Below are 230,686 nucleotides of genomic sequence, written 5' to 3' on the forward strand. Positions count from 1 at the left end.
CCTTGTGCTGCGAAGAGGCCGGTCCAGACCACAGAAATTCGTGGCGGGTACTGGCCTCTTCGCAGCACAAGGCTGCTCCTACCTTCGCGCCAGCTGGGGTGACGGCGGGCGATGTCGTGAAACACACCTCTGGGGATGTCCTTGGGCAGGTAACGAGCGACTAATACTGCTCAAAATTCAGCACTTGCACGCCCCCTGTAGGAGCAGCCTTGTGCTGCGAAGAGGCCGGTCCAGACCGCAGAAATTCGTGGTTGGTACTGGCCTGTTCGCAGCACAAGGCTGCTCCTACCGGGAATGTGTAAACTTGCCGACGAACGGTAGGTGACGAAACGCGCCGGTTTTGGTGTATTGAAACCGGTTTCATAGCCTGTCACCGACAATAATCACAAGGGACATCCATGACCGATATGCCTGCCAATGCCCGCGAGCGGGTGACCATCAGCGAAGTAGCCCGTGTGGCCGGTGTGTCCAAGGCCACCGTCTCGCGCTATATCGGTGGCGATCGCCAGTTGCTGGCCGAGGCGACCGCCAAGCGCCTGGAAGAAGTCATCGAGCGCCTCGGCTATCGCCCCAACCAGATGGCCAGGGGCCTCAAACGCGGCCAGACTCGGCTGATCGGCATGCTGGTGGCAGACATCCTCAACCCCTATTCGGTGGCGGTGATGCACGGCGTCGAAACCGCCTGCCGCCAACACGGCTACAGCCTGGTGGTGTGCAACACCAACCGCGACGACGATCAAGAACGCCATCACCTGGTGGCCCTGCAGTCCTACAACGTCGAGGGCCTGATCGTGAACACCCTCGGCCATCATCCCGGCGAACTGCTGAACCTGCAGCGCGACATGCCCATGGTGCTGGTGGACCGCCAACTGCCTGAACTCAATGTCGACCTGGTCGGCCTGGACAATGCCGACGCCGTCGAACAGGCCCTGGATCACTTACAGGCGCAAGGCTACCGCGACATTCTGGCGGTAACCGAACCGCTCGATGGCACCAGCTCGCGCCAGGAGCGAGTACAGGCATTTGGCGCTTCCATCAACCGGCGCCCGGGCATGCGTCAACAGGTGCTGGAAGTCAGCCCCGACCTTCACGCCGGCCTGGCTTCATTTCTTTCGGCCAGCGGTCATGGCCCTCAAGCTATCTTCACCTTCAACGGTGTGGCGACGCTGGCCGTCACCCGAACCCTGCACGACGCCGGCTGCGGCTTGTTCGACGACGTTGGCCTGATCGCTCTCGACGAACTGGACTGGTACCCCTTGGTCGGCAGCGGCATCACGGCATTGGCCCAACCCACCGAGCGCATCGGCGTGGCGGCATTCGAGTGCCTGCTGGGCCGCCTGCGCGGCGAACGCGGGGCGCCACGGCGCATCGACTTCAAGGCCGACCTGATCATCCGAGGTTCAACCCACTCACGCGACTGAACGAAAGGCACGTTGCGGCTTGACGTGCATAAAAATGAAACCGGTTTCATAAGGACAATAACAATGCGCTCGAACCCCGTTTCCATCAGCCTCTCCAGCTACGGTGCCAGCTTGGTACGGCAGCGCGGACAGGCGCATTTTCTGGACATGCTGGCCGCTGCCGGCGTAACCCGTGTCGAATTTCGTGAAGAACTGTTCGAAAGCGCGCCGGACACCCACGCACTGGCCGCCGCCGTCACCGCGTTGAGGCTCGAATGCCTGTATTCCACGCCCCTTGAACTGTGGACGGCGCAGGGCCTGCCAGACCCACGCCTGACGCAGAAACTGGCGCTGGCCCGCGCGATGGGCGCGGTGGCCCTGAAGGTATCGCTGGGGCATTTCGATGACACCTGCGATGTGGCGGCCTTACGCTCGCTGTTGCCTGACGATGGCCCCCAGCTGTTGGTCGAGAACGACCAGACCGAGCAAGGCGGGCGCATCGCGCCGCTGCTCACGTTCTTCCAGCGCGCCGATGACCTTGGGCTGGCGCTGGGTATGACGTTCGACATCGGTAACTGGCAATGGCAGGGCGAGCCTGTGCAGCAAGCGGCTCGCCAACTGGGGCATTGGGTGCGCTATGTGCACTGCAAGGCGGTCGAGCGCCAGCCCGGTGGGCGACTGGTCGCCGTGCCGCCGCAGGCTGACGATCTGCAAGCGTGGGATGCCTTGCTGGCCGCGTTCACGCCCGGCGTGGTGCGTGCCGTGGAATACCCGTTGGCCGCCGACGACTTGCTCGCGCTGACCCGTGCCCAGGTAGTGGCGTTGTCCGCGCTGGGCCTGGCCGAGGAGGTCAGCCATGCATGAGCATGACGTGCTGTGCTTCGGCGAAACCATGGCCATGTTCGTCGCCGAGCAGGTGGGGGACCTGGCGCATGTCGGGCAGTTCGGCAAACGCATCGCCGGTGCCGACAGCAACGTTGCCATCGGCCTGTCGCGGCTGGGCTTCAAGGTCCGCTGGCTGAGCCGGGTGGGCGACGATTCTCTTGGGCGTTTCGTCCTCGACAGCCTGCGCCGGGAAGGCCTGGACTGCAGTGACGTTGAAGTCGACCCGCAACACCCCACCGGTTTTCAGCTCAAAGCCCGCTGCGATGATGGCAGTGACCCGGCAGTGGAATACTTTCGCAGCCATTCAGCGGCGCGCCGTTTGTCCCCGGCATTGATCCGCCCACATTGGCTGCAGGCCCGCCACCTGCATGCCACCGGCATTCCGCTGGCGCTTTCAGCCGAGTGCAGGGCCTTGTCGCATGCATTGGTGGATGGCATGCGCGCTGCCGGGCGCAGCATTTCCTTTGACCCTAACCTGCGCCCATCGCTGTGGCCGGACCGCACGCACATGATCCACGAGATCAACGCCCTGGCAGTCAAGGCTGACTGGGTACTGCCGGGCCTTGAAGAAGGCCGCCTGCTGACCGGCCAGCACGCACCGGCGGACATTGCCGCGTTCTACCTCGACAAAGGGGTGGAGCTGGTGGTGATCAAGCTGGGGGACGAAGGCGCGTACTTTCGCACCGCCAAAGGCGATGGCCAGGTAGCCCCGGTGCCTGTGGCCAAGGTGGTGGACACCGTCGGTGCGGGTGATGCCTTTGCTGTCGGCGTGCTCAGTGCGCTACTCGAAGGCCGTGAACTGCCCGAGGCGGTGGCGCGTGGCAACTGGTGTGGCAGCCGCGCCGTGCAGTCGCGCGGCGACATGGAAGGTTTGCCGCTGCGTCACGAACTCGAAACCCATGACCTGCGCATAAGCGCCTAAACGCCTGGCCCCTACCTGTTGCGACAAAAACAAAAAGCTCAGGAGTACACATGATGCAAACGACAAGTCTCGCGCGTCGCCGTTGGTGGTACATCATCCCAATCGTGTTCATCACCTACAGCCTGGCCTACCTGGACCGTGCCAACTATGGGTTCGCGGCAGCGTCCGGCATGGCCGACGACCTTAAAATCACCCCGGTGCTGTCGTCGTTGCTGGGGGCGCTGTTTTTCCTTGGTTACTTTTTCTTCCAGGTACCTGGGGCCATCTACGCCGAAAAACGCAGCGTCAAGAAGCTGATCTTCGTCAGCCTGATCCTCTGGGGCGGCCTGGCCACGCTGACCGGCATGATCAGCAATGTGTACATGCTGATCGGCATCCGCTTCCTGCTTGGCGTGGTCGAAGCCGCCGTGATGCCGGCGATGCTGGTGTACCTCTGCCATTGGTTCACCCGCGCCGAACGGTCGCGGGCCAACACCTTCCTGATGCTCGGCAACCCGGTGACCATCCTGTGGATGTCGGTGGTGTCGGGCTACCTCATCAAGCACTACGACTGGCGCTGGATGTTCATCATCGAAGGCCTGCCTGCGGTGATCTGGGCGTTCTTCTGGTGGCGCCTGGTGGACGACCGCCCGGCTCAGGTCAAGTGGCTTAGCGAGCAGGAAAAGACCGATCTGGAAAACGCCCTGGCAGCAGAACAGCAGGGCATCAAACCGGTGAAGAACTACCGCGAAGCGTTCCGCTCGCCTCAGGTGATCATCCTGTCGATGCAGTACTTCTGCTGGAGCATCGGCGTGTACGGCTTCGTGCTCTGGCTGCCGTCGATTCTGAAACAGGCGGCCAACGTCGACATCGTCCAGGCCGGCTGGTTGTCGTCGGTGCCCTATCTGGCGGCGGTGCTGGCCATGGTCGGGGTGTCCTGGGCGTCGGACCGCTTGCAGAAGCGCAAGCGCTTCGTCTGGCCGCCCCTGTTGATTGCGGCGCTGGCGTTCTATGGCTCCTATGCCTTGGGCAGTGAGCACTTCTGGTTGTCCTACGCATTGCTGGTGGTCGCCGGCGCCTGCATGTACGCGCCCTATGGGCCGTTTTTCGCCATCGTGCCAGAGATCCTGCCCAGCAACGTCGCCGGTGGCGCCATGGCCTTGATCAACAGCATGGGCGCGCTGGGTTCGTTCGGCGGCTCGTGGCTGGTCGGTTACCTCAATGGCGCCACCGGCGGGCCGGGCGCCTCGTACCTGTTCATGTGCGGTGCACTGCTGACGGCAGTCGCGCTCACGGCGGCGCTTAAAACCTCACATACCGCTGGCCGGGCCAAGCGCGGCGGCTCTCATCTGGCCACGAGCCACTAGGAAATCCTGCTATGAAGAAGCGAATCGTCCTTTACAAGCGCCTGTCCGAGACGTTGATGGCGCGCCTGCAGCAACAGGTTGACGTGACCTGGGTGGACACGGCCGGGCCCGATGGCCTTGCCCGCCTGCGCGATGCGTTGCCGGGCGCTCAAGGGCTGCTGGGTGCCAGCCTGCGCTTGGACAGCAGCCTGCTGGACCTGGCCCCGCAACTGGAGGTGGTCGCCAGCGTGTCGGTAGGCGTGGACAACTACGACATCGCCGACCTGACCCGGCGTGGCGTGATGCTGACCAACACGCCCGATGTACTGACCGAAACCACCGCCGACACCGGCTTTGCCTTGATCCTGGCCAGTGCGCGTCGGGTCGTGGAGCTGGCGGGCTGGGTGCGTGACGGCCAGTGGCAAGCCAACCTTGGGCCTGCGCACTTTGGCACGGATGTGCACGGCAAGACCTTGGGCATCATTGGCATGGGGCGCATTGGCGAAGCGTTGGCCCGGCGCGGCGCGGCCGGTTTTGGCATGCGGGTGCTTTACCACAGCCCACGCGCCAAGCCTGCGGTGGAGGCCCGTTACGACGCCCGCCATTGCAGCCTTGACGACCTTCTGCAACAGGCCGATTTCGTCTGCCTGACCGTGCCGCTGAGTGCCGCCACCGAGGGCTTGATCGGCGCGCGTGAGCTTGCCCTGATGAAGCCTGAGGCAATGCTGGTGAACATTGCGCGTGGGCGCGTGGTGGACGAAGCCGCGCTGATCAAGGCCTTGCGGGAGAAACGCATCCGCGGCGCGGGCCTGGATGTGTTCGTCCAGGAGCCGTTGCCCAGTGATTCGCCGCTGCTGCAACTGGACAACGTGGTGGCGACCCCGCACATCGGTTCGGCCACCCACGATACCCGTGAGGCCATGGCGCGCTGTGCGGTTGACAACCTGCTCAGCGCGCTGGCCGGTGAGCGCCCGGCAAACCTGGTGAACCCAACAGCCGGGCGTTGATGCACCGAAGCGCAGCGGTTACCGGCAGTTGCCCGCCTTGCGGTAGCCGGCCGCTTGCGCTTCGCCCTCGGAGCCGAACATCACCTGGTTCTTGGAGGCCACCTGGGTGTAGCCCGGGCAGCCATTGGCCAGGTGATAGACATGGCTGTTGCGGTTGCCGAGCACAGCGCCTGTTGCTGCGGTGCTGGCCAGGCTGGGCTTGGCCGCTTCGCTGACCGGTTTGCTCGGCATGGCTTGCACCACGCCACTGCCAGCAGGCTTGTAGTCGGCTGTCCATTTGCGTTCGCCCGTCACGAACGGGTTGGCGTGCCCCATGATGGCGGCGATGCGCCGGTCACGTTCTTTTTCCCAGGCCGAGACGGGGTGCTGTTTGTCCCAGGCCATAAGCAGTTGCTGCTGTTGACGCGACATGCTCAGCTTGTAGCGGTCGAACATGTAGAAGGTGGTACGGGCAACCAGGCCCTTCACTTCGTCACGCGGCTCGGCGGCGCGCTGCACGAAATCGACCTTGGTCGAGCACTGGCCGTATTGCCCGGCGTTGCCAGCGACCATGCCGTAGTTGAAGTTGCTGCGGTCACCGTTGACTTCGCCCACGGCCGGGTAGAGGTTGAACAGGTCGGCTTCCATCGCGCGGAAGACCGGGTCGTCATCGACACAATGCTCGCGGCCGCCGTTTTTCCAGCATTGGCGCTGATTGCCGAAGGTGTAGGCCGGCACGATGTGTTCCCACTCGGTACGCTCGGCGCGGTTTTGCTGTTTGCGGGTTTCATAACCGCAGGAGGCAGCATCGATGCGCCCACCTGACTTGCCCACCCAGGTCCATTTGCAGCCGCAATACAGGTCGCCCATGGCGCTGCTTGCCTGGTCCAGGTAGACCTTTTGCTTGGCGACGACCTTGGCTTCGGTGAAGGTAGAAGGCGGGTTGGCGAAGGCGGGGAGGTTGACGGCGAGCAGGAGCGATACGGCATAAAGCAGTTTTTTCATGGGGGGCAGCAGGTCTCAGTTAAGGAACTGCATTCTAATCGAAATCTAACCTATTGATTTGGATTGAATCCCCCTCCGGTCAAGCGCGGCCCTGGTAGGAGCAGCCTTGTGCTGCGAAGAGGCCAGTACCAGAGACAAAATACTGTGGTCTGTACCGGCCTCTTCGCAGCACAAGGCTGCTCCTACAATGCGATGACGTCAGCTGGCTGCCAGTTCGTTGGCAGGCCGCGGGGTTTCTGCGCCCGCATGCACCGGCGCCGGTCCAGTAATCACCGCATCACTGGCAAACAAGCTGCGCATCAGGCTGTACCCGGTCAGTAGCATGTAGAACGCAATCGGCAGGCCGACCACGATGCTGGCCATCTGAATCGCCAGCAAGCCGCCGGCAATCACCAGGCTGGCCGCGATGGCGCCCTCCAGCACACACCACAGCACGCGTATCCAGTTGGGCGGGTCAATGCTGCCCAGCGAGTTGAGCATGCACAGCACCTGGGTCCCGGCATCGGCCGCAGTGACGAAATGCACGGCCAGCAGCAGGCAGATGATCACGCTGAGGATTGCACCCAGCGTCGGGCCATCGAGGCGGTCGAGCAGGGTGAACATGGCCGTGGTGGTTTCCTTGCGCGTGGCTTCCAGAATCGGGCCACCCTGGAATGCGCCGGCCGCTGCCTGCTCGGCGACCGGCAATGCTTGATAGGCGTGGCGCACTTGCTGCTCATCCTTCAGCGCGGCACCGCCGAACACGGCCATCCACAAAATAGTCACCAAGGTCGGCACCAGCAACGCGCCGAACACCAGTTCGCGGATGGTCCGGCCACGGGAAATACGGGCAATGAACAGGCCAACGAACGGCCCCCAGGTCATCCACCACGGCCAATAGAAAGCGGTCCAGCTCTTCTGCCAACTGCTGTCGGCCTGGGCGTCGGTCCAGAAACTCATGCCGATGATGTTCTGCGCGTAGTCGCCCGCCGACTCGAACAGCAGGTTCATGATGTAATGGGTTGGGCCCAGGGCCAGCACCACCAGCATCAGCCCCAGGGAAATCCACATGTTCAGCGTCGACAGGCGCTTCATGCCGCGCGATACACCGGCCACCAGCGAGATCGAGGCGATCACGGTAACGACGGCGATGATGCTCAGCTTGAACGACAGTGTGACTGGCGTGCCGAACACCTGATGCATGCCCATGTTGATCTGCTCGACGCCCAACCCCAGCGATTGCGACACCCCGAATGCAGTGACCGCGCCACCAATGATGTCGACCGTATGCCCAATCGGCCCGTAGATGCGGTTGCCGATTATCGGGTAGAGGATTGAGCGCAGCGCCAGCGGCAGCCCTTCACGGTAGGCGAAGTAGGCCAGGCCCAGGCCGATCACGGTGAAGATCGCCCAAGGGTGCAGGCCCCAGTGCAACAGGGTAATGCGCATGGCCATGGACGCGGCCTGGTCGGTGAGCCCCGGTGTGAACGGGTTGCTGGCGTAGTGCAGCACCGGCTCTGCAACCGACCAGAAGATCAGCCCAACGCCCATGCCCGCACTGAACAGCATGGCGATCCAGGCGGCAAAACTGAACTCGGGTTTTTCGTCGGGGCGCCCGAGCTTGAGGGTGCCATAGCGGCTGAAGGCGATGTACACCAGTAAGCCTAGGATGGCGCTGACCAGCGCCAGGTAAAACCACTTGAGGTGGTCGAGAATGGCGTCCGACGCGCCTTTGAATACACCCGCGGCTTGGTCGCCGTGTGAGGCGCAGAGCACCACGAACGCCACCACGATTGAGATCGACCCTACCGTTACAATAGGGTTCAGGCCTTTGAAAAGGCCTTGTTTTGCACGCATCGTCCATATCCTTTTTATTTTCGCAAGACGGCAAAAAAGGACGCCCCAGTAACAGGGCGTCCTTGTCGAATGTCAGAGGTCGATCACCAGGTCCGACGTCGGGCGGCTGCAGCACAGCAGCCGCAGGCCTTTGTCGATTTCACGCTGGCGAATGCCGCCGTTGTGCTTCATCTCGACGCTGCCCTGCAATACCGCGGTCTTGCAAGTACCGCACACACCTTGGCTGCACGAGGAGGGGACTACGGCACCGGCTTTTTTGGCAGCGGCCAGTACGGTCTGGTCGGCGCTCATGGTGAATGCCTTGCCAGAGCGGGCAAGGCGCACGGTGAAGCTTTCCAGGGCCTGGCCGGGGGCGGCGGGGGCGGCTGCCGGCTCGGCTTCGGCGTTGATGTCGAAGCTTTCCTGGTGGTAGCGGGCCAAGTCGAAACCAGCACCCGCCAACAAGGCCTTGGTCGCCTCCATGTAGCCTTTTGGCCCGCAGGTGAATACCGCCCGCTCCTTGAAGTCGGGGATCTGGCGCTGCAGTGCGTCCAGCGACAGGCGCCCGATCGGGCCGTCCCAGTCGGGCTCGTCGCCAGCGCCTTCGCAGAAGAACAGCGTCCGCAGCCCTGGCATGGAGCGTTCGAGGCGCGCCAGTTCATCGCGGAAGATGATGTCTTTAGGCGTACGCGCACTGTGCACGAAGACGATGTCCAGGTCGGCGTGCAGGTCGGCGGCGGCGCGGGTCATCGCCATCAGCGGGGTGGCGCCGGAGCCGGCCGACAGGTACAGCAATTTGCGCGCAGGGCCCGCCACTGGGGTAAAGACGCCCGCGGGGCCAGAGGCGGCCAGGGCGTGGCCAGGGCGCAGGTTATCGTGCAACCAGTTGGACACCGTGCCGCCCGGCACCCGCTTGACCGTGATGGCAAAGGTGAACGGCCGGGTCGGTGTCGAGGACAGGGTGTAGCAACGCGACACGCTGGCCCCCGCAATCACAGGCGACACGGTGAGGAACTGGCCCGGTTCGTAGGCAAGCGCCGGGTAGTCTGGGCTGTGGAAGGTGAAGGTTTTCACGTCGTGGGTCTCGTCCACGACGCTCAGGCATTCGATGCGTTTGCTTTCACCGCTGGCCCACTGGGCACCATGGGCGGCCCAGTGGTCGGTGTCGGTGAAGCGCTGGTCGGCACGCAGGCCGGCAATGTTCTGGGCAAGGTTCTCGAGCACGGTCATCTCCTTCACACCCCATGTGCCGCGAGGCGCGAGGTGTACCAGCGGGCGAACTGGTCGACGTACGGCTCGGTGTAGGTGGAGTAGGGGCCTGGGACGAAGGCGGGGTCTTGGGTGCCACTGTGGGTGATGGCGACCAGGGCTGCGTCCTGTTGGGTGGTGGCGACCCAGACCTCGGTCAGGCGCTGCAGGTCGTAGTCGACCCCTTCGACGGCATCGCGGTGCACCAGCCATTTGGTGCGCACCAGGGTGCGGTCCGCCGAGAGCGGGATGATCCAACTGATCATGGCGTGGTCGCTCATCACGTGAGCCCAGGCGTTGTTGCCCCACAGGTGGGTGTCGCCCAGGTCGCGACGGGTCAGGTTGCCCAACAGTTTGCGGCAGGCAACCTGGGTATCGAGTGTCTGCGATTCACCCGCACCGGCGATGATCATGCGCTGGGTGCGAAACTGCGTGGGGGCGTCATCCTGCAAATGCTCCACAGTCTCGTAGAGCAGGCCCGAATTGGCCCAGTCAGCTTCGATGCCGGCCTTGCGAATTTGATAGGCATCGTAGGACGCGCGAGCCTCGTCGCTCATCTCTTCCAGGCTGACGCCAAGGTCTTCGGACTGGTAGGACACGATCAGTTCCGGGTGGGTGCCGGCGCAGTGGTAGCACTCCCGGTTGTTCTCCATCACCAGCTTCCAGTTGCCGTTCTCGATGTAGTCGAGTTCGTAGGCGATGCGGGTATTGGTCAGGTCGAACGGCGCGAAGCGCGGTCCCATCACCGCTTCGAGGTCCTTGATGTCTTCAGGCGGGTTGTCGCCCAAGCACACCAGCACATGGGCCCCGACAACCTTGCAGTGCACCGGGATCAGGCTGCGGCACTTGGGGTCGAAGCCCTTGCCCATGTGGCTGGCATGTTTAAGGCTGCCGTCCAGGTCGTAGGTCCACTGGTGGTAGGGGCATACCAGCATGCCGACAGTGGATTTGCCTGCTTCTTTCAGGCGCGCGCCGCGGTGGCGGCATACATTGCGGTAGGCGCGGATCTGTTCATCATCGTCGCGCAGGATCAGCACCGACGATTTGCCGATATCGACGGTAAAGACATCACCGGGTTCATCGACATCGGCGGTAACGGCGACCTGTATCCAATGCTGGTTGAAGAAGATTTCCATGTCGGTTTCGAAAACATCCTGGCGGCTGTACAACGCGCCATTCATGCCAAAACCAGGTTGGCGGGATGCAATCAGTTCGCGATGGGTTTTGCTCGATGAAGGGCGCATTGTTGTCCTCAGGCACTTTTATTTTTAATCGACCAAGACGTCTGGCGCGGATTATTGAAGTGGCCCTGAAAAGGCGTCAATGCGCTTAATTTTCTGTGTGGTATTACTTGAGGTTATGCGAGCGGAAGGCTGTAGGGCGGGGGTTTTGAGCGATATTACGGATGGGACAATTAATAGAAGTTTGCAGCGTTAATTAATCAAAGTTGTTCTGTTTCATAGCGGGATCGGAGGCGCACAGCGCCCCCGAATAACCGGTTTTAATGCCCACCCTTCATACGCCGGGCAACGAGGTAAATGCCCAAGCCGACCAACGCGGTTGCAGCGCCGATATAACCCGTACTCGTCCAGCCCATGCCTGCGGTGATGGCCATGCCACCCAACCACGGCCCAAGCGCATTGGCCAGGTTGAACGCGGCGTGGTTCGAGGCTGCTGCAAGGCTGGGGGCTTCATGGGCAATGTCCATCAGGCGGATTTGCAAGGGGGCTGCCAGTGCAATCATGGTGCCCACCAGGCCGACGCCCAGCAGCAGGGTCCACAACGAATGCGCTGCGAAGGTGAAGAACAGCAGCACTGCAATTGACCAGATCAGCACCAGCCCGACGGCGCGGAACTGCAAGCGGTCGAACAACTTGCCACCGGCGATGTTGCCGACGATGCCGCCGACTCCAAAGGCCGCCAGGCCGAAGGGGATCCACTGCGGCGATACCTGGGTCACGTGCAGCATGGTGGGCGCCAGGTAGCTGAACACACAGAACATGCCGGCAAAGCCGATCGATGCAATGGCCAGCGCCATCCACACCTGGGGCAGGGCGAACGCTTTAAGTTCTTTGCGCGGGTCGCTGCGCACTTCATCGTGCGGTTGCGGCACAAAGCGCCAGACCAGGGCGATGGTGCAGAGGGCGATCGCCCCGACCAACACAAAGGCAGAGCGCCAGCCGAAGTACTGGCCCAGTAAAGTGGCAACCGGGTTGCCCAGCAACATGGCCAGCGTCAGGCCCATCATCACCCGCGCCACGGCACCTGCCCGTTGGTTGTTGGCGACCATGCTCGATGCCACCACCGCAGCGATGCCGAAGTAGGCGCCATGGGGCAGGCCGCTGATGAAGCGGAAAGCGACCAGGCCGCCGAACGAGGGGGCGAACGCCGTGGCCAGGTTGCCAAGGGCATACAGCGCCATCAACAGCAGCAACATGTGCTTGCGCAGTAGCTTGGCCCCCAAAATCGCCAGGGTCGGGGCACCGACCATCACGCCCAGCGCGTAGGCACTGATGGCGTGGCCCACCTGGGGCTCGCTCAGCTGCAGGTTGCTGGCGATGTCCGGCATCAACCCCATAATGGCGAATTCGCCGGTACCGATGGCAAAGCTGCCTAGCGCCATGGCGGCTTCCATCTTGGCGACAGAGCTTTTGGGCAGGGCTAGCGGTGGTGCTTCATGGACAGACATTTGAATCCCTTTTGAAACATGCTGAAACGTTCAACGCGGGATCATAGACAATCTCTGGCCAAAACGTCGAGGCCGCAAGCCTCGCCCACAGGCGCACCCCTTCGGTGTAGGAGCAGCCTTGTGCTGCGAAGAGGCCAGTGCAAGCAACGAAGACTGATGGTGTTTTCACCGGCCTCTTCGCAGCACAAGGCTGCTCCTACCTGGCCGCGCGACAGAAGCGCCCGAGCGCATCACACGCTGCCATCAGCGACGCATCGTCCAGCGCGTAGGCAATGCGCAGGTAAGGCCCGAGCCCGAAGGCACTGCCATGCACCACGGCGACATCGGCTTCGTCGAGCAGTGCCAGCGCGACATCCTCGTCAGTGGCCAGGTAACGACCACCCGCGGAGGTCTTGCCGATCAGCCCGGCGCAATTGGCAAAGGCATAGAATGCCCCGGCCGGTTGCTCGCAGTGCAGCCCTGGGATCCCATCAATCGCCTTCACCATCAGGTCACGGCGGCGCTGAAACACGTCCCGGCTTTGATGGATGAACGCTTTCGGGCCTACCAGCGCAGCAACCGCCGCCTGCTGAGAGACCGAACACGCCCCCGAGGTCTGTTGCCCCTGCAGCTTTTCCATGGCCGCCAGCAGCCAGCGCGGGCCCGTTGCGAAACCGATGCGCCAGCCCGTCATGGCATAGGCCTTCGATACGCCATTCATGGTCAGCGTGCGTTCGGCGAGCCGAGGCTCCACCTGAGCCAGGGTATGGAAGCGCTGATCGTCGAAAATCAGGTGCTCGTAGATGTCATCCGCCAGCACCAATACGTGTGGGTTTGCCAGCAGCACCGCAGCCAAGGCCTGCAGCTCGGCAACGCTGTAGACCGCGCCGGTCGGGTTGGACGGCGAGTTGAGGATCAGCCAGCGGGTGCGCGGCGTGATCGCGGCACCAAGCGCTTCAGGCGTCAGCTTGAAACCGCTGCTGGCCTCACACGTGACGATCACGCTGCGGGCGCCACACAGTTGGACCATCTCCGGGTAGCTGACCCAGTAGGGCGCTGGCACGATGACCTCGTCGCCGGCATTGAGGGTCGCTGCCAAGGCGTTGTAGATCACCTGTTTGCCGCCGCTGGCGACCAACGTGTCCTGCCACTCGACCTGCAAGCCATTCTCGTGGCGGAACTTGGCCGCCACCGCTTCGCGCAGGGCGCGGCTGCCAGCGACTTGGGTGTAGCGCGTATGGCCTTGGTCGATCGCCTGCTTGGCGGCGTCGCGGATGTGCGCTGGTGTGTCGAAGTCTGGCTCGCCCGTGCACAGCGAAATGATCGTGGCCCCCGCCGCGCGGCGTTGGGCAACGCGGTCCATGATGCCGTAGGTGGCCGAGGGGCGGGCGCTGGCCAGGTTCAGGTTCAGGCGCTGGATGCCGCCGTCGGTGTCCTGCTCGCTCATCGGTGGTGCTCCGTATTGATCGCGTCAAATTGGCTGTCATGCATCACGTCGGCCACCGAGCGGCCTGCGCGCACGGCATCCACCATCCCGGCCTGGCGGCGGGCGATGCGCTCGGCCAGGTCCAGCACCTGGCCGATGTGGGCCTGGGTGACGAAGACAGTGCCGCAGTTGTCGGCAATCACGTAGTCGTTTTCATCCACTGCTACACCTGCCACCTGGACGGTGCAGGCCGCGTCGACCTGGACCACGCGATTGCGTGCGCTGACCATGGTCACGCCACGGCCATACACCGGATAACCGATGTCGGCGCTGCCGTCGATGTCGCGGCTGCAACCGTCGATGATGCTGCCGCGCACGTGCCGGGCCACGGCGGCATTGGCCAGAATGTCGCCCCAGCAAGAGATCCCGTCGATGCCGCCGGCGATCACCAGTACGCGGTCATCACTGGCGATCGCTTCGATCACCGGGCTGATCAAGTGCACGGTCGGTGCACGGTCGGTCTTGGCGGCCAGTTGCACAGTGCTGGCGCGGCCGACCACCTTGGGGCAGTGCCATAACGGGCGCAGACCGAACGTGGCGCCGGGCAGGCCGAGGAAGTCGAGGGCGTCGGACACGGTGTTGGTGTCCAGCGCCGCCAGGCGTTGTAGCACGCTGTCTTGGCTCATGGGTGAACCTCTTTGGTGAAGGAGGCATGAGTGTCCGACAGGCTGTTTGATAGGTATATTCCTTATCAAGGATGTTAAACATATGCCCAACCTATGGAACCGCCATGATCAATTTCCGCCTTATCCGCCACCTTTGGCTGTTCCTGGCTGTTGCTGAGGAAAAGAACTTTGGGCGGGCCGCCAAACGCCTGGGCATGACCCAGCCGCCGCTCACCGAGCAAATCCAAATCCTTGAGCAGGCATTGAAGGTCAAGCTGTTCGACCGTTCCCGGCGCGGTGCGGCGTTGACCCCGGTGGGCGCCGCCATCCTGCCGGCGGTGCGCAAGTTTGCCGACCAACTCGAACGCCTGGAACTGGCCGTGGAAGAAGCCGTGGCGGGCCATCAGGGCATGGTCACCATCGGTGCCATCTCGTCGGCCATGTTCGACGTGCTGCCGGAGGTGATCGAGCGCTTCAAGCAGGACCACCCTCAGGTCACGGTGTCGGTACGGGAAATCGACAGCGTCGAGGCGGTGCCTTCGCTGGAGGCGGGCGATATCGACCTGGCGTTCGCGAGGCTGGATGGCGACCTGGGCAAGGGCATCGAATGGCGCCCGCTCACCGAGGAGCAATTGATGGTGGCACTGCCGGTTGATCACCCACTGGCAAACCATAGCGAGATCGCGCTGGCGAGCCTGGCCAGCGAGCCGCTGGTGATGTTCGCGCGCAAGGTCAGCCCCTTGTACTTCGATAACCTGATTGCCACCTGCCGCGCCAACGGGTTTTCGCCCCGGGTGCTGCACGAAGTGCGTTCAGTGGCGTCTCAGATAGCCTTCGTCAGCTGCGGGCAGGGTATCGCCCTGGTACCGGCGGCCATGAAAAAACTGGCGCCGGCGAATGTGGTCATACGCCCGCTGGCGCAGCAGGTGAGTGTGGTGACCACCACCTACGCTTGGAATGCCGAGCGCGCCAACCCACTGGTGCAGGCATTGGTAAACCAGCTGAGCGAATGCATTTCATAGGTTTGGCCTATGAAATTGATCGCTGATGAGGAATTTACAGATTGTTGGTGGGCGTCGAGAGTGTGCCTCTCAACTACAAGAGGAGTTTACGGCGTGCCCGAATCCCAATCGTTCCGCCAGTTCGTCCTGCCTTTGAACGTGGAGGGCGTCGACCTTGAACTGTCCACTGTCCACCGAGAGGGCCGTGGGGCGCCGATCCTGTTTCTGCACGGGTTCGGCTCGACCAAGGAAGACTATGCCGGGCTGACACGCCAGCCGGCGTTTGCCGGCCGCCCATTCGTGGCCTACGACGCACCTGGGTGCGGGCAGACCCACTGCAGCGACCTTTCACGTGTTTCGATTCCGCTGCTGCTGGCGACCGCGTTGCAGGTGCTGGAGCACTTCGGTATTCAGCGTTTTCACCTGGTGGGCCACTCGATGGGCGGCCTGACGGCGTTGCTGCTGGCGCATGAATGCCCCGAGCGGGTGATCAGCTTCATCGACATCGAAGGCAATATCGCCCCGGAAGACTGCTTCCTCAGCCGTCAGATCGATGACTACCCGGCCAACGACTCGCAGGTGTTCTTCGACGCGTTCATCGAGCGCACCCGGCACAGCAGTGACCCGGCCAGTGCCTTGTACGCTGCCAGCCTGCCTTACAAAGTGCGGGCAGAGGCCGTGCGTGGGATCTTCAGCTCGATGGTAGAGCTGTCTGACCACGGCGACCTGATGAGCAAATTCCTCGGCCTGCCGTGCCCACGCATGTTCATGTATGGCGAGCAGAACAGTCACCTGTCTTACCTGGCGGACATCCAGGCGCAGGGTGTAGAGCTGGCCAGCATCCCCGCGTGCGGGCACTTCCCGATGTATTCCAACCCTATCGAAATGTGGCGCCGAATCGCCGGCTTCCACGCGCGTCACGCCGGCTAAGGCTGTCAGCCCCCCCCCGGCTTCGCGGGGGTGCCATTTCCACCCTTAAAGAATCGATGTGCGGCCGCGGGCCTGGAACCGGCGTTTGCGGGCCTGGTGGGCAGTGCAATCGTCATGGGCGTGAAGCGCGGCGTGTTCGCCAACGAGGCTGGGCTGGGCAGTGGTATTTATCAGCGTTGCGCTGGCGCTGTTCGTGTTTACTTCGATTCTTTACAACTACTACCTGGGCGAAAACAATTTGCGTTACCTGGCGGCTAACCGACGGTGGCCGATCCTGGTGTATCGTGGCGTGGTGCTGTTGCTGATTCTGTGGGGTTCGGTGCAGAACCTGGGTACGGTGTTCGCGTTTGCCGACATCACCATGACCTTGCTGGCCCTGGTCAACCTGGTAGCACTGGCGTTGTTGGGCAAGGTGGTGCTGCGCCTGATTGACGATTATGACCAGCAGCGCAAGGCCGGGGTGCAGATACCGGTATTTGATGCTAGCCAGTTCCGCGATCTAGACCTGGACCCACGCGCCTGGCCGGAGGGCGATCAGGTTGCGGCTGAGGGGGGAGCGATACGCGTATGCCGCACGTTTTTTAGCGCCTGCGAGATCGAGCGCCGCCCGCGCGGCGCTTCGCAGCGCAAGGCTGCTCCCACATCTGTTTCGGGCCAGTGAGGCCTGTGATGTTTGCGCGCGACCGCCTTGTGGGCTTGACGCAATATTGCGCCATGCACCAAGACGGTCGCGTGCGTTTGCCCCAGGAATAATTGGCCCGAAACAAACGTAGGAGCGAGCGTTGCTCGCGATGCGCCGCGCGGGCGGCGCTCGATGTCCGCAGCCCCACAAAACGCCAGCCTTGCACCAGGGCCTACAACCCCTACTTAAACCCGGTAACCGCATGCGGCACATACGGTGCTTCCAACCGCGCAACCTCTTCATCAGACAACTGCAGCCCCAATGCCGCAATGGCATCGTCAAGATGCCCAGGCTTCGATGCGCCAATAATCGGCGCCGACACGGCGCGGTGCCTGAGCACCCAGGCCAAGGCAACCTGAGCCATGGGTAAGCCACGCTCGCTGGCAATCTGCTCGACTACATCGATCACACGGCCATCCTCGACTTCCGTCCCTGCATAAAACGACTTGCCAGAAACATCGCTGAGCGTGCGCGCGGTTTCCTGGCCCTTGGGCCGGGTCAGCCGGCCACGGGCCAGCGGGCTCCAGGGCATCAGCCCGACGCCCTGGTCCTGGCACAAGGGGATCATCTCCCGCTCTTCTTCCCGGTACAGCAGGTTGAGGTAGTTCTGCATCGACACGAACCGGCTCCAGCCATTGGCCGCTGCGACGTGCTGGGCTTTGGCGAACTGCCAGGCATACATCGAAGACGCCCCGATATAGCGCGCCTTGCCGGCCTTGACCACGTCGTGCAGGGCTTCCATGGTTTCTTCGATCGGCGTGTGATAATCCCAGCGGTGAACCTGGTAGAGGTCGACGTAATCCACGCCCAGGCGGGTCAGGCTGGCGTCGATGCCGCTGAGGATCGCCTTGCGTGACAGGCCTTGCTCGTTCGGCTTGCTTGCGCCTTGCCACATGTTCGCCGGGTAGAAGACCTTGGTCGCGATGACGGTGTCTTCACGGCGGGTGAATTCCTTCAGCAATTGGCCCAGGATCACTTCCGATGTACCCGCCGAGTAGCTATTGGCTGTGTCAAAGAAGTTGATGCCTTGCTCTACCGCGTGGCGAATGATCGGGCGGCTCTGTTGCACATCCAGGGTCCAGGGATGGGTACCGGCATCCGGGTCACCGAACGTCATGCACCCCAGGCACAGTCGGGAGATGTCCAGGCCGGTGTTGCCGAGTTTGACGTACTGCATCTGTGAATCCTCTTGGTCAGCATTGCCCAGCGTGTGCAGCCGAGCGATGGAACAAGGTTAGCGGCGCGACGCGAGCGTGCAAATTCCCAGGATGTGCAGGTGATATCTGCAAAAATTCACAAGCGCAGCAGGGGTTTGACCTGCTCGAGCAGAAAATCCGTTACGGCTTTGATGCGGGGGGTGTTGCGCACGTCCTCGTGCACGGCCAGCCAAATTTCGATGCTCATCGACCTGTCGTCCTCGCAGGCTTGCTTGAGCCCGTACTCATCGGCCATGAAGGCGGGCAGGCAGGCAACCCCTACGCCACCGGCTGCAGCCTGGGCCTGGATGCGCAGGTCGTTGCTGTGCAGGGCGAAAGGGCGACCTGCGGCCTGCTCAAGCAGCCAGCGCTGCTGTGGGGATTTCGCCTGGGAGTCGTCGTAGCCGATGTACAGGTGCGGTTCGCGTCGGCGCACGTAGGGCGCCGATGCGTACAGCCTGTATTCGAGATGCCCGAGCAGGCTGGCCACCAGGGTTGGCTCGGTGGGCCTGGCCAAGGTGATTGCCACGTCCGCCTCGCGGCGGGCCAGCGACGCGCGCGACTTGCTGCCGACCAAGGTGAGTTGCAAGGCAGGGTAACGTTTGTACAGTTCGCCCAGCCTACGCGCCACCATGCTGCCCAACAGCGCGGGCGGGGCGGCAATCACGACTTCGCCTTCAACGGCCTGTTGGTCGGCACTGGCAAAGTGCTCCAGCGCAAACGAGGATGCCAGCATCTGCTCGGCAAACTCGCCAACGCGCACGCCCTGCTCAGTCAGGGCGTAAGCCCGTGGGCGGCGGTCCACCAGCTTCAACTGCAGCGAGGCTTCCAGCGAACTGATCCGCCGCGCCACGGTGGCATGGTCAACCCCCAGGCGCTTGGCAGCGGCCGACAGCGAGCCGGCGCTGATAAATGCAGAAAAATGACGCAGGTCTTCCCAATCGAACATGACAGGCCTCTGGTGTGAGGCCCGATGATACGCGGTTTCAGACGGCTCCCGTCAGCCGGGCGGCGCGTGCCGGTCGTTTCGCAGGCGGGCATGCTGACAGCAGCGCATGGCTCATCTGTATCACCCAGGCCTCGATTTTCGCGTCATCCACCGGCATTGGCCGACGGCGCATACCTTCGGCGGTGTCTATCAGGGCCAGAATCGCCTCGGCTGCGCTGGCGATATCCCCCACCGTGAAACGCCCCTGTTGCTGGCCGTGTTCGATGATCTGGCACAAAGGCGCTCGTGAACGATTGAGCGCCTGCTCCAGCCACCCTCGTTGGCCAGGCTCGACATGGCGTGATTCGTGGCGCAGCAACAACGCCTCAAAGGGATGCGATGCCTGGCGCGCGAGTTGAAACCGCAGGTAGCCGCGCAGGTCGCGGGTGTAGGGCCCTCGGCGCCAGGCTTCGAGGCGCTGGGCGAGAATGTCCAGCAATACATCGAGCAGCAGGTCCTGTTTGCTCGCAACGTGGTGGTAAAGGCTGCCCGGCTGCAGGCCAGCCCGGGCCGCGAGCTGGCGCATGCTCATGGCGCCATAGCCGACTTCTGCCATCAAGCCCTGTGCCACAGTGAGCAGAGGGCTGGGGCAATGTTGCACGTGACGGGCGTCGGGCATGGCTATTCACCCTTGCCTGCGGCGTGCACAAGGGCACGGGCGCGCAGGATCACCGGCGCATCCACCATCTGCCCATCCAGGGTGAACACGCCGGCACCGCCTTCGGCCGCAGCCAACACGCGGTGCGCCCATTCCAATTCGTCGGGCGAAGGTTGCAGGGCGCGATGAATCACGCTGACCTGGCTGGGGTGAATGCACAAGGCCCCGCCAAAGCCCATGTCGCGAGCGAACTGTACGTGCCGCTGCAGGCCAGCGACGTCCTGAATGGCCGGGTGCACGCCATCGAGCGGCGGCGCAAGGCCGGCAGCGCGGCTGTGTAGCAAGACGGCATAGCGCGCATGCCCGAGCACCTGTTCGGCGGCTTCGCTGGCCGTGCGCAGGTTCAGGTCCTGGCCCAGGTCGAGGCTGCCAAAGGACAAGCGTTCGACGCCCTCACAGGCCGCCAGCAAGGGCAGGGCGACCAGCCCACGTGCGCTCTCGATAATTGGCCAGACCGGCTTGCCGGTAGCACGCGCACGCTGCACCTGCTCGACCGTTTCGGCCTTGGGCAGCAGGATGCCACTGACACCGGCGTGACGCTGGCACAGCGCAAGGTCAGCTGCGTGCGCCCAATGCTGCGGGGCGTTGACCCGCACCAGCACGCAGGCCTCGGGCTGCTCGGCCAGAAATGCCTGCAGGTTGTCCCGCGCCTGCGCCTTCGCCGCTTCTTCAACGGCATCTTCCAAATCCACAATCACCCGATCAGCGCCGCTGGCCAGCGCCTTGGCGATACGTTCCGGGCGGCTGGCCGGGACAAACAGGGCAGAGCGCACGATGGCCTGGCTCATTGGCTGGCCTCCAGGCTGAATTCGACTTCTGCGGTTTGCGCCATGCCCGCTTCGGCGGTTGCCCAAAGCTGCGCCTTGCCGCGTTCGAGCAGGCGCCCACCCACCTCGAAGGTGTTCGGCGAAATCAACGGCCGCAAGCCGCGGAAGCTGAATCGGCGTATCTGGGCGGCGGGGTTGGCACGGGCAAAGGCGCGCAGATTGAGCGTGGCAATCAAGGGCCCGTGCACCACCAGCCCCGGGTAGCCTTCGGTGTCAGTGACATAGGGCCAGTCATAGTGGATGCGATGGCCATTGAAGGTGACGGCCGAGTAGCGGAACAACAGGGTTGCGTCGGGCGTCACGGTCTCCTGCCAAGCGCCGGCGGGTGCCGGCTCGGTACCGCCAAGCTTGGGTGGGGTGGGCTCGCGGTAGACGATGTCCTGTTCTTCGATCAGCGCTTCATGGCCATCCTGGACATACACGTGCCTGACGGTGACAAACAGCAGCGACCCGGTGCGGCCGTGTTTTTCTTCGACGTTGAGAATCGTCGAGTGGCGTGCTACCTGCGCTTCCACCTGTAAAGGGCTGATGAAGGTCAGGCGGCTGCCGGCCCACATCCGGTTGCGGTTGTCTGCCGGCGGCAAGAAACCACCGCGCGCGGGGTGGCCGTCAGCGCCCAGCCCGGTGGCCTCGACGGGGTCCTGGAAGAACGCCCAGTGCCAGAGCAGGGGCAGGGGTTCTCCCGCCGAGGGTGCGGGCTCGCTGAGGGTGGCCGCGAGGCGCTTGACCAGGTTGTGGGTGATGCGATCGTGGCTGGTTTCGCTACGGCCAATCCAGCGGCTGAGGTCGTGTGTTGTCATTGTCGTGGTCCTCGATCATTCAACGCTGTGCCTGAAGGGTTCAGATGACCCCATCGCGGCGCAGTTCCTGTATACGTTCGGCAGACAGCCCAAGCTGGGCGAGGATGCATTCGCTGTGCTCCCCCAAGGCTGGCACTGGGTCCATGCGTGGGCGGTAGGCATTGCTGCTGGCCGGGGGCAGCAGGCTGGGTATGCTGCCGTTTGCCGTGGCTACCTGGCGCCAACGGTCGCGGGCTTGTAACTGCGGGTGCTGCCACACCCCCTGCATGTCGTTGACCCGTGCGTTGGCAATGCTGGCGCTATCAAGGCGCGCAACCACCGTGTCCAAGTCCAGGGCGGCGAACGCCTCGATGATCAACGCACGCAAAGCCTCACGGTTGGCCACCCGCAGGTAGTTGGCAGAGAACCGCGCATCGTCGGCCAACGCGGGTTGCAGCAGCACCTGCTCACAGAACAGGCGCCATTCGCGCTCGTTCTGCAAACCGAGCATCACAGTATTGCCATCGCCGGTGGGGAAGGGGCCGTACGGGTAGATGGTCGCGTGCGCCGCGCCGGCGCGGGGCGGCGGGGTCGCGCCTTCGTAGGCGTAGTACAGCGGGTAGTTCATCCACTCCACCAGGCTTTCCAGCATCGACACTTCCACATGGCTGCCTTCGCCGGTGCGGCCACGCAGCAGCAGGGCCGACAACACGCCGGTGTAGGCGTACATGCCGGCCGCGATGTCGGCAATCGAGTTGCCCGCCTTGGCCATCTGCTCGTCACCCGGGCCGCCGGTTACCGATAAAAAGCCGCCTTCGCTCTGAATCAGCAAGTCGTAGGCCTTTTTCTGTTCAAAAGGGCCGCCCGCGCCGTAGCCCGAAATGTCGCAGACGATCAGCGTGGGGAACCGCGCATGCAGCGTCTCGAACGACAGCCCCAGGCGCGCAGCGGCGCCCGGCGCCAGGTTTTGCACCAATACGTCGGCCTGCTCCAGAAGCTGGTCGAGAATGTCGCCGGCGATGTCCTGCTTAAGGTCCAGAGCGAGGCTTTCTTTCGAGCGGTTGGTCCAGACGAAGTGCGAAGCCAGGCCGTTGACCCGTTGATCGTAGCCCCGCGCAAAGTCACCGACCCCCGGCCGTTCGACCTTGATCACGCGGGCGCCAAGGTCCGCCAGTTGGCGGGTGCAGAAGGGCGCAGCAATGGCATGTTCGAGGCTGATGACGGTGATGCCGTCTAGCGGGCGGATTGCCGTAGGCTGGCTCATGATGGTTATCTCTCTTGTCATGGCAGGGCCCCTTGGCGCCTTGGCGGCCAGGGGCGGCATCGGTCAGAACGAGCGTGGCAGTTCCAGCAGGTGCTCGGCGACGTACGACAGGATCAGGTTGGTCGAGATCGGGGCCACCTGGTACAGGCGCGTCTCACGGAACTTGCGCTCGACGTCGTATTCGTTGGCAAAGCCGAAACCGCCGTGGGTTTGCAGGCAGGCGTTGGCGGCTTCCCAACTGGCCTTCGCCGCCAGGTACTTGGCCATGTTGGCCGCGGCGCCGGCGTTCTTGCCGCTGTCGTATTCGGCACAGGCACGCCAGCGCATCAGGTCGGCGGCCTCTATCTCAATGTGCGCCTCGGCGATCGGGAACTGCACGCCCTGGTTCTGCCCGATTGGGCGGCCGAACACCACGCGGTCGCGGGCGTACTGGCTGGACTTTTCGATGAACCAGCGGCCATCGCCGATGCACTCGGCGGCGATCAGCGTGCGCTCGGCGTTGAGGCCGTCGAGGATGTAGCGGAAGCCTTTGCCTTCTTCGCCAATCAGGCTGCTGGCAGGGATTTCCAGGTTGTCGAAGAACAGCTCGTTGGTCTCATGGTTGACCATGTTGGCGATCGGCTGCACGGTCAGGCCGTTGCCGATGGCTTCGCGCAGGTCGACGAGGAAAATCGACATGCCTTCGGATTTTTTCTTCACCTCTGCCAGCGGTGTGGTACGGGCCAGCAGGATCATCAGGTCGGAGTGCTGGATGCGCGAAATCCAGACCTTCTGGCCGTTGATGACGTACTTGTCGCCCTTGAGCACGGCCGTGGTCTTGATCTTGGTGGTGTCGGTGCCGGTGGTGGGCTCGGTGACCCCCATCGACTGCAGGCGCAGTTCGCCACTGGCGAGTTTTGGCAGGTAATAGCCTTTTTGTTCTTCGCTGCCGTTACGCAGCAGCGTGAACATGTTGTACATCTGGCCGTGAATGGTGCCGGAGTTACCCCCGCAACGGTTGACTTCCTCAAGAATCACCGAGGCCTCGGCCAGGCCCAGGCCGGAGCCACCGTACTCTTCCGGAATCATCGCCGAAAGCCAGCCCGCATCGGTCATGGCCTTGACGAAGGCCTCCGGAAAGCCCTTTTCTTCGTCGATCTTGCGCCAGTATTCGGCAGGGAAATCACCACACAGGGCGCGCACGCCCTCGCGGATGGCGTTGAGTGCTTCGTTGTCGTAGTCGCTCATTATTGTTCTCCAGGCGGCGCAGGCTGGCAGCCTTGTCGTGGCTCGGTTGCCAACCTGCGCCTAACACAGTCAAAGAGGCTGGAAGCCCAGGGCAGCGCGGAAGCGGTTCTTGATGTAGTGGCCGTCACGCGGCGGCAGCACGCGCGGTGGGTTCTCGGCCTTGATCTTGACGGTAGCCAGCTTCACACCTTCGCGGCTGGCGAAGCGTTCGCGCAGGTCATGCACGCCTTCCATGTCGCCAATCTCGCGGGTCCAGCTGAAGCCGCAGGTTTGGGCAACCTGGTCGAGCTTGATGCCGAAACCGGCGTGGCTGACCTGCATGCCGGTCTCGCCGAAGTGGCCGTTGTCCAGCACCACAATGGTCAAATTGGCAGGCTTCTGCAGGGCGACAGTCGCCAGGGCGCCGAAGCCCATCAGCAGCTCGCCATCACCGGTGACGACCACCACCGACTTGTCGGGTTGCGCGTTGGCCAGGCCCAGGCCTACGGTGATGGCGCTGCCCATGGCCGCCCAGAGGTAATAGTTGCCATCGTGGTCACCGGCAGCCATGACGTCGTAAGACGCCGAACCCAGGCCGGTCACGACCAGTACATCCTGGCGATCAGCGAGCAGGGTACGCACCACCTCACGGCGGCACAGCGTGTGGTTGGCGCTTACTTGACCCATTTCTTTTCTCCGATCAGGCGCTGGCCGAGCAGCAAGGCAGTGGCGGAATCACCATTGAAGGCCATGGTGGCGGCGCCATGCAGCAGTGGCGCGACGTCTTCCGGCACATCGGCACGCCAGGTCATGACCTTCATCAGTTGCAGCGAGGCCTCGGTGGCCTGGCCCATGGGGTTTTGCCAAGCGTTGAACTCGGCCCAGTCACCGCGCATGGTCACCACCATCAGCAGGGGGAAACCCGCGCAGTTCTGCAGGGCCAGGGTGTTGATGCAGTTACCGACGCCGCTGGACTGCATCAACAGTGCACCGCGTTCACCGCCTAGCCAGGCGCCGGCCAGATAACCAATGCCTTCTTCTTCGGTGGTGAGGACGACGGCCTTGATATCAGGGTCCTGGTACGACATGCGGATCGCGGCCGAATGGCCGGCGTCCGGAACGAACACGACATGCTTGACGTCGTGGGCCTTGAGGACGCGGAAAACGTCTTCTTGCCAGCTTTGTTCAGCTTCTTGCGATGACATGGTTGTCTCCAGTGCTGCTCTTGTTTTGCCTCATCATGCAGGCAACGCGGGGTGCCGACGACTACCGTTTTTCTCTTTGAGATATGCCGGCGTGGCATAGCTCATGGAGTGGCCGGCCAAGCGAAACGAAGCGGCCCTGGTGGCTTTCTTGAGGAAGCCATCAGGGCCGCGCGGGTCAATAAAGGGGCAATGTTGGCGAGGTCAGGCCTTGGCGGTCTGCACCTTGCTGGCCGGCATGCCGGTATTCTCCTCGACCCTGCCATCGCCACTGATGTACCCATGCCGCGTCAGGTTGGGCATCAGCATCGATGCGATGAAGGTCACGCACAGGACGGCGGCCACGTAGAAAAAGAAGTAGTCCTCGACCCCTTCGGCCCTGAACGACAGCGCGACATATTCAGCCGTCCCGCCAAACGCCGCGTTACCGATGGCATACGGGAACCCGACCCCCAGCGCACGCACTGCGGGGGGGAACAATTCGGCTTTGACGATGCCTGCGATCGGGGTGTAGAGCGAGGCGATGACCAGCCCGCCGAAGACCAGCGCAAAGGCCATGAAGGGGTTGTGGGTATGCTTGATGGCGAACAGCAGCGGGATCACCAGCAACACGCCCAGGCTCGAGAACATCAGCATGTGCGTCCTGATCCCGAGCCGGTCAGCCATCAGGCCGAACAGCGGCTGGCAAAGCATGAAGCCAATCAGCGCCGAGGTCATGATGAAACTCACCGTGGCCGCGTCGAAGCCTGCCGATATCACCAGAAACTTCTGCATGTAGGTGGTGAAGGTATAGAAGTACAGCGACCCACCGATGGTAAAGGCGATCACCAGCCCGACGGCACGCTTGTGCTTGAACATGCCGCGCAACGACCCGGCACCCTCGCGGTGCATGTCCTTTTTCGAGGCGGTTTCGTGCATCGAGCGGCGCAGGTACACGACAACCACGGCGCTGATGGCGCCAATGAAAAATGGAATCCGCCAGCCCCATTCACGCAACTGCTCATCGCTGAGCGTCTGCTGCAGGATGACTACGGTGAACAGGGCCAGCAATTGCCCGGCGATGATCGTGAAGTACTGGAACGAGCCATAGAAGCAACGCCGGCCTGGTGTCGCGATTTCGCTGATGTAGGTTGCGCCGGTGCCGTATTCGGCACCCACCGAAAGGCCCTGGATCAGCCGTGCAACGACTAGCATGATCGGTGCGGCGATACCTACCGTTTCATAGGTCGGCATCACCGCGATCAGCAGTGACCCGGCGCACATCATGAACACCGAGATAATCATCGACACCTTGCGCCCACGGGTGTCGGCCAGCCAGCCGAAAATCCACCCACCCAGGGGCCGCATGAAGAAACCGACGGCGAACACACCCGCGGTGGCCAGCAACTGCGTGGTGGTATCGCCTTTGGGGAAGAACGACGCCGCGAAGTAGATTGCCGTATAGGCGTAGATGAAAAAGTCATACCACTCGACCAGGTTGCCGGAGCAGGCCCCCATGATCGCTCTGACACGATTGGGTTGGCGGGCGGGGGCATCTTCGACGAGGGTGGTGCTGGAGCGGGGAGTTGGCATGGTAGTCAGCCTCTGGTCTTATTCTTGTAGCGGGCGTCCGATCGGTGATCGACCCTGTTTTCACGCTACTCCAGAGTGGGCCCGTCAATAAGGGGACTAGCTGACTAACTGATATGCTGAAATTCTATAGCTGCTGACAGGTGTGCTGTTTAGACTGCCAGTTACCTTCTGCCTCGACACGGGCCTGCCGATGGACGTCGTTCAACTCAAAACCCTGATCCATGTTGCCGAGCTTGGCAGCCTCAGCAAGGCGTCCGACCGGCTGCACATTGCACAGCCCGCCTTGAGCCGGCAGATCCGGCAACTGGAAAAGGAGCTTGGGGTCTACCTGTTCGAGCGCCATGGCCGCGGCATGATCATCACCGACGCCGGCAGCGAAGTGCTGCAGCACGCCACGCGGATCATGGATGAACTGGAGGCCATTCGCAGTTCGGTAGTGGGCGGGCATGCATCGTTTCGCGGGGCCGTGGCGATCGGCACCACACCGACCATCGCGGAGATCGTCACCGTGCCCCTGGTGACCCGGATCCGCGAAGCCCACCCGGACTTGTCGATCCGTTTCTCGTCGGCCTTCAGCGGTTACCTGGTGGACTGGATTCAGCGTGGCGAACTGGAGCTGGCGATCTCTTATGACCTGGAGCCGCTGCACACTTTGCGCATCGTGCCGGTGATGATGGAGAACCTGGTATTGGTCGGGCCGCCCAGCGCAGGCTTGGCGTGGGACAACCCGGTCAACTTCGCAACCCTGGCCCAGCAGCAGTTGGTGCTGCCCAGCCCGCGCCATGGCTTGCGCAAGATCATGGACCACTGCGCCGCGGACGTCGGCTTCAAGATTGCCGCCAATGTCGAGGCCGATTCGTTCGGGGCGATGATCGACCTGGTGCGTCATGGCTTCGGCTTGACCGCGCTGCCCTTGGCCTCGATCTACACCCACCTGCAGAATGGCACCTTGTGTGCAGCGCCACTGATCGAGCCGACTCCGATGCGCAAGCTGGTCATGGTGTCACCTGCGGACAGGCATGTCAGCCAAGCCACGCGCTATGTGGGTGAAACCTTCGTCGAGCTTGCTTCAGAGCTGGTAGCGCAGGGCATCTGGGCGGGGCACATGCTTTAAGCGCTGGGTGCCTGACGCTGCAGCCGCGCCACGGCGGGCACACACAGCAACGCCAACAGCGCCACTCCTGCGGCCACATAGCCCAGCGTCGACACCCCGAATGTTGGGATGACCAGCCCACCCAACAGCGCGCCCAAGCCAATACCGGCATTGGCGGCAGACACGTTGGTGGTGCCAGCCAGAGCCTGAGAGTGCGCCACCGAATGCATCACGCGCACCTGGCAGATGGGGTAGAGCGCCGTATTGGCGATGCCCCACAGTGCCAGTGCGCCCCAGAGCGTTACAGGCGCAGCGGCCAGTGGGCTGAAGGCCGCCATACCCATCGCCAGCAACACAAGAAACAGCGCAGTGGCCTTGATCGGCGAATGCCTGACAGCTCGCCCCCCCAGCCAGTTGCCCAGCAAACCAATGGCACCGAAGCCCATCAGCCACCAGCCGACATCCGCAGTTGCAACACCTGCGGTACGCTCGAGCATGTCGGCCAGGTAGGTGTAGGCAATGAACATCGCGGTGAACACCATGATCGACAGCGCCACATTGGCAAGGAAGTTCGGTTCACGGAAGATCCGCGCCTGGTGGCGCAAGTCGACCCTGGGCAGGCGCGCAACCACTGGCATCCAGGTGAGCACGGCAAAGGCCATGGCCGCCGATGCAGCAGACAATATCCAGAAAGCGCCGCGCCAGCCTATGGCGTCAGCCGCCAACGTCCCTAATGGAATGCCCAGCAACAGCGCAGCTGAGATGCCGAGGTAGACCCGCGCGACGGCCTGCCCTTGGCGATCGGGGCTGACCATGCTGGCGGCCGTTTCGCTGGCTGTACCCCAAAAGACAGGCAGTGCCAGGGCGGGCAGGAAACGCGCCACTGCCAAGACCCCGATGTTTGGCGCAAGGGCCGCCAACGCATTGGACGCCGCGAACAAGGCGAGGATGGCTGCGAACAGCTTGCGCCTGTCCAGGTGGGCAAGTGCCGCCGTCAACGGCGGGCCCGCCAGCATGACGGTGAAGGCAAACAGCGTGATCAACTGCCCGGCAGTCGAAATCGAGACATCAAGGTCGCGTGCCAGCCCGGGCAGCAGGCCGACCATCAAGAACTCGGTAGTGACAATCAAAAAGGCGGAGGCGGCGAGGACCAAAGTCCCCAAGGTCGCGCGTCGGTCGGTCGCCAAGCCCACGGGTGGGCGTTCAACAGCAGTCATGCAGGCAGTTCCTCAATCAGGGGCTGCCATTGTATTGATTCTTAAAAAGCCTATTACGGGCAATATTTCAGATGGTACGCGAATTATATTCACTAATCGCAGGGTGCGAGGCGGTGGCCGTCTGTTCGCAGTGCGTTCAGCAGCACATCCAGCAGCGCCCTGACGCGGGGAAGGGCCTCACGTTTTTTGAGCCACACTACGTTCATCGGCAGCCCATCTGTTGCCAAGTGCGGCAACACTTCAATCAACGCGCCACTTTCCAGCTGTTGATTGACCAGCCAGGTGGGCACCTGAGTGACCCCCAAACCCTGTACGACTGCCTGTACCACCCCTTCGCCATCGCCGATGGCAAGCCGCGCCGGCATGAAGCGCCGCTCCATTTCACCCGGTTGCATACCGGTCATGTGCCAGGGGCTGCCCACCCCGTCGGGCTGCCCGTAAACCACACAGTCATGGGCTTGCAGGTCCGCCTCATCGAGCGGTGTGCCACGGGCTTGCAAGTAGCCCGGCGAGGCACAGAAGATGAACCGTTGAGCACCGATGAACTGGTGCCCCAGGTCCTCCGGCCAAACGTCCGGGCCGCCGATACGTACCACGATATCGATTCCCTGCTCGGTCGGGTTGACGAAGCTGTCGGTAAAGGACACGTGTGGCTGCAACTGGGGATGGCGTTTGAGGTAGTCGAGAATGACCGGCAAGACGTGCAGCCGCCCATACGCTGCGGGCAGGTCGATGCGCACCCGGCCCCGTGGCTCGAAGTAGTCTTCATGCAGGGCCAATTCCGATGCTTCGAGGTCGGCCAGCACGCGTGAGCAGGTCTTGTAGAACGTTTGCCCCGCATCGGTCAGGGCAAGCCGACGCGTCGTGCGCTCGAACAGGCGTAAGCCCAGGCGAGCTTCCAGCCGCGCGACACCTTTGCTGACAGCCGAGCTGGTCAGGTTCAGGCGCTGCGCCGCCGCGGCAAAACTGCCGAGGTCTGCCACGCAGACAAAAACGTCAATGCCCTTCAAACGTTCGGAGGAGTGCACCGTCAACCCTTTGTGTAATGAACGTGGCTGCAAGCGTAACGATGATTGAACCGAAACGACAGCGCCCAGGTCGCATCCTTTAACTCAGACAAAAAGGATGTTGACGATGAAAACCATGACGCGCGTATTGACGGGGTTGGCACTGGTTGGCGCACTGGGCGCTAGTGCCGCGTGGGCTGACCAACCAGGTGCCGACTGGAAGGTGAACAAAGACCAGGCCGAGACGGTGCTTAAAGGCGCCGGCTACACCCAGATCACCAAGATCGAAGCGGATGACGGCCACTGGGAAGGCGAGGGCATCAAGGCCGATGGCAAGCAGTACGAATTCCACGTTGACCCACACTCCGGCAACATCACCAAGGATGAACTGGATAATTGAGCCACCGTCAGGTCACGTTTGGCGTCAGCCATTGTGACCCGGCCAGCCGCTCAATGAAAAAATCAGCCAAGGCCTGGACCTTTCTCGGCCGGCTTCGGGCTGAAGGTGTGACGAAATACAAGCCGCCTTGGGTCATGCTCCACGTTGGTAGCAGGTGCTCAAGGCGGCCGTCCGCCAAGTATTCGGAGGCGATGAAATCCGGTAATTCGGCGATCGCCAAGCCCTCCAGCAAGGGCGCCACCAATGCATCCGAATTGGTCACACGCAGGGGCCCCCGCGGCACGACGTCTTGTTCGGTGCCGTCACTGTGGGTGAACCGCCAAACCTGGCTGCGGGCGCGGTAGGCGTAGCTCATGCAGGCATGGTCAACCAGGTCGCGCGGGTGCTCAGGGCGTCCATGACGCGCAAGGTATGACGGCGCGGCTACCAGGTATTGGGTGACCGCACAGATACGTCTGGCCACCAAGGACGAATCCGGCAGTGCTGCAATACGCAGTGCTGCATCGAACCCCTCGGCAACCAGATCGACTGTCGAATCTGACAAGTGAAGGTCGAGTTCCAACTGGGGGTACCTGGCCATCAACGCGGGCAGCAGCGGCGCTACCCAGCGCAAGCCGAATGACATAGGCACCGCCAGGCGCACCAAGCCCCGTGGCTGCACCGACATCTCCTGGGCGGCGCTTTCCATCTCTTCTGCCTGGCGGTACAACGCGCTGGCCTGTTCGACCATGCGCTGGCCGAACTCGGTGACGCAAAGCTGGCGTGACGTGCGATTGAACAGACGACCGCCCAAGCGTGCCTCCAGACGCGCCACCGCACGCGATACCGTCGGTACCGACACGCCCATGGCGCGCGCCGCCGCTGCGTAGGAACCTTCTTCCGCCACTTTGGCGAACATTGCCAGCCCTTCGAAATCGGGAATTCTTGCCATTTCAATTCTGCAATGATGAGTTTCAAATGATTCTATTTTGAAAATAACGGTGCGTCGATAAGCTTCTCCCACAGCCAATCACTACCCCTCGGGAGAAACACCATGAGCAACAAACTTGAAGGCAAGATCGTACTGGTAACCGGCGGCACCACCGGTATCGGCCTGGCCACCGCCAAACGTTTTGCAGAGGAGGGCGCCCATGTGTACATCACCGGCCGCCGCCAGAGCGAGCTGGACAAGGCCGTAGCGCTGGTCGGTAACGCCACCGGCATCGCCGTCGATTCGACCCGGCTTGACCAGTTGGACGCGCTGTATGCCCAAATCGGCCAGCAACAGGGGCGTCTGGATGTGCTGTTCGCCAACGCGGGTGGCGGCTCGATGCTCCCTTTGGGAGACATCACCGAAGCCCACTACGACGATACGTTCGACCGCAACGTCAAAGGTGTGCTGTTCACAGTGCAGAAAGCGTTGCCGTTGCTGGCGCCGAACGCCTCCATCATTCTTACGGGCTCTACCGCCGGTAGCTCCGGGACTGCGGCATTCAGCGTGTACTCGGCGTCCAAGGCCGCTGTTCGAGCATTCGCACGCAGCTGGATCCTCGACCTGAGGGACCGCGGGGTCAGGGTCAACACTCTCAGCCCAGGTGCCACGCGAACGCCAGGCCTGGTTGACCTGGCGGGCCCCGATGCAGAGCAACAGCAGGGGTTGCTCGACTACCTGGCCTCCCAGGTGCCACTGGGGCGTGTGGGTGAGCCTGTGGAAATTGCCAATGCCGCCGTCTTCCTGGCGAGCGATGACTCAAGCTTCGTCAATGGCGCCGAACTGTTTGTCGATGGCGGTCAGGCTCAGGTCTAGGGCGTGATTCTGGGCCAGGGTAGGCAGCGGGCGATCGTGTGCTCCCGCTGCCTACTGCCCGCTGTCGATCAGGCTTTCCAGGTTCGACAGAATCGTGAGGGCATCGTAGGGCTTGCGCACAACAGGGACGTGCTTCAAATGCGCAGGAATGCTAATGCTGTCGCCATAGCCGGTGGCGAACAGGAACGGGATGTTTTTGCGCGTGAGTTCTTCGGCGACGGCAATCGACGTGCCCGTCCCCAGGTTGATATCCAGCACCGCGACATCCGGCCTTCGGCTGGCGAGCAGCTTCATCGTCTCGGCTTCGGAGCTTGCGGTAATCACGTCTTCGACCAGCGCATCGGCCAGAATCTGTTCGAGGCCTACTGCAATAACCAGCTGGTCCTCGAGAATCAGCACGCAGGATTTGACCAGGCCCGAGCCGCTGACATGAGGCGCAGCCGGTGGCGCCATTGGCGCAACGGCATCGACCGTTTCGACCTGGGTCAGGTGTTTGGCAGGGATCTTGAAATACCCCTGCAGCCCTTCTGGCCTGTATTCGAGCATGCTGGTGCCGCCGAGGTCGAAGGGGATGCTGCGTTCGATCAGCACCGAACCGAAACCACTTCGGCTGGGTGGGCGAACCGTTGGCCCACCGCTTTCGCACCACGTGATGTCGCACGCCCCACTCACATCGACCTGCCAACTCACGGCCAGCTTGCCACCTGCCCGAGACAGCGCGCCGTACTTGGCGGCGTTGGTCGCCAGTTCGTGGAGCACCAAGGCCAGCACCGAGTAGGCGCGGGCATCAAGCAGCAGGCTGGGGCCGTTCAGCTCGATGACATCGGCCGAGGTGCGGTAGGGCGACAGCTCGGCTTCCAGAAGCGCGGAGAAGCGCCCACCGCCATCACCCCGCACGACCTGGTCATGTGCAAGGGAAAGCGCCTGGATGCGACCCTTGAGCGTTGCCACGTAGCTGTTGAGGGTCTGGTTTTCGGCGGTGGGGTGGGCCACCAGCGCACCGATCAGCGAAAGAATGTTCTTCACCCGGTGGTTGAGCTCTTCGTTGAGCATCCGTTGGCGGACGTCCGCCTTGGAGCGCTCGTCGGCCATGAGCTCACTGTTATGCAGCACCACCTCGACTATCGCGGCGCGGATGGCCTCGCCAAACTGGCGGTCTTGCTCGGACCAAGGCTGTGAGTGGTGGTGAACGGTCTGTTTCCACACCGCGAAGCTCTTGCGTGGCGTCAGGCGTTCACCTAACGGGCCGCTGTCGTAGGTCTTGTTAGGGTCGCCGGCCCAATCCAGGGTCTCGATCACCTCTTTGCGAAACAGCATCAGGTAATCCCGGGGCTGCTGAGACATCGGAATGACCAACACGCCCGAAACGTCGACGGCGTAATCCTGGGCAGGTGGGTGCGCCATCGAGAGGCAGTTCGAAGCCCAGGTACGGCCCTCGGCGACACCTTCGGCGAATCTCAACAAGCTGGGCAACGCCACGTTTGGCGGTGTCAGTGCCTCAGCGGTCCAGCGGCCTTGCAGCGACATGCCGATGCCGTCGCAGGGGATGAGCGCCTTGAAGTCCGTCATGCGAGCACGCAGCAGTTCCTCGAAGTCGGCGGTGCGGTGTGCATCACGCAGCAGGTTGTCGAGCACTTCGCGTGCGTAGGCGGCGGCCTCCAGGCTTTGCTTGGCGCGTAGGGTCTGGATATGCAGCGAGAAAAATTCGCCGAACATTTCTGCCGCGACGCGTTGGCCCATGGACAGCGTGCGGGGTGCGTAATGGTGGCAGGCAATCAGCCCCCAAAGCGCGCCGTCGACGATGATCGAAATGGACATGGACGCGCCCACGCCCATATTGCTCAGGTACTCGCAGTGAATGGGCGAGACGCTGCGCAGGTGTGCGTAGGACAGGTCGAGCGGCTCGCCATTCAGGTCCAGCACAGGCGTGATGGGCACGGTCTTGAACAGGGCATCGGAAATGATGCGGACCGGATTGCGCAGGTACAGGGCGCGCGCCTGCTGCGGAATGTCGGACGCGGGGAAGTACTGCCCCAAAAAGCTTTCCAGGCCGCTGCGCTTGGCCTCGGCAATCACCTTGCCAGCGCCGTCAACGCCAAGCTGGTAGATCATCACCCGGTCGTAACCCAGCAGTGCTCGCACACGTCGGGCGGTGTCGGCAAACAGCTTCTCGGAGCGGTCGATCTCGCGCAGTTGGGCGATGACGGTGCGGACCAGCTCCATCGGCTCGGCGATGCTTGCACCGCAGGGCTCGAACTCGAGGATGGCAGTGCCTTTGTAAATATGCGCGGCAATATCGAACGCCTGTCCGGACGGCAGGCTCACGGCAAACGACAGTGCTGGGCGAGTGCCCTCTTTGACCCGTGCCAGTGCGTTGCGAAGGGTATGCGCAGCCTCGGTGCCGATAATTGCTTCGAGGCGTTGACCGTTGATGTCCCCGGCAACGCCCAGCATGCCTGGGGTATTGGCCGAGTGACGCAGGACCACGCTTGCTGACGCATTGCAGGCCAACAGGCAACCGTGCGGCTGGATGCTGCCCGGAATCTGGATGGGTTCGCGATCGCAGTTGGTCAGATTGACGGGAGGTTGCAAAGTCATAGGCGGCCCCTGCCGGTTTACCAGACACCGGCTGCCTGCATGACCGCCGAACAGTTTCAGGCAAACGAAGTGTTTACGGTCACATTCAGCATTTGATTCTAGCGGGCGCGCTACGCTTCGTCATCAGGGGCGCAAGAGGGCCAGCGCAAAGTTGGCCCTCTTGGAAGTTGCAACAGTGTGCCGGGATCAGAAACCTTCCAAAACAATCTTCCCCCGGGCCTGGCCACGCTCTATGAGGGCATGGGCACGCTTGAGGTTTTCCGCGTTGATGGTGCCGAAGTGCTCGCCGACTGTGGTCTTGAGTACACCTTCATCGATAAGCGCTGATACTTTCTCGAGTAGCTGGTGTTGTTTGATCATGTCTTCGGTGTGGTAAAGCGAGCGCGTGAACATGAGTTCCCAGTGCAGCGAAAGCGATTTGCGCTTGAGTGGCATGACGTCCAACTGCGCGGGGTCATCGATGAGTGCGAGTTTGCCTTGTGGGCGAAGCACCTCCACAAGCTGCGGCAGGTAGGTATCGGTATGCGTCAGGCTGATCACATAATCAACGGGATTGCCCCCAAGTGCTTCCAGTTGCAAGGCGATCGAAGCCGAATGGTCGATGACATGGTGGGCACCCAGTTCGCTGACCCATTGCTGGGTTTCGGGCCGGGAGGCGGTGCCGATGACCGTGAGTTGCGTGAGCTGCCGGGCCAGTTGCACCAGGATTGAGCCGACGCCGCCACCAGCCCCGATCACCAACAGGCTTTGCCCCACGCCACCGTTCGGTGCGATACCCAGTCGATCAAACAACAGTTCCCAGGCAGTGATGGAGGTCAATGGCAACGCGGCGGCACTGGCATCGTCGAGGCTACGCGGTTTGTGCCCGACAATGCGTTCGTCGACCAGGTGATATTCGCTGTAGCTGCCCGGGCGATCGATGGCGCCGGCATAGAAAACCTCGTCGCCTGGCTGGAACAACGTGACCTCGGCGCCTACTTCGCGCACGATCCCCACCGCGTCCCACCCCAATACCTGCGGCTGGCCGGTCTGGCGTGAGGCGCGCACTTTGGTATCGACCGGGTTGACGGCAATGGCCTTGACCTCGACCAGCAGGTCTCGGGCGCCGGGTGTTGGCTTGGGCAGGTCTGTTTCGAACAGCGAATGTGGGTCTTGAATCGGCAAACCGGCTTGGGTGTATACGACGGCCTTCATTGGCATTACCTCAGTGGAATGGGAAGTTGGGCGCAGGCTATCCGCTTGGGTTTAGTCCAGAAACCAGCTGAATGAAGTAAGACTTTCACGCTGGGGGTGAAAATGGCGGAGCGAACGCTTTGGGTCGTGGTGCAGCTCCGCGGGTAGGGACTGGCGCCATGATGCTCAAGATTGCCTGCGGCTTAAATGACGCATAAAGTACTAATTCAGGACATGGCGTTAAGGAGCACAGCAATGCATCGAGTCGGCTATCTGATCACGGAGGGCTTCCAGGTCATGTCCCTGGCAACGCAGACCGTGTTCGAGTTCGCCAACCTTGTGGCGGGCGAAGAGGTCTACAGGATTCAGAACTACTCAATCGGCGGGGGGACTGTGCGCTCTTCTTTAGGGATGCACATCGATACGTTGCCCTTGGGGGCGCCGGGCCTTGCTGATAGCTGGATGGTCACCGGAACACTCACCCCGTTGACGCCGCCTTCTGACGACGTGCTGAAAAGCGTGCGGGGGTTTGTCGACGGCGCGCGTCGCACTGCTGGGTTGTGCACCGGTACATTCGTGCTTGCCCAAGCGGGTGTACTGGAGGGGCGTCGCGCCACCACGCACTGGGCCTACGCCAAAGCCTTGCAACGGATGCACCCGCAAATCAAGGTCGAGGACGACAGTATCTTCATCGTCGACGGCCCTGTGTGGACCTCGGCGGGGATGACCGCGGCGTTGGACATGGCGCTGGCGATGGTGGAAAAGGACTTGGGGGCTGAGCTTGCCCGTTCTATTGCGCACAAGCTGGTGATGCATCAACGCCGCTCTGGTGGCCAGTCGCAGCATTCGGAGTTGTTGTCGCTGGCGCCCAAGTCAGACCGCATCCAGAGCGCGCTGGACTACGCGCGCAAGCACCTTAACCGCCCGCTCAGTGTTGAGGAACTGGCGGATGTGGTGCACCTGAGCCCCCGGCAATTCACCCGTGTGTTTACTGCGGAGACGGGGCAATCACCGGCCAAGGCGGTGGAAAGCCTGCGCCTGGAGGCCGCCCGGTTGATGATCGAGCAAAGCCGCCACAGCCTGGATACGGTGGCGAGGGAAACGGGGTTCAGGGATCGCCGCCATATGCGTGAGGTGTTCATGCGCGGCTTTGGCGTGCCGCCGCAGGCCGTGCGCAGGGATGCACGGCGGGTTATGTAGTGACTCTCCAGAGAACAATACGTAACTCATTGATTTAGCAGGGGCTGTGGGAGCTGGCTTGCCGGCGATCACCGGCGAAGCCGGTGCCATGCACCGCGGCGCTTGCATCGCCGGCAAGCCGGCTCCCACCCGAGCTGTGTAGCCTCCAAGGCTAGCGCCGCACCTGTGTGAACAACTGTCTTGTTCAAATTTCTGGGGGCATTCCATCCTCTGGGAAATCACCCAGCCCTTTGGACCGCGTTGTCGAGCAGAGAACAAAGTTCGTAAGCGAGTTGCTGACCCTGTGGGAGCTGGCTTGCCAGCGATGAGGCCGGAACAAGCACCACAAGACAGTTGCTCCCACAGCGGTCATATTGCACCTGTGGCCTGAGATGTACTTTCAGGCCTAGCCAATCAGCTACCTACATAGCCAACTGTCTTCCCCGCCAGCCGATTACGCATCACCCAGTACGCCCCCAGCACAACCAGTGAGGTCACCGAGGTGAACCAGAACTGGAACCGCGAAGCCGGGTCGAACGCTTGGGTGATAATCACCGCCAGCAATGCGAACAGCGCAACGATGTTGGCGTAAGGGAAGAACCACGCCCGGAACGCCGTAGGGTCGACCGCTTCATGCCGGGTTTTCCAGCGCATGGCGAAGTGGGCGACGATGATGAAGATCCACACGATCATTACGAACGTGCCGCTGCTCTTGGCCAGGGTCATGAACAGGTCGCCGCCGCTGACAAAGTGCACGGTCAGGATCAACAGGCAGATGCTCAGGCTCAGCAGCAGCGCATTGAGCGGTACCCCTTTGGACGTGGTGCGGGAGAACAGCTTCGGCGCATGCCCACGCTGGCTCAGCGAGAACAGCATGCGCGAGTTGGAGAACATGAAGGAGTTCATCACCGACATGAACGAGATGAACAACACGATCTTCATGGCCACTGCGGCGCCACTGAACCCAGCCAGGCTGAACAACGACACATACGGGGACGCCAGGTTCTCCGTGTCTGTCCACGGCAGGCAGAGGATCAGGATCGACACCGAACCGACATAGAACAACATCACTCGCAGAATGACGCTTTTGATGGCCCGAATGACGTTCTTGCGAGGGTTCTCTGACTCACCGGCGGCAACGGCAGCGATTTCACTCCCGCCCAGCGAGAAGATCACCACCACCACACCCGCCATGACCGGCGACAGGCCATTGGGCATGAAGCCATCGTGCGCGGTCAGGTTGACCCAGCCAGGGGAAGGGATGTTGCTGTGCAGGCCGAGCAGAATCGAGAGCCCCAGCACCATGAAGATCAGAATCGTGGCGACCTTCATCGCGGCCAGCCAGTACTCCACTTCAGCGAAAGATTTGACCGAGTAGGCGTTGCTCGCCATCAACGTCACCAGCATGATGAACGCGCCCGCCCAGATGGGCAGCCAAGGCAGAAAATCGTTGAGGATGGCGCCCAGCAGAACCGCCTCCAAGGTGATGGTCAGCATCGACTTGAGCCAGTACAGCCAGCCGACGGTAAACCCTGCCCATTCGCCGAGGTAGCTGTTGGCATAGGTTGAAAACGAGCCTGCATCCGGGTTGCGACAGGCCATCTCGCCGAGCATGAACATCACCAGGGTGACCACAATGCCGCCGATAAAGTACGACAGGATGGCGGCAGGCCCTGCCGAGGCAATCAACTTGCCCGACCCCATGAACAGCCCCGCGCCGATCACCCCGCCCAGCGCAATCATGGTGATGTGCCGTTGTTTCAGGCTTTGCTTCAGACTGTTGGATTGCATTTCCTTGTCCTCTCTTATTATCTGGGAGGCGTCGGCAATGATGCTGCAGTGCAAGGTTTGCCACTGCAGACATTGTCGACCCCACCCACAGGCATCGTCGTGCGCCTGCGTCCACGCCCTGCAGCCTTTTATTCAGGCAATAGCTGTCAGGCTGGCCACCATGGGCAAAGCGGCCGTGCATCTCAAGCGAATTCTGCGCACAACATCCTGCGTTTTTTTCCTGAGAGTGCTGTTGTAGACGCGTGGCGCTGCCTGTGAGGGGCGGGCGCGAGGGCTAAAGGAAGGTGATTGGGTAGTTGATGATCAGGCGATTTTCATCGATGTCGTAGCTGCTGAAGTCGCGGCGCAGGGTCGAATTGCGCCAGCGCACCGACAGGTTCTTGAGCGGGCCGCTTTGGAAGACGTAAGCCAGTTCCGATTCACGCCCCCATTCCTTGCCCCGGTCGCTGGCGTTGGTGCGCACATGATCGCCGGACACATAACGGTTCATCATCGTCAGGCCCGGCACCCCCAGGACCACGAAGTTGAAGTCGTGACGAAGCTGCCAGGAGCGCTCGTCGGCATTGTCGTAGCTTGAGTTGTAGGTGTCGTTCGCCAGCGGGTACCCGGCCGTGCCGTTGACCCGCATCCAGCCCGTTTCGCCCGAAACCCGCTGCAAACCCAGGTAGAAGGTATGCCCACCGGTCTTGGCGGAGAGCAGTAAGGACGCCGTTTTGTTGTCCAGCTGGCCCGCTTTGGCGGCGCCGTGCTCGTCCCCGAGAAACAGGCCGATGTTGGCCCCTAGTGTCCAGTTGCCGACAGGCTGGCTGTGGATGACGTTGAGGTATTGCTGCTGGTAGATGTCTTCGAGCTGGGCGTACCACAGCCCCACTTGGGTGGCCTTGTCGTTGAACTGATATTCGCCGCCCGCGAAGTTGAATCGGTCGGAGGTGGCGTCAGGGCGCCCAGCCATGAACATGCGGTCCATGCTGGCGTCGTTGCGCGGGCTATTGCCGCGCATTTGCCCGGTATACAGGGCCAGGTTTTCAATTTCCCGCGAGGTCAGTTGGGCGCCGCGGAAGGTTTGCGGCAATGAGCGGCCATCATCGGCACGCAGAATAGGCAGCAACGATACCCACTCACCGACTTTCAGTTCAGTGGCCGAGTAGCGGGCTTTGAGCGCAACGCCCAAGCGGCCGAAGTCCTCTGCCGGCTTGCCACCGTCGTGCACCGGCAGCAGTTGCGTGCCCGCCGTACCGCGGCCGCCATCGAGCTTGAGGGCATAGAGGCCGAGCACGTCGACGCCCAAGCCTACTGTGCCCTGGGTGAAGCCTGAGCGCAGGTCGAAGATAAAACTCTGCGTCCATTCTTCGGCCTTGCCTTGGGGGTAGGCGGGGTCTACGAAATTGCGGTTGTGGTAGAAGTTGCGCAGGTTAAGCGACGCGGTAGTGTCGTCGACAAAGCTGCCTGCTGACGCCGCAAGTGCCGCTGTCGAGCAGAAAACCCCCACGAACATTGGCCCACACAGAGGCGTTAGGCGTGGCGAGGTGGCGCGTGCAAGGATCTTCATTATTGTTATTTCCTTTATTGCGAGCGCAGGGCGCCCTCACAGCGCCAGGGCTGCGAAGTGAGGGTGCCTGCGGTTAGGGGGGAGAGCGCGGTTACGCGCCCAACAGGGCAATCATCGCCGGCACGGTCAACACCGCGGTGTAGTAACCCATGAACTGCACGCCGATGTTGAAACCGAGAAAGCGTGAGAGAAAACCACCCAGCAGGCCAATGGTGACAATCACCAGCAACCCCAACAGGCCGCCTTCCCAGATGCCAATCACCAGGATCAGGCCGACAAAGGTCGCGATCACCGCTTCGTGGCTGATCTTGCGCGACACATAGGCAGCAGCTCGGTGCGCGTAATTCATGGTGAAGGGGTAGGCGATCAGGATCGCGACCACCACCGCCAACATGCCGTAGCCCAGAAACTCCCAGGTACTGAGCAACGAATGCAGATTATTCACCTCACCGCTTGCGGCATCGACGCTGAAGCGTGGCGGGGCGTTGAACAGCGGTGCGGCGGGGCCAGCAGCGACCGGGCTCAGCGGCAGGCCGAAGGCGATCAGCGGAATCAAAGCTTCGGCCAAGTAAGTCGATTCGGTGACGCCGTTGCGCGCGGTGATGACCGTGGTCAGACGATGGTAGACGTGCTTGACCCGTGAACCGACGGCCTCGCCCATGATTACGGTCATCGCCACCGGGCTGAACACGAACGTGGCGCTGGAGACAACGGCAGTGATCGCCGTCCACAGGGTTTGCTTGCTGTCCAGCACGCGCAGCGGGTTGGGGAAGAACCCGCCCCAGCTCTTCACATCGGGCGACAACGAGAACGTGCGCACCTGCTGGCGGCGCATGCTGGCGCGTTCGGCGGGCGCGAGCAGGCAGAACAGCGCCGCAATCAACGGGCCGATAGCGATGCCGAGGAAGTAACTGACGCTGAGCTTGACGCCGTACTGCGCGGTCAGGCTTTGCAGGCCGACAATCACCATGACGAACGGGATCAAGGTTAGCACCGCTGCCAGGCGGCCCTTGGAGAACCAGGCGATGGCCACTGCCGCCAGCAGGAAGACCCAAGGCGCGGCCTGTTTGATCATGTCGCCGAACGGCGCCAGCATCACGGCGAACAGCACTGCCATTGGTACCGCGATCAACGCTGCGATTACAGCGCCGGAAATCATCTTGCGCAGGGCAATGTGCGGCACGCCAAGGTTGCGCAGGAAGTTGGCTTCGCGCATCAGTGGCGTTGCCATGGTGTCGCCGGGGATACCCAACAGCGCGGTCGGTACCGCGTGGGTCATGTGCTTGGCCACGGCACCGGCCAGGAAGAACGTCAGCACACCGGCCGCCGGCACGCCCAGCAGCACCACCAGCAGGGTCAAGGGGGCGAGGGTAGTGGTTTCGTCGCTGCCGGAAATCAGGCCGATGCCGGCAAAGATCACCGCACCGAGGATGCCCATGCCCAGGGCTATGAGGAACTGATCCATCACCAAGGCGATCATGGCTGGCCTCCGTGAGCAGTGGCGGCCTGTACAGGCGCGGCAGCGGGGGCGCTCTGGTCGTTCTGCAGCGCAGGCAGGCCTTTTTCGTACTCGGCGAACAGGTCGTACAGGTCCATTTCTTTCAGCTCTGCAAGGGTCGCCGCAGGCAAGTCGGCGAGGCTGCCCAGCGGGCCGAACTCGTTCTGCAATTCGACCAGGATCTTGGCCCGCCAGGCAGGGTCGGCCAGGTGCTCGACGACATTGCGCTTGGGCTTGAACAGCGCGGCACTGATGCCGCCACCGACCAGGCAGCCGACAATGCCGATCAGCATTGCGTAGGCCCGTGCCATTTGCGCCGACGCCACCCAACCCACCAGCAGCTGTTGCGCGGTAAAGAACGCGCCGAGGCTGACCACGGCGCCAATGGCGATGGCGTAGATCAGGTGGCGACCGTCTACGGTGTCGCCCCAGACTTCGTACAGTTCGGACTTCATGAAGAATCTCCCACTGCCCTTGCGGGCTTTTATTGTTATGAACGTGAAGAGAGGACGTTTAAGCCATTGTGCGCTGGGCGAGCAGGGCGCGCGCTACCCTGGAGGCCGTTGGCCGGCCAAGCTGGGCACCGATGAACTCACCTGCTTCGATCACCGCATCCAGGTCGACACCGTGGCGCACGCCCAGGCCTTTGAGCAGGTACAGCAGGTCCTCGGTGGCGACGTTGCCGGTGGCACCTGGCGAATACGGGCAACCACCCAGGCCGCCCACCGAGCTGTCGAACACCCGCACACCCGCCTCCAACGCGGTATGGATATTGGCGATTGCCATGCCATAGGTGTCATGGAAGTGCCCAGCCAGTGCGCTCACCGGTACGACCTGGCGGCAGGCCTGGATCAGTGCCCGGGTCGCCGCCGGTGTACCCGCGCCGATGGTGTCGCCCAGGCTGATCTCGTAACAGCCCATGCCGAACAGTGAGGCGCTGACCGCGGCCACGGCCTGCGGCTTGACCGGGCCGCTGAACGGGCAGCCCATGACGCATGAAACATAACCGCGCACGCTAACACCGGCCTCGCGAGCGCGCACCAAGACCTGCTGGTATTGGCGCAGGCTTTGGTCTATCGAGCAGTTGAGGTTGCGCTGTGAGAATGCCTCGGAAGCCGCCGCAAACACGGCGACCTCGCGACAGCCCGCCGCTATGGCCGCTTCCAGCCCTCTGAGGTTGGGCACCAGCGCCGTCCAGGCCACACCTGGGCGCACCGGCAACGCCTTGAACACTTCATCGGAGCCGGCCATCTGCGGCACCCAGCGAGGCGAGACAAAGGCCCCGGCCTCCAAGGTTTGCAGCCCGGCGTCGGCCAGCCGCTGCAGCAGTTGCACGCGAATCCGCGGCGAAAGCGTCAGCCTTTCATTCTGCAGGCCGTCCCGCGCGCCCACCTCGACCAGCCGTACCGCCTCCATTACTGCGCCCGCTTGTGCTTGAGCAGTTCTGCGGCTTTGTCAGCACGCACATCGCGCGCCTCGACCATCTGCTTGACCAGCCAGTTCAGCTCGTCGCCGCGGGCACCTGCCGACAGCGCAATGTTGCGCGCGTGCAAGGCCATATGGCCGCGCTGGATGCCTTCGGTCGACAGCGCCCGTAGCGCGCCGAGGTTCTGTGCAAGGCCGACGGCAACCGCGATTTCGGCCAGCTCCTGGGCGGTTCTAACCCCCAGGATGCGCAGTGACAGCCGCGCCAGGGGGTGCGTCTTAGTGGCGCCGCCGACCAGGCCGACCGGCATGGGCATCTCCAGGGTGCCGACCAGATGGCCCTGGCTGTCCTTCTCCCAGGTGGTCAGCGAACCGTAGTGCCCATTGCGGCATGCATAGGCATGGGCGCCGGCCTCGACCGCACGCCAGTCATTGCCGGTGGCGACGATCAACGGGTCGATGCCATTCATGATGCCCTTGTTGTGGGTGGCGGCGCGGTACGGGTCGACCACGGCAAAGTTGTAGGCATCGAGGATGCCTTCGATGACCTCTTCACCTGTGTAGGCGCCGGTACTTAGCAGTTCTGGGGCAATACGCACCTGCGCGCGGGCCAGGCGCAGGTCGGCCAGGTTGGAGAGGATACGCAGGCGGACCTTGCCGCCGGTAATTTCTTCCAGCAAGGGCGCCACGGCCTCGGCCATGGTGTTGACCGTGTTGGCGCCCATGGCATCGCGTACGTCGACGATCAGGTGGGCCACCAGCATCGGCCCGCGCGGGCTCTGGGCGAAAGTATGCACCTCGATGTCACGGCAACCGCCCCCCAAGCTGTTGAGCAACTGGTCCTTGCGGTTGGCCAGTTCGATGATTTCGTCTTTGTGGCGCAACAGGCTCAAGCGTGCGTTGAAGGGGTCGGCGACCTCGACGATCTGTACCTGGGCGCGCATCAGCGGCAGCGAACTCGACGTCTTGAAGCCGCCGGCCTCGCGTGCCAGCTTGGCCATGAACGACGCCGCAGCAACCACCGAGGGTTCTTCCACCACCAACGGCACGATCACGTCGCGGCCGTTGATCTGGAAGTTGCTGGCCACCGCGTAGGGCAGCTCGAAGGTGCCGATCACGTTCTCGATCATGCCGTCGGCGATGTCCAACGGCAACGCGCCGGCGTCTCGCAGCAGGGCGACGTCTGCCTGGGGCAGTTCGAGTGCGTCCTGCAAGTGGCTTAGGCGCTCAGCGGGTGACATGGCGCGGAACATGGGCAGGCGGGAGTCGATGCTCATGGGGAGGGTTACCTTGCAGTTATTGTTGTGAGTTGACGCCACCGTAGTCCGATCTGTCTGGTGAAAGAAGGTACAGTTTGGCCAGACAGTACCTAAGCTGTACCCTTTGTTCAGACAAGGCATTCGGGACACCTGACGATGGCGCGGCAGACACTCGCAGAGCAACTGGCAGCATCCTTGGCCGAGCAGATCGGCAACGGCACGTACCGCATTGGCGAACGCCTGCCGTCTCTGCGCGAGTGCATGCGTTTGTTTGGCCATTCGAAAAACACCGTGATCAATGCCTATGAGTCGCTGGCCTCGCAAGGCCTGGTCGAGGCGCGCCACGGGCAAGGTTTTTTCGTCAAGCAGGGCGCGCCACGCAGCCACGAGCCAGAGGAGCCACTGCCCTACACCCGGGCGATGGACACCATTTGGCTGATGCGTCAGCAGTTCGTCCGCGAGCCTGGCCATTCGCCGTTGGGCGAGGGCTTCCCGCCGGTGGAGTGGTTGATGGACATGCGCCTGGACAAGTTCACCCGGCAAATCATGCGTACCGGCGTCACCACGCTGTTTCGATATGGCAACCGCCTGGGCAACGCCGGATTGCGTCAACACCTGGTGCAAAAGCTCGCCAGCTATGCAATCACCGCCAGCCCCAGGCAAATCGTCACCACCCACGGCGCCAACCATGCGCTGGACCTGATCATTCGCCGCTTCATCGCCCCAGGCGACAGCGTGTTGGTGGAAGACCCTGGCTACTACCCGCTGTTTGGCAAGCTGCAGTTGCAAGGCGCACGCATGCTTTCGGTACCTCGGCTGGCAGATGGGCCGGACATCGAGGTGCTGGAGCAGCACCTGCGCCTGCATAAACCCAAGCTGTTCTTCATTCAGTCTGTCGGCCACAACCCGACGGGGTCTGATATTTCACCCAGCAAGGCGCATCGGTTGGTGCAATTGGCTGAAGAACACAACTTCCTGCTGGTGGACGATGATGCAATGGCCGATTTCAAACCGGCCGCGGCAATCAAGGTGTCGGCATTGGACCAATTGCAGCGCTCACTGTATGTCGGCAGCTTCTCCAAGTCGGTGTCTGCGGCCTTGAGAGTGGGCTTTATCGCCGGCAGCAAAGAGGTGATCGATGAACTGGGCGACCTGAAGATGCTGCTGCACACCAGCACCTCGGAGCTGTGCGAGCGCACGGTCGACGTCATCCTCACCGAGGGGCACTTCCTGCGCCACGTGATCCGCCTTCAAGAGCGCTTGAAAGCCGCTACCAGCGCGGGCTTGCAGATGCTCGACGGGATCGGCGCCGAGGTATTCGCGCGGCCCGAGCAAAGCCTGTACCTGTGGGCCAGGTTTGCCCATGTCGACGACGCCAGGGAGCTGACCCGGCAATTACTGCCCAAGGGCTTCATGATTGCGCCGGGGCATATCTTTGCGCCGGAGCAGGCGCGGGTTAACCCTTGGACGCGCTTGAACGTGGCCTATTTGAATGATGCGTTGCTCAAGGCGGTGTTGGGGCGTGAGGCAGAGTAAGGTCAGTCTTGCGTGAAGTTGTCTCCTCAAGGGGACATGCATTTGCCGCACACCGCTTAAAGTCCTCTGCAAATCCGAAATGGCTCAGGCCAACAAGCATAACAATCCGGAGATGCAGTGCGATGCACACCCCCCTAGCCGAGCCTCGTCGCTCACTTTATTTCGATTATCAGGTTTTTCCTGCCCACACCGTCAGCGTGAATACCACGCGGGCGCAGCGATACCCCGTGGTGATTGTCGGTGCTGGCCCCATTGGCCTGACCACCGCGCTGGACCTGGCTCGCTACGGTATACCGTCGATCGTTCTGGAGTCTGAACGGCAGGTCAGCGAAGGCAGCAGAGCCATCGTCTTCACCCGTCGATCGCTGGAAATTCTGCAGCAAGTCGGCCTCTCCGAACGCGTCACTTCGGCGGGCCTGGCCTGGCGCTTTGGCAATTCCTACTACCGTAATCAACGGGTGTTTCGCATGGAGGCGCCGCACGGCACGGACGACCGCTTCGCGCCCATGACCAACCTGCAGCAGCCTTGCCTGGAGCAGTTTCTGGTCGACGCCTGCCAGGCCAATCCGATGATCGAGCTGCGCTGGGGCAACCAGGTCAAAGCGCTGACCCAGGCTGACGATCACGCGACACTCATGGTCGATACCCCGGCAGGCGAGTACAGCCTGCAAGCCAATTGGGTAATTGCGGCCGATGGCGCCCGCTCGGCGATTCGAAGCTTGCTGGGCTTGCAACTGGAAGGCACTTCGTACGAAGGGCGCTTTGTGATTGCCGACATCAAGATTGAGCTCGACCTGCCGACCGAACGCCTGGCGTTTTTCGACCCGCACTGGAACCCGGGCAATACCGTGCTCATGCACCGCGAGCCGGGCAATATCTGGCGCATCGATTATCAGTTGGCGCGCGATGAAACGCCGGAACAGGCCTTGTCTGCCGACTCCCTGTGCACGCGCATCAATGCACAATTGGGCATCCTAGGGGTAGAGAACCCGCAGTGGGAACTGGACTGGTGTTCCGTTTACTCGGCGCGCGCACTGACACTGCCGAATTACCTGCATGATCGGGTCATTTTCACCGGCGATGCTGCGCACCTGTTGCCCATTTTCGGTGTGCGTGGCGCCAACACCGGCTTCCAGGACTGCCACGACCTGGGCTGGAAGCTGGCGCTGACCATCAAGGGCGTCGCCGGCCCGGGCCTGCTTGCCTCATATAGCGCGGAGCGGGTGGGGGCCGCGCGCGAGATCATTGCCGAAGCAGGGAAGAGTACCCGCTTCATGACACCACCCACTTCGGGCTATCGCCTGTTGCGCGATGCAGTGTTGTCGCTGTCGCTGACCCAGGCTTTCGTGCGCCCGCTGTATCATTGGCGTACCTCTCGACCGCATGATTATGTGGACTCCGCGCTCAACTACAGGCACGACGACAACTCACTTTTCACCTGCGGGCCACACCAGGGAGCGCCTCTGCTTAACATTCGCCTAGGCGATGATCAGTTCCTGTTCGACAGGCTGGGGGCAGCATTCTACTTGTTGTATTTCACCGATGCGGGTGAAGTGCCAGGCGAGATTCAGGCACAGATTCAATCCCTTCGCGAGAACGGCGTCCCCCTGCAGTTGCTGGCGATCGCCAGTAATCGACAACGCGAGGTAAGTGGCGCTGACGGCTTGATAGACGACCACAACGGCCATCTGCGCACCCGTTATGGCGCTTCGGCAGGCGGTGCCTACCTGGTGCGCCCAGATCAGCACGTATGCGCCCGCTGGCAGCACCTCACTGGGCCCGCCTTGCGTGATGCCGTCGAAACCGCCTTGGGCAAGGAGTGAGAACATCATGGAACACAAGCAACTGACCATTAGCGACATTGAACACCTGTACGACCAGCTCGCGGGGGCCCTCGATCAAATCTCAGCGGCAAAACGCGAACTGTTTCTGGTGAAACTGGCGCTGCTCAGTGCCCATGCCCTTGGCGACGCTGAGCAATTCCAGGCGCTGACGCATACAGCATTGCTGGACCTGTAACTAGCAGGCTCGCCCCTTGCAGTTGCCACCGGTTTGTCTGTTCAAACCGGTGAGCCTTCCTATAACAATAATCAGGAAGCCCCCCAATGACGCGTAGTCATATTGTAAACGCGGCCACCTCGACGGCCGCTGCTGAAGACCGCTATCAGCACGTGTGTAAAAAAATCTCGAAAAGGCTGATCGGCTTCTTGTTTGCCTGCTTCGTGCTGTCGTTTCTGGACCGCATCAACATCGGTTTCGCCGGCCTGACCATGATGGGCGATCTGGGCCTGACGGGTACTCAATTTGGCCTGGCCAGCACGTTTTTCTACATCGCTTACATTGCCTGTGGTATCCCCAGCAACATCGCTCTGGCGCGTATCGGCGCCCGTCGCTGGATTGGCAGCCTGATGATTGCCTGGGGGCTGGCGTCCACGTGCACGCTGTTTGCCACTGATGCCACCTCGCTTTACCTGTTGCGCATGCTCGTGGGGGTGACTGAGGCTGGGTTTCTGCCTGGCGTATTGCTTTACCTGACCTTTTGGTTCCCATCGGCCTATCGGGCCCGCGCCAATGCACTGTTCATGATCGCCATGCCGTTTACCGCCGGGTTCAGCTCTGCTTTGTCCGGGCTCATTCTGGGCTTGGACGGTATCTGGGGCCTGAAGGGCTGGCAGTGGCTGTTCTTGCTCGAAGGCCTGCCTTCAGTGGTGATGGGGTGCGTTGTGTTCAGTTATCTGGATGACCGCCCGCAGCAGGCGAAGTGGCTGGATAGCGAGGAACAGGCGTTGCTGCACCACGCCCTGTCTGCGGACCGGGCTTCTGGCTCAGCAGCCGCCACACAAGATGCTCGGAGTGTGTGGCGCGAACTGGCCTCTCCGCGGATCCTGCTGTTTTGTCTGGTTTATTTCTGCCTCGTCAATACATTGGCAATGATTGCCGTGTGGACGCCGTTGATCGTCAAAAGCTTCAACAGTGTCAGCAGTAATCAGTCGATTGGTTTACTGGCCGCTATCCCTCAAGTCTGCACCATCATCCTGATGATCGTCTGGGGTCTGCACTCGGACCGCACACGCGAGCGCCGCTGGCACCTGGTGCTGCCCATGCTAATGGCTGCGATAGGCTGGATCCTCACAGCAGTGTCGAGCTACCCCGCGATGCAATTGCTGGGGGTATGCATGGCGGCCAGCGGTTCCTACAGCGCCATGTCGATCTTCTGGACCACGCCTGACCAGGCGTTGAGTTTCAATGCCCGTGCGGTGGGGATTGCGGTGATCAACGCTGTGGGCAATATCGGCTCGGCCGTCAACCCGCTGGTCATCGGTTGGCTAAAAGACCTGACCTTGAGTTTCAGCTCAGGCTTTGACTATGCCGCTACCTTGATGATACTGGGGGCACTGTTGGCCCTGCGCCTGCCGATCTCGACGCCAGAGCACCAGCCTTGAAGGGTGATAAAGTGTCAGGTACGTAGTTGGCATCAACCCTGCGCCTGACACGTTTAGAGAATCCGCCATGCAATACTGGCCCTTGCGCCCCGGCAGTGGTGAGCACAGCCTCAACATTGCTCACACCGCCAACCTGTTTGCCAGGGTTGGCCAGAACCGCAGCCGTTTCCTCGCAGCAGATTTGTTGCAAGTGATCGGTACAGGCGTGCCATTGGCCCAATGCACGATCTTTGCTTATCCGAAGCGGCGCAATGCCGAGGTGTTCTCCTTTGCGGACCGGGCGCGAGAGGTCTCGCTGCCCGTGATTTCCAACAAGTATGTGCAGCGCTTCTTTGGCCTGGACGGCAATCAGCTCGCTATGAGCCAAAACAGCTGCCTCGCCAACACCCTTGTGCAGCGCCAGTCCATCGAGGACATCACGCACCCGGAGTACCGGCGCATTTGCTACGAGCAGCCACAGATTTCTGAACGCGTTGCCTTGCTGACGCTGTGCGAAAGCAACAGGTGGTTGTCGGTTAACTTCTACCGTGGCCGCGAGCATGGGCGGTTCTCTCAGCGGGAGATTCACTGCTTGGAAGCCCTGGCGCCGCTGCTTATTCAGGCTGTACGCCTGCACTATCACGCCCACCTGCAAGCCAGCGAGATGCCGTTGTTGATGGCCGAGCGGGTGATGAAGCAGCAGCCTGTGGCGCTGACCTTGCGTGAGCAGGACCTGCTACGCCTGATGCTCAGCGGCCTTGCGGTGGAAGAGATTGCAGAGCAACTGGGCGTTCGGCCTGTCAGCGCGGCCACCTATGTGAAGCGACTTTACCGTAAACTGGGTATCAATGGGTTGCGCGAGCTGTTCGGGTTGGCCACGCAAGCTCAGTGGGTTTGAACTGTGCGGATCGATGATCTCATGAGGGCTCTATCATGCGCCGATTGATGATGTTGCTCGCCATCACAGCAATCGCAGGTTGCCAGGCGCCCATGCCGGCCGCCAACCCGCAGATGGCCTGGGTCGATTTCTCGGTGCCGTTTCCCAACGACAGGGTGCTGATGGCCGAACGTCTCGACAATCAGCGCCTGCGCGACGGTCGCTTTTTCCAGGTCAGCCCTGGCAGCCATGAGCTGATTGTCCGTTTCGACTTCGAGGCCAGCGGTGGCTCAGGCATGAGCATGATGGGGGGCAGCACCGTTCGCGAATGCTACCTGACCCTCAACTACCCGCACTTCAAGGCTGGCCAGCGCTACGTGCTGGAGGCGCGCTCGATGGCCTTGACGCCGGAGGCGCGGTTGTACGATGCCCAGGGGCAGAAGGTTGCAGAGGTGAGCGAGTTCTATTGTCTTATGTGAGTGATACTTGCCGTATGAATCGTCCGCTGTTCGTTTCTCTGGATGGGCCCAAAGGCACCGGCAAGACCACCTTGCTGGAGGCCATTACCAAAGTGCTGAGGGCAGGCAACAACAAGGTAATCCGGCTTTGCGAGCGCAATAACGACCCCAACAGGGGTGAAACCATGGTCTTGGTCAACCAACTCGCCAGAAACCCCTGCCGGGAACTGGAGTTGGGGGTTTGTGAGCGCTTGGCCGATAGCCGAAGCTGGATCTCACAGCATGTGCTGCCCAAGCAGCCGCCTGGCAGCATCATCCTGATCGATCGCTGGTACCCCTCCGATGCCGCGTTTCGGCGGACAGTGCCGTTTGCGGAGATTCTGCGGTTGAACATCGAGCGAAACGTGCGCGTGCCAGACCTGCATGTCGGCGTGGTCACCGACCCTGAGGTTTCATGGGCGAGGGCTGCGGCGCGCTCGCGTGGGTTGGGGAGCACGGTGATGTTCAACCTGGGGGAACAGGTGGCCAGTACCGAGGCATTCGAGCGGGTGGTGGCGGAGCAGGGGTGGGTGTTGTGCCGGAATGAAGGGACGGTGGAAGAGGCGACGATGCAGGTGGTTTCGCAGATTTACAGGGTGCTGGGATGCCCGTGACGCGACAGGGGTTGAAGATTTTGGAGCAGCGCTCACCTTCACAGGCATGAAATCGTATCTTTCAGGAATTGGCAGAACCAAAGCTGCGCGGTGCTATCACCACTGTGTTCATGCCAGTGCAGGCTGACTTCGAACCTTGGAACGGTAAATGGCAGTTCCAAGGTCTTGAGCCTGTTGCGCTCGATGTACATCTTCGCGACCCGCTCGGGCAGTGTCACCAACAGGTCACTGGTTGAAATGATTTCTGGCAGCACGCTGAAATGCGGGACCCGCAGGCTCACAGTGCGCTCGACGCCTGCTTCCCTCAAGCGATCTTCCACGAAATGGTGACCCGTCCCCGCGGATACCACTACATGCCGCTCCTCGAGAAACTGCTCCATGGACAGCGTGTCCCCCACGCGCGGATGGTCCAGTCGGGCCATGCAAACGTACCGCTCCTCAAACATGAGTTCGCACTTCGCCTGAACCGGCAGGTAGCTTCGATTGCACACCGCAGCGTCGATTTTTCCGGTTTTAAGCCACTCATCCAACCGCTCGATCTCGATCTGGATGACTTCCAGCTCCACCAGCGGTGCCTTGGCCTGCAACCCACGCAGCACATGCGGAAGGAAAAACACCTCACCCAGGTCTGACAGGGCCAAACGGAATCGTCGCGTTGATTGGTCGGGCTCGAATTTCTTCGTGAGCGCTACTGCGCGCTCGATGTCCGCAAGCGAGGGCCTGAACGAGCCATAGAGCTGAGACGCTAGAACGGTGGGTTGCATCCCATCCCGGGTGCGTTTGAACAGAGGGTCGCCCCATTGATCACGGAGCCGCCCTAGCGCATAGCTCACCGACGGCTGCGTGACATGCAGGCGTTCTGCCGCTCCGCTGACGCTGCCCGTTTCATAGATGGTGACAAAGACCCTGACGAGATTGAGATCGATCATATTCAAATAGAGGTGGCTTATTTTGTTTTCAAAAATATATCTATTTGATCTATCAGGCAACACTCCATAACGTGGCTCTTGGACGAAGCGTCGAGGTTTATCTGCCGATTCGATCCCTGAAAACAACAACAAGAGTACATGCCATGCAACGCATCAGTGCAGTCGGTATCCTCGATACCGCAAAGCTAAGCCGCTTTCATTTTCTCCTGGTTTTTTGGTGCTCCTTTATCATGCTGTTCGATGGCTACGACCTGGTCATCTACGGCTCTGTGCTGCCTCACCTGATGACAGAATGGAACCTGACGCCTTCGCAAGCGGGGATGCTGGGCTCTAGCTCTATGCTCGGGATGATGGTCGGCGCGGTGCTGCTAGGCACCACTGCTGATCGTTTAGGCCGGCGCCCCATCATCTTGTTCTGTGTCGCGCTCTTCAGCGTCGCGGCATTTGTGAACGCCTTTGCTGTCGATGCCGTCACCTTTGCGATCTGCCGTTTTCTGACCGGGGTAGGGCTGGGCGGTGTAGTGCCCAACCTGGTGACCATCTTGAAAGAAATGGCCCCCACCCAGTACCGCAATCGCCTGATCAACCTCATGCTCAGCTTCTTCGCAGTGGGCGGCCTACTGTCGGCGCTGGCGGGTATCTATTTGATTCCGATGATGGGTTGGCACTCCCCGTTCTACGTTGCCGGGCTGTCTTTGCTCTGCCTGCCACTGTTGTACAAGACGCTGCCCGAATCGGTTGCCTACCTTGTTCACAAAAACCGTCAAGAAGAGGTCGGGCTGCTTCTGCAGCGCATCAACCCCGCCCACCGTCACAGCAGTGGTATCCACTATGAAGTCGAGTCGGTCGCCAACACGGCAGGCACCTCGATGGCCTCGCTTTTCAGTGATGCTCGTGCTTTCGCAACGATGATGGTGTGGGTCGCGTTCGGCATGTGCATGCTGATGGTTTATGGGCTTAATACCTGGTTACCGAAACTGATGAACAGTGGCGGTTATCCGCTGGGTTCCAGCATTACATTCCTTTTGATCATGAACATTGGAGCGCTGATCGGGCAGCTCGCCAGTGGCTTTGTCGCTGACCGCTGGGGCTGCAAGCCGACGCTGCTGCTGTTCTTTGCAGTGTCCGCGATCTCGATCTCCTTGTTGGGTATTCGCCCTGGGCCGATGACGTTGTATGCGCTGCTGCTGGTGGCCGGTGGCGCGACGGTTGGATGTTTGTCTGTCGTGCACACCCTCGCAGCGGATATCTACCCCGCCAATGCACGTTCGACCGGGGTGAGCATGGCCGCCGCCGTGGGCCGTTGCGGCGCGGTGGCAGGGCCTCTTCTTGGGGGCTACCTCTACAGCTTGAGCCTGCCATTCGAGCAAAACTTCCTGCTGTTCGGGCTGCCCGGTGTAGTGGCCGTAATCGCCGTGATGATGATCGCCCAACGGCACGCCAACCGGGTGTCGGTGGACACCCCACTGAAACAAAACGCTTAAAACCTCCGTTTCACCCCGTTCTGGTTTAAAGCTCGCCTGCCAACGGGTTTTGGCGCGACGTTACCGTCGCGCCTTTTTATTCAACAACTTGCCCAGCGCTGCATTGACGGCCTGGGTGACTGCGCCCTGAAGAAATGCACACACAATAATAATTCGGAGTGGGTTAAATGAAGCAGATTGGTCGGATAGGCTGGGCTATGACGGGCTTGGCGTCAGTGTTTGCAGTGCCGGGTCATGCGGATGTGTTAAAGGACAGCCATCTCACTTTGGGGCTTCGTAATTTTTATTACGACCGGGATTTCAAACAAACCGATGCCCCCAAGTCCAGAGTGGGTAGTTGGAGCCAGGGCTTCGACGTGCAATTCAAGTCCGGTTATACAGAGGGCCCTGTACAGTTTGGGCTGGACGCCTATGGCCAGTATGCGTTCAGGCTCGATGGCGGTGGCGGGCGCGGGCCAGACACCGTACTCCCTTACGATGACAGCAAGGGGCGACCGGTGCAGGACTACGGCCGTGCAAGCCTGGCTGCAAAGATGAAGTTCTCGAACACGCAGGTACGTATCGGGGAACATCGCCCGATGTTGCCAGTGGCGTATTACGACGACTCCCGCCAGCTCATCACCACCTATGAAGGTGCGACCGTCGAGTCCAAGGAGTGGGCGAAGCTCACCCTCAACGCGGGGCGTTTCTGGAAGACGGCGACCCGCGAGTCGTCTGATCGCGAAGATATCTACTTGTTTGGTGATACGCCCGCACAGAGCAGTGATGGGTTGAACTTCGCGGGTGCGCGCTACGATTTCACCCCCGCCTTCAATACCACCTACTACTTTGCACAACTCGAGGATATTTATCAGCAGCATTATGCGGCTGCCGCGTACACCTGGGCGATGGGTGGTGGCTATACGCTGAAGTCTGATATTCGCTACTACAACACGCAGGATGAGGGTGCGAAGCGCTCAGGGGACTTGGATAACCGGTCTATCGGTTTCATGACGGCGCTGAACAAGGGCGGCCACACCTTTACTGCAGCCTACCAGCGTATGAGTGGTGATGACGCCTTCCCGTTGCTCAACGGCTATGCGCCTCAGCCGTTCCTGGTGAACTGGTCGACGATCGCGTTCTACAAGGCGCAGGAGCGCTCCTGGCAAGCACGCTACGACTACAACTTTGCGGCCATGGGCATGCCGGGGTTGAAACTCATGACGCGTTACTTGCGCGGTACGCAAATCGACCGGGGGCCTGGGCTGTCGGATAACGTCGAAAGCGAGACCAACGTTGTCATGTCCTATGTCATTCAGAGTGGGCCACTGAGCGGCCTTGCATTCGAAGGCCGTAACATCAAGGTCAAAACGCGCTACGGCGCGGACTTTGATGAGAACCGTCTGATCACCAGCTACACCTGGACATTCTGGTAACCGGTAAAGGGCTCGCCTGTGCGAGCCCGATGCACGTTCAGCTCACACCAGATATTGGGCAATCTGTTGCTCACGCCAGATGATGCCGGTACCCGGTAGATCCGGGATGACGGCATTACCGTTTGCAAAGGTGAGGGTAGGCTCGATGACGCTGCCGGCGAGATCCAGACGCTCCAACCAGTGCGCCGTCGGTGTCGCCGCCAGCAGGTGTGCACTGATTTCCTGGAACAGGTGGCTGGACATGGGGATGCTGAACTGTTGCGCCAGCGCGCTGGCGCGCAGCCAACCGGTTACGCCGCCGATCTTCATCACATCAGGCATGGCCAGCCGGCACGCACCCGCAGACAAGGCTTTGAACATTTCCTCTGGGCCAAGCCAGTTCTCGCCCATTTGCACGGGTACATCCAGAAGGCTCTGGATGCGCTGGTGCCCGGCATAATCATGCTGCAGCGTCGGCTCCTCGATCCAGGCGACGCCCTCGGCTTGCAACGCTTGGCTGCGCTTGATCGCCGCCGGCACATCCAGGCTCTGGTTGTAGTCCACCATGATGCCGAAACCATCGCCGACGGCTTCGCGAATACTGCGCACCACTGCCAAGTCACCCTCGAGGGTGGCGTAACCGATTTTGGTCTTCACGGCACGGAAGCCCGCTTCTGCTGCAGTCACAGCCCTTTCAGTGGCGAGCTTCACACCATCCAGGCTGTGGCTGTCATAGCTCTGGATCGGGCGTGCGCTGGCACCGAGCAATTGCACCAAAGGCATTTCATGGACTTTGCCCAATGCATCCCAGGCGGCCATGTCGATGCCCGCCGCCGCCATGCGGATCAAGCCGGTATAGCCTGCAAGGCAGAAACGTTTGGCCAGCATCGCTTCAAGGCTGACGGGCGCCAGGGGCTGGTTGACGATCAGTTGGGCCATGTCATCCAGAAGCTGCTTGAGGGATTTCAAGGCCACCGGTGTGTAAGCGAAAAGGTAGGCGTGGCCCACCACACCGGCATCGGTGCTGAGGTCGATGAGTACCAGGGGCGCGGTTCCGACAGTGCCGACCGCCGTGTGCACTGGATAGGCGAGTGGGACGTTGACTGCCCGCGTGCGCAACTGGGTAATCAATATTTCGCTCATGCGAGAGTTCCTTTACCAAGGGTTCGATTGATCGAGGAGGCCTCGACGCCCCCGTCGTTGAGGAGATACGCCTGAGACAGCGAGGCGACATCGGGGCATCCGATCTGAGCGAGGGTGCGATCGATATCCGTTTTGATGAGGGCTAACACCTCTTTAACACCGGTCTCTCCGCGGGCGGCCAGCCCATAGAGCGTTGCGCGGCCAAGGAGTACCGCTTCGGCGCCGAGGGCGAGGGCCTTCACGATGTCTGAGCCTCGGCGGAAGCCGCTGTCGATAAGCACCGGTTTGCCGATCTTCGCTACCGAGTCGGCGAGCACCTCCATCGGCGAAATCGCGCAGTCCAATTGGCGACCCCCGTGGTTGGAGAGAATCACGCCATCGGCACCGTGCGCGATGCAGCGATCTGCGTCTTCGGCGCTGAGCAGGCCTTTGACGAGCAGTTTGTGTGGCCACAGGTCCCGCAGCCATTTCAATGCTCGCCAGTCGAAACTGGCATCCATCTGCCGACTCATCAGGGCAGCTTGCATCTCCAGGCTGGAGGCCTGGCTGCTAGCAAAATTCGCAAGCTGCGGCATGCCGTGTCGTAACAGATCGAATGACCAGCGTGGATGCAGGCAACCCTCGAGCATGACCTTGGGGGTGTAGCGCATGGGCATTTTGAAACGGTTATGCAGGTCGCGCTCCCGGTAGCCGTTGACCGCAACGTCCGTGGTCAGTACCAGCGTCGTGTAGCCAGCGTGCAGGGCCTTGAGCACCATTGCCTGAGCAATCTCTCTGTGGATCACGTAGAGCTGAAACCACAGCTCTCCATCACAATGACGGGCGAGGTCCTCGATCGAGAGGTTGGACGCCGTCGACAGCACGAAAGGGATCCCAGCGTGTGTTGCCGCTCTGGCCAGGGCGAGGTCACCCTGTGGCCATAGCGCGCCGTTCAAGCCGGTAGGCCCGATCAACAACGGCATCGATTGGCGCTTGCCCAGCACCTGCGCCTGGAGATTACGTTGGCTTACGTCCACCAAGCGCTTGGGCTTGAAGCGCCATTGCTGGAAGACGTCGCGGTTGTGTTTAACGCCGTATTCGTCTTCCGCTCCGCCTTCAAGATAGTCGTACACCATTTTGGGCAAGCGTTTTTGCGCCAGTTTTCGATAGTCCTCGACGCTGAACAGGTTTTGCTGACTCATCGTCCGACCCTCACTGCACAGGGCTGACGGTGCTGACTTCGATCAGTACCGGCCCTTTGGCGGCCAGCGCTTCCTGCAAGGCGCCCGTGAGCTGCCCCAGGTTTTCGGCCTTCAACGCGTGCACGCCGTAACCCTTCGCGAGTGCGCCAAAGTCGATATTCGGAACGTCCAAGCCAGGGACATGCTCAGCTTCGAGTACGCCGGCAAACCACCGCAGGGCACCGTAGGTGCCGTTGTTCATGATCACGAAGATGGCTGGAATGTTGTACTGAGCGGCAGTCCACAACGCACTGATGCTGTAGTTGGCCGAACCATCGCCAATGACGGCAATGACTTGCCGATCCGGCTCAGCCAACTGAACACCGATTGCTGCTGGAAGGGCGAAACCCAGCCCGCCCGCGGCGCAAAAGTAGTAGCTGCCGGGGTGACGCATGTTCAAGCGCTGCCACATCTGAGCGGTGGTCGAGGTGGACTCGTTCAGGTAAATCGCATCTACCGGGGCCATCTCATTAAGCGTGTCGAACACGGTTTCAGGGCGGAGTCGCCCCGCGTCCTGGCTGAGCTTCTCAGGTTCAGGATTGGCGCATGGCATTGGGCGGTCGCTGTCACTCACGAGAATGGCGAGCGCAGAGGCCATTGCGCCGATGTCGGCAACGATTGCATCACCCATCGGTGCACGCGCGGCTTCAAGCGGGTCACAGGTCACAGAAATCAACCGGGTGCCAGGTTTGAGGTATTGCCCTGGGTCGAATTGGTGGTAGCGGAATACCGGAGCGCCAAGCACCAACACCACGTCATGGCCTTCCAGCAGTTGAGAAATCGCTGCGATCCCGGCAGGCATGAGCCCCCGGAAACACGGGTGTCGAGTCGGGAAGGGGCAGCGCGGGGCGGACGGCGCCACCCATACGGGGGCTTTGAGGCGTTCGGCCAGTGTCACGCAGTGCGCATTCGCATTCGCTGCATCGACATCTGGGCCCAGGACGATCGCGGGGTTGGACGCGCTATCGAGGACTTCCACCAGTGCTTCAAGGTCCTGGTCATTGAGCCTGACTGCCGAGCTGACGCTGCGATCGAACAGGTGATGGGACTGAGGGTCAGCGTCCTTGTCCCAGTCATCGTATGGCACAGACAGGTAGACAGGGCCGCGAGGCGCCATGCTCGCCATGTGGATGGCCCGGCTCATCGCATGCGGTACTTCTGCAGCGCTCGCGGGCTCGTAGCTCCATTTGACCAGCGGACGCGGCAGGTTGGGGGCATCGACGTTGGTCAGAAGCGCTTCGACGCCGATCATGGCGCGCGTTTGCTGGCCCGCCGTCACGATAAGGGGAGAGTGCGAGTTCCAGGCATTGCTGAGTGCGCCCATGGCGTTGCCGGTGCCGGCAGCTGAGTGCAGGTTGATGAACGCAGGCTTTCGCGTTGCCTGCGCGTAACCATCGGCAATCCCCACCACGCAGGCTTCCTGAAGCGCCAGGATGTATCGAAAGTCTTCCGGGAAATCTTTCAGAAACGGCAATTCATTCGAACCAGGGTTGCCGAAGACGGTGTCGATGCCCTGGCGGCGCAGAAGCTCATACGTGGTGCTATGTACCGAAGCCATGATGATTGTCTCTTACCAAATGATGAGAGCCACGATAGAATCGAGGCATAAATAGATCAAATAGATAGATTAAACATTTATCTATAGAGACGGATTATATTGCTGTGAGTGTGGTCTTGAGCCGCTGCGCAGCGTTTAGGGAGGTTTGCATGGCGACCTTGCTGCGAGGCATTAACGTAGATCGCGTTGCCGAACTCGTTTGGCTACTGGCTGAGTCACAGGGGCGGCCCGACATCCGGGCAAGGTCGCTTCAGGCAGTGGCGGCGCTTCTGGAGGCGGAGCATGTGGCATCGTTCGTATGGGATCAGCACGAGCATCGCTCCACCCAGCCCGTTGCTTTCAACATCGATGGGCACCACCTGCAGGCGTATGAGCAGCACTTCCATCGCGTGGATGTGGTGACCCCGGTGATGCGCAAGGTAAGGCAGGCTGCCCGCGTCGATTGCCACGTGCCACGTGCCACGCTTGTAGCCAGCGAGTTCTACAACGACTTCCTTCGGCCGGCGGACATGGAGCACGGTCTTAATGTGTTTTTCTTCGATGGCAACCAGGACGTGGCCGATTTGAGGATTTGGAGGGGGCGAGGGCGAGTGCCATTCAGTGAGCGAGAGGAGCAACTGCTTCTGACCCTTGAGCCGTACTTTCTCAACGCATTTCGCACCGTACCCAAACAGCGTCAGGCCTTGTCGCTCAGAGAGGCTGAGGTAGTCAGGCTGGTGGCCGGAGGCGCCAGTGATAAAGAGGTCGCCCGAGCACTCGGCATCAGCTTTACCACGGTGCGTACTCATCTCAAGAACGCGATGGCCAAGCTTGACTGTCGGAACCGGACGCAGTTGGCCCGCTGTGTGTGAACCCGTGCTGGCAATCCTCAAATTTGAGGAGACCCTTTGTCGCAGGGCCACATTAACGTGTCTGGCGACAGCATCGTCAGCGCGGCCAAGAGAACAAGAAATGGATCAGCATGAAGGCAACACCGTGGAGCAGGTCAGTGAGTCTGGTATGCCTCAAAAGGCATTGTGGGAGCTGACACTCACCGAGGCGTTGGCACGTATTCGAGAGGGTAAGGTCAGCAGTCGCAAGCTGGTTGAGGCGTTTCTTGCTCGGATCGCCGATTACCCTCAGCTAAACGCTTTCATCAGCGTCGACCCCGCTGCCGCGCTGGATCAGGCGGATGCGTATGACCGATATCTGGGGGAGGGTGGAGTGCCGCTTCCGCTGGGCGGCCTGCCGATTGCCGTGAAAGACAGCATTCACGTGATCGGCTTTGCCAACACGGCCGGAACACCCGCGCTGGCCAATTATTACCCCACGCGCAACGCCGACATTGTCGATGCCTTGCTCAAGGCAGGCGCCATTGTGGTTGGAAAGACCAACATGCATGAGTTGGCTTTCGGCACATCAGGCTACAACACCGCGTTCCACAGCCCAGGGGTCGTGGGTGTGCGCAACGCGTTTGACCCCACACGCATCGCCGGGGGCTCCTCTTCTGGCAGCGGTAGCGCTGTCGGCGCTCGCCTGGTGCCTGCTGCGCTGGGTACCGATACGGGAGGGTCTGTCAGGCAACCCAGCGCGCTGAATGGTTGCGTGGGGTTCCGGCCTACCGTGGGGCGCTATTCAACAGAGGGTGTCACACCTGTTTCACCGACGCGAGACACCCCCGGCCCCATGGCGCGCTCCGTTGAAGATGTCATCACTCTGGATACGATCATCACGGGGGCGCAGCCCATCGCTGCACCTGCAGCCTCGTCCATACGGCTGGGTGTGCTCAAAGAGTTCTGGACGGATCTTAGTGAGCCTGTGCAGGCGCTCGCCCTCGCCGCGTTGAACAAGCTGGAGCAGAGCGGTGTTCAGCTTGTGCGGCTGTCAGACCCTGAGATCTTTGCGTTGAACAGTGCTGTCAGCATGCCCTTGGCGCTGCACGAATGCAGGCCTGCACTGACCGATTACCTGTCGGTGAACGAGACCGGTGTGTCGTTCGACGGGCTGGTCGCTGCGATTAGCAGCCCGGATGTTCGAAGCATCTTCGAACAGCACATCGTGCCTGGTCAGCTGGGTAATGTGAACGGTCAGCCCGTGGACCTTGAGGGCGCTTATACGGCCGCCATCAAGCACAGCCGGCCCACGCTCATCGGGCGTTTCGACACCCTGTTCAAAGCGCATCAGCTAGATGCGCTTATCCACCCCACAACGCCAGATTTGGCCATCAAGAGTGAACCGGATGCGGCTCGCTTCGACGCGTTCGCACGCATGATCAGAAACGCCGACCCCGCCAGCAATGCCGGCATGCCCGGTATCAGTCTGCCCATCGGCCTCTCCGAGAAAGAGGGCCTGCCTGTAGGGATCGAGATCGATGGGCTGCCGGGTACTGACGCGCGCTTGCTGAGTATCGCGTTACTCATTGAAAGCATTGTTGAACCTGTAACCCCCTATCGAGAGTGATTCTGCCTATGAATTATCCATCTCCACCGGTGATCGACGCGCTGTTTGCGGCTCAGAAGGCTTTTTTCGCCACACGGGCCACGGCTGATATCGGCGTGCGCAAGCAAGCGCTCGAAAAGCTGCGCGGCGCTGTAATCAACAACACAGAAGCGCTCTATACGGCACTTGCTGAAGACTTGGGGAAGACCCGGGAGGTCGTTGACCTGGCGGAAATCGGAGAGGTGTTGCACGAAATCGATTTTGCGCTGGCTAACCTCGATGCCTGGGCCGTCCCCGAGCGGGTACCTACGCCAGACATCATCGCGCCCTCCGAGTGCTACATCGTTCAGGAACCCTATGGTGTCACTTACATCATAGGCCCGTTCAACTACCCGGTTAACCTGACGCTGACCCCGCTGATCGGCGCGATCGTGGGTGGCAACACCTGCATGATTAAACCGTCCGAAACCACACCCGCCACCTCGATTGTCATCGAAAAAATCATTTCAGAGGCGTTTGCACCTGAGTACGTCACGGTGGTGCAGGGTGGCCGCGTCGAAAACAGCCACCTGCTGAGCCTGCCCTTCGACTTCATCTTCTTCACCGGCAGCCCCACTGTCGGCAAGGTCGTCATGAAGGCGGCGGCGGAGCACCTTACGCCGGTTGTCCTTGAACTCGGTGGCAAGTGCCCGTTGATTGTTCTGCCTGATGCCGATCTCGACCAAACTGTGGATCAGTTGATGTTCGGCAAATTCATCAACAGCGGCCAAACGTGCATCGCGCCTGATTACCTTTACGTCCACCGAAGCGTCAAAGAAGCACTGTTGCAGCGGTTGGTGGCGCGGGTGAAAAGTGAGCTTCCCCACGTCAATTCCACGGGCAAGATCGTGACGGCTCGCCAAGTGGAGCGCTTGGTCGCCTTGGTGGCGGAAACATGCGGCACGGTATTGGTCGGGGCCCAAGCCGAGGTGGACAAGCGCGTGTTTAGCGCGACCGTGGTGGATAGCGTGAAATGGGATGATCCGCTGATGGCCGAAGAACTGTTCGGGCCGATCCTGCCAGTGCTGGAGTTCGATGACATCAACGGGGCTGTCGACCTGATAAACAAACACCATCCCAAGCCCCTGGCGGTCTACGTTTTCAGTAAGGACGTTGTTCAGGCCAAGGGGGTCATCGACCGAATCCAATCGGGAGACGCACAGGTGAACGGGGTCATGCTGCATGCCTTTTCGCCCTATCTGCCGTTTGGCGGTATCGGTGCGTCGGGGATGGGGGACTATCACGGGCACTACAGCTACCTGACCTTTACACACAAGAAGTCGGTGCGAATCGTGCCGTAACTTGCAGCGAAGCGCGCTTCGGCGCGCTTTGTCATATTCGTTGAGCTCGCTGAGTGACCCTTAACGCGCGTGAGGCGATATCCATAGGAGTACAAATGTGCTCCATGCCCCGTTTTCTACCTATAACGTCAGACAGGGGCCAGGGTGCTACCCGGCCGGGTACGGTCTATGCTCGAACCGTGAATCACGCATTTTCCTTCTGCAGCCTGCATCTTCGTCCTGGCTGATTACACTGTTCGCATCGCCACACATGGAGTACCCGGGATGGGCTGCATGTTGATCGCTCGTGCTGCTCTGAAGCCAGGCGGCCTATGGCTTGTGCTTATTGCTACAGGGCCTTCGGGCGGCAGAGGGCCGCAGGCATGAGCAATGCAGGGCGCGGCTATTCCTTGCAATGGCTGGTGGCGTTGGCCATTGTGCTGGGCATGTCGCTGTTGGGCGCGGGCCTTGCCTGGCAGGGCTATCGCGGAATCCAGCAGACACTGGTCGCCGCCGCCGGTGACACCGCTCGGCAGTTCGGCAAGACCATCGATGAACGCGCCCGGCGCTTGGTCGACCCCGTGCAGAGCAGCATCCGCCTGCTGGCCTTCAACCCGACGGCCAGCACCCTCGCGCAGCGCCTGGAGCGGCTACCGCAGCTGGTCGAAAGCCTCAACGCCAACAAGATGCTGAGCGCCGCTTATATGGGCTACCCCAATGGCGAGTTCTTGCTGGTGCGCAGGCTCAAGGACCCGCAACTGCTCCAGCGTTACGCCGCACCGGCAGGAACCGCGTTTCTGGTGCAGAGCGTCAGCAAGGGCGACGGTGGAACGCTGCTGGGGGAGTGGCGGTTCTACGACCCGGCGCTGACGCTACTCAAGTCCGAGGCCAAGCCGAATTACCGCTATGATCCCCGCGTACGCCCCTGGTTCGTCGAAGCATCCGGGCAATCCACCACTGTCTTTACCCACCCCTACGTGTTCTTCACCACCCGCGAGATCGGCATGACCATGGCTCAGCGCAGCGTCGACGGCGGCTCGGTGGTCGGCATGGACGTATCGGTCGACGACCTGGCCAGCGAAACCCGCGACATGCGCATGACCGCAGGCACCGAGATCGCCGTGGTAGACGGGAAGGGCAGTGTGGTGGCGTACCCGGACCTGGCGCGGGTCATCGTGCATGAAGGGGAGGCCGTGCGCTTGTCCCGTATCACCGAGCTGGGCATCCCGAGCCTGGCACAGCTCTACGCGCGCTTGCCCCAGGGCAGCCAGCCTGAAGCGTTCCAGGTGGACGGTGAAACCTGGTACGGCATGCTCGAGCAACTGACGACCCTGGCCGGGCAAGACTTGCAGGTGCTGATTGCCGTGCCGGCCCACGAACTGCTGGCCGACGCACGCAAGGTGCTGGTCGAGCAGTTGCTCTGGGCCGCTGTGCTGATGGGGGTGTTGCTGCCGCTCGGTGGCTTGCTGGGCCGGCGAATCGGCCGCCCGCTGCGCCTTCTGGCCGATCAGGTGCGTGGCCTGGCCAGCTTCGATTTCAGCCGTGAGGTGGGGGTTGAGTCGCAGGTGACCGAGGTGCGGGAGTTGAGCCGGGTGCTTGGTCGCATGTCCGGGACTATCCGCAATTTCCAGGCGATCACCCTGACGCTCAGCCGTGAAAGCCAGTTGGAACACATGCTCGACGGGGTGCTCACCCCTCTGGTGGACGCCGCCGGGGCCAGTGCTGGCGCGGTGTACCTGTTCGATGCCGAGCGCGACGAGCTGCGCCTGGCCGCCGCCTGCCGAGGCGAGGGCTACCCAGAGGCGTTGCCGATTGGCGAGCACGCCCCTGATAAGCTGGCGAACGCCGTGACACAGGCCCTGGCACTACAGGGCCGCGGTCACGCGGTGGTGCTCAATGATCGTAGTCATGCGTTGCTCGGCATCCTGGTGCTGCAGCTGGCGAGTGAGCAGGCGCTTGATGGAATGGGCGAACCGTTCCGACGCTTTGTCGAGGAACTGTCCGGCGCTGCTGCCGTGGCAATCGAGACCCGCCAGCTGGTCGAGGACCAGCAGCGCCTGCTCGATGCCATGATCAAGCTGCTGGCCGATGCCATCGATGCCAAGAGTGCCTACACCGGAGGCCACTGCGAACGCGTGCCGCAACTGGCGCAGATGCTGTTGGACAAGGCCGTGGCGGCCGACAGCGGCCCCTACGCCGGTTTCACCATGAGCGAGGCCGAGCGTTATGAGTTTCGGGTAGCGGCCTGGTTGCATGATTGCGGCAAGGTCACCAGCCCCGAATATGTGGTGGATAAGGCCACCAAGCTGGAGACCCTGTACAACCGCATTCATGAGGTGCGCATGCGCTTCGAGGTGCTCTGGCGCGACGCCGAGCTGGTGTACTGGCAAGGCGTGGCCAGCGGCGCGGATCGGCAGGTGCTGCAACGTACGCTTGAGCAGAACAAGGTCGAACTGCAGGAGGCGTTCGCCTTCGTCGCCAAGGCTAATATTGGCGGCGAGTGCATGCAGGACGAAGACGTCGAGCGTTTGCGCCGCATCGGCGAGCGGCGCTGGCAGCGCCATTTCGACAACCGCCTGGGCATCTCCCGCGACGAAGCGGCGCGCTTTGCCGGTGCGCCGCCTGTGCAACTGCCGGTGGACGAACCGCTACTAGCCGACCGCAGCGAACACCGGGTGCCCTGGGGGCCGCGCAAACCACCGGTGGCCAAAGGCGACCCGCGCAATGTCTGGGGTTTCGACATGCGCCTGCCGGCCAATGCCAGCGACCATGGCGAGTTGTACAACCTGTCGATTCGCCGCGGCACGCTGAACGACGAGGAGCGCTTCAAGATCAACGAACACATCGTGCAGACCATCATCATGCTCAGTTCGCTGCCGTTTCCGCGTCAGATGCGGCGTGTGCCCGATATCGCCGGCAATCATCATGAAAAAATGGACGGCAGCGGGTATCCGCGACGGTTGGGCAAGGCAGACCTGGGCATCGCTGAGCGGGTGATGGCGATCGCCGATATCTTCGAGGCACTGACGGCGGCGGATCGGCCGTACAAGGCGCCGAAGACCCTGTCCGAATCGGTGAAGATTCTGGTGTTCATGGCGCGGGACAACCATGTGGATGGTGAACTGCTGCGCTTGTTCCTGAGCAGTGGCGTGTATCGGGAATACGGCGAGCGGTTCTTGCGGGCAGAGCAGATGGATGAGGTGGATGTAGGGTATTGGCTAGGGCAGATCTAGGGGGCGTTTTCAAAGGCATTGTTCCAAGGGCGCAGTAGTGCTCAGCCTTTGAGGCTGGGCAATGGCGTTGGGCGGTGTTTCATACAGCGCCTAGGGCGGTGAAATGGTAATCACCGTTGAGCCGGAGAACGCACCTGGCGTCACGGTCCCGCGGGTGACCAGGGTCGATTCAATGTTCAGTGGGCTGGCCAGGCCATTTGTAACGGCCACGTTGATACCCGCCGTGGCGTCTTTGCCATTGACCGTAATCCTCGAGTACAAGCTGTTGTCGTCCCTCAGTCGTACCCCGTAAGAATCCGTTCTGGATGCCGTGACGGTCACGCTCGCCGGCCCCCGGCAGAGCACACTGAGCTGGGTTGAAGCTGTCGCGCCGTCCAGGGCATTGTCGGGCAAGTGTTTGTGGTTGATGTTGTTATCACCCTTGATTTCGCACATCAACACCGGCGCGACAACACGGGTGCATGGGCCGAAAGTACTTAGTGCGCCACCCAAGTCGGTGCCGATTTTCGCGTGGCTGAAACCGATGCACAGCTCATTGTTGGCATAGTTGGTACTGACCAGAACCGAGCCAGTGAGCGGTATTCGGAAACCTTGTGCTTGTAGATCCCATAGCAGTTCGCTCATCGACGAACTGCCACGATGAACGGCTACCTGCCACTTGGCATATGTGCCAACCGCGCTGTAAGTCCCAGCACGTTGGTGTGCGTTCAGATAGATGTTGCATAGGTGTAGACGCGGGTCGTCCGTTTGGCACGGGTTGGGCCTCCCTGTCCCAGCCGAGTCCCAGCCGCTTACTATGAAGTGATAGCGTACGCCCCCCGGCTCATATTGACTTTCCGTTGTGGTAATTGTGATGGCGTATGCCTGGGCCGCTGCACCGCCTAACAGCACCGCTGCCAGGGCGCTACGCAGCGCCGTTGCGTAAGGCTTATTCATGGTGATCACTCGTAACTCAAGGCAAAGGTGAGGGAGGCTTCGAATTCGCCTTCTCCGAGGGTGCGGTTGGCTAACACGTCGGGCTCGCCCTGCAAGTAGGCATTGAGGTTGAGCACGTTGTTGCCACTGGTCAGTTCACCCATGGGGTGTGTCTTGTTCAAGGGCAGTAGCTTTCCGGTCCGGGTTTCCATCCCTACCATCAGGCCTTTCACAGTGGTGCTTTGCAGCACCAGCAGCCCTGGTGGATCGCTGCTTTCGTTACCGCTGAAGGCGATGCTGACCATGCGTTTGCCAACGTCTAGGTCGCAGTTTTTCAAGCGCACTTCTATGGGGCGGCCCTTGGTCCTGCCGTTGAGGTAGAGGTCTTTGTCGACCACACTCTGGAAGTCCAGTTTGATTAATTCATCCCTTTCATCCAGCACGCACGGCTCATTCACCAGCGTGCCGGAGAAGTACAGGTTGTCTTCTGCTGCCTGTACCGCCGGCAACCACAGGCTGGCGGTGACCCAGGCGGTCAGGGTAATGGCCCATTTGCCCATGGAACCTCCTAGTAGAGTTCGGCCATCAATAGCGCCGACGCGGTAAAGTCGGTGCTGGGTAACGCCGCACCGGTAAGCTTCACCGGCACGGCCTCCAGCATGGGTGGCGTCGATGCATTCACATCGATATCTCGGGGCTGGTTGGGAATCAGTGCCGTGCCGCCGAGCAGAACCTTGATGCCCAGGTCGGTTACCGAGGTTTTAAGCGCGGCAGGTTCGAAATGGGCGTCATCCCCTTTGAGGGTCAGGCGCATGTGCCACGTGATACCGGCAGCGGCTGCCCCCGGGCAATCGATCTGATAGGGAATCGCCTGGCGGTAGCGTTCGCCATCGATGCGGTTGACGGCAATATTGCGCTCGAAGCGCACGTCGATACGTCCGCCCTTGTCGCTGACGGTGCAACCGGGCGGCGCCAGCAGGTTGCCGGTGAACTGCAGGTTGTCTGCGCCAACACACAGTAGGGGCAGGGTGGCAATCGACAGTAGTGCCAAGGTGCGGTGCAAGGTGTTCATCGATAATCCACCACCAGGGTTGCGCTGGCATTCAATTTGCCCGCTTGAACCTCACTGTTTTCGCGCTTGACCAGAACGGCTTGCAGCACCGGCTGTTTGCGGGTGTCGAAGTCAGCCCAGGTGTTGAGCGCAAGCGGCGCACCGTCTTTTTTCAGGGCGATGCCGAGGTTGTCGTAACCGCGTACCACCAACAGTTCAGGATCGAAAGCCGGGGTGCCGCGTACCTGAATACGTAACTCATTGGTTGCCGAGCGGCTGCAGTCGAGCGAGTAGTCCAGGGTGATGGTCTTGTACGTGCCATCGATGCCGGCGGTCTGCACATCGCCAAAGGGGCCAGTGATGGGCGCGTTTTTATTGATCACGCACGGGATCGCCGCATAGACGACGCCCTCGATCGTTACCACCATCTGCTCTTCAGCGTGGCTTATGGGTGCACAGCCCAACAGCATGGCCAGCAATACAGTACGTGCGACGGTCATTGCTGGGCCCTCAGTCATACGCCAGGTTCACATTGAGGCTGGCGCGGAAGGCGCCAGGGCGCAAAGGGGCCGCTGTGCGCTCAGGGCGAAGGTAGTACGTCAGTTGGTTGTCACCCGGTGAGACGAACCACGCCGGCGCGGTGCGGCCCAGGCGTACATCGTTGCCCTGGACATCGAGCAGGCGCAGGCCAAAGCCTTCGGCGCCGATCACCCTGATCAGTGCGGGCGTATCGGCATCGGCGACGGCGTTGAAGGCCAGCGCGGCCACCGGTTCGATGGCGCTCCAGACCAGAGTGCCTTGCAGCTCATCCTGGCGGCCGCCGTTGACGCGTACACAGCCTTGCAGTTTGAGATGCAGGGCCACAGGCGCACCCTGATCGCCAATGCGCAACAGGTGGGCAGTGCTCAAATCACCCACAGACAAGGTCTGATAGGCCGAGCTGGGGTCCAGGTAGCAGGCGCTTTCTAGCAAGGTACCGGTGACCTGGAACTCGGCCGTCTGCGCAAGGTTGCCGGCGGCATGAGTCAAGACACTGGCCGTACAGAGCCAGGCAGCAAGACAGATAGGGAGTCCAGGCTTCATGATTTGCCCTCACTGGAATAGGTCGTCGGGTGTCAGCGTTTGCTGGCTACGGGGCTGGCGCTACAGGTGTCTGCTGCGCAGCTGAACTGCAGTTGCGGGCGGCCGCCAAAGTCGTTGACGTAAGTCAGCACTGGCTTGTCGCCCAGCGCCTTGCTGCTTACGCCCAGGTCGAGCTGGCCCCTGGGGGCGATCATCAGGGGTTTGAAGTCGATCGCGCTGGCTGCCTTGAGGTTGGGTGTGGCATCGATCAGGGTGACGTAGTAGGGCGTCGGGTTGTTCACCTGATAGCGGCCGTTCTGGCGGGTCAGGATCAGTTTTTCCTGCCAGGGGGCTTCGTTGACACCGGCCCTTGGGGCGATCGCCGCCGGTCGATAGAACAGCTTCACCCGCGTTTGCAGGGCAATTTGCAATGTGTTGGGCTGGTCGCTGCGTGGCGGAATCTCGCGCAGGTTGAAGTAGAACAACGATTCGCGGTCCTGGGGTAGCAGGCCCAGTTCAGGCAGGCCTTGGATTTTTACCTGGCTGTTACCCCCGGCTTCCAGGCGCTGGATCGGGGGCACCACCACCAGAGGGCTGGTGATTTTCTCGGCCTGTTCGTTCTCGATCCACGCCTGTGCCAGGTAGGGCAATTGGGTGTTCTGGTTGCTGACGCTGAGGCTGACCGATTTTTCGCCGCCGGTAAAAATGACGCGTGTACGGTCCAGCGACACTGCCGCCAGGCTGGTTTGCGCCGCGCAGGTGCCCAACAGCGCGAGCAGGGTCAGGGTGTTGCGTTTCAAGCAGGTGTTCATAGATGTACCTATTGCAGATAGATTAAGCGGCAGAGTCGTCCGCGTCGCTGACGGGCTGGCATAGCAGCTCCAGTTGCCGTTCAGGCGATACCACCGGGTCGGGCAGGGTGAAATGGCAGCGTGCGCTGCCGTCCCAATGCAGCGACATGGTTTCGCCCGGCTTCATGCCGCTCAGGTAAGTCGATCCTTCTTCGCCAACAATGCCGGTCTCCTGGCCGCGGCTGTTGCGTGCGCTGGCGCCAAAGGGCGGCGCGCGGTGATTGGCCATGCGAATCATGACCATGGCCTTGTGGCCGGCGATGACATCGAAACGGCGGTAGCCAATTGCGCCTTCGGTCAGGGTTGCCTGGGTAATCGACTGGGTGGCTTCGACATCGTCGGCCAAGTCGTCCAGCACGATGCTGGCCTGATTGCGGTAGTAGCTGTTGACGTCGGTCACCACCGCCTTGCCGAAACGGTTGGTGCGGGTTATGCCGCCGTTGCCGCGCACCGGTACGTCGGCAACCCCCTGGGTATCGACCAGCAGCCGCGTGCCGCCCATGATGTTGCTGCGATGCAGGGCCGCACCTTCGCCGGTCAGCGTGGCGCCGCCTTGCAGGGACAGCCCGGCCGAGCTGTACTCACCGGCCTGGTAGCTGGCGCTGGCCACTAGCTGAGCCGCATCCCCGTCATGCGACAGAAAACCGCTGGCCATTTCCCCGCTGGAAGACTTACCCGCGCTGAGCATGTAGTGGTTGCGTGCATCGATACGGTCGTAATAGCTCAGGCTATGGGCGGTGTCGCCGCGGTTGACCGACGAGCTGTAGCTGAACGAACCGGTGCTGTCCCAGGGGATGTTGACCGACAGGTAGGCACCATCATCGGAGGTGCCGTTGCCTTTGTTCTGGTAAGCCGTCAGCGACAGGCTGAGGTTCTTCAAGCCACCGACATCGAAATAGCGCGACAACGACAGGCTATAGCGGTCACTCGCCTGGCTGTTCCAGTAAGTCTGGTGGTTGTAGTTGAAGTACACGCTGAGCGCCGAATCGCGAAATTGCTTGCTCACTGTGGCGGTGTACAGCTCCTTGCTCTGGTTCAACGGCCGGCTGCTCCGCCGGGTCTCGATGAATTCGTTCATGCTCATGTAGTTCTCTTCGGAGAACCGGTAGCCGGCAAAGGTGATCTGGCTGTCGTACTCGTCGAAGCGCTTGGAATAGCTGGCACGGTAGGACTTGCCGCTGAGTGTGTCGCGCTCCGCAAGCGTGGCCCGCGATTGGGTGACGTCGAACGAGAGCGCCCCGAATGCCATCAGGTCACGGCCCACACCCACGGCGAGCGATCCATAATCCTTGGCGCCGAGGCTGCCGCCATACAGCGACCAGCCGTTGCTCACACCCCAGGAAAACTCACCCGTGGCGAACGCGGGGCCATCGAGCTGATGTTCCCAGTCAGACGGTTTACCGGTGGCCAACTTGTAGCGCACCGTGCCTGGGCGAGTCAGATAGGGGATGCTGGCGGTGTCCATCTGGAACTCCTGAACGCTGCCATCCTGTTCTTCGACGCGCACGTCCAGCTGGCCAGAGACCGCATCGTTGAGGTCCTGAATGCGAAACGCCCCTGGTGGCACCTGGGTGTCGTAGAGCACACGGCCTTGCTGGCGAATAACTACGCGCGCGTTGGTGCGGGCCACACCGCTGACCTCCGGGGCATAACCCCGGAGGTTGGGCGGCAGCATGTTGTCGTTGCTGCTGAGATTGACGCCGGTGTAGCGGAAACTGCCGAACAGGTTGGAGTCCAGGTAGTCTTCGCCGACGATCAGGTTCGAGCGCAGCGACGGCACGGCGCGCAGCGCATAGAAACGGCTCCAGGCAAACTGGTTTTGTGACGGCTGGTCGTCACTGCGTTGCATCTGGGTCTGCCAGTCGCCACGCAAGCGCCAGGCGCCCAGGTTGACCCCGGCGGTTCCGTTGCCGCTTAGGGTGTCGCTGCGGCCTTTGCCGTGCGTACGCTCGGTGGTCTGAGCGTTCAAGTTGTAATCGAACAGCACCCCGGAAATACCTTCGTCCCAGCGCGACGGTGGGTCCCAGTTCGGAGCGGTGTATTCCAGCTGATCCTGGGGAATGCTCACGTACAGCGCCGAAGTGCCCAAGTTGCCACGGGCCTGCAGGCCAGGAACGCTGGCCAAGTCAAGACAGGCGCCACCGTGCCACCAGGCCAGTGAATTGATAACCTGCTCTTTCAAGCCCAGTTCATTGACCAACGCCGGCGAAAGACAGGCGACGCTGCTTTTCGGATCGTCTTCGGCCGGGAGATAGTCGACGGCAAACTCCGTCAATGTATCGCGGTTCACGTGTACCATCAGGCTGTATTGGCCGGGCATGATGAAGTTGGCCGAAGCAAACACCCCAAGATCAAGGTTCTCGCGATCCTTGAGGTCCAGTACATCGGTGTTGAATTGGAATTCTTCGGCTGCACTTGCCCACGCCGCGATACAGCACAACGCCGTGGTAGCCAATACCTTACGGTGATCCACGTGACTAAATCCTTGAGCGGAAACTGCGCTAATGCAGTGCAGTTCAGAAGTGCTGAATGTTCAGCTTGAGGGTGGCGTGATAATCGCCTGCTTCCAGTACACGTCCGCTACCGACGAGCGTCAAAGAATAATTGAGCAGCAACTGGTCGGCAGACAGAGGGCTGTGCTCGAGTAACATGCCGGGCGATACCAACTTGCCCCGGTGATCTTTTATTTGCAGTGCAATACCTTTTGCGACGCCCTCAATGGCGAAGTATTTACCATACGCTTGGCCGTCGAATGTCAGCCTGAAACGCTGGGACGTATCAGTATCGTTAGATTTTTCCGATGCAATACAGTCGGTAACATAGACGGTCAAGAACTGCTGCGAAGACGGATCACCGTTGAGCAATCCATTCAGTGCCATGGGTTTGAACGCAACTGTCTGACGGTCGCTTCCCACACGGATGGAGCAGGCGCTGTCGACGATGCTCCCGGCCATTTGTACTCGCCCCTTGAGTGCATCAGCCGCGCAGACGGGCGGGCCAAGGGGTAAAAGGACCAGTAGCAGCAGTGTGGTTGAGCGAATCATCTAAACCTCCGCAAGCTTCCCCGCAGCACGCAGTGAGCGCGTACTGCGGGGCACTTCAGTGACGAATGACGTTACTGATAAGCGAGGGTGAAGTTGGCGAATGTCTCGAAGTTGCCTGGTACGATTTCGGCCGCGGTGGCTGCGCCGCCACCCTGTGCGGCAACCATGTCACCCTGCAGGTAGGCTTGGAATTCCAGGTAGGTGTCGCCATTGGACAGCGTCTGCGCAGGCGAAGCGTCGCCCAGCTTGATCAGCTCGCCGGTGTGGCTGGCGATGGCCAGGCTGGCGCCTTGGGCAGTCCCTTTGATTGCCAGCAGGTCTGGGTTGGAAGCAGGCGAACCGGTGAAGGTTGCAGTGGCCGACTTCAGGGCGCCCAGTTCACAGCCGCGCAGTTCGATCTTGAAGGTTTTCGGGCTGGATTTACCGCCGTTTTTCAGGGAAACGTTGGAGATTTCATCCATCGGGACAGTTTGGTAGGCCGAGTCTTGAGCGATGGAGCACGGTGCATCGATAATCGCGCCCTTGAAGGTAATGACACCGTGGCCCTCATCCTTGGCAAAACTGACTGCCGAAGTGGCTGCCAAGGTCGCCGCCATAATTGCGCCAGCCAACGTACTAACTTTCATGTACTACTCCTAGTTTTACATTGAAGTGATTGAAGAAGACTCAATCGAACACTCTCGCTGCTCGGGTATCTGTGTACCGTTGAGCTGGAGTAAGCCTAGGGGCGGGGAGGGAAGAAGTGAGTAGGACGTTGCCGACGAAGGCGTAGGAAAATTCCTACACGCCTTTAAAGACCGTTCACGGCGTCAATGCATTGCGCTTGGCAAACTCAGCCAGGTCAACCAGCGACGCAGCGCCCAGCTTTTGTAGCAGCCGTGTTTTGTAGGTGCTCACGGTTTTATTGCTCAGAAACAGCATGTCGCCAATCTGTTTGTTGGAGTAGCCCTGCGCCAAGTATTGCAAGACCGTCACTTCCCGGTCGGTCAGTGAACGAATCTGCTCCAACTCCGAAAGTTGCTCTGCAGGGTTGACACTGTCAAACGTCAGCGAAGGAAAGAACGTATAGCCGGCATCCACCGATTTGATCGCGGTGATCAAGCTGCCCAAGTCTTCTTCCTTGTTGACGAAACCGCGCGCACCTAACTGAATACAGCGTCGGCATACCGAATCGGCGGGCTGCGAAGTCAGGATGAGTACCTTGCTACGTACATTCAGCATTTTGATCTTGGAAATAACGGTAAACCCGTCCAATTTGGGAATACCAATATCGAGAATGACCACCTGCGGGTTGAGTTCGCGTACCAGCTGAACTGCATCCAGGCCATTGTCCGCTTCGCCCACCACACGCATGCCGTGCTTTTCCAGCAGCACCCGGACGGCAAGTCGAATGACTGGATGATCGTCAACTATCAGAACGCTGTGCATAGTGTGATTTTACCTTGAGAACGCGCTTGTTACAGAACGGTATCGATTAGCCACTAACAGGTTAACACCATTGGCTGTGTAGGACAGAGCTGTAGTTGCTTAGGAAATTTCCGATGGATGAGAGGAAATTTCCCATGGAGGTGTTGGCGGTGCGCCTCGCAGACTGTGCTTCCTTCAATGGCGTGCGTGTAGACCTGCGATGCAAGACTTGACTGTTCTGGTGCTGGAGGATGAACCCTTTCAACGCCTGGTCACCGTGACAGCACTGCAAAAAGTGTTGCCGGGACCCATTCTGCAAGCGGCGGACGGCCATGAGGCCGTGGCTGTGCTGTCCAACTGCGACGCAGTGGACATTGTGCTGTGTGATTTGAAAATGGCCGGCATGGACGGCCTGGCGTTTCTTCGCCAAGCCAGTTGCAGCGGCAAGATTGGTGCAGTGGTGCTCTGCAGCGAGCTGGACCCGGCGCTGCGGCAGGCCACGGTCGCCATGATCCAGTGCCTGGGCCTGACTTTTTTAGGCGATCTGGGCAAGCCATTCAACCTGGACGGTTTCAGCCAGGTGGTCAAACGCTACCGGGAACATTGCAGCGCCGTCCCCAGGTTGTTATCGCCTGCCGAGCTCCCGACCCTGGGTGACGTGCAACAGGGCCTGGACAATGGTGAGTTCGAGGCGTACTACCAACCCAAAGTTACCCTCCAAGGCCAGTCACTGGTTGGCGCAGAAGTGCTTGCACGCTGGACCCACCCTCAGTGGGGTGTGCTGGCGCCCGCTCATTTTTTACCGGTGATGGAAGAGCACAACCTGATCAACCGCCTGTTCTGGCAGTTGTTCGAGCAGGGCCTTGCCTTTCAGCGAAGGCTGGCAGCGCAGGGGCAGGGGATCAACCTGGCGTTCAACCTGCACCCGGCACAGTTGGCCTGTGCCGCGCTGACCGAGCGCATCACCTTGCTGATCAGGCGTTCGCAAGTGCCTGCGGCCAGCGTGATGTTTGAAATCACCGAGTCTGGCCTGATCAGTGCACCCGCCAGAAGCCTGGAGAACCTCGTGCGGCTGCGGATGCTCGGCTGTGGTTTGGCCATGGACGATTTTGGTGCCGGATATTCTTCGCTGGATCGGCTCAGCGATCTGCCATTCAGTGAGATCAAGCTTGACCGGGCGTTCGTGCGCAAGATGCAAAACCAGCCCAAAAGCGCTGCGATCATCAGCTGCTCGGTGGCGCTGGCTCAGGCGTTAGGTATCTCGCTGGTCATCGAAGGTGTAGAGACCGTCGAGCAACAGGCCCGGCTGATTGAGTTGGGCGCCACCCTTGCCCAGGGTTTTCTGTTTGCCCGGCCGATGCCGGAAAGTCACTTTATCGACTTCTGCACGCAGCATAGGTTGTGAGCTTGGCTTGCAGGTACGAGCGACTGCTCCGGCTTTGAACTATCATTGCGCCGCTCCTGGCGGCGATCCCCAGGCATTTTCGGTTGTTTATCTCGTATGCGTCTACGTTCCCTCTGCCTTTCCATCGGCCTGCTGTTGAGCAGTGCGCCGCTGCTGGCCGCCTCCTTACCACTGGCCCCGCAGGTGCTGGCTAGCCAACTGCGTATCGACCGTCATGACATGGCGATTTCGACCGAGGACTGGCATTGGCTCCGGCACAAGGCCGAGCTCAAGGTTGGCGTGTCTGCAACCGAAGCCGCGCCGTTTTCGGTCAACGCCCAAGACAACCTGTACGAGGGCATCAGCGCCGACGCAACCGCACTGGTCGCGCAGCTGTTGGGTTTGCAGGTGAAAGTCGTGCCCTTTGCCAGTGAGCAGGACGCGCTCAAAGCAGTGCAGGCCGGTAGCGTCGACGTGATCAGTATGCATGGCAGCACTGCGCCGCGGCCGGACCTGCTACTGAGCATTCCTTACGCCCAGGACCGGCTGGCGGTGTTCAAGCGCAGTGCCGAACCCCGGCATTCCCCGGTCGACCTTGCCGGCTTGCGTGTAGCGATTACCCACGAACACAGCGCTGAGCTCAAGCAACACTACCCGAGGGCGGATTTCCGGGTGTACGCCGACCACGATAAGGCGATTGCCGCTGCTGCGTTCGGGCAGGCCGATGTTTATCTGGACGACCTGTACAGCGCCTACTACCTGATCAATCGTTCGTTTTATAACTTCGTCCGTTTCGAGCGGTTTTCCGACGTACGCGGAGGCGACTACAGCTATGCCCTGCAGGTCGACAACACGCGTTTGCAGCGGCTGCTCAATGTGGCCCTTACCTCCATCGGCGAAGCTCAGTTGCGCAATTTGGCCAAGCGATGGGTAGGCAACAGTTACATCCCCAGTGAAGCGCCGATCGACCTCACCGTAGAGCAGGCACGCTGGATCCAGCGGCATCCGGTGATACGGCTGGTGATCAATGATGACCTGGCGCCCGGCGCGTATTTCGATGCGAGTGGGGTGTTTTCCGGTGGGATCGCCGATATCCTCGAAGTGGTCACCCTCAGTACCGGCCTGCATTTTGAAGTGGTTTCACGCAGTGGCGGCTTCCCGCAGATCATCGACGCCGTGCAAAAGGGCAAGGCAGACCTGGCGTTGATGACGGCAAGTTCCGAGCGCGAAGAGTACCTGCGCTTTTCCCGGCCACTGCTCAACAGCCCGTTTGTATTGCTGAGCAGCACTGATCAACAAGGCAAGCTGGGCAACCTGGTCGACAAGCGTGTTGCGGTGCCCACAGGCCATGTGGCCATCGAGCAACTGCGCAAGCGTTACCCCGAAGCCCGTGTGGTGGAGGCGGGGGGCTCGCTGGACTCGATGAACCTGCTCTACGAGGGCGAAGCCGATGCCGCCATGGTGTCGTTGCCTGCGGCGCGCTATTACATCGAGCGTTTGTTTCGCGACAAACTGGGCATCAACGAGATACTCGATGTTGGCCCGGCGACGGTCAATTTCGCCATGCGCCGCAGTGATGTGGAGCTGCAGTCGATCATCGACACTGTCTTGCAGAGCATTGCACCGGACGAGCTCAATGCGATTTCCAACCGCTGGCGTTCGCCACCGGGTATGAGCGGTCAGACCTGGGTCGATTATGAGCGCCTGATCACTGAAATTGTCGCCGCTGCAGCGCTGTTGCTGTTGCTTTCGCTGGTATGGGTGTTTTACCTGCGCAGGCAGATCAAGGCCCGGCTCAAGGCCGAGCGGATGCTCAACGATCAGTTGCAGTTTGTCGAAACCCTGACCGACTGCATGCCGCCGCCGCTTTACGTCCGTGATACCAAGGGGCGGATGCTGTCGTGCAACCGTAGCTACCTCAAAAGCGTTGGCCTGAGTGCCGAAGCGGTGCTGAATAAAACCGTCCGTCAATTACCTAAGGAGAACTTCGAGAGCCTCCCGGACTTTCACCGCAACTACTTTCAGGCCATGCGCGAAGGGCGGACGATCGAGTCGGTACATGCCGTGCAGCTCCAGGGCAGGGAGGCGTGGATCAACCATTGGGTGCAACCCTTCCAGGACTCCAAAGGTGAAATCAAGGGCGTGATCTGTGGTTGGCTGGACATCACAGAACACCGCCAGCTGGTAGCGCAGCTGCAAGAAGCGAAGGCACTTTCAGACGACGCCAGTCGCGCCAAGACCAGCTTCCTGGCCACCATGAGTCATGAAATCCGCACGCCCATGAACGCCGTGATCGGCATCCTTGAGCTTGCGCTCAAACGCGCCGAAAGCCAGCCGATCGACCGTGCCAGCATTGAAATCGCTCACACCTCGGCCAAGAGCCTGTTGGAGCTGATCGGCGATATCCTCGACATCGCCCGTATTGAGTCGGGGCGCCTAAGCCTGTCGCCCAAGCGTGCAAACTTGCGTGAGCTGGTTGAATCGGTAGCCAGGGTGTTCGAGGGGCTGGCCAGGCAAAAACGCCTGAACCTGATCCTCGACATTGATTCGAGCATCAACTGCGATGTGCTGGTCGATGCACTTCGCTTCAAGCAGATCCTCTCGAACCTGATCAGCAATGCCATCAAGTTCACCGAAGAAGGCTCGATCAAGGTCAGTATTGCCGGGCTGCAAGTCAATGCCAGCCTGCTCAATGTCCACCTCAGCGTCGAAGACACCGGCGTGGGCATCAGCCTGGCCGATCAGCAGCGCCTGTTCACGCCCTTTGTCCAGGCGCAACGCAATGTGCAACAGACTGAAGGGACTGGCCTGGGCCTGGTGATCTGTCGGTCGCTGTGCGAAATGATGGGGGGCAGGGTGGTGCTGACCAGCACCCTGGGGCGCGGCACCCGGGTGGATGTCGAAATGCGCCTGCAGGTCCTTGAGTACATCGCCACGCGGCACGTACCTGGGCTGATCCCGGCAAGGCCTCGGCAGCGATTGCAAGTGCTGATAGTGGATGATCATCGGATCAACCGCCAGGTGCTGCACGAGCAACTTAATTTTCTCGGCCATGACGTCAGTGAGGCTGAAAATGGCCAGGTGGCTTACGAGCGTTGGCGTGATCAGCCCTTCGATATCATCATCACCGACTGCCATATGCCGGTGATGAGCGGCGTCGACCTTGCTCGGGCGATCCGTAAGGCGGAACAGGCGCGAGGCGGGGAGGCGTCGGTGATCATCGGCCTGACAGCCGATGCCCAGCCCGAAGAGATCGAATTGTGTATTCAAGCCGGCATGAACGAGTGCCTGATCAAGCCGCTGGGGTTGGATGACCTCGATGCGCGCCTGCTGGCACTTGGGCCAGAGGCGGCATTCGATACTGTTGTGCTAGAGCATTGCCCGCCAGCGCCACTGCTTGCACCCACTGAGTCGAAAAAGCTGCTTGATCTCGGGCCGTTGGAGCTGTTGATCAGCAGTGAACCGGTGAAGTTTCGCCAGATCCTGGACGAACTGATCCATAACAATCGCAAAGACTGCAAGACCTTGCATGCCTTGCTAGGTGAACGGGATACCGACCGGTTGCGAGAGTACGCACATCGAATCAAAGGTGCCGCGAGGGTGGTCAAGGGGGAGCAATTAGTCGAATGCTGTCAGCGCTTGGAGGTTGTGTGCGCGGACCCGCAGGTGACTTTCGGGCAGATGGCGGACGCCGTGGGCAAGATTGAAACTGCTATCGATGAACTGGAACAGGCGCTGTTGGCGTTTCAGACGTCCTGACGGCCCAAGCAGATCCGCCTTGGCGGCGATGCGACCTTTTAGGCCCATTCGCCGGCAGGCGGATACCTACGCTTTGCGCGGGTTACTTGATCAGCGGTACGCCACTGAGCTTCTGCAACTCGTCGAAGTCGATGTCGGCGCAGATCTCGACCACTTTCAGCCCGTCGGACGTCACGTCCAGCACGGCCAGGTCGGTGTAGATGCGGCTGACGCACCCAATGCCAGTCAGCGGATAGGTGCACTCGGGCACGATCTTGCTTTCGCCGGACTTGGTCAGGTGGTCCATCATCACGAACACCTGGCGGGCGCCGGTGGCCAGGTCCATCGCGCCGCCTACGGCCGGGATCGAGCCTTCGGCGCCGGTGTGCCAGTTGGCCAGGTCACCTTTGGCCGACACTTGGAAGGCGCCCAGTACGGCGATGTCCAGGTGGCCGCCACGCATCATCGAGAACGAGTCGGCGTGGTGGAAGAAGGCACCCCCGGTGAGCAGGGTCACGTGCTGCTTGCCGGCGTTGATCAGGTCATCGTCTTCTTCGCCCGGCGCGGGGCTTGGGCCCATGCCCAGCAGGCCGTTCTCGCTGTGCAGGAACACTTCCTTGTCGCCCAGGTAGTTGGCCACCATGGTCGGTGCGCCGATGCCCAGGTTGACGTAGGCGCCTTCCTGAATGTCTGCGGCCACGCGCTGGGCCATCTCGGTGCGGGAGAGCTTTTTGGTGATGGTCATGGCAGGCCTCAGACAGCGTTGGCGATCGAAGAAGCGGCAGCGCCGGTGACGGCGACCACACGCTGGACGAAGATACCCGGGGTGATGATGTGTTCCGGGTCCAGTTCACCGAGTTCGACAATCTGGTCGACCTGGGCAATGGCGGTTTTGGCGGCCATGGCCATGATAGGGCCGAAGTTGCGAGCGGCCTTGCGGTAAACCAGGTTGCCCCAACGGTCACCCTTGTGCGCCTTGATCAGCGCGAAGTCAGCGTGCAGCGGCATTTCCAGGACGTACTGGCGGCCGTCGATCTCACGGGTTTCTTTGCCTTCGGCCAGCAGGGTGCCGTAGCCGGTCGGCGAGAAGAACGCACCGATGCCCGAGCCCGCGGCGCGGATACGCTCGGCCAGGTTGCCTTGTGGTACCACTTCGAGTTCGATCTTGCCGGCCCGGAACAGTTCGTCGAAGACATAGGAGTCGGACTGGCGCGGGAACGAGCAGACCACCTTGCGCACGCTGCCCGCCTTGAGCAGCGCGGCCAGGCCGACCTCACCGTTGCCGGCGTTGTTGCTGATGATGGTCAGGTCGCGGGTACCGGTGGCGATCAGAGCATCAATCAGCTCAGACGGCATACCGGCAGTGCCGAAGCCACCGACCATGATGGTCGAACCGTCGGTGATGCCTTCCACCGCGCTGGCGATGGACTCAAACGTTTTATTGATCAAAGCGAGCTCCTGGTTTTTCCTGGAGTAGGGATTGTCGACCTGGCCGGCGCGCTTCGAAGCGACTGGGCCAGTCAGCGCCTAGGAAATGTTTGCTGACTGCCGATAGCGTGCCGCAAGATTGGGCACAAGTAGAGAGAGGGGAGCGGATTTTGTGCGATTATCGAACTGTTGTGCGGTGTGCGGGTATTGTTGATGGGCATCTCAGCCCAGGTTTTTCTTTGATTCGTGGGGGCGTCATTGCAGAAATTACAGGTCGTTTTCTCTACCCGCGAGATACTCGAACAGCTTGGCCGCCTCAGGCGATAGCTGGGTCTCACCTGCAACCCCTACATACAGCGTTCGCATGGCCCAGTCATCGGTGAGCCTGATGGCTTGGATCTGCGTCCCTAGCAGCTCTTTCCTCACTGATGCCAGCGGCAGAACGCCCACGCCAAGGCCGGCCTCGATCATCCTGCAGATCCCATCGAAGCTGCTGACCTGAATGCGAACCTTCAGCATCTTTCCGTTCGCTACTGCTGCGTCAGTCAAGCGCCGCAGCAGCGAACTGCCTTGGTTGAGTGCCACGAAATCGTAGTCTAGCGCGTCCGCCAGCGCTATCTCGCTCGATGCAGTCAGTGGGTGATCAGTGGGCACCAGCAGCACCAGTTGATCACGCCGGTAGACCCTCTTCAACAGCCCCTCAGACGCGACGTTGTCAGCAAAAATCCCGATGTCAGCTCGGCCATTGAAAACAGCGTCCACAATGTCGTCGCTGAGCGCTTCGTCCATCCCTATGCGGACATGCGGGTTATCGGCAAGGTAGCTCGCCAGATCCTGGGGTAGAAATTGCACGACAGCAGACGTGTTGGCGGTCAGCCGAACGTGACCGCGCACGCCCATGGCAAAGTCATTTGCATCGCAAGCCATGCGGTTGACGCTCTCGAGTATATGCCGAGCGTGATCAGCGATGCCTCGACCCGCTGCAGTCAATTCCACCCCACGTGGCAAGCGGACGAACAGTGCGCAGTCGGTAATGCGCTCCAGCTCAGACAGGCGCTTGCTCGCGGTGGAGAGCGTCATGTTTGCGCGATGGGCCGCTTGAGTCAGATTGAGCGTTTCTGCCGCGAAGACCAGGAGGCGTAGGGATACCAAATCCACATGTAGAAGGCTCATCAATGGCTCCTAGCCTTTCGATTTTGGAAAGGGTACTGGATAGTTTCGCAATTTTCATCATGCACAATGAGAGGGATCATCCTGCCATAACAACCAACAAGAGCGGATGACGCCATGACCCTCCCATTACAAGGCATCAAGGTCATCGAAATGGGGCAGCTGATTGCTGGCCCGTTTGCTGCCAAGATGCTCGCCGAGTTCGGTGCCGACGTTATCAAGATCGAGCCACCTGTGACCGGCGACCCTCTGCGCAAATGGCGCATGCTCCACAACGGAACGTCCGTATGGTGGGCTTCTCAATCGCGCAACAAGCGCTCTATTACGCTGGATCTGCGTCAGGCTGAAGCCCATGATGTGGTCAAGCGGCTGGTTGCAGACGCTGATATCCTCATCGAAAACTTCCGCCCCGGCACGCTTGAAAAGTGGGGCCTAGGGTGGGACGTCCTGCGCGAAATCAACCCCCGCCTGGTCATGCTGCGTGTGTCTGGCTACGGGCAGAGCGGCCCGTACCGTGACTTACCGGGCTTTGGTGTCATTGGGGAGGCCATGGGTGGCTTACGCCATCTCTCCGGTGAGCCAGGGCGTACGCCTGTGCGGGTTGGGGTGTCGATCGGTGACTCTCTGTCTGCGCTTCATGGGGTGATTGGCGTTCTTCTGGCTTTGCGCCATAGAGAGCAGAACAACGGCGAGGGGCAGCAGGTTGATGTCGCGCTGTACGAGTCTGTGTTCAACATGATGGAAAGCCTGATCCCTGAGTACTCGGTATTCAAGTCCATTCGCCAACCGGCTGGCAGCAGCCTGCCTGGGATCGCACCCACAAACGCATACCGTTGCAAGGATGGAAAGTATGCGCTGATCGCGGGTAATGGGGACAGCATCTATCGCCGCCTGATGGAGAAGATTGATCGCCTCGATCTCGCCAATGATCCTGAGCTTGAGCAGAACGATGGCCGCGTTCGACACGTAGCCCGCATCGACGCTGCGATCTCGACCTGGACGGCCGAGCGCTCGCTTGAAGAAGTCCTGGATGCGCTGAACGATGCGCGCATTCCTGCCGGCAAGATCTACGACGCCGCCGATATCGCAACCGACCCCCACTACCAGGCTCGTGAGATGTTGCTGGCGAGCACGCTGGACGATGGAACACCGGTCACCCTGCCAGGCATCGTGCCCAAGCTCCTTTCCACGCCAGGGCAATTGCGATCAAGGGCACCGACACTCGGCGAGCACACCGACCACGTCTTGAATGCGTACGGCATCGATGCGCAAACCCGTGAACAGTGGCGCGCACGCGGCATTATTTGAAGTACGGAGTAACCTGATGAAACGTCTATTTATGCAAGAAGTCGCAACCCGTGACGGCTTCCAGAACGAAGCAACCTTCATCGAGACGGCTGACAAGATTTCGATGATCGACACGCTTAGCCAGTGCGGCTTCGCCAAAATTGAGGTGACCTCGTTTACCTCGCCCAAGGCGATTCCGGCGCTGCGTGACGCAGAAGCCGTGATGCATGGCATCAAACGCCAGCCCGGGGTCGAGTATACGGTGCTCGTTCCCAATGTCCGGGGTGCCGAGCGCGCATTGGGTTGCGGAATCGACGAGGCCAACCTGGTCATGTCGGTGAGCGAACCCCACAACAGGTCCAATCTGCGCATGACCCGTGAAGACTCCTTTGCTCAATTGAAGGAAGTAGTCTCGGTTATTGGGCAAGGCACCGTTGCCGTGAACGTGTCGCTCTCTACGGTATTCGGTTGTCCGATGCAGGGCGATGTGGCGTTTTCAGAGGTAATGAGCTGGGTTGCCCGCTTCGCAGATTTGGGTGTGCGTGGGGTTACGCTGTGTGACACCACAGGCATGGCGTTCCCTTCTCAGGTGCAAGCCTTGTCAGCTGAAGTGCTCAAACGCTTCCCTGAACTGCAGGTGACGCTACATTTCCACAACACCCGCGGCATGGCCCTGGCGAACACGTTGGCCGCACTCGAGGCCGGGGTCGATCGGTTTGACGCTTCACTCGGTGGGCTGGGCGGCTGTCCCTACGCCCCGGGCGCGAGTGGCAATGTGTGTACTGAAGACCTCGTTCATATGCTCGACCTGATCGGATACGACACCGGCGTCGACTTGGACAAAATCCTCATGGCCTCAGCACGCCTGCCAGGGTTGATCGGGCACTCAACGCCCAGCCAGATCCTCAAGGCGGGTAAGCGCCTGAACCTGCATCCCATCCCTGATCACGTCCACAACATGACCAAGCAAGTCGTGTCGGCGATACCGGAGGTGGCGAAATGATTGACCACCTGGACCATCTGGTACTTACCACCATTGATGTCGAAGCGTGCAAAGACTTCTATGTCCGCGTCATGGGCATGCGCCTCGAGACCTTCGGGGCAGGGCGCCTGGCGTTCTGTTTTGGCAATCAGAAGATCAATGTCCACGTCCGCGGCCAAGAGTTTGAGCCAAAGGCCCATCTACCCGTTCCCGGCGCATTGGACTTGTGCTTCATCGCCAGCGTCGGTCTAGAACAGGTGATTGCACATCTGCAGGCCCAGGCGTGGCCGATCGTTGAAGGGCCCATTCAGCGCACGGGCGCCACTGGGCCTATCCGTTCAGTCTACGTGCGCGACCCAGATCTCAACCTGATCGAGATTTCCGAGCCGCTGTGAACGCGCTCGCGACCTGACAAAATAACAAGAGGTACTTCATGAATACCGTATTCCTGGACGGCGCCAGCCTGCCGTCTGCCATGCCGCGCCCCACATTTGCTAACAGCTGGACTGTCCGCGAGCGCACAGGCCCTGACGAGGTGGTCGCTGCGCTTGCAGATGCCCAGGTTGCCATTACCAACAAGGTGAAATTGGGGCGGGTGCAGCTTGAACAACTCCCTGGGTTGAAGCTGATCTGCGTCGCAGCGACCGGTTATGATTGCATCGACATCGCAGCGTGCAGGGATTTGGGCGTTACCGTTTGCAATGCACCGGCTTACTCAGCGGTAAGCGTTGCTGAAGCAGTTGTCGCCTCCCTGTTCGCACTCCGCAGGCGCCTCTTCGAATACCGTGAGGCCGCGTCACGTCAGTGGCCCACCTCCAATCACTTCTGCGTGCACGGTACGCCGATCCTCGACATCCGGGGCGCCACCCTGGGTATTGTGGGGCGCGGTGATATCGGGAGTAGGGTGGCCCGGTTGGCTTCAGCGCTCGAGATGAAGGTGATCTTCGCCGAGCATCGCGGCGCGGCCACTGTCCGTGACTGATCCCGCTACGCTGGATGCATCCGCTATTGCTGGCTACACCAAGGCTGCACACGATCAAAGCGTTATTGGCTTCCTGACTCACATCATTCCCACCACCGTGTTTGGCGCCTTCGCTGACGGCGAGATCCTTCAGGTACTGTTTATCTCTGTGTTGTTCGCCTTTGGGCTCCAGCTGCTAGGGCCTATCGGCAAACCGCTGTTGGCGACGATTGATCTGGTTGCTCAAGCGTTCTTCCGGATGCTCAAAATCGTCATGTACGTGGCACCGCTGGGCGCTTTCGGTGGCATGGCATTCACGGTGGGCAAGTACGGTATCGGATCGCTCGCGGCCTATGGAAACCTGCTGATCTGCTACTACGTGACCGGCCTTGTGTTCGTGTTCGTGATCTTGAACCTTGCCGCTCGGCTGGCTGGTTTCAGCCTCTGGAAGTTTTTGAAGTACATCAGGGAAGAGCTGTTTCTGGTGCTCGGCACATCGTCCTCTGAGTCCGCGCTGCCGCGACTCATGACCAAGCTTGAGAAGCTTGGCTGCGAGAAGTCCACGGTGGGCCTGGTGGTGCCGTCAGGCTATTGCTTCAACCTGGACGGTAGCTGCATCAACATGACGGTGCTGGCCATCTTTATCGCCCAAGCCCTGGATATCGATGTATCACTCTACCACCAGATAACGCTGCTGCTCATCCTGCTGCTGACTTCCAAGGGGGCAGCGAGCGTGACCGGGGGCGCGTTTATCACGCTGGCTGCGACGCTTGGCTCCATCGACGTCATTCCCGCTGCCGGCCTGGTGTTGGTGCTGGGCGTCTACCGGTTCATCTCTGAAGGCGGTGCACTGATCAATGTGATTGGTAACGGTGTCGCCGCACTGTTTGTGGCTCGCTGGGAAGGTGTTCTCGATCAAGAACAACTCAAACGCGAGCTGGGCTAGGTTTACGTGCTGGCCTTCCTGATGCCTGCCACGCACAGGTAGCAGGCGGGCTGGCGCGTAACTTTTCAGGTATGAGGCAAGCATGCCTCAGCCGTTCCGGTGTAAGCGCTATATGAGATATTCCGCGTGGAGTACAAATGTACTCCACGCGAGTGCGCTTCCAAAAGGCGAAGCGCTGTGCTCGCTATCGCTCGGCATCACGCTTTAGAATCGCCTCCAGTGGCAAGTCGCTCATAGGCGTAAGAAAGAGGCAATTTATGGATCGCGAAGGCGCCGGCTCTTCAGGAGACTTGGATGCTCCCGCATCACCCCATCAGGAGTCCGCGTTTCCGACGAGCGTTTTGGAGCGCCTGCAGTTGGCGCTCGATGCTGGCGCGATCGTTGGAACGTGGGTGTGGAACATCCTCGACAACCAAGTGACTGCGGATGAGCGATTCTCGCGATCTTTTGGACTTCCAGCAGATAAATGCATGGCAGGTATCCCGATTGAGGAAGCCTTCGCCTCTATTCACCCTGACGATCGTGAACGTGTCTCTGCCGATATCGAAGAGGCGATGACCCGCGGGGGGGCCTACCGGTGTGAATACCGCGTCAGACAGCATGATGGCAACTACCGTTGGATTGAGGCTAATGGTAGAGCTGAGCTTGACGATGAAGGTCGCCCTGTTCGGTTCCCTGGCGTTCTCATGGACATTGAGTCACGCCGGTCAGCAGAGGCTGAGCGCGACAGGATGTCAGCGTTGCTTCGTACCTTCACTGCTGCCGTTCCGGGTGTTGTCTACGCAAAAGATCTAGCGGGGCGGCTGATCGTTGCCAACGATGGTGTCACCCAACTGGTTGGCAAGCCACCGGAGCTCTACCTGGGCAAAACCGACTTGGAGTTTTTGGAAGACAAAGCCCAAGCACGCCAGATAATGGAAACCGATCGGCACATCATGCAGGGCGGGCAGGCCGTTCAGATCGAAGAGCGTGTCGACATGCCGGATGGCACAGCCACCTACTGGCTTTCGGTCAAAGCGCCACTGTGCGACGAAGCAGGCGAGGTCATGGGGCTGATCGGCTCATCCATCGATGTAACCGCGCGAAGAAACGCCGAGGCGGAGCTGCTTGAGCTCAACCGCACCTTGGAAGCGAGGGTTGAAGAAGCTGTGGCCGAGCGAGAAGCGGCGCAAGCAGCGCTGCGTCAATCGCAAAAAATGGAAGCGGTCGGCCAATTGACCGGAGGCATCGCACACGACTTCAACAATCTGCTGGCGGGCATCACGGGGAGCCTTGATTTGATCAAGCTCCGCTTGAAGCAGGGACGCATAGCTGATGTAGAGCGCTACCTGACAGTGGCCCACGGTGCGGCGCATAGGGCGGCCTCACTCACTCACCGGCTGCTAGCGTTCTCTCGCCGCCAGACACTGATGCCTGTTCATACCAATGTGAACACCCTCATCAGCGATATGGAGGAGCTAATAAGTCGGACAGTAGGGCCAGCCATTCAACTCAAGGTGGAGCTCCATGCGGCATCGAGTACCTGCCTGGTCGACCCGGCCCAAGTGGAGAACGCGCTGCTGAACTTGTGCATCAACGCGCGTGACGCGTTGAAAGGCGGAGGGTCAATCGCCATCAAGACCTACAACGAGGAACTGGTGCAAGGGGCCGAGCTGGATCCGGAATTGGAGCCTGGAACCTACTTCACAATCTGTGTCGCCGACGACGGTCTCGGCATGAGTTCCGAAACGCTCACTCGAGTATTTGAGCCGTTCTTCACGACCAAACCCGTAGGGGCGGGCACCGGGCTTGGGCTGTCCATGATTTATGGCTTTGCCAAACAATCGGGCGGGCAGGTCAGGATCGAGTCGGAAGAGGGGCGAGGAACCCGGGTATTCCTTCAATTACCCAGCCTTGCAGCCAGCGTCGAAGCTGCACCTCGCGCAGAGTCCTTGCCTGAATCGCCAATGGCCTTGCCAGGCGAGACGGTACTGGTCGTCGATGATGAGCCCTCCGTCCGCATGTTTGTGAGTGAAGCGCTGGGGAACTGCGGCTATATCGTCATTGAGGCCGCCGACAGTTTGGCTGGCCTTCAATTACTGCGTTCGGATACCCGCATCGATTTGCTGGTGACCGACATTGGCCTCCCAGGAGGCATTGACGGCAGGCAGATGGCCGATGCCGGCCGCTGTACTCGGTCGGGGCTTCCGGTCTTGTTCATGACGGGGTATGCGCAGCCGCACGTGTTGGACAATGCCCAGCTAGAGCCCAACACGGCTGTGCTGACGAAACCGTTCACGCTTGAAGCGTTGACGTTGAACGTTAATGCTTTGCTCAAGGGTTGCTAAACCAAAACGAGTACGACACGCAAATATCTGAGGCGATCGGCTGCGGTCATGACGGACTCCTCTGCAGCTCTCAATGAGGGGGGGGTTATCTGGCCCGCCTGAAATCTTGATGAGATCAGGCGGGCTGAAGAGACTATTTCAATTGAGCGACGAGTGCCTTCGCTACGCCTTCAGAGCTTGCTGGGTTCTGCCCTGTGACCAGCTTGCCGTCTTCGATAATGAATGGCGCCCAATCGGGGCCTTTCTGGTAATGCCCGCCCAAGCGCTGGAACTCATCCTCGATTAGGAAAGGCACCACGTCGGTTAACGCCACGGCCGCTTCCTCGCCGTTCGTAAAGCCGGTAACTCGACGGCCTTTAATCAACGGGGCGCCGTCAGCAGCCTTGACATGGCGAAGTGCGCCAGGCGCGTGGCATACGAACCCAATGGGTTTGCCAGCGCGCTCAAAAGACTCAATCAGGCTGATGGAGGTCTTTGACTCCGCGAGGTCCCACAGCGGCCCATGACCCCCCGGGTAAAATACCGTGTCAAAGTCTTTCTCGCTGACGGTATTGAGCTTGACGGTATTCGCGAGTGCCTTTTGCGCAGCTGCGTCGGCATTGAAGCGTTGGGTCATGTCAGTTTGGAAGTCAGCCAGTTCACTTTTCGGATCAAGCGGTGGTTGGCCTCCTGCAGGCGACGCGAGAACGATTTCGGCACCAGCCTCCTTGAAGATGTAGTAGGGGGCGGCGAATTCTTCGAGCCAAAACCCCGTTTTCAACCCGGTGTCACCGAGTTTGTCGTGCGACGTAAGTACCATCAAAACTTTCATTTCTTGTCCCTCTAACTCAGAAGTCCTGCGATGTCGGACGCAGCACGATCTCATTGATATCCACGTCAGCCGGTTGCTCAATGGCGAATGCGATGGCTCGTGCAACGGATTGCGCAGGAATTGCGTTTTTGTAGAAATCAGCCACTGCCTGCGCACTGGCCTCATGCCCGCTACCGAACTTAAGTTCAGAATCCACCGCACCGGGTTCGATTGTGGTCGTGCGGATGCTTCTACCAACCTCATGGCGCAAGCCATCCGAGATCGCGCGAACAGCGTATTTTGTGCCGCTGTAGACAGAACCCCCTGGGCTGAACACCTTGATACCGGCCACGGAAGAGATGTTGATGAAGTGACCTGAGCCTTGCTTCTCGAACAGAGGTAACGCAGCCGCGATACCGTACATGACCCCCTTGATGTTGATGTCGATCATACGATCCCATTCATCGACTCGCAGTTCCGAGAGAGGTGCGATTGCCATCAGGCCGGCGTTGTTGATCATCACGTCTACACGGCCAAACGTGTCTACTGCGTGCTGAACGAGGGCAACCAGGTCTTCGCGAAGGGTCACGTCTACCACGCGCGCCGTGGCTTTACCGCCACCGGCTTGGATGTCCGCAACGATTGCCTGAAGCCGGTCGTTGCGGCGTGCGGCCAACACGACGGAGGCACCCAGTTTCGCCAAGTGCCGAGCGCTGGATTCGCCCAGACCACTACTTGCACCTGTGATTACGACCACTTTCCCTTCGATACCATTGCTCATTTCGCTAACCTCGGTGGGTGGAGATGGCACCGATTATGAGTTGCCATTCAATCACATAGAATGGAATATTTAGGATTTGAAAATTCCGATTTGTGGAATAACGTAATGCTGAACCGACTAGAAATGATCAGAGTTTTCCTTACGGTCGTGGACGCTTCGTCCTTCCGTGAGGCCGCGAACCAGTTGGGAGCTTCCCCGCAAAAGGTTACGCGAGCGGTGCAGGAGCTTGAGCGGCTACTGGGCGAGCCCCTGTTTCACCGGAGCACGCGACAGATGAGGATCACGGATTTCGGAAGGGAGCTCGCCCGGGATGCGAGAGCGTCCGTGGAAAGTTTCGACCAACTGTTTGCGAAGGCAGACCATGGTGAGGAGGACGGGGTCGTTGGGCGCGTGGGGCTGACCGCCCCTCATGCGATCGGCAAACTCTATCTTGCGCGCTTCCTGGCAGAGTTGCGCCGGCAACATCCACAATTGAGCATCGACCTTTCGTTGGATGATGAGCTGACAGACTCAGTGGTATCGAAGATTGATATTGGCATTCGGGTGGGTACCGTCCGAGATCGGCGATTTATCGCCAGGACTGTCGCGAGTGTTCCGCTGATTGTCGTTGCCGCGCCCGCGCTCATCACCAGTGCGGGTATGCCCTCGAACCTGGACCAGCTCAAAGACATGCCCTTGTCCTTGCTCCTGGATCGTAGGTCCGGGCGCGGTTGGCCGTGGATTTTTGCTAACGAAGAGAGTTTTACGCCTGAGCAACCTGGCTTCACCTGTGATGATCCGGAAACCGAGTTGGAAATGGTGCTGCAGGGGGCTGTGTTTGCCCAAATGCCTTTGTATCTCGCGGAGCCTCATTTGTCCCAAGGTACCCTTGTGCAGGTGGTGCCTGACTATGCTCCGCAGCCGCTCGATTTGGTTCTTTATCGTACGCGACCCGGGCCCGCGCCACGCCGAATACGAGTGGTATATGACTTCTTGTTGAAGAAACTCGGCGACAAAGATCTGTTTCCTGGTGGTGCTCCAACGATGGCTTAACAGGGTGTGCACAGGTCAGCAATGATCATCTTCCGCGCTGATCCAAAAATTATGTGTTGTTCTAGGGGTAAGCGGCGCAGGCGGTGATAATAGGGGCAATGACAAGGGCCATATCATGCTGACCATCTCCAATAACGTGCATCTGCCGGATGCCGAAATCGAACTGACATACATCCGCGCGCAAGGCGCGGGTGGCCAGAATGTCAACAAGGTGTCCAGCGCCGTGCACCTGCGCTTCGACATCCGTGCCTCATCGTTGCCCGAGTTCTATAAGGAGCGGCTGCTGGCGCTGCGTGACAGCCGCATCACCGGTGACGGCGTGTTGATCATCAAGGGCCAGCAGTATCGCACCCAGGAGCAGAACCGTGCTGACGCACTGGCGCGTCTTGCCGAGTTGATCATCAGTGCCGGCAAGACCGAGAAGAAACGCCGCCCCACCAAGCCGACCCTCGGCTCGAAGACCCGCCGCCTCGAAGGAAAAGCCAGGCGGAGTACGGTCAAGGCGGGTCGGGGTAGGGTGGACTTCTAGTGCGAGTAGGCCAGCACCTCTGGGTCAATGCTGTGATTGCGCTTGCAGGTTGTGAGTTGGAGCCGAAGCGGCAAGGGCGGCAGGCCTGGATGACAGGGCTGCGATTGCCGCTATCAAGGCGAGGCCACCAATGAAGCACGCGACCGGGACCCAATCGCTACCGTTGGACATGAGTGCGTAGCACAGACTAGGTGAGAAACCGGCAACGATGAAGCTCAGCTGGGTGGCTAAGCCGACACCGGTATAGCGCACACGGATGCTGAACATCTCTGCATAGAACGAAGGCCACAGGGCATTAGGGGCGCTGTAAAGCAAAGATTTGAGTACAACAGTGCTGAAGATGATCAGACCAATGCTTCCAGTGGTGATTGACCACAGGAAGAAGAATACCCCTGCACTGCAAGCGAATGCGCCCACCGTGAAGATTGTCTTGCGCCCAATTCGGTCACCCAACAGCCCGAACAAGGGCTGACACACCAACGCTACCGCCTGACTGGCTGCAATCGCGGTAAGCATTGAGGGCCGATCGATCCCTTGGTTATTGGTGGCCCAGGAGAGGCCAAATATCATCACAAGGGAGGAAACCGAACAGATCAATGCGCAGCAAAATACAGTAAAGAATGCGCGACGTTCGTTGCGCAGGAGGTCGACGACAGGCGGAAGGTCACTGGCAGGTTTACTTGCTTTGAACTCGGGACTTTCTTCAACGCCGCGACGGATAATCCACGTGATCACGACCATTACTGCGCTGAGCAAGAACGGAATGCGCCATCCCCAGCTCAGAAGCTGCTCTTCACTCAACATGGAGAGTGGGATGAACACTGAGGTGGCGAGGATCGACCCCATGGAGGCGCCATTGATCAACCAGCTTGTGTAGAACCCTTTACTTTTACCCGGAGCATGCTCCATGGTCAGCAAGCTGGCCCCCACCTGTTCTCCACCTGCAGAAAACCCTTGAAGCAAACGGCATAAAACCAACAGCGCTGGTGCCCACGCACCCACTGTCGCGTAAGTTGGCAGAAGGCCGATGGTGAATGTTGCGAGACCCATCAGCAGCAGCGTCATCATCAATACTTGCTTTCGGCCCCACTTGTCGCCCAGGTGACCGCAAACCAATGCGCCGATTGGGCGCGCTATGTAGCCAACGCCGAAGGTGGCAAGCGCAGCAAGCGTACCCGCCATAGGATCATTGGAGGGGAAGAAGAGGGTGCTGAAAACCAAGGCTGCGGCAGAGCCGTAAATGAAGAAGTCGTAGTACTCGACGACGCTACCCAGGAAGCTGCCGAATGCAGCTCTGCGGGCCATGCGCCGGTGGTTTGTGGCATCTGAATGCATGGTGACACCTTTCTTGTAATTGTTTTTTCAAGAAAACTCAGCGGCTGCCAAATGGTGCCAGCTGGCTACCGCCGCAGACATGAATGACTTCGGCGGTTACGAATCCGGCGTCCCCAGACGCCAAATAAGAAGTCGTTCCAGCAATATCCTCTGGCGTGGCCAGACGCTTCAGTGGTGTATTGCTGATAGACCCCTGCGCCATTCGCTCAAAGCTCTCTGCATCACGTCCATCCAGTGTGAATGCGGAGGGTAAGAGGCCTGGCGCAATGGCATTTACGGTGACGTTGTAGTCGGCTAGTTCTCGAGCCATCGATCGTGTCAGGCCCACCAAGCCAGCCTTGCACGCCACATAGGCAGGAGGGCCGCCCGCTACCCAGCATCGCGACACCATGTTGATTACTCGACCACTTGCTTGTCGCTGCCAGTAGGGGGCGACGTGCTGGCAAATCAACGCCGGAGCGCGGAGGTTTACAGCCATCATGTGATCCCACTTCGCGACGTCGAAGTCGTAGATAGAACCTCGGTGGTTAACGGCAGCGTTGTTAACCACAACGTCGATGCGACCAAACTGCTGACCCACCTGCTCGACCATTTCACGGATCGACGCGGGGATGCCAAGATCAGCCTGGACTGCAACGGCACATTGGTCGGGCGCCAGTTGAAGCTGTTTCAAGAAGCCCTGAGTCGCTTCCAAATCGATATCAACGGCCGCAATGTGCATTCCATCTTTGGCCAAGCGAATGCAGATTGCCCGCCCCAGTTCTCCAGCGGCGCCGGTGACGAGTGCAACGCGGCGATTTTCATGTGTTGTATTCATGGGCACGGTACCTCAGGGCTTGTTTCGCAAGCGACGGTGGTCATATTCATGTAGCGACGCACAAGATCCCGGTTCCGGGACAGCTTCGATACGTCGGTGTGGCTCGAGTCAAAATCCTCAATTGAGATCCAGTCGTCGAAACCGTTTTTTCGGAGCGTTTTCAGCATGGATTGAAGCGGTAGCACCCCCTCATCCGGCGGGCACCATTCCCAGCGCCAGCCCTCGCCAGGGGCCTGCGGAACGTACGCCACATTTTTAACTTGCACGTGAGCGAGGTAATCGCCCATCAGATCCAGCGACAGCTGCACGTCCTCTCGCCCCTCGATTGCGAGGTTGCCAAGGTCGTAAATGATGCCCAGCTGCTGCGCCGGATAGTGCTCAGCGATTCGCATCGCAAGCGAAGGGCTAGAGCAGATGGTTCGTTGGTGGACTTCAAGCGCGAGCTGAATACCTGCTTTTTCGGCGAGCGGGACAATGTCATCGAGGAAGCGGCGCATAGTCGAATAGCCGGCGGCATAACGCTGATTCTCGTAGCCAGGGCCCCAGAGTCGAAGTCGGGCTTGACCTGCTTGAGCGGCCAGGTCGATGAGGAGACGCGCATTTTCAATGTCCCCGACAGCCAGGTAAGGGCTTAGCCCAAAAATCTCGAGGCCGTGCGACTGGCAGTGACGGTAAATGCGATCAATAGCCTGATGAGTCGGAGGCACGGTACAGCGGTTATTGCTTCGCGCGTCCCATGGGCGCCCAGCATCCAGGTTATCGACGTTTGCCACCCGCCATTCCACACCTTGGTAGCCTTCCCGCGCTAAGTGCTCGACAAGGTGTTCGGGGGAAAGCGTAGGCAGCGAAGCGCTGGAGACGCCTAAACGCGGCGTTTTTTGTTGTGTCATATACAGCACCTTAATCACACCCCGAGGTGGTGGGGTGGCTGGATGCTAAATCAAACAGCTGGTTCATTAAATTGATATAAAAGCCACCTTTGGTTAACCTGTGGGTTGATAAACAGAGGTGTTGAATGAAGCCATCACCCATCAGTCTTCGTCATTTCAGGGTGTTCCTCGCAGTCGTTAGCTCTGGCAGCCTTGTGACGGCTGCCAAGCTTCTTCACATCACGCTGTCGGCGGTATCCAAAAGCATCAAGGAGCTTGAGCAGGAACTGGACGCCCAGTTGCTGGTGCGTGGGCGAAAAGGGGTACAACTGACGCAAGCGGGCGAGGCGTTCAGCAAGCATGCCACTCAGACCATGGCCAACTTCCGGCTGGCCATGGAGGAAGTGAAAGACGTGCCCCAAGCACCCCAGGTTTTGAAAGTGGGTGCGTTACCGACTGCTGCTGGTTACATGCTTGCACCTGTCGTAGAGCAGATGCGTCAGCGATACCCCCATATTCAGGTGCAGGTCGCTTCCGGTATTTACGATTACCTGGTGGGCAAGCTGAGAACGCGTGAACTCGACTTGATCGTGGGCCGCTTGATCGGACGGGACATGGTAGGTGTGGTGTTTGAAGCACTCTACGAAGAGGATCTGGTGCTTGTGGTACGCAGTGGCCACCCATTGACCCGGCAGCGTCATCTTGGTTTGGAAGATCTGCGCCCCTACACGCTCGTCGTTTCGCCGCACGGGACCTTGGTGCGGATCAGCGTCGACAATTTTCTATTATCCAAGGGCGGGGTTGAGGGATTTCAAATACAGGAATCTCTGAGCGAGACATTCTCGCGAGTGTATGTGCAAGATTTCGATGGGGTGTGGTTTGTTCAGCGGGGGGTGGTCGATCTGGATATGCGCATGGGGTTAGTTCAGCAATTGCCGTTCAGCAGCACACTGCTTCGTGCTCCGATAGGATTGACGTCCCCGACAGACCGGCCATTATCAGAGGCGGCGACCGTTTTTGCCGAGCTACTGAGGCAATGGTGTGCTCAAGTGCAACCCCAAAACTGAGTGACTGGATGGGCCTCAATATCGACTGACCTGCAGCAGGTGGTGATGGGGGCGATCCCGCTCGCCCCCGTAGCCTGATACCCGCACGATATAAACGCACTGGGCATTCAGCGGGTTGAGTGACAGAGCCTTTCTATGATCCGGCGGGCCCTGTTGGCACCGACGTCAACATGAATATCAATCATCTGCCGTTCACCGAATCGACACATGTTCTTGTATTGAGATTCGATAACAACTTTGTCCTCATCAAATGTCATTATGGTTTGCTCAACTACTTTCGCTTTGACTTCTTCGTGATTGCTTTCCGGGTTGGTGGCGATGGTCCAGAAGTAATGGCTAGTGGTTTCGGTTTCCGGGGTCACGCCGTGGAAGCCGCGCATGTGGAAGCCGCCCCGCTGCGGATTGTCCAGGGGCTCGGTTCCGGCATCTACAGCGCCGGTCCAAATACGCAAGTGGCTGATATGAAACTCAATTTCCTGCCAGCGATCGACAGTGCCCTTGAATGGGTAGGCGGCGATATAGGTCGGAGGTGGGACGGAGTCAGGCATGTGTCGAACAACGCGAACCGAATGGTCGTCACTTTCTACCGTCATCTGGGCATTCATGTGAACGCTGGCGTTGCCGCCAATGGTGCGTAGGTGGACATAGCCCAAATGGCTTAGATCCATCAAGTTGTCGTGTATGAGCTGATAGGGCGCGTCGTAGTGATACACGTCACCCTCAAAAAGATAATGCCCATTCGTGTGAACATCGTAGGCAGGAGGTTCATCGATAGGCTCTGGGTGTTCGGGGCTGCCAAACCAGATCCAAACGATCTGGTCTTTTTCAACCACGTGAAAGGCTGCCACTTTTGCTTTGCTAGGTATTTTTTCCTGGCCGGGGACCTCAATGCATTTACCGGCTTCATTGAACAAGAGACCGTGATAGCCGCAGCGAAGTCCGCTGGCTTCAAGTGTTCCATCAGACAGCGGTAGTGCCCTGTGACAGCATCGGTCTTCGAGTGCCGCCACCTTGCCATCCGCGGTGCGGAACATCACGACTGATGTGTTCAGCAAGGTTCGGCCCACGGGACGATCCTTGAGTTCCCAGCCCAATGCAGCCACATACCATTGATTGAGCGGGAATGTGGAAGGCTTGGGGGGTGCAATATCCTGGGCGAGTGACTGAAGGGGAGAGGCAGTCATAGGAGTCTCCGTTGCAGTGAATGTGTTGGTTAGAGATCAGAGGTCAAGTACGAGTCGAGGTGACTTTGCCCGGGAGCAGCACGGCGTGAAGCAATCATTCCTGGCGTGTTCATCGGCGGTCATGAATTGATCCCTGTGATCCGGGATACCCTCCAGCACGCGTGTCACGCATGTCCCACACACGCCTTGTTCGCAGGATGTTTGAACTTCAATTCCCGCGTCGTCCAACACCTCGAATACGCTGCGGTCGACTGGAATTTCAAAGGTTCTACCGCTCCTGGCGAGCACTACATCGAAGGGCGTGTTCGAACCCTGGTCACTGACCTGGCCCGTAAAGAACTCCCGATGCATGCGCGCTTGCGGCCAGCCGGCCGCCTCGCCGGTTTCCAGAATGTGGTTCATGAAGCCTGTGGGGCCGCACACATACAGATGGCAACCTTGATCGACCCTATCGAGAATGGCGGCGGCATTCAGTTTTTGCTGCTGCACGCCGCTGTCATCATGGAAAGTGATGCGGTCCGCGAACGGCGCATGAGCAAGTGCGTTAACGAATGCTGCGCGGTCGCTGGAGCGGAAGCAGTAATGAAGCTCGAACTCCAGGCTGCGATGCGAAAGCTCATAAGCCATGGCCAGGATCGGGGTAATACCAATGCCCCCGGCAAACAGCAGGTGGCGCTTTGCGCGGTGGTCGAGCTTGAACAGATTGCGTGGCGCACTGATCGTCAGCGTTTGACCTTGCTCTACAGCTGAGTGCATTGCCTGCGAGCCGCCGCGGGAGCTAGGCTCCCTCAGAACACTGATGAGATAGCGATTACGCTCTCGTGGGTCATTGCACAGCGAGTACTGGCGAATGAACCCGCCTGGTACATGAACGTCAATGTGGGCACCGGCTTCAAAGGGCGGAAGTGATCCGCCATCCAAGGGGCTCAATTCAAAGCTGCAAACACCTTCTGCTTCGATTGCCTTGCGGCTGACGTTGACTTCAAACATGACTCATCCCTCCACATTCAAGCGGCTACTGAAAATTCACAGGTAAAAGATCGACCGGGAGGAGGTCAGCCTGGCGCGAAGGGCGGCAGCTCTGGCTTGCAGCCAGGCACGCGGGAAGTGACTAGGTGACGGGTGTTCATGGCATTACCTGATAATTATTTTTGTGAGGTACGGTGACGGCATATCATGCTGGGCTGGCCCCAGCTATCGGTTGAGTAAATCCTCGGATCAATTGGTTGCGGTGTCAACTAATTTTCTCCAAGGCCAATTGAAGGTGTGCTCTCTATGTCCACAGCCCCCCAGCTAGACCTCGCCCGCTATGTGCCCGCGCTGCTGAATTTTTTGTCGAACAAACTCTCCTCAGGGGCTTCGCAGTGCTATCGAAAACACTTCGGGATTGGCGTTGTGGAGTGGAGGATGCTGTCCATGCTGGCAGTGGAAAGCGGGATAACGGCGAATCGTATCTGCCAGGTGATCGGCCTCGACAAAAGTGCTGTTAGCCGCTCTCTACAGGCGCTGGAGGTGGCAGGGCGAGTTCGTACGGAAGTAGATCCTGCTGACGGAAGGCGCTACACCGTTTCGCTTACCGAGAGCGGTGTGCAGTTGTACAACCGGGTCTTGATGGTTGCGCTTGAACGAGAGCGTCGCTTGCTGAGCGGCCTCTCGTCAGCCGAAGTCGATACCTTGATCAACTTGCTTGGACGCTTGAACAGCCAGGTCTCTCACGTCAACGACTACGATCCAGAGAACCCCTGAGCGTGGTGACCATGATCTTCAGCCGTTCGACGACCAAGCTGCACCTGAGATAACACTACCGGCTACCGGCGCCCCCTTCCGGTATCAACCTTCCAGGCTGCCTTCGCACCTTTGCGCGGGCATACCCCCCTCGGACCATCGCAACCGCACCATTCAATGCTTGGCCACAAGTATCGCGATTGCCGATAGGTCACATCCCAACAAGCGATTAGTCAGAGCCCTGCACTGAGGTCAACCTGTTCCCGTCGTCTGGTCTATCCCGCCAGCTGACTTCACTTCGGCAGGTCGATCGCATCGATCCCGTTCGCCTCGTCCGGCCGTGGTGGCAAAGAAAATTGCCAACAAAAACAATAAAAGAGGGTTCGTTCGATGGCTATTCGCTCCATCGCCGCAGCGCGGCGTGCGCCTTTCACTCTGACGCTCGCCACTGCCTTGGTCTGCGGTCTTCCATGTGCCCAGGCGTTTGAAGTGCAGACCGACAACCCTGACCTCAGTCTGCGGTGGGACAACACGCTCAAGTACAGCTCTGCCTGGCGCCTGAAGGACCAAAGCAGCAAGCTCAGCAGCGGCTCGGTAGCGTTGAACCAGGACGATGGCGACCGCAACTTTGACAAGGGCCTGATCTCCAACCGCCTGGATGTACTCTCTGAACTGGACATTGGCTACCGCGAATACGGCGCGCGGATCAGTGGCGCGGGCTGGTTCGATACTGAATACCAGAAAGACAACGACAACAATGACCCGACGCGGGCCAACCAGCGTTCGGTTGCCTACGACGAATTCACCGACGATACCCGCCACTTGCACGGCGGCGACGGCGAGCTACTGGATGCCTTTGTCTACTGGAACGGTGATCTGGCCGACCGCGCGCTCTCGGTACGTCTGGGCCGCCACGGGCTGATCTGGGGCGAAAGCCTGTTCTTCGGCGCCAACGGTATCGCTGGCGGCATGGCACCGGTAGACGTGGTCAAGGCAGTGTCGGTACCCAACACCCAGTTCAAGGAAATCACCCGGCCGGTCAGCCAGCTGTCGACCACCTATCAACTGACCGATGCATTGTCAGTCGGCGCTTACTACCAGTTCGAATGGGAAGAAACCCGTTTGCCGGGGGCTGGCAGCTATTTTTCGGTGAGCGACACCATTGGCGAAGGTAACGAGCGACTGATTGTCGGCGCACCGTTCCCGCCATTTCTGGGCGGCAACCCCGGCAGCCCGGCAGCCTTTTTCCACGGCAACGACAAAGAAGCCAAGAGCTCGGGGCAGGGCGGCCTGCAGTTGCGCTACACCGCCGACACCGTTGAGTACGGCCTTTACGCCATCCAGTACCACGACAAATCCCCCAAGCTGTACTTGAAGCCAAGCGCTACCGGACCGAACTTCGCCACTGGCCAGATCGGCGAATACTACTGGGTCTATCCCGAAGAGATCCGTGCACTGGGCGCAAGCTTTGCCACCACGCTGAATGAGTACAGCTTCGCCGGTGAAGCCTCCATGCGCTGGAATATGCCGCTGGTTTCCAACGGCCAGACCGTTACGCCGGGCATGGTTGCCGACAATGACGACCATCCGCTTTATGCCGTGGGCCGCACGGCGCACCTGAACCTCAACATGCTGGCGTCGCTGGGCCCCTCGTTCATCGCCAATGAGGCAAGCCTGGTCGGCGAAATCGCTTGGAACCGCTTGCTCAGTGTCACCAAGAACCGTGCTGCGCTTGACCCGAGCGCTACCGACGACGGCGTTGGCATCAAGCTGGTGTACAGCCCGACATATCGGCAGATTTTCCCTGGCATCGACCTCAGTGTGCCAGTGGGCGTCAGCTACTTCCCCATGGGCAAATCGGCGGTGATCAGCAGCTTCGGCCCGGACCGCGGTGGCGATTTCAACATCGGCCTGAGTGCCACCTACCTGGACCGAGTCACCTTCGGCCTGACCTACACCCACTACTACGGCCCAGAGGACACCAACCTCAACGCCGCCAGCCAGTTTACGTTCAAACAATCACTGAAAGACCGGGACTACCTGGCCTTCTCAGTCAAAACAACATTCTGAGGGGACGCGTGCATGAACATTCCTTTCTCACTCAAGCACTTTTGTGTGGCCCTGCTCGGCGCTGCCGCGCTCAGTTTGCAACCCGTGCAAGCCGCTGGCCCGGATGATCTGGGCAAGCAACTGACGCCGCTGGGCGCTGAGCGCGCCGGTAACGCCGACGGCAGCATTCCGGCCTGGGACGGCGGCTACACCAAGGTGGACCCCGCGTTCAAAGAGGGTGGCAAGCGCGGCGATCCGTTTGCCGCTGACAAACCGCTGTTCAGCATCACTAGCAAGAACATGGACCAGTACGCGGCCAAACTCAGCGATGGCACCAAAGCCATGTTCAAGCGTTACCCGGATACCTATCGCATCGACGTTTATCCAACCCGGCGCAGCGCTGCAGCTCCGCAATGGGTGTACGACAACACCCTGAACAATGCCAAGCACGCCAAGCTGGTGCAAAGCAGTGCAGGCCTTGTGCCTGAAGGTGCCTACGGCGGTATTCCGTTCCCGATCCCGAAAGACGGCACAGAGGCGATGTGGAACCACATCCTCAACTGGCGCGGCACGTCACTGGCGATGGATTTCCGGCATTACCTGATCACCGCCGATGGCGCCCAAGTACTGACCACTGACGGCAAAGCGGTGCAGGAGATGCCGTATTACTACAAGGATGGTAACGCCGCCAGCTTCGACGGTGACTATTGGCTGTTCCGCCTGCTCAACGTTGGCCCGCCATTGCGGGCAGGCGAACAAATCATGGGACGTACCAACCTCAATGGCGACAAGTCAGAGGCCCACGTCTACCTGACCGGTCAGCGACGAGTACGCAAGCTGCCCAACGCCTGCTGCGACACCCCTACGCCGGCGACCGCAGGCGTGATGTCGTTCGATGAGCTGAGTGTGTTCCAAGGTCGGCTGGACCGCTTCAACTGGAAGTTGGTGGGCAAGCAAGAGATGTACATCCCCTACAACACCAACAAGGTCCAGGCTGCTGGCAAGCCTGAAGACCTGTTCGACAAACATCACCTGAACCCCGACCAAGTGCGCTGGGAGCTCCATCGTGTGTGGGTGGTAGACGCAGAACTTGCACCCGGCAAGCGTCACCAGTTGCCCAAAGGGCGGTACTACCTCGACGAGGACACATGGCAAGCCATGCTCGGTGACCGCTGGGACGCCAATGGCCAGTTGGCCAAGACCCTGTGGTCGCTGCCTGCGGTGATGCCAGACCTGCCGGCGGTGGCCCAGTTGTCTTCGGGCTTCTACGACCTGGTGTCCGGTGCCTGGTTCATCCAGAACGTTTACACCGGCAAAGCTCAGCAGTACGCCTCGGTCGAACGTTACAAACCTGCTGAATTCTCACCTGCCGCAATGGCCGGGCGCGGCGTGCGCTGACGATGTTCAGGGGAGGGTGCACAGCGCCTTCCCCTCCTGCGACAGAATCGAGGTAGATATGAACACACTGCGTCAGTTGAGTGGCCTGTTGTTGGCCCTCCTTATGCCTTTTGTGCCTTATTGCCTGGCTCAAGGGCTGGTGGTCGGCGACGTACTACAGAGCCCGGCGGCCAAGGTTGCCAACCCTCAGCGCGGGGTTTTCACTGCCCTGGCCTTGGCGGGCCAGCGCCTGGTGGCGGTAGGTGAACGCGGTCTGATCCTGCTATCCGATGACAACGGCGAGCATTGGCGTCAAGCCAGCGTGCCGGTGTCGGTGGGGCTCACCGCAGTGCAGTTTGCCGATGCCAATGTCGGCTGGGCCGTGGGCCATGGCGGTGTGGTACTGGGGACCGGCGACGGTGGCGAAAGCTGGCGACTTCAGCTCGATGGCCTGCGTGCAGCGCAGCTTGAATTGCAGGCAGCGCAAAGCGCGCTGTCGACCCAGGCGGATGACGAAGTGGCGCAAGTACGCGTTCAAACCGCCGAACGCCTGCTTGCTGAAGGGCCCGACAAACCACTCCTGGCGCTGGCAGCCAGTGACACGAAGCATGTGCTGGTGGTCGGTGCCTACGGCCTGGCCATGCGCAGCGACGACGGCGGCGCTAGCTGGCATTCAGCGATGGGCCAGATCGACAACCCAATGGGCCTGCACCTGTATGCCGTGGCGTACCAAGGTAATGACTTGGTGCTGGCCGGCGAGCAGGGCTACTTAGCGCGGGCGCTGGACGGTGAACACTTCGAACAGATAAGCAGCCCCTATGCCGGCACGCTGTTCACCTTGGCAACGCGCGGCGACGGTGCACTGCTCATTGGCGGGCTCAAAGGCCACGCGTTTGTCCTGGCGCCCGGTGCCGAGCGCGCCGAAGCGTTGCCGACCCTGGCGCCGGTGTCCTTCAGTGATGCCCGTGTTCTAAACGATGGTCGCGTGTTACTAGCCAATCAAGCGGGCGGATTGTTTGCAAGCGCTCCCTCGGGATTCACCCCGGTCTCCGAATCATTGCGCAAACCGGTCTCAGGCATCGTCCAGGCCGCCGATGGCAGCCTCGTTGCCGCGGGGTTCTCCGGGCTTACGCGCCTGCCACAGCCCACCGTTTCCGCTTCGGAGTGAGTCAATGAATTCCGCTCGCCAAACCCTGTCATCCGCGTCCGATAACTTCGATCCTCGCTCTGGATCGCTGATCGAACGCGCACTGTTCAATCACCGCCATTGGGTGCTGTTGCTGTGCCTGCTGACCACCGTGCTGCTCGGCTGGCAGTCGGGCCGCCTGGAGCTCAATGCCAGCTTCGAGAAGATGATCCCCACCGGGCACCCCTACATCGCCAACTACCTGGACAACCAGAAGGAGTTGTCCGGCATCGGCAATGCGGTGCGTATCGCCGTCACCAACCGCCACGGTGATATCTACGACGCCGATTACCTGCGTACCCTGCAGGCGCTGAGCGACCAGATCTACCTGTTGCCGGGTGTTGACCGCGCCTACATGAAGTCGCTATGGACGCCTGCCACCCGTTGGGTTTCGGTGACCGAAGAGGGCCTGGACGGCGGCCCGGTGATTCCTGATGAATACGATGGCAGCCCGTCATCGCTGGGCGAACTGCGGCGCAACGTGCAATTGTCCAACGAGATCGGTCAATTGGTAGCCTTCGACCAGCGCTCCAGCATCATCTACGTGCCGCTGATGGCGCGCACGCCCGATGGCAAGCCGTTGGACTACCGGGTGTTGTCCGATCAGTTGGAGACCCTGCGGGCGAAGTACCAGAGCGACAGCGTCGATATCCACATCACCGGTTTCGCCAAGAAAGTCGGTGACCTGATCGAAGGCCTGGAGCAGATCCTGCTGTTCTTCGCTGTTGCCATCCTGATCACCACGGTGGTGCTCTACGGCTACACGCGTTGTGTGCGCAGTACCTTGCTGGTGGTGTTCTGCTCGCTGGTGGCGGTGGTCTGGCAGCTTGGCCTGCTGCCCCTGCTGGGCTACGAACTGGACCCCTATTCGGTGCTGGTGCCGTTCCTGGTGTTCGCCATTGGCATGAGCCACGGCGCGCAGAAAATGAACGGCATCATGCAGGACATCGGCCGCGGCATGCACCGCGTTGTGGCTGCGCGTTTCACCTTCCGCCGACTGTTCCTCGCAGGCCTCACTGCGCTGCTGTGCGACGCCGTGGGCTTTGCCGTTTTGATGCTTATCCAGATCCAGGTGATCCAGGACCTGGCGATCATCGCCAGCATCGGTGTGGCCGTGCTGATCTTCACCAACCTGATCCTGCTTCCGGTGCTGCTCTCCTATGTCGGCGTCAGCCCTAACGCTGCTGCGTTGAGCCTTAGAAGCGAGCGGGCCGAGGAGGGGGGCCAAGTGCGTCATGCATTCTGGCGCTTCCTTGACCTGTTCACCCGCAAGCCCTGGGCCGCCGTCTGCGTGGTTGTCAGCCTGGTGATGGCAGTGCTCGGCTTCCTGGTCAGCCTGAACTTGGCCATCGGCGATCTTGACGCCGGGGCCCCGGAGTTGCGCGCCGACTCGCGCTACAACCTGGACGATGCCTTCATGACCCGCAGTTACGGGGCCAGCAGCGATCTTTTCGCGATCATGGTGCGTACACCTAACAGCGCCTGCGCACGCTACGACATCCTGCGCAAGGTCGATGAGCTGGACTGGCAACTGCGCAGCCTGCCGGGCGTGGACTCGACCAACTCGCTGGCGCTGCTCAACCGTCGGATGCTGGTGGGTCTCTCCGAAGGCAGCCCGAAGTGGTACGAACTGCAGAACAACCAGGCGATGCTCAACATGATCACTGCCAGCGCGCCGCGCGGGCTGTACAACGAGTCGTGCAACTTGCTCACGCTCTATGTCTACCTCTCCGACCACAAGGCGCAAACGCTGACCCGGCTGGTGGAGCACGTCGAAGCCTTCGCCGCCGCCAACGACACCGACGAAGTCAAATTCCAGTTGGCTGCCGGTAACGCCGGGATCGAGGCCGCTACCAACATCGTGGTCAAGGAAGCCAATCGCGAGATGCTGTTCTGGGTCTACGGCGCGGTGATCTTGCTGTGTCTGATCACCTTCCGCTCCTGGCGCGCCACCCTCTGTGCGGTGATTCCGCTGATGCTTACCTCCATTCTCTGCGAGGCGTTGATGGTCTGGCTGGGCATCGGCGTCAAGGTCGCCACCTTGCCGGTGATCGCCTTGGGCGTGGGCATTGGCGTCGACTACGCGCTGTATGTGATGAGCATCATGCTTGGCCACCTGCGCCAGGGCGCCAGCCTTTCCGAAGCCTATTACCGCGCGCTGGTCTCCACCGGCAAGGTGGTGATGCTCACTGGCGTGACCCTGGCCATCGGCGTCGGCACCTGGATCTTCTCGCCCATCAAGTTCCAGGCCGACATGGGCGTGCTATTGGCCTTCATGTTCGTCTGGAACATGGTCGGCGCATTGCTGCTGTTGCCAGCGCTCGCCTATTTCCTGCTGCCAGCGACCCGCCGCAGCGATGCAGTCGTCGCCGCCGAGCCAGTCGCCGATATGGAGCCCGCCAAGGCCGCCGCCACGGGTCGCCCGTTGTTGCTGGATACCGCCACCCGCTGACCTTCGCCCCAACAACAAGAGCACATGGGTATGACACCACTGATCGAGACTTTGCAAACCCTCTGGCTCGCACTGCCGCGCGGCCTACAGACGGCCATGGAGGCGCACTGCAATGAGCACTGAGCGCCAGGCGGGTTTGCCGCAATCCTTGTTGCTACTGTTTGGCAGCTGTTTGCCGGTGCTGGGCGCGGTGCTGCTGGCACCGGTACTGCCGCGCATGCAGGCGCATTTTGCCGATACACCCGGCGCCGAAGTGCTGGTGCCTATCAGCCTGACCATTCCGGCGTTAGTTATCGCGCTGCTGGCGCCGTTTGCCGGTGTCATCGCCGACCGTCTGGGGCGCAAGCCGCTGTTGCTGGCCTCGATGATGCTTTACAGCCTCTGCGGGCTGCTGCCGCTGTGGCTTGAGTCGCTGCTGGGTATCGTCATCAGCCGTGCAGGCCTGGGCCTGGCGGAGGCTGGCATCATGACCTGCTGCACGACGCTGATGGGTGACTACTACCAGGGCGGGCGGCGCGAGCGCTTGTTCGCCCTGCAGATGGTCGCCACTTCGCTTTCGGCGGCAGTGTTCATCGCCTTGGGCGGCGCACTTGGGCAAAACGACTGGCGTCTGCCTTTCGTGCTGTACGGCGCCGGCCTGTTGCTCCTGCCGCTGATGGCAATGCTGCTCTGGGAGCCGAAGGTCGCTGAAGCCGCGGCGTTGTCTGGCAAGGCTGAGGACTTCCCGTGGCGCAGGCTCTTGCCGTTGTACCTGCTCACCGTACTGGCGGGCATCAGCCTATTCATCGTGCCGGTGCAAGCCGGCTTCCTGCTCACCTTGCTGCACGTCGATTCGCCCCAGCAGATCGGCATGACGATGGGCGCCAACCAGCTCGGCGTGCTGGCCGGTGCACTGAGCTTCCGCCTGCTCAACGCCCAGCGCCGGCAACACCTGCTGCTGCTGGCTTTCGCCACAGCCGGGGGCGGTGGGCTGCTGATGGCCACCACCGACAACCCAGCGCTGGTGGTGGTTGCGGTGCTGATCAATGGCCTGGGCATCGGATTGATGCTGCCGACCCTGATCACCGGGGTGATGAGGCAGGTCGATTTCACCCAGCGCGGCCGCGCCACCGGAGGCTTCACCGCGGCCCTATTCGCCGGCGAGTTCATCAGCCCTCTGGTGGTGCTGGGCCTTAATGGCGGCGTGGTCGCCCAATTGCCTGGCGCCCTGACCGTGGTGGCTGTCGCCCAGTTGCTGCTGGCGCTCGCCTGCGTGGTGCTGGCGAAGTGTTTCCGTTCGCGCGGCGCTGGCGCTACCACCACGCCTGATCACATCTAGAGGTAGCCATGCCCCTCGTGACGGCAATTGATTGAAAGGAGTTTTCATGCAAGCACTTCCCCCATTCCAGCGCGTGGTCACCGGCCACGACAATGAGGGCCGCGCCGTGGTCACCCTGGCAGGCGCTACGCCCAACAACTTCCCGCTCAAGGCGGTGCCCGGCACCCTGTTCTATGAGGTCTGGAACAGCAGCGTCAGCCCGGCGCTGCTGGACAATGGCGCCGACCCAACCGACAAGCCCCTGCAACTTTCCCCGGGTGCCCAGGGCAGTGTTATCCGTGTGGTGGATATCCCGCCAGACAGCGTGCAGAACCAAGTTAGCGCCGAGGATGCCGCCGCGGCCTTCGCCGAGATCGGCCAAGCCCATGCAGGCACTGGCAAGGCGGACTCCAGACATAAGCTCATGCACCGCACCGAAACCCTCGACTACGGCCTCGTCACCGAGGGTGAGGTGTGGCTGGTGCTCGACGGCGAGGAAGTCCACCTCAAGCGCGGCGACATCGTGGTCCAGCGTGGCACCAACCATGCCTGGAGCAACCGCACCGAGAACATGGCGCGGATGGTCTTCATCCTGCTTGACGGCCGCTACGCCCCCGAACTCAAGGAGATGCTGCAATGAAGCTTGCCACACTCGACGACGGCAGCCGCGACGGCCGCCTGCTACTGGTTTCCTGTGACTTGAGCCGTGCGGTGGACGCCGCCGATATCGCCCCCACGTTGCAAGCGGCCGTGGATGACTGGCCGAACGTGGAGGCCGACTTGCGCGGCCGCTATGATGCCCTTAACAAAGGTGAACTCGCCGGTGCCTTCGACTTCGAACCCAACCGCGTGATGGCGCCGCTGCCGCGCGCCTGGCAATGGCTGGACGGCTCTTGCTTCCTCAGCCACGGCGAGCTGATGCAGCGAGCGTTCAACCTTGCGCCCATCGAAGGCGTAGAGTCCACGCCGCTGATGTACCAGGGTGCTGGCGACGACTTCCTTGGCCCGCAGCAAGACATTGCACTGCCCAGCGAGGCCCACGGCATCGACTTCGAAGGCGAGTTCGCTGTGCTGGTGGACGAGGTGCCCATGGGCTGCACGGCCGAACAGGCACTGAAGCATATTCGCCTGGTACTGCAGGTCAACGACGTCAGCCTGCGGGCGTTGGCACCACGGGAGATGAAGACCGGCTTCGGCTTCGTCCAGGCCAAATCCTCCTCCAGCTTCGCCCCGGTGGCCGTTACCCCAGACGAGTTGGGAGGTGCCTGGCGCGACGGTCGCGTGCACCTGCCGCTGAACGTGGAGTGGAACGGCCAGTGGTTTGGCCACCCGCATGGCGGCGCCATGCACTTCGGCTTCCATCAGTTGATCGCCCATGCCGCACTGACCCGTCGCCTTGGCGCCGGCAGCGTGATTGGCTCTGGCACCGTTTCCAATGCCGACCGCAGCGTGGGATCGGCGTGTATTTCCGAGCGCCGCGCCATTGAAATGATTGAACACGGTGCGCCGCGCACCGGCTTTCTGCAATTCGGTCACCGCATTCGCATGGAGGCGCGCAACACGGATGGTTCGCCGTTGTTTGGTGCCATCGACCAGCAGGTAGTCCAGGCAGCCCCGCCATGCGCGTGATGATTACCGGAGCTGCCGGTTTCCTTGGACGCTTGCTGGTGCAACGACTGCTGGACAAGGGCCAACTGCGCGGCCAGCCGTTGGAAGCGCTGGTGTTACTGGATCGGCAACTGGAGGGTTTTCCTTCCGACCCGCGCCTGCGCTTGCTCGCCGGCAGTATCGCAGAACCGACCCTGTTACGCCGCGCCCTGGCCGATGGCGTGGATGTCGTGTTCCATCTGGTGAGCGTCCCCGGCGGCGCAGCCGAGGAGCACTATGCATTGGGCCGGCAGGTGAACCTGCTGGCGACCCTGGAACTGCTCGACCAGTTGCGCAACGCTGCGCGGCCACCGGTGCTGGTCTACGCCAGCAGCGTGGCCGTGTACGGTGCGCAACTACCGGCACGCATGGACGAGCAGTGGATGCCGCGTCCGGCGCTGTCTTATGGCGCGCACAAGGTCATGGTGGAAACCCAGCTCAATGACCTCGCCCGCCGTGGCGAGGTAGATGGCCGCGCATTGCGGCTACCGGGCATCGTCGCAAGGCCCCGCGAGCCGAACGGCTTGCGTTCGGCCTTCATGAGCGACCTGATGCACGCCCTTGCCGCTGGAGAAAACTATTGCTGCCCGGTATCGCCGCAGGCCACCGCCTGGTGGATGTCGGCGCGTTGCTGCGTCGACAACCTGCTGCATGCCGCCGAACTGCAAAACCCCGGCCCTCAGCGGGTGTGGCAGTTGCCAGTGCTGCACCTGGCCATGGACCAAGTGGTCGAGGCTCTGGCCGAGGCCTTCGGCGACGACCGTCGGGCCTTGGTGAGCTACCAGCCGAACGTGGACCTGGAGGCCCTGTTCGGCCGCTATCCGCCTTTGCGTACCCCGCAATCGCGAGCCCTGGGATTTCATCACGATGGCTCTGCCCAAACCCTGGTGCGTAACGCCCTTAGCCTGAGCCAACGCCCGCGCCATGCGCGCGCGTCATTACAAACCCTTTGAGACCTGCTGCCATGACCCTTGCCCGTAAACGCCGCCTCGTCGATCTCTCGGTAACACTGGACAACAACCCCTACACCGACCCGCCGCCGCTGCTGCCCAAGATCGACTACATGGACCACCAGCAGGGTTGGCCAGAAATGGCCGCGATGTTCCCTGGCCTGTCCTTGGACCAGATGCCGGGGCACGAGTCGTGGGCAGCAGAGCGCCTATCGATCACCACCCACAGCGGCACCCACATGGATGCGCCTTGGCACTACGCCTCTACCACCGACGGCGGCAAGCCCGCGTTCGGTATCGATGAACTGCCGCTGGAGTGGTGCCTGCAAGCGGGAGTGAAGCTGGACTTTCGCCACCTGCCCGATGGCCATGTGGTGACTGGCGCCGAGGTGCACGCTGAGCTTTCGCGTATCGGCCATGAGCTGCAACCGCTGGACATCGTGCTGGTGAACACCCGTGCCGGCAGCCTGTTCGGCGAGCCGGGGTATCTGGAAGCAGGCGTCGGCATGGGCCGTGAAGCCACCCTCTACCTGCTGGAGCGCGGCGTGCGGGTCGTGGGTACCGACGCTTGGAGCTGGGACGCACCCTTCAAGTACACCCGCGAACGCTTCGCCGAGAGTGGCGATGCGTCGATCATCTGGGAAGGCCACAAGGCTGGGCGCGACATCGGCTACGGCCAGATGGAGAAACTGGCCAACCTTGATAGCCTGCCGGCCAGCGGCTTTTTGGTGTCTTGCTTCCCTTACAAGATCAAGCATGCCTCGGCCGGCTTCGTCCGCGCCGTGGCCATCTTCGAAGAATAAGAACAGGAGCAACTCCCCATGCGATTACGCGTACTGTTGGCGGCCTTAGCGTGCCTTGCGCCAGTGCTCGCTGATGCGGCCGAGCGCCCCAATATATTGCTGATCGTGGCCGATGACCTGGGCTACTCCGACCTCGGCGCCTTCGGTGGTGAAATCGCCACACCGAGCCTCGATCACCTGGCGGCCAGTGGTCTGCAACTGACCAGCATGTACGCTGCGCCGACCTGTTCGCCGACCCGATCCATGCTGATGTCCGGCACCGACAACCACCTGGCCGGGCTGGGTACCATGGCCGAAGGGATGCAGCCATTCCAGCGAGGCAAGCCAGGCTATGAGGGCTACCTCAACCAACAGGCGCACTCCATCGCCGGCCTGTTGCGCGATGGTGGTTACCGTACCGCCATGGTCGGAAAGTGGCACTTGGGCCTGGCCCCGGAGCAGGGCCCGGACCGTCGTGGCTTCGAGCAGTCTTTCACCCTGCTCGAAGGGGGTGGGGTGCACTTCAAGCCCGCCCCTGGCTCGACCGCGAAGATCGAACAACTCTCTTACCGCGAGAATGGCAAGCCAGTGGAGCTTCCGGATGACTTTTATTCCACGGACTTCTATACCGACAAGTTGCTGGCGTACCTGAAGGCGGGGCAGGGCAGTGGCAAACCCTTCTTCGCGTATGCGGCTTACACCTCGCCACACTGGCCGTTGCAAGCACCGCAGGCTTACCTGGATAAATACCGCGGTCGCTACGACGGCGGCTACGACGCGGTTCGCCAGGCGCGAATCGAGCGCATGAAAGAAAAAGGCCTGCTGCCTGCCGACTTCCAGAGCGCCGCGCCGCTCCCGGTCACCCCGCAGTTGCCTGGCTGGGACCAACTGGACCCCCAGCGCAAGCGCATCGAGGCGCGCAAGATGGAGATCTACGCCGCGATGGTGGACAACCTCGACCACAACGTCGGTCGCCTGCTGGAATACCTGCAGACCAGCGGCCAGATGGACAATACCTTGATCGTTTTCATGTCCGACAACGGCCCCGCTGGCGAACGCCACGAGCAGTACTACCCCGCGGCGCCGAATACCGACAACCGCCTGGAGAATCTCGGCCGACGCGGGTCGCAGATCGACTACGGGCTGCGCTGGGCAGAGGTGAGCGCGGCGCCACTGCGGCTGTTCAAGGGCAGCACCGCCGAAGGCGGTATCAGCGTGCCGGCCATCGTACAATTGCCGGCCAGCCTGCGTCGTCAGGGGCTGGAACGTGGTGTGGCACGGGTGGATGACCTAGCGCCGACCTTCCTCGCCCTGGCGGGTCTGCCGGACCCGGGTGACCAGTACCAAGGCCAGCCTAAGCATCCCATCACCGGCCGCTCCATGCTGCCGATGCTCGAAGGCAAAGGCCGGGCTGAGCCGGTAATGGCCGGTGAGCTGTTTGGCAGCCGCTATTACCGTGAAGGTAACCTGAAACTCCTTGGCCTGGTGCCCTGGAGCATGCCGGGCCAGCCCCAGCCACCGTTGCGTTGGCAGTTGTTCGACTTGTCGCACGATCGCGGCGAGCAGCACGACCTCTCCGCCAGCCAGCCGGAAACGACGCAACGCTTGCAGCAGGCCTGGCAGGACTACGCCCGCCGGGTCGGAGTGGTCGCACCGCCTCTGGCCAAGGCCCCATGAGGCGCCAGCTCTTCGTCGTCGGTTGCTTGAGTGTGCTGGCCCTGGCGACGGTAGCTGCGCGGCCGCCCACCAGCCTGCCCTTGGGCAATGTCGCCGGCTGCGAGGCCTACGGTGGCTTGCCGGCGGGTTGGGGCAACGACCCGCTGGCCGGGATGGTCCGCGTCAGCGGTGGGCGCTTCACCCCCGGCACTGATGGGGGTTACCCGGATGAGCGACCGTTCGCCGCTGTGCACGTGGGCGACTTCTGGATCGATCGCACCGAAGTTACCCGCGCGCAGTTCGGCGCCTTTGTCGAGGCTACCCATTACATCACCGAGGCTGAGCGCTCCGGTGGCGCCGCGTTGTTCCACGTACCGCTGGACACGGCCAGCGACGGGTCGGCGTTGCCTTGGTGGCGTTACGTAAGGGGTGCTGACTGGCGCCACCCATCGGGCCCGGACGGGCCGTTGGCCAACCTGGACCAATACCCAGTGACCTTGGTCACCCTGGCGGACGCCCAGGCCTACGCACAGTGGCGCGGCAACGACCTTCCCAGCGAGGCCGAGTGGGAATATGCAGCGCGCGGCGTTGACCCCTCGCAACGTCTCGGCGAGGAACCACGCGACAGCAACGGCCAGCCCGCCGCAAATTACTGGCAGGGCGTGTTCCCCGTGCATGACGCAGCCGAGGACGGTTTCGCTGGCGTTGCCCCAGTGGGCTGTTTTGCCACCAACGCCGCTGGGCTGTTCGACATGATCGGCAACGTTTGGGAATGGACGGCAGATGCCCAATGGGGGCCGCTGATCAGTCACGCCAATGGCGATCCGAGCCAATTGCGTAGCGCGCTTGCACGGTCGCGTCCCCAGGTCATCAAGGGTGGCTCCTACCTTTGCGCCGCGTCCTATTGCGCCCGCTATCGCACGGCGGCACGTGAGCGCCAGGATGCGGACCTGGCGACCTCTCATGTGGGCTTTCGCACCATTCGCCGTATCCCGCCAACAACCTTGACCCACTCGGAGTGGTAGGGTAGTACAAGCAGTCTGAATGACCCCTCGCCAACCGGTTTGCCGGGAAACGAAGAGCGGGTCGCCCCAGGGTATGGGGGCGACCCGCTCACGGCGTGTCAGCGTTCGTGGAACCACCCACCCTCAATGTTTGGGTGGCGGGCCGCCAGGGGCCCATTTTTCCTGGTAGTGGAAGAGGAAGTACTGCGAGTTATCGGCACCGGGCGCTGCAACCCGCGCGGTCCAGCGCTCGTCATGCAGGTCCATGTCGGCGTCGTATTCCACGTGGCAGCCCATGGGGCTGTTGAAGTACCAGAACCAGTTGGACCCCAGCTGGTGACGCCCTGGCCCCCAGAACGACTCATAGCCTTTCTCGACGAAGCGGGTACCGGCAATCATCACCTCGGTTGGGCCACCCATGTGGAAGGTAAAGTGTTCGATACCTTTCATGAACGGCGGCGTCTGGATCAGGAACAGGGTGTGGTGGTCCTGGGTGCCAGCCGGGCGCAGGAAGGGGCCGGTGTCGACGAAGCGGTCGGTGCAGACAAAGCCCAGGCGGGTGTAGAACGCTTCTGCCTTGGCCTGGTCAGGCACGAAATAGACCACATGCGACAGGCTGCGTGGCAAAGCCGGCATGTCGTCGCTGGCGCCCAGCGAGTTGATGGCGCGGCCCAACTGTGCGCCGGGGGCGTTGCTTATTTCGCCGGGCATCACCAACGGGCGGCGCAGGGTGATGCGAAAACCCAGGGCGAAGCCCATGTCGTCCACCACGCGCAAAACGCCGTCCTCCCCACGCACAACGGTGCGGTCCTTGGAAAGTTCGGCCTCGATGGCCTGCAGGGTGGCTTCGTCGGCTACGCCGTAAACAGTTTCGCGCAGGGTGTTCGCAGTCTCCATGGCCTTGGGCAGGCGTGGGTCGTCGCGGTGGCGAATTTCAATGCCTGTGCCGTCCAGGGCCTCAAGGTAGCCGCCGGCTTCGTCCAGCTTGCCCGGCTTCAAACCGTAGTCGGTGAGGTATTGCACGCAGGCGTCGACGTTGTCGACGCCGAACACAAGGTAATCAGGTCCGATGATCTTCATGGTCGGTTTCTCTTCTTGTCTATCAGGCGGTACGACCACCGAGGTTTTCGGCGACCCAGTCGGCGATGTACTGGCCGGCGTTAATGGAGTTATCGAAGCTGGAGTGCTGCACACCGCCTTCGCGCGGGGTGAAGATCTTCAGTTCGCGCTTGGGGCTATTGACCAGTTGTTCGTAGGTGCGGTGGGCCCATTTGAGCGGGATCTGTGAGTCCTGCTCGCCATGGGTGACCAGGAACGGCACCTTGATCCGCTCCACGACGCCGTCCAGGTGGACGTTTTCGGCGATGGTCATGAATTCGTCGATGTTCTTACCGCCCCAGACCCAGCGCACGTGCTCCCAGTAATGCGGCACCGGGAAGCTGCCTTCGCGTTCCAGGCGGCGCTTTTGCACGTCGCGCCAGTCGTGGTTGGCGCCCCACACCACGCCACAGGCAAAGCGCGGCTCGAAAGCCACCACACGCGGGCAGTAGTAGCCGCCCAGCGACACGCCTTCGCAGCCGATGCGCTTGGGGTCCACATCCGCATGGGTTTCCAGCCAGTCGAACACGCGGCTGCCCCAATGCTCGGCGTCATAACGGGCTTTCAGGTCGTGCAGGCGCAGCGCTTCGCCGGTGCCCGGCTGGTCGATCACTAGCGATGACACGCCCCGCTTGGCGAGCCAGGCCGGTAGGCCAACCCGGTATTTCATTTCTTTCGTGGAATCCAGGCCGTTGAGTTGCAGCAGTAGAGGCGCCGGCCCCTGTACGCCTTCGGCACGGATGAATAGCCCGGAAATGACTTTGCCCTCATAGGGGATCTCGACCCGCTCGCAGTTCTCGCCGGAGAGCGCGATGCCGCGGGCGAAGGTGTCGAGGAAGCGTTGGTAAAGCTCCATGCGACCTGGGGCGCCGTGAGCTTGCAGGCGTTCACCTGTGAGGTAGTAGGTTGCGGCACGGTTGTACTTTTCGCCGGCCGAAAGCAGGCGGCCTTTCTCTTCGTCCTCGCGGGCCAGGTCGCAGAGTTTGTCGGCCGTCTTCGACCAGGCTTCTCGAAAGGCGCGGGTTCCGTCGGCGTCAGGTTGCTTGGCGGCTTCCTGAAGCGGTTCGCACATTTCGACGATTTCACCGATGCGCGCGCCCATCTCGATAGCGAGGTTTACCGAGAGGTTCCAAACGTAGTTGGTGGGGAAATAGCGGAACATATTGTTGTTTTTCCTTCTTCTGGTCCTGGCCGCAATCGACCCTGCATAGCGAGGGCTATCGCCCGAGGCGCTGTTCGCAGATCGGCAGGGCTCAAGTCGGGCAACCCGGTGTGAACGCTCCCGCATCAAGCAGTGACGCGGGCGTCGGCCGCCCCTTGAGGCAGCTTGCGCAAGCTCGCATGGGTCAAAGGATTGGACAAATCGCTTGTTCGGATGCCAGCTATCGGATTGCGAGATACCTGGCGTGCCGCCGTGACGGCAGGCATGGCGAACGCTGAGGGCACGCATCGCCAGTATCGATTGGTTGGCGCATCCGGGATGGGGCCGTAGCGGGACCCCGAATGCCGAGGGGCTCAAGCGGTAACGGCAGACTCTGGGCGGCTGACCATCTCCGTCAGCTTTTCGCGCAGCCAGCGCAGCATGGGGTCACGGTCCAGGCTGCGGTGCCAACTCATGTATTCCTGCATGGCCGGCAGCTCCACCGGCGGCGGCAGGATGCGCAGCGGCAGGTTGCGTGCATAAAGCCGTGCCAGGCGGCTGTGCATGGTGGCGATGCGTTGGGTACCAATGACCAGTTGCGCCAAGGTATTGAAGTCGTGGGTGATGACTTCCACGCGGCGTTTGCAGCCGTACTGGCTCATGAACCACTCCTCTATGCCGGGCGTACGGCTGCGCCCGAAGGCGACGCCGACATGCCCCAGCTCAAGGTAGCGTTCCAGTGTCAGGCGCTCGCCGATGCTGTGGTTCTCGGCGCACACCACGCAGACGTGCTGTTCGTCGAACAAGAGCTGTGAGGGGTGCTCCTTCACGATGAAGTGCTCTGGCGCGATCATCAGGTCCACTTCGCCACGCATGAGCATTTCCATGGCGGTCTGGCCGGGGCTGATGAGTTCGAAGGTGATGTTCGGGGCTTCGTGGTTGATCTCGCGAATCGCCTCGGCGAACAGCACGCTGATCAGGTAGTCCGAGGCCATGATGCGGAAGTGACGTTTACTCTCGGAGATGTCGTGCACCGGTTTGGCGGTGATGGAGGTCTGGATTTTCAGCAGTACGTCGCGAACCGGTAATGCCAGTTCCTTTGCCAGTGGGGTGGGCATCATCTTGCGGCCCACCTGCACTAGCAGGTCATCTTCGAAGTAGGTCCGCAGGCGTCCGAGCACACCGCTGGTGGCCGATTGGGTCATGTGCAGGCGGGCGGCGGCACGGGTGATGTTCTGCTCTTCGAGCAGTACATCCAGCGCCACCAGGAGGTTCAAATCCAGGTGTTTAAAGCGCATCACGGGCATCTCTTGTTGTATTTATTTTCGCGATACCCTGCATCCCGACTAACGATTAGTCAAATTGTTCCTGCCTTCCTAGCCTGTGCTCCTAAGGGCCCCTCTGTTGTTGTGCTACCCAGCCGCGCTGGCGTGGTCCCGGTCAAAACACTGTTAATGCTCGGGTTGTCACGCTCGCGATCGACCCTGCGCTCCCACAACAAGAACAAGGATTCATCCATGAGCAGCGATATCAGCAAGGTACTCGTAGTCGGCGGCGGGATTGGTGGCCTCTGCGCGGCCATCGCATTGCGCCGCCAGGGCATCGCGGTGGACCTGGTGGAAATCAAGTCCGAGTGGACCGTCTATGGTGTCGGCATCATTCAGCAGAGCAACGTGGTGCGAGAGATGGCCCGCCTCGGCGTGCTCGAAGGCTACCTCGAAGCGGCCTATGCCTTCGAGGATGTTGGCATCTACGATCTGCAGGGCAATGCCCTGGTACGCATCCCAGGCCAGCGCCTGGCCGGCCCGGAGTATCCCGCCAACGTCGGTATCTCGCGCCTGTCTCTGCACCAGGTGCTGAGCACCACTGCGATCGACCTTGGCACCCAGGTACGACTTGGCTTGTCGGTAGATTCCTTCCAACAAGACGCGGCCGGCGTAGATGTGAGCTTCACCGATGGCAGCGCTGCTCGCTACGACTTGGTTGTGGGGGCCGACGGCGTTTATTCGAAGATTCGCGGCATGCTCTTTGGCGACACCTACAAGCCGCGTTTCACCGGGCAGGCCGTGTGGCGCTACAACTTTCCTCGACATCCTTCCATTGATCATCTGGCGAGCTATGTCGGTGCTGAGGGCAACGCCGGCCTGGTACCGCTGTCCGACGACCTGATGTACATGTTCTCCACCTCCCACGAGCCGGGTAACCCCCGCTATGAGCCGGCACAGTTGGCCGAACTGATGCGTGACCGCATCAGTAAGATCGCAGGCCTAGTGGGCGAGCTGCGCGAGCAGATTACCGACAGCAGCCAGGTGGTCTACAAACCCATGGAAGTGGTGTTCGTCAACGAACCTTGGTTCAAAGGCCGTGTGCTGCTGATTGGCGACGCGGCTCATGCAACCACGCCGCATCTGGGGCAGGGCGCCGGGATGGCAATCGAGGACGCGCTGGTTCTGAGCCTGGAGCTGTGCGGCAGCGGCTCGGTGGAGGAGCGGCTTGAGCGTTTCATGACGCGCCGCTTTGAGCGCTGCAAGTACATCAGCGAGAACTCGATCATGGCCGGGGAGAGGGAAATGGCCCGTGACGCGACGTTCGATCGCATCGGGCTGACCAAGGCGATGCTCAAGCTGACCGCCGAACCGATCTGAAACTGCTAGCCGTGGCGGCTATTCCGGTGTTTACGCGTTCACCCCCTGAGTTATCGAGGTCTCTGTGTCCCAGGATTTGACATTGCTTTGCCGCGACGACCAGTTGCAGGAAGGCCTAGCACGTGGGTTCGACCCCTGGGCCCAGGGGCGTGACACCGTGCTTGCGTTGCGCTGGCGTGGCCAGGTGCGTGTCTATCGAAACCTGTGCCCGCACCTGGATGTGGCCATGCAGTACCGCAAGGACCGCTTCATGTCTGGCGATGGCCGGCACATCGTCTGCTTTGCTCATGGTGCGCTGTTTCAGCCCGACAACGGCTTCTGCGTGCTCGGCCCCTGTCAGGGCCAGTCGCTGCAAGCACTGAGGGTAAAGGTCGACGTTTCGGGAAACGTATGGCTGGAGGAGGGTGGCCCTCGGGCAAACGATGAGGCTATTGCGTGCGCTTCCATGGACTAGACCTGAACCTGCTGGTGGTGCTGGACGCTTTGTTTGTCGAGCAGCACGTCACGCGTGCCGCGGTGCGCCTGCACCTGACCCAGTCAGCGGTCAGCGCGGCCCTGGGTCGCCTGCGGGAGCATTTTAACGATCCGCTGTTTGTCCTCGTGGGCGGCGCCATGCTGCCCACGGCGCTGATGCAGTCAATGCACCCACGTATCGACCAAGTACTGGAAAACGCGCGGGGCATTGCCTTCGCCAATGCAAGCTTCGACCCGGGAGCGGCGCGCCGCAAATTCCGCATCATTGCGTCGGATTATGTGATCGCGGTGCTCATGCCGGCGCTAATGCGACGGTTGGCCAGCCTTGCGCCCCAGGTCGGCTTGCAACTTCTCACGCTGGTGCCGCTGCGCGGTGCCGAGCCGGGCAGCCTGGTGGATGAGGCCCTGGAGCACCGGCACTGCGACCTGGTGATCCTGCCGCTTGCCCATGGCTCGGCGCGTCATCCGCAACAACCGTTGTTCGAAGACAGCTTCAGCGTCATTGCCTGCAGGGATAACTGCGCCCTGATGGACGGCCTCACGCTGGAGCATTACTTGGCAGCGCCACATGTGGTCCGCGAGACCGGCGCAGGCGCCCAGGGCAGCATGGAAGCGGAATTTATCGCAAGCCAGGGGCTGACGCGGCGGGTGGCTGTGGCTGTGGACCAGTTTGCGTTGATACCGGAATTCATCGTTGGCGGCCCCTGCCTATCGACCCTGCACAGTCGCCTGGCGCACCTCTACGCGCAGCGCTTTCCTCTGCGCCTGCTGCCACCACCACTCGCCATTCCCGCCACTCTGCAGGTGATGCAATGGCACGCCTACCAGGACAGTGACCCGGCGCTGGTCTGGCTGCGCCAGTTGTTGGCGGAGGTGGCGGGCTGACCACGACGGCTATCAATTTCTGTCATGGCCGGCTAGCAGCAAACTTCACTTCCTCAGGCATTGGCTGCCCAATACCGTATTGGCACGACAACAACAGGACAGACCGCCATGCCCAGACGCCACGTTCACTGCCAAACCCTCTTTACTGGCCTTGAGGACCAGGCTCGACACGACCAGGTGCTGATCATCGAAAAGGGTGTGTTCACCCATGTCGGCCCTCGCCAGACCGCTCCTCAGCCATTGCCTGGCGAACGCGTGATTGACACTGGCGGACACTTCGTCATGCCCGGCCTGGTGGATGTCCACACCCATCTGGTATTCGGCAACGCCAAAAGTGAGGAAGACATCGACCTGCACGTCTCGCCGGAATTTCGCGCCCTGCGCGGTCTGTTTTTTACCCAGCATGTACTGGCCGCCGGCTACACCTCGGTGGTGGTGCCGGGTGACGCCGGGCATTGCAGCATTGCCGTACGCAACGCTATCAATGCCGGTATGTTCACTGGCCCACGCATTGCCGCCAGCAGCAATGTAATCGCCAACCGGCAGAGCCTGAACGATTGGTTCCCCAGTTGGGTCGGTACGCCTGAGTATTTCTCTGGCCGCCTGTGCGCTACCCGCGACGAGCAGATTGCGGAAATCCGTCGCCAGGCCAAGGACGGCGTGGACCTGATCAAGATCGCTATGGACGGCCCGCACATGCGCCCCAACGGGGAACATATCGCTGCGTTCACTCAGGACGAGACCCGCGCCATGGTCGAGGAGATCCACCGCCTTGGAAAAAAGGTCGCCGTGCATGCCTATGGCCGCGAAGCGGTGCTGTATGCGGCGAAGGCGGGGGTGGACGTAATCTTCCACGGTTTTTTCCTGGACGATGCCTGCATCGAGGCAATACTCGAATCGGGTAGTCACCTCGCTCCGACCTTCACCATGCTCGCCAACAACGTCGAATTTGCCGAGGATTACGAGCCTTCGACCCGCTGTGGTTACGCTGCGATGCAGCGCCGTGTGATCGAGGTGGGTTGTCGCAACTTGCGCCGCGCCCGGGAAGCCGGTGTGCCGTTCATGACCGGCAGTGACAGCGGTTTCGCCATCACTCCCTACGGTGAATGGCACGCCCGTGAAATCGAGATTTTTGTCGACTGGTTGGGTTTCAGCCCTGCCCAGGCACTGCGCGCGGCAACCTCGGTTGCCGCGCGGATGATGCCCGTGTCGCAGCAGGTGGGCGCCATCGAAGTGGGCCGTCGCGCCGACTTTATCTGCGTTGATGGCTCCCCCCTGCAGAACGTCTCGATTCTTCAGGAGCGCGAGCGCATACGTGACGTGTACCTCGGCGGGCATCGCGTGGAGGCCCAGGTACCGGGCTACGATCCCTACAAGGTCAGTGACTTCAACACGGTGAAATGGGCCGAACTTCACACCCGGCAACGGGCCGTGGAAATGGGCAAGCGCAGCGCACCTGAACCTGAGCAAGAGGTAGGCCGGCATGAATAAGCTCACCCTGGAACTGGCGTCGCAGATGGTCGACACTGCGCTGGCAGAGGGCCGGCGGTTAGCCTTGCAGCCACTTTGTGTTGCGGTACTGGATGCCGGCGGTCACCTGCTGGCGCTCAAACGCGACGAGCGCGCCAGCCTGCTGCGACCGCAAATCGCGTCGGGCAAGGCCGCATCAGTGCTGGGCATGGGCTTTGGCGGCCGCGAACTTGCCCGTCGTGCTGCAGCGCTTCCTGCCTTCTTCAATGCATTGAGTGCCCTGGCCGGCGGCAATATGGTTCCGGTGCCCGGCGGGGTGCTGGTGCGTAACGGGGCAGGGGAAGTGATCGGCGCTATCGGTATCAGCGGTGACAGCTCCGACAACGATGAACGCTGTGCGATTGCCGGTGTGCTGGGGGCAAACTTGATGCCCGACAGTGGGGCATGTTGATAGGAAAAAGGCCACTTTTGCCACTGCGGCTTGGGTGGCTTTTCTCATTTCATACGCTTATTTGGTGCGCTGAGCCTCGGATATCTGAAAAAGTTTCAGTCTGAATCGCCACGGGTTTCCTAGGCACCTCCAAGCCTCATATTGAGGCCCAAATAGGAGGTGCCATGAGTCGTCAGCGTTACCCCGAAGAATTCAAGAATCTGCCCGCGCCAATCCAAGCCCTAGATGCATGTGTTGTATTGCCGTTGGGAATTCAACGGATGCAGTTGTGGGCGATCCAGTTGATGAACCGGTCGGCGTACAAGGTACTAATGAACGGCTGGCTCAGATTGCTGATTTTGCTCAGGCTGTCAGCCTACCTTAAAAAAAATAAATGTTAAGCGATTGCTTTGCATGGCTTTTTTGAAAAAAACAAAACACCAAGCTGGGATAAAGGTCAGATTTTCTTCTTTTTATGCGAGAAATGCACGAAATTATTCTTTACATCTTCAAGGCTAAGGCCTGTCGAAGGCCCCCTAATCTGCCTATCGTCAGAGTTAGTCGTGGAGGGTTTTGAGTCGACCAGTGAGTATGCGAAATCGCATGATGTGCCTACTTTGATCGGATTGTTTTCAATCATATCGAACCATGGGATTATCCAGGAATCGCTTTAGCTAAAACTCAGCCCATTCAGACCCCTCATCTCCCGATTGGTCGTACTTTAACGTCGAAGTAATACTTTTATGCCCGAGTGCAATTTGAGCGGCGCTTAAGCCATATTTGTGTGAAAAATCCATAGCGAATGTTCGCCTTGCGTCGTGAGGCCCCAAGGGACAGATGCCCGCTTCTAAGCACCTTGACCTTAGTGCGCTATACAAACCATCCGCCGTAAGATTTCCCAGTACTCTCCCGCTCTTGCTGACACGTTGGAGAATACAATCGCCACAGTCGATATGGTTGCCTGACTCCTCCAGCCAGTTAATCAATGGCTCGTGTGCCCAGTTGAGTAGAAGTCGACGGGAGGTTGGCTTTCCTTTGTTGAATATTTGCAGCGATGTATTTTTCAAATTCACATCATGACGCCTAACTGCGCTAGCCTCTGCTCGACGTAAACCCGCTCCGAAAAGCAAAGCTACCATGGCGCAATCTCTAAGTGCGAGGATGTAACGTTCATCGTTCAGACAGCTGCGCATTAAATTTACAATGGTGTCGGAGTTGACATAGACGCCACGATAATGTCTCAATTGTTCAAATTCAAATCGAAGCGCATCTACTTCGCGGTACTGTTTGTCAGGGATGAGGCCTTGATTCATACAGCATCGAATTATTTTTCGTACTGCAATCAGCCTCAGCTCTATAGTGGCTGTAGAGTATTTTTTTTGCCACTCACTGACTAATGAAATAATGCTGGGGGCGTCCAGACTTTGCCAAGGTACTCTTTCCAGTCGTGAGTCGTCGTAGCCAATGTCGCGTGCAAGGTACTTAAGGCAGTTAGACATCGTCGTGCGACTGTCGCCGAAAAAGTGTAAAAAATATTGCTTTAAAGCCCGCTGAGCGAAGAAGACGTTTTCAGGAAGAATTGAGTGCTCCAAGTCATTGGGGTCGATTGGGTTTGCCATGCGAGGATTCTCCAAACGGGGCGGTTAGCAGTCGCAAACCTTTAGGGACGTTATCGAATAAAACAAAAGGGCGCGGGATGGAGTCGGTGGGTCCCTACGCTACTAAGCCAACCCTCCACGAGATCAACGTAAGGGTTTTTATAAGCACATAATTTTTTGATGATCTCATTAGTTATTTGTGCTTCTATATCAGGAAAAAAGCTTATGAGGGATGATGGACTATACCGATAATTCCTGCTAAGTATGTGCCACATTGATAAGCAAGAAGGGATACCTAGGAATGCCCCAAGTGTAGCGAGTAATCTTGAGGTATGCAAAGGGTCAAACCGCGCAATATCGCTAGGTGCTAATCTAGCAGCGTTGCGGTGATCGGCTTCACTGCTGGTGTCGTGTGGCGTAAAAGATACGAGGGCAAGGTCCGTGTCGCAAAACCCCTTGACCAAAGTTATTGCGGTGGCATCAATTATCTGTAAGAGGTGGTTGGCTTTTATTGGCTTTCCGGCAGGCAGATAAACTGTCGAATGTTTAAGGGCGTTTGCCAGCCAAAGCTGAAAGTGTAGCGCAGTCAGAAAGCAGCCAAGTTCCGGACGCCGTAAAGAAGCAGCCAAGATGTCTTGATAGCTAAATTTATACCAAGGCGAGTCGCCTGATAGAGCAACAAAAACAGCATGGCTTAAAGTTTCATTAGTGTCCTCAGTAAACTGATGGATCATCGACAACGGATGTAAGTGCACAGGGCACCCAACGGACCATCGATGGAGCCAAGATCTTCTGTAAGCTGGATGGCGCCCTTGAGCCAGATCTTCAGCCATGCATGAAATACAGTATTTTCGTCTCTGAGTGACGGGCGGAAGCCACAAAGCGGGGGTTGGCAGTAGGCTCTGGATCGCGCTAGGTGTGCAGCCCAGGATCTGAGAGGACAAGATGCACACTTGGGCATGCTTGGTGCTATCTGGATCAGTAATCCCGTAATGAGCCAATATTGCTGCCGTCTCAAGGAACTTTGGAAGGCCTCGTTTTATGCCTCGATTAAGCCACGAACTGAAGACCTCATCAGAGTAAGGTCGGTGCATGCCTGCAAATAAGTGGTTACTGCTCATACACTGAGCTCAGGTCAGGGAGGAAATCAGATCTTTTAAGCACATCAATACTAATGCGCTCGGAACCTTCAAGAATGGCCGTCATTGCAGCCCATTTGAGTCGATTGACGATATTACGTGTTGTTGGCTCTAGCTGATTAACAAAGTAATCAACTATCTCTTTGGACGCCAAATTGGATGGATGCATGAGGGGGATGCATTTTTCGTAGCTGGCCAGAAATGATCGAAATTCCTCGTCTGGCCTCCACTGCTCCAGTTCAAAAACCTGAAAGCGACTGGAGAGCTGAATGTCCATTCTTATAGCGTGCATAGCATCATGTGTGCCAAACACTACCAGTATGAGTGACATTGGGGGGCCAGAGATAAGCTTGAAGAAATTTAAATTCTTTCTCGCTTCGATTCGATTCACAGCCAGCAGGTGATTGAATTCATCCACGAGCAACATTCTGACTTTTCGGGCCTTAAATAATAGTTCCAGCGGCCTGGGCAGTGCATCTTTCGTTCCGCTGTGGGTAGACAGCCCGCACTGGTGGCACAGCGCGGATATATTGTTTTTCAAGGTCGGATCTGATGGCAACTTCAATTGCAAGTATGGTGCGGGTACGCCTTGTCGATGAGCCCATGATTCACAATCTTTCACGACGCGATCAAGCAGACTAGACTTTCCAACTCATCCGGCACCTACGATCATCATGCACATTGCTTGTTCGTTATTGGGCAGGAAAAGTGAGGATTTGATTCTATTCCGGATGTTCACTCCAGCGCTATGATTTACCCACTTATCTTCATGAATGAAACCTATCCTCTCCTTGATGGGCAGCGCCATTACGGACTGGCACAGTGTGTTGAGGTGCGAATAGTCGCTAGCCATCACATTCACTCCACGTCGTAAGTCTTTGGTTGACGGCTATAGTCCAGGCGAAGTGTGCGCTCTGGCACTATCCTGTTTAAATCTGCGGTGAACACATTTTTTTGTTTTTCTTGCTCGCGTCTCATTTTTGCAGTCTTTTGTGTCGCTGCTGCAACCCTCTCGCGGTTTCTTTCAACTGCCGCGAAAATCATTGAAACAGGCACTCTAGATTTGTTCTCGGCGCTCAGCTCCTTGCGTGCAGCCTTTAGTTCAGCGAGGGAGCAATCTGGTAATCTGACGTCCGAGTAGTCGCACTGAATATAACTACCTTCACCGTTTGGTTTTACCCAGATCTTACTGATTGACTGTGGGTTGAACTTGATAATGCAAGGCGTTTTAATGCTGAAGCGCTTGAGCGCCGGTGCATAATATTGCACTCCGTGAATAGTGACGCCGCTTCTCTGGATTGAGCCTCGCTTGAATGGAAGGAAGTCTATGGCTAATTTCCTAAAGTCTCCTACTATCGCTGGCGGGATGATTTTTCCATCTTTATTTTTGTGAGCACTCTCCCATTTAAACAGGGGGGAGCACCCCAGTTCGGAGTGCTCTTTCATGTGATAAATACCGATCTGCTCAATGATCCAGTCGCGCACTTCACTCAATGTCATTCCTGGCGACTTCAGATTGGAGTACCTTGACTTGTCTGCGACACTCGCGAGGATAGCGCCCGGCAAGCCACGCATAGATTTCATAAGGGTTCCGATGTATCGCTCGATGTGACCGCCATAATGTGGCGAACCAGGAGGGCGCCACGTTAATTTAATGTCATATTCTTTACATCCTGAAATGAACGCGGCAGAGCGAAAATCCTTGCCGTTGTCGACGTGAATGTGCTGGGGGAGCCCATACATAGGGTATTGAATTTCATGCAAATTGAGCTCTGATAGCCAGCCGTGTTTAGGTGTGACCGAGTGCACTAAGCATGCAGCATTGGATACCGCGGAAGGATGGTGGAGGCTTAGATAAAAACCGATGACAGATCTGGTGTGGACGTCGATTGCAATCGTTAGCCATGGGCGTCCAATCGGTTTTCGGCTGGTCGAATCGACGACGATAACGTCAATGATGCAGTGGTCTATTTGAACTAGCTCTAGCGCACGCTTAGTTAGATGTTTTCCTCCGCGCACCAGATGGTCCTGTCGAGATTTCTTTCCACCATGCAACCGTTTCGTATTGTCACTGGGGGAGCGCTGGCGTACTCTCAAGGCAATGGTCTTAGTGCTCGGCGCTGGGTAGCCAGCATTCTCGCACATTGTTTTGACTGCTTCTGATATGGCGTTGATAGAGCTTCCAGGACCTTGGCTCGCGGTGATCGTACTGTCGATGATGTTCTCTACTTCGCTAGCAAGGCGTCGCGTACCAACTTTCCGTCCACACTTCTCCTTTATCAGCGAGCTAAAACTCCCGCGCGCATAGCGACGGATCAGTGTGTAGGCATATGAATTACTACAGGCCAGGTCCTGAGCCACAGCTTCGGCAACTGGGCGACTGGCTGGTTCTTCAAGGTGCTTGGTGATGACATCATATTTTCTCTGGGCATCGCTCAGCTGTTCTGCATCGAAAGCCGAAATGTCAAGGCTATAGTTTTTCAATGATGTCTGGAGAGTGGCATGATCAATTACGCACTGAATCTCACAAATGTTGATTATTTTGATTTTGTGATAACTGTCAATTATCTGCAGCTTGTCAGCTTCTACCCAAGCTACTACTTCAGCTAAAGCGCCGTTATGAATTATTTTTGTACCTTCCGTCAGTATGTGCCTGTGCATCGATTAACTACCTCGCGTAGCTCACGTAAAAAGTGGCATCGCGGTCGATGACTGGCAAGCGCAGATTGTCGGAAAGGGTCAGGCACTAGGTATAACATCATTATACCTTGTAAAAGTTGTTTTGTTTATATATCAGCCAACCATTTGGCATCCATGCCATACTTGCAGACCCGTTATGGGGGAGCTCTAGCACACGGCTTGTGGGCTGATAGGTAGGAGTTTAGCAGCTCCGCTGATCACGTTCGTCGGGAGGCGCACGTTCCTGATGGTTGGGCCTTACATTATTGCGAAGCAGGTGCCGGAGACCGGCCTCTCGCCGGTCGGGTTTGCCTATTCAGGCTGTAAGCGTTTGTGACGCCAACCCGACTAATCAGCTTGGCGCCAGACCTAAAAGCGAACCCCCTTGGAGCCGCGGGAGTGGGACGGGGTGCGAAGCGTAAGCTCACTCGGTTACTGGCATTTGTTTATCGTCGTCCTCTGGAGTTGGTGCTGGATACAGTTGGCTAGCACGGCTGCCCAGCAGAGAGCCTGCCTGGAAGTAGCCCATCACCGTGCTGATGCTACGGTGTTCAGTTATCGCCATGACTTCATCAAGCGGCACGCCCTGTCTTACAGCCTCAGTGACGAATCCTGAGCGTAGGCTGTACGCCGCCCAGTCGCAGTCAACGCCGGCCAGTGCCGCGCGACGTTTAACGATGCGCGCGACCTGGTCACCGGACAGACCATTAGCCGCGAACCGGCCCCCTTTGTACAAGCGGTGAAATAGCGGACCCTCGCAGGCCGGTGCTACAGGAAGCCATACGTTCAGCGCCGGAGCCGCCAGTCCCTAAAGCGGCTTTTCCCGCCGTACGCCGCTACTATCGGTTTTGGTTGCCTCGAGTGTATAAAGCCAGGTGTCGACGTCTAGGCGGCGCAGGTCTCCGATCTGTAAACCCACGATTTCCGAGCGGCGCCGGCCACCGCCGCTCCAGGCCAGCTACAGCAGGGCGCGTGCCACGCACGCCGTCATTGCAGGTGGCGAGCATCGCCTGCAGCGGCTCCAATTCCACTGCGGTTTTCTTCCGCACGGATAAGCCTTGGCGCGCCTGAGCCTTGCGTGTCTCACGCAGTAGAGCCTTCACCGCTGGAGCCACACTTGGGTTTTCCCAGTGTTGCAGGCGATCCCATTTAGCCCAAACTGCCGAGCGGTGGTTGGCGGTGCTGAACGACAGTGGCCCCAGCTTTCCCTTGACTTTGGCCGCCACCAACGCGGCGTCGACGGCCGGCGGCAGCAGGTGTGTCCAACCGCCGGTAGTATCAGGCCTGGCTAGGTGGTCCACGATGAACTGCACCGCAACCTCGGGCGGCAGCGCGCCATCGCCAAGCGACCGGCAATAGCGCAAACGCAGCCACGCCGCCGAGAATGCGAGGGCGCTCTGATAGCTGCGTACGGTATTGGCTGCGGTGCCGGCCGTGATGATGCTTCAGCAGCGGCCCAGGTGTTGTCAGCCAGCTCTGCCAGCACCAGCGGCAGGGACGAGAGCATCTGTATCGGCTCTGTCAATTTCATATTGCTCAACGCTGCAATAGGTTCGGATAACCTGTGGCTTATTAGACGCTATCAGCTGCCAGGTGATAGCGGTTAGCGCCTCGGTTATGGCGTTAGATTTGGGCTTGCGGAGCATAGTAATCATAGTCAGCTTGCTTGTAGTACATCACGATGTACTCGATATAGTGGCCCAATCGGCTGCGTGATGCCATCGACTACTAGGGCCTCGACAGGATGAGCTGTTCCTCAAGGATACCGGAGCCATGGTGTTTGACGCTGCTCGCGAGCAGGGTGCACCGATCTATCACACCAACCTTCTGATGTGTGTGGCGACGAAGCTTGCGCTGGTAGGGTTTGGTACTTTCACTAACAAAGTGAGAGCTGAGGAGGTGCGTATGCGTTTGATGGTGTCAGGCCGCGATGTGATCGACCTGATCAATCAGCGGATCGAGGAAATTGCCGGAAATGCCATAATTGCTTTAGCGCTTCAGCATTCATGCTTTTCCCGCCCTCCCTGGCCGGAGGTGCATGTTGATCAGTCGGTTGCCTCCTCCTTACGATCGCACCTGAACGATCCTAGGAAGATCCGCGAGAGCAAACCGGCTCTCGCTTCTCCATCTACGTATGAACCCAGCGCAACGCGCGGTTCAACTGACATGCCCACTCCCAAGCGTTGCAAACCTGGTTGGTCTGCATCTAACAGGATGCGGACGGGGAAGCGGCGTACAATTTTAGTGAAGTTTCCTGAAGCATTGTCGGGTGGTATGACTGCGAACTCAGATCCACTTGCCCCTGAAATGCTTTCCACATACCCGCAGTACGTCTGATCTGGCACGGCATCCACTTGGACCTGTACGCGGTCACCCTGGCGCATTCGCGCCAGCTGGGTTTCGCGCAGATTAGCCTCGATCCACAAATCACGCGTCGGTGCAATTGCCATGAGCCTGGTGCCTGCTGTCACATATTCGCCCAAGCGAACATTACGCGCGGCTACCAGTCCTTCACGGGGCGCTCTGATCTGAGTCCACGCCAGATCATTGTTTGCCCGCTGCAATGTCGCTTGTGCAGACTTCAACTGGGCATCGATGACGGTGCGCTCGGCGCGCAGCACTTCCATTTGTTGTTGGGCATAGTCGACTTGCGATTGATTTTGCGCGAGGGCTGCACGCGCTCGTGTCCAGGCAGCTTTTGACTGGTCGAACTCTTGTTGGCTGATCGCCCCCTGCGCCACCAACGCTTGTGCGCGCTTGAAGTCGGCTGATGTTTCGCTCAAGGACGCTTGTGCCGATGTTACGCCTGCTTCCGAAACCTTGATCTGAGCTTGCTGTAAGCGTTGCTGTTGGTCCAGTTGCACCAGTGATGCATGCTGTTGTGCAACCGAGGCCACCGCAGTCTGGACCGCTACCTGGTAGTCCGACGGGTCGATACGGACCAGTACATCCCCCGGCGCGACCTTGCGGTTGTTTTCCGTTTCGACGGCAGTTACGTAACCACTGACCTTCGGTGACACGTAGGTCAGATTGCCTTTGATGTAGGCGTTATCGGTGCTCTCGAAGTCGACCCTCTGATGCCATTGCGCATAGGCGAATGCTACGGCGACCAAGCAGGCATTAGCGAGCACCGCTGCAATCAGTATTCTGCGGCCACTGGCCCAGCGCGCCGCCGGCTTCTGTTCATTATCGGGAGTTGCATTCATGTGGCGGTCTCGGGTTTAGCAGGTTGAACGGGAGGCGTAGCTGGCGGTGCCGCTGAGGGGAGGGTAGGCAAAGCCCACACGAGGATGGCGCCCACGAACATCACCAGCGTGGTGACTAGAAAGGCGTCGCCATAAGCCAAGGTATAAGCCTGGTTCATTGCACTGTCGGACAGCTTGCCCAGCGCAGTGCCGTGAGTAGCCGCAGCATCGGTGACAAATCGTGTATAGAGCGACTGACTCTCGGCAATACGCTGAGTGGTCAGTGGATCAGTGTTGCCGAGGGCTTCAGCTATGCGTGTGTAGTGGTATTTCTCGCGCTCTGTGACCAGATGCCATAGACCTCCAAGGCCACCTAAAAGCGCGTAGAGCCTGGCCAAGTTAAAGATGATGCCGCACGTCGGCCCTTCTTCCTTACCGACCCCAAAAACAGCGTATCGAAGCAGGGCCACCTGAACGAAAGCCTGGCCGAAGCCGACCAGCACTATGGGCGTGCGAAATTCATCCAGCGCCCAATCGGGCGCCAGATCGCTGCACAGCGCAGCGGCAAGTGCGAAGATCAGCAATCCAAGGGACAGCGCTACACGGGCGTCCACGCGCCGCACTAACCAATAAGCCAGTATGAAACCCAGTAATGTACTTGGCACCATCGCCAGCAACAGTTCCCCTGTCTGCAGCGCTTTGAAACCTTGCATACGCGCCAAGTACTGCGGGGCGATCCATACGGTAAGCAAGGTACCGAAGCGGAAGATGAACGACAGAATGATCGCCCAGGTGAAGGTTGGCTTTCTGAAGATCTTCAGAACCAGCAGCGGGCGCTGAGCAATCCACAATGAATGTGCACCATAAACGAGGCCAACCAGGCTGCTCAGTAGCAGCGCGGGAATCCACCAGGTTTCCAGCCAGAAGCGGCGCTCGCCCTCTGCCATCACCACCATCAGACCGCTCAATCCTGCAGCCAGAAAGGCATAGCTCGGCCAGTCCTTAGTGCTGAGGTATTCGAGGTCGCCGCGCTCATCAGGCAGAACCCTCAACGCCAGCAAGGTATAGACGCCACCAACCAATGCCTGTATCCAGAACAGTCCTCGCCAACCGAATTCGGTGAGCAGATAGCCACCGATGGATGCCGCTATGCCCGTACCGATGGACGTGGCCAGCGCGAACAGGGTCATGCCTTCGAGCTGGCCACGCCCGGGAAACAGGCTGGTCATGACCAATTGCATCATGAGCACAGGGAGCATTCCGCCGAAGAAGCCGTGGATGAAGCGTGTAACCAAGGCCCATTCGTAGAAAGGGGAAACGGCAACGGCGATCGAACTGAGGGTGTAGAACAGCCCTGCGATCAGCATCGCTCGACCTCTGCCCAAGGACGCTGCCATTGTCATGATGATAGGCAATCCGCAGATCGCGCCCACGTTGTATAGCGTGTTCAACCATGCAGCGTCATCGCTGCTCACTGACAGCCCACCACCAATGTCGCCGAGGGTGAGGATCGCCATCACTGAGAAGGTAGTGCCTGCCACCGCGCCGAGGCTGGAAACAAGCAGGGCGTAGCGGATTGGCAAAAGATAGGAAAACGCCATAGATTATCTCCGCTATGCAATCAATTTGCGGCTGGCCAGTGGCAGTTAAGCACCTGACGCTACGCGCCGATATTCAGCACTGAGCCGCATCGAATGGGTGACCAACCCCCGAATGAAGGGCATACGAGTTGCTTCGTAACCCGCGAGCACGGCACTCATCGCCTCATCGGGCTTCTTTTCGGCAAGCAACTGGGCCAACAGCGCTGCATCCTCCACCGCGGTGAGGAAGCCTCGGCCGGTCATTGGCGATAACACATGGGCGGCATCGCCCAATATGGCCAATGGGCCATTGACCAATCGCTGGGGCAGGTATTCGGCAATCGGCGCGCCACTCAACGAATCTGCTGACGCGATCCCTAGCATCACAGCCTCTTGCCAGAGCGCAGGCCAAACGCGCGGCACGCGGTCGAGCAAGTTATGTTTTAGCGTTTGGCTGATAGTTCCTCTGCCAAGGGTACCCTCAATGAATCCATCGACGGTCAGGCAACCGGTCTCCTGAAGCAGCGCTTGCTGATGAGCATCAAACCAGGCAAATGTGATTTGCCGGCGGCCAGGTTCGATTGAGCCATCACGCCCAGGTAACGTGGCTGCGACCAGTCGATACCCATCCACGAAGTCGATCCACAGCCCCCCAGTCGAGGGCCAGGCAACAGGTTGCAGAAGACGGTCTTCATCGACCAAACCACGCCAAACGAGGTACCCGGCATAGCGAGCGAATGGAGCCTGTGGCGCGATGCTCTGGCGCACAACACTGCGGTACCCATCCGCGCCAAACACTGCCGAGGCTATTCGCTGCTTCCCATCAGCAAGTGTGATGGCAGCCTTCTCCCCATGAATATGAACACCCGCCACGGTGACACCTTCTTCCAGTGTAATCGAGGGCGAGGCCAGCACTCTATCTCGCAGCCATCCGTACAGGGCAGACCACGTCGTCAAGTCACGGTAGGCGGGGACCACCGGCAGGCTGGGGGGCTGTCTGGGGTCATGACCAACTGTCTTGGCGAGCAATGAAAGGTCAACGGTCAGACTGTCGCCTCCGACCCTGTGGCCCGCTGACCGCTCTAGCACACGTACTGGCAGGTTCCTCGCTGCAAAAGCCAAAGCGAGCGTAAGGCCCGCCAAGGAACCGCCAACGATGATGAGGTCTTCCTGGTGGGTTGTCATGAGCTTGAGGTTCGCTGTGGGGGAAGGAGTACCCCGTCAAGGCGGTGAACGCCTTGAGGGGGACTGTCACTGGGGGCACTCAGCTGCCGAACGACTCCATGAGCACCTGTACCAATTCACCGCCCTCAGGCGTTGCCCAACTGCCGGCCAGTTCGGCAATCAACTGGTTGGTGGTGGTCAGCGTTACCCCTGCCTTGTCCATCCGACGGAGCGCGATGTCATCAGCCATTGCGGTTGGCGACGCACCTGCGTCGGCGACAACCTGTACCTCGAAGCCGTCACGAACCAGAGAAAGTGCCGGGTAGACGGTGCAGACATCATTGGTCACGCCGGCAATGATGAGTTTCTTGCGACCAGTGGCTTTGACCGCTGCGGCAAAATGTTCATCGTCCATCGCGTTGACGATCCCCAAGCGCTTGATGCGCCCCGCAAACTCGGCCGGGAGGATTTCTTCCAGTTCACTCAGAAGCGGCCCTTGCGCGTGCTCCTCCATGCTGGAGGTGAGCACGACCGGCAGCTTGAGAATACGCGCCGCCTTTGCAAGCATCAGCGCATTACGTTTCAGCTCATCGAAGGGCATGGATTTGGCCCACCCCATGGTGCCAACCTGATGATCGATCAGGAGCAGGGCAGCGTTAGCAGCATTGAAGTTTTCGTGACTCATGATGATTTTCTCGCTAAGTATGGGGACGATAGTTGGCTTATCGGGTTCGCAGGCTGCCGAACAACCCGCGTTGGTAGCGCTGCACGGCTTCGCTCAGTGCACCTGGTGACGCCAGCGCCATTGGGCCTTGCCAATGAACGGGCTGGTTCAGCGGTGCACCTGAAAAAACCACTGCTTTTGCGGCGCCGTTTTTTGCTTGCACCGTGACAACCCGCTTTGGTCCTTGGGGCAGATTCACTGGGGCTTTTGGGTCAAGCAGACTGAATGGCTGGCCATCCACGGTCACCTCACCATCAATCGGTACGACGAACGCTACGTGTCCGACCGGGATTGGAATTTCTATTTCGCTGCCCGCTTCCAGCAGGATGTCCAGCAATCGGACATCGGTGGGCAACGACAGGGGGGAAGCGATCTCGCCGAAGGCCCCGAGTGGCACACGGACTTTCACCCCCGGCAGGCGTACAGCGGGTACCTCGCGCGCTTCCAGGCTGAAGGCATGAGGAGCCTGCGCTTGTTTGTCCTCTGGCAGATTGATGAAAATTTGCAGCATGTGCACGGTCTTGCCTGGCTCTGCTGGCACTTCTTCATGCACCACGCCGCTACCCGCCGCTGTCCAGTGCAGGCCACCGGGTTGAATCAAATTGCGATTGCCCAGTGAGTCCCGGTTGTCGATCCCCGTTTCCGAGTCCAGGAACAGGTACGACACTGCAGAGAAACCCGCATGTGGATGCGGTGGGAAGGTCGGCCCGCTGATCCAGGCATGATCCACGCCCAGAAACGGATCGATCGGTTTCGCAAACTGATCGCCACGAAGGCTGAACGCTCGGAACTGGCTTCCATGATTCATACGCTGCAGGCGTGCGGTGGGTAGCATGGTGGCGCTCCTCAGGCCCCTTGGGTCATGGTTGGGTAGTCGATGTAGCCCTCTGCGCCAGGCGCGTAGAAGGTATTTTTATCCGGCACGTTGAGCTCGGCGTCTACACGCAGACGCTCTGGCAGATCAGGGTTGGCCAGGAAAGCACCACCAAACACAGCCGCATCCGCTTTGCCGCCGGAAATAAGCGCTTCGGCGCTTTCTTTGTTCAAGCCACTGCCGATCAGGTAGCTCCCTTTGAAGAGCGGCCGCAGTGCGCTGTGGTAGTCGAACTCAGCACCAAACAGCGCGACGTGCAGGTAAGCCAGGTTGAACGATCGCAGTTGCTTTACCAGGTAGGTGTAGGTCTCTTGCGGGTTGGCGTCGACGATATCGTTGAAGTTCATTTCCGGAGAAATCTTGATACCCACGCGGTCGCCGCCTACTTCATCAACCATCGCGGCAAGTACTTCGAGAACGAAGCGAACACGGTTTTCAACAGAACCACCGTATTCGTCATCGCGCTGGTTGCTGCCGCTGGACAGGAATTGCTCCGGCAAATATCCCGATGCTGCATGCAACTCCACGCCGTCGAAGCCAGCCTCGATCGCCCGACGAGCAGCCTGGCGGTAACCTTCCACGACGCCGGCGATTTCGACGATGCTCAAAGCATGCGGGATTACGAAGTCTTGCAGGCCGGTAGCGGTATAGGTCTGACCTGCGGCCTTGATGGCTGATGGTGCCTGTGGCTGGGCGCCGTCGTTCAGCAGTGACGGGTGAGAAACACGGCCACAGTGCATCAGTTGCATGAAGATACGGCCGCCACGGGCGTGAACGGCTTCAGCGACCTTTTTCCACGCCGCTACCTGCTCATCGGTTTCAATGCCAGGGGTGCGCACATAACCTTTACCCAGCGCAACCGGGAAAACACCTTCGGAGATGATCAGGCCGGCGCTGGCGCGTTGTTCATAGTAAGTGGCGACGAGATCGGAAGGGACGCCAGCATCGTCTGCACGCGAACGGGTCATGGGGGCCATGACCGTGCGGTTGGGCAGGGTGTAGCGGCCTACCTGGACTTCGGAAAAAAGAGAGTTCATTAAAGTGCTCCTTTGCGGTGATGGGGTTATCATCAATCAATCCGCTGCCGGGATAAATCCGGCTAAATTGAAATGACTGATCCATTTTTGGAGCAATGAGTGGAATACCTGAACGACATGGCACTATTCGTCGAGGTCGTGAAGATGCGCAGCTTTCGAGGCGCAGCGGAGTCCATGAACATGCCAAGCTCGACGCTTTCAAGGCGTATCACCAGCCTGGAGAAGCAAATAGGGTTGCGCCTGCTCCATCGCACCACGCGCAAGATCGAGCTGACTGAGGCGGGTCAGCTTTACTTCGATCGGTGCAAGCGCATTGTCGACGAGGCCAGGCTGGCGCATGAGCAGTTGGGTGAGCTGCTTGCCAGGCCCAGCGGTCTGTTGCGTGCCTCGTTGCCAGTGGACTTCGCCAACATTTACCTGGCACCGTTGATTGCGGATTTTGCGCGACTGTATCCAGGCATCACCTTTGATTTCGACCTCACACCTCGGCAGGTCGATTTGGTCAGTGACCCTGTGGATGTCGTCATTCGGATGGGCGAGCCGGCCAACTCCAACCTGATCGCGCGAAAACTCGCCACCCTGCAACGCGGCCTTTACGCCTCGCCTCAATACCTAGGTGTTTCCGGTGAGCCCCGCGATCCAGCGGAGCTTGTGCATCACGAATGCCTGCGGATGTCTGGGACGAGCTCGGACAAGTGGACCTTGACCAGTGAGGGTACTGTTGAGCTTGTTCAGGTGGGTGGCCGCTTTGAGCTGAACAGTGTGGGGATGTTGCGACGACTTGCGTCTCTGGATCTTGGCATTGCACTCCTGCCTGCCGGTATTGCTGATCCAGATGTCGAGGCGGGCGTTTTGCAACGGGTGCTGCCACAGTGGCAAGCGACTCCGGTATCCGTGTACGCATTAACAGAAACCCGGCTGCTGCCTGCCAAAACCCAACGCTTTATCGAGTACTTGCGAGAAAAGCTGGAAGGCACCTGAGCGCCCGCGGCGCATTCGAGAGAAAGACACGCCTACGACTGGCCGATCCTTGCTTGTTGTCCGAGCTTAGTCGGCCGTATCGATGACGCATTAAATGTTCCCAATTACCAATGCCAGGTTATCTCCAACTCAGGCATTCGGCTTACGCAGATCACACATCAGTCCCCCTGAATCCCCATCTATAGCGCTGGCTACTACTTAAACATCACGGAGGCTGTTTGCTCCAGAATTCTGCTGCGCCTAGCTTAGCGCTAAGCCGAGCGACAAGCTCTGGACAAAACAAAAACAATACAAGAGAGGCTTCAAATGCCTGTGACAACCATCGGTATGGTAGGAATCGGCCAGCTTGGCCTTCCTATCGCAACCAACTTGCTTGCTGCGGGGTTTCGTGTAGTCGGATACCGGCGCCGAGACCGCGAAGCCTTCATCAGCCAAGGGGGCATTGCCCTCGACAGCCCGGCGGCTGTGGCCCAGCAGGCAAATATCATCCTCACCTGCTTGCCAAGTGAAGTCGCCCATGTCGGCATCATGGAAGGCCCTGAAGGTCTGCTTGAATCCATGGGGTCGCAGCACACGCTGATTGAAATCGGTACGTACTGCAAAACGTTCAAGCAACGTATCGCCCAGCGTATCTCGCAACGCGGAGCGCGTGTGCTCGAAGCCGAAGTCAGTGGTACTCCTTCCATGGTGCTGCATCGCAAGGCCTCATTGTTCCTGGGTGGTGATGCGGAGTTGGTGGCGCACTGTAAGCCTGTGCTCAATGCCATCGCTGATATTCAGTTCCACATCGGCGAATTTGGTAGCGCAGTGGCGATGAAACTGATCGCCAATTACCTGGTAGCTATCCATACCCTGGCTGCTGCAGAGGCGCTGAACCTTGGCGTGAAGGCCGGTTTCGATCCCCAACAAGTCGTTGATGTGATCCGCCAAAGCGCAGGCGGCTCGACGATGTTCAACGCGCGCGCCCCCATGATGGCCGAGCGTCTTTTCGTGCCAGCGCCCGGCCCGTTCGTAACCCTGGAAAAGTACATCGATATGGCCAGCGAGCTTTCTGATGGGCTCGGTTGTGCTGCGCCCTTGTTCAACGCCGCGAAGCCCTATTTTGTGCGGGCGATCGAAGAGGGCATCGGTGAAGAAGATATTTCGGCAGTGATCAAGCTGATCGAGGCCGATTCCTTGGCCAATTCCAAAAAAGAGAAAACATCATGCTGATTGAACAACGTACCTACCAACTCAAGCCTGGCGCGATGCACGAGTTCCTACGCGCGTATCAAGAGGAAGGTCTGCCGATCCAAAGCGAAGCCTTGGGCAACCTGATCGGCTACTTCAAGCCTGAGACCGGAGACATCAACCGGGTCATCCAGCTGTGGGGCTACGCCAGCTTTGAAGACCGCGCCCAGCGACGCGCAGCGCTTTCCAACGACCCTAAATGGCGCGCTTTCCTCGGCAAGAACGCCCACATGGTAGAAGCGCAACAGGTCGAGCTGCTCAGCGCCGCACCGTTCTCTCCCATTCGCTAAGAGGAGCCTCACCGATGATTCGCTCTCTTCAACACGTAGGCATGACCATTCCGGATCTGGAAGTGGGCCGTTCGTTCTATGAGGCAGTCGGCCTCGAAGCGCGTATCGCTGGGCAACACGTCGTGATGCGTTGCAAAGGACGCGCCCAAGACCAGGTGCGGCTGATGCCCGGCATCCAGAAGCACTTAAGCTACATCTCATTCGGCACCGACGCTGAGGGCCTGCAGGCTATTCGCGAGAACCTGAGTTTTCATGGGGTAGTGATTCACCCGGCGCCGTTTGATATTGGTCAGGACGGGATCTGGTTCCGTGATCCAGCCGGTGACTGGGTACATGTCAACGAAGCCGGCTCGATGCCTGCACAACCGCTGGAAACCCCGGAGCTGAATACCCCGGGTCGCTATCGTCGTATCGGTGAGCGCGGCTGTACTCCAACCTCCAAACTGCGTCGGGTGACACCGCTGCGCCTCGGTCATCTGATCAAGTTCACCCCCGACGTGAACCGTTCCATCGAGTTCTACACCCGCGTGCTGGGGATGAAAGTCTCTGACCGTGCCGGGGACAAGATTGCGTTCCTGCGCTGCGGCTGTGGCGGCGATCACCACGTCCTGGGCCTGGCCAAGAGCAGCCATAGTGGCCTGCACCACCTGAGTTTCGAAGTGACCGATCTCGACGAAATCCAGCTCGGTGCCAAGCACCTGATGAGTCTTGGCTACGAGAGCGCGTTCGGCCTGGGGCGTCATGTGGCCGGTTCCAACTACTTCCACTACATTCGCGACCCTTGGAACAGTATGGTTGAGTACTTCTGGGACATCGACGTGATCCCGGAAGACGACAGCGAATGGGATGCTTTCGATGGCGACCCTCAGGATGTGATTGCGGTATGGGCAACCAACCCTCCACCTGAAGCGTTCATCCAAAACTTCGAGGCGGCACGCGATGAGTAACTCATCGGCTCAGGAACTTCTGGCTGGCATGTTGAAAAAGCCGCTGTTCGTGGTGCTCCGCAAGCCGCGCGATCTCACCCGGTTGGCGGAGTTGCTGGAAGCTCACTTGAAGTGGGCCATTGTTGCCGAGCAACGTGGCGAACTGTTTGCATCTGGCCCTTTCGTCTCGGCGCAAGCATCACCGGGTGAGCTGGGAGGTATGAGCATTCTGCGCGCCGCTGATGAAGCCGAAGCCCTGCGCATCGTCCAATCAGATCCGTTCATTGCCAACGGACTTTATGAGGTGGAGATACGTAAATGGCTGCTGATGGAAGGTGGTTTGACCGTCCACGTCAGTTTCTCCGATCAACGCTATTCGCTTTTGTGATGGTGGTCCAATGAAGTATCAGCTCTTTGCATTTCACAATGACGTCCAAGCCCATGCAACCGGCCTACTGGTGGGTGAGTACGCTTATGATCTGGCTCGCCTGGCTGCCAATGCCGGGGTTGAGATCCCGACGGCTTCGCTGGATGCGCTGCTTGATGACTGGACTTCAACCAATGCCCAGTTGCATGCGCTGGCCGAAACGGTTTTCGGCGCTCCAGCGCTCCATGAGGCCTATCGCCTGGACCTTGAGTCTCTGGAGTTTGCCCCGTTCCTGGCTCGGCCCGGCACCATTTATGCGGCGGGCGCTAACTACCGTGACCACGTGGAGGCTATGGCGCGGGCGTTCAACATGAAGTTGTCGCTGGACCCACGCAGCGAAGGCATCGCGCCATGGCACTTCATCAAGCCTGGGCGTGGCTGCCTGGTTGCCCACAAGCAGTCGGTGGAGTTCCCGACAGGTGTGCGGATGCTGGATTGGGAGGCTGAACTGGCGGTCGTCATCGGCAAGCGCGCCTCGCGCGTTTCCGTCGAGGAAGCACTTGAGTATGTGGCCGGGTATACCTGCGCCAATGACCTATCGGCACGCGATCGCCTTCGCCGCGAGCAGGTCGATGCCAGTTCGCCGTTTCGTTTCGACTGGATCGGGCACAAATGCTTCACCGGGTCATGCCCATTGGGGCCTTACCTTACGCCGGCACAGTTCGTGAAAGACCCTGAGAACCTGGATATCAAACTGTCGCGCAACGGCGTCTGGGTGCAGGACTCCAACACCCGCAACCACATGTACGGCGTCGCTGAGCAGATCTCTTATCTCAGCCAGACCATCGACCTGTTCCCAGGGGACGTACTGCTCACCGGCACGCCCGCCGGGGTGGGTATGGAAAGCCATACCTTCCTCGAGCGCGGCGATGTGTTGAAGGTGTGTATCGAAGGGTTGGGCGAGTTGGTAACTACTATCCGCTGAAACCTCAAGAACGAACTACCCGATTCGTTGATTTATTATACATGTTTGCAACTTGCTGAATGATCGGCGTGCGCCCTAGCACCCGATCGTTTAGCCGCGGCTGAGGTAACTTGGCCTGAAAACTTGAAGATCTCTACCGCAATACAACAATAAAAGTGGACCATGAGATGAGCAAACCAAACGTCACGGCCAGCCGTGCAGCGTGCCTGTGTGTCACGCTACTTTTCACCTCGATGTCTTACGCCACTGAAGGGGGTGGTAGTTCTTATCCTCTCGGTGTTAACACGGTGGGCGCCGGCAAGATGCCACCGCCCGGATTTACCGAATTCTTCTATCTTTCGGATTATCGGGCGAACCGAACCCTCGACGGCGACGGCGATAGAAAAGCCGGCATTCATGACTTCGACTTGAATATCCAGGCACTTTCGATTCGTGTCGATTATGTCTACCAGGACGTTTCATTTCTCGGTGCCAAACTTGCCAGTCGCGTCGCCTTGCCACTGGTCAAAGGCGATATCAGTTTCAATGTCGATACACCGGCAGGCCGCGTCAGGCGCAGTGACCATCAGGAGGGCGTCGGCGACCTCACCGTCGTGCCATTCGTGCTGGGCTGGAGCTCCCCTCGTTACCATCAGCTGTTCGGGCTGGATGTGTTTGTGCCGGTGGGTTCCTACGACAAAGACCGCTTGTTCAACCCTGGCAGGAACACCTGGGCCTATGGCCCCTGGTATTCCTTTACGGCCTATCCGCTGGAAAATCTCGAAGTCAGCGCAAAGCTGATTTACATGATCAACGGAGAGAACAAAGATACTGATTATCGTTCCGGTCATGAGTTCAATGCCGACTACAACATTGGCTACAACATTACCCGCGAATGGCAGCTTGGGCTAAACGGCTATCTCTACAAACAGGTCAGCGATGACGAAAAAGACGGGCATACCTACCTGGATGGCAATCGGGGTCAAGTGGCCGCTATCGGTCCTGCGTTGAAGTACCAAACCCCCGAGTTCGGTTTCGTCATGAAGTGGCAACATGAAACGCAGGTGGAGAATCGGGCTTCGGGTGATCGTATCTGGATGCAAGCCGTTTACCGATTCTGAATGTCGTTTGCTGCAAGGATCGCGCAAAGCAAAGCGACAGTCATTCAATGAATATCACTGTACTAAAACTACAATCAGGTGAAATCATGACTGGTATATCCAAGTGGCATGTATTGATCGGCGGTTTCATTGCCTATCTGTTCGACGCAATGGAAATTATTCTGCTGACCGTGGCGCTCCCGGTCATCCGTCAGGATCTGGGATTCAGCCTCAACGAGGCAGGCGCCATGGCCAGTGCGACGCTATTGGGCATCGGCGTGAGCGGGGTGGTGACCGGCTGGTACTCCGACAATTTTGGCCGCCGCAACGCGTTACTCGCATCGTTGGCTATTTTTGGCGTGCTGACCTGCTTCTTTGCACAGGCTCACGAGCTTTACGTGCTGATGGCACTGAGATTCGTATCCGGCTTGGGGCTCGGTGGGGTTTGGACCATTCTCTCAGCTTACATCGTCGAGACCTGGCCACCTAAACAACGGGCGCGCGCGATCTCGTTCGTGATCAGCGCATTTCCAATAGGGGCCATCGTCGCCGCTTTGGCAGCGAAGTTCATGTTGCCTGAATGGCGTTCTATGTTTCTGCTATCAGGCGTCTCGGTGCTCTTGCCCATCCTGTATGTGTACTTCCTCATACCTGAGTCACCTGCGTGGCAGGCACAAAGGCGCTCAACCGCTGAAGTCGCAACCCGTATCTCCGTGCGGGAGATTTTCGCACCGGGGCTGCTTCGCTACACGCTGTTCGGCTCATGTGCAGCGAGCTTCGCCTTGCTGGGTTCGTGGGGTGTGAGTACATGGCTGCCCACATACCTCATGCAAGACAAGGGGCTGGGCTTGGCGGCTATGACCAGCTTCATGGCGATACTGCATTTGGGTAATTTTGTCGGGTTGAACGTGTTCGGCTTCGTAGCGGACCGTATCGGTAAGCGGCTGACCATTGTCATATCGCTGCTGCTCACATCGCTGATGGCCGTTGTGTACGTTTACACGCCGGAGGCGCAATGGCTCATCTGGATTGGTGCGGGCTATGCTTTCTTCATGGTGTTCGCTGGGTTGTTCGGCTCTTACTTCAGCGAAATGTACCCGATCCGCGTGCGAACACTGGGAGCGGGATTCTGTTTCAATGCGGGTAGGGGACTGGCGGCATTCGCGCCGATACTCCTCAGTGGCATTGCCAGCTTCTACAGCCTGGCCGCTGGATTGATGGTCTATGCAGGCTTCTACGTTATATCAGCCATCTTTGTCATCGCTATGCCCAAGAACCCTGTAATGGCAGATGAAGGCCATAAAGTCGAAGCCGTGCTGCCAGGACAAGAAGCGATCAATTAAGATTAATCTCACGCATCGCGCCTCGGGTCCCAGGATTCGGGGCTTTTTTTTGCCTAGAGAAAGCCAGATGCGGGGCTTGTATAACGAAATCGGATAGTGGGAATAAAGAATATTTGCTTCTTTTATTGGCTGTCGCGCCTGAAGATTCTTGTCAGACAACAATCAATAAGAGGACAACCCTCATGATCAACTTGCACGATATTCGTTACGTAAGGCTGGGGACGGCCAACCTGGATGATGCGAAGCGCTACGCCACTCAGATTCTGGGCCTGCAGGTGGTCCGTGAAGCGCATGGCGCCATCTACTTCCGGTCCGACAGCCGCGATCACACGCTCTGCTATTACGAGGGCGATCCTCACGAGACCACCACCGCATTCGAGGTGAGGACCGCGCAGGATCTGGAGGACGCAGCCGTCCTGCTTGAGCGAAACGAATTCAAAGTTCAGCACGGCTCGCGTGAGCACGCTGAAGTGCGCTATGTCGACGACTTCATTCGTTTCAAAGACCCTAGCGGTAACAACATCGAGCTGGTGCTGCGCCCCCATGCCAGTGGCCGCAACTATTTCCCGAGCCGAGATGCCGGCATCACCGGCTTCAGCCATATCGGCTTGCGCACGATGAATCCGCGGCGCGACGAGTTGTTCTGGACACAGCTCGCGAACGCCCGGGTAAGCGATCGCATCGGCGAGGCGCCGCTGCTGCGCATCGATGAAGTTCATCACAAGATTGCGCTATTCCCGTCGTCCCACGCCGGGGTACAGCACATCAACCATCAGGTGGAGTCGGTTGATGATCTGATGCGTGCCTATTACTTCCTGGTTGACCGGGGGATTCGCATCCTCTTCGGCCCAGGGCGCCATCCGACCTCAGGCGCGATGTTCCTGTATTTCGAAGGGCCGGACGGCATGACTTACGAATACTCGACCGGCGTCAGCCTCATCCCTGCGGAGAAGGATGCCAGCCACCAGCCACGGCAGTTCTCGGCGACGAACGAATCCTTCTGCGCATGGGGCGCAAAACCTGACATTCCAGAGTTCAAATCGTGAATCAGTATCCAATACCCAGCGGTGATGCGCAGCGGCAGGTGCGCATGGCAGCGCGAGCGCTGGCGCGGGCTGGCCTGGTGCATGCTTATGGGCACTGCAGCCTTCGCCTGGATGACGAGCATTTTCTGGTGTGCGCGGCACGCCCCATGGGGCTTATCAGAGCAGGCGAACCAGGCGTCGTGGTGCCGATTCATGGGGACTTGCCCGAAGGTGTCTTGGGTGAGGTCCGTATCCACCAGCAGATCTACAGCCGCCGCCCCGATGTCCGCGCAGTGATCCGGAGCATGCCAGCCCAAGTCATGGCGTTGTCCTGCGCCCGACTGACACCCCAACCACGGCACGGGATGGGCAGCTATTTCAGCGCACCGATTCCTTTGTGGGATGACCCTCAGTTGCTACGCAATGACGCAGAAGCCAGCGCCCTGGCTGACCAGTTCGGACAGGGGAACGCGCTTGTGATGCGCGGTAACGGCGCCATCGTCGCTGGCGTATCGCTGGTCGAAGCTTTGACTTTGACCTGGTACTTGGAAGATGCCGCGCGCATCGAGTTGCAGTTGCACAGTGCAGGCTTGGCCGCTGAGGGACCGGTGCTCGATGCACAGGCATGTGCCCAGCGGGCAGTCACCACCGGCCGGATCTATGAGCGCATGTGGGACTACCTCACCGCAGTTGACCCCGAATACCGCATCCCCTCTCTCTAACAAGAAGGAACACCGTATGCCTGCGAAAGAATTCCGCCATTTCATCAATGGTGAGTGGGTGTCCAGCGCCCGCACGTTTGAAAACCGTAACCCGGCCGACAACAGCCTTGTCGGATTGGTCCACGAGGCAAGCCAGGAGCAAGTCGATGCTGCCGTACGCGCTGCGCGCAACGCCTTGAAAGGCCCTTGGGGCAGCATGACAGTAGCGCAGAGGACCGCGCTGTTGCACAAAGTCGCGGAAGGCATCGAGCGTCGTCATGACGAGTTCGTCGCGGCTGAAGTCGCCGATACCGGTAAGCCACGAGCGCTTGCTGGTCACTTGGACATCCCGCGCGGGGCGGCCAATTTCAAGGTATTCGCTGACCTCATCAAGAATGTGCCCACCGAAAGCTTCGTCATGGACACACCCGATGGTGGCAAGGCAGTCAACTATGCCGTGCGCGCTCCACGCGGCGTGATCGCCGTGGTCTGCCCATGGAACCTGCCGTTGCTGCTCATGACCTGGAAGGTCGGCCCGGCTTTGGCCTGTGGCAATACCGTGGTGGTGAAACCTTCTGAAGAAACACCCGCAACGGCCACGTTGCTAGCCGAAGTGATGAATGACGCAGGTGTGCCGCCTGGCGTGTACAACGTCGTGCATGGGTTCGGCGGTGAATCGGCCGGTGCGTTCCTGACAGCTCACCCTGAGGTTGACGGTGTGACGTTTACCGGGGAAACCGGCACCGGTGAGATCATCATGAAAGCGGCCGCCAATGGTATCCGCCCGGTATCGTTGGAACTGGGTGGCAAGAACGCCGGCATCGTCTTCGCCGATGCGGACCTTGAAAAAGCTGTCAAAGGGTTGGGCCGTGCCGTGTTCGAGAACAGTGGTCAGGTCTGCCTGGGTACCGAGCGTATCTACGTGCAGCGCCCGTTGTTCGAGCGCTTTGTCGCGGCATTCAAGGCCCACGCGGAGGGTATCAAGGTTGGCGACCCCAACCAGGCCGATACCAACATGGGGCCAGTCATTTCGCTGGGCCATCGCGAGAAGATTCTTTCCTACTGCCGCCAGGCCGTTGCCGATGGCGCAACGGTGGTCCACGGCGGCGGTATTGCTCAGGTGCCGCAACACCTGGCCGAGGGCGCCTGGTTTGAGCCGACCATCTGGACTGGCCTTGCAGAAACCTCAGCCGTGGTCCGCGAAGAGATCTTCGGCCCGGTGTGTCACATCGCCCCATTCGATACCGAAGAAGAAGTGGTCCGCCTGGCAAATGACACCCCCTATGGCTTGGCTGCCAGTGTGTGGACCCGCGACCTGCAGGTAGCTCATCGCCTGGGCAGCGCGCTCGATGTGGGTATCTGCTGGATCAACTCGTGGTTCCTGCGCGATTTGCGTACCGCCTTCGGCGGGGCCAAGCAGTCCGGTATCGGCCGCGAAGGGGGCGTTCACTCGCTTGAGTTCTACACCGAGTTGCGCAACGTCTGCGTGCGCCTGTAAGGAGCCATCATGAACAAGCAAGAAATCGAACAGCTCGGCCTGCAGCTGCATCGGGCCCTTACTGAGCGCCAAGCAGTCGCGCCGTTGACCGAGCGCTACCCCGACATGACCCTGGAGCAGGCTTACCAAGTTCAACTAGCAATGCTTCAGCATCGTCTCGAAGGTGGCCAGAAGGTCATCGGCAAGAAGATCGGCGTCACCAGCCAAGTTGTCATGGACATGCTCGGTGTCGATCAACCGGACTTCGGCCACCTGCTCTCGGACATGCTTTTTGTCGATGGCGCTGCGGTCTCTCTGGACGGCCTGATCGCCCCTAAGGCGGAAGGCGAAATTGCCTTCGTACTCAAAGAAGACCTGCGCGGTCCAGGCGTCACCGTAGCCGATGTGCTTCGAGCCACCGCCTATGTGATGCCCTGTTTTGAAATCGTCGATTCGCGCATTCGCGACTGGAAGATCCGCATCCAGGACACCGTTGCAGATAACGCTTCTGCGGGTGCGTTCGTCTTGGGCGGGCAGGGCGCCGCACCGCGTGACGTCGATCTGGCCTGTGTCGGCATGACTCTGGAAAAAAATGGTGAAGTCGTCGCGACCGGGGCTGGCGCTGCTGCACTGGGGCACCCCGCGAATGCTGTTGCGTGGCTGGCCAACAAACTGGGGCAGCTGGGTATCGGGCTCAACAAGGGCGAGGTGATTCTCTCCGGCTCACTGGCCGCCATGGTCCCGGTTCAACCTGGCGATCAATTGCGTGTATCTCTCGGTGGCATCGGCTCCGCCTCTGTCCGTTTCGTTTGAAGGAACTTTTATGAATCTCTCTGCAAGCACCATCGCCCAACTCGCCGAGCACTTGGAAAACGCTGAACTCAAGCGTGAGGCGGTAGCTAAGATCACCGACGCCCACCCAGACATGGACTGGGAAGATGCCTACGCGATTCAGGATGCGATCCGTCAGCGCAAGGAGGCGCGCGGCGTGCGCATTCCGGGCCTGAAGATGGGGCTGACCTCTTTTGCCAAAATGAAACAAATGGGCGTGACTGACCCCATACACGGCTTCCTGACCGACTACGGCTCATGCCTTGATGGCGCGGCCATCGATGTAGATGGACTGATCCACCCGAAAGTGGAAGCGGAGATCGCTTTTGTGCTCAAGCATCCGCTTAAAGGCCCAGGTGTGCACGTCGGTGATGTGCTGGCGGCCACTGACTTCATTCTGCCGGCAGTCGAGGTCATCGACTCGCGCTACGAAAACTTCCGCTTCGATCTCAAGAGCGTCATTGCTGACAACACATCCTCGGCACGTTTCGTCACCGGCGGCCAGATGAGCGGCGTCCAGGGCATCGACCTGAAGTGCCTGGGTGTCGTCCTGGAGAAGAACGGCGAAGTCGTCGCCACCGGCGCTGGCGCTGCGGTACTTGGCCACCCGGCACAAAGCGTGGCAATGCTGGCGAACATGCTGGGCGCCAAGGGACGTGAGCTGCCGGCTGGCTGCTTCATCATGACCGGAGGCATTACCGAGGCGATCGCCGTTGCTGCTGGGGACAATATCACCGTCCGTTACCAGCACCTGGGCAGCGTTTCCATGCGTTTCACTTCTTCCAGCCAACGTTGATTCGGAGTCGACCATGCCTATCGCCATGATCCACCTCGCCGAAGGGCGCAGTGAAGAGAAAAAGCATGCATTGCTGGTGAGCGTCACCCAGGCCATCGCGCACAGTCTCGAAGTGCCCGTGGACAGCGTGCGCGTGTTGTTGCAGGAAATCCCCGATACGCAGTGGGCCGCAGGTGGCAAGACCTTGGCCGAACGCCGGCGCGGTAACGCCTGACCCAAGGCTGTGTGCAACGAGAGGAAAGAACAACAATGAGCAATCCAATCAGCGTCGCAATTATCGGTTCCGGCAATATCGGCACCGACCTGATGATCAAGATCCTGCGCAATGGCAAGCACTTGAAGATGGCCGCAATGGTCGGTATCGATCCGGCCTCCGACGGCCTGGCTCGTGCTGATCGCCTGGGTGTAGCAACCACGGCCGGTGGGATCGAGGGCCTGCTGGCACTGCCTAATTTCAAAGATATCCGCATTGTCTTCGATGCAACCAGCGCCGGAGCACATGCACACCACAACGCTGTGTTGCAGCAACATGGCATCAAAGTGATCGACCTTACGCCGGCGGCAATCGGCCCTTATACCATCCCCGCGATCAACCTGGACGCCGAACTGGATGCGCCAAACATCAATATGGTGACCTGCGGCGGGCAAGCCACTATCCCAATGGTGGCTGCAGTATCGCGGGTGGCCAAGGTGCACTACGCAGAGATCATCGCCTCGATCAGCAGCAAATCTGCAGGTCCCGGCACCCGAGCCAATATCGACGAATTCACCGAAACCACCTCCCAGGCGATTGAAAAGCTTGGCGGTGCACAGCGCGGTAAAGCCATCATTGTGCTCAATCCTGCCGAACCACCCCTGATCATGCGCGACACCGTGTTCGTGTTGTCCGAGCCTGGGAGTCAGGATGAGATCGAACGCTCGATCGAAGACATGGTAGCCAGCGTGCAGAGCTATGTACCGGGCTATCGGCTCAAGCAAAAGGTTCAGTTCGAAGTCATTCCCGAAGACGCCCCGGTCAATGTACCGGGGCTGGGTAAACTCAGTGGCCTGAAAACCTCAGTGTTTCTGGAGGTAGAGGGCGCCGCCCACTACCTGCCAGCTTACGCCGGCAACCTCGACATTATGACCTCGGCCGCCATGGCCTGCGCCGAGCGCATTGCAAGTACTCGCATGAGCGCGGAGGGCTAACCCATGACAACGCAGAAAAAGATCTACATCTCGGACGTGACTCTGCGCGACGGTAGCCATGCCATTCGCCATCAGTACAGCCTTGAGCACGCTCGGCAAATCGCCCAAGCCCTGGATGATGCTCGGGTTGATTCCATCGAAGTAGCCCACGGCGACGGTTTGCAGGGCTCCAGCTTCAACTATGGGTTCGCTGCCCACAGTGACCTGGAACTCATCGAAACGGTGGCGAGCGTGACCCGCCACGCGATGATCACCACACTGCTGCTGCCCGGGATCGGGACAATTCATGACCTCAAGGACGCCTATTCAGCGGGTGCCCGCGGTGCGCGCATTGCGACCCACTGCACCGAGGCCGATGTTTCTCGTCAACACATCGAGTACGCCAGAAAGCTGGGCATGGATGTTGTGGGTTTCCTGATGATGAGCCACATGCAGACGCCCCAAGGGTTGGCGCAACAAGGCAAATTGATGGAGAGCTATGGAGCCAACTGCATTTATGTAGTCGACTCGGGCGGCGCCCTGAACATGACTGATGTGCGCGATCGCTTCAAAGCGCTGAAGGACGTGCTTGATCCGCACACGCAAACTGGTATCCATGCCCACCACAATCTCAGCTTGGGTGTGGCCAACTCCATTGTCGCGGTGGAGGAGGGATGTGATCGCGTTGATGCAAGTTTGTCGGGAATGGGCGCTGGCGCCGGCAACGCGCCGTTGGAGGTTTTCATCGCCGCCGCCGAGCGGTTGGGTTGGAATCATGGTACCGACCTTTACACCCTGATGGACGCTGCCGATGACATCGTCCGGCCCCTTCAGGATCGACCGGTGCGGGTTGACCGCGAGACGCTGGCGCTTGGCTATGCGGGCGTTTACTCGAGCTTCCTTCGCCATGCAGAAGCAGCGGCCAAACGGTACGGCCTCAGTACTGTGGACATTTTGGTCGAGTTGGGCCGCCGGAAAATGGTTGGAGGCCAGGAAGACATGATTGTCGATGTTGCTTTGGATCTGACGCGGCGCTGATTGGTGGATACGCGCAACAGTCTTTGGTGTTTTTACGGGATTGTCCGTCTTGGTCACTCAAAATAGAGTGAAAAAAAACAACGAGGATGTGTTCCATCATGGCTGATCTAAAAGACCGAAACATCATGCTGACCGGGGCATCAGGCGGCATTGGCCGTGCCTCCGCATTGGCCTTTGCCGAGGCCGGCGCAAGGGTTGTATTGGTAGACCGCGATGTTTCGGGTCTTGAAGAGGTCTACAGCGCCATTACGTCGGCGGGCGGCAAGGCCTACTCAATCGTGTGCGATATCACGAACGAAGAAGCTGTTGCCGCTGCGGTTGAGGAGGTCGTTACTCGGTTCGGCAAGCTTCACGGTGCGTTCAACAATGCCGGCGTCGAGCAAAGTAACCTGCCGCTTCATGAGATCTCCTCTGCCGCATGGGAACGCATTGTTCGCATTGACCTGACGGGCGTTTTCTACTGCATGAAGTATCAGGTTCGCGCCATGCTCAACAGTGGGGGTGGTTCAATCGTGAACACCGCATCTGCATTAGGCGCCGTTGCAATTGCGGCCGCTGCTGATTATGTAGCAGCCAAACACGGCGTGATTGGTTTGACCAAGGCGGCTGCGGTTGATTATGGCACGCAAGGCATCCGCGTTAACGCGATCATGCCGGGGGTCATCGAAACGCCGATGATTGTACGTGCCTCGCAAGACCCGAACTTCGCCAAGCAGTTTTCGGCATTGCGGGAGCGCCACCCCATCGGCCGTCTCGGCCAACCAGAAGAGATTGCCAAAGCGGCATTGTGGTTGCTGTCGGATGACGCGAGTTTCGTAACCGGTGCATCGCTGGCCGTCGACGGCGGTTACCTCATCACGTGATGGATCTGCTCGCGGTCGTTGTATTTTGAGTATCACCGACCGGTAACGGTCGCCCAAGGCTGCCTTGATAATTCACCAACGGCAGCAGGTCTAATTCAGAAGTAAATGGAGTCTTTCATGATTAATGTAGGTCGTCGTATCCAAGTAAACGCTGAACCGGACGCGGGCGGCGTGCGCCTGAACCGCAGCCAGGTCTGGGAAGGCCTGGTTAGTAAAGCGCGAAATGCCGTTCCTTTTGTAGCGGCCATCACGGAATGCAACATCGTCGAAGACAAGGGCGATCGCTTCATTCGTGAGGTGTTGCTACACGGCGAACGTCTGCAAGAGTTGGTCATTCTCACCGAAGAGCAGCAAGTCGAGTTCGTGCGCCTGTCTGGCAACGCGCGCGGCATCATCAAGAACGTCATCGAAGAAGAAAACGGCGAACTGTACCTGCGGTTCACGTTCGATTTTTCCTTGCCTGGTGCCAAGCCTGGCAGCGAGGAAGAGACTGCATTTGCAGAAGGGATGCAGAAGTCTTACCTGGGCGCCGTAAAGAGTACCTTGGATACCATTCGTAACAAGGTCAAAAAAGCCGCCTGAAGAGCGATAACCTGATACACGCCCAAAAACAAAAACAAGAAATGAGGATTGCCTTGCGATGAAACATGAACTGGCAGGTATGTTTGAAGATGTAGACCGGATGTCCGTGGATGGTTTTTTGAGCTATCTGACGGATGACGTTGTATTTCGTTTCGGAAATGCCCCAGAGCTTCGCGGCAAGCAGGCTGTGAGGGAGGCAATCGAGCTGTTTTTCAGTGGTATTGCTGGTCTCAAACACGAGCCCCAAGGTACTTGGAGTGAAGGAGATACCACTGTCTTACGTTTTGATACGCACTACACCAAGCACGATGGTGTCGTCCTCTCCGTGCCGTGTTGCGTCGTTGTACAGTTCAATGCGTCACGTTTGATCCACGACTATCGAATCCACATCGATATTTCATCACTGTTCAGCACAGCCTCAGTCGATGCCGTGCTGTTGCAGGCGACTGCGTAAGCACCCAGTGGTTGCACCGCGCTTGGCGGCTAAAGTCCACGAATACTTTGCCGACGAGTGCGGTGTTTTGGTTTCTGCGCACCAGAAGGTTTTGTGATGAAAGATTTAAACCTCCTCTATACCTTCGAAGCGTTATGGCGGGACCATTCGGCTTCAATAGCGGCCCAGAATCTAGGGGTCACCCAGGCGGCGGTGAGCGGTTCGCTCAAACGCATGCGCAGCGAGTATGGCGACAGGCTCTTTACGCTAGTAGGTCGGCGTATGGAGCCGACGCCGTTCTGCATTCACATAGCACCAAGATTACTGACCTCGCTGGCCATGGTGAGAGAAGCTGCCTGCCAGATGCCCATGTTTGACCCGCAAAGCTGCGAAAAAGCGTTCACGGTACGCATGCGTGATGTAGGCGAAGTGGTCTGCTTGCCTGCCATCGTCAGTGAACTCAGGCGTGTGGCGCCGAAAGCGCGTATCCACACTGTGGCGGCGGGGATGGATGAAACCCTGAATGGCCTATCCACTGGAAGGATTGATCTGGCGCTGGGGTTCATGCCAACGCTTCAAACTGATATTCACCGAACGGCCGTCTTTTCTCAGCATTATGTTTGCGCCATGCGCAAGGATCATCCTCTGGCGCACGGGGGCTTAACGCCGGAAGCTTTTGCTAGAAGTGAACATTTGCTGGTCGAGTCTGGGGGGAGTGGCCATCTGGCGCTGGAGCGCGCGATGATCGATGCCGGAGGGCGGGACTGCATCAAAATGAGAATTCCCCAATACCTGTCAGGCCCTCACCTGCTGCTGGACTCTGACATGATCTGGACGCTCCCCAATGCACTGGGTAAAACCTTGGCGCAGTTTTATCCGCTCGTGATATGGCCTCTGCCCTTGCAGGTGCCTTCATTCGAGATCGATCTGTATTGGCATGATCGGTTTCACCGCGACCCACAAAGCCGATGGTTCAGGGAAATGGTCGGCAGCGTCTTGCGCAGCCAGCAATCGGTTTGGCAGTGACAGTTTTTCCAGGTCAGATTGACGCTGCCCTACAGCTTACGAGGACTTGGCCTCGTCGCTATGCGGGCTCGAAGGAGAGTCATCGGCTGTAAAGATGTGGGGCAGATGCAGGCCCAGGTAGTCGATCAGGCTACGGACAGAGGGCAGCATCCCTTTGGGCTTGGGATAGAGCAAATGGATGATGTGGGTTGCACCGGTCCAGGACGGAATGACCTCCAGATCCTTTGATTTGACGGATGCCGCAGCAATGGGTTCGGGCAGCAGAGCTACTCCGATGCCATTTACCGCAGCTTCCAGCTGCATGCGCAGGTCGTCAGTGATCAACCGCGGTTGATGGCTGATCAGAACATCTTCACCCTCGTCACTTTGCAACAGCCATCGTCCAACGCCATCTTGTATGTCACCTGGGCGGGAGAGCGTCTCCAAGCCAGACAGGGCGTGTGCAGTTGCGGGCCGCCCCACACGATCAAGGTAGCGAGGGCTTGCGACCAGAATTTTCCTGGAGGTACCCAGGCTTTTCGCAACCAGGCCTGCGGTTTCCTCAATCTTTGCACGTGATCGTAGCGCCAGATCGAAGCGCTCTTCGAACAAGTCGACCTCACGGTCCACCGCGCTCATCTCCAGACGAACCTTGGGATACTTTTCCATATAACCTGGCAGCAGGGGGGCCAGGTAGGTCTGCGCCATCACTTGCGGGCAGCTCAGCCTCACCAGCCCGACGGGTTCACGCCGCAGGTGCTCGACACTTTCATAGGCAGTGTGTGCTCCCTCAACGACAGGTTGGCTGAGCGCATAAAAATGGTGACCTGCCTCGGTCAGCGAGACCTGACGGGTCGTCCGGTGCAGCAGGCGTGCGCCCATTCGTAATTCCAGGTGGGCCACATGCCGGCTGAGAAGCGTTTTTTCGATCCCGGTTGCTCGAGACGCCGCAGAAAAGCCGCCGTGCTTGACCACCAGCACGAAGTAATACAAGTCGTTCAGATCTTTCATGCGTCACCTTTTCCTGCAATCGGACGTCCCGTTAGGGGGAATAGCCCATCGCTGGAGTGAGAGGAGTCGTGGCGCCTGTAACGGCTACGCGGACTGATGCACTAATGATCAATCACGTAAGAAAGGGGATAAAGGCGTCTGGGTTGAAATGACTGTTCCATCAGTGGAACAGTCATGGCCTGGCGGCTCACAGAGCGTCGGTATGAGCCGTCACTGTGGAAGCGCCTGGATCGCGTTTGCGCGAATCTAACCAATACAGGGTGCAGAGCGTGATTGCAGCCGCCGCCACTGGAGCAGCCAGGCATTGGAAGAATGCCTGGGCGTTGCCCGCTGTGGCGATGACCCACGCGCCCATCATGGAGCCCACAATCGAACCGGAACGGCCTACCGCCATTGCCCAACTGACGCCAGTGACGCGGGCGCTGGTGGGGTACAACGTTGCTGCCACGAGATTCAGGCCATTCTGTGCACCGGCGATACCAAAGCCAATGACAAACACCATGGCGGCCAACTGATAAGCATCCCCCATCATGTAGCCAGTAATCGCAACGACCACTGCTGTCACCGAGTACGCAACTGTTAGCACTGGGTAAGGCCCTGTACGGTCCATCAGCAAGGCCATGAGGAGGGCGCCAGCTGTTCCGCCCAGGGGCACCATGGCACCGATGCGGGATGCATGAGCAATATCGTAACCAGCATCTTTGAGCAGCGTTGGCAGCCAACTGCTCAGGAGGTAGAAGACAAACAGTGAGCAGAAAAACGAGAACCACAGCAGCAGCGTGCGAATGAGGCGGCCCTCGATGAAAAGATGTTTGACCGGCGATTTTGCCTGGTACTGATCATGGTCACCGGTGATCGTGATCCCGCTCCAGCTAGTGCGAGTGATCCGCTCAACCACTTTGCGCAGGCGCTCTGCATGCTTGGCTGATGAGGCCATGAACTGCACAGATTCTGGCATCAGCCACGCCAGCAGCGGTAATAGCAGCAAGGGTAAAACACCGCCAAGGATCAACACTGAACGCCAGCCATAGGCAGGTATCAGGTCGGCAGCCAGCACGCCGCCCAAAGCGAGCCCAGCAGTGAAGCCACTCCAACTCAATGTCACGAGGATCATTCGGCGTCGCTTTGGTGAATATTCAGCACTCAAGGCTATGCAGGCGGGCATCGCTCCGCCTAAGCCGACGCCTGTGACGAAACGCAAAATTGTCAACGATTCGATGGTTTGGGTGTATGCGCTGGCGAGTGTGGCCAGCCCGAATACCAGAATGGAAATCAGCAAAACACGCTTACGTCCGACGGCATCAGCTACAGGGCCCAACATCAAGCTGCCGACCATGAGCCCGAACAGTCCGGCGCCGAAGACGGGTGACAACTGGCTGGCTTGCAACCCCCATTCTTCGCGCAGAGAAGGCGCGATATAGCCAATGGCTGCGGTGTCAAAACCATCGATCAGCACAATGATGAAGCACAAGCACAGGATTGCGATCTGGTAGGGCGAAATCTTGGCACGATCGATGATTTCGCCAATTCGGATGGGTGTAGCTTTCATAGGGACGATCCGTATTTTTATTTTTTTGTGTAGACGGGATCGTCGCTAAGCGTTTTAAATAAAGGAAGCTAATTCTATTTATGTAAGCTATCCGCTTTGGTTATACCCATGCGAACCGATCTTAATCTGCTGCGCGTTTTACTGGCCGTATACGAAACTGGCAACGTAACAACAGCCGCCAAGCGTCTTGGCATGAGTCAGCCGGCGGCAAGCGCTGCGCTGGCCCGATTGCGTCATTCCTTGGGTGACCCACTGTTCATTCGCTCCGGCAATGCGATGGAGGCCACCCCCCGTGCTCAAGGCATCATTGAACACACACGTGAAGTCATCGAGATCATTGATCGTGACATCCTCAGCGGCCCCAGCTTCGACCCGGCTACCAGCGAACAGGAGTTCGTTTTCTGCCTGAGTGAAGTAGGGGAGGTAGTGTTTCTGCCGGCCTTGTTCCAGAGCCTGCGAAAGCTTGCACCCAATGCCCGAATCCGCACCATCAGCCTCGCCCCCGATGAGCTTGTGGAAAGTCTTCATGAAGGGCGGGTGGACGCATTGTTGGGCTATTTTCCCGATTTGATTACGCCGAACATTTACCAGCAGCGGCTGTTTTCACACGACTTGGTCTGCCTGGTACGACTCGACCATCCCTTGGTGGGCGAACACCTGACGCTTGATACCTTCAGCAAGTTGGAGCATCTGCAGGTTCGAGACGGCAGTCGTCGCCAGGAGATGTACGAAGCCCACTTGGGTAAGAGCGGCGTTCATCGCAATATCGTGCTGCAGACATCTCATTACATGAGTGTTCCCTCGATCATCGAGCAATCGGACCTGATTGTCGTGCTACCACGCACCGTAGCCAACATGTACATTCATCATCCAAATGTACGTACGGTAGAGCCGCCACTGGCGATTCCCCGGTACGACCTCAAGCAGTATTGGCATGCCCGCTATCACGAGGCACCACGCAGTCTGTGGTTGCGGCGATTGATCTCGACGGTGTTCAGCGAGTAATGAGGCACGCTAAGCCGTCGACAGCGACTGGTGCATAGTCGCAACAGCCTTTGGTGTTTTCGCCCCTAGTCATCCCTGCGGTTCACTTCTAACGTCATTCGATTAAATGACTCGGATGAATTCGGATGTTGCAAACGGAACACCTCAAGAAACTGTCGGGACTTGGATCCGTACACGATGCCCCAGGCTTGTCTGAGGGTTTTACCGAGGTATTTGAAAGCTATCAGGTGCCTGCCAACGGTGTGGACTTACACGTCGTCATAGGCGGCAAAGGCAAGCCATTGCTGTTGCTGGGAGGTTGGCCACAGAGCTGGTTTGCCTGGCGGTATCTCATGCTGCCCTTGGCTCACCACTACACCGTGATCGCCGTTGATCCTCGTGGTGTCGGGCTTTCAGAAAAACCGTCGATGGGATATGACTCCATAACCCTTGCCCAAGACATGTTTGCACTCATGGATGCCTTGGGTTACGCCTCTTTCGCCATGGCAGGCCACGATATCGGCATGTGGACAGGCTATGCCATGGCCCACGACCAACCTGGGCGTATCGAGCGCATTGCTTTGGGTGAGGCACTAATCCCAGGGATTTCACCTTCACCACCGCTACTGCCCGACCAACGATGGCTAAGCGACTTCCTTTGGCACTTCAATTTCAATCGGGCTCACAGCGTCAACGAGTTGCTGGTCAGAGGGCGTGAGGAGATCTATTTCGGGCATCAGTTCGCTACCAAGGCCGGTTCGCCCGACGCCGTGCCCCGTTACGCCGTTGACCATTACATCGCACTGCTCAAGCGTGATCCAGAAGCGCTGCGAGCAAGCTTTGATTATTACCGTGCCATTGATCAGTCGATCCCTCAAAACCGCAAGCGCATGGCAACGCGTTTGACTCTGCCGGTGCTTGCGTTTTCCGGCGCACTTGCCTGCGGCGAGAGTGTTGAGGCAGAGCTCCGTACAGTGGCGTCCAATGTCGAATCCGTCGTCATTCCGGAATGTGGTCATTACCCAGCAGAGGAGCAACCGGAGGCACTGCTTGGCGCGTTGCAGCGCTTTTTCGCACCCTATGCTGAAGCTCATGCCTGAGACCCGATCCAGAGGTTGCACACATGTCTAAAGTCATTGTCCCAGTTCAGCGCGCCAAGGTTGGTGCTCACTTCCATGGGTACGGGCTGCGAACAGATCAGCATCTGATCTCACCTTTCATCGGGGTTGATCATTACTGGATGACCGCACCCACTTTTGCTCCGCACCATCACGCCGGTATTTCCGCACTCTCATACCTGCTTGGCGATTCCGAAACGGGGATGGCAAATAGGGATTCCATCGGTACACAAAACATTATCAGCCCCGGCGGGCTGCATTGGACTACAGCCGGGCGCGGTGTCACCCATGAGGAAGTACCGGCGCAATCCGGAAAAACGGTCCATGGTTTACAAATTTTCGTAGCCCTTGCGCAGTCGAAGCAAGGCATTGCCCCTTTCCCGTTGATACTCGAATCCCAGGCTGTTCCAGTGGTGAACAAGTCGGGGGCGATTATCAGGGTACCGTTAGGGCAATACGATGGCGTGCGCTCTCCACTGGATCCTCCTACCGAAGTAACGATGCTCGACATCAACCTCGACGCAGGCGCTGAGTTATGCGTGCCCGTGACTGAGGGGCATTGCATGTTCGTGTTGCCGATAACCGGTACGGTGGAAATCGATGGACAGCTCTTCGACCGTGAGGACCTCAAAGTCCCGGTTTTCAAGGCACAAGATAAGCCCCTGCCGGTCATATTCAAGGCGCTGCACGGTAGGGCCCAGGCCGTGCTTTTCAGTGGCCCTCCGCTACCCTTTGTTTGACCCCACCCAACGAGGATCTGATCTATGGCTGTCGTACGATTCACCGCAGATAACGCCGCATTGCTGCTCATCGATCATCAGGTCGGTACGATGCAACTGATCAAGAACATAGACAGTGATCTTGCCGCCAAACAATCGATCGCATTGGCAAAAATGGCGAAAATTCTCAATATGCCGGTAGTCATCACTTCCAGTCAGGAAGATCAGGCTCAGGGCCCGATACTGCCGGAAATTGCCCAGGTGCTACCCGATGCGTACGCGGCGAGGGTCAAACGACCAGGTGTGGTCAATGCTTGGGAATACCCAGACTTTCACAAAGCGGTATTGGCTACCGGGCGCAAGAATCTGATCATGGCAGGCGTAACCACTGATGTCTGTCTTATCTTCCCAGCGATCGATGCTGCTCAGGAAGGCTTTGCAGTGCAAGCGGTGATGGATGCGTCAGGGTCGCCCAGCTTGCTATCTGAAGAGTTCGCCAGGCAGAGAATGCATGATGCTGGGGTAACACTCACCGCTACCAATACGTTGATGGCGGAAATCGGCAAAGATTGGTCAACACCCATTGGGCAGCAGTTGATTGGCCTGCTGTTCAGTGATGTGTTCCCAGCATTGGGGGCTGGCATCAAATAACCTTCAATATCTGCCCATCGGAACGGGGGGAGGCGAACGGCTTCCCCTTTGTCTCGCACCGAGACGCAGTCAAACGCAATCACGAAACCGCCATCGTCTGTTGGTCTGAAAATAGGTCAACCATCAGTTGGCGGAGCCATCGATTCGCCGGATCTTTGTTGAAACGTTCATGCCAGAACAGGTTGATCTCAATGTTTGGCAGTTCGACCGGGGGGGGCAACAGGCTTAGGCCGAACGGCTCCTGGCAGCTGATCGCAAAACGCTCGGGTACTGTCGCGAGGAGGTTGGTGCGCTGGAGTATGTGTCCCACCGCAACAAAATGCGGGACTTCAAGGCGGACATTGCGCACAACGCCAGCCCGAGCGTAGAAGGTGTCCACTTCACCATGCCCTGTGTTAGTGGCTACGACCTTTACATGGCCGTAACTACAGAATGCTTCAACTGTCAGTGGTTGTAGCAAGGCAGGGTGGCCAGCACGGCAGAGGCATACGTAGCGGTGATGGAACAGCCGGCGCTGAAAAAAACCTGCTTGCAGATGGGGAAGCAAACCAACCGCTAGGTCGACAGTACCATTTTGCAGCCTCTCGGTCAGGGAGTCAGCAGTGTTTCTCAGTGTGCTGATCGTGCATCCTGGAGCTAGCTCATCCAAGGCATTCATCAACGCGGGCATGAAATAGATTTCGCCGATGTCCGTCATGGCCATGGTGAACCGCCGCTTAGAGGTCAAAGGGTCGAATGTATCCTGCCGGCCAAGTGCATCGCGCAGCGTTTGTATGGCGTGAGTTACCGGCTCAGCCAAATGCAACGCATATGGCGTCGGCGCCATGCCTTTGGAGGTCCGTACGAATAGTTGATCATTTAGCGCCGTGCGCAGGCGTTTCAGCGCGTTGCTCATTGCGGGCTGGGTCAGTGCGAGATTTTCTGCGGCGGCCGATACCTTGCGATCTATGAGCAATTGGTTAAACACCAGAAGCAGGTTCAGGTCCAGGTCGCGTAGCTCCATGATGCCGTTCTCGTTCCTAAACGTTGTTATTCGAAATGATGGCTAGGCACGCTGATGTCACCCCCCCCTTCAATTGCCACCGTTCAATCTAAAGTCATCAGCAGTGAGTGCCTTTGGCGGGTACATTCACAGCCGTGATGGGCAGTATACAGGTGACTGCATTTATAGATAACGCTGCAGCAGTAATCATCTGGGAGCTCCATTAACAATTATTCCCAGGGGTAATTTGCTATGCGTGACTCATCTTCTGCCATGCGTGTCTCGATTATCGGTGGTGGTATTGCGGGTGTCGCCCTCGCGCTCAATCTTTGCCGACATACTCACCTGAACGTTCAATTGTTTGAAGCCGCCCCCGCATTTGGCGAAGTGGGTGCTGGCGTTTCGTTTGGCGCCAACGCGGTCCGAGCAATCGCAGGTTTAGGTATTGCAGGGCCTTACCGAAAGATCGCTGATTGCACACCAGCGCCATGGCAAGACATCTGGTTTGAATGGCGCCTTGGCAGCGATGCCCACTATTTGGGTAACAGCATTGCAGAGGGGGTTGGCCAGTCTTCGGTCCATCGTGCTGATTTTCTGGATGCGCTGGCCAGCCAGCTGCCATCGGGTATCGCTCAGTTTGGAAAGCGTGCGCAACAGGTGGTTCAGAATGAGGAGGGGGTTCGCGTTACGTTTTCCGATGGTAGTGAGCATTGCTGTGATTTGTTGATCGGCGCCGACGGCATCAAGTCATCGATTCGTGACCATGTGCTCCAGGGCTTGCAGCAGCCCTTGGTTTCACCCCGGTTCAGTGGTACTTGCGCCTACCGCGGCCTCATCGACAGCCAGCATTTACGCAGCGCCTACCGGGCGCATGGGGTTGATGAACACCTACTGAATGTGCCGCAGATGTACCTCGGTCTGGATGGTCATATCCTCACATTCCCTGTCAAACAGGGGAGGCTGATCAATGTGGTCGCATTCACCTCCAATCGTACCCAACCCAATCCAACCTGGCCGAAGGATGAGCCTTGGGTCAGGACTGCAAATCAGGCAGAAATGCTGCAGGCATTTACGGGCTGGGGGGACGCCGCACGCATCCTGTTGGCATGTATTGCGACCCCATCGTTATGGGCACTGCATGACCTCCCAGAGCTGCCAAGTTACACGTATGGCCGCGTGGCCGTGATCGGCGACGCGGCACACGCAATGCTGCCGCATCAAGGTGCGGGTGCTGGTCAAGGCCTAGAAGACGCCTGGCTACTCGCGCGCCTGCTAGCCTACCCACAAGTGGTCAACAAGCAGCCTGAAGCCGTGCTGGAGGCATACGACGCCGTACGCCGCCCACGCGCCTGCCGTGCACAAAGAACGTCGTGGGAGGCGGGCGAGCTTTATGAGTTTCGTAACCCTGATGTACTAGATAATCAGCAAATGTTGGGCAAAGAGCTGAGCGAGCGATTTGACTGGCTATGGCAGCACGATATGCACGTAGATCTTCTTGAGGCTATGAAAATCCTGGGCTTGCACGTTCAGGCAGCGTGATATCTGAAGGGCGCGGGCCAAGGTATAAGTCCACGCGATACCACCTCAGCCCCGATGATTATTGTTGCTCACACGCAACAGTCTTTGGTGATTTGCTCGACTAGTCATCCAAGTGAGCAAGTCCCTAAAGTTTGCTTAATTATCGACTCCACAGTCTTATTTTAGATGTTGCGCTTGGAAATGTTCATATAACAACAAGGAACACCGACATGAGCGATCGTTTGAAAGGCAAGGTCTGCATCATTACTGGTACCGGTGGCTCAATGGGCCGCGCCGCTGCCCTTATGTTTGCTCGGCAGGGCGCCAAAGTAGTGGGCTGCGATGTGTATCCGGAATCTGCCGAAGAGACAGTTGAGATGGTCAAGGGGGAGGGCGGCGATATGGTTTCCCTCAGCCGTTGCGACCTGACTGACCCAGCCAGTTGTGCCAAGCTGGTTGATCTCGCTGTATCGACATATGGCCGTGTGGACGTGCTGTTCAACAACGCTGCAATGGCCTATTTCGGATGGGTTGATCAGATCTCCGATGAGGACTGGCACCGCACCATTGATCAGGAAGTTAATCTGGTCTTTCACATGGTGCGGGCCGCCTGGCCTGAACTGATCAAGTCGCCGGGTGCGTCGATCATCAACACAGCCTCTGTGTCCGCTTGGTCCACTTACAAACTGCTGCCCGGGATTGCTCATTCGGCAGCGAAAGGTGCCGTGCTGTCGATGACTCGTCAGCTGGCGCTGGAGGGGCGAACCCACGGGCTACGGGCTAACAGCATTTCACCCGGCCTGATCGAGTCCAAGCAGACCATCCCGCTGTTGAAGGATCCTGTGTGGGCCGAGACCATGGTAGGTAAGGTCATGCTGGGGCGTATGGGAAAACCTGAAGAAGTCGCTGCCACGGCGCTATTCCTCGCTTCGGATGAAAGCTCATTTATCACCGGTACGGATATCCGCGTAGACGGCGGTACTACTGCCTGGTAGCGCTCAACCACAATGATCATGGCCGCGGCATCCTCCACTATGGCGAGGGTGTCGCGTTCAACTAAAGCATTCACCCAAATCCGAGCAAGTGACCTGGCGACAGGAGGAACACTGCTGTCTGAAATGATGCGCCTACGACATGAATCTTCGTAATTACAACAACAATCCATACGAGATCATCTTTATGCTGCGTGCCCCTGCGTTGCTGATCGGCAACCGCTTCCCTGTTTTTTGTGCTGCCGCCACCCTGTTATTGAATACTTCCGCTCAAGCGACTGAGTATAACGGTACTGCGTACCCATTGGGACTGGACACGGTGCTCGCCGGCCGAATGCCACCTCCAGGGCTGACAACCTTTCTTTACAGTTCTGCGTACAAGGCAACAGAACTGAAAGATGCAAATGGTCATGAACAGTCGGGTGTCGAGGACTTCAGCATCAGTTATGAGGCGCTCGCCGTATGCCTTGATTATGTGTACAGCGACTACACCTTGTTCGGTGCAACACTCGCCAGCCGAGCAGCGCAACCTTACATCAGTGGCCAAGTGAGTTGGTACACGAACACGCCTCAGGGCCGCGTGCGCTATAGCGGCAAAAGCGCGGGGCTTGCCAACCTCGCCTTTACCCCACTTTTTATGGGCTGGAGCTCGCCACGTGTTCACCAAATGCTCGGGGTGGATGTCTACGCACCCACGGGCTCGTATGACAAAGACCGACTATTCAATCCCGGGACGAATGTGTGGTCGTACTCGCCTTGGTATTCAATCACAGCCAACCCCATTGATGAACTCGAGATCAGTGCAAAGATGCTGTACATGATCAATGAGAACAACCGTGAGACGGATTACCGATCTGGAAAAGAAGTCAACATCGACTATCACCTTGGCTACAGCGTAAATGAGCACTGGCAGGTGGGTTTGAGTGGCTATCTGTACAAACAGGTCAGCGATGACGAGCAGCATGGTGAATCGGTTGGAGAGAACGGTAACCGCGGTCAGGTCGCTGCATTTGGCCCTGTGGTGAAATATCAGACTGCAGAATTCGGAGTCGTCCTGAAGTGGCAACATGAAGCGCTGGTGGAAAATAGAGCACAGGGAGAGCGCATTTGGTTGCAGGCCGTTTTGTTGTTCTAAGGCGCCAGAAGCCTGGGTCAATCTAGAGGAACTGCCGTTCCTCGTCCGTTTAATTCCGCAACAATCTCAGAGGGTAGAAGTGATATGACCAAGGCCGCCGATGTCGTTGTGCAATGCCTGGAAAACGAAGGTGTCGAGTATGTGTTCGGCATTCCTGGTGAGGAAAACCTCGACCTGCTGGAATCCCTGCGCAAGTCGAAGATCAAGCTGGTACTGACCCGCCACGAGCAGTCCGCGGGCTTCATGGCCGCCACCTATGGCCGCCTGACTGGCAAGACCGGCGTCAGCCTGTCGACCCTTGGCCCTGGCGCGACCAACCTGGTGACTGCGAGCGCTTACGCGTACCTAGGCGGCATGCCGATGATGATGATTACTGGCCAGAAACCGATCAAGAAGTCCAAGCAGGGCCGCTTCCAGATCATCGACGTGTGCGGCATGATGGCCCCCATCACCAAGTACACCCATCAGTTCGCCTCGGCCGATAACATCCCGGCCCGCATGCGTGAAGCGTTCCGCCTGGCTGAAGAAGAAAAACCGGGCGCCGTTCACCTGGAATTGCCAGAGGACATCGCGGCTGAACAGACCGACAGTTTGCCGATTCCACCAAGCCTGCACCGGCGACCGCTGGCAGAACACAAGGCCGTCGAGGCAGCGGTTGAGAAACTGGAGAATGCTCGCAGCCCAATTCTGGTGATCGGCGCTGGCGCCAACCGCAAGATGACCGCCAAGGTCCTCAAGCAACTGATCGACAAGACCGGCATCCCGTTCATCACCACCCAGATGGGTAAAGGTGTGGTCGACGAGCGCCACCCACGCTTCCTGGGTAACGCCGCCCTGTCGTCGGGTGACTTCGTTCACCGCGCCGTCGAAGCGGCCGACCTGATCATCAACATTGGCCACGACGTGATCGAGAAGCCGCCGTTCTTCATGGTCCGTGGCGGCACCGAAGTCATCCACATCAACTTCCGCTCCGCCGAAGTCGATGCCGTGTACTTCCCGCAGGTTGAAGTGATCGGCGACATCGCCAACGCCGTGTGGCAGATCAGCGAAGCGCTGAACGACACGTCGCACTGGGACTTCACCCGCCTGATGGCCATCCGTGAAGCCAACGAAGCACAGATCGCCGAAGGTGGTGACGACAACCGCTTCCCGGTCTACCCGCAGCGCCTGGTTGCCGACATCCGTCGCGTGCTGCCGTCCGAAGGCATCGTTGCCCTGGACAACGGCATCTACAAGATCTGGTTCGCCCGTAACTACAAGGCGCACAAACCGAACACCGTGTTGCTGGACAACGCCCTGGCGACCATGGGCGCCGGCCTGCCATCGGCGATGGCGGCGCACCTGGTGCACCCGGACCGCCCGGTGATTTCGGTGTGTGGTGACGGCGGCTTCATGATGAACAGCCAGGAGCTGGAAACGGCTGTACGTCTGGGCATGCACATCACCGTGGTGATCCTGCGTGACGACGGCTACGGCATGATCCGCTGGAAGCAGGCCAACATGGGCTTCACCGATTTCGGCCTGGACTACGGCAACCCGGACTTCGTCAAATACGCCGAAGCTTACGGTGCCAATGGTTACCGAGTTGACAGTGCTGATGCTTTGCTGCCGCTGCTGGATCACTGCATTGCCAACCCCGGTGTGCACGTGATCGACTGCCCGGTCGACTACAGCGAAAACGACCGCATCCTTAATGGGGAATTGCGTGAGCGTTCACTGGCTGTATAACGTGGTTCACCTTTGTTGAGGTAGCTAGAGCGTGGGGGCGCGGGGGGCGCCTCCCATTCTCCGTCCCTCCGGGTAGAGTGGTTCGAGCCGATTTCTCACACGTTCAACAGCCACCTACGCCGAGAAGAGCCGCAGGTGTTTCTACTAACGCCTCGGGTAGCGCCTTAGTGGCGATTTTTGCTCTATGGCTTGTAGCGCCTAAAGGTGACCGGCAGGTTTCCCAATCAGCTATTTACGAGCAGCGTCACTCGGTTGAGCTAGCCGTTTCCGATACTCGTAGCTAACACCTCGTAGAGCGGTTCGCCATTGCGCAGGCGCCCCAGTAAATTAGGTTCAGTGAGGTCGGAATGCAGCGCTTTGTCTATTACTGTTGCCAACTCTCGCGCTGACAAGATGAGCACACCGTTGTCATCGGCCAGGACATAATCGCCGGGATGGACTTCAACCCCCGCGCAGTTCACGGGTACGTTTACCTGACTCGTTTGGCCGCCGATCAGCTTGGTAGTCAGCTGAGTGGTGCCACGAGCGAACACCGGCAATTGGCAGGTACGCAGTTCGTTGATGTCGGTGACTAAGCCGTCGACGATGATGCCGGCGGCACCCGCGCAGCGAGCCGCAAACTGCGTGACCGCACCCACGCAAGCGTGGGCATGGTCACCCGTCATGTCGATCACCAGGGCGTCTCCTGGCTGCAGGGCGATCAGGGCGCGGTTGACAGCGATGGCATCTGGCTCGGCCAGGCGAAGCGTCACGGCGCGCCCAACAACGCGACCGCCCGGCACCATTGCGCGGACTTCATGGCTGACGAACCCGCGCTCGAGGAAGTGGCCCAGCGTGGCGAAGCTCACCTCCCGTAGTTTTGCGATCAGGTCGTCGTTCATTGCCCGCGCTCCATGTCGATCAGCTCGGCCACACAGTCGATTTCCAAGCTCACGCCCCACAACTGCACGCAGACGGTTGTACGTGCGGGTGGTGCATGGCCAAGGATTTCCTTGTACACCTCGTTGAAGGGCACCAGTTGATCGGGGTCTGTCAGGTAGGCGTTCACCTTGACGATGTGGGAAAGGCTGGAGCCCGCCGCTTCGAGGATCGCGGCAAGGTTGGAGAAGGTCTGCCTGACCTGGTCTTTGAAATTGTCGGGCTGTTCTTCCAGGCTGCCCAGCGATGGGATTTGGCCGGCGGTGAACACCAAGTGGCCGCTGACCACGGCTTGGGAGTAGGGGCCCACTGGGCTAATGGTGCCAGGGGCGCTGTGTATGCGTTTCATTGAGAGCTCCTTGAAGCGAAGATGTGCCGCCGGCTCGCCGGCAGCACGTGGTCAGAGATCAGAAGAGCGCCAGGGTGTAGCTGACGATGAGTCGGTTCTGCTCTTGGTTGGGGTCGATTGCGGAGTGCAGCAATCCATGGCGCCAAGCCAGGCCGAGGCCTTTTAGCGCACCGTCCTGGATGACATAGTCCAGGCCCACATCCCGTTCCCACTCGGACGCGTCATTGCCGCTGGTGGTGCGGATGTCTTCACCCTTCAGGTACATCAGGGAGAATTTCAGGCCAGGTACGCCGGCAGCGGCGAAGTCATAGCTGTACTGGGCAAACGCGGTACGCTCGCCCGCTCGGTTGAAGCTCGCGAGCATCCGGTCGGTGAAGAGGTAGACACTGGCACCACCTGCGCCCTTGCCGCTGAGGGAGCCCTGGTTCGGCTGGACGAAGTTGCTTCCATCCGACACCTCCTGATAGCCGGCCATGAGCGCGTGGCCCTGGACGGAATAGGTCAGCGCGGCGCTCCAGGTATGGTTATCGATCTTGCCGTCACCGTCCTCGGTGTAGCCGCCCACGCGGTATCCACTTGCGCGACCAGCAGCAGAGTCGTTGGCTCCATCGGAGAAGGTGCGGAAGTAGCGCAGATCAGTTCGCAGCGATTGCCCTTCGGAGAGTGTAAGCGTGTGGTTGAGGCCTACGAAGTGCTGGGTGTAATAGTCCTCAAGGTTGGCAACGTAGTATTGCGCCGTGAGTTGTTTGCCGATCCGGTAGTCGCCACCCGCGAAGAGGAACTGGTCGCTCTCACGGGTGCCGCCGGCTACGGCCAATCCAGTACGGTCACTGGAGGCACGGCCCGTAGCACGATTGAGGCGTCCGCCGGTAAGGGTCAGGTCATCCAGGTCGGTTGAGGTGATCTGGGCCCCCTCGAACGTTTGGGGCAGCAGGCGACCATCGTTGTAGGTCAGCACCGGCAGCTTGGGCATCAGCGTGCCGTATCGCAGTTCGGTGTTGGCGACCTTCAGCTTGGGTGTCACGCCCAGGCGACTCCACTGTTTGGCCGCGCCACTGCCGTCGTCGGGGATCATGCTGCTGCCCCGGTGGCGACCATCGCCGCTATCAAGCGTTACACCCATCAAGGCTAAGGCATCCAGGCCGACTCCGATTGGCCCATCGGTAAAACCGGATTTGAAGTCGAGCACGAAGGCCTGGGCCCACTCTTCGGTTTTGCTCTGGCCGAGGCTACCGGCTTGGTCGCGAAAGTCGTTGTTGAAGTAAAAGTTGCGCAGGCCAAGGTTCGCATGGCTGTCGCCCACCAGATCGGCTTGAGCGAAGGGGGACAAGGCGAAAACGCCTGCACTCATCAGGTATTTGTTCATCTGGAAACTCTTCAAACGGAAGTAGGAAACACTCGCCTGGGTGGCGAGAGAAACTCGGGGGTACAGCACGGAATTACTGCCGTGCTTGGTCGATATCCCGTTTAAAGGTCTCAGTGAGTAGCAGCAGCGCGATCAGAGAAACAACGGCTGAGCCGATCATGTACCAGGCAATCGATGAGCCTTTGCCAGTCCACGACAGCAATGCGGTGGTAACCAGAGGCGTTGCGGCGCTTCCGAGTAGGCCGGAAAGCATGTAGCTGATCGACAGGCCCGAGTAACGAACTCGAGTGCCGAACAACTCCGCGAGGAATGTGGCAATGGGGCCGTAGTTGGCCGCGAATGCCGTCATCATCAGCATGTAACCGGCGAACGCCAAGCCGAGAACTTTGGAATCCATCAGCCAGAACATCGGGAAAGCCACGAGCGCCTCGGCGATGATCCCGCCGATGATGATCGGCTTGCGGCCAACCTTGTCGGAGAGGGCGCCGAAGAACGGCAGCATGGCGATACAGGCAGCGCAGGAAATCAGAACAACCGTGAGCATTTCGCCACGTGTGAAGCCCAAGGTCTGGGTGCCGTAGGTCAGGCCGAAGGCCACGATGAGATTGTAGGAGGTGCCAGTGGACATTGTTGCCACACCACCCAGGACTACCTGCTTCCAGTATTTGCGGAACACTTCGAACAGCGGCACTTTGACTTGGGTGCCTTTGTTCTCCACCGCTTTGAACGACGGCGTTTCATGGATGTTGAGGCGGATGTACAAGCCCAATCCGATCAGCAGAACGCTGAGCAGGAACGGTACACGCCATCCCCAATCCAGCAGCTGCTCGTTGGTCAGCGTGGTGGCGAACATCAGGAACACGAGGTTGGCCAGCATCGTCCCCGCAGGTACGCCGATCTGAACCCACGAGCCGTACAGTCCACGCTGATGTTTGGGGGCGTGCTCCACGGCCATCAGAACAGCGCCGCCCCATTCCCCACCCAAGGCCAGGCCCTGGATGATGCGCAGGGTCAGCAACATGATCGGCGCCCAGATGCCCACCGACTCATAGCTCGGCAGCAGGCCGATGGCGAAGGTGGCCGCGCCCATGGTCAGCAGCGAGATGAGCAGCATCGATTTACGGCCCAGGCGGTCACCGAAGTGACCGAAGAGAGCGGCGCCGATCATCCGGGCGCCGTAGGCTGAAGCAAAGGTGCCGAAAGCGAGGAGGGTGCCTACCAGGGGATCAAAGCCTGGGAAGAAGATCTTGTTGAATACCAGGGCCGAGGCCGTGGCGAAGAGGAACAGGTCATACCACTCAACGGTGGTGCCGATCACACTGGCGACCGCGACTTTTTTCATGTCGGCGGTGCGTTGTGGTTGCGCGCTGGCAACCTCGGTGTACGCAGGGCTGGTCATTGCCATTTTCTCCCGAAAGATGGGTTCTGGTTGTTATTGGCAGCTGAAGGCGGAGCGGCTATTTCTTGTTTTTGGGCAAAGCGTTCCCGTGGGCCCAGCTTTCTTGAATTGGCTGGACGCCTGGGTGGATCTGGTTAAGTCAGCGTCTGTCGGCGCGGGTCAGCACGGCGTTGAGCAGTACGTCGCAGCCCATGGTCACGTCGTTGGGCAAGGCGTCTTCGGCTTCGTTATGGCTCAGGCCGCCGACGCAGGGGATGAACACCATGGTGGTTGGGCAGTGACGGGCCAGGTGAATGGCGTCATGGCCGGCGCCGCTGACGATTGGCTGGTACGGGTAGCCCAGGCCTTCGATGGCTTTGCGTACTGCATCGATGCAGGCCGGGTCGAAAGGCGTGGCTGGGCTCAGCCAGTGGCGGTTGATCTGAACTTCCAAGCCACGCTTGGTGGCGATTTGGTCGATGAGTGCACGGGCGCTGGCTTCCATGTCTGCGATGGCGGCATCTTCGTGGTGGCGAAGATCGAGGGTAAACGCCACGTGGCCAGGGATGGTGTTGCGGGAAGAGCGAGCGATCTGCAATTGGCCAACGGTAACAAGGCCTTTGGGCGCGAAGTCGCGTGACAGTTGTTCCAGTGCGGTGATCATTTCCCCTACGCCGAACAAGGAGTCGCGGCGTAGAGGCATTGGCGTGGTGCCTGCGTGAGCGGCCTGGCCACTGATCTCGATGTCCAGCCAGCAGATCGCTTGCCCACCCGTGACCAACCCTACGGGCAGGCCGGCGTCCTCCAGGATTGGGCCTTGCTCGATGTGTGCTTCGAAGTACGCGTCGAACTCACGGCCCAGAGGTAGCTCACCTGCGTAGCCGGTTTGCTCCAACGCTTCGGCAACGCTGACGCCTTCAGCATCGCGGCTGGACAGCGCTTGTTCGAGGGGCAGCTCGCCCGTGAACACCGCCGATCCGAGCATGGCAGGAGTGAAACGAGCGCCTTCTTCGTTCGTCCAGACCGCGATTTCCAATGGGCGCTCGAGCTGCAGGCCTTTGTCCTGAAGGCTACGTACCACTTCCAGGCCGGCAAGTACGCCGTAGATGCCATCGAAGCGACCGCCCTTCGGCTGGGTGTCCAAATGGCTGCCCATGACCACCGGGGGCAAGGCGTCATTGCGACCTGGCAGCCGTGCGAATAGGTTGCCGATGGCATCAACATGGATGCTCATTCCGGCCTCGCGACACCAGCTTGCGAACAGCTCGCGTCCGTCTCGGTCTTCTTTCGACAGTGCCAAGCGGCAGTTGCCGCCTTTGGCGGTTGGGCCGACCTTGGCCATGTCCATGAGGCTGTCCCACAGCCGTGTGCCATTGCATGTATGCATGATGTGAATCCTCAAACAGGCGGTGGGATCAGTATCCGAGCGCGGGGTCTACTTGGTTCAGGAGTGGTTCAGCACAGGCCAGACGTCGAGCGTTCTCGGCTACTTGCTGGGCAATACAATCGTGGGAAGCGCATGAGGCCATGTGGGGTGTGACGACGATTCCCGGCGTGTTCCAGAGGCGGCTGTCCAATGGCAGCGGCTCTTTCTCGAACACATCGAGAAGCGCACCGCGCAGTCGGCCACTGTTGACGGCGTTGACCAGGTCATCCACCTGCAGGTGCTGCCCGCGTCCGCAGTTGATCACTGCCGCGTTTGGCGCCAAGGCTTCAAAGGTCTTCTGGCAGAGGATGCCGCGAGTGGCATCGGTCAATGGCAGCAGGTTGATCAACAGGTCGAGGCCATCCAGGAACTGATCGAACTCGGCTGGGCCCGAGAATGTGCGCATGCCGCTCAGCTGCCTGGCACTCCTCGACCAACCTCGGACAGCATATCCGGCCTCGGCCAACTCGCCGGCAATAGCCCCTCCGAGGGAGCCGAGCCCCATGACGCCGATGCGGTATTCACCAGCGAAGCGTTGAGGATGACGTTGCCATACCTGTTGCTGCTGTTGGGCAAGTGCTCGGTCGAAGTCCCGGTGGTAGTGGATGACCGCCCAGCGAACATACTCCGCCATGCCTTGGCGGTGAGCTGGGTCTACGACTCTGCACACTGGCAATGCTGGCTGGCTCGGGTCGTTGGCCAGGTGATCAACACCAGCAGCCACTGAGTGGATCAGCTTCAGGTTGGGTAATGCGCTGAGGCTGCCTACGGGAGGGAACCAGCAAGCGGCTACCTGTGCCTCCTGAGCTGCGGGATCGTTGGCCAGCACTACGCGTAACTGGGGAGCACTGCGAGCGAAGGCAGACTGCAGTTGGCCCAGAAGTGCCTGGTCGGTTGAAAGCAGTACCAGCGGTTTCATGAGCAGTACGACTCGCGTTGGTGTTCGATCAAGGTCAGGGCGGCGTTCCAGCTCAGGCTGATGATTTGCGCTGACTCGTCGCGTTGGAACTGCGCGGCGGTGTGGCGGCAGACTTCTTCGCTGGGGTAGATGAGCTTGCTGCCGCCGGCCAATGCCTGTACTTGCGCCTGGCAGGCGCGCTCCAGGAAGTGAATCTCGTGGAAGGCCTCGGCAACACTGGCTCCGCCGGCCAGCAGGCCGTGGTTTCGCAGGATCATTGCTTTGTGCGTGCCGAGGTCGGCGATGAGGCGCTCGCGTTCATCCAGAGACAGGGCGATGCCCTCGTATTGGTGGTACGCCAGCTTTTCGTAGAACTTCAATGCATGCTGGCTGATCGGCAGCAACCCGTGCTCCTGAGCCGAGACGGCGATGCCGGCTGCGGTGTGGGTGTGGATCACGCAGTGCATGTCCGGTCGTGCCATGTGGATCGCCGAGTGGATCACGAAGCCAGCTGCGTTCACCCGGCGCTCGCCATTGGCCTGGTCGACCACATTGCCATGTTGGTCGATGCGTACCAGATCACTGGCGCGCATCCGGTCGAAGATCACGCCGTATTGGTTGATCAGGAAGTGATGCTCAGGCCCAGGAATACGCAGGGTGATGTGGGTGTCGATCAAATCGGTCATGCGGAAGTGCGCAACCATCCGGTACAGCGCGGCCAGTTCGCAGCGTGCCTGCCATTCGACATCGCTAATGTTGTGCGGCTTGCTCATGAAAACTCCTGATTTAACGAGCGATGGCGGGAGTGGGTTGCTGCTGCTCGCCACGCAGGCGAGAGAGGCCACAGACGCCGATCAAGGAAAGCGTGGAGAGCGCGGTGAAGAACACGGCGAGTGGCAGCCACTGGCCGGCGAAGCGGTCGGCCAGCAACGTGCCGATGATCGGCGTGCTGCCCCCGGCGATGGCGCAAATCAACTGGTAGGCGAGCGAGATACCGGAGTAGCGCAGGTGAGCAGGGAAGGCCTGTGTCATGTAGCCGGCAATCACCGCATACAGGGCTGAAAGGGTTACTACCGCCAGGGCAATGCCGGCTGTCATCAGCACCAGATTCTGGGTGCCGACCAGCATGAACATGGGGTAAGGCACAGCCATGCACAGCAGGGCTATCAACTTGAGGAAGCGGCCTTCACCGATACGCTCCGCGAGCAGCGCTGCCATTGGCTGGGTCAAGAACTGCAGGATGGTCACCAGGAACAGGCAGTCGAGGATGGTTGCCCGGGGGATACCTTGGTAGGTAGTGACGTAGGTGATCATGAAGGTGTTGGTGAAGAAGAAACCGGCGGAGCCGATGGTCACCGCGAGGGCGGCGAACAGGATCTGTCTCCAGCAGTCACGTACTACTTCAAGCACCGGGTATTTGACGACCTCTTGCTTGGCCTTGGCGGCTTGGAACTCAGGGCTTTCCTCGACGCCGAAGCGGATAGCTAGACCCACCAGCATCAGGACGCCGCTGGCCAGGAATGGCAGACGCCAACCCCAGCTCAGAAACTCTTCGGGCTCCAAGGAAGACACCAGGCGGAATGCGATCAGTGCGAGCAGCAGGCCAGCCGGGCTGCCGAGCTGAGCGAACGAGGCGTAGAACACTTTGCGTTTGGCCGGCGCATGCTCGCTGGCCATCAGGACGGCACCACCCCACTCACCACCTACAGAGATCCCCTGGACAATTCGAAGGGCAATCAGTCCGATGGGGGCCCAGATGCCAGCACTGGCGTAGCTGGGTAGTAGACCGATGCCAGTGGTGGCCAAGCCCATGAGAACCATGGTGACCAGCAGCATTTTCTTGCGGCCCAGTCGATCGCCCAGATGGCCGAAGACCATGCCTGCCATCGGTCGGGCAACGAAGCCTACGGCGAAGGTGCCGAATGCCGCCAAGGTGCTGAGCAAGGGGTTGCTGCTCGGGAAGAACACCTGACCCAGCACGAGTGCAGCCGCCGTGGCGTAGATGTAGAAGTCGTAGAACTCGATGGTGGTGCCGACAAATGCGGCAGCCGCCGCACGACGCGGCTGGTTTGACGTATGCATGCAAGGCCCTTCTTAGAGTTATAGGCAGGTGGGCAGGTTTGGCTAAGCCGGTCGCGCTCTGTTTGGCGCTTTCGAGATTTATCGCCTTGAGGCTATGATTAGTCAATTTGCTAATTCTTATCCGTCGTATTAGCTGCGCTACTAATGGGCCCGTAAATGAATCCGCCAACTTCAAGATCTGATGCTTTGGTCAACAAATGGGAAGGGCGTCGATTCCTGAACGACCGCCTGGACTGGAACCTGCTGCGTACCTACCTTGCGATTGGCCAAGAGGGCAGCATCAGCAGGGCTGCAGCGAGATTGCACGTAACCCAGTCAGCGGTGAGCCAGGCGCTTAGACGTCTGGAGGAGCAGCTCGGCTGCGCTCTCATTTTCCGAAGTGGCCCGCGTTTCGACTTCACGGCTGCAGGTGAGGATGTTTTGCGTATCGCCATCGATATTTATGGCGACGTATCGCGCATAAGTGCAGCGGTGGAAAAGGAAAGCGATGACGTAGTAGGCAAGGTGCGGATACTGAGCGTTAGTCGGGTGCAGTCAAAGTTGTACGATGATTTTCTGGGGGATTTCCATGAGGCGCATCCACGTGTTGAGCTGGAAATTGATGTCATGCGCAGTGCGGACATCATCAGCTCTCTGCTCCAGAAGACTGCCACTGCCGGTGTTGGCTTGTGTCGCATCCCCCAACCCAAACTGGAACAACGCCTATTGCTTAGCCAACGCTATGCGTTCTTCTGTGGCTTGCGCCACCGATTGTTCGGACGCAGCGATGTGACGCTTGAGTCTCTACGAGGAGAGAATTTCGTGAGCTTCGTGAGTGACCAGTTAGGAGGCAACCTATCTCCGCTTGCGATGTTCCGTGACCAGCATGGGTTCACGGGGCGCATCGTTGCTTCCTCTCCTAGCGTAGAGGAAGTTCAGCGGCTAGTTTGTGCAGGTTTCGGAGTCGGCTGCATGCCTGAACACCTCTTCCTTGAAGATGTGGAAAAGGGGCTGATATGGCGGCTGCCGCCCGCAGAAGGTATCGTCAACGCGGATTTGCACTTGCTCTGGAATAGGGAGCAAAGGATGACCATGGCAGAAACAGTATTCCTGGAAAGTTTCCAGCACTGTCTCGCTCAGGTTGATGTCGGCCTGTAGGGCCTTTGAAAAAAAGTAGTCCAAATAAGACGACCGCAGTCTTTGGCTGCGGTCGTCTTGTTTCGCTAGTCGGCATTCAGCAATCGCTGTCGACTCAGCACGCTGTTCAGCCGTTCATCATCGTCTAATTCGGTCTCGCTCAGCATCTCAGCAACGCCGGCACCTGCCTCAACTTTCTCCAGCCAGTACATCACTGCCTTTTTCATGAACCAGTGAGGGGTGCGATCCAGTAGTCCAGCGGCTTCCTTGATGCGCTCCTTGGTCAGGGCGTCGAGTTTGATACCTGCGGTCGTCGAGGTCACGAGCGCTTCCTCACGAAGCCGTCATAGCTAGAGGGGCTGATGCCTTTGCGCTTCGGTGGTAGGCAAGCAGCAAACCGATGTACCAGAACGGCATTACGTAGAGCGCTGTTCGTGTATCAGCCTCCAGTGCCAGCAGGCACAGCACGAACATGAGAAACGCCAAGGAGAGCACTGCGGTGAACCTGCCGCCAGGAAGCTTGAAGGTTGAGCGCTGGTGAGCTTCCGTACTGGTACGTCGATATGCTAGGTACGAGAGGAGGATCAAGGACCAAGTCACCACAACCATAACCGCCGAGATAGTCGAAACCAGGGTAAATACACCCATCACATCCGGGATGACGAACAGCAGTGTGAGCGCGATGGTCATACAAAAGCCTGAGAACATCAACGCGCGGACTGGTGTGCCAGAGCCTGACAAACGCCCAAAGGCTTGGGGTGCCTGCTTGTTGTGGGACAGGCCGTAGAGCATTCGTGAGCCAGAGTAAACGCCGCTATTGGCTGAGGAGGCAGCTGAAGTCATCACTACGAAGTTGATCATGCCAGCAGCAGCGGGCAAGCCACCCAGAATGAATAGTTCAACAAATGGACTACGGTTTGCAGGCACATGAGACCAGGAAATCACGCTGATAATACAGGCGAGCGCGGCAACGTAAAATAGAAGAATCCGCAGCGGGATTGTGTTGATCGCTTTGGGCAGCGTCTTCTCCGGATTGTGAGCTTCAGCTGCAGCGGTACCGATGAGTTCAGTTCCCACGAAGGAGAAAATGGCTATTTGGAAACCAGCCAGGAAGCCAAGCACGCCATGCGGCATCATCACACCGGGTTGTACCAGGTGACTGAACGAAGCGGTGATGCCATCGGGAGAGGTATAGGACGTAGCCACCATGTAGAGGCCAGTGAGTACCAGCGCGACGATGGCTATGATCTTGATGAGACCGAACCAGAACTCCACCTCACCGAAGGCTTTCACCGCCAGCATGTTGAGCGCTACTAGCAGGAACATTGTGCCAAAGGCGGGTATCCACGTAGGAAGGTCAGGGAACCAATATTGTAAGAAGCCTGCCACCACAACAACATCACCTACCGCGACTACGACCCAGCTCAGCCAGTACGACCAAGCGAGAATAAACCCGGCGCGTGGGCCCAAATGATGGTGGACGAGCTCTGCAAACGAGCCCATCTCAAGGTTGGCAAGGAGCATTTCGCCCATCGCTCGCATGATGCAAAAAACGAAGAAGCCAATGATCGCGTAGACAAGCAGGATTGAGGAACCGGAGAGGGCGATCATTTTGCCTGAGCCCATGAACAGCCCTGTTCCGATGGCACCACTGATAGCAATGAGCTGAATATGTCTGTTCTGTAGCCGTCGTTTCAGCTCGCGCCCATCGCCTGCTGCTGCATCTTGAGAGTTGCACGTTTGGTGCATATGTGACCTCTTATTCTTTTTTCGTAAAAACCGCTACACACGCTCTTCGAAGGTGAATTTGTCGCGGTGCTTAAATTTGCAGAACAGCTCAGCGATACTTATATGGAGTGACACATACGAACACGGTAAACACGCGCTCGACGGCATCTATTCGCCAAGCTTGCAGATGTTTAAAATTTAACCAGCCTCTGTGCTTGCTACACTTTAAGATCTATCTGAATGGGTGGGAATGGCCATTCTGCCAGCCATAGTTGCCAATCGGAACGCTACAAACTGCTCACCAGTGGGCGCTGTAGTAGCAAAGTGCTCGTGATTATGAGCAATATGCAAAATCGCACTAGCATGGTGCGCAAATGATCGTTTCGGATTACATCTTGAAGGTCGACAGGAGGATGCTGGTTTCGGTGTTTTCGATGTGCTGAATGGAGCGAATGGTGTTCAGCGCCTTGTCGAAGGCCTCCAAAGTGTCTGCTCGAAGCTCTGCCATGAGATCCCATCTTCCGTTGGTGGTGTGGATGGCCACCACGTTCGGATGCCCGCGCAATGCGTGTTTTACCTCTGCAGCATGGTGCCCACTGATGCTGATGCTGGTTATAGCCCTCACCCCATGCCCGATGGCGTCGGACTGGAGTCGGATCGTATAGCCCATGATGATGCCTTGCTCCTCGAGCTTGGCGATACGGTTCTGAACCGTTGCACGAGCAACCTTCAGCTTCTTGGCCAGGGTCATTACTGGGGTGCGAGCGTTGTCTCTGAGAAGGGCGATCAGATCACGATCAGTGGTGTCCATGTGCTGCATTCCATCCATATTGCTGTTTTTTGTGAGCAGATTGTCTAGAAATTTGTAAAATATGGCAACCTGCACGCTTCAAACTGCTCCAGTTCTTCATCAAAATTCAGGAGGTCAACACAATCACAAATAGCGCCCTCAACGCACTTTATTAAGGCGGGCGCACTTTCAAGGTGCATAAAAATGACGCATTTCATCGACGTGCCTACTATGTCCGATCTGGTCAGTGATGTCGGCGTAGTTGAATTTCTGGGTGAGCTTTCGGAAGTGATTCGCGACGACTTCAAGCGCTGGCCGGAGTTTGACAAGTCAGCACGGGTAGCCAGTCACTCGGCGGTAGGGGTGATCGAGTTGATGCCTGTCGCTGACAATAACCAGTATGCATTCAAGTATGTGAATGGGCATCCATCCAATACCTTCAAGGATCTTCACACCGTGATGGCCTTCGGCGTACTGGCGGACGTCCAGACGGGATACCCAGTGCTGTTGTCTGAGCTGACAATTGCGACAGCTCTGCGCACAGCGGCAACCTCCCTGATGGCGGCCAAAGCTTTGGCTCGCCCAAACTCTCGGAAGATGGCCCTCATTGGTAACGGCGCTCAAAGCGAGTTCCAAGCGCTCGCGTTCCATAAGCACCTTGGCATCCAGGAGATCGTCGCCTATGACGTCGACCCTCAGGCAACCGCCAAACTCATCCGCAACCTGCAGGAATACACTGACCTGAAAATCACCCGCGCCCAGGGCGTTGCCGAGGCAGTGCGGGGTGCGGACATCGTGACGACTGTAACAGCCGATAAGGCCTACGCCACCATCATCACACCTGAAATGCTTGAGCCAGGGATGCACCTGAACGCCGTTGGTGGCGACTGCCCAGGCAAGACTGAATTGCATGCTGATGTGCTGCGTAAGGCCAGGGTGTTTGTTGAGTACGAGCCACAAACCCGTATAGAAGGTGATATCCAGCAGCTCGAAGCCGACTCGCCCGTTGTGGACCTGTGGCGTGTGCTGACGGGTGAGGAGCAGGGTCGCCAAAGCGATGACCAAGTTACCGTCTTTGACTCTGTCGGGTTCGCCTTGGAAGACTACTCGGTGTTGCGATATGTCCTCGAGCAGGCACAAAAGCGTGGCGCGGGCACCAAGATCGATCTCGTTCCGTGGGTTGAAGATGACCCTAAGGATTTGTTCAGCCACACCCGTGGTCGCTCCGCCAAGAAACGCATCCGCCGCGTTGCATAACTCTAAGATCAGATTCATAACGGAATATCGAGATGGCATTTCCTACGCGTTCGATTCAAGCGCCTGCTGCGGTGGTGATGGTCAGGCCCCATGCCTTCACCCCTAACCCAGAAACGGCAGCGGATAACTCGTTCCAGAGCAGCAACCCTGATATCGCCGCTCAAACACTCTCCGAGATAGCACGGGATGAGGTCACTCAGGCCGCAGGGCGGCTGGAAGCTGAAGGTGTCAGGGTGCATCTCTTTGATGACTTCGGCGAGAACAACACACCTGACTCCGTATTTCCCAACAATTGGTTCTCAACGCACCCTGGTGGGCACGTCGCTATTTACTCGATGTATTCCATGAATCGTCGGCGCGAACGTCGTGCAGACGTCATAGAGATGCTCAAGCAGGATTACCGGGTTCAGGATGTGATCGATTACTCGGGCCTTGAACAGGATGAGCTGTTCCTCGAGGGTACCGGGGCGATGGTTTTCGATCACATGTCCAGGGTGGCATACGCCGCTCGCTCCAATCGTGCCGATCCGATTGCCTTGGAGCGGTTCAGCACTCACTTCAATTTTGAGCCGATGGTGTTCGATACGGCGGATGAGAAGGGTGCGCCGATCTATCACACCAACGTGCTGATGTGCGTGGCCACTGAATTCGCCCTCGTTGGCTTCGGTACCTTCACCAGCAAGCCTCGCGCAGAGGAAGTCCGCATGCGCCTGATGGAGTCTGGACGAGATGTTATTGACCTGACCAACCAGCAGATCAATGAATTTGCCGGTAACGCCATTGAGCTTTCTGGCAAAGATGGACGCATCTTGGCGCTCTCTCGCAGGGCTTTCGATAGTCTGACGACCGAACAGCGGCAGCGCATCGAGCGGTCTGCCAGGCTGGTGCCGCTGGATGTTCCGACCATCGAGATGGCTGGGGGCTCAGTTCGATGCATGATCGCCGGCATTCATCTTTCGCCTCGGAAGTAATTTTCGAATGACCCTAATCCCCACCTCCTCAGGTGGGGATTTTGTTTTCAGCTTGTAATGTTACGCAACGTGAGTGATGCGCAGCGTTCCTTCTTCAGTGTGATGCAAGCCAAGGGCACTCAGCCCAATCCGTTCACTGGCGCAGATGCCAGTGGCAAGGCAATCGACTTCTACATTGACGACTTGAACCACACGCCCCCCGAACCTGATGTACCGAGATGCCTACAGTCAACCGTTGCCTTCAAGACTGACCGCACGGGCAAGTGCTGCGGTCTTTGTCTGCCGGAGTGAAGTGGCGGTGCATCGCGTGCAGTACCTACCCGATGATGACCGGTTGACGATCGCTCGATACGTTGAATCGGACGAGTTCGAGCCTCCAGCGCAAGAGACCTGCTGGCAGGGTCGATGCGCCGGAATCGCGTGGGGTTGAGCTTGTAACAGGCCTGTGCGGATTAGCGCACGTGCGTGCCGGTTTTCAAGCGCTAGGGCCTAACAAGGCCCGTCGCGTGATAGGCGGTTTATATCTGCGCAGCAGTGCTCTTGATCGCTGCGAGTTCTGGATGGGCGACCAGTTTGTCGATGTGCAGTTCGTCGTCGCTCATCCAGGTTTCGGTCAGCACCCGGTAGTGCTCCATGTCGCGACAGCGCATACGCAAGCTATAGTCGAAGTGACCACTTATCAGTTGGCACTCATGGACCTGTGGACAGGCGCGCACGGTAGCCTCGAAGGCTCTTTGCGCGGCGCGTCCGCTCTGGTTGGACAAGGCCACAAGGACTAGCAGCAACAAGCCCGGCGAGACTGTCTGTAAGTCGATTATCGCACCATACCCACGAATCACCCCGCGCCGTTCGAGCTTACGCACCCGCTCAAGGCAGGGCCTGGGCGTCAGGTGAACGAGGGTCGAGAGCTTCTCATAGGTAATCCGTCCTTCATGGCGCAGTACGTTGATGATGGCTTCGTCGATGCGGTCCAGTTCCCCATAGTGGGACGTCTTGGCCTTGATATCCATGGTTGGTGTAGTTTCACTTCAGACGGTTGGAAAGGAACTGCCGTAGCCGCTCGCTTTGGGGCTGGTCGAGGATTTCGGCGCCGCCGTGTTCTTCGACCAGCCCCTGATGCAGGAACAGCACTTGGCTTGACACCTGGCGGGCAAAGCCCATCTCGTGGGTGACCATGAGCATGGTACGTCCTTCCTCGGCGAGCGTCTGTATCACCTTGAGCACTTCACCCACTAGCTCAGGGTCGAGCGCTGAGGTGGGCTCGTCGAAAAGCATGATTTCCGGTTCCATGGCCAACGCGCGGGCAATGGCCACGCGCTGTTGCTGGCCTCCAGACAGAAACGCGGGATACTGCTCGGCAGCACGGGTCGGCAGGCCGACCTTGTCCAGGTAGATGCGGGCGCGTGCTTCGGCTTCCTTGGCGCTGATGCCTAGGACTTTGCGTGGTGCCAAGCAGATGTTCTCCAACACCGTAAGGTGGCTCCACAAGTTGAAATGCTGGAACACCATGGCTAGGCGCGTGCGTAGGTTCTGTAGTTGCGCCGGTGCTGGAGTACGTGTACCGGGGCGCATCTGCAGGGTCTGGCCGTCGAGCGTGATGCTGCCAGCGTCGGGTTGCTCAAGGAAGTTGATGCAGCGAAGAAAGGTGCTTTTACCCGAGCCGCTGGCGCCGATCAGGCTGATCACGTCGCCTTTGCGTGCATGTAAGGACACGCCCTTGAGCACTTGGTGGTCACCATAGTATTTGTGCAAACCGTCGACGCTGAGTTTGCTGGTGGTGGTGAGGGTGGTGGCGGTGGAGGTGGTTTCGGTCATGGGCACGGACAGGGCAGAAAAGGGCATCGGATCAGCCTCGGGTAGGGTTCAGGAAGCGCATCCAGCGGCGCTCGGCCAGCCGGAACAGGCCAACCAGGGCAAACGACAACAGCATGTACAGGAGTGCGGCAACGCCGAACGCCTGAAAGGTGAGAAAAGTAGCGGCATTGGCATCGCGTGCCACTTTGAGGATGTCGGCAACGGTTGCGGTAAACGCTAGCGAGGTTGCGTGCAGCATCAGGATCAGTTCGTTGCTGTAGGCTGGCAGCGAGCGGCGCAAGGCTGCTGGCAGGACCAGAAACAGGTTCAGCTTCCAACCGCGCAGGCCATAAGCCTGGGCCGCTTCCATCTCGCCGTGGGGGATGTTGTGGATGGCGCCAGCGAAGATCTCCACGGTGTAGGCGCAGGTGTTAAGCACGAACGCTAGCAAGGTGCAGTTCAGGGCGTTACGAAGAAACTGATCAAGCAGGGCGTGATCGCGCACCACCTCGAGGCTGTACAGGCCGGTGTAGCAGATCAGCAGTTGGATATACAGCGGCGTGCCGCGAAATACGAACGTGTAGAGTTGCACCGGTAGACGCAGCCATATTTTTCGCGAAACCCGCGCCAGGGCAAGTGGCAGCGACAGCACCAAACCGAGCACCATGCTGACCACAAATAGCCAGAGGGTCATGGCCAGCCCGGACAGGCCGTTGCCATCACTGTAGAGGTAGGCCAGCCCGTATTCCTGAAGCAGTTCGATCATCGGGCCAGCTCCTTGATACCGTTGTTGTAGCGCCGTTCAAGGTACTTGAGCAGGCGGTTTGAGAGTGTGGTTATGAACAGATACACGAGGCCGGCGATGCTCAGGAAAAACAGCATCTCATTGGTAGTCTTGCCCGCGTTTTGCGCGGCCTTTACCAGGTCCGCCAGGCCGATGATCGACACCAGTGCGGTCGACTTGAGCAGCACCAGCCAATTATTGCCAAGCCCTGGCAGGGCAAAGCGCATCAGCTGTGGAAACAGCACCAGTCTAAACCGCTGGGAACGGCTCAAGCCGTAGGCGGTGGCTGCTTCCAGCTGTCCGGCGGGGACACTGAGGATTGCCCCGCGAAAGTTCTCAGTAAAGTACGCGCCGTAGATGAAACCCAGGGTCAGCACGCCTGCACTGAAGGGATCGATCTCAACATAGTCCCAGCCCAGTGCTTCGGTCAGGTCGTTGAGCCAGATCTGCAGGCTGTAGAACAGCAGGAGGATAAGCACCAAGTCCGGGACGCTACGGATCAGCGTGGTGTAGAGGGTGGCTGGAACGCGTACCAGGGGCGAACGCGATAGTTTGGCGCATGCCCCCACCAGGCCGAGAAACAGGCTCAGGGCCAGTGCCAGCAGCGCCAGCTTGACGGTCATCCAAGTGCCTTGGACTAGCATCGGGCCGAAGCCCTGTAGTCCGTTCGAGAAGAAGTCGTTCATCGCAAAAGGGTCTCGCTGGAGAGACTGATCGCCTGGCAGGCCCGCGCCCACGCGCACGTGTGGCTGCAGGCTTGCTGGCGATCAGGTCAGGGGATCATTCGTTGTAGATGTCCAGCTCGCCTACGTACTTCTTCTGGATCAAAGCGTAGGTACCGTCGGCGTGGATCGCTGCAATACCCTTGTCCAGCAGTGCCTTGAGTTCAGTGTCGGTAGTGCGTAGGCCTATGGCGATGTCCAGAGGCAGGGTCGGGTCCTTGATAGCCGGGCCGCTCTTGAAATTGGCGCCCTCTGGCTTGGTCAGGAAGTTCAGCTGAGCCTCAAGCTTGTCTGTGACTGTGGCGTCTAGGCGACCGTTGAGCAGGTCGGCGTAGTTCTGGTCCTGAGACTGGTAAGCCTTGACCTGGGCACCGAGAGGGGAGAGCTTGGCGCGAGCGTAGGCCTCCTGCAACGAGCCCTGAAGAACGCCGATCTGCTTGCCCTTGAGAGATTCGGGAGTATCACCGAAATCGGCCGACTTGCGCACAATCACCGAGGTGGGGCTGAGGTATAGGCGGTCACTGAAGGCGATCTGCTTGAGACGCGCGGGAGTGACGGCCATGGACGACATGATGGCGTCGAATTTGCGTGCGCGCAGGGCCGGGATCATCCCGTCGAATTCGTTGTGTACCCAAGTGCACTTGACTTGAAGCTTGGTGCAGATGGCGTTGCCTAACTCGATATCGAAGCCCTGGAGGCTGCCATCGGCGGCGACTGATTCGAAGGGTGGGTACTGGGGAAAGACGCCGAAGCGGATCTCAGTCCACTCCTTGGCCTGGACGGCGGCGGTGGCGCACAACGAGAACAGCAAGGCGCCGAGGCGAATTCGTTTAGATGTCATGGATAGGGTCCCTGGGTGTTGTTGTTTGTAATAGGGCAGTAGAAAGGAAGTTGCTGTTTTGCTCTTGTTATAAGTGTTGTCGCTGACACTTTGGCCATGGCTCAGCATGCGTGAGCCGCGCCGGACTTTTTTGTTGTTTGAAGCATGCTCGGGTGACTGTTTCGGCTGTAAAGCTATCATTCACAGCGGAATCGGCTGACACCCTATCAAAGGGCAAATTTACGACAGCAGCTTCACTTGTTGTTGTGCAATGCGGCCGCGCTGGGCTGAGCGGCAGCCCAAAGGTTTTCAGCGAAATTCTGCGCGAACTTCACTGCATCGGGGGGGGGGGCAGCGCAGGCACGTCCTTTGGAGGCTCCTGCGTTGGCACAAACCTGATATCACTCGCGATCACCATCTTCGCGGTCAAGCCTGGCAAATAGCGCAGCGCTAAATGACCATTATCCGGCCACTCGTACAACGCGTGCTACGTCGTCAAGGCCCAGTAGCGGACCAGCTCATCTGACGGCCCCAAACAAATCGCTTGAAACACCAAGGGGAGGCGGGGTCGATCATGTAGGAGTATTGATGACCGCTGTATCCGCCTTATGCCATTGCTGTGAGCCAGGCTTCACCAGTACTGCCGCCCCGATACAGCGAAAACAGTCGTTAAACGCACTATTACAGCAATTTCCGTCGCCATCGCCCGCCAGTACGACATTTGTCGTCTGCCCGCCTGCTGGAGACTTGTGGCGTCGGGCAACACGCCCGCAGAAACACAATCCGCCGCATGACTTGCTATGGACGACTCCCATGAAGCGACACACCCTTAGCCACCTGACACTTGCCCTAGCGCTGGTCGCGTGCACCCGCGTCAGCCTCGCTGCGCCACTGCTCGATACCCAAATCGCCGACCCTGTAGCTTCGGCTAGTGCGACTGAAAGCAATGCTTGGCTCGAGATCAATAAAGCTGCGTTCGAGAACAACATTACCCGCCTGCAGAAATTGGTGGACGGTAAAAGCAAGATCTGTGCAGTCATGAAAGCCGACGCCTACGGCACCGGCCTTGCCCTATTGGCCCCGTCAGCGATCAGGATGGGGATCGAGTGCATCGGTATCACCAGTAACGAAGAGGCGCGGGTGGCCCGCGAGCAGGGTTTCCAGGGGCGCCTGATGCGCTTGCGTACCGCCACCCTGGCCGAAGTCAAAGGTGGTCTGGCGTACAACCTCGATGAAATGGTCGGCAACCTGACCGTGGCGCGTGAGTTAGATGCATTGGCACATGCCACCGGGAAAAAACTGCGCGTTCACTTAGCTCTGAACTCCGCGGGCATGGGCCGCAATGGCCTAGAGATGTCGACCGAGCAGGGCAAGAAAGATGCTCAAACGGTGGTGGCGCTGCCTAACCTGGAACTGGTCGGCATCATGACCCACTTCCCGGTCGAAGAGCGCCACGATGTACTGAAAGGGCTGGAGCAGTTCAAGTCCCAATCCAGCTGGTTGATCAAGGCCTCGAACCTGGACCGCAGCAAGCTGCTGCTGCACTGCGCCAACACCTTCGCCACACTCGAAGTGCCCGAAGCTTGGATGGACATGGTCCGGCCGGGTGCTGCGTTGTATGGCTATCCGGTGGGCGGACACCTGGAGTTCGAGCGCGTCATGCAGTTCAAGTCGCGCGTGGCGGCAGTCAACCCGTATCCGGCGGGCAGCGGCATCAGCTATGACCACATCTTCACCTTGAAGCGTGACTCATTGGTGGCCAACATTCCGGCGGGCTACTCGGACGGCTATCGCCGGGCGTTTTCCAACAAGGCATCCGTGCTGATCAATGGCAAGCGCGCGCCAGTCATTGGCAAGGTCACCATGAACACCATGATGGTCGATGTCACGGACGTACCGGGAGTAAAGCCTGGTGATGAGGTGGTGCTGTACGGAAAGCAGGGCAGCGAAGAAATCACCCAGGCGGAACTGGAATCCTTCAACGGCGCACTGTTGGCGGACCTTTATACGGTCTGGGGAAACTCCAACCCGAAAGTTCTCAAGGCCAAGTGAAGCCAGCAGGTGTCGCAACACACGGCTGCTGAGCTGTCGTGTGTTACAGCGCCTGGCGTGCAATGAGAGCGCCCTGCCTTCACAGGGCCTCTCGCTGGAGTGGTAATTGCGTGTATCAAGGCACGTGAATCAATAGCCATCAAACCTGACAGCAACACTACCATCCAGCCGACCGCCGTACTTGAGAAGTATGATGGCTTTTCAAGCGCCTAGCCTTCATTCTTGGGCTAGAGGAGGCTAATCTTACTTCTCCAGCCTCCTGATAAGGCCCCCAAACTGCTGAGCCGGCTCTACATAGCGAAGCGCTGATTTCATGTCGCTCCAGCCTACGTACTCCATGAGAGTTTTGATGTCCCAGCCTGAACTGGCGGCCCACGTGGCAAACCCACGTCGGATCGAGTGAGCACTGTAGATCTCGGACGGCAAGCCACACCGATCTAAGATGTCGCGAAGGAGGGGAATGAGGCTATGGGCCGCGAGCGGCCGATCACTGATATTCCCCCAGCGATCAATGCCTCTGAACACTCCACCGCGGGTTAGGCCGGCAGCTTCAATCCAATTCAAGTAGGCCTCTACTGGGCAAAGCTTGCTCAACGAAGGCGTCTTGTATTCACGCCCGATGTTCTGCCGATCTCCTTTGCTCGAGCCTAGGTAAAACCTGATTCCGACGTACCGCTCAGCATGCGTGTTGTCGATCGTGAGCCTAGCCAGTTCGTCCCCGCGGAACCCCCTCCAGAAACCGATTGTTAGCAGGGCGATATCGCGAGTCGCTTTGAGCAGAGTGGCCATGTTCCCCGCGGCTCTTGCCTGAGCTACCTCACCTTCGAGGTGAGCTACCGCCTTTTCGAGGTGTAGCAACGCAAGCGGGGCTGCTTGCTTCTGCTGCACCGGGTGTAACGCCCGAATGCCTTTCAGCAACTGCCTGACTTTAGGGGCTTTAGTAGGGTCGGGGAAGCCGTTGCTTTGATGCCAATTGGCGAGGGCAGCCAGGCGCTGCTTGAGGGTGCTGAGCGCAAGTTGGTCAGCGTACTCAGCGATGTACCGCACCACTGACTCGGTGGTGGTTGGCAGAAAGCCGCCCCAGGTCACCTCATAGTGGGTGAGGGCAGCCGCATAGCTCTTCGATGTGTTCTCTCGGACGCTCGCTTCTAAGTATTTATCTGCCTTGCTGGCCACATCAATCACGCCAATCCTCCGTTTCGAGCTCCAGTAGCTCTCATTCGCCACTTGTACCGCTTACCGGGCCATTTTACCCCCGACTCGGACCATGACAAGCCATAAACCTCGATTATGTCTTGCCATTTATTGGAGAAATTTTTTAGTGATTTTGTGTTAAAGTGGCACGTAATTACATGAAACGTAAAACAGTACGAAATTGTAGGAGCAGACATGGCTAGAGGCGGTATTAACCTGGTGCTGGTGCGCAAGGCTCGCGAGGCTCTGCTATCGAGGGGGCAGAACCCTAGCATCGACGCGATACGCATCGAACTCGGAAATACCGGTTCAAAGACAACGATTCAGCGATATTTGAAGGAGATTGAGTCGCATGATCCCCGCCCCTCGGCTTCGCCTTCACGCCTAAGTGATGAACTCACTGAGATGGTGAGCAAGATGCTTGAGCGCTTGCTGGAGGAGGGGAATGAAGCGCTGGCACACGAGCGTTCTGCATTCGAGGTTGAGCGCAAAGCCATGAAGGCAGAGAGCAGTACACTTCAAGGTGACCTAGAACAGGCGCAACGGGAGATTACAAAGCTGCAGTCTGCACTGCAGGCCCAGGATGAAGAGCTCAAGACCGTTCAATCCAGCCTTCAGACCGAGATTACCCGTAACGCCCGCATTAGCCAGAGCTGCAGTGACCTTGAGGTTCGTGTCCAAGAGAAGGATGCCCAAATCGAATCTCTGGAGGAGAAGCACACGCATGCCAGAGAAGCACTGGAGCACTACCGAGTCTCAGTAAAGGAACAGCGCGACCAAGATCTAAACCGCCATGAGTCTCAGATCTACCAAATGCAGCAAGAGATGACCCTGCTCCAGCAGACACTGATGGTTAAGCAGGAAGAAGCCACTCGCATGATCCGCGACAACGAACGGTTGATCGCTGAGAACCGGCAGCATGCCAAGGAGGCTAATCAGCATCGCGATGCTATCGAACATCTGAGAGGCGACCTGGGCATCGCTAATGCTGCGACTGCTCGCGCGGAAGGTGCCAAGGAGCTATTGGCGCACCAGCTCGAAGCCAAGACCAAAGAGGTTAGCGAAGCCCGCTCCGATGCCTCCGCGGCACAGCAGAGGGAAGGCAAGCTAGTCCAGAAACTCGCAAGCGCAGAAGCTGAAATCAAGGAATTGCGAGCCTCAAGCGATGCGGAAAGCTCGAAGGAGTAGGTCAGAAACCTGAAATGGGTGAGGGGACGGGCGAAGGCGTACAAATGTACTCCTGGCAAGTTCTCTATCTAAAACCTCCGAGCGCCAACCTTTCACTTAATACTGCCAGGCCGGACTCGAGTGGTGGTCAGCAAAGAAATCAGAGTGGGCCTTAACTATCCACGGCCGCACACGCGCTGATAGGGGCACGAAATACAGCCCGCCTTTCGTCATGCGCCACTCGGGCATGATGTGCTGAACGTCCATCCCCTAGCAATTCGGCCTAAGCCAGCAACGGCACGACCACTGCATCTGAGCTAATGGCGTGCGGTGGGCCGCGATGTGCAACGTAGTTCCAGCGCCCTTAGCAGCTATTCACTCACTAGCCAGTAAGCTTTTGCCGAGCCCTGGCGTGCGTAACCTATGCAGAACGCCATCAAATCGCTCATACGCTCATCAACCATGGTGCGCCGGATCCCAGGTTGAACGCCCACTACCGTGAAGGTGAGAGCTGTTGCAGGTGTTGAGCGCAGCAAATCGTAGGTTTCATCCCTATCCCCGCTGACAAAGTACGAAGGAGATGTGTGTCTGCGATGCATGCGATCTTCCATATGATGGAGCAAGGTCGAGACGTTGCAGTAGTAAGCTGACTTTACCAGTTGCCCTGCAACCTCGTACACGTCACCAACTCGCCCTCCATTGGCTGGCCCTCCTGCACCTTTACAGTGATAGAGGGTGACGTTGACTTCATGGGCTGCGTTTACTGTGACGCAGATGTAATCGGCCGCCTCGCCTGAGCGATGGTCGTAGTACAAACACCGGAGATCTGGAAGCGTTAGAAGGTATTGCTCAAGGTGCTCCTGCACAGTTGCTTTGCCATCTAGCTCTGCACGCCTCGCCAGTGTGCGAGGCTCCCGATTGTTCGGCAAGAACTCTACCTCGATCGCACAGCCTGTCCAGTCGATTGACTCCGCATCACCTGGAGCAAGCGTGAGGGATCTGAGTAGGGGGGCAGCGATTTTGTTTAACCCTTCAAACGAAGACTTATCCGTTGCATAGAAAATCGGAGGGTACTCACTAAGCCAGTCGGCAAGTGGCATCCAGCCATCCTGGCTGGACTCGATGGTCATTGTGGCATCTGGCTCCAGGCAGCGAATCAGCTGTCCTCCCTCGAGACTCAGGCGCATCCGGATCTGCCCCTCGGCATGAGTAATCGAAAAATCCAGCTGCCCGGCTTGTGGATTGCACTCAAAATCCTGGATATCCCACTCCACAAGCCTGGAGGTTTGTAGCCCTTGTTCGTTCGTTGCCCTGAAGTGAATGCGAGGATTTCGAGTGAGGCCATGCCGCGACCAGTTGGCCGCCATAACCGTCCTTGGTAGTTCCTGAAGAGTCGTAGTGGTTCTGATCAAGTCGAGGTGGCTTTGGCTAAACGCAGCATCTCCGATGATACGTCCATGGAGCGTCTGTACCCAGGCAACGAAATCAGGAACGGATAGGCGCTGATTGCTCCAGATTCTCGAGCTGCTACTGGCTCCGATGGTTTCACGCACTTGGCCGTTCATGCCACTCCCGAAGTAGTGCCCCTGAGCGTACGCGCGGCTATCTCCCGCAGTGACCGCGCGTTCGGCTTGTGGGCCAGTCAGAGTTCGGTAAGTTTCGACTTGCGAATTGAATGTCGTATTCTGCAAGCCAACAGCAAAAAACCTCATTCCCTCCAGTCCGGCCCTCGCGCGGCTCGTTTCTTCGTAGCTCAACCCCCGGGCGCCGGCCCGGCAAACGATATCCATGATGGTCAGGTACAGCTTCTCAGTCCTGAGGGTTGAGCCAATGAAGCAGTAGCTCGACTCAGGAAAATACATCAGCAGGAAGGCCTCGTGCCGAATGTCGGTGAGCGTGTTTGAGGTCGACCAGTTCGGAGGCGCCTCATCTGCTGTCAACACGAGAGACAGATTGCCATCTGGCGTTCCCCACTGTTTCACAATCCGAAGCACTCGACCGACCTTTTCTCCCAGCAAGTCGAAATCCGGCCTGCGACTGCAGTGAAACCCTCGGACGTGCGCGTACAAATTGAAGGACAGCGCAGACACGGACTCATAGTCAGATTCAGTCATCCGACGCACCGGCAAGCTTTCGATGAATTCTTTGGCCTCAACCACGCCCTGGATTTGAGCAAGCGCGGCATCATCAATCATCTGAGCCAGATCGACGCCCTCTCTAAGCAGAGTCGCTGTCGCCTCACGCACTCTGAATGCCGGTGCAATGAGGGTTGGGCGTCCGGTGGTGCCGTCGATCCTGGCGAACCTGCCGATGAACTGAATTGTGGGTACCAGTGATTTGTGAGGTGCGTGCAACGCGGCGACCTTGAGCTTCGGGAAGTCATAGCCTTCACCAAACATGTCTACGCAGATGATGGCCTTCAATTCACCAGAAACGAGCCGCGCTTCGATTGAGTCCTGCTGGCGCTTGGTCAGTCGGCTGCTGATGGCGGCGACGGAAACGCCCAGTTGCTCGTAGATTGGTACGAGCGCTTGCGCAGAAGATATGGTCGAGGCGCGTACGAAAAGCCTATGATCAAAACCGCTAGCGATATCTTCTTCTAGCTGTGCAACTGCAGTTTGGGCAATCGCCCGATCAACATGCTCATCATCAAGCTCGTTATCTATGGGCGCCTCCCGGAATACGATAGGGTCGAACGCCCCTTCAGACACTGCTCTCATCACAGGATATCGGTAGATCAGCTTGCCCGGAATAACGCGGTCATCGCGCCTGAAGGGGGTTGCCGTCAAAAATATAAATCGAGCTGTCGAGTAGTGATCCAGATACTCTGCCCAAGAGTCTGCCGGCGCATGGTGTGCTTCGTCGAAAATCACCACGTCAAAGAGGTCGGGCGCTGCCCCTGGGGCAATCATCGGTGAAGAGCTGCCGGGGGTTGAGATCACGACGTCGAATTCTCGCAATTGTTCCCAGGCCTCAGGCGTTATCGGCCGCCCCGAATGCAAGTGAACGGAAGGTAGCGGCCCGTCTTCAGGTAGCGCACCGATGCGTATGAGTGTTGAAAGGGTGGAAAAATGCGAGTGCACCTGTTTGCGCAGAGCACTTGATGGCTCGACGATGAGTATCCGGGTTGCTCCAAGTAGAAGCGGTAGCGACATCATCAATGATGTCTTTCCATATCCAGTGGGCAGGCAGATGATCGCGGGGTCGTCTTGCACGGAGAAATGGGCCAATGTTGCATGCATTGCGCCAAGCTGGCCCGGCCTAAAGCCGCTGTTAGGTGCGTCGGTTTGCTGAAGAAGCTTGAGTGATCCCGCCTGCTCTACGAAAAACCCACCCATTTCGACCGTCCTTGGATATTTCTAACCAATCCTAATGTGCGACGGGCTTAAAACAAGTGATAAAGGTACAAATTTCTTTCAGCGACCCTGGCTTCTGCTTGCTTCTGCAGGCATAGGGGATTAGGTGCTGGGATCCGAGCAACTCACAAGGGCTCACTTGAGCGCGGCCCGTACGTTGCAATTGGTATAGATGTCGCTGCAGCGATTATCGGCGCTGTTTGTTCCGCAACGGACTCCCTAATGGCGCTGCCGCTCCCGGTTCTATGTGGTGATCAACCAGACAAGCAAGCTAATACTTCCTCAGTTGAGGTAGTGTTTGTATCGTACGCAGCATTCCTCGCGCTGCACCCCAGCCCTTCGTCGGCGCTAAGTATCCGGACTCAATCGCTCATGTATCAAGGTTTCCGTTGGTTCAAAGCCGACTTGCAGGTTCAGACCCCCGAAGATGGCAGACATTGGAAAGACCATGAGCTACGTCTGGGTAATCCACGGAGGCCCAAAATCGGAGGAGAAGCCAGCGCTGATGACATCAGAAGCAAAGCCAGAGTATTTCTCCGGCGCTGCCATGAGCTCGACCTTCAGATCATTGGCATCACCGATCACAATTTCTCTGGTGTGGAGGAACCTGAGGACTGGTTCCTAACTCACCTGGTGACTCTGAACAGACCAGTTGCTAAAGAGCTGGGCCGCGATCCGATCTGGATCTTTCCAGGGTTTGAGCTGGATCTCGGGTACCACGTGTTGTGTCTGTTCGAGCCCGCGCGAAAAACTGCCGATGTCCAGCGCGTAAACAAAGTGCTAATTGAGCTTGGCATGTTCGAGCGTGATCGATTTGAGAACGGGAAACCCGCGCTGCTTCCGCGCGACCGAGTCAATTTGCGCAAGCTACTGGACATAGTTCAAGGGAAGCATGGTGGGGTGGTCATTGCAGCCCACTCGGATCGAGAACGTGGTTTGTTCGAGGATTCCGCCAACCGGCAGGACTATCGCCAAAAGGATCTACTTGCAGTGGAGGTGACCCAGTATCCGCTGAGCACCAAAATGGCGAGCATCCTCAAGGGGCAGAGCAACGATTGGCGCAGGTTAGATAAGCCGCCTGCCTACGTGCAGTCCTCGGATGCAAAGTCACTCAAAACGGACAGTGAGGGGCGGCCTCTGCCCAATTCGTTGGGCTATCGCTACACTTGGGTCAAAAGCTCTGTCCCCTCAATCACGGCACTGAAGCAAGCCTTCGGAGATCCTCAATCGCGGCTTTCTTTGGAAGAATGCCGGCCGAGCGACACGCAAACCCATCCGCGAATTGTGTCGATTGAATGGAAGGGACTACGCAACCTTGAAGATGAGTCAATCTGGTTCTCTGAGAACCTGAATACATTGATCGGAGGCACAGGAACCGGCAAATCGACCATTCTTGAGCTTCTGCGTATCGGTCTCGGGAGGGATGAGGGTGATGCGCTCTCATCGCGTATCCAAGATAAAATCGATCGTGCGAAGAATGTCCTAGACGATCACAGCCAGTTACACATCACTTGGGAAGGGATGCCGGGTCAACGCGACGTCATCGCTTACACAAAGCAATCTGGACGAGTCCTGGTGGAAGGTGACGCGCACGACGTCGCGGCTTACCTTCGCCATTTCCCAGTGCAGTTCTACAGCCAACGGCAGCTATCAGAACTCACCATGCCTGACGGAGCTCTTCAACTGCTCCAAATGATAGACGAGGGCTGCTCTGCGGATCTGGATAGGCTACGGAACGAAGAATTCTCGGTGAAAGCGGAGATAGCCAGACTTTACGCTGCTCAAAATCAGCTTCTGGCACTGGACGTTGAGATCAACAACATCATCCAGGAGCTAACTGAAATCGATCGCGAGTGGCAGGCCCGTAAGGATGTCCAGGCGGAAGCGTCAAGCTATCTGCGTTCGCACTTTTCCAAGCGATATCAGAAGCAACTGCAGGAAGTGATGCGTGAAGACATTGCAGAGCTTCAAAAAGTCGTAGAGGCGGCGGCTCCAAGCTGGAACCCCGCTGAGGTAGCTCCGACCTGGCCGCATGCCGAATGGCTTACAGAAAAGACGATTGAAGTGAATCAGGCACGAGATGGATTCAAGCGCAGATTGATCGAATTACTGGCCGATATGGAGGCTTCATCAGATCAGCTCTTTGACGAAACGACCAAATGGCCAGCCATCAAGCGTGAGCTCGACACCACCTATACCACATTCGTTGCTGCCTGCGAGGAGCGTGGCCTCAAGCCTGAAGATGCGAGCCGCTTCCAGGAATTGGATCGGCTGAGACAGGCGAAACTGTCAGATCTGGATGGGAAGAGGAAAACTCGTGAACCTCTTCTGGACACTCCGACCGCGCTGAATAGGGCGCATGCGCGACTCCACGAGATATGGGCGAAAGAATTTGCCCTGCGTTCGGCAGTATGCGAACAGCTCACCGAACGTACTTCCGGTACCAGCCGCGTGACAATCAAGTACATGGGCGCTCAGGTCGGCTTCGATACGCTATGGCAACGATTGATACCTACTGACTCTAGGATGGCCCCAGTCTGGAAGAACATTGGCGACGCTTTTCGGCAACATTTCCTTTCCCAAGATCCAATTGCCGCACCCAGCCCATGGGCCCTTATCGGCTCGATGCTGCACAACGGAAAGCCGCTTCCAGGAGTGCTTGAACAGTTCCGGGGGGAGCTTCTTGCTCACATCCGTAGCTCAAGCGAGGCTTGGTTGACGCTGAATCTTGAGCGAATTCCTGACCTCGTGGACATTGAGCTGTATCGAACCGATCGCACGCTTATTGGTAGCCTGTCCAGCCATCGCCTTTCAGAGGGGCAACGTAATACCGCAGTACTCTGCATGCTGTTGGTAATGGGAGGGGGCCCTCTGATCCTGGATCAGCCAGAAGACGACGTCGATGTCAGCTTCGTTTACCACGAACTCGTGCCTCTCCTGCGTCGCGTGAAACTAAAGCGACAGCTTATCGTTGCAACCCATAACGTGAACATCCCTGTGAATGGCGATGCTGAATTCGTGCTGGCGCTCGAATCAGTAGCGGGGAAAGGTAGGCCACTCGCTCAAGGCGGGATGGACAGGATTGAAACCGCTAGAGCAGTCATGAACATCATGGAAGGGTCGCAGGAGGCCTTCATACAACGGCGAGAGAAGTACCACCTGGACTAAGTGTCTGCGCCATCAGCTGAACAAGGGCTAGGCAGACCACTGCCACCGTTCGCTCGTGCATCGCGCAGGCAGCCGCCGTGATGGAATGCCCCGTGATTCCGCCGCAATCGGGTTCGAGTTGAGCGAGCACCCCTGATATCCATTGAAAGGGCAGTATGACCTTATGGCGATGGCGATAATGCGCAGGGATACAGATGTACTCCTTCCGTACTTCAGGGAAATGGTCTTCTATGCGGCTCAACGTAGGACGGTCGATCGCTATCCTCTTTCCAGTTGGCATGGGGCCCAACAGTGGGATCTGCCAGTTCCCAAGAGCGCTTATCGACACAATACGACGATGCCATTTACCACTAAGGTGGCTGGGCGGGGCGAGGCGTTACTCATAAGCGTCCGGAAATGGGTGCGAATGGCTGTCGGATCGGGTGTCGTGTTATTCAGAATCATCCGAACCCAAGCTTTAACGTGTATTCGTAGCTCAACCCGCGGGGGCGAAAAAAGGTGAGCCATCTCCGCTGCGTGCGACTGAACGCATCCCTAATAGCCTGTGACCTAATCGATGGGGTAAGCCCGCGGCCAGCGAGCTCAAAATTTCTCTCTGTCGGCTGGTTAAGCCAAAATAGATGAAGGTGCAGTCGCCGCCAGCCTCAGGTTTTGAGGTCGTCCGGGTAGTCCTCGACTGGCAACTCTCCAACTGGGCCCTCAGGCTTATGCTGCGATTCCTCAAAATGCATTGCCAGGCACAGATAGATAAGCGCAGCCCTGGACAGCTTCAGCATCAGCAGGCTCTTCGCGTAGAGGTCATCCCTATCGAGCACAAATGCCAAGTGATCACTCCAGAGCCCAGAATGCTCGCCAATCCAATGGCAAGAATCCACGATTTTGGCGTACTTGTGCTCAAGGTGGTTTCTCAATTCATCAAGCGCCTGAGCATCAGGTCGAGCCACATCTTTTAGCTCCTTGAAGTAGATGTCCTGGGATACCCAATACAGCGCGCGAAGCGGAAGATTACGCGTGGATATGAATTCATCACGCACCACCCGCGGCTGGAGTAGGCGGCCATTTCTGTCCGATTTGAACCATACAGTCCGGAAGCCTACCGCCTTCTCGGGTATGCCCAGCTTCCAGTAGGCGTTGATAAAGTAGGCAAGCTTATCCAGCAACGAATAGGCGCTGCGATAGGCAGTCTTGATCTGTTCCAGACCCATGCCATAGAGCGCGTAATCGCAATTGAAAGCGAGTGACATGCCTCTGTCTGCCACATGACCGGGTTTGGCGTGATCCCCCAAATAAAGACAATGACGGGCGAACCCGTACTCCTGCTTCAGCTGGTTGTAAAAGCCGAGGTAAGTGATTCCAGCCTTGGCATCATGACCAGGTAATCTCAGGACGTCTTGAGCGGCGGCGGGGAACGCTCCCAGGTCGTTCATGGGATTAAGAAATAATTCTTCCTCAAGGCACCATCGCCGGTAACGCCGTTCCTCCTTCGAGGAGCCAAGCCTGTGCTCTAACAACTCCGCGTCACCCTCGTCGTCGACGGACTCGGCCAGCCTGTCGTGATGCCATTTGAAAAACTCTATCGCGTCAGGATAGGTCGCACCATCACGGCCCACGCCACCCTCGATGGCTGATGCCAGGTTGCGTCGGGCATGCACAAGGAGCCAATAGGTGTGACTGGGGTCGTAAAGCGCACTGCCGTATTGAGCCAAGCCAATGCCAAGGTTGCCCAGCGCCATACCCAGGATCGGATTGTCTTTCAAAGCGTTGCGCCATTCCCCGAGCGCCTCGATCCAACGTCCACACGCCCTGAGCGCATTGCCTAGATTGCAGTGGATTCTGGAGCGAATCATTGGTGCCAGCTCTTTAAAGCCTGAGTGCTGTACAGAGGCACGCAGGAAATAAAGCTGTTTGAGCAGAGCAGGGTGCTCAAGGGTATCGTCCGCCCAATCCTGCACCTCCAGCTTCCTCAGCTCGGCCCATGCATTGGAACACGAGTAGTAAACGAGACATCCGTTCTCCGGCTCGACGTGCGAAACCACTAAGTCTGCTAGCTGCGTCGCATGCCGCAAAATGCCCTCATCGGCGCCATCACCTGCCGCATCGATCAATGAGTCATAGAGGCGTCGAAGCCGAGGAGCATCACCTGGGCTGCCGAGCTGTTCATTCAATGCCTTCAGAAGGTGAGAGCAGTCGTCGGCGTGGGGTTCATAACCCTGCTGAGAAAAACGGCTGGCGAAATCGTCCATGGGCAATCACCGCGATGAGGAGCTGATTATCTTAGCTGCCTTAGCCGACCGCATACTAAGCCAAACCCCTGTCACTCTCTCATCGCCGGCTACGAAGCACTCAACAGCTTTTCAAGCTGCGCATTCTCCCAAGTGCTCAGTAACTCTACCGGGTCAGTGCTGTACGACTGCGACGAATTGAAAACGTATGCGCGGCCATCAGGGCTGTAGCAGCTGTTGCAGTAATCGAGGGCGTCGCAATCGTTGTAGAACGTGAGCACCCAGCCGTCGGCCTCGACAGTCATCAAGCCACAGTAGATCTCAGCCCACGACTGCTGGCCAATGCGGCGCATCGTGCGAATCCCCAAGGCAATGTCTCGCAGGATTTGATAGGCCTCGCGGGCTGTTAGTGGGTTTGCTGCCAAACGAAAATTCCTGTGCATATTGGGGCTTTCGGCCTGTTCGCGCTCGGCCTGGGCCGACAGCATGGTAAATGAAACTTGGCGTCTTGGGCGGGTTACGCGGCCATCAATTTGGACTGAACTGATACCCGCGGCGGCTACACGACCAGGCGGGTATGCCGAATGACCAAGCCCCCGGTAGGAACCGGCCGAATCGTCTGGCCCCAGTGGATTTTTCATGGCATATAGCTAGCACATCCAGGGAGGGATGGTGTCGGCCAGGTTGACGCTCAGCAAACCTCTCCCTGCCACTGAATCAGGTGAGGGCAGCGCTGTGTATCTTTCGGCTTTGAAAATCGAAAACTTCCGCCAGTTCGGCCAAGGCGGTCATGCGTTGAACATCCAGTTCAACGAAGGCGTGACTGCCCTCGTAGGTGAAAACGATGCGGGCAAGACCGCGGTCATCGATGCGATTCGCTACGTTCTGCAGACACGTGATGCTGAGTATCTCAGGCTACAGATCGAGGATTTTCACATCGCCAACGATGGCACCCAGGCGGAAGCCATCACCCTCAGGTGTACGCTGGAAGGATTGAGCCCCGCCGAACTCGGCGCTTTCGCTGAGTACGTGACCTACAAGGGTGGCGTTGGAAGGCTATACATTCACTGGTCGGCTCGCCGCATCGTTGCCTCTGCCTCCACCCGTAAATGGGTCGACATCTCGATTCGATCGGGTGAAAACGGAGAAGGCCCATCTTTGGACGTGGGTGTACGGCAACTACTGGCCACCGCGTACCTGAAACCGCTGCGCGATGCAGAACGAGAGATGTCGCCAGGCAGAAATTCCCGCCTGTCTCAAGTACTGAGTAGTTTCCCGAATATTGATGCCGGCAGTGCCTTCGATCCTGCGGCGCTTCCAGCTGACCTCGCTGACGCGGAAGCCCTCAGCATTGCAGGCATGGGTGACTATCTTCGCCACCTGGTGAACAGCCACGGCGCTATTGTCTCCGCGCAGAAGGAAATCAACGACACCTACCTGCGTCCGCTCTCCCTTGCTGGCCAGCCACTGACAAGTCGCATTGGTTTCGGGGAGGCGGGAACGGATCCTGCCAAAATCAAGCAGATCCTGGAGCGCTTGGAACTGGGGCTGCTGGATCACGCAACAGGTGAAGCCCGCGGCGTTTATGGGCTGGGCTCAAACAACGTGCTGTTCATGGCCTGCGAACTACTGCTGCTCGGTAAAGAGCCCGACGGACTTCCGTTGCTCCTCATCGAAGAGCCAGAAGCGCACCTACATCCTCAGCGCCAGCTCCAGTTGATGGAGTTTCTGGAGGCTGCGGCTCAGCCAGTTACAGGCTTGAGGCCGGTTCAAGTCATATTGACCACGCATAGCCCCAACCTGAGCTCGAAAATTCCGTTGCAGAACCTGGTTCTGATGCAGCGGCAACAGGCGTTCTCCCTTGCAGAAGAACAAACCTGCCTTGCTTCCGACGACTATCGCTTCCTCAGCCGTTTCCTGGATGTGACCAAAGCTGGGCTTTTCTTCGCCAAGGGGTTGCTGGTCGTGGAAGGCGATGCCGAAGCCATTCTGCTGCCTTCACTTGCTCGGCGACTTGGCAAAGATCTCACCAAGCATGGCGTATCGATCATCAACGTGGGCGGTGTTGGTTTGCGGCGGTACTCGAAAATCCTGCAGCGAAAAGACACCTCCAAGGGCGAGATATCCGTGCCTACCGCCTGCATTACTGACATGGACGTGATGCCGGATTGTGCACCCGAAATTTTGGGCCTGAAGGGAGTCAAAGGGGCTGTATGGCCAGACAAAGCCGATCGACGCTGGCGCGCGAAGAAAGACTTCGGTGCCACTGCCCCTGACCTTGAAAAAGGACTTAAGGATCACCGCGATAAGCGAGCAGAAAGTGACGGGCAATGCGTGCGCACATTCGTTGCGGATGACTGGACGCTCGAGTACGACCTGGCGTTCAAGGGGCTTTCGAAGGAAGTCCACCACGCCGCATACCTGGCCATCAATGAGGAAAAGATCGACGAAGGCAAGGAGACCAAGGTCACGCTGCTGAAGAAGGCGCAGACAGCTTTCGAAAAGATCCAGAACACCCATGCCACCGAGGATGCAAGGTGTTCCGCGATCTACAAACTGTTCAAAAGAGCTTCTAAAGCGATCGCAGCACAGCACCTGATCGATTTGATCGACCAGCGGTTTGAAAACAAAACACTGGACGGTACGACGCTGCGTGGGCTGCTGCCCACTTATGTTGTCCACGCGATCGAGTACGCAACCGGAGGTGCCGCACTGACTACAACCTCCAGCCCGGCTCACACTCTCGTGGTGCCGGCAGCACCAGCAAGCTCAACTGATCCGCTGGAAGAGGTCGCCGAATGACGCTTAGCAAACTGGTTGCCCCCATCACTGATGCCGATGTGGATTGGGTCATCAAGCTCATGGGGCTGGAAACGCTGGACGAGCCTCGTCGTGATTTCTTGAAATCCATGGATACCATCGATGTAGCGGCTTGCCCAGGGAGCGGCAAAACGACCCTGGTCGTGGCGAAATTGGCCATCCTGGCTCGTCACTGGAAGAGCCGTATGCAGGGTATCTGCGTGCTTTCACACACCAACGCGGCCCGGGAAGAGATCGAGAAACGCCTCGGCGGTACGGAAGTAGGGCAACGGCTGCTGCGCTTCCCTCACTATATCGACACCATCCATGGTTTTACCGGACGATTCTTGGCTTCGCCCTGGTTGCGATCAAAAGGGATTGCGCTGCAGGCCATTGACGATGACCTCACGCATAAGGCGCGCCGGAGAAAGCTGACGGATAGCGAGCATTTCGGTGCAAAGACGGCCTTTGAGATGAAGCACAAAAGCCTCCACAGCTTGCGAGTCCGGTCTGCCGATTTCGATCATCCTCTCGGGGATGAAGACATCGGTTTTGCGCCACACACCGCCACCTACAAAAGTGTGGTGAAATCGCTGAGCGGCGCTGCCAAGGCGGGTTATTTCTGCTTCGATGAAGTGTTCGTGCTGGGCCACGCCTTACTAGACCAAGAACCGGCTGTGGGCGGCGCATTGCGTCTGCGCTTCCCGTGCGTATTGATCGATGAGATGCAGGACACTCAACCTGACCAGGCGGGCATACTGCAACGGGTTTTTCCCCACGATGACCCAGATGTTCGCGTCGTCCGCGTTGGCGACCCAAATCAGGAAATCTTCGAGAAGAAGACACCACTGTCGGATCCGTTCCCTGACCCAAAGCGTCAGCTGGAGATCGCCAGTAGCTTCCGCTTTGATCAGGCCATTGCGTCGATTGCCAACCCGTTTGCCTATGTCCCGATCTCAGATGGCTTGAAAGGGCTGCGGGCTGAAGGGGAACCCAGCACCATCCCGAACACGATCATCGTCTTTCCGGACAAGGATGCAACTGGAGTGCTGGACGAATTCGGCAAGCTGGTGCTGAAACATCTACCGGAAGATATCCGCGAGAAGGGTGTGTTCGCCGTCGGCGCCGTGCATCGCCTTGAGAACTTCAAATCCAACCAGTACCCGAAAGCCTTGGAGCATTATTGGCCATCCTATCGCTCTGACACGACCAAGACATCGTTCAAGCCCCGCACATTCGCCGAGGGCGCACATATCGCACGTCGCTATGCGATGAAGGAGCCCACGGCCAATTCCGCCGTCGAGCTGCTGGCCTCGTGTCTGATCAACCTAGGTGAGCTGGCTTTCCCTCGTAGCCTGGTTCAGATACGAGGTCGGCACCAAGCCGCTGTACATGAGAAATTCACGACCAAGCCTGAAGCCTTCGCTCAGTACCGCGAGTGTCTCCAGCAAATGCTGTTTGTGCCGTCCGAAATCACTCAGCAGGACTGGGTCAAGGTCATCGCACCGAAACTCATGGCGCTGGCTGCCGCGCTCTATGATTCTGAGGGTGTGGCAGCTGAAATCCTGGGCCGCCAATACCTTGCCTATGAGCCAGCTCCGGTTGCCACCGAAGCCGGAGAGACAGGGGGCACCCTTGTAAACACCTACCGGTTCCAGGATGTCTCCGCCGGCGTCGATATCCGGATGTCATCCATTCACTCGGAAAAGGGCAAGACACACGCCGCGACGATAATTTTGGAGACCTTCAGGGGCAGTCACTTCATCCAGAAACTCATGCCATGTCTTGAGGGCAAAAAAGCAGCTACCAAGAGGCCTCAGGAAACAGCGAAGAAAGACATGATGCTGATGTACGTCGGGATGACCCGTCCGTCGCACATGCTGTGCTTGGCCATACGGCAGAGTTCACTGGGGGAGGGCGCTACTGGTGTAAAACGCAAGGCAGCGCTTGAGAAAGCTGGCTGGTCGATTCTGGAGCTTACAGCGTCAGCACCTGCCCCTTAGTCACCGACCGCCACTGTGCGAACAGTAAAGCCCGGTGCTTTGCCATGAATGACCAACAGCAAGGACGCAGCAATAATGAAACCCGAGATGTCAGAATTTTCCTACGGCTTCGCCTTCACCAACGAGCTGATCACAGCGCCTGGCGCTCATGTAGTGGCTGCTCCCGAGTTTCCGTCGTTGCAGAAGGAGGGGAAACCGGGTGGTGGCTACGACGTCAAGATTCCTTTCGGATCGCCACTGTTTCTGCAGTTCAAGCTGAGCCATCGCTTGGAGCGCACAAACTGTAAGGAATACACGCTGATGGGGGGCGCCTACTACCGTTGGCACCTGCATGCGTTACGGCATTCCGCGCAGCATGATTTGCTACTTGAGCTCGAAAGCCTGGGCAGCGAAGTCTACTACGTGGCCCCTGCGTTCCATCTAAGCGCCGAGCTCAATACGCATTACCTGTCGAAGCAGATCATCGACAACTCGTTCGGGTTCCGCCCCAATGATATCGGTGTGCTGCCTGACGACGATGAGCACTACGTCGTGTTCAATAGCCGCCCTGTGGCCTACCGATGTTCGGATAACCCATCGCAAGTCAAAACCCACATGATGGGTGATCTCCTAGGTACCTCCCGGGATCAGCGAGCCAGCCGGGATCTGAATGAGGGTGGGATTCGCCAACTTGGCCAGTTGATCGTCGATGCGCTTCGTAAAAGCAGAAGCCGGCGCCTCATCGGGCACAAGTCGGTCAATCCAGATGAGGTCGCGCGAGCAATCGATGCCCAGCCTACGCTTCGCACGCTTGCATTTATTTCGCGCACAGTCTTGGACTCCGAGCTGCTCATCGTCAGAAATGAGCCAACGGCGAAGCGCATCCTTCGCAAGCGAGGGTAGGTGGGTAATGTGTCGTTTGGGCCCTGGACTCCAGCTGCAGTCTTGAAGGGTTCCCCACGACCGAGCAAATGTTGAGTGCTGGGGAGCCTCATTCGCATTCGGCTGGGCAACCCACTGCCTAAGATCGGGATTAAAAAAACTAAGCTTTACCTTAGTTTTTGCGGTTTTTGTCACGGTTGGCTAGAGAATCTTATCTATGGCTTAGTTTTTACCCGCTGCACCAAGGCGATCGGGTGAACGGATCGACTACGAGAGCCGCAAATTCCCATCTGCTTCGCCTTCGACAAGGCATCACTAGACGTCCAGTGCAGAGAGTGGCATCAGACCCAGTTGATCATTCCTCGGTGGATTAAGATCATTCAGCCAATGACAAAGTGAAGGGAGGGGGCTATGCCAGTAGTGTTCTTTCTGCCGTGGGTAGCGGTTGCTGAAGAGCTGCGGATCGCTGATATGTGCTTGATGCCTTACGAGCGGGGGCGACTACCTGGCGAGCTTCTGGGCATCCCGCAGGCAGCTTTCGATGGTGTCTTGGGCAACTACGGCGACCGGGGATTCGGTTCTCAGCCCTCTCATCCAGTCCATCAGGCAGCACTTATCATCTGGAACGATGACACACCTGGCATGGAGGTTTCGGACGCTCAGATCCAGCAGCGCTTGGTGCAGAGTTACTATCTTGCGTTCTCAGCCTTGGCAGGCCGATCGCTATGCTCAGCGTTCGAGTACTACAACGCCGACACACTCCAGGTCGTCGCGCAGCGATTTGATATCGCCTCACCGGCTCACTCCTGTATGACCACCCGCCGGCGTGACGGTAGAACGCAAAACATGCTGGCGGGGAGTGGAGGGCTCAAGTTCATTCGGCCGTACCACGTCGACAATCGCGCGAGGATCTCGATCCACACGCCACTGCTCGAAGCACTGTTCAAGATACCTGACGGGGAACTAAAGGAACGCATAGACGAGACGATCGTGTCCTTTCTCAAGGCCAACACCGATGCCCCATCCATGGATGAGCGATCCGAGCTGATTCTGATGAGGGTTGCCATAGACACGCTGCTCAACGTCCCACATGACAAAGCTGCCTTCCGCAAGGCCATCAACGAGCACTTCGATGAGCTACCGAACCCGCCCATCTGGCATAACGGGAGTCTGGGCGAATCTTGGTGGCGCGAGCACTGGGACAAAAACGTAAATCGCCCGCTCGACGCCTGGGTTCATGATTTCTGTGCCGCTCGCAACGCCGCAGCTCATGGCCCCGCAAATGGTGAGAAGGGAAGCATCTGGGCTCGCCATAACCACCTCATTTTATCCACCTGGTTATTGCCCCTGATCGTCAAAAAGCTACTTGTCCAAGCGGGTCTTTACGAATTTAGCGCCGAGGACAAGGTCGCCCGGGTGGGGTTTGAAGTCTTTCTGGCCCATGATCTGCTGGCAGCCACCGACGAGCATGAAAACAAGGTCTGGTGGCAGGTAGCTGAATCCGCGCTTTTCCTGCCACTCTTCGCAGAGCGATTACGCCAAGCCTGTGAATGAGGGCTACAGCCTCAGCAGCGATCGCAATTCTGAAACAAGTGCTACTCCAGTCCACACCTCAGTAGAGACCGACATGTCCTTCACTCACGCGCATCAGACAGCAATGGCGCAGCAGCGCAACAGGGGGCGGTGCCTCCACTACGAAAATGGGGCCCGCTGCGACGCCATCATCTCCGCGCACTCAATTCAGAAGGGTGGCCAGCTCAACATGATCGTAGAGCAAGGTCATGTCTATCAGCTGTCCGCCGATCTCACCACGTTGAAATCCTCCGGGGGTAAGCCTCAACTGAAGAAATTGGGCATCAACAAGGTGTCCACCTTCCGTGGCATGTGCAAGCACCACGACAACAGGTTGTTCGCACCGATCGATGACAGGCCACTGGCATTCGATCACGAACAGGTTGCTCTCTATGCCTACCGCAGTATTTGTCGTGAGTACTTCGTCAAAGAAAACGCCGCACGCTCTCTAGCAGCGATGATCGACCACCCTGAAGTACCTCAGGCAAATCGCCAAATGCTGGTGGACTCAGCTCAAGGGCAGGCATTTGGTTTTCAACACCTCCACCGACACAAGCTCATCTACGATGCAGCGATATCACAAGGCAATTTCGCGGAGTTTCGATTCATCGTTTTTCGGTCGAGATCCCCTTGCTCGATACAGGCCTCAGGGCTGCTTTTCCCTGATTATGACTTTCTTGGTCGCAAGCTCCAAGATCTGGGGCCTGAGACCGAGGCGCTCGACTTACTGACATTCTTTACCGCCCCCACGCAGGACGGTTGGGCGTATGTGCTCGCCTGGCATCAGTCGAGCGACCAATCCTGTCAGTGGGTGCGCGAGTCCATGCAGGAAAGGTTTATCCAGGGTGCAAAGCTTGAAGATATGCTGATGCGGCTTTCACTGGCCTGTGAGAATCATGCTATCCGAATCTCCTGGTGGGACGGTTTACCCCTATCGGCCCAGAGTGCAGGCCTTACCGCACTGTCTGTGGGGACTGATCCAAGAGTAGTAACACCACCAGACTACCTGGCTCATGGCTGTGAAGGCCTTGCTGACTGGACGTTTGAATATGTCCATGACGGTGCAGCAATTTAAACCACTCGATCTTCCAGATAGGCATGGATGCCCTCACTTGGGCTTTAGGACTGACCTATCGGGAATTTGGGCTCGAAGAGGCCGGCTGAACGAGATGATCGTACAGAGAGTACGCGATGAGATTGAACAAAGAATTGGTTCGAGAAATTTTGCTAGCAGTCGAAGCGAGCGACAAATCACCACGCTCTTGGATAAACGTTTCTAGTGAAGGGCACGGAGAGGAAGTGATCGCATACCACGTGATGCTGCTTGATGAAGCCGGCCTGCTTGTAGCTCAGGATCTCAGCTCCATGAGCAGGTTCGACTGGAGACCCAAACGTCTAACTATCAGTGGTCACGAATACCTCGACACCATAAGGGACAACGAGGTCTGGCGCCTTACCAAGGCTGGGGCTGAGAAAGCCGGAGGAGCGAGCCTGGCAATCATGCTTGAACTCGGAAAAGCCTATGGTAAGCAGGTGCTCAAGGATCGCCTAGGAATAGACATCCCTTGATGATCCCACGCCACCGCTGTGCAGTGCTGACAATGGACAACGGCTCAGAACCGCGCGGGTAATCAGGCTAAAAACTGAGCCTGACATCCGCGAGGTTACCGATCGTAGGTGTTACCACCAGTACTGATCTTGTAGATGGTTTCGGAGTAGGGCAGACGCGCAATGATGGTGGTAGCGTTCACCACAGCTCCCATCGTCATGCCACGGCAAAGCAAGTTCACATAGCCCTGGATACGAACGCACATCGCATCAGCGCTATCGATGAAATTCGTCTTGTTGAGGCGAAGCATGATGACTGTCCGCCCTTCGGGTACCGCTCCAATAGGCGGTACTGCGAAGATAGTGATCTGGGTGTAAACGACCAAACAGAGGAGGGCGATGCCCGCTGCGATTAAAACCTTTTTCATGGAGTGAGAGTCCTATCTCAGAATCAATCGATGCGCTTAACGATGCCGAACCGGCCTTCTTTGAAATCACTAGCCCGGAGCACAGCGGGAGCAGCTTGGTCACAGCTGTAGGTCGCGTAGCTCACCGGCGGTCTTCCGAATCGATCCGAGCTACGGTCAGCGCAACCTGAGGAGGAGGCTACGATGTACAGCGGCTTAGTGATCGCTTCGTTCGGAACTTGAAGCCCCATGGAGAAACGGATGCTTGCCTTGTGAGCAAAGTCGTTAGCGTCGTCGTGGTAGTTACCCAGGAAGGTCGCATAGCTGCTCCAGCTAACGAACTCAAAGCCCATGACACCCAGCCGCTTAAGCTCACCACCGTTTGATGCGTAAACGATCAGAGGGGCCAGGCGGGGATCTTTGCTCTTGGATGAGTAGGTCACCTTCGCAGTGATGTACCGAGAGCCGCGCTCAGCTGATCGGTACTCATACTCGTCACCGTGGTCGTTGAAGCTCCATTGGCCGGCCAATTGAGCAGACTGAAGCGAGACGGCGCTGTCGTCCGCGGTGAACGAGCCTTTGACCGGGATCGCTTTCATCCCAAGAGCCGCCAGTCGGCGCTCCTCTTGTTCCTTAGCTTCGCGATCCTTGACCATTTTTTGCAAAAGGCCATTTCCGATCGCAGCTTCAGCGGAGTCGGCGTAGCGGGAGGTTAACGATGCCAAGGCTGCTTTCGCGGTTGTCTCGTCCCCGGCATCCACAGCCTTTCTTACCTGGGCTAAGAACACTGCCGGTGTCTCTTTGAGAGCCTTATTTTCCTGTTCGAGCTGGGTGATCCTGGTTTTCGCAGCTGCAACCTGTGCTTGCAGAGAACTGACGTCCCCGCGAAGGCTCTCCGCCTGCTTTCTGTAGGCTTCGCCACCATCTCCACATCCCGTAAGGGAAAGAGCCATACAAGAAACCAGCAAACCATTCCTCACGAAGCACTCCTCGGGCATTCCTCGTAGCAAGACTGGCAATTTAACATCATTCCGCAACCGCCGAAACGTAATGGTTTTCCTAGAGAGGAACCCCAGTTAATCATCTGCTTGCGTCGGTGCCGTCCACGCCATAAAGGGGCTTGCCGTCTAGCACCGATTGCCATGCTGCACGCGCTGGATAGGCCAGGGTTTCATCTGCGAGTCGCTTGGAAGCATGCTGACGCAGGGTCTTCAGTGGGCAAAATGCTTTGGTCACTCCCTCATCACTTGGCAGGGCGTAGGCTTGGCCGTTGCTCGAATCCCAACTGTTACGTAGGAAGTGGAGAGCGAACTGATCAAGAGACTTTTCGGACGCTTCCACGATACGGAAGATTTTCCTGCATGCTTGAGAATCAAGGCGCGCAAGTGTCCAGAGAACACGACTTGGAAGGTTGACCTCAAAAAATCGCTTCTCCTCTGTCGCGTTCAGCACGTTTTGAGCAAAGGCTTGTATCACAGCGTCCTTGTTGTCCTGTTCAAGCAAAAGATCGCTGTCGTACCTCCTTTGATTCGGTACGTAGCTCACTCGAAGCAACTCGGCCGCGCAGCTCAGTGCGTATGGGTCAATAGCCACTTGGGTGTAGATTGCTGAGGCGCTCATGGAGTCAAAGGAAGCTGTAAGCAGCTTAATCTGTCGCAAGGCGAGGTCGTCAGGGCTCATTCCAAAGACCCCATCACGGTGTCTTCCACGCTTTACAAAAACGGAAGAATCAACAAGCCGAGCGAGCGATACACAAACGCTTGAAATATCGTCGAGTTGATCGCTCGGCAAAGAGGAACCGATTTGGCCGAGCATGTCCATAAATTCATGGCACACGTCAGGAGTGAGAGAAGCAACTATGTTCTCCCGCTGGGCGGGATTTTCTAGATACTGTCGAGCTGTCTTGATGCTCACATCACCATCTGTTATGCCCAACTGCAGCGCGACGAGCAGCCGTGAAGGATCTGAAATCACTCCATCAGTGTACTTACCGTCGCCCATTGAGAAGCCTTCTTCTGCCGCTGCCACCTCAGGAAACAGGAAATGAACGACTTTACGAATTGCGTCAGTGCGTCCGTGTGCATATGCAGTTGCTCGCTCAGCTGAGCCGTCAGCGACAAGCTTTGTAGAATCACCAGGCCCAATCTCACTTGGCAGACGCCCCACGAACAGCTGTGGCTTAATCCTCAACAGCTCATACACCTGCGGGGCTTTCACCGACAACGCAGCTAGCCCAAGGATGTCAGCAAACACAATCTCACCCCGTAGAAGGGGCTCAATCATTCGCACAGCATTGAATACCCGGGCAAGATCTCGGGGCTGCTCCAACAAGTCCCGTAACCCCAGTTGATACAGGAAGCCCAGCCGCTTGGTTTGCCCCTCGAAGTACGTTTGGATCGCCTTCGGATCAAGACTCCCGACAGCCGAGTCAAACAGCTTTGACCGGGCGCTCAAGGATAGGTTTGGCAGCGGCATCCTGACTTGAACGATCTTGTCCAGGTACGAGCTCGACTGAGGAACCTTAACGCTTGAGAGAGCTGCAGTAACGTACGCGGAATCCCAAGCCACGACATATCCGACCCTTGGCAGTCCCCCGACTGCTTTGATGATTCTGATCATCTCAAATACTTCAGCAGGGAAAAGACGGTCGACATCATCGATGAAAACTATGACAGGGCGATCAAAGCTCCTAAGCGCCGCCTCAACTCGCTCCTTTTGCTCCTCAAGGTCAGGCGATTTGTACTCTGCAACGGCTTCACTGGCATCGCCTGCCGCATCCATTACCGACTTAACCAGGGACGCCCACGGCTCCACGCCTGGTATGAGTTTTAGGACATCAAAAACCTTTGAGTAAGCTTTGAGCTCTTTGGCTACCTTCCGGCCATCCTTGCTGTGATCGCCCAATTTAACGGCCTTAGCTATGCTGGCGAGAAACTGGCGGAGCAGGGCATCCTTGTCGCCAACCAGCCAGGGGTTGAAATGCACAATCACTGGCTGACGCTTCTTGTCCTCACGGTTGAGAAGTGCCTGAATCATCGCGAGAACTGAGCTTTTTCCGCTTCCCCATGGGCCTTCGATTGATAGCACGAAGCCCGACGTCGAAGGCACTTTACGAAGCGAGGAAGTAGCGATTTCAGCAAACCCGACTCGGGATAGCTGATCGGCGCCGAGAGCAGATTCGGGTAGGAGAGGGGTGTCGAAATCAATTCCCTCAACATGCGAGGCTGCTGCGAGCTGCTTGCCCATATTTGCTCCTTTCAGGAGCGCATAGGCCCCATGCGCGAAATCAAAAGGCCAGCATAGGGTATTTGGGAAGCAGTCGAAAGTAGAGCAGACACACTACCTAGCCGAATGATCAGGCTGCCGAAGGTTAGCTTCTAGATTCTGGCCTTTGCTGCGGGCTGCTCTGAAGTTCACAGCCGAGGGCCTTGCCGTAGATTATCTCGTGTCAATTGCACCTTCGGTGCTCGTAGACACCGGCTGCCGAGGATTGATGCCGGCCTGGCCGAGGCCAAATCCTGTCTGATGCTCAATGGAGATGGTCAATCGCCCGCGGAGTTGATTGAGGGCTTTTAGCATCGACATATGCATATCCCGGATTCGCTCACTGGGGGGCGTTAGGGGCAGGCCCGAATTTTTTTGAATTTGGCGCATGCGCGATGTTTAGTTAAAGCGTCATCCAGCATAGGGCTCAACCGCTCCGCATCCCTCTTAACATCCGCACGCGCGGTATTAGGCTGCATGTAGCCCCTTGCCGGGCTCTCTTCAAGCATCTGTAACGAAAAGTCCTTCAAAAAAAGCGTGCTATACACCTTAGAGAACATTAGTACTCCACCGGCATGGCCGACCTGGCGTCAGCCTCTGTCCCGCGTCCCTAATCGTTTCACCGACAGAGCCCGCTCTTGGTCATGCGAGTGATAATAGGTGTTCTGGGTGGTTGCCAGGTTCGAGTGACGCAGGTCGTACTGAAGATCCTTGGCGTTTCTGAATGGCGCGTCGAATGTAGCCGAAGTATGACGAAGCCAATGAGAGGATGCCACCCGTAGGTTATCCATTTCGTAAGGCTCACGTCCTTCATCACGCATCCGTACCAGCGCGTTATCGAAAACGGCTTGGAGGAGGGAGCGTACTTGCCGGTCAGAAAGGCCTGCGCGCCCACTCAACGTTTTAAGAAGGGGCGTTTTCTCCTGGTAGCTCGGCAATGGGCTCAGTCCAATGAATGTGCGATAGCGTTTTAGGTACTTTTCCACGTACTCATCACGCACTGCAATTTTGCCGGACTTGTTTCCTTTACCCACCACGTGGAACCACCAGTTTCCATCGGCATCGAGACGAAAATCACCCATGGTGGGCTGCCAGTTGGAGCGCCCAACTATGTCCGATATGCGTAGATACATGCTGAACATCGTAAGGAGAATGAAAAGAGTGCGCTCATGCTTTTCGGGCTTAGCCGCCGCCATCGCTTCTGCTGTATCAATTACGTAGTCCCATTGCAAAGGGGTTAGGGCGCGGGAAGAGTTGGATTCCTGCTGCGATGAACTGTACTGTCCTTTTTTTGTGACCTTGCGAAACGGATTGGAACTGGCAAGCTCTTCTTCGACCAAATACTCGAAAAATCCATTTGCAACCTTGAATACGTTGCTCATGCTGCCTTTCGAAGAGTGATAATCTGCAGCCTGAAACACATCAGCCTCCTCAAAAAGCGTCCTACTTTGTTTAAGCACGCGCTGGGTAAAAGGTTTCCACTTGGGATTAGGAACCAGTTCCGAGTCCGAGTCCAAAGCATCATCTTGTTTGGGGACAAAACGATTGCGGATAACGGGGCCAATCCAACAGGCAGGAGGGTTTTTGCAGAACTCCAGAAATGCTTCCGCATCAAGCCTTTTCAGTTCAGTAACTGGTTTCTCACGGATGATCAGTGACCACAGAAGCAGGCGTTCAACGTGTCCACGGTAGGTGCTGTACGTGAGCGCGTTCTCTGCATAGCACCTTAGATAGCCGCGTGCGACCAGGAAGCCTGGGATGGCGTTGAGTTCCGGTGCGAAGCGCTCCAGATACTGCTCGGCGCAGATCATTGATGGCCGGCCCAGGGTGAAATCTTGATCTATAAAGTCACCGTGAGACTCAAAGATTGGCCGGGGAGTGCAGGTCATCTAACTTACCGAAAATAGTTGGCCTTATCTAGCGATTGGATACTTCCTAATCTGGCTGTTTTAGGAAGTTTTTAGCTTCCTCTGCCGACATCTCAATCGCCTGGCCGAGTTAATGGGATCTGTGGATGGTATCCCCAAGTTAGCCCAGTCGCAACCTCAACGACACCATGCCCATTCATCCGCAAATTTCTGAGCGAGACTTGACATATTGTTTATAGCGGGCTAAGAGAGTTTGATCGCTGCCTTTTTAGTGGGCAGGTGTCGAAAGGACTTCTGCGATTACTGATATATGCCATGAATTGCCATTTTTCTTGCTGAAATGATACTTCCACTCCGTAAATACGGACAGACGGTCTGTCAGGCCATATTTCAAAATACCTTTATCGCGAACCAAAATGGCTGAGTATTTGACTGTATATTGACAGTTAAAGAACAAAGGCGTCGACTGAAGGAAAGTATCCACATTAAAGCTACTTTTTCCGCGTTCGGAAAATGTCCGCATTGATTGCAAAACGCCCTGAAGTCAAGAAAACCGGCGGCAAGTCTTCATGAGCCCTCGCCGGGCTCTTGGAAAGTGTCCAGATTATCGTCGGATTCACGCACAAAGAACGGTAGGAATGATTTTGAGCACTAGGGACTTCGAAAACACCGCAGTGCAAGCCTTTGCTGGGCAGGACGGCTGCAGACCTTGATTCGCCTAGCTTTGAGATGGTCGAGCAAGTGCGCGATCGCATTGGCGGGAATAGCGTACAGATGCCAGTACCGCTCGAGATGTCGGGAAGTGTCCAGATTATGCAACTCGATGCGCGCTACGGAAAGTATCCGCATTAGCTGCAAAAAACGCTAGAAGGCACGAATTTCCTCGTCTGCAGGGTTGAAGTCACACGCGCTGAGTAGGTCAAGAGTGTCCAGATAGCGGAAAAAATGAGAGCAATGGTTCCAACGCTCGTTTTGTTTGGATGCCTAGTAAAATCAGGGGGTTAGGGAGAACGCACAGGAGCGACAGTGTCCATATTTCGTAGGATTGACTACCGGCTTGAGCAATGCCGAAGCGCTGGAGGCCTTATAAATAGTGGGCTCCAGGGCTGTAGGGGGTGTAAGTGTCCGCAAAACGCGACGGTGACATCTGAAGTCGCGAGAGTGGCAGTGGAAACGGACACATGAGCACCTCCTCATAATACTTAATTTAACATAATATGCATTATGCGCACGCTCGTATAAACCCACACGCCCGTGGTTATCCAGATTCAAAACCAGTACCACGCCAGCAACCCACCCAACCATCCCATCCTTTGACCCTGGTTAACATCCCTGCATATTCCCTCCACTAAAATCCGATCTCCGCACCCTTATGGGGATCTGGCATGACCATCATCGTAACCGGCGCCGCGGGATTCATCGGTAGCAACCTCGTACAGGCGCTCAACCAACGTAACCAAACCGAGATCATCGCCGTCGACGACCTGACCGCGGGCGACAAATTCCGCAACCTGGCTGACAGTGACATCGCTGACTACCTGGACAAGGATGACTTCCTGGACCGGTTTCGGCGCGGACAATTTGGCAACGTACGCGCGGTGCTGCACCAAGGCGCATGTTCCAGTACCGTCGAAGCCGACGGCCGTTTCATGATGGACAACAATTATCGCTACAGCCGGGACTTGCTGGAGATTGCCCAGGCGCAACAGGTTCCGTTCCTGTACGCCTCATCGGCAGCAGTCTACGGTGCTGGCCAGGACTTCCGTGAACAGCGCGATTGTGAGCGCCCGTTGAACGTCTACGGCTATTCCAAATTCCTGTTCGATCAGCATGTGCGCCGGCAGTTGTCAGCTTCGCGCAGTCAGGTCGTTGGATTGCGCTATTTCAACGTTTACGGGCCCCATGAGCAGCATAAAGGCGCGATGGCATCGGTGGCCCTGCACTGTTTCAACCAGTACCAGGCCCGCGGCAAAGTCAGCCTATTCGGCAGCTACGGCGGTTACCCCAGCGGTAGCCATTTGCGTGATTTCGTCTCGGTGGATGATGTGGTCAGGGTCAATTTATTCTTCCTTGATCACCCGCAACTGAGCGGCACTTTCAATGTGGGTAGCGGACGCGCCCAGTCGTTCAATGATGTTGCACTGGCAGTAATCAACCGATTACGCAAATACCAAGGCCAACCCCCATTGTCCCTGGAGGTAGCCTTGCTGGAAGGCATACTGGAATACAGTGAATTTCCTGAACATTTGCGCGGCAAATACCAGTGTTACACCTGTGCAGACCTGGAGCGCTTACGCGATGCAGGTTACAAGACGGCAACATTGACGGTCGAACAAGGGGTAAGTCTGTATTGTGATTGGCTGCAAGGCCTGCAAAGCCCGTCGCCTGCTCCTTTCAGGCAAGCGACGGCAGCTTGATGTTCGCAACTTCGTGACATAACTACGCTAAATATTCATTTAGTGTAGTTATGTTTAAACCAGCCTAATGAGCCCCTGCCGATCACCACTGGTGGGTATAAGTCGCCGTCAAAACGGTGCCTGGCGCAGGCAAATGGCTGGTGTTGTTACTGTTGCGCATCAGTTGACTGTACAGCGGATAGTAATAACGATTGAACAAGTTCTGGACGCCCACGCTGATCTGATCATGCTCACTCAGCTGGTATTGGCTGATGATATCCACCGTGGTGTAGCCATCTACCCTGCGTCTGCCAAAGCTTTCGACGCCTTTGAGGCGGTAATCCTCTGCACCGAAGTAAGTCGCCTGCACGCGATGGCTCCAATCCTCGTCTGGCTTGTATTGAAGATACGCTGTCAGTTTCACAGGTGGAATGCGATAGCCTGTCATGTCTTGCCAATCGCCACCGTCTGGTTGCTCGCGCCCTTTCATCCAAGTGAAGCTCCCCCCTGCCCCCCAATGCTCGTCGCTGGTCAACCAGTCAGCGCTGCCTTCAACGCCATAGATGCGCTCCTGAGTGCGGGTCAGGATCAGGCCATTGTTGAAGCTCTGAACATCACCCAGTTTTGATGTGGTGTAGAAAACAGCCAGCGACGCCAGGGTCTCCTCGCCCAGCTCGCCGCGCCACCCGAGTTCGTAGTTATTGGTCTTGACCGGCTCCAGGTTGGACGAGCCAATATCGAAACCACGGCGCGCGTTACGCAATTGCACGCCAATATCAGGTAACTGGAAGCCTTGGCTGAAGGCGGCATAAACCGCCTGGCCGCTGACGGGCGAGTAAGTCAGGCTGATATTGGACAGCAATGCATCGTAATGCACTGTGCCGCCTTCCACCGTGGCGGGGTTGGCGGCACTTGATTCAGACAGCGGAATGAAGTCCCCGTATTCGGCGGTGGCATATTCATAACGGATGCCGCCTTCCATTGACCACTGCTCGTTGAAACGGTGCTGAAACTGTGCAAACGCACCTACGCTGCGTGACGTCAGGTCAGGCATGTAGCTCAACTTGCCGATTTTATTGAATACCGTTCCGCCGCTCGCATCAAACGCTTGCGGGTCGAAGATATCGATCGGCATGTCGCTGCGCTCCTGGTTGAAGTCGCCGCCCCACAACAGTTCGGTATCTGCCCCGCCGATCGGGGTTCGCAAGGTAATGCGACTGCCAACGACTTCGCTGTTCTGCATGACTTGATCGACATTGCGCCCACGTGTGGCAACGCCACGGGCATCGAAGGGCGTGAAGCGGGTGAAATAGTCGCGGTAGTAAAGCTGGGCATTGAAGGTTCCGCCGAGCACTTCCGAGTGACCGTATTCAAGGTTCACCAAGGTGTTCTTGATCTGGTTCTGTTCGTCGAGTGACAACCCGGACAACGGTTGTGCGGGTACGGAACCAGGCGGCAATCGGCTAACCGCTGGGTCGGCGGTATAGTCACTGTTTTGCTCGGCGTTGTAATGGCTGAGGGACAGCTGAATACGTTGCAGCTCGTCAATGCGCCAACCCAATTTCCCGCCAATGTTGTAGGTGTTGGAATCGAACAGGTCACCTTGGCTAGGCTCGGGCGCAATGCGGTGCCCTTTGGCATCGTAAGAGGCGCCTATATGGCGTGCGCCGAAATCGAACGCGTAATCCAGTGCACCCTGTGCGCCGGCAACATGATGCTGCAACTGCCCTCCCAGGCCATCGCTGTCCACTTGGCTCAAAGGAGAAACGCCCGTCAGCGTGGTCTCGGCCATTTGCTCGCCGCCGGCGGGCCGCGTGGTGATGGAGATGATCCCTCCCGTCGCACCGGCGCCGTAGATAGCGCTACTGCCGCGAATCACTTCGATGCGCTCGATCAATGCCGGGTCGATATTGGCCAAGTTCCGCGATGAGTCACGGTTGGTGTTCAGCGGCACGCCGTCGACCAGGACCAGCATCGTGCGGCCGCGCAGCGTTTGCCCGTAATCGGTGATGGTACGGCTGGAGTCGGCCATCCCAGGGATGCTTTTGGCCAGCAGCGTCGCCAGCCCATCAGAGCCCTGGCGCAATTGCTTCAGTTGCTCGCGTTCGATCACATTGACCTGGCGTGCCTGCGGTACCACGCCGCTGGAAAGCCGAGAGGACGTGATCTCCGTGCCTGCCAGTTCAATGGTGCTGGCGGTCGTAGACGGCGTATTACCTGACGCTGCTTCGTTTGATGGTAAAACGATGAAAGTCCGCTCATCACGCGCCTGGACCACCAGCCCACTCTGCTCCAGCACCTGGCCCAGCGCCTGCGCCACTGTGTAACGTCCGTGCAGCTTCGGCGCCTGCTTGCCCGCAGTCAGCTCGCTGGAAAAAAGCACTTGAGCACCTGTTTGGCGAGCTACTGCATTCAGCGAGCTTTCCAGCGTTGATGCAGGAATATTGAAATCGACAACCACCATGGCTTGCGCGAATGACCACTGGCTGGCCATCAAGGTGCTGGTCAAAATCGAGACGTGCCAAGGTGTACGCAGGAAGAGCTGACTCACTTGTTATTCTCCAGGAGATGAGGTGCAGAGAGTTAGCCGCTTCGCAACGGCCCCAACCCTACCTCGTTGGAGAATTATTTTTTCCCGCGTGGGGCTGAATGCGTACGACCCCGCCTTCCCTGCTCAGCTTCACCGGGAGAATCTCTGGCAGTAACGCCAACAGCGTTTCGACGCTGTCGCTGCTGAAAACACCTGAAAGCGGCAATTTGCCGACATCAGGGTCCGTCAGTTCGATCGGCTGGGCGTAATACCGTTGCAGTGCAGCAACCACCTCAGCCAGTGGCGTACCGGCGAAAACCCAGCGGCTTTCTTGCCAGGCGCTAGCGTCTTCGGCATTGCCTTTAACCACCTCACCGGGGATGCCCTGCTGCACCAGCACCTGCTGCCCAGGCATGAGCAGCGAGGTACGGTCCGCCGCGTGCCCTGTGACTGCCACTTTGCCTTGCGCAACGGTAACCCGCACGTCACCCGCGTACGTGTTGACGTTGAATCGGGTGCCGACCACGCGTATGTCGGCGTTGCCTGCATCGACCAAGAACGGCCGATATTGCATGGGTGAAATGTCGAATAAGGCCTGGCCACGCACCAGTGCCACTTGCCGGGTGCGCAAATGCCAGCTGACGCGTACCTCAGTGCCCCCATCCAGCTTGATCTTGCTGCCATCAGCCAGCTGTACCGTCTGGCGCTGCCCCATCTGCGTGACAAAGTGTTCGTTGCGGTACGCAGGATCCTTCCACGCCACACCTGCGGCCAGGGCCAGCAATACAAGCGGGAGTACCTTGCTGCCTTTGCGGGGCTTGCGGGCAGGTGGCGAGCTGGGTAAAGGGAAGCGCTGCTTCAAGGTCTCGCGACACGCGGCCAGCGCCTCATCGACTGCAGCATCGTCTTTGTTTCGTGGACGGCTCACTGCGCCACCTCGGATTGCAGATGTTCACGGCAAGCGATCATACCGACGCGCAAATGCTTTTCTACGGTTTTCAGCGAGATCCCCAGGCGCTGCGCGACTTCAGCCTGGGGGACCTCATGCAGCTTGTGCATGATGAACACGGCCTGGCAACGCGGCGGCAATCGGGAAATAGCCGCAATCAGCCTGTCCAGTGTCTTCGCCGCGTCGACATGGCGCTCCTGAGGCGCTGCGCTGCAGGCGACGTCGGGCAGTTCTGCCACGGCGACGATCAAGCTGCTGCGCCGACGCTCGCGGCGGCAATGCGAGATGGCGTTGTCGTGGGCGATCTTGCGTAACAGCGCCAGGGGCTTGCGCACCCCTTCTTTCTCGTCATCCTCCAGCAACTGAACGCACAGGTCGTGAACGACTTCACGCGCGAACACCCGCTCGCCGAAGCGTCGGCGCACATGATCGACCAGGTCGTCGTAGTGACGGACCAGGGTGGCGAGCAAGGATGGCTTTGGAGGATCTGCCTGCACGGTAGCGATAACAGAGAGGAAATGAGATGCAAGTATAAATGGGAATTCATGTCATTTGAAAGCAGTGTCACCCGCCTCCGCCTTCTTCTTAACTGAGCATGCGAACCGAGCTCACCGCATCAACCGCCATGTCCAGGTCGCTGCCGGCAAGCACCTGCGCGTAATACGCCTTCAGTTCGTCCTCCCACCCCGCCACCTCCACCAGCAGATGCTCTGCATGCTCCCGCGTCAGGGCAAAGTGCGCGTGATGGCTGAGCATATTCGCGCGGCTAATCTGGCTGCCTTCCCGGCCAACTGCCATGGCCAAGGTCTGTGCGGGGCCTTCTTCAAGCATGGGCAGCACGTCGTACATGGGCGACAGGCGCCACCCGCCGTCAACCCAGATCACCGCATGGTTGCGTGGATGGTCGTCGGAGTTGCCCACCAGGGCGTTGTAGCACATGCGCTTGAACAGCGCCTGCAGGTCGGTATCGGGCACACCCCGGCGGCGCATTTCATCGGCCACGGCGGCATAGCGCCAATCCCGATGGTGCGCGCCGTTCCACTCCGAATCCAGCAAGGTCAGCGCGCTGAGCATCGGGATACGTCGGGCACCTTGTGCAATGGGCGTGCGGTCGAAGCGTTCGATCAGCAACGTCGAAGGGGTTTCAGCATGCAGCGCGGTCTTGGCCACGTTCAAGCCCTTCCCTGCGGCGAATGTCATGCAGGCGTATTCGATCGAGGGCAGGTCGTAATGGTCGAAGCGATCACGCGGCTTGGCCAGAATCAACATGCCGTTATCCTGCAGCGTACGTTTTGGCCGTGCACCACCCAGGGCCGAACGCTGTTGGCGCACGTTGAGGGTGGCCACCGACTCAGCGTCGAGCTGGCCGTCGTATACCGCTTCGCACGCAGCGACGAACTTGGCCAGGCCTTTCAAGGTCGGTACTGCGCCATCGCCTAAGCCGGGTGCGGGAGTTGTTGCGCCGCCTGCCATCAGGTTGCCTACGCGGTCGTTGTTGGGTGACTTGAGCAGGAAGTCGATGGGGCCGAGTTCTTGGCCGTACGCCCGATGCAGCAGCCGCTCGCCCCAACCATCGGGCATGGCGTCATTGATGAAGCCGGGTATGCCGCGGTTCTTGGCGATGCCGGTGTAGGCCTCGGCGCGTAGCGGGTAATTGATTGGGTCGGGGACCCAGCCGCCGCGCGCGACGTGGTCAGGTGCATAAAGAAATTCACCGAGCTTGCCTTTGAGGGTCAGCCGGCCAAGGGTGATGACTTCACCTGTCTCGGGGTGCTCCATATAGATGTAGGCACGGGACATCAGAACTCCTCAGGCTTGGGTTTGGCCAGCCGCACGCGGCGGGATGCCAGGCTCTGGTGGGCATCATCGTCATCACTGAACCGGGTGATCTGGGAGGTTTGCTCTATGCCTTCCAGCGAGGCGAAAACGGTTTCGCTGATACCCAGGCGCCACAACACCAGCATGAATGAACGCAGGTCGACGAGCTCCGAGCCGCCTTCGATCTTGCGAAGGGTATGCGCGGAGACGCCGATGGCAGCGGTAAGGTCCGCTTGGCGCAGGCCGAGTGCCAGGCGCCGTGCCTTGACCAAAAGGCCGATTTTACTGAGGGTATCGGCGCAAGCGACTGGAAAATAAGTCGTCATAAGGCTCGCCATGGTTAACGTTAACTGAGTTAAGGTTAACCATAGCACACTTAAAGATTTTATAAGAAACGCATAATACTCATCTTGGTAAGCATTATCTTGAATAAGGTTAACCAAGGTTAACCTTAAAAATCCCTATGCAAGGCCACCAAAGCGCTTGTAGAAGCTTTCATTCACGTCAGGCAATGGGCCGTCAGCCGTTTCGAGCGCACTGTTCAACCACTCTTCGGCCTTGGCAAACACCAGCCGATACAGGTTGCGACACAGCTGCCGTGCTGCCCTGCCCTCCCAATCACCTGGCAGCAACTCATCAGGCAGTTGCGGGTCGCGCAGCAGCAGCCGACGGTACTCGTGAATCAGTAGCGTGCGTGCCAGGAAGCAATCCTGCGCATCGAGCTGCGGCTGCTCTTTAAGGCCCTGCCACAGCGGCCTGAATAACTGGATGAATTCACTGTACTGCTGCCCCAACTCGTCGATACGCCAACTCTCGCGCACTTGCGCGCGCATGGCCTTGGAAGCAAGCACTTCCTGGGTGTGCGTTTCAAACACGATGCTGTCATCACTGGCCTCCAGCTCGCGCAGGGTTGCGGCCAAGTCCGCGCGGTCAGCACGGGGGCAGCCCATCACGTTGGGCGCCATCACCCCGAAGCCCTGCCATTCCAGCTCCTCACGCAGGGTTTTGCGCTTGCCGGCTTCCAGTTGTGACAGCAGCACCAGGGTCCAGGCGCCATCCCATGCGGGTTGGCTGGGGCTGTAGACGCGCTTGAAGGCTTTTTCGAAGCGTCGACGGCCAGTGCCCGTCAGGCTGTAATAGCTGCGTCGGCCAACTTTTTCGGCGGTCAGCCAACCTTCCTTGGTCAAGCGGAAGATCGAGGTGCGGATCAGCCGTTCGTTGATGCCGATCGGCTCCAGCAGGTTGATCAGGCTGCCCAACCACACCGTGCCACCATGCGGTTCGATAGCGTCGCCGTACAGGGTGATGATCAGCGAGCTGGCGCGGATCGGCGTCTGTTCCTGAAAACGAGAGATCAGGTTGTTCAGTGGGGCAAGTGTGCTCATGGAGGAACTGTGCGCGGGGAAAGCACCGACTATACCTGCGCGGCGGGTTGCCTGGCCATTGCGTGACACGGACAGGCTCATGCTGGCGCCTTGCCTTTGGGCCGGATGCCGGAGTCACCCATGCGCGGGCGACCCTGCTCGGCTTCGGTCAGCGGTGGGCATTCGACCAGCGCGGTCATGCAGCGCTGCGTCAGGTGCTGATACTCCGCTGTGCCGCGCTGCTTCCAGGCCAGCTCCTGGTCGGTCAGCGGGCGCTTGACCTGTGCCGGGCTACCCACCACCAGGCTTTGTTCGGCGCATTCGAACCCCGCCTTGACGAAGGCCGTGGCAGCAACGATGCAGCGCGGGGCTACATGGGCACCATCCATTACCACGGCATTCATACCTACCAGGGCATCTTCGCCCACGCGGCACCCGTGCAGCACCGCGCCGTGGCCGACATGCCCATTGCGTTCTATGACCGTGTCGCCCCCCGGAAAGCCATGCATCACGCAGGTGTCCTGCAGGTTGGCGCCCTCCTCCAGCACGATGCGGCCGAAGTCGCCCCTGAGTGAGGCCAGCGGGCCGACGTAGCAACGCGGGCCAACGATGACATCGCCAATCAGCACTGCGCTCGGGTGCACATAGGCAGTTGGATGAACCACGGGGGTCAGGCCGTCTAGCCGGTAGCAAGGCATGGCAAAGCTCCTGAAATGATTTGAAATGTGACGAATCCTTGTATCACAAAAATGTTGCGCGTCAATTGTGCGAATGCCTGTATCGCTTTGTTGTCAGCCTTATTTGCATCCTGTTTTTGCAGAAAAAGCCCTATTTATCTGCGGATGAATCGTTAAATCACTTTTTTGAATAGCTCATCTTTCGCGCAGAAATCACCAAAAAGAGATACGTGAAACACTTTTTGATGTTGCTTTGGTGTATCGCATAAGGCATATACTGTCCGCACCTGAACGTGGTGCAGCCCACGTCCCTGCAAACAATTCCAAGAAATGCCGGCCAATCGATGTGCCGTGCGAGCAGCCAGAGGAACCCGATATGCCTCGTTATCTCGATGCGCAAGCGCCGGAGCACGGCGTCCGGCTCATCACCCTGCAACGGCCAGAAGCGCTGAATGCCCTGTGCACAGCGTTGCTGGCCGAGCTGGCCAGCGAGCTGGATGCCGCCGAGCGTGATGATCAGACCCATGCCGTGGTGATTACCGGCAGCCGCAAGGCGTTCGCCGCCGGCGCCGACATTGGCGAGATGGCCGAGCGCGACCTGGTCGGCATACTCAATGACCCTCGCGTTGCGTGTTGGCAACGGATAGCCGAGTTCTCCAAGCCGCTCATCGCCGCCGTTAACGGCTACGCCCTGGGCGGCGGTTGCGAGCTGATGATGTGCGCCGACATCGTCATTGCGGGCAGCGACGCGCGTTTCGGCCAGCCGGAGATCAACCTCGGCATCATCCCCGGCGCTGGTGGCACCCAGCGCCTGCTGCGCGCAGTCGGCAAGCCGCTGGCCATGCACATGGTGTTGACCGGTGAAGCCATCAGCGCCCAGCACGCCTTGCAAGCCGGCCTGATCAGCGAAATCACCCAGCCGGAACTGGCCGTGGAGCGGGCCGTGCAAGTGGCCCGCATTATCGCAGCCAAGGCGCCGCTGGCAGTGCGCCTGGCCAAGGAAGCCTTGCTCAAGGCCGGCGATACCGACCTTGCCAGTGGCCTGCGCTTCGAGCGCCACGCGTTCACCCTGCTTGCCGGCACCGCCGACCGCAATGAGGGTATTCGCGCCTTCCAGGAAAAACGCCAGGCCCGGTTCAAAGGCTGCTGAGCACCTCCCCATTCGACTGACCAAGCGAGTCTGCCATGACGTTCGAACACATCCTGTTTTCCATCGAGGACGGCGTTGCCCTCCTGTCGCTGAACCGCCCGGAGCAGCTGAACAGTTTCAACACGCCCATGCACCTGGAAGTGCGCGAAGCCTTGAAGCAAGTACGCCAGAGCAAAGATGCACGGGTGTTGCTGTTGACCGGCGAAGGCCGCGGCTTCTGTGCAGGCCAGGACCTGTCTGATCGCAATGTCGCGCCAGGCGCCGACATGCCGGACCTGGGTGAGTCCATCGATAAGTTCTACAACCCACTGGTGCGCACCCTGCGCGATTTGCCGCTGCCGGTCATCTGCGCCGTCAACGGCGTGGCTGCGGGCGCCGGGGCCAATATTCCGCTGGCCTGTGACCTGGTGCTGGCCGCCCGTTCGGCCAGCTTCATCCAGGCCTTCTGCAAGATCGGCCTGGTGCCGGATTCTGGCGGCACCTGGCTGCTACCACGGCTAGTCGGCATGGCGCGGGCCAAGGCGTTGGCGATGCTGGGCGAACGCCTTACGGCCGAACAGGCCCAGCAATGGGGGTTGATCCATCGCGTGGTCGACGATGCCGCGTTGCGCGACGAGGCCCTCACCCTCGCCCGCCACCTCGCCACGCAGCCCACTTACGGCCTGGCCCTGATCAAGCGCAGCCTGAATGCCAGTTTCGATAACGGGTTCGACCAGCAACTGGAACTGGAGCGCGACCTGCAGCGCCTGGCTGGCCGCAGCGAGGACTACCGCGAAGGCGTAAGCGCTTTCATGAACAAGCGCACGCCTGCGTTCAAGGGGCGTTGAGCATGAGCGCACTCGACCGCAACACCCAAGTGGCCGTGATCGGTGCAGGCGCCATGGGCGCAGGTATCGCCCAAGTGGCCGCGCAAGCCGGCCACCCGGTCAAACTCTACGACAACCGCCCCGGCGCCGCCGCTCAGGCAGTGGCGGGTATCGATCGTCAGCTCGCCCGCTTGGTAGAAAAAGGCAAGCTGCCTGCGGGCGAGCGCGAAGCGATCGTCGCCCGCCTGTGCCCAGTCGACACCCTCGACACCCTGGCCGATGCCCGCCTGGTGATCGAAGCCATCGTTGAAAACCTTTCAGTGAAGCAGGCCGTGTTGCACGAGCTTGAAGCGCTGTGCGCAGACGACTGCATCCTGGCCAGCAACACCTCGTCACTCTCGATCACCAGCCTGGCCGCTGGCTTGAAGCGCCCACAGCAAGTGGTGGGCATGCATTTCTTCAACCCGGCACCGTTGATGGCCCTGGTCGAGGTCGTTTCGGGGTTGGCTACCGACCCAGCCGTGGCTGCCTGCCTTTACGACACCGCCAAAGCCTGGGGTAAACAGCCGGTGCATGCCCGCTCAACGCCGGGCTTTATTGTCAACCGTGTAGCCCGGCCGTTCTACGCCGAGAGCCTGCGCCTGTTGCAGGAAGGTGCAGCCGATTGCGCCAGCCTGGATGCGCTGTTGCGTGACGCCGGCGGCTTTCGCATGGGGGCCTTCGAGCTCACCGACCTGATCGGCCATGACGTCAACTATGCCGTCACCTGTTCGGTGTTCGAGGCGTTTTATGGCGACTTCCGCTTCCAGCCTTCGCTCGTGCAAAAGGAGTTGGTGGATGCCGGGCGCCTTGGCCGCAAAACTGGCCAAGGTTTCTATAGCTACGCCGAAGGCGCCGAGCGCCCGCAACCTACAGCGCTGCAAAGCACGGCGCAGGTTGAGTCCTGCGTTATCGAGGGGCATCTGGGCGTCATGCAGCCCTTGGTCGAGCGTTTGCGCGACAGCGGCGTCGCCGTGACCGAGCGCGCCGGCAGTGGCGTGATCCAGGTCGGTGATGCCACGTTGGCGCTTTCCGACGGCCGCCTGGCCACGCAGCGTGCCCGCGAAGAAGGCCTGCGCAACCTGGTACTGGTCGATCTGGCCCTGGACTACAGCACGGCTTCCCGCATGGCGATCAGTTGGTCTGCCGACACCACCCGTGATGCCCGCGACCAGGCCGTTGGCTTGTTAACCCGCGCCGGCCTGAAAGTGACCGCAGTCGCCGACCTGCCTGGCCTGGTCGTGCTGCGTACGGTGGCGATGCTGGCCAACGAAGCCGCCGATGCCGTGTTGCAAGGTGTTGGCTCGGCAGCCGATATCGACCTGGCCATGCGCGCCGGCGTGAACTACCCCTGCGGCCCGCTGGCCTGGGCCTCGCGCATCGGCATAAGCCAGACCTTGCGTGTACTCGACAACCTGCAGCGCAGCTACGGCGAAAGCCGCTATCGCCCTTCCCTGTTATTGCGCCGCTGCGAAGCCCAAGGAGGCAATCTGCATGACTGAAATCGAGCTGGCACAAGCCTGTGCCGATGCCATGTTTTCCCGCGATCACGCCACCCAAGGGCTGGGCATCAGCCTGCTCGAGGCCGGCCCTGGCCAGGCGCGCCTGCGCATGCCGGTGCGCGCCGACATGATCCAGGGCCACGGCACCTGCCACGGTGGCTTCCTGTTCGCCCTGGCGGATTCGGCCTTCGCCTTCGCTTGCAACAGTTACGACCAGGCCACCGTGGCCCTGGGTTGCAGCATCGACTACCTGGCGCCGGCGCTGCGCGACGACGTGCTGACCGCCACGGCCAGCGAAGTCAGCCGCAAAGGCCGTACCGGCCTGTATGACGTTCGCATCGAGAACCAGCGCGGTGAGCTGGTGGCGATGTTCCATGGCAAATCCTACAAAGTACGCGGCACGGTGCTCGCGCAGGAGACACAAGATGACTGAACACACCCTGGCCGATGCGCTGATCATCGACGCCGTGCGCACGCCGATCGGCCGCTACGCCGGCGCCTTGAGTGGCGTGCGCCCCGACGACCTGGCCGCCATCCCGCTCAAGGCCCTGATCGCCCGCCACCCGGAGTTGGATTGGGCGGCAGTGGACGACGTAATCCTCGGTTGCGCCAACCAGGCCGGTGAGGACAACCGTAACGTTGCCCGCATGGCCAGCCTGCTGGCGGGCCTGCCGATCGAGGTGCCGGGCACCACCCTCAACCGCTTGTGCGGCTCTGGCATGGACGCCATTGGCAACGCGGCCCGTGCCCTGCGCTGCGGTGAAGCCGGGCTGATGCTGGCCGGCGGCGTGGAGTCGATGTCGCGCGCGCCGTTCGTCATGGGCAAATCGGAGCAGGCCTTTGGCCGCGCCGCCGAACTGTTCGACACCACCATCGGCTGGCGCTTCGTCAACCCGTTGATGAAGGCCGAACATGGCACCGACTCGATGCCTGAGACGGCTGAGAACGTCGCTGCCCGTTTCGGTATCTCCCGTGAAGACCAGGACGCCTTCGCCCTGCGCAGCCAGCACAAGGCTGCTGCCGCCCAGGCCCGAGGCCGCCTGGCACAGGAAATCGTGCCGGTCGAAATCCCTCAGCGCAAAGGCCCGGCCAAGCGCGTCGAGCACGACGAACACCCGCGTGGCGACACCACGCTGGAGCAGCTGGCCAAGCTCGGCACGCCGTTCCGCGAGGGTGGCAGTGTCACCGCTGGCAACGCCTCTGGCGTCAACGACGGTGCCTGTGCACTGCTGCTGGCGAGCACCGCAGCGGCCCGGCGCCATGGCCTTAAAGCCCGCGGGCGCATTGTCGGCATGGCTGTGGCCGGGGTCGAGCCGCGCATCATGGGCATCGGCCCGGTGCCGGCTACCCGCAAGGTGCTCGAACTCACCGGGCTCTCGCTGGCCGACATGGATGTCATCGAGCTAAACGAGGCCTTCGCTGCCCAAGGCCTGGCGGTATTGCGCGAGCTGGGCCTGGCCGACGACGACAAGCGGGTCAACCCGAACGGCGGCGCCATTGCCCTGGGGCATCCGCTGGGCATGAGTGGCGCGCGCCTGGTCACCACCGCACTGCACGAACTGGAAGAAACCGCCGGACGCTACGCGCTGTGCACCATGTGCATAGGCGTTGGCCAAGGCATCGCCATGGTCATCGAGCGCCTCTGACCAACGGCTTGTTACCGAACACAACGCAGCCGGTTATGCTGCGCCCATGACACTCACCGCCCGGCTGCGAACCCGCGCCGGTCGGCGTACAAGAACAATTCGAGTGAAGCCATGAACATGTACCATGATGCCGATCGTGCCCTGCTTGACCCTATGGAAACCGCCAGCGTCGACGCCCTGCGCCAGCACCAACTTGAGCGCCTGCGCTGGAGCCTGAAACACGCCTACGACAACGTGCCGCTGTACCGCAAGCGCTTCGACGAATGCGGCGCGCACCCCGATGACCTCAAGTCGCTCGACGACCTGGCCAAGTTCCCCTTCACCGGCAAGAACGACCTGCGCGACAACTACCCGTACGGCATGTTTGCCGTGCCCCAGGAAGAGGTCGTGCGCCTGCATGCCTCCAGCGGCACAACGGGCAAGCCGACCGTGGTCGGTTATACCCAGAACGACATCGACACCTGGGCCAATGTGGTCGCCCGCTCGATCCGCGCCGGCGGGGGGCGCAAAGGCGACAAAGTGCACGTTTCGTATGGTTATGGCCTGTTTACTGGCGGGCTCGGCGCGCATTACGGTGCCGAACGGCTGGGGTGTACGGTCATCCCCATGTCCGGTGGCCAGACCGAGAAGCAGGTGCAACTGATCCGCGACTTCCAGCCCGACATCATCATGGTCACGCCGTCTTACATGCTCAACCTGGCCGACGAGATCGAGCGCCAGGGCATCGACCCGCACGACCTCAAGCTGCGCCTGGGCATCTTCGGTGCCGAGCCCTGGACCGACGAACTGCGGCGCTCCATCGAGCAGCGCCTGGGTATTCAGGCCCTCGACATCTATGGCCTATCGGAAATCATGGGGCCCGGCGTGGCAATGGAGTGCATCGAAACCAAGGATGGCCCGACCATCTGGGAAGACCACTTCTACCCCGAAATCATCGACCCGGTTACCGGCGAGGTGCTGCCGGACGGGCAATTGGGCGAGCTGGTATTTACCTCGCTAAGCAAGGAGGCGCTGCCGATGGTGCGCTACCGTACCCGCGACCTGACCCGCCTGCTGCCGGGCACCGCGCGGCCGATGCGACGGATCGGCAAGATCACTGGGCGCAGTGACGACATGCTGATCATTCGTGGGGTCAACGTGTTCCCGACCCAGATTGAGGAGCAGGTACTCAAAATAAAACAGCTTTCTGAGATGTACGAGATTCATCTGTATCGCAATGGCAACCTGGACAGTGTTGAGGTGCACGTGGAGCTGCGTGGCGAATGCCAGGCGATGGACGAGGGCCAGCGCAAGCTGCTGATCGGTGAACTGACCAAGCAGATCAAGACCTACATCGGTATCAGCACCCAGGTGCGACTGCAGCCCTGCGGCACGCTCAAGCGTTCTGAAGGCAAGGCGTGCCACGTGTTCGACAAACGGTTGGCCAGCTGACTTATCAGCTGCCTTTTTACGGCCCCGGCTCAGTCCGGGGCTTTTTTTTGCCGGCCCTTTCGCAGTGCAAGGCTACTCCTACAGGTGGTGCGCGCCCTTGTAGGAGCAGCCTTGTGCTGCGAAAGGTCCGCAAAGCGATACATAAATCTTATTCGATACACATAAAACTGTTTGACGTTATGTTTTGTATCGCTTACAAATGACTCATGCCTTAGCAGGAGTCGGAACATGTACGCACAGCTAGTCGAAACCGGCGTCAAACGCGTCAAGTCCCTGGACGAAATGTCGCCCGAAGAGCGCGACTTCCAGGAAAAGATCGACGCCGAGATCAAGATCGAAGCCAAGAACTGGATGCCCGAGGCCTACCGCCAAACGCTGATCCGGCAGATCTCCCAGCACGCCCACTCGGAAATCGTCGGCATGCTGCCCGAAGGCAACTGGGTCACCCGCGCCCCAAGCCTGAAACGCAAGCTGCAACTGATGGCCAAGATCCAGGACGAAGCCGGCCACGGCCTGTACCTGTACAGCGCCATGGAAACCCTCGGCGCCGACCGCGACGAAGAGATCGCCAAGCTGCACAGCGGCAAGGCCAAGTACTCGAGCATCTTCAACTACCCGACCCTGAGCTGGGCCGACATGGGCGCCGTAGGCTGGCTGGTCGATGGCGCTGCGATCGTCAACCAGGTGGTGCTGCAGCGCACCTCCTACGGCCCCTACTCCCGCGCCATGATCCGCATCTGCAAGGAAGAGAGCTTCCACCAGCGCCAGGGCTACGAGCTGCTGCTGACCATGATGCGCCACGGTACCCAGGCTCAGAAGGACATGGTTCAGGACGCCATCAACCGCCTGTGGTGGCCGTCGTTGATGATGTTTGGCCCCAGTGACGAGCACTCCCCCAACAGCGCCCAGTCGATGGCCTGGAAGATCAAGCGCCAGACCAACGATGAGCTGCGCCAGCGCTTCATCGACCAGACCGTGCCACAGCTCGAGCTGCTCGGCTGCACCGCGCCCGACCCGCACCTGAAGTGGAACGAAGCCCGCGGCCACTACGATTTCGGCGACATCCAGTGGGACGAGTTCTACGAAGTCATCAAGGGCAACGGCCCCTGCAACCTGGAACGTGTCGCCACCCGGCGCAAGGCCATCGAGGACGGTGCCTGGGTACGCGAGGCCGCCGTGGCCTATGCGCGCAAGCAACAGAACAAGAACGCCGCCTGAGCGGCGATTGATGCGGAGATCGAAAATGTCTGTCTGGACCCTCTACGAAGTGTTCGTGCGCAGCAAGCACGGCCTGAACCACAAGCATGTCGGCAGCGTGCATGCCGCCGACGCCGCCATGGCCATCGAGAATGCCCGTGAGCTGTACACCCGCCGCAGCGAAGGCGTGAGCCTGTGGGTGGTGCCATCAGCGCTGATCACCGCCTCCTCCCCTGACGAGAAAGACCCGCTGTTCGCCCCCTCGGACGACAAGGTCTACCGCCATGCCAGCTTTTACGAGCTGCCCGACGAAGTCGGACACATGTGAGGTTGGCCATGCATAAAGAAGCGCTTATCCCCTATTTACTGCTCCTGGGCGACAGTGCCCTGGTGCAGGGCCAGCGGCTCTGTGAATGGTGCGGCCACGCACCGGCCATCGAGGAAGAACTGGCCTTGATGAACGTCGGCCTCGACTTGGTCGGCCAAGCCCGCAACTGGCTGGACTACGCCGCCGAATTGCTCGACGACGGCCGTGACGCCGATGCCCTTGCCTACCGCCGTGACGAACGCGCCTACCGCAACCTGCTGCTGGTCGAACAACCCAATGGCGACTTCGCCGTGACCATGACCAAGCAGTTTTTATACGACGCCTGGCACTTCGCGGTGCTGCAGGGCCTGGCTGCGTCCCGCGATGAGCGTATCGCCGGCATTGCTGCCAAGGCACTCAAGGAGGTCACCTACCACCTGCGTCGCTCCGGTGAGTGGGTGCAACGCCTGGGCGGCGGCACCGACGAAAGCCGTCGGCGCATGCTAGACGCCATCCCGGCGCTGTGGCGCTTCACCGTTGAACTGACCGCGGGTAGCGACAGCGAAGTTCAGCTGGCCGAAGCCGGCATCGCAGCTGACCCGGTCGCCGTCGGCGCGGCCTGGCTCAAGCAGGTAAGCGCGATTTTTGACTCGGTCGAGCTGCCACTGCCCAAGGCCGCCAGTTATTTCTACCTGGACGGTCGCAAAGGCCTGCACACCGAGCACCTGGGGCTGTTGCTGGCCGAAATGCAGTTCCTGCCACGGGCCTACCCCGATGCGACCTGGTGAGCTGATCGCCAGCGACCTCGGCGCCCGTGCCGCCCGAGGCGACGACCTGGCCCGGGCCTGGGCGGTGCTGGAGCAGGTCATGGACCCGGAAGTGCCGGTGGTGAGCGTGGTTGACCTGGGCATTGTCCGCGACCTGGACTGGCGCGCCGGCCACCTGCACCTGGTCGTCACGCCAACCTATTCCGGTTGCCCGGCGACCGAGGTGATCGAGGCCGATATCCGTGACGCGCTGCAACAGGCCGGTTTTGCTGCCCCCGCGCTGGAGCGGCGCTTGACCCCGGCCTGGAGCACCGACTGGATCAGCGACCTGGGCCGCCAACGCTTGCGCGCCTATGGCATAGCGCCGCCCGAAGGCAGCACCAGCAAGCGCAGCCTGCTCGGTGAGGCGCCCCAAGTGTGCTGCCCGCAGTGTGGCAGCGCGCATACCGAACTGCTCAGCCAGTTCGGCTCCACGGCTTGCAAGGCGCTGTACCGCTGCCGCGAGTGCCTGGAGCCATTCGACTATTTCAAATGCATTTGAGCCGTGGAGAACACCATGAGCCAGTTTCACAGCCTGACCATCAAGCAAGTACGCAACGAGACCCGCGACGCCGTGTCCATCGTCTTTGACGTACCCGAGCACCTGCAGACGCAATTCCGCTTCACCCAGGGCCAGTACCTGGTCATGCGTACCCAGCTGGATGACGAAGAAGTGCGTCGTTCCTATTCGATCTGCAGCGCCGTGCAGGACGGCGAGCTGCGTGTGGCTGTCAAGCGCGTGCCAGGCGGGCGTTTTTCGGCCTTTGCCAATGAAGTGCTCAAGGCTGGCCAGCAACTGGAGGTGATGCCGCCGTCGGGCAGCTTCTTCGTGCCGCTCGACCCCGCCCGCGAAGGCCACTACCTGGGCGTTGCCGCCGGCAGCGGCATTACGCCGATCCTGTCGATCATCGCCACCACCCTGGCCACTGAACCGCACAGCCGTTTCACCCTGCTCTACGGCAACCGCTCAAGCTCTGGTGCGCTGTTCCGCGACAAGCTCGAAGACCTGAAAAACCGTTACCTGGACCGCCTGAACCTGATTTTCGTGTTCAGCCGCGAGCAGCAGGACGTCGACCTGTACAACGGCCGGATCGATGCCGACAAGTGCGGCCAACTGTTCTCCCGTTGGCTGGACGTCGCCACGCTGGACGCTGCGTTCATTTGCGGCCCCCAGGCCATGACTGAAACCGTGCGTGACAGCCTGCAGG

At 59.1% G+C, this 230,686-nt stretch carries 203 protein-coding genes and 5 pseudogenes (1 of these 208 cut by a window edge); 108 read left to right on the plus strand and 100 right to left on the minus strand.

Features of this window, described 5'->3' with window-relative positions; translation table 11 throughout:
- Positions 1-398: 398 nt before the first annotated feature.
- From AC5PZ0_RS10930 to AC5PZ0_RS10950, 5 genes are all read left to right on the plus strand, one after another.
- Positions 399-1,421, plus strand: coding sequence for a LacI family DNA-binding transcriptional regulator (locus AC5PZ0_RS10930; RefSeq protein WP_085272906.1), 1,023 nt, complete (start codon positions 399-401; stop codon positions 1,419-1,421).
- Positions 1,422-1,484: 63 nt separating this feature from the next.
- Positions 1,485-2,264, plus strand: coding sequence for a sugar phosphate isomerase/epimerase family protein (locus AC5PZ0_RS10935; RefSeq protein WP_493854911.1), 780 nt, complete (start codon positions 1,485-1,487; stop codon positions 2,262-2,264).
- On the plus strand, positions 2,257-3,207 hold the full coding sequence (locus tag AC5PZ0_RS10940) for a sugar kinase (RefSeq protein ID WP_027593349.1): 951 nt from the start codon (positions 2,257-2,259) through the stop codon (positions 3,205-3,207). The genes AC5PZ0_RS10935 and AC5PZ0_RS10940 overlap by 8 nt, the downstream gene beginning before the upstream one ends.
- Positions 3,208-3,260: 53 nt before the next feature.
- Positions 3,261-4,553, plus strand: coding sequence for an MFS transporter (locus tag AC5PZ0_RS10945; RefSeq protein ID WP_027593348.1), 1,293 nt, complete (start codon positions 3,261-3,263; stop codon positions 4,551-4,553).
- 11 nt (positions 4,554-4,564) lie between these two features.
- A complete protein-coding gene (locus AC5PZ0_RS10950; RefSeq protein ID WP_493854912.1) occupies positions 4,565-5,539 on the plus strand; it encodes a 2-hydroxyacid dehydrogenase in 975 nt (324 codons plus the stop codon).
- Between the two features lie 18 nt (positions 5,540-5,557).
- On the opposite strand, the gene AC5PZ0_RS10955 is transcribed toward AC5PZ0_RS10950, so the two are convergent.
- The 7 genes from AC5PZ0_RS10955 to AC5PZ0_RS10985 all read right to left on the minus strand — a co-directional run bounded on the left by AC5PZ0_RS10955 (position 5,558) and on the right by AC5PZ0_RS10985 (position 14,366).
- Positions 5,558-6,523: an endonuclease gene (locus tag AC5PZ0_RS10955; protein WP_493854913.1), complete on the minus strand. Its 966-nt coding sequence runs from the start codon at positions 6,521-6,523 to the stop codon at positions 5,558-5,560.
- A gap of 198 nt (positions 6,524-6,721) precedes the next feature.
- Positions 6,722-8,359 carry a BCCT family transporter gene (locus AC5PZ0_RS10960; RefSeq protein ID WP_493854914.1) on the minus strand — a complete coding sequence of 546 codons (1,638 nt, stop codon included), beginning with the start codon at positions 8,357-8,359 and terminating at the stop codon, positions 6,722-6,724.
- A 72-nt stretch (positions 8,360-8,431) separates the two neighbouring features.
- Positions 8,432-9,568 carry an FAD-binding oxidoreductase gene (locus AC5PZ0_RS10965; protein ID WP_493854915.1) on the minus strand — a complete coding sequence of 379 codons (1,137 nt, stop codon included), beginning with the start codon at positions 9,566-9,568 and terminating at the stop codon, positions 8,432-8,434.
- Between the two features lie 5 nt (positions 9,569-9,573).
- Complete coding sequence (locus AC5PZ0_RS10970) at positions 9,574-10,767, minus strand: aromatic ring-hydroxylating oxygenase subunit alpha (RefSeq protein WP_493854916.1); 1,194 nt, start codon at positions 10,765-10,767, stop codon at positions 9,574-9,576.
- A gap of 320 nt (positions 10,768-11,087) precedes the next feature.
- A complete protein-coding gene (locus tag AC5PZ0_RS10975; RefSeq protein ID WP_454243799.1) occupies positions 11,088-12,275 on the minus strand; it encodes an MFS transporter in 1,188 nt (395 codons plus the stop codon).
- 196 nt (positions 12,276-12,471) lie between these two features.
- Positions 12,472-13,701 carry a pyridoxal phosphate-dependent aminotransferase gene (locus tag AC5PZ0_RS10980; RefSeq protein ID WP_493854917.1) on the minus strand — a complete coding sequence of 410 codons (1,230 nt, stop codon included), beginning with the start codon at positions 13,699-13,701 and terminating at the stop codon, positions 12,472-12,474.
- Positions 13,698-14,366 (minus strand): RraA family protein, encoded by a 669-nt coding sequence (locus tag AC5PZ0_RS10985; protein ID WP_099429268.1) that lies wholly within the window; start codon positions 14,364-14,366, stop codon positions 13,698-13,700. The genes AC5PZ0_RS10980 and AC5PZ0_RS10985 overlap by 4 nt, the downstream gene beginning before the upstream one ends.
- A gap of 104 nt (positions 14,367-14,470) precedes the next feature.
- On the opposite strand from AC5PZ0_RS10985, the gene AC5PZ0_RS10990 reads away from it, so the two are divergent.
- The 3 genes and pseudogenes from AC5PZ0_RS10990 to AC5PZ0_RS11000 all read left to right on the plus strand — a co-directional run.
- Positions 14,471-15,367 carry a LysR family transcriptional regulator gene (locus AC5PZ0_RS10990; protein ID WP_493854918.1) on the plus strand — a complete coding sequence of 299 codons (897 nt, stop codon included), beginning with the start codon at positions 14,471-14,473 and terminating at the stop codon, positions 15,365-15,367.
- Positions 15,368-15,460: 93 nt separating this feature from the next.
- Positions 15,461-16,276, plus strand: coding sequence for an alpha/beta fold hydrolase (locus AC5PZ0_RS10995; protein ID WP_493854919.1), 816 nt, complete (start codon positions 15,461-15,463; stop codon positions 16,274-16,276).
- Between the two features lie 60 nt (positions 16,277-16,336).
- Positions 16,337-16,814 (plus strand): annotated as a pseudogene (locus tag AC5PZ0_RS11000) (alanine:cation symporter family protein); the annotation flags it as partial.
- A 325-nt stretch (positions 16,815-17,139) separates the two neighbouring features.
- Here AC5PZ0_RS11000 and AC5PZ0_RS11005 read toward each other — a convergent pair.
- The 10 genes from AC5PZ0_RS11005 to AC5PZ0_RS11050 all read right to left on the minus strand — a co-directional run bounded on the left by AC5PZ0_RS11005 (position 17,140) and on the right by AC5PZ0_RS11050 (position 26,650).
- The gene (locus AC5PZ0_RS11005) at positions 17,140-18,135 is read right to left on the minus strand and encodes an aldo/keto reductase (protein ID WP_493854920.1); all 996 of its coding nucleotides are present in this window, start codon (positions 18,133-18,135) and stop codon (positions 17,140-17,142) included.
- Between the two features lie 116 nt (positions 18,136-18,251).
- Positions 18,252-19,103, minus strand: a complete 852-nt coding sequence (locus tag AC5PZ0_RS11010; protein ID WP_493854921.1) for a LysR family transcriptional regulator — start codon at positions 19,101-19,103, stop codon at positions 18,252-18,254.
- Positions 19,104-19,140: 37 nt separating this feature from the next.
- Positions 19,141-19,761: a TetR/AcrR family transcriptional regulator gene (locus tag AC5PZ0_RS11015; protein WP_493854922.1), complete on the minus strand. Its 621-nt coding sequence runs from the start codon at positions 19,759-19,761 to the stop codon at positions 19,141-19,143.
- A 2-nt stretch (positions 19,762-19,763) separates the two neighbouring features.
- Positions 19,764-20,588, minus strand: coding sequence for an HpcH/HpaI aldolase/citrate lyase family protein (locus AC5PZ0_RS11020; RefSeq protein ID WP_493854923.1), 825 nt, complete (start codon positions 20,586-20,588; stop codon positions 19,764-19,766).
- Positions 20,585-21,427, minus strand: a complete 843-nt coding sequence (locus tag AC5PZ0_RS11025; protein WP_186702760.1) for an HTD2 family dehydratase — start codon at positions 21,425-21,427, stop codon at positions 20,585-20,587. The genes AC5PZ0_RS11020 and AC5PZ0_RS11025 overlap by 4 nt, the downstream gene beginning before the upstream one ends.
- 40 nt (positions 21,428-21,467) lie before the next feature.
- Positions 21,468-22,670 (minus strand): CaiB/BaiF CoA transferase family protein, encoded by a 1,203-nt coding sequence (locus AC5PZ0_RS11030; protein WP_493855078.1) that lies wholly within the window; start codon positions 22,668-22,670, stop codon positions 21,468-21,470.
- Positions 22,671-22,733: 63 nt separating this feature from the next.
- Positions 22,734-23,897, minus strand: coding sequence for an acyl-CoA dehydrogenase family protein (locus AC5PZ0_RS11035; protein WP_493854924.1), 1,164 nt, complete (start codon positions 23,895-23,897; stop codon positions 22,734-22,736).
- A gap of 69 nt (positions 23,898-23,966) precedes the next feature.
- Complete coding sequence (locus AC5PZ0_RS11040) at positions 23,967-24,563, minus strand: thiamine pyrophosphate-dependent enzyme (RefSeq protein WP_493854925.1); 597 nt, start codon at positions 24,561-24,563, stop codon at positions 23,967-23,969.
- Positions 24,551-25,081: a thiamine pyrophosphate-binding protein gene (locus tag AC5PZ0_RS11045; protein ID WP_027593331.1), complete on the minus strand. Its 531-nt coding sequence runs from the start codon at positions 25,079-25,081 to the stop codon at positions 24,551-24,553. The genes AC5PZ0_RS11040 and AC5PZ0_RS11045 overlap by 13 nt, the downstream gene beginning before the upstream one ends.
- Before the next feature lie 201 nt (positions 25,082-25,282).
- Positions 25,283-26,650 (minus strand): MFS family transporter, encoded by a 1,368-nt coding sequence (locus AC5PZ0_RS11050; RefSeq protein ID WP_099454219.1) that lies wholly within the window; start codon positions 26,648-26,650, stop codon positions 25,283-25,285.
- A 190-nt stretch (positions 26,651-26,840) separates the two neighbouring features.
- On the opposite strand from AC5PZ0_RS11050, the gene AC5PZ0_RS11055 reads away from it, so the two are divergent.
- Positions 26,841-27,764: a LysR family transcriptional regulator gene (locus tag AC5PZ0_RS11055; RefSeq protein ID WP_099429278.1), complete on the plus strand. Its 924-nt coding sequence runs from the start codon at positions 26,841-26,843 to the stop codon at positions 27,762-27,764.
- Here the strand turns inward: AC5PZ0_RS11055 and AC5PZ0_RS11060 are convergent.
- Both AC5PZ0_RS11060 and AC5PZ0_RS11065 read right to left on the minus strand, forming a co-directional pair.
- On the minus strand, positions 27,761-28,960 hold the full coding sequence (locus AC5PZ0_RS11060; RefSeq protein WP_085272892.1) for an MFS transporter: 1,200 nt from the start codon (positions 28,958-28,960) through the stop codon (positions 27,761-27,763). The genes AC5PZ0_RS11055 and AC5PZ0_RS11060 overlap by 4 nt on opposite strands.
- Before the next feature lie 92 nt (positions 28,961-29,052).
- Positions 29,053-29,988: a LysR family transcriptional regulator gene (locus tag AC5PZ0_RS11065; RefSeq protein ID WP_027593327.1), complete on the minus strand. Its 936-nt coding sequence runs from the start codon at positions 29,986-29,988 to the stop codon at positions 29,053-29,055.
- Between the two features lie 106 nt (positions 29,989-30,094).
- Here AC5PZ0_RS11065 and AC5PZ0_RS11070 point away from each other — a divergent pair, with 106 nt between their 5' ends.
- Entirely contained in the window at positions 30,095-30,367 is a 273-nt protein-coding gene (locus AC5PZ0_RS11070) for a PepSY domain-containing protein (protein ID WP_027593326.1), read from the plus strand.
- 7 nt (positions 30,368-30,374) lie between these two features.
- Here AC5PZ0_RS11070 and AC5PZ0_RS11075 read toward each other — a convergent pair whose 3' ends face one another.
- Entirely contained in the window at positions 30,375-31,298 is a 924-nt protein-coding gene (locus AC5PZ0_RS11075; protein ID WP_085272891.1) for a LysR family transcriptional regulator, read from the minus strand.
- Positions 31,299-31,400: 102 nt separating this feature from the next.
- On the opposite strand from AC5PZ0_RS11075, the gene AC5PZ0_RS11080 reads away from it, so the two are divergent.
- Positions 31,401-32,153 (plus strand): SDR family NAD(P)-dependent oxidoreductase, encoded by a 753-nt coding sequence (locus AC5PZ0_RS11080; RefSeq protein WP_493854926.1) that lies wholly within the window; start codon positions 31,401-31,403, stop codon positions 32,151-32,153.
- A 51-nt stretch (positions 32,154-32,204) separates the two neighbouring features.
- Here the strand turns inward: AC5PZ0_RS11080 and AC5PZ0_RS11085 are convergent, their stop codons facing one another.
- Both AC5PZ0_RS11085 and AC5PZ0_RS11090 read right to left on the minus strand, forming a co-directional pair.
- Positions 32,205-34,751, minus strand: a complete 2,547-nt coding sequence (locus AC5PZ0_RS11085; RefSeq protein ID WP_493854927.1) for an HWE histidine kinase domain-containing protein — start codon at positions 34,749-34,751, stop codon at positions 32,205-32,207.
- Positions 34,752-34,937: 186 nt separating this feature from the next.
- Positions 34,938-35,945 (minus strand): zinc-binding alcohol dehydrogenase family protein, encoded by a 1,008-nt coding sequence (locus tag AC5PZ0_RS11090; RefSeq protein ID WP_265967640.1) that lies wholly within the window; start codon positions 35,943-35,945, stop codon positions 34,938-34,940.
- Between the two features lie 234 nt (positions 35,946-36,179).
- Here AC5PZ0_RS11090 and AC5PZ0_RS11095 point away from each other — a divergent pair, with 234 nt between their 5' ends.
- Entirely contained in the window at positions 36,180-37,124 is a 945-nt protein-coding gene (locus AC5PZ0_RS11095) for a GlxA family transcriptional regulator (protein ID WP_493854928.1), read from the plus strand.
- Positions 37,125-37,517: 393 nt separating this feature from the next.
- On the opposite strand, the gene AC5PZ0_RS11100 is transcribed toward AC5PZ0_RS11095, so the two are convergent.
- From AC5PZ0_RS11100 to AC5PZ0_RS11125, 6 genes are all read right to left on the minus strand, one after another.
- A complete protein-coding gene (locus AC5PZ0_RS11100) occupies positions 37,518-38,894 on the minus strand; it encodes an amino acid permease (RefSeq protein WP_099454213.1) in 1,377 nt (458 codons plus the stop codon).
- A gap of 274 nt (positions 38,895-39,168) precedes the next feature.
- A complete protein-coding gene (locus AC5PZ0_RS11105) occupies positions 39,169-40,389 on the minus strand; it encodes an OprD family porin (protein ID WP_493855079.1) in 1,221 nt (406 codons plus the stop codon).
- Between the two features lie 145 nt (positions 40,390-40,534).
- Entirely contained in the window at positions 40,535-41,923 is a 1,389-nt protein-coding gene (locus AC5PZ0_RS11110; RefSeq protein ID WP_493854929.1) for a tripartite tricarboxylate transporter permease, read from the minus strand.
- A complete protein-coding gene (locus AC5PZ0_RS11115) occupies positions 41,920-42,396 on the minus strand; it encodes a hypothetical protein (protein ID WP_493854930.1) in 477 nt (158 codons plus the stop codon). The genes AC5PZ0_RS11110 and AC5PZ0_RS11115 overlap by 4 nt, the downstream gene beginning before the upstream one ends.
- 58 nt (positions 42,397-42,454) lie before the next feature.
- A complete protein-coding gene (locus AC5PZ0_RS11120; RefSeq protein WP_493854931.1) occupies positions 42,455-43,357 on the minus strand; it encodes a hydroxymethylglutaryl-CoA lyase in 903 nt (300 codons plus the stop codon).
- On the minus strand, positions 43,357-44,766 hold the full coding sequence (locus tag AC5PZ0_RS11125) for a hydroxymethylglutaryl-CoA reductase, degradative (protein WP_493854932.1): 1,410 nt from the start codon (positions 44,764-44,766) through the stop codon (positions 43,357-43,359). Before AC5PZ0_RS11125 ends, AC5PZ0_RS11120 begins: the two co-directional genes overlap by 1 nt.
- Before the next feature lie 15 nt (positions 44,767-44,781).
- Here AC5PZ0_RS11125 and AC5PZ0_RS11130 point away from each other — a divergent pair, with 15 nt between their 5' ends.
- The 7 genes from AC5PZ0_RS11130 (at position 44,782) to AC5PZ0_RS11160 (ending at position 51,571) form a co-directional block, all read left to right on the plus strand.
- Positions 44,782-46,161, plus strand: a complete 1,380-nt coding sequence (locus AC5PZ0_RS11130; RefSeq protein ID WP_493854933.1) for an aminotransferase-like domain-containing protein — start codon at positions 44,782-44,784, stop codon at positions 46,159-46,161.
- A 122-nt stretch (positions 46,162-46,283) separates the two neighbouring features.
- The gene (locus AC5PZ0_RS11135; protein WP_493854934.1) at positions 46,284-47,984 is read left to right on the plus strand and encodes an FAD-dependent monooxygenase; all 1,701 of its coding nucleotides are present in this window, start codon (positions 46,284-46,286) and stop codon (positions 47,982-47,984) included.
- Between the two features lie 7 nt (positions 47,985-47,991).
- Positions 47,992-48,180: a DUF2783 domain-containing protein gene (locus AC5PZ0_RS11140; protein WP_339547778.1), complete on the plus strand. Its 189-nt coding sequence runs from the start codon at positions 47,992-47,994 to the stop codon at positions 48,178-48,180.
- Positions 48,181-48,266: 86 nt separating this feature from the next.
- Positions 48,267-49,604: an MFS transporter gene (locus tag AC5PZ0_RS11145; protein ID WP_493854935.1), complete on the plus strand. Its 1,338-nt coding sequence runs from the start codon at positions 48,267-48,269 to the stop codon at positions 49,602-49,604.
- A 67-nt stretch (positions 49,605-49,671) separates the two neighbouring features.
- Positions 49,672-50,481 (plus strand): helix-turn-helix transcriptional regulator, encoded by an 810-nt coding sequence (locus tag AC5PZ0_RS11150; protein WP_493854936.1) that lies wholly within the window; start codon positions 49,672-49,674, stop codon positions 50,479-50,481.
- 35 nt (positions 50,482-50,516) lie between these two features.
- Positions 50,517-50,939 (plus strand): PA0061/PA0062 family lipoprotein, encoded by a 423-nt coding sequence (locus AC5PZ0_RS11155; RefSeq protein WP_099454204.1) that lies wholly within the window; start codon positions 50,517-50,519, stop codon positions 50,937-50,939.
- A 14-nt stretch (positions 50,940-50,953) separates the two neighbouring features.
- Positions 50,954-51,571 carry a dTMP kinase gene (locus AC5PZ0_RS11160; RefSeq protein WP_493854937.1) on the plus strand — a complete coding sequence of 206 codons (618 nt, stop codon included), beginning with the start codon at positions 50,954-50,956 and terminating at the stop codon, positions 51,569-51,571.
- 38 nt (positions 51,572-51,609) lie between these two features.
- Here the strand turns inward: AC5PZ0_RS11160 and AC5PZ0_RS11165 are convergent, their stop codons facing one another.
- Positions 51,610-52,506, minus strand: a complete 897-nt coding sequence (locus AC5PZ0_RS11165; protein ID WP_420832896.1) for a LysR family transcriptional regulator — start codon at positions 52,504-52,506, stop codon at positions 51,610-51,612.
- Between the two features lie 137 nt (positions 52,507-52,643).
- Here AC5PZ0_RS11165 and AC5PZ0_RS11170 point away from each other — a divergent pair, with 137 nt between their 5' ends.
- Together AC5PZ0_RS11170 and AC5PZ0_RS11175 are read left to right on the plus strand one after the other, a co-directional pair.
- Positions 52,644-53,984: an MFS transporter gene (locus AC5PZ0_RS11170; RefSeq protein ID WP_454243782.1), complete on the plus strand. Its 1,341-nt coding sequence runs from the start codon at positions 52,644-52,646 to the stop codon at positions 53,982-53,984.
- Positions 53,985-54,151: 167 nt separating this feature from the next.
- Positions 54,152-55,399, plus strand: a complete 1,248-nt coding sequence (locus AC5PZ0_RS11175) for an OprD family porin (RefSeq protein WP_493854938.1) — start codon at positions 54,152-54,154, stop codon at positions 55,397-55,399.
- A 42-nt stretch (positions 55,400-55,441) separates the two neighbouring features.
- Here AC5PZ0_RS11175 and AC5PZ0_RS11180 read toward each other — a convergent pair whose 3' ends face one another.
- From AC5PZ0_RS11180 to mdlC, 3 genes are read right to left on the minus strand one after another with little or no spacing between them, the layout of a single operon-like run.
- Positions 55,442-56,521: an enolase C-terminal domain-like protein gene (locus AC5PZ0_RS11180; RefSeq protein ID WP_493854939.1), complete on the minus strand. Its 1,080-nt coding sequence runs from the start codon at positions 56,519-56,521 to the stop codon at positions 55,442-55,444.
- Positions 56,518-57,702 (minus strand): alpha-hydroxy-acid oxidizing protein, encoded by a 1,185-nt coding sequence (locus tag AC5PZ0_RS11185; RefSeq protein WP_493854940.1) that lies wholly within the window; start codon positions 57,700-57,702, stop codon positions 56,518-56,520. The genes AC5PZ0_RS11180 and AC5PZ0_RS11185 overlap by 4 nt, the downstream gene beginning before the upstream one ends.
- Positions 57,703-57,712: 10 nt before the next feature.
- On the minus strand, positions 57,713-59,299 hold the full coding sequence (gene mdlC / locus AC5PZ0_RS11190; RefSeq protein WP_493854941.1) for a benzoylformate decarboxylase: 1,587 nt from the start codon (positions 59,297-59,299) through the stop codon (positions 57,713-57,715).
- 149 nt (positions 59,300-59,448) lie between these two features.
- On the opposite strand from mdlC, the gene AC5PZ0_RS11195 reads away from it, so the two are divergent.
- From AC5PZ0_RS11195 to AC5PZ0_RS11210, 4 genes are all read left to right on the plus strand, one after another.
- Positions 59,449-60,150 (plus strand): helix-turn-helix transcriptional regulator, encoded by a 702-nt coding sequence (locus tag AC5PZ0_RS11195; RefSeq protein ID WP_265967625.1) that lies wholly within the window; start codon positions 59,449-59,451, stop codon positions 60,148-60,150.
- A 100-nt stretch (positions 60,151-60,250) separates the two neighbouring features.
- Positions 60,251-61,738 carry an indoleacetamide hydrolase gene (gene iaaH / locus AC5PZ0_RS11200; RefSeq protein ID WP_493854942.1) on the plus strand — a complete coding sequence of 496 codons (1,488 nt, stop codon included), beginning with the start codon at positions 60,251-60,253 and terminating at the stop codon, positions 61,736-61,738.
- Between the two features lie 8 nt (positions 61,739-61,746).
- Complete coding sequence (gene mdlD / locus AC5PZ0_RS11205; RefSeq protein ID WP_493854943.1) at positions 61,747-63,057, plus strand: NAD(P)-dependent benzaldehyde dehydrogenase MdlD; 1,311 nt, start codon at positions 61,747-61,749, stop codon at positions 63,055-63,057.
- Between the two features lie 362 nt (positions 63,058-63,419).
- Complete coding sequence (locus tag AC5PZ0_RS11210; protein WP_493854944.1) at positions 63,420-66,269, plus strand: HD domain-containing phosphohydrolase; 2,850 nt, start codon at positions 63,420-63,422, stop codon at positions 66,267-66,269.
- A gap of 90 nt (positions 66,270-66,359) precedes the next feature.
- Here AC5PZ0_RS11210 and AC5PZ0_RS11215 read toward each other — a convergent pair whose 3' ends face one another.
- The 10 genes from AC5PZ0_RS11215 to AC5PZ0_RS11260 all read right to left on the minus strand — a co-directional run bounded on the left by AC5PZ0_RS11215 (position 66,360) and on the right by AC5PZ0_RS11260 (position 74,620).
- Positions 66,360-67,205 carry an MrpH family fimbial adhesin gene (locus AC5PZ0_RS11215; protein WP_493854945.1) on the minus strand — a complete coding sequence of 282 codons (846 nt, stop codon included), beginning with the start codon at positions 67,203-67,205 and terminating at the stop codon, positions 66,360-66,362.
- Between the two features lie 5 nt (positions 67,206-67,210).
- Complete coding sequence (locus tag AC5PZ0_RS11220) at positions 67,211-67,744, minus strand: fimbrial protein (RefSeq protein WP_265967620.1); 534 nt, start codon at positions 67,742-67,744, stop codon at positions 67,211-67,213.
- 8 nt (positions 67,745-67,752) lie between these two features.
- Positions 67,753-68,256 (minus strand): fimbrial protein, encoded by a 504-nt coding sequence (locus AC5PZ0_RS11225; protein WP_493854946.1) that lies wholly within the window; start codon positions 68,254-68,256, stop codon positions 67,753-67,755.
- The gene (locus AC5PZ0_RS11230; protein ID WP_454243772.1) at positions 68,253-68,735 is read right to left on the minus strand and encodes a fimbrial protein; all 483 of its coding nucleotides are present in this window, start codon (positions 68,733-68,735) and stop codon (positions 68,253-68,255) included. Before AC5PZ0_RS11230 ends, AC5PZ0_RS11225 begins: the two co-directional genes overlap by 4 nt.
- A 10-nt stretch (positions 68,736-68,745) precedes the next feature.
- On the minus strand, positions 68,746-69,264 hold the full coding sequence (locus tag AC5PZ0_RS11235) for a fimbrial protein (RefSeq protein WP_493854947.1): 519 nt from the start codon (positions 69,262-69,264) through the stop codon (positions 68,746-68,748).
- An 86-nt stretch (positions 69,265-69,350) separates the two neighbouring features.
- The gene (locus AC5PZ0_RS11240) at positions 69,351-70,109 is read right to left on the minus strand and encodes a fimbria/pilus periplasmic chaperone (protein ID WP_493854948.1); all 759 of its coding nucleotides are present in this window, start codon (positions 70,107-70,109) and stop codon (positions 69,351-69,353) included.
- A 22-nt stretch (positions 70,110-70,131) separates the two neighbouring features.
- Positions 70,132-72,621, minus strand: coding sequence for an outer membrane usher protein (locus AC5PZ0_RS11245; RefSeq protein ID WP_493854949.1), 2,490 nt, complete (start codon positions 72,619-72,621; stop codon positions 70,132-70,134).
- Positions 72,622-72,664: 43 nt separating this feature from the next.
- A complete protein-coding gene (locus tag AC5PZ0_RS11250) occupies positions 72,665-73,192 on the minus strand; it encodes a fimbrial protein (RefSeq protein ID WP_265967614.1) in 528 nt (175 codons plus the stop codon).
- A 71-nt stretch (positions 73,193-73,263) separates the two neighbouring features.
- Positions 73,264-73,818 (minus strand): fimbrial protein, encoded by a 555-nt coding sequence (locus AC5PZ0_RS11255; protein WP_265967613.1) that lies wholly within the window; start codon positions 73,816-73,818, stop codon positions 73,264-73,266.
- Positions 73,819-73,993: 175 nt separating this feature from the next.
- Complete coding sequence (locus AC5PZ0_RS11260; protein ID WP_265967612.1) at positions 73,994-74,620, minus strand: response regulator transcription factor; 627 nt, start codon at positions 74,618-74,620, stop codon at positions 73,994-73,996.
- A 199-nt stretch (positions 74,621-74,819) separates the two neighbouring features.
- Here AC5PZ0_RS11260 and AC5PZ0_RS11265 point away from each other — a divergent pair, with 199 nt between their 5' ends.
- Both AC5PZ0_RS11265 and AC5PZ0_RS11270 read left to right on the plus strand, forming a co-directional pair.
- Complete coding sequence (locus AC5PZ0_RS11265) at positions 74,820-76,004, plus strand: EAL domain-containing response regulator (RefSeq protein WP_493854950.1); 1,185 nt, start codon at positions 74,820-74,822, stop codon at positions 76,002-76,004.
- Between the two features lie 96 nt (positions 76,005-76,100).
- Positions 76,101-79,742 carry a transporter substrate-binding domain-containing protein gene (locus tag AC5PZ0_RS11270; RefSeq protein ID WP_493854951.1) on the plus strand — a complete coding sequence of 1,214 codons (3,642 nt, stop codon included), beginning with the start codon at positions 76,101-76,103 and terminating at the stop codon, positions 79,740-79,742.
- Positions 79,743-79,824: 82 nt separating this feature from the next.
- Here the strand turns inward: AC5PZ0_RS11270 and AC5PZ0_RS11275 are convergent, their stop codons facing one another.
- From AC5PZ0_RS11275 to AC5PZ0_RS11285, 3 genes are all read right to left on the minus strand, one after another.
- The gene (locus AC5PZ0_RS11275) at positions 79,825-80,466 is read right to left on the minus strand and encodes a 3-oxoacid CoA-transferase subunit B (RefSeq protein ID WP_027593312.1); all 642 of its coding nucleotides are present in this window, start codon (positions 80,464-80,466) and stop codon (positions 79,825-79,827) included.
- An 8-nt stretch (positions 80,467-80,474) separates the two neighbouring features.
- Entirely contained in the window at positions 80,475-81,170 is a 696-nt protein-coding gene (locus AC5PZ0_RS11280) for a 3-oxoacid CoA-transferase subunit A (protein ID WP_027593311.1), read from the minus strand.
- 246 nt (positions 81,171-81,416) lie between these two features.
- Positions 81,417-82,322, minus strand: coding sequence for a LysR family transcriptional regulator (locus AC5PZ0_RS11285; RefSeq protein WP_371097316.1), 906 nt, complete (start codon positions 82,320-82,322; stop codon positions 81,417-81,419).
- Positions 82,323-82,436: 114 nt separating this feature from the next.
- On the opposite strand from AC5PZ0_RS11285, the gene AC5PZ0_RS11290 reads away from it, so the two are divergent.
- The 6 genes from AC5PZ0_RS11290 to AC5PZ0_RS11315 all read left to right on the plus strand — a co-directional run bounded on the left by AC5PZ0_RS11290 (position 82,437) and on the right by AC5PZ0_RS11315 (position 88,822).
- On the plus strand, positions 82,437-83,627 hold the full coding sequence (locus tag AC5PZ0_RS11290) for a CaiB/BaiF CoA transferase family protein (RefSeq protein WP_493854952.1): 1,191 nt from the start codon (positions 82,437-82,439) through the stop codon (positions 83,625-83,627).
- Between the two features lie 16 nt (positions 83,628-83,643).
- On the plus strand, positions 83,644-84,609 hold the full coding sequence (locus AC5PZ0_RS11295; RefSeq protein ID WP_493854953.1) for a hydroxymethylglutaryl-CoA lyase: 966 nt from the start codon (positions 83,644-83,646) through the stop codon (positions 84,607-84,609).
- The gene (locus tag AC5PZ0_RS11300; RefSeq protein ID WP_027593307.1) at positions 84,606-84,983 is read left to right on the plus strand and encodes a VOC family protein; all 378 of its coding nucleotides are present in this window, start codon (positions 84,606-84,608) and stop codon (positions 84,981-84,983) included. Before AC5PZ0_RS11295 ends, AC5PZ0_RS11300 begins: the two co-directional genes overlap by 4 nt.
- Before the next feature lie 38 nt (positions 84,984-85,021).
- Positions 85,022-85,570: an NAD(P)-dependent oxidoreductase gene (locus tag AC5PZ0_RS11305; protein WP_493854954.1), complete on the plus strand. Its 549-nt coding sequence runs from the start codon at positions 85,022-85,024 to the stop codon at positions 85,568-85,570.
- The gene (locus AC5PZ0_RS11310; protein WP_493854955.1) at positions 85,563-86,495 is read left to right on the plus strand and encodes a cation:dicarboxylate symporter family transporter; all 933 of its coding nucleotides are present in this window, start codon (positions 85,563-85,565) and stop codon (positions 86,493-86,495) included. Before AC5PZ0_RS11305 ends, AC5PZ0_RS11310 begins: the two co-directional genes overlap by 8 nt.
- A 257-nt stretch (positions 86,496-86,752) precedes the next feature.
- Entirely contained in the window at positions 86,753-88,822 is a 2,070-nt protein-coding gene (locus AC5PZ0_RS11315; protein ID WP_493854956.1) for a hybrid sensor histidine kinase/response regulator, read from the plus strand.
- 133 nt (positions 88,823-88,955) lie between these two features.
- Here the strand turns inward: AC5PZ0_RS11315 and AC5PZ0_RS11320 are convergent, their stop codons facing one another.
- Together AC5PZ0_RS11320 and AC5PZ0_RS11325 are read right to left on the minus strand one after the other, a co-directional pair.
- On the minus strand, positions 88,956-89,633 hold the full coding sequence (locus AC5PZ0_RS11320) for a type 1 glutamine amidotransferase domain-containing protein (RefSeq protein ID WP_493854957.1): 678 nt from the start codon (positions 89,631-89,633) through the stop codon (positions 88,956-88,958).
- Positions 89,634-89,649: 16 nt separating this feature from the next.
- Entirely contained in the window at positions 89,650-90,393 is a 744-nt protein-coding gene (locus tag AC5PZ0_RS11325) for an SDR family oxidoreductase (protein ID WP_493854958.1), read from the minus strand.
- 123 nt (positions 90,394-90,516) lie between these two features.
- On the opposite strand from AC5PZ0_RS11325, the pseudogene AC5PZ0_RS11330 reads away from it, so the two are divergent.
- The 3 genes and pseudogenes from AC5PZ0_RS11330 to arfB form a co-directional block, all read left to right on the plus strand.
- A pseudogene (locus AC5PZ0_RS11330) lies at positions 90,517-90,678 on the plus strand (helix-turn-helix domain-containing protein); the annotation flags it as partial.
- Positions 90,679-90,717: 39 nt separating this feature from the next.
- Positions 90,718-91,425 (plus strand): substrate binding domain-containing protein, encoded by a 708-nt coding sequence (locus AC5PZ0_RS11335; protein ID WP_493855080.1) that lies wholly within the window; start codon positions 90,718-90,720, stop codon positions 91,423-91,425.
- Positions 91,426-91,540: 115 nt separating this feature from the next.
- The gene (gene arfB, locus AC5PZ0_RS11340; RefSeq protein WP_085272877.1) at positions 91,541-91,954 is read left to right on the plus strand and encodes an alternative ribosome rescue aminoacyl-tRNA hydrolase ArfB; all 414 of its coding nucleotides are present in this window, start codon (positions 91,541-91,543) and stop codon (positions 91,952-91,954) included.
- A gap of 24 nt (positions 91,955-91,978) precedes the next feature.
- Here the strand turns inward: arfB and AC5PZ0_RS11345 are convergent, their stop codons facing one another.
- From AC5PZ0_RS11345 to AC5PZ0_RS11355, 3 genes are read right to left on the minus strand one after another with little or no spacing between them, the layout of a single operon-like run.
- On the minus strand, positions 91,979-93,289 hold the full coding sequence (locus tag AC5PZ0_RS11345) for an MFS transporter (protein ID WP_493854959.1): 1,311 nt from the start codon (positions 93,287-93,289) through the stop codon (positions 91,979-91,981).
- 37 nt (positions 93,290-93,326) lie between these two features.
- Positions 93,327-94,106 carry an SDR family NAD(P)-dependent oxidoreductase gene (locus tag AC5PZ0_RS11350; RefSeq protein WP_412764916.1) on the minus strand — a complete coding sequence of 260 codons (780 nt, stop codon included), beginning with the start codon at positions 94,104-94,106 and terminating at the stop codon, positions 93,327-93,329.
- Positions 94,103-94,996 carry a sugar phosphate isomerase/epimerase family protein gene (locus AC5PZ0_RS11355; protein ID WP_225935634.1) on the minus strand — a complete coding sequence of 298 codons (894 nt, stop codon included), beginning with the start codon at positions 94,994-94,996 and terminating at the stop codon, positions 94,103-94,105. The genes AC5PZ0_RS11350 and AC5PZ0_RS11355 overlap by 4 nt, the downstream gene beginning before the upstream one ends.
- A 125-nt stretch (positions 94,997-95,121) precedes the next feature.
- Between AC5PZ0_RS11355 and AC5PZ0_RS11360 the strand changes: the two genes are divergently transcribed.
- Positions 95,122-96,042: a LysR substrate-binding domain-containing protein gene (locus AC5PZ0_RS11360; RefSeq protein WP_493854960.1), complete on the plus strand. Its 921-nt coding sequence runs from the start codon at positions 95,122-95,124 to the stop codon at positions 96,040-96,042.
- A gap of 107 nt (positions 96,043-96,149) precedes the next feature.
- Here AC5PZ0_RS11360 and AC5PZ0_RS11365 read toward each other — a convergent pair whose 3' ends face one another.
- Both AC5PZ0_RS11365 and AC5PZ0_RS11370 read right to left on the minus strand, forming a co-directional pair.
- Complete coding sequence (locus AC5PZ0_RS11365) at positions 96,150-97,226, minus strand: Rieske 2Fe-2S domain-containing protein (protein WP_493854961.1); 1,077 nt, start codon at positions 97,224-97,226, stop codon at positions 96,150-96,152.
- Between the two features lie 36 nt (positions 97,227-97,262).
- A complete protein-coding gene (locus AC5PZ0_RS11370) occupies positions 97,263-98,216 on the minus strand; it encodes a PDR/VanB family oxidoreductase (RefSeq protein ID WP_493854962.1) in 954 nt (317 codons plus the stop codon).
- A gap of 285 nt (positions 98,217-98,501) precedes the next feature.
- Between AC5PZ0_RS11370 and AC5PZ0_RS11375 the strand changes: the two genes are divergently transcribed.
- The 12 genes from AC5PZ0_RS11375 (at position 98,502) to AC5PZ0_RS11430 (ending at position 113,372) form a co-directional block, all read left to right on the plus strand.
- Positions 98,502-98,972, plus strand: a complete 471-nt coding sequence (locus tag AC5PZ0_RS11375; protein WP_027593298.1) for a MarR family winged helix-turn-helix transcriptional regulator — start codon at positions 98,502-98,504, stop codon at positions 98,970-98,972.
- Between the two features lie 369 nt (positions 98,973-99,341).
- Positions 99,342-101,021, plus strand: coding sequence for a DUF1302 domain-containing protein (locus AC5PZ0_RS11380; protein WP_186678471.1), 1,680 nt, complete (start codon positions 99,342-99,344; stop codon positions 101,019-101,021).
- 12 nt (positions 101,022-101,033) lie between these two features.
- Positions 101,034-102,398 carry a DUF1329 domain-containing protein gene (locus AC5PZ0_RS11385; RefSeq protein ID WP_238214138.1) on the plus strand — a complete coding sequence of 455 codons (1,365 nt, stop codon included), beginning with the start codon at positions 101,034-101,036 and terminating at the stop codon, positions 102,396-102,398.
- A gap of 58 nt (positions 102,399-102,456) precedes the next feature.
- Positions 102,457-103,545, plus strand: a complete 1,089-nt coding sequence (locus AC5PZ0_RS11390; RefSeq protein ID WP_493854963.1) for a WD40/YVTN/BNR-like repeat-containing protein — start codon at positions 102,457-102,459, stop codon at positions 103,543-103,545.
- Positions 103,546-103,549: 4 nt separating this feature from the next.
- Positions 103,550-106,015, plus strand: coding sequence for an efflux RND transporter permease subunit (locus AC5PZ0_RS11395; protein WP_493854964.1), 2,466 nt, complete (start codon positions 103,550-103,552; stop codon positions 106,013-106,015).
- A gap of 112 nt (positions 106,016-106,127) precedes the next feature.
- On the plus strand, positions 106,128-107,333 hold the full coding sequence (locus AC5PZ0_RS11400; protein WP_099429312.1) for an MFS transporter: 1,206 nt from the start codon (positions 106,128-106,130) through the stop codon (positions 107,331-107,333).
- A gap of 46 nt (positions 107,334-107,379) precedes the next feature.
- Positions 107,380-107,952: a cupin domain-containing protein gene (locus AC5PZ0_RS11405; RefSeq protein ID WP_274885308.1), complete on the plus strand. Its 573-nt coding sequence runs from the start codon at positions 107,380-107,382 to the stop codon at positions 107,950-107,952.
- The gene (locus AC5PZ0_RS11410) at positions 107,949-108,941 is read left to right on the plus strand and encodes a fumarylacetoacetate hydrolase family protein (protein ID WP_265967596.1); all 993 of its coding nucleotides are present in this window, start codon (positions 107,949-107,951) and stop codon (positions 108,939-108,941) included. Before AC5PZ0_RS11405 ends, AC5PZ0_RS11410 begins: the two co-directional genes overlap by 4 nt.
- A complete protein-coding gene (locus tag AC5PZ0_RS11415; RefSeq protein WP_493854965.1) occupies positions 108,932-109,912 on the plus strand; it encodes an NAD-dependent epimerase/dehydratase family protein in 981 nt (326 codons plus the stop codon). The genes AC5PZ0_RS11410 and AC5PZ0_RS11415 overlap by 10 nt, the downstream gene beginning before the upstream one ends.
- Before the next feature lie 11 nt (positions 109,913-109,923).
- On the plus strand, positions 109,924-110,712 hold the full coding sequence (locus tag AC5PZ0_RS11420; RefSeq protein ID WP_027593289.1) for a cyclase family protein: 789 nt from the start codon (positions 109,924-109,926) through the stop codon (positions 110,710-110,712).
- A gap of 18 nt (positions 110,713-110,730) precedes the next feature.
- The gene (locus AC5PZ0_RS11425; protein ID WP_493854966.1) at positions 110,731-112,368 is read left to right on the plus strand and encodes an arylsulfatase; all 1,638 of its coding nucleotides are present in this window, start codon (positions 110,731-110,733) and stop codon (positions 112,366-112,368) included.
- Positions 112,365-113,372: a formylglycine-generating enzyme family protein gene (locus AC5PZ0_RS11430; RefSeq protein ID WP_493854967.1), complete on the plus strand. Its 1,008-nt coding sequence runs from the start codon at positions 112,365-112,367 to the stop codon at positions 113,370-113,372. The genes AC5PZ0_RS11425 and AC5PZ0_RS11430 overlap by 4 nt, the downstream gene beginning before the upstream one ends.
- Positions 113,373-113,495: 123 nt before the next feature.
- Here the strand turns inward: AC5PZ0_RS11430 and AC5PZ0_RS11435 are convergent, their stop codons facing one another.
- The 3 genes from AC5PZ0_RS11435 to AC5PZ0_RS11445 all read right to left on the minus strand — a co-directional run bounded on the left by AC5PZ0_RS11435 (position 113,496) and on the right by AC5PZ0_RS11445 (position 116,888).
- Entirely contained in the window at positions 113,496-114,431 is a 936-nt protein-coding gene (locus AC5PZ0_RS11435; protein WP_027593287.1) for a VOC family protein, read from the minus strand.
- A 22-nt stretch (positions 114,432-114,453) separates the two neighbouring features.
- Positions 114,454-115,611 (minus strand): alpha/beta hydrolase family protein, encoded by a 1,158-nt coding sequence (locus tag AC5PZ0_RS11440; RefSeq protein WP_493854968.1) that lies wholly within the window; start codon positions 115,609-115,611, stop codon positions 114,454-114,456.
- A 353-nt stretch (positions 115,612-115,964) separates the two neighbouring features.
- Positions 115,965-116,888 (minus strand): LysR family transcriptional regulator, encoded by a 924-nt coding sequence (locus AC5PZ0_RS11445; protein ID WP_027593285.1) that lies wholly within the window; start codon positions 116,886-116,888, stop codon positions 115,965-115,967.
- Between the two features lie 219 nt (positions 116,889-117,107).
- On the opposite strand from AC5PZ0_RS11445, the gene AC5PZ0_RS11450 reads away from it, so the two are divergent.
- The 6 genes from AC5PZ0_RS11450 to AC5PZ0_RS11475 all read left to right on the plus strand — a co-directional run bounded on the left by AC5PZ0_RS11450 (position 117,108) and on the right by AC5PZ0_RS11475 (position 121,895).
- Positions 117,108-118,235, plus strand: coding sequence for an FAD-dependent oxidoreductase (locus AC5PZ0_RS11450; RefSeq protein ID WP_412764930.1), 1,128 nt, complete (start codon positions 117,108-117,110; stop codon positions 118,233-118,235).
- Between the two features lie 64 nt (positions 118,236-118,299).
- Positions 118,300-118,689, plus strand: a complete 390-nt coding sequence (locus AC5PZ0_RS11455; RefSeq protein WP_265967590.1) for a Rieske (2Fe-2S) protein — start codon at positions 118,300-118,302, stop codon at positions 118,687-118,689.
- Positions 118,671-119,594 (plus strand): LysR family transcriptional regulator, encoded by a 924-nt coding sequence (locus AC5PZ0_RS11460; RefSeq protein WP_493854969.1) that lies wholly within the window; start codon positions 118,671-118,673, stop codon positions 119,592-119,594. The genes AC5PZ0_RS11455 and AC5PZ0_RS11460 overlap by 19 nt, the downstream gene beginning before the upstream one ends.
- A 108-nt stretch (positions 119,595-119,702) precedes the next feature.
- Complete coding sequence (locus AC5PZ0_RS11465) at positions 119,703-121,085, plus strand: metal-dependent hydrolase family protein (RefSeq protein ID WP_493854970.1); 1,383 nt, start codon at positions 119,703-119,705, stop codon at positions 121,083-121,085.
- Complete coding sequence (locus AC5PZ0_RS11470; RefSeq protein WP_493854971.1) at positions 121,078-121,515, plus strand: GlcG/HbpS family heme-binding protein; 438 nt, start codon at positions 121,078-121,080, stop codon at positions 121,513-121,515. The genes AC5PZ0_RS11465 and AC5PZ0_RS11470 overlap by 8 nt, the downstream gene beginning before the upstream one ends.
- Before the next feature lie 164 nt (positions 121,516-121,679).
- The gene (locus AC5PZ0_RS11475) at positions 121,680-121,895 is read left to right on the plus strand and encodes a hypothetical protein (protein ID WP_493854972.1); all 216 of its coding nucleotides are present in this window, start codon (positions 121,680-121,682) and stop codon (positions 121,893-121,895) included.
- A 273-nt stretch (positions 121,896-122,168) separates the two neighbouring features.
- Here AC5PZ0_RS11475 and AC5PZ0_RS11480 read toward each other — a convergent pair whose 3' ends face one another.
- The 5 genes and pseudogenes from AC5PZ0_RS11480 to AC5PZ0_RS11500 all read right to left on the minus strand — a co-directional run bounded on the left by AC5PZ0_RS11480 (position 122,169) and on the right by AC5PZ0_RS11500 (position 128,441).
- Positions 122,169-123,113, minus strand: a complete 945-nt coding sequence (locus tag AC5PZ0_RS11480) for a tyrosine-type recombinase/integrase (RefSeq protein ID WP_493854973.1) — start codon at positions 123,111-123,113, stop codon at positions 122,169-122,171.
- A gap of 50 nt (positions 123,114-123,163) precedes the next feature.
- Positions 123,164-124,213 (minus strand): TniQ family protein, encoded by a 1,050-nt coding sequence (locus AC5PZ0_RS11485; RefSeq protein ID WP_493854974.1) that lies wholly within the window; start codon positions 124,211-124,213, stop codon positions 123,164-123,166.
- Positions 124,203-124,871, minus strand: a pseudogene (locus tag AC5PZ0_RS11490) (TniB family NTP-binding protein); the annotation flags it as partial. The pseudogene AC5PZ0_RS11490 and the gene AC5PZ0_RS11485, both read right to left, overlap by 11 nt.
- Positions 124,872-125,089: 218 nt before the next feature.
- Positions 125,090-126,892, minus strand: coding sequence for a transposase (locus AC5PZ0_RS11495; RefSeq protein WP_493854975.1), 1,803 nt, complete (start codon positions 126,890-126,892; stop codon positions 125,090-125,092).
- Between the two features lie 442 nt (positions 126,893-127,334).
- Positions 127,335-128,441 (minus strand): annotated as a pseudogene (locus AC5PZ0_RS11500) (tyrosine-type recombinase/integrase).
- Positions 128,442-128,740: 299 nt separating this feature from the next.
- Here AC5PZ0_RS11500 and AC5PZ0_RS11505 point away from each other — a divergent pair.
- Positions 128,741-128,833 (plus strand): annotated as a pseudogene (locus tag AC5PZ0_RS11505) (hypothetical protein); the annotation flags it as partial.
- Positions 128,834-128,955: 122 nt separating this feature from the next.
- On the opposite strand, the gene AC5PZ0_RS11510 reads toward AC5PZ0_RS11505, so the two are convergent.
- The 6 genes from AC5PZ0_RS11510 to AC5PZ0_RS11535 form a co-directional block, all read right to left on the minus strand.
- On the minus strand, positions 128,956-130,116 hold the full coding sequence (locus tag AC5PZ0_RS11510; RefSeq protein WP_493854976.1) for an HlyD family secretion protein: 1,161 nt from the start codon (positions 130,114-130,116) through the stop codon (positions 128,956-128,958).
- Positions 130,113-131,696 carry an MFS transporter gene (locus tag AC5PZ0_RS11515; RefSeq protein WP_493854977.1) on the minus strand — a complete coding sequence of 528 codons (1,584 nt, stop codon included), beginning with the start codon at positions 131,694-131,696 and terminating at the stop codon, positions 130,113-130,115. Before AC5PZ0_RS11515 ends, AC5PZ0_RS11510 begins: the two co-directional genes overlap by 4 nt.
- Before the next feature lie 45 nt (positions 131,697-131,741).
- Positions 131,742-132,590 (minus strand): FAD-dependent monooxygenase, encoded by an 849-nt coding sequence (locus tag AC5PZ0_RS11520; RefSeq protein ID WP_493854978.1) that lies wholly within the window; start codon positions 132,588-132,590, stop codon positions 131,742-131,744.
- A 349-nt stretch (positions 132,591-132,939) separates the two neighbouring features.
- A complete protein-coding gene (locus tag AC5PZ0_RS11525) occupies positions 132,940-133,524 on the minus strand; it encodes an isochorismatase family protein (RefSeq protein WP_433735194.1) in 585 nt (194 codons plus the stop codon).
- A 37-nt stretch (positions 133,525-133,561) separates the two neighbouring features.
- Entirely contained in the window at positions 133,562-134,398 is an 837-nt protein-coding gene (locus tag AC5PZ0_RS11530; RefSeq protein WP_433735195.1) for a pirin family protein, read from the minus strand.
- An 11-nt stretch (positions 134,399-134,409) separates the two neighbouring features.
- The gene (locus AC5PZ0_RS11535) at positions 134,410-135,474 is read right to left on the minus strand and encodes an alkene reductase (protein ID WP_433735196.1); all 1,065 of its coding nucleotides are present in this window, start codon (positions 135,472-135,474) and stop codon (positions 134,410-134,412) included.
- A gap of 99 nt (positions 135,475-135,573) precedes the next feature.
- Between AC5PZ0_RS11535 and AC5PZ0_RS11540 the strand changes: the two genes are divergently transcribed.
- From AC5PZ0_RS11540 to AC5PZ0_RS11635, 20 genes are all read left to right on the plus strand, one after another.
- Complete coding sequence (locus AC5PZ0_RS11540) at positions 135,574-136,455, plus strand: LysR family transcriptional regulator (RefSeq protein ID WP_433735197.1); 882 nt, start codon at positions 135,574-135,576, stop codon at positions 136,453-136,455.
- A gap of 306 nt (positions 136,456-136,761) precedes the next feature.
- Positions 136,762-137,667 carry an NAD(P)-dependent oxidoreductase gene (locus tag AC5PZ0_RS11545; RefSeq protein WP_493854979.1) on the plus strand — a complete coding sequence of 302 codons (906 nt, stop codon included), beginning with the start codon at positions 136,762-136,764 and terminating at the stop codon, positions 137,665-137,667.
- Positions 137,661-137,975, plus strand: a complete 315-nt coding sequence (locus tag AC5PZ0_RS11550; RefSeq protein WP_410952953.1) for an NIPSNAP family protein — start codon at positions 137,661-137,663, stop codon at positions 137,973-137,975. Before AC5PZ0_RS11545 ends, AC5PZ0_RS11550 begins: the two co-directional genes overlap by 7 nt.
- A gap of 14 nt (positions 137,976-137,989) precedes the next feature.
- Positions 137,990-138,922: a VOC family protein gene (locus AC5PZ0_RS11555; protein WP_493854980.1), complete on the plus strand. Its 933-nt coding sequence runs from the start codon at positions 137,990-137,992 to the stop codon at positions 138,920-138,922.
- Complete coding sequence (locus AC5PZ0_RS11560; protein ID WP_410952951.1) at positions 138,915-139,289, plus strand: YciI family protein; 375 nt, start codon at positions 138,915-138,917, stop codon at positions 139,287-139,289. Before AC5PZ0_RS11555 ends, AC5PZ0_RS11560 begins: the two co-directional genes overlap by 8 nt.
- Before the next feature lie 10 nt (positions 139,290-139,299).
- Positions 139,300-140,253, plus strand: a complete 954-nt coding sequence (locus tag AC5PZ0_RS11565) for a fumarylacetoacetate hydrolase family protein (protein WP_493854981.1) — start codon at positions 139,300-139,302, stop codon at positions 140,251-140,253.
- 167 nt (positions 140,254-140,420) lie between these two features.
- Complete coding sequence (locus tag AC5PZ0_RS11570; protein WP_493854982.1) at positions 140,421-141,353, plus strand: SphA family protein; 933 nt, start codon at positions 140,421-140,423, stop codon at positions 141,351-141,353.
- 86 nt (positions 141,354-141,439) lie between these two features.
- Positions 141,440-142,675, plus strand: a complete 1,236-nt coding sequence (locus tag AC5PZ0_RS11575; RefSeq protein WP_493854983.1) for an MFS transporter — start codon at positions 141,440-141,442, stop codon at positions 142,673-142,675.
- Positions 142,676-142,857: 182 nt separating this feature from the next.
- The gene (locus AC5PZ0_RS11580) at positions 142,858-143,721 is read left to right on the plus strand and encodes a VOC family protein (protein ID WP_410952947.1); all 864 of its coding nucleotides are present in this window, start codon (positions 142,858-142,860) and stop codon (positions 143,719-143,721) included.
- Between the two features lie 44 nt (positions 143,722-143,765).
- A complete protein-coding gene (locus AC5PZ0_RS11585; protein WP_493855081.1) occupies positions 143,766-144,422 on the plus strand; it encodes a class II aldolase/adducin family protein in 657 nt (218 codons plus the stop codon).
- A 16-nt stretch (positions 144,423-144,438) separates the two neighbouring features.
- Entirely contained in the window at positions 144,439-145,899 is a 1,461-nt protein-coding gene (locus AC5PZ0_RS11590) for a 2-hydroxymuconic semialdehyde dehydrogenase (RefSeq protein WP_493854984.1), read from the plus strand.
- A gap of 9 nt (positions 145,900-145,908) precedes the next feature.
- Complete coding sequence (gene dmpE, locus AC5PZ0_RS11595) at positions 145,909-146,691, plus strand: 2-oxopent-4-enoate hydratase (RefSeq protein WP_493854985.1); 783 nt, start codon at positions 145,909-145,911, stop codon at positions 146,689-146,691.
- Between the two features lie 10 nt (positions 146,692-146,701).
- Entirely contained in the window at positions 146,702-147,505 is an 804-nt protein-coding gene (dmpH, locus tag AC5PZ0_RS11600) for a 2-oxo-3-hexenedioate decarboxylase (RefSeq protein WP_410952944.1), read from the plus strand.
- Between the two features lie 13 nt (positions 147,506-147,518).
- Positions 147,519-147,719 carry a 2-hydroxymuconate tautomerase family protein gene (locus AC5PZ0_RS11605; RefSeq protein WP_019470811.1) on the plus strand — a complete coding sequence of 67 codons (201 nt, stop codon included), beginning with the start codon at positions 147,519-147,521 and terminating at the stop codon, positions 147,717-147,719.
- A gap of 35 nt (positions 147,720-147,754) precedes the next feature.
- A complete protein-coding gene (locus AC5PZ0_RS11610; protein WP_410952943.1) occupies positions 147,755-148,693 on the plus strand; it encodes an acetaldehyde dehydrogenase (acetylating) in 939 nt (312 codons plus the stop codon).
- 3 nt (positions 148,694-148,696) lie between these two features.
- On the plus strand, positions 148,697-149,710 hold the full coding sequence (dmpG, locus tag AC5PZ0_RS11615; RefSeq protein WP_410952942.1) for a 4-hydroxy-2-oxovalerate aldolase: 1,014 nt from the start codon (positions 148,697-148,699) through the stop codon (positions 149,708-149,710).
- Between the two features lie 98 nt (positions 149,711-149,808).
- Positions 149,809-150,573 carry an SDR family NAD(P)-dependent oxidoreductase gene (locus AC5PZ0_RS11620; RefSeq protein WP_410952941.1) on the plus strand — a complete coding sequence of 255 codons (765 nt, stop codon included), beginning with the start codon at positions 149,809-149,811 and terminating at the stop codon, positions 150,571-150,573.
- Between the two features lie 117 nt (positions 150,574-150,690).
- Complete coding sequence (locus AC5PZ0_RS11625; protein ID WP_493854986.1) at positions 150,691-151,155, plus strand: SRPBCC family protein; 465 nt, start codon at positions 150,691-150,693, stop codon at positions 151,153-151,155.
- Positions 151,156-151,213: 58 nt separating this feature from the next.
- Positions 151,214-151,609 (plus strand): nuclear transport factor 2 family protein, encoded by a 396-nt coding sequence (locus tag AC5PZ0_RS11630; protein ID WP_493854987.1) that lies wholly within the window; start codon positions 151,214-151,216, stop codon positions 151,607-151,609.
- 96 nt (positions 151,610-151,705) lie between these two features.
- On the plus strand, positions 151,706-152,614 hold the full coding sequence (locus AC5PZ0_RS11635; RefSeq protein WP_410952938.1) for a LysR family transcriptional regulator: 909 nt from the start codon (positions 151,706-151,708) through the stop codon (positions 152,612-152,614).
- Positions 152,615-152,650: 36 nt separating this feature from the next.
- Here the strand turns inward: AC5PZ0_RS11635 and AC5PZ0_RS11640 are convergent, their stop codons facing one another.
- Positions 152,651-153,604, minus strand: a complete 954-nt coding sequence (locus AC5PZ0_RS11640; RefSeq protein WP_493854988.1) for a LysR family transcriptional regulator — start codon at positions 153,602-153,604, stop codon at positions 152,651-152,653.
- A 187-nt stretch (positions 153,605-153,791) separates the two neighbouring features.
- Positions 153,792-155,153, minus strand: coding sequence for an MFS transporter (locus tag AC5PZ0_RS11645; RefSeq protein ID WP_493854989.1), 1,362 nt, complete (start codon positions 155,151-155,153; stop codon positions 153,792-153,794).
- Between the two features lie 108 nt (positions 155,154-155,261).
- Here AC5PZ0_RS11645 and AC5PZ0_RS11650 point away from each other — a divergent pair, with 108 nt between their 5' ends.
- From AC5PZ0_RS11650 to AC5PZ0_RS11665, 4 genes are all read left to right on the plus strand, one after another.
- Positions 155,262-156,158 (plus strand): LysR family transcriptional regulator, encoded by an 897-nt coding sequence (locus AC5PZ0_RS11650; RefSeq protein WP_493854990.1) that lies wholly within the window; start codon positions 155,262-155,264, stop codon positions 156,156-156,158.
- A 125-nt stretch (positions 156,159-156,283) separates the two neighbouring features.
- The gene (locus AC5PZ0_RS11655) at positions 156,284-157,237 is read left to right on the plus strand and encodes an alpha/beta fold hydrolase (protein WP_493854991.1); all 954 of its coding nucleotides are present in this window, start codon (positions 156,284-156,286) and stop codon (positions 157,235-157,237) included.
- A 23-nt stretch (positions 157,238-157,260) separates the two neighbouring features.
- Positions 157,261-157,995, plus strand: a complete 735-nt coding sequence (locus AC5PZ0_RS11660; RefSeq protein WP_493854992.1) for a pirin family protein — start codon at positions 157,261-157,263, stop codon at positions 157,993-157,995.
- Between the two features lie 24 nt (positions 157,996-158,019).
- Positions 158,020-158,625, plus strand: a complete 606-nt coding sequence (locus tag AC5PZ0_RS11665; RefSeq protein WP_493854993.1) for an isochorismatase family protein — start codon at positions 158,020-158,022, stop codon at positions 158,623-158,625.
- A gap of 79 nt (positions 158,626-158,704) precedes the next feature.
- Here the strand turns inward: AC5PZ0_RS11665 and AC5PZ0_RS11670 are convergent, their stop codons facing one another.
- Positions 158,705-159,628: a LysR family transcriptional regulator gene (locus tag AC5PZ0_RS11670; RefSeq protein ID WP_493854994.1), complete on the minus strand. Its 924-nt coding sequence runs from the start codon at positions 159,626-159,628 to the stop codon at positions 158,705-158,707.
- Positions 159,629-159,859: 231 nt separating this feature from the next.
- Here AC5PZ0_RS11670 and salA point away from each other — a divergent pair, with 231 nt between their 5' ends.
- The 4 genes from salA to AC5PZ0_RS11690 all read left to right on the plus strand — a co-directional run bounded on the left by salA (position 159,860) and on the right by AC5PZ0_RS11690 (position 164,980).
- Positions 159,860-161,146 (plus strand): salicylate 1-monooxygenase, encoded by a 1,287-nt coding sequence (gene salA, locus AC5PZ0_RS11675; protein ID WP_493854995.1) that lies wholly within the window; start codon positions 159,860-159,862, stop codon positions 161,144-161,146.
- Between the two features lie 209 nt (positions 161,147-161,355).
- The gene (locus AC5PZ0_RS11680) at positions 161,356-162,120 is read left to right on the plus strand and encodes an SDR family NAD(P)-dependent oxidoreductase (RefSeq protein ID WP_063977235.1); all 765 of its coding nucleotides are present in this window, start codon (positions 161,356-161,358) and stop codon (positions 162,118-162,120) included.
- A gap of 139 nt (positions 162,121-162,259) precedes the next feature.
- Positions 162,260-163,252: a SphA family protein gene (locus AC5PZ0_RS11685; protein ID WP_433735212.1), complete on the plus strand. Its 993-nt coding sequence runs from the start codon at positions 162,260-162,262 to the stop codon at positions 163,250-163,252.
- An 84-nt stretch (positions 163,253-163,336) separates the two neighbouring features.
- Complete coding sequence (locus AC5PZ0_RS11690) at positions 163,337-164,980, plus strand: acetolactate synthase large subunit (protein ID WP_493854996.1); 1,644 nt, start codon at positions 163,337-163,339, stop codon at positions 164,978-164,980.
- Positions 164,981-165,237: 257 nt separating this feature from the next.
- On the opposite strand, the gene AC5PZ0_RS11695 is transcribed toward AC5PZ0_RS11690, so the two are convergent.
- The 8 genes from AC5PZ0_RS11695 to AC5PZ0_RS11730 form a co-directional block, all read right to left on the minus strand.
- Positions 165,238-165,861 (minus strand): RraA family protein, encoded by a 624-nt coding sequence (locus AC5PZ0_RS11695; RefSeq protein WP_410952920.1) that lies wholly within the window; start codon positions 165,859-165,861, stop codon positions 165,238-165,240.
- Entirely contained in the window at positions 165,858-166,247 is a 390-nt protein-coding gene (locus AC5PZ0_RS11700; RefSeq protein ID WP_433735214.1) for a RidA family protein, read from the minus strand. Before AC5PZ0_RS11700 ends, AC5PZ0_RS11695 begins: the two co-directional genes overlap by 4 nt.
- 58 nt (positions 166,248-166,305) lie before the next feature.
- Entirely contained in the window at positions 166,306-167,613 is a 1,308-nt protein-coding gene (locus AC5PZ0_RS11705) for an OprD family porin (protein WP_493854997.1), read from the minus strand.
- A 73-nt stretch (positions 167,614-167,686) separates the two neighbouring features.
- On the minus strand, positions 167,687-169,012 hold the full coding sequence (locus tag AC5PZ0_RS11710) for an MFS transporter (protein WP_493854998.1): 1,326 nt from the start codon (positions 169,010-169,012) through the stop codon (positions 167,687-167,689).
- 139 nt (positions 169,013-169,151) lie between these two features.
- Positions 169,152-170,378 (minus strand): Zn-dependent hydrolase, encoded by a 1,227-nt coding sequence (locus AC5PZ0_RS11715; protein WP_059394599.1) that lies wholly within the window; start codon positions 170,376-170,378, stop codon positions 169,152-169,154.
- 28 nt (positions 170,379-170,406) lie between these two features.
- Positions 170,407-171,336: a 2-hydroxyacid dehydrogenase gene (locus AC5PZ0_RS11720; protein ID WP_493854999.1), complete on the minus strand. Its 930-nt coding sequence runs from the start codon at positions 171,334-171,336 to the stop codon at positions 170,407-170,409.
- Positions 171,333-172,088, minus strand: a complete 756-nt coding sequence (locus tag AC5PZ0_RS11725) for a class II aldolase/adducin family protein (protein ID WP_493855000.1) — start codon at positions 172,086-172,088, stop codon at positions 171,333-171,335. Before AC5PZ0_RS11725 ends, AC5PZ0_RS11720 begins: the two co-directional genes overlap by 4 nt.
- A 13-nt stretch (positions 172,089-172,101) precedes the next feature.
- Positions 172,102-173,397: an MFS transporter gene (locus AC5PZ0_RS11730; protein ID WP_493855001.1), complete on the minus strand. Its 1,296-nt coding sequence runs from the start codon at positions 173,395-173,397 to the stop codon at positions 172,102-172,104.
- 156 nt (positions 173,398-173,553) lie between these two features.
- Here AC5PZ0_RS11730 and AC5PZ0_RS11735 point away from each other — a divergent pair, with 156 nt between their 5' ends.
- Positions 173,554-174,534, plus strand: coding sequence for a LysR family transcriptional regulator (locus AC5PZ0_RS11735; RefSeq protein ID WP_493855002.1), 981 nt, complete (start codon positions 173,554-173,556; stop codon positions 174,532-174,534).
- 65 nt (positions 174,535-174,599) lie between these two features.
- Here AC5PZ0_RS11735 and AC5PZ0_RS11740 read toward each other — a convergent pair whose 3' ends face one another.
- The 3 genes from AC5PZ0_RS11740 to AC5PZ0_RS11750 form a co-directional block, all read right to left on the minus strand.
- The gene (locus AC5PZ0_RS11740) at positions 174,600-174,836 is read right to left on the minus strand and encodes a transcriptional regulator (RefSeq protein ID WP_046785873.1); all 237 of its coding nucleotides are present in this window, start codon (positions 174,834-174,836) and stop codon (positions 174,600-174,602) included.
- Between the two features lie 10 nt (positions 174,837-174,846).
- On the minus strand, positions 174,847-176,262 hold the full coding sequence (locus AC5PZ0_RS11745) for an amino acid permease (RefSeq protein ID WP_433735223.1): 1,416 nt from the start codon (positions 176,260-176,262) through the stop codon (positions 174,847-174,849).
- Between the two features lie 367 nt (positions 176,263-176,629).
- Positions 176,630-177,052, minus strand: a complete 423-nt coding sequence (locus tag AC5PZ0_RS11750) for an Lrp/AsnC family transcriptional regulator (protein WP_046786383.1) — start codon at positions 177,050-177,052, stop codon at positions 176,630-176,632.
- Positions 177,053-177,235: 183 nt separating this feature from the next.
- On the opposite strand from AC5PZ0_RS11750, the gene ocd reads away from it, so the two are divergent.
- Together ocd and ctlX are read left to right on the plus strand one after the other, a co-directional pair.
- A complete protein-coding gene (gene ocd / locus AC5PZ0_RS11755; protein WP_493855003.1) occupies positions 177,236-178,288 on the plus strand; it encodes an ornithine cyclodeaminase in 1,053 nt (350 codons plus the stop codon).
- 32 nt (positions 178,289-178,320) lie between these two features.
- On the plus strand, positions 178,321-179,259 hold the full coding sequence (ctlX, locus tag AC5PZ0_RS11760) for a citrulline utilization hydrolase CtlX (RefSeq protein ID WP_046785876.1): 939 nt from the start codon (positions 178,321-178,323) through the stop codon (positions 179,257-179,259).
- Positions 179,260-179,777: 518 nt separating this feature from the next.
- Here the strand turns inward: ctlX and AC5PZ0_RS11765 are convergent.
- From AC5PZ0_RS11765 to AC5PZ0_RS11785, 5 genes are all read right to left on the minus strand, one after another.
- Positions 179,778-180,269, minus strand: coding sequence for an Lrp/AsnC family transcriptional regulator (locus AC5PZ0_RS11765; RefSeq protein WP_433735226.1), 492 nt, complete (start codon positions 180,267-180,269; stop codon positions 179,778-179,780).
- A 13-nt stretch (positions 180,270-180,282) separates the two neighbouring features.
- The gene (locus AC5PZ0_RS11770) at positions 180,283-181,074 is read right to left on the minus strand and encodes an ABC transporter ATP-binding protein (RefSeq protein ID WP_493855082.1); all 792 of its coding nucleotides are present in this window, start codon (positions 181,072-181,074) and stop codon (positions 180,283-180,285) included.
- 31 nt (positions 181,075-181,105) lie between these two features.
- Entirely contained in the window at positions 181,106-181,819 is a 714-nt protein-coding gene (locus AC5PZ0_RS11775) for an ABC transporter permease (protein ID WP_493855004.1), read from the minus strand.
- Complete coding sequence (locus tag AC5PZ0_RS11780; RefSeq protein ID WP_433735228.1) at positions 181,816-182,523, minus strand: ABC transporter permease; 708 nt, start codon at positions 182,521-182,523, stop codon at positions 181,816-181,818. Before AC5PZ0_RS11780 ends, AC5PZ0_RS11775 begins: the two co-directional genes overlap by 4 nt.
- Before the next feature lie 94 nt (positions 182,524-182,617).
- Complete coding sequence (locus tag AC5PZ0_RS11785) at positions 182,618-183,400, minus strand: ABC transporter substrate-binding protein (protein WP_433735229.1); 783 nt, start codon at positions 183,398-183,400, stop codon at positions 182,618-182,620.
- Positions 183,401-184,192: 792 nt separating this feature from the next.
- Between AC5PZ0_RS11785 and alr the strand changes: the two genes are divergently transcribed.
- Positions 184,193-185,431 carry an alanine racemase gene (alr, locus tag AC5PZ0_RS11790; RefSeq protein ID WP_493855005.1) on the plus strand — a complete coding sequence of 413 codons (1,239 nt, stop codon included), beginning with the start codon at positions 184,193-184,195 and terminating at the stop codon, positions 185,429-185,431.
- A gap of 243 nt (positions 185,432-185,674) precedes the next feature.
- Here the strand turns inward: alr and AC5PZ0_RS11795 are convergent, their stop codons facing one another.
- Positions 185,675-186,616, minus strand: a complete 942-nt coding sequence (locus AC5PZ0_RS11795) for a tyrosine-type recombinase/integrase (RefSeq protein WP_493855006.1) — start codon at positions 186,614-186,616, stop codon at positions 185,675-185,677.
- A 204-nt stretch (positions 186,617-186,820) separates the two neighbouring features.
- On the opposite strand from AC5PZ0_RS11795, the gene AC5PZ0_RS11800 reads away from it, so the two are divergent.
- Positions 186,821-187,813, plus strand: coding sequence for a DNA-binding protein (locus AC5PZ0_RS11800; RefSeq protein WP_493855007.1), 993 nt, complete (start codon positions 186,821-186,823; stop codon positions 187,811-187,813).
- 350 nt (positions 187,814-188,163) lie between these two features.
- On the opposite strand, the gene AC5PZ0_RS11805 is transcribed toward AC5PZ0_RS11800, so the two are convergent.
- Positions 188,164-191,130, minus strand: coding sequence for a DEAD/DEAH box helicase (locus AC5PZ0_RS11805; RefSeq protein ID WP_493855008.1), 2,967 nt, complete (start codon positions 191,128-191,130; stop codon positions 188,164-188,166).
- A gap of 240 nt (positions 191,131-191,370) precedes the next feature.
- Between AC5PZ0_RS11805 and AC5PZ0_RS11810 the strand changes: the two genes are divergently transcribed.
- A complete protein-coding gene (locus AC5PZ0_RS11810; RefSeq protein WP_493855009.1) occupies positions 191,371-194,316 on the plus strand; it encodes an AAA family ATPase in 2,946 nt (981 codons plus the stop codon).
- A 644-nt stretch (positions 194,317-194,960) separates the two neighbouring features.
- On the opposite strand, the gene AC5PZ0_RS11815 is transcribed toward AC5PZ0_RS11810, so the two are convergent.
- Together AC5PZ0_RS11815 and AC5PZ0_RS11820 are read right to left on the minus strand one after the other, a co-directional pair.
- Entirely contained in the window at positions 194,961-196,559 is a 1,599-nt protein-coding gene (locus tag AC5PZ0_RS11815) for an LA2681 family HEPN domain-containing protein (protein WP_493855010.1), read from the minus strand.
- 89 nt (positions 196,560-196,648) lie between these two features.
- Positions 196,649-196,963: a DUF7693 family protein gene (locus AC5PZ0_RS11820; protein WP_493855083.1), complete on the minus strand. Its 315-nt coding sequence runs from the start codon at positions 196,961-196,963 to the stop codon at positions 196,649-196,651.
- A 259-nt stretch (positions 196,964-197,222) separates the two neighbouring features.
- Between AC5PZ0_RS11820 and AC5PZ0_RS11825 the strand changes: the two genes are divergently transcribed.
- The 6 genes from AC5PZ0_RS11825 to AC5PZ0_RS11850 all read left to right on the plus strand — a co-directional run bounded on the left by AC5PZ0_RS11825 (position 197,223) and on the right by AC5PZ0_RS11850 (position 205,342).
- Positions 197,223-199,340 carry an ATP-dependent nuclease gene (locus tag AC5PZ0_RS11825; RefSeq protein ID WP_493855011.1) on the plus strand — a complete coding sequence of 706 codons (2,118 nt, stop codon included), beginning with the start codon at positions 197,223-197,225 and terminating at the stop codon, positions 199,338-199,340.
- Positions 199,337-201,340: a UvrD-helicase domain-containing protein gene (locus tag AC5PZ0_RS11830; RefSeq protein ID WP_493855012.1), complete on the plus strand. Its 2,004-nt coding sequence runs from the start codon at positions 199,337-199,339 to the stop codon at positions 201,338-201,340. Before AC5PZ0_RS11825 ends, AC5PZ0_RS11830 begins: the two co-directional genes overlap by 4 nt.
- Positions 201,341-201,388: 48 nt before the next feature.
- A complete protein-coding gene (locus AC5PZ0_RS11835) occupies positions 201,389-202,222 on the plus strand; it encodes a hypothetical protein (RefSeq protein WP_493855013.1) in 834 nt (277 codons plus the stop codon).
- A gap of 390 nt (positions 202,223-202,612) precedes the next feature.
- Complete coding sequence (locus AC5PZ0_RS11840) at positions 202,613-203,755, plus strand: hypothetical protein (protein WP_493855014.1); 1,143 nt, start codon at positions 202,613-202,615, stop codon at positions 203,753-203,755.
- A 73-nt stretch (positions 203,756-203,828) separates the two neighbouring features.
- Positions 203,829-204,848, plus strand: a complete 1,020-nt coding sequence (locus AC5PZ0_RS11845) for a hypothetical protein (RefSeq protein ID WP_493855015.1) — start codon at positions 203,829-203,831, stop codon at positions 204,846-204,848.
- Between the two features lie 116 nt (positions 204,849-204,964).
- Positions 204,965-205,342 carry a DUF2513 domain-containing protein gene (locus AC5PZ0_RS11850; protein WP_233687818.1) on the plus strand — a complete coding sequence of 126 codons (378 nt, stop codon included), beginning with the start codon at positions 204,965-204,967 and terminating at the stop codon, positions 205,340-205,342.
- 95 nt (positions 205,343-205,437) lie between these two features.
- Here the strand turns inward: AC5PZ0_RS11850 and AC5PZ0_RS11855 are convergent, their stop codons facing one another.
- The 4 genes from AC5PZ0_RS11855 to AC5PZ0_RS11870 form a co-directional block, all read right to left on the minus strand.
- Positions 205,438-205,749, minus strand: coding sequence for a hypothetical protein (locus AC5PZ0_RS11855; RefSeq protein ID WP_493855016.1), 312 nt, complete (start codon positions 205,747-205,749; stop codon positions 205,438-205,440).
- A 23-nt stretch (positions 205,750-205,772) separates the two neighbouring features.
- Entirely contained in the window at positions 205,773-206,708 is a 936-nt protein-coding gene (locus AC5PZ0_RS11860) for a hypothetical protein (RefSeq protein WP_493855017.1), read from the minus strand.
- 100 nt (positions 206,709-206,808) lie between these two features.
- Entirely contained in the window at positions 206,809-208,974 is a 2,166-nt protein-coding gene (locus tag AC5PZ0_RS11865; protein WP_493855018.1) for a KAP family P-loop NTPase fold protein, read from the minus strand.
- Between the two features lie 608 nt (positions 208,975-209,582).
- Positions 209,583-210,881: a tyrosine-type recombinase/integrase gene (locus tag AC5PZ0_RS11870; RefSeq protein WP_493855019.1), complete on the minus strand. Its 1,299-nt coding sequence runs from the start codon at positions 210,879-210,881 to the stop codon at positions 209,583-209,585.
- Positions 210,882-212,245: 1,364 nt separating this feature from the next.
- On the opposite strand from AC5PZ0_RS11870, the gene rfaD reads away from it, so the two are divergent.
- Entirely contained in the window at positions 212,246-213,277 is a 1,032-nt protein-coding gene (gene rfaD / locus AC5PZ0_RS11875) for an ADP-glyceromanno-heptose 6-epimerase (protein WP_493855020.1), read from the plus strand.
- A gap of 82 nt (positions 213,278-213,359) precedes the next feature.
- Here rfaD and AC5PZ0_RS11880 read toward each other — a convergent pair whose 3' ends face one another.
- From AC5PZ0_RS11880 to paaY, 7 genes are all read right to left on the minus strand, one after another.
- Positions 213,360-215,750 (minus strand): TonB-dependent receptor, encoded by a 2,391-nt coding sequence (locus AC5PZ0_RS11880; RefSeq protein WP_493855084.1) that lies wholly within the window; start codon positions 215,748-215,750, stop codon positions 213,360-213,362.
- A 115-nt stretch (positions 215,751-215,865) separates the two neighbouring features.
- On the minus strand, positions 215,866-216,714 hold the full coding sequence (locus tag AC5PZ0_RS11885) for a FecR family protein (protein ID WP_493855021.1): 849 nt from the start codon (positions 216,712-216,714) through the stop codon (positions 215,866-215,868).
- On the minus strand, positions 216,711-217,232 hold the full coding sequence (locus AC5PZ0_RS11890; RefSeq protein WP_033694012.1) for an RNA polymerase sigma factor: 522 nt from the start codon (positions 217,230-217,232) through the stop codon (positions 216,711-216,713). Before AC5PZ0_RS11890 ends, AC5PZ0_RS11885 begins: the two co-directional genes overlap by 4 nt.
- 88 nt (positions 217,233-217,320) lie before the next feature.
- Positions 217,321-218,535 carry a type II toxin-antitoxin system HipA family toxin gene (locus tag AC5PZ0_RS11895; protein ID WP_493855022.1) on the minus strand — a complete coding sequence of 405 codons (1,215 nt, stop codon included), beginning with the start codon at positions 218,533-218,535 and terminating at the stop codon, positions 217,321-217,323.
- Positions 218,535-218,879, minus strand: coding sequence for a helix-turn-helix domain-containing protein (locus tag AC5PZ0_RS11900; protein ID WP_099454146.1), 345 nt, complete (start codon positions 218,877-218,879; stop codon positions 218,535-218,537). Before AC5PZ0_RS11900 ends, AC5PZ0_RS11895 begins: the two co-directional genes overlap by 1 nt.
- A 135-nt stretch (positions 218,880-219,014) precedes the next feature.
- Positions 219,015-219,938, minus strand: coding sequence for a phenylacetic acid degradation operon negative regulatory protein PaaX (paaX, locus tag AC5PZ0_RS11905; protein ID WP_493855023.1), 924 nt, complete (start codon positions 219,936-219,938; stop codon positions 219,015-219,017).
- Between the two features lie 77 nt (positions 219,939-220,015).
- Positions 220,016-220,615 carry a phenylacetic acid degradation protein PaaY gene (gene paaY, locus AC5PZ0_RS11910; RefSeq protein ID WP_099429337.1) on the minus strand — a complete coding sequence of 200 codons (600 nt, stop codon included), beginning with the start codon at positions 220,613-220,615 and terminating at the stop codon, positions 220,016-220,018.
- Between the two features lie 355 nt (positions 220,616-220,970).
- On the opposite strand from paaY, the gene paaF reads away from it, so the two are divergent.
- From paaF to paaE, 11 genes are all read left to right on the plus strand, one after another.
- Positions 220,971-221,744: a 2,3-dehydroadipyl-CoA hydratase PaaF gene (paaF, locus tag AC5PZ0_RS11915; protein ID WP_493855024.1), complete on the plus strand. Its 774-nt coding sequence runs from the start codon at positions 220,971-220,973 to the stop codon at positions 221,742-221,744.
- 35 nt (positions 221,745-221,779) lie between these two features.
- Entirely contained in the window at positions 221,780-222,571 is a 792-nt protein-coding gene (paaG, locus tag AC5PZ0_RS11920) for a 2-(1,2-epoxy-1,2-dihydrophenyl)acetyl-CoA isomerase PaaG (RefSeq protein WP_027593249.1), read from the plus strand.
- Positions 222,572-222,573: 2 nt separating this feature from the next.
- Entirely contained in the window at positions 222,574-224,091 is a 1,518-nt protein-coding gene (gene paaH, locus AC5PZ0_RS11925) for a 3-hydroxyacyl-CoA dehydrogenase PaaH (RefSeq protein ID WP_493855025.1), read from the plus strand.
- Entirely contained in the window at positions 224,084-224,524 is a 441-nt protein-coding gene (gene paaI, locus AC5PZ0_RS11930; RefSeq protein ID WP_027593247.1) for a hydroxyphenylacetyl-CoA thioesterase PaaI, read from the plus strand. Before paaH ends, paaI begins: the two co-directional genes overlap by 8 nt.
- Positions 224,517-225,737: a 3-oxoadipyl-CoA thiolase gene (gene pcaF / locus AC5PZ0_RS11935; RefSeq protein WP_265967559.1), complete on the plus strand. Its 1,221-nt coding sequence runs from the start codon at positions 224,517-224,519 to the stop codon at positions 225,735-225,737. The genes paaI and pcaF overlap by 8 nt, the downstream gene beginning before the upstream one ends.
- 111 nt (positions 225,738-225,848) lie before the next feature.
- On the plus strand, positions 225,849-227,168 hold the full coding sequence (gene paaK, locus AC5PZ0_RS11940; RefSeq protein WP_027593245.1) for a phenylacetate--CoA ligase PaaK: 1,320 nt from the start codon (positions 225,849-225,851) through the stop codon (positions 227,166-227,168).
- A 228-nt stretch (positions 227,169-227,396) separates the two neighbouring features.
- Positions 227,397-228,386, plus strand: coding sequence for a 1,2-phenylacetyl-CoA epoxidase subunit PaaA (gene paaA, locus AC5PZ0_RS11945; protein WP_099429341.1), 990 nt, complete (start codon positions 227,397-227,399; stop codon positions 228,384-228,386).
- 25 nt (positions 228,387-228,411) lie between these two features.
- On the plus strand, positions 228,412-228,693 hold the full coding sequence (gene paaB, locus AC5PZ0_RS11950) for a 1,2-phenylacetyl-CoA epoxidase subunit PaaB (protein ID WP_004374528.1): 282 nt from the start codon (positions 228,412-228,414) through the stop codon (positions 228,691-228,693).
- A gap of 8 nt (positions 228,694-228,701) precedes the next feature.
- The gene (paaC, locus tag AC5PZ0_RS11955) at positions 228,702-229,460 is read left to right on the plus strand and encodes a 1,2-phenylacetyl-CoA epoxidase subunit PaaC (protein ID WP_493855026.1); all 759 of its coding nucleotides are present in this window, start codon (positions 228,702-228,704) and stop codon (positions 229,458-229,460) included.
- Complete coding sequence (gene paaD, locus AC5PZ0_RS11960; protein ID WP_186702865.1) at positions 229,447-229,980, plus strand: 1,2-phenylacetyl-CoA epoxidase subunit PaaD; 534 nt, start codon at positions 229,447-229,449, stop codon at positions 229,978-229,980. Before paaC ends, paaD begins: the two co-directional genes overlap by 14 nt.
- 15 nt (positions 229,981-229,995) lie before the next feature.
- A protein-coding gene (paaE, locus tag AC5PZ0_RS11965) for a 1,2-phenylacetyl-CoA epoxidase subunit PaaE (RefSeq protein ID WP_027593241.1) crosses the window boundary here: on the plus strand, positions 229,996-230,686 show its 5' portion. 386 nt of this gene lie beyond the right edge of the window; 691 of the gene's 1,077 nt are visible here — the first part of the coding sequence; it begins with the start codon at positions 229,996-229,998; its stop codon lies beyond the right edge, outside the window.

This window comes from Pseudomonas sp. 5.2 (assembly GCF_059025405.1).

Bases quoted from the DNA above. Each gene is read 5' to 3' on its own strand.
- AC5PZ0_RS10930 (WP_085272906.1), top strand. From the start codon at position 399: ATGACCGATATGCCTGCCAATGCCCGCGAGCGGGTGACCATCAGCGAA.
- AC5PZ0_RS10935 (WP_493854911.1), top strand. From the start codon at position 1,485: ATGCGCTCGAACCCCGTTTCCATCAGCCTCTCCAGCTACGGTGCCAGC.
- AC5PZ0_RS10940 (WP_027593349.1), top strand. From the start codon at position 2,257: ATGCATGAGCATGACGTGCTGTGCTTCGGCGAAACCATGGCCATGTTC.
- AC5PZ0_RS10945 (WP_027593348.1), top strand. From the start codon at position 3,261: ATGCAAACGACAAGTCTCGCGCGTCGCCGTTGGTGGTACATCATCCCA.
- AC5PZ0_RS10950 (WP_493854912.1), top strand. From the start codon at position 4,565: ATGAAGAAGCGAATCGTCCTTTACAAGCGCCTGTCCGAGACGTTGATG.
- AC5PZ0_RS10955 (WP_493854913.1), bottom strand. From the start codon at position 6,523: ATGAAAAAACTGCTTTATGCCGTATCGCTCCTGCTCGCCGTCAACCTC.
- AC5PZ0_RS10960 (WP_493854914.1), bottom strand. From the start codon at position 8,359: ATGCGTGCAAAACAAGGCCTTTTCAAAGGCCTGAACCCTATTGTAACG.
- AC5PZ0_RS10965 (WP_493854915.1), bottom strand. From the start codon at position 9,568: ATGACCGTGCTCGAGAACCTTGCCCAGAACATTGCCGGCCTGCGTGCC.
- AC5PZ0_RS10970 (WP_493854916.1), bottom strand. From the start codon at position 10,767: ATGAATGGCGCGTTGTACAGCCGCCAGGATGTTTTCGAAACCGACATG.
- AC5PZ0_RS10975 (WP_454243799.1), bottom strand. From the start codon at position 12,275: ATGTCTGTCCATGAAGCACCACCGCTAGCCCTGCCCAAAAGCTCTGTC.
- AC5PZ0_RS10980 (WP_493854917.1), bottom strand. From the start codon at position 13,701: ATGAGCGAGCAGGACACCGACGGCGGCATCCAGCGCCTGAACCTGAAC.
- AC5PZ0_RS10985 (WP_099429268.1), bottom strand. From the start codon at position 14,366: ATGAGCCAAGACAGCGTGCTACAACGCCTGGCGGCGCTGGACACCAAC.
- AC5PZ0_RS10990 (WP_493854918.1), top strand. From the start codon at position 14,471: ATGATCAATTTCCGCCTTATCCGCCACCTTTGGCTGTTCCTGGCTGTT.
- AC5PZ0_RS11005 (WP_493854920.1), bottom strand. From the start codon at position 18,135: ATGCAGTACGTCAAACTCGGCAACACCGGCCTGGACATCTCCCGACTG.
- AC5PZ0_RS11010 (WP_493854921.1), bottom strand. From the start codon at position 19,103: ATGTTCGATTGGGAAGACCTGCGTCATTTTTCTGCATTTATCAGCGCC.
- AC5PZ0_RS11015 (WP_493854922.1), bottom strand. From the start codon at position 19,761: ATGCCCGACGCCCGTCACGTGCAACATTGCCCCAGCCCTCTGCTCACT.
- AC5PZ0_RS11020 (WP_493854923.1), bottom strand. From the start codon at position 20,588: ATGAGCCAGGCCATCGTGCGCTCTGCCCTGTTTGTCCCGGCCAGCCGC.
- AC5PZ0_RS11025 (WP_186702760.1), bottom strand. From the start codon at position 21,427: ATGACAACACACGACCTCAGCCGCTGGATTGGCCGTAGCGAAACCAGC.
- AC5PZ0_RS11030 (WP_493855078.1), bottom strand. From the start codon at position 22,670: ATGAGCCAGCCTACGGCAATCCGCCCGCTAGACGGCATCACCGTCATC.
- AC5PZ0_RS11035 (WP_493854924.1), bottom strand. From the start codon at position 23,897: ATGAGCGACTACGACAACGAAGCACTCAACGCCATCCGCGAGGGCGTG.
- AC5PZ0_RS11040 (WP_493854925.1), bottom strand. From the start codon at position 24,563: ATGGGTCAAGTAAGCGCCAACCACACGCTGTGCCGCCGTGAGGTGGTG.
- AC5PZ0_RS11045 (WP_027593331.1), bottom strand. From the start codon at position 25,081: ATGTCATCGCAAGAAGCTGAACAAAGCTGGCAAGAAGACGTTTTCCGC.
- AC5PZ0_RS11050 (WP_099454219.1), bottom strand. From the start codon at position 26,650: ATGCCAACTCCCCGCTCCAGCACCACCCTCGTCGAAGATGCCCCCGCC.
- AC5PZ0_RS11055 (WP_099429278.1), top strand. From the start codon at position 26,841: ATGGACGTCGTTCAACTCAAAACCCTGATCCATGTTGCCGAGCTTGGC.
- AC5PZ0_RS11060 (WP_085272892.1), bottom strand. From the start codon at position 28,960: ATGACTGCTGTTGAACGCCCACCCGTGGGCTTGGCGACCGACCGACGC.
- AC5PZ0_RS11070 (WP_027593326.1), top strand. From the start codon at position 30,095: ATGAAAACCATGACGCGCGTATTGACGGGGTTGGCACTGGTTGGCGCA.
- AC5PZ0_RS11075 (WP_085272891.1), bottom strand. From the start codon at position 31,298: ATGGCAAGAATTCCCGATTTCGAAGGGCTGGCAATGTTCGCCAAAGTG.
- AC5PZ0_RS11080 (WP_493854926.1), top strand. From the start codon at position 31,401: ATGAGCAACAAACTTGAAGGCAAGATCGTACTGGTAACCGGCGGCACC.
- AC5PZ0_RS11085 (WP_493854927.1), bottom strand. From the start codon at position 34,751: ATGACTTTGCAACCTCCCGTCAATCTGACCAACTGCGATCGCGAACCC.
- AC5PZ0_RS11090 (WP_265967640.1), bottom strand. From the start codon at position 35,945: ATGAAGGCCGTCGTATACACCCAAGCCGGTTTGCCGATTCAAGACCCA.
- AC5PZ0_RS11095 (WP_493854928.1), top strand. From the start codon at position 36,180: ATGCATCGAGTCGGCTATCTGATCACGGAGGGCTTCCAGGTCATGTCC.
- AC5PZ0_RS11100 (WP_099454213.1), bottom strand. From the start codon at position 38,894: ATGCAATCCAACAGTCTGAAGCAAAGCCTGAAACAACGGCACATCACC.
- AC5PZ0_RS11105 (WP_493855079.1), bottom strand. From the start codon at position 40,389: ATGTTCGTGGGGGTTTTCTGCTCGACAGCGGCACTTGCGGCGTCAGCA.
- AC5PZ0_RS11110 (WP_493854929.1), bottom strand. From the start codon at position 41,923: ATGATCGCCTTGGTGATGGATCAGTTCCTCATAGCCCTGGGCATGGGC.
- AC5PZ0_RS11115 (WP_493854930.1), bottom strand. From the start codon at position 42,396: ATGAAGTCCGAACTGTACGAAGTCTGGGGCGACACCGTAGACGGTCGC.
- AC5PZ0_RS11120 (WP_493854931.1), bottom strand. From the start codon at position 43,357: ATGGAGGCGGTACGGCTGGTCGAGGTGGGCGCGCGGGACGGCCTGCAG.
- AC5PZ0_RS11125 (WP_493854932.1), bottom strand. From the start codon at position 44,766: ATGCCTTGTCTGAACAAAGGGTACAGCTTAGGTACTGTCTGGCCAAAC.
- AC5PZ0_RS11130 (WP_493854933.1), top strand. From the start codon at position 44,782: ATGGCGCGGCAGACACTCGCAGAGCAACTGGCAGCATCCTTGGCCGAG.
- AC5PZ0_RS11135 (WP_493854934.1), top strand. From the start codon at position 46,284: ATGCACACCCCCCTAGCCGAGCCTCGTCGCTCACTTTATTTCGATTAT.
- AC5PZ0_RS11140 (WP_339547778.1), top strand. From the start codon at position 47,992: ATGGAACACAAGCAACTGACCATTAGCGACATTGAACACCTGTACGAC.
- AC5PZ0_RS11145 (WP_493854935.1), top strand. From the start codon at position 48,267: ATGACGCGTAGTCATATTGTAAACGCGGCCACCTCGACGGCCGCTGCT.
- AC5PZ0_RS11150 (WP_493854936.1), top strand. From the start codon at position 49,672: ATGCAATACTGGCCCTTGCGCCCCGGCAGTGGTGAGCACAGCCTCAAC.
- AC5PZ0_RS11155 (WP_099454204.1), top strand. From the start codon at position 50,517: ATGCGCCGATTGATGATGTTGCTCGCCATCACAGCAATCGCAGGTTGC.
- AC5PZ0_RS11160 (WP_493854937.1), top strand. From the start codon at position 50,954: ATGAATCGTCCGCTGTTCGTTTCTCTGGATGGGCCCAAAGGCACCGGC.
- AC5PZ0_RS11170 (WP_454243782.1), top strand. From the start codon at position 52,644: ATGCAACGCATCAGTGCAGTCGGTATCCTCGATACCGCAAAGCTAAGC.
- AC5PZ0_RS11175 (WP_493854938.1), top strand. From the start codon at position 54,152: ATGAAGCAGATTGGTCGGATAGGCTGGGCTATGACGGGCTTGGCGTCA.
- AC5PZ0_RS11180 (WP_493854939.1), bottom strand. From the start codon at position 56,521: ATGAGCGAAATATTGATTACCCAGTTGCGCACGCGGGCAGTCAACGTC.
- AC5PZ0_RS11185 (WP_493854940.1), bottom strand. From the start codon at position 57,702: ATGAGTCAGCAAAACCTGTTCAGCGTCGAGGACTATCGAAAACTGGCG.
- mdlC (WP_493854941.1), bottom strand. From the start codon at position 59,299: ATGGCTTCGGTACATAGCACCACGTATGAGCTTCTGCGCCGCCAGGGC.
- AC5PZ0_RS11195 (WP_265967625.1), top strand. From the start codon at position 59,449: ATGGCGACCTTGCTGCGAGGCATTAACGTAGATCGCGTTGCCGAACTC.
- iaaH (WP_493854942.1), top strand. From the start codon at position 60,251: ATGGATCAGCATGAAGGCAACACCGTGGAGCAGGTCAGTGAGTCTGGT.
- mdlD (WP_493854943.1), top strand. From the start codon at position 61,747: ATGAATTATCCATCTCCACCGGTGATCGACGCGCTGTTTGCGGCTCAG.
- AC5PZ0_RS11210 (WP_493854944.1), top strand. From the start codon at position 63,420: ATGAGCAATGCAGGGCGCGGCTATTCCTTGCAATGGCTGGTGGCGTTG.
- AC5PZ0_RS11215 (WP_493854945.1), bottom strand. From the start codon at position 67,205: ATGAATAAGCCTTACGCAACGGCGCTGCGTAGCGCCCTGGCAGCGGTG.
- AC5PZ0_RS11220 (WP_265967620.1), bottom strand. From the start codon at position 67,744: ATGGGCAAATGGGCCATTACCCTGACCGCCTGGGTCACCGCCAGCCTG.
- AC5PZ0_RS11225 (WP_493854946.1), bottom strand. From the start codon at position 68,256: ATGAACACCTTGCACCGCACCTTGGCACTACTGTCGATTGCCACCCTG.
- AC5PZ0_RS11230 (WP_454243772.1), bottom strand. From the start codon at position 68,735: ATGACCGTCGCACGTACTGTATTGCTGGCCATGCTGTTGGGCTGTGCA.
- AC5PZ0_RS11240 (WP_493854948.1), bottom strand. From the start codon at position 70,109: ATGAACACCTGCTTGAAACGCAACACCCTGACCCTGCTCGCGCTGTTG.
- AC5PZ0_RS11250 (WP_265967614.1), bottom strand. From the start codon at position 73,192: ATGATTCGCTCAACCACACTGCTGCTACTGGTCCTTTTACCCCTTGGC.
- AC5PZ0_RS11255 (WP_265967613.1), bottom strand. From the start codon at position 73,818: ATGAAAGTTAGTACGTTGGCTGGCGCAATTATGGCGGCGACCTTGGCA.
- AC5PZ0_RS11260 (WP_265967612.1), bottom strand. From the start codon at position 74,620: ATGCACAGCGTTCTGATAGTTGACGATCATCCAGTCATTCGACTTGCC.
- AC5PZ0_RS11265 (WP_493854950.1), top strand. From the start codon at position 74,820: ATGCAAGACTTGACTGTTCTGGTGCTGGAGGATGAACCCTTTCAACGC.
- AC5PZ0_RS11270 (WP_493854951.1), top strand. From the start codon at position 76,101: ATGCGTCTACGTTCCCTCTGCCTTTCCATCGGCCTGCTGTTGAGCAGT.
- AC5PZ0_RS11275 (WP_027593312.1), bottom strand. From the start codon at position 80,466: ATGACCATCACCAAAAAGCTCTCCCGCACCGAGATGGCCCAGCGCGTG.
- AC5PZ0_RS11285 (WP_371097316.1), bottom strand. From the start codon at position 82,322: ATGAGCCTTCTACATGTGGATTTGGTATCCCTACGCCTCCTGGTCTTC.
- AC5PZ0_RS11290 (WP_493854952.1), top strand. From the start codon at position 82,437: ATGACCCTCCCATTACAAGGCATCAAGGTCATCGAAATGGGGCAGCTG.
- AC5PZ0_RS11295 (WP_493854953.1), top strand. From the start codon at position 83,644: ATGAAACGTCTATTTATGCAAGAAGTCGCAACCCGTGACGGCTTCCAG.
- AC5PZ0_RS11300 (WP_027593307.1), top strand. From the start codon at position 84,606: ATGATTGACCACCTGGACCATCTGGTACTTACCACCATTGATGTCGAA.
- AC5PZ0_RS11305 (WP_493854954.1), top strand. From the start codon at position 85,022: ATGAATACCGTATTCCTGGACGGCGCCAGCCTGCCGTCTGCCATGCCG.
- AC5PZ0_RS11315 (WP_493854956.1), top strand. From the start codon at position 86,753: ATGGATCGCGAAGGCGCCGGCTCTTCAGGAGACTTGGATGCTCCCGCA.
- AC5PZ0_RS11320 (WP_493854957.1), bottom strand. From the start codon at position 89,633: ATGAAAGTTTTGATGGTACTTACGTCGCACGACAAACTCGGTGACACC.
- AC5PZ0_RS11325 (WP_493854958.1), bottom strand. From the start codon at position 90,393: ATGAGCAATGGTATCGAAGGGAAAGTGGTCGTAATCACAGGTGCAAGT.
- arfB (WP_085272877.1), top strand. From the start codon at position 91,541: ATGCTGACCATCTCCAATAACGTGCATCTGCCGGATGCCGAAATCGAA.
- AC5PZ0_RS11345 (WP_493854959.1), bottom strand. From the start codon at position 93,289: ATGCATTCAGATGCCACAAACCACCGGCGCATGGCCCGCAGAGCTGCA.
- AC5PZ0_RS11350 (WP_412764916.1), bottom strand. From the start codon at position 94,106: ATGAATACAACACATGAAAATCGCCGCGTTGCACTCGTCACCGGCGCC.
- AC5PZ0_RS11355 (WP_225935634.1), bottom strand. From the start codon at position 94,996: ATGACACAACAAAAAACGCCGCGTTTAGGCGTCTCCAGCGCTTCGCTG.
- AC5PZ0_RS11360 (WP_493854960.1), top strand. From the start codon at position 95,122: ATGAAGCCATCACCCATCAGTCTTCGTCATTTCAGGGTGTTCCTCGCA.
- AC5PZ0_RS11365 (WP_493854961.1), bottom strand. From the start codon at position 97,226: ATGACTGCCTCTCCCCTTCAGTCACTCGCCCAGGATATTGCACCCCCC.
- AC5PZ0_RS11370 (WP_493854962.1), bottom strand. From the start codon at position 98,216: ATGTTTGAAGTCAACGTCAGCCGCAAGGCAATCGAAGCAGAAGGTGTT.
- AC5PZ0_RS11375 (WP_027593298.1), top strand. From the start codon at position 98,502: ATGTCCACAGCCCCCCAGCTAGACCTCGCCCGCTATGTGCCCGCGCTG.
- AC5PZ0_RS11380 (WP_186678471.1), top strand. From the start codon at position 99,342: ATGGCTATTCGCTCCATCGCCGCAGCGCGGCGTGCGCCTTTCACTCTG.
- AC5PZ0_RS11385 (WP_238214138.1), top strand. From the start codon at position 101,034: ATGAACATTCCTTTCTCACTCAAGCACTTTTGTGTGGCCCTGCTCGGC.
- AC5PZ0_RS11390 (WP_493854963.1), top strand. From the start codon at position 102,457: ATGAACACACTGCGTCAGTTGAGTGGCCTGTTGTTGGCCCTCCTTATG.
- AC5PZ0_RS11395 (WP_493854964.1), top strand. From the start codon at position 103,550: ATGAATTCCGCTCGCCAAACCCTGTCATCCGCGTCCGATAACTTCGAT.
- AC5PZ0_RS11400 (WP_099429312.1), top strand. From the start codon at position 106,128: ATGAGCACTGAGCGCCAGGCGGGTTTGCCGCAATCCTTGTTGCTACTG.
- AC5PZ0_RS11405 (WP_274885308.1), top strand. From the start codon at position 107,380: ATGCAAGCACTTCCCCCATTCCAGCGCGTGGTCACCGGCCACGACAAT.
- AC5PZ0_RS11410 (WP_265967596.1), top strand. From the start codon at position 107,949: ATGAAGCTTGCCACACTCGACGACGGCAGCCGCGACGGCCGCCTGCTA.
- AC5PZ0_RS11415 (WP_493854965.1), top strand. From the start codon at position 108,932: ATGCGCGTGATGATTACCGGAGCTGCCGGTTTCCTTGGACGCTTGCTG.
- AC5PZ0_RS11420 (WP_027593289.1), top strand. From the start codon at position 109,924: ATGACCCTTGCCCGTAAACGCCGCCTCGTCGATCTCTCGGTAACACTG.
- AC5PZ0_RS11425 (WP_493854966.1), top strand. From the start codon at position 110,731: ATGCGATTACGCGTACTGTTGGCGGCCTTAGCGTGCCTTGCGCCAGTG.
- AC5PZ0_RS11430 (WP_493854967.1), top strand. From the start codon at position 112,365: ATGAGGCGCCAGCTCTTCGTCGTCGGTTGCTTGAGTGTGCTGGCCCTG.
- AC5PZ0_RS11435 (WP_027593287.1), bottom strand. From the start codon at position 114,431: ATGAAGATCATCGGACCTGATTACCTTGTGTTCGGCGTCGACAACGTC.
- AC5PZ0_RS11440 (WP_493854968.1), bottom strand. From the start codon at position 115,611: ATGTTCCGCTATTTCCCCACCAACTACGTTTGGAACCTCTCGGTAAAC.
- AC5PZ0_RS11445 (WP_027593285.1), bottom strand. From the start codon at position 116,888: ATGCGCTTTAAACACCTGGATTTGAACCTCCTGGTGGCGCTGGATGTA.
- AC5PZ0_RS11450 (WP_412764930.1), top strand. From the start codon at position 117,108: ATGAGCAGCGATATCAGCAAGGTACTCGTAGTCGGCGGCGGGATTGGT.
- AC5PZ0_RS11465 (WP_493854970.1), top strand. From the start codon at position 119,703: ATGCCCAGACGCCACGTTCACTGCCAAACCCTCTTTACTGGCCTTGAG.
- AC5PZ0_RS11470 (WP_493854971.1), top strand. From the start codon at position 121,078: ATGAATAAGCTCACCCTGGAACTGGCGTCGCAGATGGTCGACACTGCG.
- AC5PZ0_RS11475 (WP_493854972.1), top strand. From the start codon at position 121,680: ATGAGTCGTCAGCGTTACCCCGAAGAATTCAAGAATCTGCCCGCGCCA.
- AC5PZ0_RS11480 (WP_493854973.1), bottom strand. From the start codon at position 123,113: ATGGCAAACCCAATCGACCCCAATGACTTGGAGCACTCAATTCTTCCT.
- AC5PZ0_RS11485 (WP_493854974.1), bottom strand. From the start codon at position 124,213: ATGAGCAGTAACCACTTATTTGCAGGCATGCACCGACCTTACTCTGAT.
- AC5PZ0_RS11495 (WP_493854975.1), bottom strand. From the start codon at position 126,892: ATGCACAGGCACATACTGACGGAAGGTACAAAAATAATTCATAACGGC.
- AC5PZ0_RS11510 (WP_493854976.1), bottom strand. From the start codon at position 130,116: ATGAATGCAACTCCCGATAATGAACAGAAGCCGGCGGCGCGCTGGGCC.
- AC5PZ0_RS11515 (WP_493854977.1), bottom strand. From the start codon at position 131,696: ATGGCGTTTTCCTATCTTTTGCCAATCCGCTACGCCCTGCTTGTTTCC.
- AC5PZ0_RS11525 (WP_433735194.1), bottom strand. From the start codon at position 133,524: ATGAGTCACGAAAACTTCAATGCTGCTAACGCTGCCCTGCTCCTGATC.
- AC5PZ0_RS11530 (WP_433735195.1), bottom strand. From the start codon at position 134,398: ATGCTACCCACCGCACGCCTGCAGCGTATGAATCATGGAAGCCAGTTC.
- AC5PZ0_RS11535 (WP_433735196.1), bottom strand. From the start codon at position 135,474: ATGAACTCTCTTTTTTCCGAAGTCCAGGTAGGCCGCTACACCCTGCCC.
- AC5PZ0_RS11545 (WP_493854979.1), top strand. From the start codon at position 136,762: ATGCCTGTGACAACCATCGGTATGGTAGGAATCGGCCAGCTTGGCCTT.
- AC5PZ0_RS11550 (WP_410952953.1), top strand. From the start codon at position 137,661: ATGCTGATTGAACAACGTACCTACCAACTCAAGCCTGGCGCGATGCAC.
- AC5PZ0_RS11555 (WP_493854980.1), top strand. From the start codon at position 137,990: ATGATTCGCTCTCTTCAACACGTAGGCATGACCATTCCGGATCTGGAA.
- AC5PZ0_RS11560 (WP_410952951.1), top strand. From the start codon at position 138,915: ATGAGTAACTCATCGGCTCAGGAACTTCTGGCTGGCATGTTGAAAAAG.
- AC5PZ0_RS11565 (WP_493854981.1), top strand. From the start codon at position 139,300: ATGAAGTATCAGCTCTTTGCATTTCACAATGACGTCCAAGCCCATGCA.
- AC5PZ0_RS11570 (WP_493854982.1), top strand. From the start codon at position 140,421: ATGAGCAAACCAAACGTCACGGCCAGCCGTGCAGCGTGCCTGTGTGTC.
- AC5PZ0_RS11575 (WP_493854983.1), top strand. From the start codon at position 141,440: ATGACTGGTATATCCAAGTGGCATGTATTGATCGGCGGTTTCATTGCC.
- AC5PZ0_RS11580 (WP_410952947.1), top strand. From the start codon at position 142,858: ATGATCAACTTGCACGATATTCGTTACGTAAGGCTGGGGACGGCCAAC.
- AC5PZ0_RS11585 (WP_493855081.1), top strand. From the start codon at position 143,766: ATGGCAGCGCGAGCGCTGGCGCGGGCTGGCCTGGTGCATGCTTATGGG.
- AC5PZ0_RS11590 (WP_493854984.1), top strand. From the start codon at position 144,439: ATGCCTGCGAAAGAATTCCGCCATTTCATCAATGGTGAGTGGGTGTCC.
- dmpE (WP_493854985.1), top strand. From the start codon at position 145,909: ATGAACAAGCAAGAAATCGAACAGCTCGGCCTGCAGCTGCATCGGGCC.
- dmpH (WP_410952944.1), top strand. From the start codon at position 146,702: ATGAATCTCTCTGCAAGCACCATCGCCCAACTCGCCGAGCACTTGGAA.
- AC5PZ0_RS11605 (WP_019470811.1), top strand. From the start codon at position 147,519: ATGCCTATCGCCATGATCCACCTCGCCGAAGGGCGCAGTGAAGAGAAA.
- AC5PZ0_RS11610 (WP_410952943.1), top strand. From the start codon at position 147,755: ATGAGCAATCCAATCAGCGTCGCAATTATCGGTTCCGGCAATATCGGC.
- dmpG (WP_410952942.1), top strand. From the start codon at position 148,697: ATGACAACGCAGAAAAAGATCTACATCTCGGACGTGACTCTGCGCGAC.
- AC5PZ0_RS11620 (WP_410952941.1), top strand. From the start codon at position 149,809: ATGGCTGATCTAAAAGACCGAAACATCATGCTGACCGGGGCATCAGGC.
- AC5PZ0_RS11625 (WP_493854986.1), top strand. From the start codon at position 150,691: ATGATTAATGTAGGTCGTCGTATCCAAGTAAACGCTGAACCGGACGCG.
- AC5PZ0_RS11630 (WP_493854987.1), top strand. From the start codon at position 151,214: ATGAAACATGAACTGGCAGGTATGTTTGAAGATGTAGACCGGATGTCC.
- AC5PZ0_RS11635 (WP_410952938.1), top strand. From the start codon at position 151,706: ATGAAAGATTTAAACCTCCTCTATACCTTCGAAGCGTTATGGCGGGAC.
- AC5PZ0_RS11640 (WP_493854988.1), bottom strand. From the start codon at position 153,604: ATGAAAGATCTGAACGACTTGTATTACTTCGTGCTGGTGGTCAAGCAC.
- AC5PZ0_RS11645 (WP_493854989.1), bottom strand. From the start codon at position 155,153: ATGAAAGCTACACCCATCCGAATTGGCGAAATCATCGATCGTGCCAAG.
- AC5PZ0_RS11650 (WP_493854990.1), top strand. From the start codon at position 155,262: ATGCGAACCGATCTTAATCTGCTGCGCGTTTTACTGGCCGTATACGAA.
- AC5PZ0_RS11655 (WP_493854991.1), top strand. From the start codon at position 156,284: ATGTTGCAAACGGAACACCTCAAGAAACTGTCGGGACTTGGATCCGTA.
- AC5PZ0_RS11660 (WP_493854992.1), top strand. From the start codon at position 157,261: ATGTCTAAAGTCATTGTCCCAGTTCAGCGCGCCAAGGTTGGTGCTCAC.
- AC5PZ0_RS11665 (WP_493854993.1), top strand. From the start codon at position 158,020: ATGGCTGTCGTACGATTCACCGCAGATAACGCCGCATTGCTGCTCATC.
- AC5PZ0_RS11670 (WP_493854994.1), bottom strand. From the start codon at position 159,628: ATGGAGCTACGCGACCTGGACCTGAACCTGCTTCTGGTGTTTAACCAA.
- salA (WP_493854995.1), top strand. From the start codon at position 159,860: ATGCGTGACTCATCTTCTGCCATGCGTGTCTCGATTATCGGTGGTGGT.
- AC5PZ0_RS11680 (WP_063977235.1), top strand. From the start codon at position 161,356: ATGAGCGATCGTTTGAAAGGCAAGGTCTGCATCATTACTGGTACCGGT.
- AC5PZ0_RS11685 (WP_433735212.1), top strand. From the start codon at position 162,260: ATGAATCTTCGTAATTACAACAACAATCCATACGAGATCATCTTTATG.
- AC5PZ0_RS11690 (WP_493854996.1), top strand. From the start codon at position 163,337: ATGACCAAGGCCGCCGATGTCGTTGTGCAATGCCTGGAAAACGAAGGT.
- AC5PZ0_RS11695 (WP_410952920.1), bottom strand. From the start codon at position 165,861: ATGAACGACGACCTGATCGCAAAACTACGGGAGGTGAGCTTCGCCACG.
- AC5PZ0_RS11700 (WP_433735214.1), bottom strand. From the start codon at position 166,247: ATGAAACGCATACACAGCGCCCCTGGCACCATTAGCCCAGTGGGCCCC.
- AC5PZ0_RS11705 (WP_493854997.1), bottom strand. From the start codon at position 167,613: ATGAACAAATACCTGATGAGTGCAGGCGTTTTCGCCTTGTCCCCCTTC.
- AC5PZ0_RS11710 (WP_493854998.1), bottom strand. From the start codon at position 169,012: ATGACCAGCCCTGCGTACACCGAGGTTGCCAGCGCGCAACCACAACGC.
- AC5PZ0_RS11715 (WP_059394599.1), bottom strand. From the start codon at position 170,378: ATGCATACATGCAATGGCACACGGCTGTGGGACAGCCTCATGGACATG.
- AC5PZ0_RS11720 (WP_493854999.1), bottom strand. From the start codon at position 171,336: ATGAAACCGCTGGTACTGCTTTCAACCGACCAGGCACTTCTGGGCCAA.
- AC5PZ0_RS11725 (WP_493855000.1), bottom strand. From the start codon at position 172,088: ATGAGCAAGCCGCACAACATTAGCGATGTCGAATGGCAGGCACGCTGC.
- AC5PZ0_RS11730 (WP_493855001.1), bottom strand. From the start codon at position 173,397: ATGCATACGTCAAACCAGCCGCGTCGTGCGGCGGCTGCCGCATTTGTC.
- AC5PZ0_RS11735 (WP_493855002.1), top strand. From the start codon at position 173,554: ATGAATCCGCCAACTTCAAGATCTGATGCTTTGGTCAACAAATGGGAA.
- AC5PZ0_RS11745 (WP_433735223.1), bottom strand. From the start codon at position 176,262: ATGCACCAAACGTGCAACTCTCAAGATGCAGCAGCAGGCGATGGGCGC.
- AC5PZ0_RS11750 (WP_046786383.1), bottom strand. From the start codon at position 177,052: ATGGACACCACTGATCGTGATCTGATCGCCCTTCTCAGAGACAACGCT.
- ocd (WP_493855003.1), top strand. From the start codon at position 177,236: ATGACGCATTTCATCGACGTGCCTACTATGTCCGATCTGGTCAGTGAT.
- ctlX (WP_046785876.1), top strand. From the start codon at position 178,321: ATGGCATTTCCTACGCGTTCGATTCAAGCGCCTGCTGCGGTGGTGATG.
- AC5PZ0_RS11765 (WP_433735226.1), bottom strand. From the start codon at position 180,269: ATGGATATCAAGGCCAAGACGTCCCACTATGGGGAACTGGACCGCATC.
- AC5PZ0_RS11770 (WP_493855082.1), bottom strand. From the start codon at position 181,074: ATGACCGAAACCACCTCCACCGCCACCACCCTCACCACCACCAGCAAA.
- AC5PZ0_RS11775 (WP_493855004.1), bottom strand. From the start codon at position 181,819: ATGATCGAACTGCTTCAGGAATACGGGCTGGCCTACCTCTACAGTGAT.
- AC5PZ0_RS11780 (WP_433735228.1), bottom strand. From the start codon at position 182,523: ATGAACGACTTCTTCTCGAACGGACTACAGGGCTTCGGCCCGATGCTA.
- AC5PZ0_RS11785 (WP_433735229.1), bottom strand. From the start codon at position 183,400: ATGACATCTAAACGAATTCGCCTCGGCGCCTTGCTGTTCTCGTTGTGC.
- alr (WP_493855005.1), top strand. From the start codon at position 184,193: ATGAAGCGACACACCCTTAGCCACCTGACACTTGCCCTAGCGCTGGTC.
- AC5PZ0_RS11800 (WP_493855007.1), top strand. From the start codon at position 186,821: ATGGCTAGAGGCGGTATTAACCTGGTGCTGGTGCGCAAGGCTCGCGAG.
- AC5PZ0_RS11805 (WP_493855008.1), bottom strand. From the start codon at position 191,130: ATGGGTGGGTTTTTCGTAGAGCAGGCGGGATCACTCAAGCTTCTTCAG.
- AC5PZ0_RS11810 (WP_493855009.1), top strand. From the start codon at position 191,371: ATGGCGCTGCCGCTCCCGGTTCTATGTGGTGATCAACCAGACAAGCAA.
- AC5PZ0_RS11815 (WP_493855010.1), bottom strand. From the start codon at position 196,559: ATGGACGATTTCGCCAGCCGTTTTTCTCAGCAGGGTTATGAACCCCAC.
- AC5PZ0_RS11830 (WP_493855012.1), top strand. From the start codon at position 199,337: ATGACGCTTAGCAAACTGGTTGCCCCCATCACTGATGCCGATGTGGAT.
- AC5PZ0_RS11835 (WP_493855013.1), top strand. From the start codon at position 201,389: ATGACCAACAGCAAGGACGCAGCAATAATGAAACCCGAGATGTCAGAA.
- AC5PZ0_RS11840 (WP_493855014.1), top strand. From the start codon at position 202,613: ATGCCAGTAGTGTTCTTTCTGCCGTGGGTAGCGGTTGCTGAAGAGCTG.
- AC5PZ0_RS11845 (WP_493855015.1), top strand. From the start codon at position 203,829: ATGTCCTTCACTCACGCGCATCAGACAGCAATGGCGCAGCAGCGCAAC.
- AC5PZ0_RS11850 (WP_233687818.1), top strand. From the start codon at position 204,965: ATGAGATTGAACAAAGAATTGGTTCGAGAAATTTTGCTAGCAGTCGAA.
- AC5PZ0_RS11855 (WP_493855016.1), bottom strand. From the start codon at position 205,749: ATGAAAAAGGTTTTAATCGCAGCGGGCATCGCCCTCCTCTGTTTGGTC.
- AC5PZ0_RS11865 (WP_493855018.1), bottom strand. From the start codon at position 208,974: ATGGGCAAGCAGCTCGCAGCAGCCTCGCATGTTGAGGGAATTGATTTC.
- AC5PZ0_RS11870 (WP_493855019.1), bottom strand. From the start codon at position 210,881: ATGACCTGCACTCCCCGGCCAATCTTTGAGTCTCACGGTGACTTTATA.
- rfaD (WP_493855020.1), top strand. From the start codon at position 212,246: ATGACCATCATCGTAACCGGCGCCGCGGGATTCATCGGTAGCAACCTC.
- AC5PZ0_RS11880 (WP_493855084.1), bottom strand. From the start codon at position 215,750: ATGGCCAGCCAGTGGTCATTCGCGCAAGCCATGGTGGTTGTCGATTTC.
- AC5PZ0_RS11895 (WP_493855022.1), bottom strand. From the start codon at position 218,535: ATGTCCCGTGCCTACATCTATATGGAGCACCCCGAGACAGGTGAAGTC.
- AC5PZ0_RS11900 (WP_099454146.1), bottom strand. From the start codon at position 218,879: ATGACGACTTATTTTCCAGTCGCTTGCGCCGATACCCTCAGTAAAATC.
- paaX (WP_493855023.1), bottom strand. From the start codon at position 219,938: ATGAGCACACTTGCCCCACTGAACAACCTGATCTCTCGTTTTCAGGAA.
- paaY (WP_099429337.1), bottom strand. From the start codon at position 220,615: ATGCCTTGCTACCGGCTAGACGGCCTGACCCCCGTGGTTCATCCAACT.
- paaF (WP_493855024.1), top strand. From the start codon at position 220,971: ATGCCTCGTTATCTCGATGCGCAAGCGCCGGAGCACGGCGTCCGGCTC.
- paaG (WP_027593249.1), top strand. From the start codon at position 221,780: ATGACGTTCGAACACATCCTGTTTTCCATCGAGGACGGCGTTGCCCTC.
- paaH (WP_493855025.1), top strand. From the start codon at position 222,574: ATGAGCGCACTCGACCGCAACACCCAAGTGGCCGTGATCGGTGCAGGC.
- paaI (WP_027593247.1), top strand. From the start codon at position 224,084: ATGACTGAAATCGAGCTGGCACAAGCCTGTGCCGATGCCATGTTTTCC.
- pcaF (WP_265967559.1), top strand. From the start codon at position 224,517: ATGACTGAACACACCCTGGCCGATGCGCTGATCATCGACGCCGTGCGC.
- paaK (WP_027593245.1), top strand. From the start codon at position 225,849: ATGAACATGTACCATGATGCCGATCGTGCCCTGCTTGACCCTATGGAA.
- paaA (WP_099429341.1), top strand. From the start codon at position 227,397: ATGTACGCACAGCTAGTCGAAACCGGCGTCAAACGCGTCAAGTCCCTG.
- paaB (WP_004374528.1), top strand. From the start codon at position 228,412: ATGTCTGTCTGGACCCTCTACGAAGTGTTCGTGCGCAGCAAGCACGGC.
- paaC (WP_493855026.1), top strand. From the start codon at position 228,702: ATGCATAAAGAAGCGCTTATCCCCTATTTACTGCTCCTGGGCGACAGT.
- paaD (WP_186702865.1), top strand. From the start codon at position 229,447: ATGCGACCTGGTGAGCTGATCGCCAGCGACCTCGGCGCCCGTGCCGCC.